This window comes from Sporosarcina koreensis, from assembly GCF_000826145.2.
Taxonomy (GTDB): domain Bacteria; phylum Bacillota; class Bacilli; order Bacillales_A; family Planococcaceae; genus Sporosarcina; species Sporosarcina trichiuri.
On record NZ_LN651336.1, the window covers coordinates 167501 to 370082 of the forward strand.

Below are 202582 nucleotides of genomic sequence, written 5' to 3' on the forward strand. Positions count from 1 at the left end.
TCAACCGAATCCGGTCATTCGCACTGTCACTCATCTTCATCGGAGTGATCGTGATGTATATTGGTCTGTTCTTCCGTAAATACGAAATACTCATGCTCCTGTTCATGGTTCTTGGTGTCGTGGCGATTCTGGCAAGTGTTGTCGTCTATGCATGGATCGGGACATTATCCACCCGGGCAGTGCAGATCGTCTGTCCGAATTGCGGCAGACAGACAAAGATGCTCGGCCGTGTCGATATGTGCGGACATTGCCGCGAACCTTTGACTATGGATCCTTCGCTCGAAGGCAAGGAGTTCGACGAAGTATACAACCGTCCGAAACAAAAGAAGAATTGAAAAAACACCTATTTCTCCTGAGAGAAATAGGTGTTTCAGACTGTTGACAAAAGGGTTGGAAATCAAATCGATTTCCAACCCTTTTGGTTTTGAAGTAATAAAATTGCAAGTGATCGAAAGCCGTCGATCTCCGTTCCGGGCGGACGCTTTCCGGGGGGGCTTGCCCTCAGCCTCCTCGTCGCTTCGCTCCTGCGGGGTCTTCGCACTGCGCTGATCCCCCAGGAGTCGCCGCCCTGCACTCCGATCAACTTGGTGTCCCTCAGGACACTGAACATGTATGGGCACTTTTGTTACCAGGTGAATTCCATGTCCAGCTGGCAAGTTTCTTCAGATTTTGGGCAGCAAAAGAAAGCATCGCCTGCATGGACAATTTTTTAAGGCCTCTCAAGGCTGTCCATCGCATTCCATGCTTCTCTTTTGCATCCGCAAAGACACGTTCAACCGTCTCTTTCCGCTGCTCATAAATTTCTTTGATCTCGTAATGGTGTCTCAATTCCTCTGCCATATCCAGATAGTCCTGCCAGATGTGCCGCTGGATGATCTTTTGCTGATTCTTGCTGTTTGTACATTGATCAATTACCGGACAGCTGGCGCAGGTAGAAGGTGATGAGGCATATTGACGGTAGCCTTCCTTCGTGGTCGTTCGATAAGGTAGGACTTGTCCTTCAGGACACAGGTAACAATCATAATGCTCATCGTAAACATACTCATGTTTCTTGAAAAATCCCTCTTTCGTCATCGGTCGTTTATAAGGCAAGACGGGTAAGATCTGATTCTCTAAAAGAAAGTTTGCAATCGCGGGCGTCTTGTAGGCATCATCTGCCGCAACGGCCAGCGGCCGTTTCACCTCATCAATCACCTTCTCAACAAGCGGTTGTAACATATGGCTGTCGTGAACATTTCCGGGCGTGACGATGCTGGCGAGCACGAATCCCTTTTCATCGGTTGCAGCGTGGAAGGAGTACGCAAACTGTTTGGTTCGCTCATCTTTTACGTAATAACCGCTCTCAGGATCAGTCATGGATTCTTTGATCTCTTTGTACTCCTCTTTCTCGAACTTCTCGATAGGAAATGGCTTCTTCCCATGATTCTCGCGGTCCAGATTGAGCTCCTCCTGGAGCTTCTGTTCATACGCACGGCTCTCTTTCCGTACCGTCTTCTTCTCAAATCTCCGTTTGTTGGCACTGGCTTTTACATGGGTTGAATCAATGAAAACGTGATCCGCACTCAGCAAACCACGATCTGCGACTTCCTTGAGCACTCGATAGAAAATCTGTTCAAACAGATCAGTATCGGCAAAGCGACGAACATAATTCTTTCCGAACGTCGAGAAATGGGGCACTTCTGTATGAAACCCAAATCCAAGGAACCACCGATATGCCACGTTGGTCTCGATCTCTTTGATGGTCTGCCGCATGGAACGGATACCGAAGGTATATTGAATGAAAGTCATCTTAATCAAGACAACTGGGTCAACGCTTGGCCGTCCTACATCTGAGTACAAGTTCTCAACTAATGGATAGATGAACGAAAAATCAATCGCGGCATCCAGTTTGCGAACCAAATGATCTTGCGGAACCAATTGTTCAATCGCCAAGATTTCCATCTGTTCTCGTTCATTGACTTGATTCTTCGTCATCATATCCATCACCTCATCTAGTTATAAGAGACATTTGTTGATTGGAGAGGAGAGCGGCGACTCCTGGGGGATCAGCACGAGCTGAAGACCCTGGACGGAGCGAAGCGGAGGAAGCGGCTGAAGCCGTGCCCCCCGGAAAGCGTCCGCTCGCAGCGGAAATCAACAGGTTCAGTGTTGATTCCATTGTAAAAGAAAAAAGACTGCAGGCAAACTCCCAATCGAGAGAGTTTGTCTACAGTCTGAAACACCTATTTCTCCTGAGAGAAATAGGTGTTTTTTCAATTAGCTTTAGTGGCGCGGCCTTGTTCTTGACACGCAGGACAGACACCGTACACTTCCAAGCGGTGGGAATTCACTTTGAATCCTGTCACATGGGACGCAAGCCTTTCCACTTCTTCCAATCCGGGATGATGAAAATCGACAATGCTTCCACATTCGTCACAGATGATGTGGTAATGATCGTGTGTCACGAAGTCGAATCTGCTTGAAGCATCTCCGAAGGTCAGCTCTTTGACGAGCCCCGCATTCCTGAATACACGCAGATTGTTATAGACTGTCGCTACACTCATATTCGGAAAATCCTGTTCGAGTGCTTTATAGATTTCATCCGCCGTCGGGTGGGTTTCAGAAGAAATGAGGAATTCCAAAATAGCGTGGCGCTGAGGAGTGATCCGCACACCGCTCTCTTTCAATGTGACAAGCGCATTTTTCAGCATTGCACCTGGCATGACGAACACCTCTATTCCGTAAAGATTACTTAATTATAATGATTATAATTAGTTTACTGAATTTGTGGTGTCCTGTCAACAATTGTGATTACCGGCGAGCGCGTCTCTTGCGGGTCAATAGCCGCGATCCGGTTCAACGATATTCTTGTAAGAACCTTCCGATGATAACCATACGCGCAAATTCTCTTTGAAGATTTCCAGAGCCCGTTCCACATACTTTGCCGATAGTGCAGAGACATGAGGCGAGACCGTACAGTTCTCAAGCTTCCAGAGCGGATTCGTCTCCGGCAGCGGCTCCTGCTCGAATACATCAAGGACAGCTTGTGCGATCTCCTTGTTCTTCAGGGCTTCTATAATGACTTCTTCCTTCACCAGGTCTCCTCTGCCGAAGTTCAAGAAGACAGCGGTGTTCTTCATGCGTTTGAAATGCTCTTCGTTCAGGAGCCAGCGGGTTTCCGGAGTGCTCGGCAGGACGGAAATCACATAATCCGCTTCCGGCAGATGCTCGTCGATGCAGTCGAACGAAATGTCTTCGTGCATGCCATCATGCGTGCTGCCTGATCTGCTGCATCCGATTGTACGGACGCCGAACGCCTGCAGCAGCCTGCCGATTTCCCCGCCGATCGAGCCGGGACCGAGTATGAGGGCTGTGGAGCCTTTCAGTTCGCCAGACTTCACTTTTTCCCATACTTTCTGCTTCTGCTGTTCCCTCAGCTGAGGGAGCGCGCGTTTCAAAGATAGAATGTGGGCAAGAACGGTTTCGGCCATCGGGGTTTTATGGATTCCGCTGGAATTCGTGACGAGGATGTCCCGCTCTCCCAGCTCTTTAAGCGGCAGCTGGTCCACACCGGCTGACGCGACCATGACCCACTTCAAATCCGGCAGTCCGCCGAGCGAAGCGGCATCCAGATCAGAACCGTAAGTTACCAGAATGTCGGGGTGTTTCCGCTCGGCATTCTCCATAGTACCTGAAAAGTCGAATTCAGCTTCACTGAATTCCTTTTCCAGCTCATTGCGGAATTGTTCTTTGATAGGGAACGTGAACAGTACTTTCGGCATCAGCCCTCTCCCCCTACTTCGTCTGTCAGCTGAAGGAGTGCACGATACACGTCATCCGTATGACCGTCCACCTTCACTTTCCGCCACTCTTTGACAATGGTGCCCGTCGGGTCGATGAGGAATGTCGAGCGTTCCACGCCCATATACTCTTTGCCGAACGATTTTTTCAGCTTCCATACCCCGTATTGCTCCGCTGCTGTATGATCCGGGTCGGCCAGCAGTGAAAACGGCAGATTATACTTGTTGCTGAACTTCAAATGGGATTCTTCCCCGTCCGGACTGACACCGAGGATCACTGCATTGATGTCTTCGAAATCGGAGTGGCTTTCACTGAACGACTGGGCTTCGAGTGTACACCCAGGCGTTGCATCTTTCGGGTAGAAATAAAGGATTACATATTTCTCACCAGCGAAATCGGAAAGTGAAACTGTTTCGCCGCGTTCGTTCCGTAAAGAGAATTCAGGCGCATGCATGCCTTCCATTGACGACATAAAACATTCCTCCAATCAGTTTCTTTCCATTAATAGTATCGGACTACTCCGTCTTTTTCAATTCCTTTGGTGTTTGCTTTGTTTTTAGGTAGAATAGTGAAGAACTGATTTGAACGGAGGAATTATTATGGAAAGATCGAATTCAGAAGCAATCTATGCACAGGCGTGCGAGCATATTGTAGGAGGCGTCAACAGCCCGTCCCGCGGTTACAAAGCGGTCGGCGGCGGAGCACCTGCTGTGATGGCGCGTGCGGAAGGCCCTTACTTCTGGGATGTGGACGGCAATAAGTATATCGATTACTTAGGCGCCTACGGACCGATTATCACCGGCCATGCCCACCCGCACATTACGGCAGCCATCACGAAGGCTGCTGAAAATGGCGTATTGTACGGGACACCGACCGAGCACGAAGTGAAATTCGCCAAGATGCTGAAGGACGCGATTCCGGGGATCGATAAAATACGGTTCGTGAATTCCGGAACGGAAGCAGTCATGACGACAATCCGTGTATCTCGCGCCTATACCGGCCGCACGAAGATCATGAAATTCGCAGGCTGCTATCACGGCCATTCCGATCTCGTGCTGGTTGCGGCAGGTTCCGGTCCGGCCACATTGGGTACTCCGGATTCCGCCGGTGTTCCGAAGACGATCGCTGAAGAAGTGATCACGATTCCTTTCAACGATCCGGAAAGTTTCAAAGCAGCAATGGACCGCTGGGGGGATGAAATCGCATGCATCCTCGTGGAACCGATCGTCGGCAATTTCGGTATCGTCGAGCCTCAGGAAGGATTCCTGCCGCTCGTACATGAGATCGCCAAGGAAAAAGGGGCTCTCATCGTTTACGATGAAGTGATTACGGCATTCCGCTTCCACTATGGTTCAGCGGCTGAACTGCTCGGACTCCAGCCGGATCTGATGGCGATGGGCAAGATCATCGGAGGCGGCCTGCCGATTGGCGCATACGGCGGCAGAAGTGAGATCATGGATAACGTGGCGCCGCTCGGTCCTGCATACCAGGCGGGCACGATGGCAGGAAATCCTGCATCGATGCTGTCCGGGATTGCCTGCCTGGAAGTGCTGCAGACAGAAGGCCTGTACTCGGAACTCGACCGCCTCGGGGCCCTCTTGGAGGATGGGATTCTCGAAGCTGCCGGAAAGCACGGCGTTCCAATCACCATCAACCGGAAAGGCGGCGCACTGACCGTGTTCTTCACGGACGAAACGATCGTCAATTACGATCAGGCGGAAGCGACGGACGGAGAGCGGTTCGGTAAGTTCTTCAAACTGATGCTGGCACAGGGTGTCAACCTGGCGCCTTCCAAATATGAAGCTTGGTTCATCACGTCAGCACATACGGAAAAAGATATCCAGGATACTCTGGAAGCTGTCGATTCTGCGTTCTCACAATTGCTGTAATCGAGCTGTTGACCCATACCGGAATTTATTGTAAAGTAGCGCAAAAGAGACCGCGAAAGAGAGGAAGACAGATATGAAACTTGGTGCCCGCAGTTTGAAGACGGGTATTGCCATTGTCTTCGCATTGTTCCTTGCGCAAGTGTTCCATCTGCCCAATCCTGTGTTTGCAGGGATTGCAGCGATTTTCGCCATCCAGCCGACGATTTACAGATCATACAAATCAGTTGTGGAGCGGATACAAGGTAACCTGATCGGCGGAACGGTAGCTGTTTTGTTTGTATTGATGTTCGGTCATCACTTGATGATTGTCGGATTGGCAGCCGTGATCGTCATTCTGATCATGCTGAAGCTCGGACTTGAAAAATCGATTGGATTGGCGCTCGTGACAACGATCGCTATTATGGAAATCAAAGGCGATGGGTTTCTGTTATATGCTGGCCTTCGGATACTCTCTATTACAATAGGCGTCTTGGCAGCCTTCCTGGTCAATCTGGTGTTTGTGCCGCCGAAATATGAAGTGAAGCTGTTCCAGTCCATCCACCAGGTGCAGGATGAGATCATCCGGTGGATCCGGCTGACCAGCCGCCAGGCGTCCGATTTTCTGGCAACGAAGAATGTCATCGAGAACTCACGTGATCAGCTGACGACAATCGATCAGCTGTATGCCCTGTATAAGGAAGAACGGTACTACCTGAAAAAGAACCAGTATGCCAAAGCGCGCAAACTGGTGATCTACCGACAGATGATCGTCGCTTCCAATGCGAGTCTCCAAGTCCTCCGTAAATTGTTCATGCACGAGAGCGAACTGGCTGCACTGCCGGACCATTTCAAGATGATGGTGCAGGAGCGTCTGGATGCTTTGCTCACCTATCATGAGCAGCTGCACTTGAAATTTGTCGGTAAGTTGAAATCGGATCAGCTGTCGACCGGATTGCATGACGAATACATTCACCGGCAGGAAGTCATGGATATCTTCTTGAAAGAAATCGCTCTTTCGAAAGAGGAGAATGAGGAGTTTTCGACATATTATCTGTTGCATATCCTGTCTTCCATCTTGAACTACGAAGAACAGCTGGAGCACCTCGACAGTCTGGTCGTCAGCTACCAGCGCCGTTATGAGAGTGAAGCCAATACGCAATTCGAAGATGAAATCTATTAAAAGAGCTGCCCCGGCGAAGGGCAGCTCTTTTTTGTTCAGCTTTTCATTTTCGGGTCGAGTGCATCCCGCAGTCCGTCACCCATCAAGTTGAACCCGAGGACCGTCAGCATGATGGCGAGACCCGGAAAGATCATTGTCCACGGTGCGGATTGCAGATAATCCCGTGAATCAGCAAGCATTTTGCCCCACTCCGGTGAAGGTGCTTTCGCTCCAAGCCCGAGGAAACCGAGCGCAGCCGCTTCCAGGATAGCCGTTGCAACAGCGAGTGTACCCTGGACGATGACAGGTGCCATGGAGTTCGGCAGGATGTGCGAGAACAGGATACGCGCATCCTTCATGCCGATCGCTTTGGCGGAGGTGATGTATTCATCCTCCTTGATGCTCAGCACTTTCGATCGGATCAGCCGGCCGAAATTCGGCACGTTGATGGTCGCGATGGCAATCAGTGCATTCTGCAGGCTCGGTCCGAGTACGGCGACAATGGCAATCGCCAGCAGGATCGAAGGAAATGCGAGCATGATATCGAAGATCCGGGAGATGATCACATCCACCCAGCGGCCATAATAGCCGGCAATGATGCCGAGTATACTTCCGACAACAACGGAACCGATGACCGAGAAGAACCCGACCGCGAGAGAAATCCGGGCGCCGTGCATAATACGGGAGAAGATATCTCTGCCGAAATCATCCGTACCGAACCAATACTCCGCTGATGGCGCATGCAGACGGTCAGCCATGTTCTGTTCGTTTATGCCCTGCGGAGCGATGAATGGCGCAAGAAGTGCCATCAGGATGAAAAAGATGACAACCGCCATTCCGACAACCGCCACTTTACTCTTCCGGAAACTCCGCCATGCATCCCGCCACGGACCGGACTCTTTTTCAATCTTCGCTTCTGCGATGCCATCAATCTTCGGTGACAATTCAGACATGTTGTATTCCTCCTCCCTCAATCATACTTAATCCTCGGATCGATCACACCGTAGAGCAGGTCCACGATGAGGTTGATCATGACGAAGAAGAATGCGACGACCAGGATTCCCGATTGGATGACCGGGTAATCACGGTAGTTGATGGCGTCATAGATATATCGGCCAATCCCCGGCCATGCGAAAATCGTTTCTGTCAGGATCGCCCCGCCGAGGAGCATCCCCATTTGAAGGCCGACAATTGTCAGCACTGGAATGATTGCGTTTTTCAAAGCGTGTTTGTAGACGACCCAGAACATTTTCTGCCCCTTTGCGCGGGCTGTCCGGATAAAATCGGACCGCATGACTTCAAGCATGCTGGAACGGGTCATACGTGCGATGATCGCCATCGGGATGGTCGCAAGGGCAAGTCCCGGAAGGATCAGGTGCTTGAATACTTCCCACAGCTGGTCGAACCTGCCGTTCAGCATGGCATCCAGCAAATAGAGATGGGTGACCGCTGATACGGGATCGCGTACTTGCTCACGTCCTGTGGTCGGCAGCCACTGCAGTTCAATGGCGAATGCCCACTGCCCCAGGAGACCGAGCCAGAAGATCGGCATGGATACACCGACCAGCGCCAGGATCATCGCTGTATAATCGAACCATGAATTTTGGAACCATGCGGAGATGATGCCGGCGTTGATGCCGATGACGACAGCAACGATCATGGCGAACAGTGCCAGTTCCAATGTGGCCGCGAGATACGGCCAGATTTCATCGGCCACCGGCAGCCGGGTTCTCATGGATTCCCCGAGGTCACCCGTGAAAATCCCTTTCAGATAACTGAAGAACTGGATATACCACGGCTGGTCCAGCCCGAGTTTTGCATTGAGCACCGCAACCGCTTCGGGTGTCGCCTGCTGTCCCAGTATCACTTGCGCAGGGTTGCCCGGTATCGCCCGGATCATCATGAACACAACGAATGTCATCCCTAACAGTACAGGGATGAGCTGGAATAACCGCTTCCCTATGTAACTGAGCATACACTTCACCCCTTTAGGCTCTTTTTGGCTTTTCAGGAACAGGAAAGGGGGATAAGCGAATCGCCTCCCCCCTGTTGCCTGTCAGCCTGAACTTACTTGAAATCTACGTTCGAGAGCAAGTCGGAACCTGTAGGATGCGGTTTGAAACCAGTCAGATCAGCAGCTCCGCCGAGCAATGGTGTCGAGTGAGCCAACGGCACCCATGGCGCTTCATCATGAAGGATCTCTTGTGCTTTCATATACAGTTCGTTCCGTTTGTCCTCATCCACTTCCGTCTGTGCTTCCAGGAAGAGTTTGTGTGTTTCATCGTTTTTGAAGTACGTATAGTTGTTGCTTCCGATATTGTCTTCATCAAGCAGGACATACAGGAAGTTATCGGCATCGCCGTTATCTCCTGTCCAGCCGAGCATGAAGGCATCCGCTTCCCCTTTGCTCGCTTTGTCGAGGTACGTCGCCCACTCATACGAGACTATTTCCGCTTTGATGCCGACATCTGCAAGGTTGCTCTGGATGACTTCCGCTACCTTTGTGCCGTCTGGCATATATGGACGCGGAACAGGCATTGCCCACAGTTCCATTTCGAAGCCGTCTTCCAGTCCTGCCTGTTTCAGCAGTTCTTTCGCCTTTTCAGGGTTATACTCATATTCTTCTATCTCATCGTTGTACCCCGAGATGGATGAAGGCATTGGGTTCTTCGCCAGTTCAGCACGGCCTTCGAAGAACGAATCGATGATTGTCTGCTTATCAATCGCGTAGTTCATGGCCTGGCGTACTTCTTTCTTATCGAACGGCGGGCGTGTGACCGTCAGACCGAGGTAGCCGACGTTCATGGACGGACGTTCGAACAACTGCAGATTTGAATCGTTCTCGATCTTTTCACCATCCGACGGGTTGATGCCGTCAGCCAGATCGATCTCGCCGGCAGTCAGCGCGTTCAGACGTGCTGCATTGTCCGGGATGGAACGGAATACGACTTTGTCGAGCTTTGGAAGCCCTTCCTGCCAGTAGTCTTCGTTCTTTTCGATTGTGATCGAATCGTTCGCTTTCCACTCCACGAACTTGAATGGCCCGGTACCGACCGGATTCCGCTCGTAGTCGTCATCGCCTTTCGCGAATGCCTCAGGACTTGAGATGGCGAACATGCTCATTGCCAGGTTTTTCAGGAATGGCGCCTGAGGGCGTTTCAGTTTGAACACGACTGTGTTCTCGTCTTGCGCTGTCACCGACTCGATGACCGCTTCCTCGTCTCCTTCAAATCCGCCGAACATGGAACTGTAGTACGGGAACTTCTCAGCATCCCCGCCTGCCCATCGTTCGAAGTTCGCGACGACTGCATCTGCATTGAAGTCGGTGCCGTCATGGAACTTGACGCCTTCTTCAAGGTGGAACGTATACGTCAGACCATCATCGGTTGTTTCCCATTCTTTCGCCAGCCCCGGCTGGATCGTTGTATCCTGCTCGCCGAAATTGACGAGAGTTTCAAACAGGTTGACCGTTACTTTGAAGGTCTCCCCTTCTGTTACGCGGGATGGATCGAGTGAAGTGGAATCCCCACCCCGGCCGAAGACCAGCGTCTTTTCCTTGCCGCTGGACTTTTCTCCGTCCCCGCTTGCCGTCCCCTCTTTGCCGTCATCGTTTCCGCATGCAGCGAGCGCAGCGGAAAGGACAAGCAGCATGATGAGTGCGGCCGACCATAACTTCCCTTTTCTCATACAGACCCCTCCATCTCTTTTTCTTTCCATGCTATGTCAGTGCCGGCCTGTTCACTATAAAGATGACAGGCGACAGAATGACCGTTCTGTTGCTCCATGAGCTGGGGTGTAACTTTTGTGCAGACGTCCATCTTGAACGGACAGCGGGTATGGAACGTACAGCCTGATGGTGGATTAGCAGGACTTGGGATATCCCCTTCGATGGTTACCTGCTCCTTCTGGTAATCCGGGTCCGGGATCGGTACGGCTGACAGCAGCGCCCGGGTATATGGATGGAGAGGCTCTGCATAGAGCTGCTCGCTCGGTGCAATCTCGACAATCCTCCCCAGATACATGACCCCCACCCGATCACTGATGTGCCGGACCACCCCCAGATCATGGGCGATGAAGATATACGTCAAGTCGAATTCCTTCTGCAGATCCTGCATCAGGTTCAGCACTTGCGCCTGGATCGATACGTCCAGGGCGGAAACCGGTTCGTCCGCGATGATGAGCTTCGGATTCGTCATCAGCGCCCGGGCGATGCCGACACGCTGCCGCTGCCCGCCGCTGAACTGATGCGGATACCGTTTTGCATGGTAAGCACTCAATCCGACAATCTCGAGGAACTTGTTGACGGTCTTCTTTCGCTCCTTCGCATGGGAAATACCATGTACGATGAGCGGTTCCTCCAGGATCTTGCCGATCGTATGGCGTGGATTCAGGGACGCATAAGGATCCTGGAAGACCATCTGGATATCCCGGCGCACCTTCCTCATATCGCCGGCAGACAGATCCGTCAGCTCCCGGCCGTCGAATTCCACGGTGCCTTCTGTCGGTTCCAGGAGCCGCATCAGCACCCTTCCTGTCGTCGACTTGCCGCATCCGCTCTCTCCGACAATACCGAGTGTCTCCCCTTTGTTCACATGGAAGGAGATATCATCGACCGCTTTGACATACCCAGCCGTCCGCCCGAGCAGCCCTTTCTTAATAGGGAAATACTTTTTCAGTCCTTCAACTTTCAATAAGGGCTTTTGCTCCATCGTCCTTCACTCCTTCCTCGCTGTATAAGAAGCATCTTGTCTGATGGGCCGCCTCTGTATGGATCAGTTCCGGATCTTCCGACAGACATCTGTCGAACGCGAACTCACAGCGCGCTGCGAACTTGCAGCCTTGCCGTATGGAACCGGGCTTCGGGACATTCCCCGGAATCGAGAACAGCCGATCCTTCTTATACCGCATATCCGGAACGGACTGAATCAGCCCCTTGGTGTATGGATGCTGCGGATTGTCGAAAATCGTCTTGACCGGCGCTTCTTCGATCACCTGGCCGGCATACATGACGATGACGCGCTGGCAAGTTTCCGCAACAACGCCGAGATCATGTGTAATCAGCATGATGGCCGTGTCCAGCCGGGTGTTCAGGTCTTTCATGAGCTTCAGAATCTGCGCCTGGATGGTCACATCAAGTGCCGTTGTCGGTTCATCCGCTATGAGAAGTTTCGGATCACAAACCAGTGCCATGGCGATCATGACACGCTGCCGCATACCTCCGGACAACTGATGCGGATACTCGTCGATCAATTCGTCCGCCCGCGGCAGCCCCACCAATTTCAGCATTTCGACCGCACGGGCTCTCGCTTTCTTTTTCGACCATTTCTTTTCATGGATGAGAATCGCTTCGGACATCTGGTTGCCGATCGTAAACAGCGGATTGAGCGAAGTCATCGGCTCCTGGAAAATCATTGCGATATCGTTCCCCCGGATGGAGCGCATCTCTTTTTCGCTTTTCGCAAGCAGGTCGCTACCTTGGAATAGTATTTCCCCGCCTGTGATCTTGCCGGGCGGGCTCGGCACCAATCCCATTACTGACAGCGATGTCACGCTTTTCCCGCACCCGGATTCCCCTACGATTCCGAGAACTTCGCCTTCTTTCACATGGAAATCGACGTGGTCCACCGCAGAAATCTCCCCTGAGTCGGTGAAAAAAGTGGTCTGCAAGTCTTTCACATCCAAGACTTTCTTTCGTTCCCCCATGACATCTTCCACCCCAATACTATTTTTCTTAAAATAACATCTATTCAGTATTATACGGTTTTTTAATCTCAAATCAAGGTAATTTTCAAAGCAATCAAAAAAAACAGACAGCGAGGGAGCATTCTCCTGCTGTCTGCTACGGTTAAACGGATTGTACTTTGAAGAGATCGTAATAGGTGCCTTGCTTATTCATCAGCTCGGCATGCGTCCCCTGTTCTTTCAGCTCCCCATGACTGATGACGAGTATTTTGTCAGCATGGGTGATGGTGGAAAGCCGATGGGCGACGATGATCGTCGTCCTGTTGTGCGCGAGCCGGCTGAGCGATTCCTGGATAAGTGCCTCACTTTCCAGGTCGAGCGCTGACGTTGCTTCGTCCAGTATGAGCATCGGCGGGTCTTTCAGAAACACACGGGCGATCGACAGGCGCTGCTTCTGGCCACCTGACAGTTTCACACCCCGCTCGCCGACTTCCGTGTCATACCCTTCCGGCAGCTCCATGATGAACTCATGGGCGTTTGCAGCTTTCGCGGCTGCGATCACTTCTTCTTCCGTCGCATCCGGGTTCCCCATCATAATATTGCTGCGGACGGAATCACTGAACAGTATACTGTCCTGCAGCACCATGCCGATCTGGTCTCGGAGCGATTTCGTCTGGATATCCCGGATGTCAATGCCGTCAATCTTGATGGCACCGGCTGTGACATCATAGAACCGGGGGATCAGGCTGACAATCGTCGATTTCCCCCCGCCGCTCATCCCGACAAGTGCAGCTGTCTGCCCGGGTTCCACTGTGAAGTTCATGTCGTCCAGGACCGGTATCCCTTCTTCCTCATACGCGAAGCCGACATGCTCGAACTCGACTTTCCCGCGGATCGCCGGCAGCGGACGCGCATCCGGCTTATCGGTCACTTCGTATGGTTCCTCCATCAGTTCGAGGACACGGTCCATTGACGCGAACGACTGGGTGAGCGAAGTCGATGCATTGACGAGCCGGCGCAGCGGACTGTACAGCCGTTCGATATAGGCGATGAATGCCACCATCGTACCGACGGACAGGCTGCCGTTGATGACCTGATAGCCTGCGTAACCGATCACAAGCAGCGGTGCCACGTCCGTGATCGTATTCACAACTGCGAACGCTTTCGCATTCCATTTCGTATGCTGGATCGCTTTGTCCAGGAACTTGCCATTCACATCATCGAACCGCTTCTGTTCAGTATCTTCAAGCGAGAAACTCTTGATGACACTGACGCCCGCCACCCGCTCATGCAAATAGCTCTGGACGTTGGCCAGCGACTGCGACCGTTCGCGCGTCAGTGTCCGCAGCTTTCCGAAGAAGTGCTTGACGCTATACGCATAGAACGGGAAGGCAAGAAGTGTCACGATCGTCAGCGGGATATCCATCGTCATCATGATGACGATGGCGATCAGGATCGTCGCAACATCGAGCCAGACGTTCATGAGTCCGATCATCACGAAGTTCTTTGTCTGCTCGACGTCATTGATGATCCTTGAAATCACTTCGCCTGCCCGTGTTTCCGTATAGAAGCGCAGGCTCAGCTTCTGCAGATGGCCGTACAGGTTCTGCCGGATGTCGTAGAGAATCTTGTTGCTGACGTATTGCGCATAATATTGCCGATAATACTCGACCGGCGGACGGATGATGAAAAAGACGAGTGCGGTGCCGCCGAGCCAGTAAAACAGCTGCTTCGTCTGCTCTGCAGCCGTCATTGTGTCGGATCCGATGATCGAGTCGATCACGATCTTGATGAGAAACGGGATGAACAGCGGAATGGCGAATTTCACGATCCCAATGACAACCGTCAGGACGATCATCCAGTTATACGGTTTAACAAATTTCAAGTAGCGTCTGATACTTTCCCCCATGCAATCCCTCCTCGAGAAAAACCGGCCGCAGACGAAAGCAGCCGGTTTCCCTAGTGTTCCTTCTTCAGGTTCTTATAAAACTCATAGCGTGATGTCCAGACGTCGATGAAATCGGGAGCGAACGGTCCTTTTCTCTGCTTGATCCAGCTCAGGAGCATTTCCAGGTTGCGCCGCAGGATCTTGTCGATCACTTCCGGGTAGCCCATCTGCTTCTTATGGTCTGCGTATTCGTCCTCATCGAGGATCAGGTAGCTCATGTCCGGGAATACTTTCACGTCCAGATCATAGTCGATGTATTTGATCGAATTGTTATCGAATACGAACGGCGAGCTGATATTGACGTAGTAGTACACTCCGTCTTCGCGGAGCATGCAGATAATATTGAACCAGCGCTCTGCGTGGAAATAACAGATGGACGGCTCGCGTGTGATCCACGTACGGCCGTCCGATTCCGTGACAAGCGTGCGGTCGTTCGCACCGATAATAATATTGCGCGTGCCTTTCAGGACCATCGTCTCCTGCCATACTCTGTGGATATGGCCATCATGCTTATAGCTATGTACTTGTACAACTTCTCCTTCTTTTGGAATGTCCATCGTAAAAACCACCTTTTTCAGCCGGGTAATTGTTCGTCCATTATTATCAGACCATTATACCAACCGTTCCTGAAAATAGAAAACGTTAGTGCCTGGACAAGAAAAAACCGGCAGGAGTCCAATCCCCTGCCGGCCGGTGGTGTCAATCCATTATTTTGTCTGGTCTCCGTAACGATTTGCACGCTGGCCGGAAGCTTGGCGTTTGTTCGCTTCAGCTTTCCGGTTCTGCTCTTTTACGTGCTGTACATCTGTTTCAGCTCCGAACTCCTCGTTTGAATACGGGTTGTTCTGTGCCTTTACATGTTGTACATCGGTTTCAGCTCCAAACTCTTCATTCATTTGCGGTGTGTTCTGCTGCTTGTTTTTCTGGTTCCGCTGGTTGTTGGTTGTCATGGATTTTTCACCTCCGTAACAACTAGCATAACCAGTGCACGGAAAATTATCCGGCGTCCATCAATTTTTGATGGCTGCCCATAATATGTTCATCGGCTTCGACTTCGGCAGGCTTTCCAGGTCGTCTTCAGTGAAAAAACAATATCCTTTAGGCAGCGGCGATTCGTCCAGCAGTTCAGCGAAATGACCGCTTACCTGCCAAGTGACATGCGAAAAGGCGTGTTTAAATTCGGTGAACGGCGTTTCGTCCACCACCGCCAGCAGTCCGCTTCCGTCCGCAAGCGAAGCCGATAGCGCTGCACCATTGCCGTCTTCGATTTGCGGAAATTCATAGAAGTCACCGAGAAGGCCGCCGGATGGCCGCTTCCTCAGCAGCCATCTGCCCTTCAGATCCCGGATTCCAAAGGAACGTACATCCACAGATCGGTTCTTCGTCTTTTTCGTTTTGACGGGAAGTTCCTCCTGAATGCCTTCTTCAAATGCATCGCAGAATTCCCTGACCGGGCAGAGAAGGCAGCGCGGCCTCGGTGTGCAGATTGTCGCCCCCAGTTCCATCACCGCCTGATTGAAGGAGGATGGATCGGTCTCATCGATGATCTGCATCACCTTTTCTTCGAACACTTTTTTCGTTTTCGGAATGGCGATATCTTCCCGTATGAGGAACAGGCGGGAAAACACCCGCATGACATTGCCATCTACGGCATGTTCAGGTATTCCGAATGCTATACTGAGGACCGACCCCGCCGTATAGGGGCCGATCCCTTTCAGTTTCAATATGTCTTTACGGCTCCGTGGGATCTCCCCGCCGTACTGTTCCACGACTTCCCGGACACCTGCCTGTAAGTTGCGGACCCGGGAGTAATAACCAAGGCCTTCCCAGTGTTTCAGTACGTTCTCTTCATCTGCGTACGCCAGGGCCTCCATTGAAGGGAATGATTCGAGGAACCGATTATAGAACGGGATGACGGTTTCCACACGCGTCTGCTGGAGCATCACTTCCGAAACCCAGATCTTATAGGGATCGGATGTCCGCCGCCATGGCAGATCGCGCTTTTCATGCGCATACCATGCCAGCAGCCGTTTATTGAATTCTTCTTTCTGATCGATATTCATGGACTTGCTCCTCATTGTGTTGTTATTGCTTTTAGGTTGTCCTGAAATGGGTATATACTGAACAGGAACTCAGGAACTGCACCGTTCATACGTGCAGATCGTTCCATGTAAAGGGGTGATGTTTTGGACACAGGTACGCACATAGCCATGGGGATAGCGATCAGCGGTCTGGCAATGGCAGATCCGGTTGTCGCCTCGCATTCAGCTACCATGGGGCCGGTATTTGCCGGCATCATGCTCGGGTCCCTGGCACCTGACATCGATACCATACTGAAATTACGGAATAACGCTGTTTATATAAGGAATCACCGCGGAATCACACACTCCATACCTGCAGTGCTGCTGTGGCCTGTGCTGATTTCGGCCATGCTGTACTTATTCGTACCGGAAGCGAATTATCTTCATCTGTGGTCATGGACGTTCCTTGCTGTCTTCATTCATGTCTTCGTGGACATCTTCAATTCATACGGAACACAGGCGCTCCGGCCGTTTTCCCAGAAGTGGGTCGCCCTCAGCGTCATCAATACGTTTGACCCGATTTATTTCGGTCTGCATGCGGCTGCCATACTTGCTTGGCTGCTCGGCGCACCGCCCGTCCGGACGATGATTGTCCTGTATATCCTGATCTTCCTGTATTATCTTCTGCGGTTCGCAGTGCAGGCCGCAGTCAAACGGGCTGTCTGCAATACGATTCCCGACGCTGTCGATGTGTACGTCGCACCGACGATGCGCTTCTTCCAGTGGCGGATCGCCGCATCCACGAAAAAGGATCACTACGTCGGCAGGGCATACGGCCGGTCGATCAGCATATATGACCGGTTCGACCGGAAACCGCTTCCCGACTCCTTATATGTGGACGCAGCGATGACCGACAAGAATATTGAGGCGTTCATGTCATTCTCTCCGATCTACCGCTGGGAAATCACCCAGGTCGATATGCTGACGGAAGTCCGCCTGATCGATTTGAGATACCGGAGCAAGACCTTCTATCCGTTTGTCGCAGTCGCCCATGTGGATGAGGACATGAATGTCGTCAACAGTTATACCGGATGGATCTTCTCCGAAGATAAATTACGGAAGAAGCTGAACTTCATCCAGCAGGATTCCTGACAGACGGGGCATCACTTGCCGGATTTCACCGACTTGAGCATTGCAAGCGGCAGAGCCTCTTCTGCCAGCTCGCTGCCGAGCCGGTATCCCCACGCAAAGCGGCCTTTCAGATAGTCCACTTTGAAGAAGTTCCCTTCATCCCCTTGGATTTTGTAGATTTCTCCGGGGATTATACTGGCAGGATCGATCAGGAAGGATTGCGCCATTAGTGCTTTCCGCTGGTAAACGGCGAATTCGTTCAGAATCCCGAGCTGCTCCGCCTTCCTCGCTTTTTCCATGAGACGGGCGATTTCTGCACGCAGCTCATGCTCTGTCATCTGGCTGTATGATTTTTCATTCTCCATCTTCTTCAAGCTCCTTTTTCTCAATGAATGCATCGATGCGGTCAAATGGGATGCCTTTCTGGTACATCGCCTGCTTGACCCGCTGTTTGCGTTCGTAGCCCTTATATTTTGCGTTGATGCGGCGCCACGCTTTTTCACCCGCCGTCTCGGTGATGGATGTCCATTCATCCTCATCCGGTTCGAATTCGATCGATCCGACTGCTTCCTTGATGATATCGAAGGAGAATCCTTTCCGCTGGAGCGCATTCTGGATCCGCTGCTTCAGCTGAGCCGGTGCAACTGCGGAATGTTTTCTGGCCGCTTTGTCGGCGAGGCGTTTTGCAGTGGCAAGCTGTTCCGCCGGGTCATACTCTTCCAGCACCGCTTCCTGGACTTCCGGGTCGATCCCTTTTTTCTTCATTTCCGCTTTAATGGCGTTCGGCCCCTTTCCGGATGCGGTTTTCTGATTTTGCAGCAATGCTTCGGAATATGCCTGATCATCCAGGAAACCGAGTTTTTTCAACTTGAGCAGGGCTTCCCGGGTGACCGCCTCACTGAACTCCGCCTCGAGAAGCTTCTGTCTGACTTCCTGTTCACTTCTCATACGGCGGCCGAGATAGTGGAGCGCCCGATTGAAGGCACGCTGGATCTCTTCTTCATACACCAAGTCTTCCTTGACCCATTCATCCAGCGGCATCCCTTTCGTCAGGCCGAATTTAATGAGATTCGTTTCATGGACACTGAACGAATAGACATCATCCAAGAATATATTGAAGCGTTCCTTGTCTTTTTTCTGCTGTGTGATTTTAGTAATGACCGGCATGCTGACACCCCCATTTACTTCAAGTATAGACGTTCGCAGGCAGCACGTCAGCTGAACCGTATCATCCAATCGAAAGGAGTGGATACAATGGAAATTCTGATAACCGGAGGCACCGGGTTCGTCGGTTCCCGGCTGGTCCGCGCGCTGCAGGGCGAACAGCATTCACTGACCATCCTGACCAGAAGCGGCTCACGGGAAAAAGATGGGATCCATTATGTACAGTGGCTCAAACCCGATGCCAGACCTGAAGAACTTGTGACGCCCCCGGATGCTGTCGTTAACCTGGCCGGCATCTCCATCAATGACGGCAACTGGTCGGAAGAACACCAGAAAAAAATCTATGAGAGCCGGATGGAGGCGACGGATGAACTGCTGCGGATCCTCAGTACGTTCAGCAAGAAGCCGGCAGTCTTTGTCAACGCAAGTGCTGTCGGTATCTATCCGACATCCGAAACGAATGTCTACACGGAACAGTCGGAGGAAATCGCTCCTGACTTCCTCGGCAGGACGGTGCATGACTGGGAAAAGAAGGCGGCGGCCATGGAACAGTACGGCACCCGTGTCGTTTTCACACGCTTCGGAACAGTACTCGGTGAAGACGGCGGTGCATTGCCGGTAATGGCACTCCCATATAAACTGTTCGCCGGAGGTCCGATCGGTTCCGGACAGCAATGGATATCGTGGGTCCACGTGGAGGACGTCGCAAGGGCCATCCGGTTTGTCATCGACACGCCGTCGATGCACGGTCCTGTCAACGTCACAGCTCCGGCGCCTGTGCGGATGTCAGAGCTTGGCCGGACGATCGGTTCGTTGCTGCGCCGGCCGCACTGGCTCCCTGTGCCGGCGTTCGCCATGAAGGCGCTGCTCGGCAATAAAAGCAAACTCGTCCTCGAAGGCCAGCATGTCCTTCCGGAGAAATTAATCGACAGCGATTTTGAATATGCGTATCCCGCAATCCGGCCGGCACTGGAAAACATACTGATCGATTGAAACGGCGGACGTATAGAATACCCGGTTGCGCACACCTTAGAAGAAAAGGAGTGTGTTCGCTCATGATGGAACAGCATGGACCCGGTATTTTAATGGCCGCTTTCGTTATTGTTATCGGTCTTTCGTTCAACCCGTTTGCCGCACATGCGGATGAATTCCACTGGGGCTTCAAAAAGTCGCAGAACGGGGAGCCTCCGAATGCGGGCGGTGCGCTGGAAGGGCTTCTCGACGACCACGGGGCGATCTACAAAGGGAAACCCGATAAGAAAATCGCCTATCTGACATTCGACAACGGCTACGAGAACGGTCTGACCGAAAGTATTCTGGATACGCTGAAAAAAGAGGAAGCGCCGGCAACGTTCTTTCTCACCGGTCATTATTTGAAAAGTGCAGCCCCGGTCGTCAAACGTATGGTGAAAGAAGGGCACGGCATCGGCAACCACTCGTTCGATCATCCGAACATGGCGAAATTGTCACCCGCTGGTATGGAAGAGGAATGGAAAAAGTTCGATGCACTGCTCAAAAAGACGGCAGGCGTGGAGCGGACGGTCTATGCGAGACCGCCGGAAGGGATTTTCAATGAAGAGGTTCTGTCTGTCGGCAACGCGCTTGGATACCGGCATATTTTTTGGTCAGTCGCGTTCATCGACTGGTATGCGGATAAGCCGAAAGGCAAAGCATACGCATACAACGAGCTCATGAACCAGCTGCACCCGGGTGCAGTCATCCTGATGCATACCGTCTCGACCGATAATGCTGAAGCCCTTCCCGATTTCATCCGCGATGCGAAGAAACAGGGCTACACATTCGGATCGCTCGATGAACTAGTCATGGAGTACGAAGATATCCAGCTCGGTCTCGCGAATTGACCGACTGCATACTGACAGGCTGTTCCGCTTCGTGCTGACATACGCGGAACAGCCTGTTTAACATATAATTATTCATTGTTACGAAGCTGTCTGTTTCTTCCCTCTCAATGTCAGCAAAAACAGTGTGCCGAGAATCGCGCTGAACAAATACAGGTAGCTGCCCTGCATCGTTTCAAGAACCCAGCCGCCGAGGATCGGCCCGGCCAGGCTGCCAAAACTGAAAAATATTCCGCACAGCAAATTGCCTGTCGCAAGCAGCGTCTTCGGTGTCAGATCGGACATATACGCCACGCCGAGTGAAAACAGCGAGCCGCAGAAGATGCCGCCGACGAAAAATGCAGCCATGATGACAAGCGCAGCCGTGTTGAAGACAGCGGCTGTTGTAAAGGCACCTACTCCCCCTCCGAGCGCAATCAGCAGCACAGGCCGCCGCCCGATGCGGTCAGACAGAATGCCGAGCGGAACTTGGGATAAGATGCCCCCGATCGCGAAGGAAGGGATGATAAGAGAGACCATCGTCAGCGGAATCCCATTCCGGAGAGCGAACACCGGAAACATCGCATTGAGGGAGGATTCCAGGAAGCCGTATGCGAGCGGGCCGAGTAATGCGACCCAGGCAGCAGCCACCGTCGTCTTCGCCCGCTTGAAGAAGCGGCCTTCCGAGACGGCCCCCACTGCCGTTTCCGGGAAATCATTCCGCAGCGTGAACACCAATGCCCATGCCATGAGTGTGAGCCCGGCGGAGACGATGAATGGCAATCCCTCGAAGACTGAGACAAGCGGCACGAACATCGGTCCGACTGCGAAGCCGGCACCGACGGACAGACCGTAGATGGAAATGCTCCGTCCGAGACGCTCAGGCGGCACACTGCTCGTCACCCATGTCTGAGTAGCAAAATGTAGCGCATGATCCCCGATGCCGATCAGCAGGCGCAGCACAAACCAGAACACAACGCTTTTCCACACAGGAAATGACAGCAGCGAGACCAGGACGACGAGTCCCCCTGCAATGATGACCGGTTTGTATCCAAATTTGCGGAGCGGTGCCTCCATGAATGGCGAGACGAGAAGAGTTCCTATGTATAGACCTGTAGCATTCAAACCGTTCAGGGTGCTTGAGATACCGTCCCGTTCGAAAATAGACGAAATAAGCGGCAGCAGCATCCCTTGGGAAAATCCTGAAATAGATACGATGATGACGAGCACCCAGAACCGGTGCCGCATCTTCTGTTCTGCAGCTTCCATGCATTCCACACCCCTTTTGAAACAAAAACCTCTATAATGATAGCATAACGAGGAGGGATTATTCATGAAACTTGAAATGACAGAACATGGATTTGAAACCGAAACGGAATTTGGGACATTAACGATTTCGTCAAATGAGGAAAAAGGATTCCGTCCGTATCAGCTGATGGTGTCTTCCATCGCCGCATGTACAGGCGGCGTCATGAGGAAGATCCTCGATAAGAAACGGACTCCTGCCGAGTCGCTGTCAATTGAAGTGAAAGACGTGCAGCGTTCGCAGGATGACGCCAGCCGCCTTGAAAAGATCCACCTCCACATCACAGTGCGTGCAGAAGGCCTGACGGAGGAAAAGATTCCGAAAATCATGGAACTGACAGACAAGAACTGTTCCATGTACCAATCCGTCGCGGGCTGTATTGACGTAGTGAAGACTGTGGAACTTATCTGAAGACACATGAAAACCCGGTCTCTTCCGCTAGAGGACGAGCGCCGGGTTTCATGTTGGTAAATAAGTATCCATGGTCATATCACGAATTCGCCAGCAGATTTTCCACTTCCAGACGTCTTCGAATCGCCTCCTTCTTTGGTAAGGATCCTTGTACGCCTCCTTCCTGTTTTGGTTATCCTCATCCTAACATGGCTGAATTTTTATTCAAATAGTCTAAATGTATCATATTTTCAGTTTATTGATTCTCCTATGTATCTCCTGTAGACTGATGAACAGAAAGAGGTGTCTGTTTTGCAAAGCTCACAACCTTCACAAGTGGAAGAACTCAAGGAACGGCTCAGTCAATTCCTTGAAACCCTGGACTCCATCGAGCCGGAGACAACTGACTTGGATGAGATCGACCATTTGATCCGTCTCGTCGACGATCTTGAAATCCAAATGGGTAAGTTGAAATGAAATCCTGGAACCGCGAATAGCCGGACACTCCTGCAAAGGAGCTGTTCGGCTTTTTTTGCGGCCTTCCGTCTGGCCCGGTATGGCCGCATTGCTCCCCCTTCTGCTCTGAATATAAAAATCCCCATTCTTAATTGTTCACTTTCCGACTTGTTGTGGTATAGTATAGTATAGATGATAATAATTATAAATAAGTAATATGTATCATTACATGTGTATTCAAGTTGGAAATGCTGAATTTCAAATCATTATTAGAAGAATGAAAGTGAAACTCATTCTCAATTAGGAGGGATACTATGGTCATTCACACAGCAGCAGAGGAAACGAGATCATTTGACTGGAAAGAGCACCTCGAGCTGGCAATGGCAATCATTTCAGGGGTACTGATCATCGCCGCCTGGCTGAGCGGCAAAAATGGTGCTGAGATGTCTTCAATCGTTTTGTATGTCATCGCTTTTCTGATCGGCGGGTATGCGAAAGCGAAGGAAGGTATCGAAGAGACGATTGCGAACAAGGAATTGAACGTCGAGATGCTGATGGTGTTTGCTGCTGTCGGATCCGCCATGATCGGATATTGGGCGGAAGGCGCCATCCTGATCTTCATCTTCGCGCTGAGCGGTGCGCTGGAAACGTACACGATGAACAAAAGCCATAAGGAAATCTCTTCACTCATGGAACTCCAGCCTGAAGAGGCCCGGCTGATCCAGGAAGACGGATCGGAGGAAAGCGTGCCGACCGCATCCCTGCAGGTCGGTGCAAGGCTTCTGGTGAAACCTGGTGAGCGGATACCTGTGGACGGTTCGATTTTGAAAGGAACTACGTCTGTCGATATGTCAGCCATCAATGGCGAATCCGTACCTGCCGATAAGGCAGCAGGTGATGAGTTATTCGCAGGGACTGTCAACATCAGCGGCGTCATTGAAATGGAAATGACGAAACCGAGCAGTGAGTCTCTGTTTCAGAAGATCATCGCAATGGTTCAGAACGCGCAAAGTGAAAAATCACCATCTCAGCAGTTCATCGAGCGGTTTGAAGGAAGCTATGTGAAGGTGGTGCTCGTCGCTGTCGCAATCATGCTGTTCCTCCCCCACTACCTTGTCGGATGGGACTGGACGACAACGTTCTACCGGGCGATCGTCCTCCTGGTGGTCGCTTCACCTTGCGCATTGGTCGCTTCGATCATGCCTGCAACCCTTGCAGCAGTCTCCAATGGAGCAAAACGGGGAGTTCTCTTCAAAGGCGGCGTCCATCTGGAGCACTTGAGTTCACTGAAAGCGATCGTCTTCGACAAAACCGGAACATTGACAACAGGACGGCCGGTCGTGACCGACTTCATCGTGCGGGATGGTGCGTCAGAAGAGGAGACCCTTTCTCTTCTTGCCGGCATCGAATCCCGCTCCAACCACCCGCTCGCATCTGCGGTGACGGCCTATGCAGCAGAACGCGCCGTGTCGCTGAGACGCGACTTCCAGATCGAGGAGGTCCCAGGCAATGGGCTCCGTGCATATCCGCCGGAGGGTGAAGTGATCGTGGGAAGTCCGCGATTCGTCGGTGAATCGGAAGCACGTGCATTCCGAGACGGCAGTGCCTTCAATCTGACGGAAGATGGCAAAACGCTTGTCTTCATCAGAGACCAGGAAGGGATCCTGGCAGCGGCCGCGCTGCAGGATGTCATCCGCCCTGAGGCTGTGCGGGCCATCCAGGAATTGAAACAGGCCGGCCTGAAGACGATCATGGTGACAGGTGACAACGAAAAGACAGCCCGGGCCGTTGCGGCACAGGCTGGCGTCGATTCCTATGCTGCAGACTGTCTGCCTGATATGAAGGTCGAGAAAGTGAAGGAGCTGATGCAGCAGTACGGAACGGCAGGGATGGTCGGTGATGGTATCAATGATGCGCCAGCGCTCGCCACAGCGACGAGCGGCATCTCGATGGGTGAAGGGACTGACGTCGCGCTGGAGACAGCGGATGTCGTCCTCATGAAGAACGACTTGACGAAGCTCCCCTATACAATCAAGCTGTCCCGCAAAATGCAGCGGATTGTCAAGCAAAATGTGTTCTTCTCGATTTTCGTCATCGCGGTATTGATCGTTTCGAACTTCATGCAGGCGGTCGATCTGCCCCTCGGTGTCATCGGCCACGAAGGCAGTACGATCCTCGTTATCCTGAATGGCCTGCGTATGCTGAACTCAACAGACTAAAAAACAATGCTCCAGCCGCTTAGGCCGGAGCATTGTTTTTTTGCTGTCTGATTTTTTCCACGCGCTCTTTGGCAACGGCATTGATCTGCCCGCCGATCATCAGGATGATCGAAGAGAAATAGAGCCACAGCATCAGGATGATGATCGTTCCGATACTTCCGTACGTGTTGGCATAACTTCCGAAATTCGAAACATAGAACGAAAATGCAAGTGTTGTGATGATCCAGCCGATCGTCGCAAACAGCGCTCCCGGCAGAGCAGCCTTGAACGGTATCTTGACGTCCGGCACGAGCCAATAGATGAGTGTGAACACGACGGCGATCAGCACAGGCGGCAGTATGAACCGCAGCGAGTTCCAGATGGTCGCGAACCCTTCTTCCAAGCCGAAATACGAGAAGATGACCGACCCGATCTGCTGCCCGAACACCGGCAGAACCAGTGCCACTACGACAACAAGGACGAGCATGAGCGTGAATACAATGGACATCCCCCGCTGAATGATGAAGGAGCGTGAGTCTTCCTTGAAGAACGAGCGGTTCAGCGCTTTCGTAACGGCATTCATCCCTTTGGAGGCTGACCAGATCGTCGCCAGGATCCCGACCGAGAGCAGACCGCCGTGGCGGTTCGACAACACTTGCGACAAGTTGTCATCGATCAGTTTCGCAACTTCGGCAGGCGCATAATCACGGATGAACATCATGATCTCCGCCTGATCCAGGTTCAGATACGGCAGCAGGGTGAACATGAAGATCAGCAGAGGGAACATGGAAAGCAGGAAGAAATACGAGAGTTCAGCACCGAGTCCCGATACGTCCACCGTTTTTACCCGCAGAATAAGCTCTTTCATGAATCCGTCTTTCGTTGTTACGTCGAATGAATGGATATCCCCTTCCTTCACATCAGCCACGAATCCTCCGACTTTTGTATCTGAAAAGCCACTCGACTGATTATTGGACCGATGGGATACTTGGTTTATGTACTGCTTGTCCTGATGGGCCTTCTCGAGAGAAGGCGACCCATCGGACTTATTCTTTTCGTCTTGTTTATTCAATGCGCTTCACTCCTTCGGGTGCTGCTTCGTCAGGTAGTCGCTTTTGCTGCGGATTTCGAAGGGTCTTTCAGAATCTCTTCGTATTCTTCCTTCGAACCGGTGAATGTCTCTTTCGTATCCGTCACAAGTTCTTTCACTTGCGGAGTCAGGGACTTGAGCTCTTCCACTTGTTCCTTGATGTAGGAAACGTCTCCTGAGAGCTGATCGTATGCCGCCTGGAACTTGTCTTTCTGCTCCATCAGTTTCTGTTTCAGCGTATCCGGGTTCTTTGCGTAGTAGGAGAGCTCATTTGCAGTCTTTTTCGATGTCGATACAACAGTTGTACGGGTCGAGCGGTCGATCATCGCAGCCGCTACACCGAGTAATGCACCAATCAGGACAAATCTTCCGAGTTTACTGTTTCCCATTTCAACGACCTCCAAAATGTGTATTGAATTTCTTACCGTATTATACCCGGGTCAGTAAGAAACAAACAAACACATACGCATAAGAAAAAAAGTACTTGACGCAGGACTATAAGTTTCGCAATATTAATAATAATCAAGTATATGATTTTTAGGGAGGGGATCCACTTCAATTCTTTCAAAACATGATCAGGACACGACCACACATTAGGGGGGATCGGGGATGGAACAGGTACAGAATTTTTTAGGGAAGATGAGTGATATCGTTTGGGGGCCGCCTCTGCTCGTATTGCTTGTGGGAACCGGTATTTTTCTTACATTCCGGCTGACCTTCATCCAGTTCAGGATGCTGCCGTATTCACTGAAGCAGGTGTTTTCAAGAAAGCATGACAAAAAAGCGGATGGCGATATCAGTCAATTCCAGGCTCTCATGACCGCCATGGCGGCGACCGTCGGGGTCGGCAACATCGTCGGTGTCGCCAGTGCCGTGGCAACCGGAGGTCCGGGAGCGATCTTCTGGATGTGGGTGGCCGGGTTATTCGGGATGGCGACCAAATACGGTGAAGCAATCCTGGCCGTCAAGTACCGTGTCAAGGATGCGAACGGGCAGATGGCCGGCGGGCCGATGTACTATTTGGAACACGGCCTGAAACAGAAATGGCTCGGCGTCCTATTTGCAGTGTTCGGCGCGTTTGCTGCGTTCGGCATCGGTAACGGGACACAGTCAAAAGCTGTTGCTGACGCCATGAACAACGCATTCAATGTCCCGTTCTGGATTACAGGCATCGCGCTTGTCATCTTCGGCGCCTTGGTCATCCTGGGCGGCATCAAGTCTATCGGGCGCGTAACCGCTTTCTTCGTACCAATCATGGCATTGTTCTATTTCATTGCAGGTGCAATCATCCTTATTACCAACTTCAATCTGGTTCCGGCTGCATTCGGTCTGATTTTCAGTGACGCGTTTTCCGGGCAGGCGCTTGCCGGAGGTGCAATCGGTACGGTCATCCGTTTTGGCGTTGCACGCGGTCTCTTCTCGAACGAAGCCGGCCTCGGTTCCGCACCGATCGCTGCCGCGGCAGCGCGTACGGATATGCCGGGTCGCCAGGCACTCATTTCCATGACGCAAGTGCTGTTCGACACACTCATCATCTGTTCTATCACTGGAGTTACAATCGTCATGTCCGGCCAGTGGGACAAAGGAATCGACAAAGGTGCACTAACAGGGGAAGCATTCGGCACATTCCTCGGCAGCGCCGGACCAATGATCGTTACGATCGGGCTTATTTTCTTTGCAACTTCCACCATTCTCGGATGGAGCTATTATGGAGAGAAATGTTTCCAGTACTTGTTCCCGAATCCGAAGGCGGTCTTCGCCTACCGCATTATCTTCGTCCTTTTCATCTTCGTCGGAGCTGTCGCAACGCTTGATGTCGTCTGGTCTCTGGCTGACGTGCTGAACGGCCTGATGGCGATTCCGAACCTCATCGGACTTCTTGGTCTGTCGGGAGTGATCGTCTATGAGACGAAACGATTCCAGGCAAAGATCAAAGAGGAAAAGCAATTGGAATCCGGTGTTCCGGTTGACACCAAAGCGAAATAATGGAATGATGGGTTCCATAGAAACCGAAAGGCGGAAACTCTATGGATCTTACACAGCCCACTCCTGAAAATGTCTCGTATATGATCGATCAGATTAAAGAAAAGCTGCGGATGGTGAATGTCGATGCCATGAAAGCTGAGAACTTCAGCACATCCCAATACGAAGACTTGCACTATATCTATGAAATGGTCATGAAGCGTGACAACATCACGCCGAATGAAATGCAGGCGATCGTGTCGGAACTCGGCTCGCTCCGCAGCTGACACGATCTGATGAAATAAGGGATGGGTCCCGATTGGTGATCCATCCCTTTTCTATTTGATGGGCACTGGATGCACGTTAAAAGGACTGTCCCGTTTACCGGGCCAGTCCTTTTCTGTTTGTGTTATTCGGACGGGGCTTCATAAGCTGATCCGTCTTTCAGGACAAGCGGCTGGATCAGCACTTCCACACGCCGGTTCTTCGCCCGCCCGGCTTCTGTGTCATTGGTTGCAATCGGGCGGAATTCCCCGTACCCTTTCGCACTGAACACCATCGGGTCGATCTTGTCATTCTCAGCGATGATGGACAGGAAGTTGACGGCGCGCATGACGCTCAGCTCCCAGTTCGATTTGTAAGCTCCGCTCAGCATCGGCACATTGTCCGTATGTCCGGTGATGACGATCTGTCTCGGTTTTTCAAATACAAGCAGCTTGGCGATATCGGTCGCAATCGACTTATACTGGCTGTCGATCTCCGCCCGTCCCGGTCCGAACAGTACACTGTCCCGGATTGTTACGAGCAGACCTTCTTCCGTCAGTTTCGTATCGAACTGGCCTTCCAGCTCATTATCCGCGATATAGTCTTCCAGGTTCTCCTGTATTTCACCGAGCGAGCGCTGGTCTTCCAAATAAGAAGAGTTTTCGTTTTCGGTGTCTTCACCATTTTGCGGCACTGGCATGGTCGTAGGGGCGGAACTTTCCATTACACCGTTGCCGCCATCGAAGATTTCACTGAACACGGAAGACAGCTGGCTCAGTTTCGCTTCATCAATGGAACTCGATGCAAAGAGAACGATGAACAGCGCCAACAGCAGCGTCAGCAAATCAGAGTACGGGAGGAGCCAGGACTCATCCACGTGGTGCTCTTCTTTTTTACGTTTACGCTTCTTCGGCAACTTCCCCCGCCTCCTTGCCTTTCGGATCTGCATTGGCTAATTTGCGGCGTTCCTCCATAGACAGATATGAAGACAATTTCTGTTCGATCACCCGGGGCGCTTCTCCTTCCAGGACGGACAGGATCCCCTCGATCATCATGTTCTTCTGCCGGACTTCTTCAGCTGACTTCCTTTTCAGCTTATTTGCAAATGGATGCCACAGCACATACCCTGTAAAAATCCCGAGAAGTGTCGCAATGAATGCTGCGGAAATTGCATGTCCGAGCTTCTCGATATCATTCATATCACCAAGAGCGGCAATCAGGCCGATGACCGCCCCGAGTACTCCGAGTGTGGGCGCATAGGTGCCCGCCTGGGAAAAAATCTGTGAACCGGCTGAGTGGCGTTCGGCCATGGCATCGACCTCTTCGCTGAGCACGTCCCGTATATAATCCGCATTCTGACCGTCGATGGCAAGCCCCAGTCCGTTTTTCAGGAATGGGTCCTCTATGGAATCGGTCTGCGCTTCCAGGGACAGCAGTCCTTCCCGTCTTGCCACATCAGCCCAGGAAGAGAACATCCTTATGATATCCGCGTCGGACGACAGTTTCTGTTCCTTGAAAAGTATACCGAATAATTTCGGCACCCGTTTGATTTCATTCATAGGGAACGCAATCACGACAGAAGCGATCGTTCCGAAGATGATGATCAGGATAGCTGCAGGGTTGATCAGACTGGACAGGGCAGCACCTTTGAGGAACATCCCGACTCCAAGTGCCACGACCCCGATGATCAGACCAAATACTGTTGATAAATCCATGCAAAGACCTCCATGTCTTTCATTCTGCTTATTATTTCGTCAAAATCTGCTAGTTCTTTAGAGGATCCGCAGAGAAATCTCGACAAGTTTGCCCTGTGTCTGCTGAAAGCGCTGCCAATACTTTCTTTTTGCACTTTTCGAATCCTTCTTGGTACTATAAGGACAGACAGGGAAAGGGGTTAGACAAGTTTGAAAACATTTGAACAGCAATTGCAGAATTACGCAGAACTGGCCGTGAAGGTCGGTGTCAATATCCAGCCGGATCAGAAATTATTCATCAGTGCGTCGATCGATACGGTGGAATTCGTCCGTATCATTGTCGAAAAAGCTTATGCAGCAGGTGCCCGGCAAGTATTCGTGGACTGGAGCGATGATGTCGTATCACGAATCCGCTACGAGCAGGCACCAGCCGATTCGTTCGCCGAATTCCCTTCTTGGAAAGCGGACGAGCGAGTTGAGCTCGCGAAACAGGGTGCCGCATTCATGAGCATCGTCTCGCAAAGCCCGGATCTCTTCAAAAACGTAGATCCTTCCCGTATCCGTGACGCTCAGAAGGCAAGCGGGCAGGCGCTCGATGAGTTCCGCCAGATGATGCAGGCAGACAAAGTGAGCTGGACTGTCGTCGCAGCACCTTCGAGGGACTGGGCAGCCCTCGTCTTCCCCGACCTTCCGGAAGCCGAGCAGGTCCCCGCATTGTGGGAAGCGATCTTTAAAGCCGTCCGGGCGGACAAAGAGAACCCGGTTGAAGAATGGAAGCAGCACGACAGCACGCTGCATGAAAAAGTCGATTATCTGAACGGGAAACATTATAAGAAACTGCATTACACCGCCCCGGGGACCGACCTGACCATTGAGCTTCCCGAGAAGCACACATGGTGCGGTGCCGGCAGTGTGAATGCCGACAAAACGGAATTCATGGCTAACATGCCGACAGAGGAAGTGTTCACAGCCCCTCTGAAAACGGGTGTCAATGGATATGTATCCAGTACAAAACCGCTCAGCTACGGCGGAACGATCATCGATGATTTCAAAATCACATTCAAAGACGGTAAAATCGTTGGCGTGACAGCCGGCAAAGGGCAGGATGTCCTGGAGAACCTGATTGAGGCGGATGAAGGCGCAAAGTATTTGGGTGAGGTTGCGCTCGTTCCCCACGAATCACCGATTTCCGCATCCGGCCTGTTATTTTACAATACGCTGTTCGATGAGAACGCATCCAACCACTTGGCGATCGGCAGTGCTTATGCATTCAACCTTGTCGGCGGCAAAGAGATGGACCGCAAACAGCTAGAGGAGAATGGGCTGAATCAGAGCATCACGCACGTCGACTTCATGGTCGGTTCCGGTGATATGGACATCGACGGCATCTTGGAAGACGGCACAACCGAACCGGTCTTCCGCAGCGGAACTTGGGCTTTTTAAACAAGATTTCACACCAACTGGCCAAATTCGCTTAAAATCCTTCTCGAAATAAGGTATACTGGTAAGAGATACTGATTATTAAAAGAGAGGAGACTTATTATGGCCTTGCTTATCGTTACAGTTCTTGGGTTCATGGTTGTCTTCAGCATTGCTGCGATGTTCATTATCCATTATATGAACGATTCTCTGGTTTCGCACGATTCGGAAACAATCGATCCTAAACCGGATGTCCGTTATTAACGCACTATCCTCTTGTCATCGAACACATACAGAAAAAAAGGGCGGCCGCTTGGCGCCCTTTTTGTTTCTGATATCCTAATTACGGAGGTACTGACCATGACAAACCTTTCAGCCATCCTGGACCATAATGCGAAATTTGTGGATGAACACGAATATGAGAAGTATGTAACAACCAAGTTCCCGAACAAACGGATCGTCATCCTGACTTGTATGGATACACGGCTGATCGAACTCCTGCCGAAAGCGATGAACCTCAAGAATGGAGATGCCAAAATTGTCAAGAGTGCGGGCGCCCTTGTTGCACACCCGTTCGGCAGTATCATGCGGAGCCTGCTGATTGCCGTCTATGAACTGCAGGCCGACGAAGTCTACATAGTCGGACATTACGATTGCGGTATGAGTTCCATCAATACGGATGCAATTATCGACAAAATGGTGGACCGGGGAATCGACAGGGATTTGTTCAGTACGCTGACTCATGCCGGTGTCGACCTGGAAGGCTGGCTGCACGGTTTCAAAGACGTCAAAGAGAGTGTGAAGCAGAGCGCTGACGCTGTACGCAACCACCCACTTATGGACAAGACTGTCCCTGTGCACGGGCTCGTCATCGACCCCGAGACAGGACGTCTCGATGTCATAGAAGACGGCTATGAGAAAGTGTCCGGATCGGGAAACTGAAATCCGCCTTATTTCCCGGGAAATAGACAAAAAACGCATTTTGCAGACTGGAATGGTCTGCGAAATGCGTTTTTCAATGGTGAAACAGAATCCGGAGACGGCTTTTCAAATACCGCCACGCGGCCTTACCCTTTCAAAAATCGTCTTCAAGCCGGGCATACATGTAATGATCCTCCCAGACCCCATTGATGTAGAGCAGTTTCCGATGAAGCCCTTCTTGGCTGTAGCCGGCTTTCTCCAGCACACGGATCGATGCGATATTGCGAGGTGAAACGTAGGCTTCCACACGATGGAGTCCTGCTGTTTCAAATGCAAATTCGGTAATGAGATGCAGTGCTTCGGAGCCGATTCCCTGCCCTGCAGCTGCATGATCGATGGAATAGCCGACAAAGCCGCTGGAGAACGGCAGCCGTTTGATGCTGTACAGTGATATCTGCCCGACGATCCGGCTCGTTTCACTGTCGAAGATACCGAAGTTGTATTCTCGCCGGTCACGCATCTGATACAGGGATTCACGGATTTTTTCACGCTGCATGCCGACAGTGTAATAGCTCGCATCGTGACGCGGTTCAAAAACCGTCCAATACTCCCTGTTACGGGATACCAGCTCGGTGAAGACAACAGCATCTTCTTCCGTCAATATACGGAGATAACATCGATTCCCTTCAAGTATGATCACAATCCGATTCACTCCTCACAGCGGCAGTATGCAATAGCCGCTGAACAATTACAAAAATGCCTGCGGTCCTGATGATTATACCATGTTATTCAAATTGACAGCTTTTCCTCATATGTGTACATTTCAAGTGAATTGTTATGAAAACTTCATAAATGCATCCTTACTGCCTGCTGCTTCCTAGTATACTAAAGTCAGGAGGATAGTACATGAAAAAAATGATTTGTTCTTTCGCTTTTCTTTTGCTCACCGGATCGGTTCTTCTTTCGAACACGATTCCGGTCAATGGCCAGACAACAATTGAAATCGCCCATAAACTTCCAGTCCTGCTGCTGCCTGCTGACTATGCACTCCTGATCCGTCCGCTGCTGCTCGTGATTCTCGCCTATTGGATCATAAAGATGCGATCTTCGGATTTCTCCGCACCATTACGGATTGTCCTTTTTTCAATTGCCTGCCTGCTGAATGCAGTCTGGTTCCCTCTTTGGCATTACAGTCACTATGCATGGGCATTTACTGTTACCATCGTACTTCTTATCACATTGTATCTGCTTTACCGGACGTATCCGAAGAAGCGTAATGATCTCGCCGGCCGTGTGCCGATTTCCTTGTTTCTCGCATGGACAATCGTGGACCTTGTCTTGAATGCCAACTATCTTCTTGTCTTCGATGAATGGAGCAGGCTCGGTCTCAGTATTGTATTATGGACAATCCTCAATTTATCGATACTGGCAGCGGTGGCGCTGCATTTCAGCTTTCACCACAGGGATGGAGCGATTACAGCCGTCATTCTCTGGGTTTTCCTCGGCATTATCGTGAATGTCTGGATGGATGAGCTTTTCATCACTCTTTCTGCATTATTCCTGATGGCGCTCATGGTCTTCGGGTATTGGATTCTTTCGCCTTCAACCGTGCAATCGAAATCTGAGGAAACCCTGTTCTAGCATATGCCGGGACAGGGTTTTCCCGTACCCGCTGAATTCCATGTAGGTTTTGCGGGAGGAATGGCTATACTGATGAACAAACCGTTTCTCTGAAAGGAGCCTCCTGCCATGACATCCGCTAAAGCGCTTTCGTCTCTCAGCTACTTCAGCATCTTTTTCGCCCCCCTTCTCGTTCCGCTCATCGTCTGGTTTGCTGTGGAGGACCGGGACGTCAAGCACCATTCCAAACGGGCCTTCATTTCCCATCTGATTCCCGCATTTCTGATCGCTGCCGCTTCCGTATTTTCGTTTTTCCGCCTGCTTACGATGAAGACCCGTACTGAACAGCTACTGACCGATCCGGGTGCAGCCGGGATGCTGGAATCCTACAGTTACATGGGCGCCGCCCCGCTGCTCATCATGCTCGCTTACGGCTTCCTGTTCCTGATCGTCCTGATCTGGAACATCGTCCAGGGCATTAAAGTGTTCAAACTGTAGAAGAAACAGCCTGTTCGAAGTGCGGCAGAAACTTGTGGTATAGTAAGGAAGACAACCGACGTACAGAAAGAAGGATTTAACATGATTGCAAAGACAGAAGAGGAAATTGCAGGTCTGCGTACAATCGGACGGATCGTAGCGGAAATCCGCGAAGAGATGAAAGCCGCCACCAAGCCCGGCATGACAACGAAGGAGCTGGATGAGCTCGGCGGCAGGCTGTTCGCAGAAAAAGGAGCTGTGTCCGCCCCTATCGACCAATATGACTTCCCTGGCTATACGTGCCTCAGTGTCAATCACGAAGTGGCGCATGGTATCCCGGGGAAACGTGTACTGAAGGATGGGGATCTCGTCAACATCGATGTCTCCGGTTCTTATGGCGGATATTTTGCGGATACTGGAATTTCATTTGTCATCGGGACTGCCGATGACGCGAAACAGCGGCTTTGCGATACAGCAAAACGCGCATTCGACCGTGCGATGACAAAAGTGAAAGCGGGATCCCGCCTGAATCAGATCGGAAAAGCGGTGGAACGGGAAGCGAAGGACAACGGTCTGAAAGTCATCAAGAACCTCACCGGCCATGGGATCGGCACGTCACTTCACGAAGAGCCGCAGCATGTGCTCAATTATTTTGATCCATGGGAGCCGACGATCATGAAAGAAGGCATGGTTCTGGCCGTGGAGCCATTCATCTCCCAGAAAGCTGAGCATATTATCGAAGAAGGCGACGGCTGGACGTTCATCACTCCTGATAAGTCCCTTGTCGCGCAGATCGAGCATACGATCATCGTCACGAAAGACAAGCCGATCATCCTGACGGAAATCTGAAAAAAGGTCCTGCCCGGAACACTCCGGGCAGGACCTTTTTTGTTAGTTTTTCTTTTTCGGCATCGTGCGGGCTGAAGTGCCGACCGTCTTGGAATTGCCCTCGATCAGTTTTCCGCCGTGCCACACTTTCTGCACGGGCTTGTAGCCTTTTGAAAGTTTCCGGTAATCCCGTTCCTCCGCATAGGACAGCAGCGTCAGTACTTCTCCGTCCGCTCCCGCCCTGCCAGTCCGTCCGGAACGATGGACATACTGCTCGATCGTGTGCGGGACGTTGACATGGATGACATGCGTCAATCCTTCGATATCGAGTCCGCGTGCCGCGAGGTCGGTGGCGATGAGGATACGGATCTCCCCCTTCCGGAACTTATCGAGCGTCTCCTGCCGCTCGAACTTCGTCATATCCGAATAGAGCACGCCGACGGGAGCGCCCTCGTATTGGAGTTTCATCTCTTTCATGCGCAGCTGGTCGACATTATTCAGGAATGCGAGTCCCCGCATGCCTTCCACGTGTGACAATCCCCGCAGGAGATCCGTTTTGTTCCTTACATCCGTCTTCACATACGAATGGATGACTTCCCCGGAGGCAGGCATCTCTTCGGCCGTCACTTTCAGCCGGATCGGGTCTTTCATGAAACGTGACGCCACGTCCTCAATCTCTTCCGTGATTGTCGCGGAGACGACAGCGACCTGCCGTCCTTCATGTGACGCCTCGATGATCCCTTTTACCATGACCCGGTTTTCGCGTGACAGCAGCTGGTCGCCCTCATCCAATATGATATGGCGGACTTCCGTCATCTTGAGCTTTTTGTTCTTGATGAGTTCCGCCAGCCGGCCTGGGGTCCCGACAACGATGGTCGGTTTCTTCTTCAGCTTCTCGATCTGACGCTGCATGTTGGCGCCGCCGATCAGCTGGGTGACCGTTACCTGTGTACCTGCCACCCATTCACGGATAACATTGACGATCTGCATCGATAATTCCTGTGAAGGCGCGATGATCAGTGCCTGCGTCTGCTTTCTGCTGCCGTCTGTCAAATTCAGCAGCGGCAGTACGTACGCAAGCGTCTTTCCCGACCCTGTCGGTGATTCTGCGACAACATCACGTCCGGCCAGCATCTCCGGAATCATCTGTTCCTGGATGGGCATTGCGTTCTCGAATTTCCATTTTTCCTGAACCGTACGTTCAAATCCTTCTAAAAAGGACATAGCCATCCCCTCTTTCACTCTCTTCCTTCCAGTTTACCATAACTGGAGGTCCGCTTGTTAGTCACTTCTAGACAATTGAGGGTGTCTGCCTTGCCTGTGTCAGCTGTTCGAATGCATAGGCATAGCCGATCAGGTCCGGTTCCGAGAATGCTTCCCCTGTGAACGTCAGCCCGAATGGCTCGCCTTCCGCAGTTACACCAGACGGGACCGTGACGGACGGATAGCCTGCAGCCGCTTCAAAGCTGCAACCGTGATCCTGAGGGAATACGAGCACGTCCACCCCGTTTTCCTCCATCGCTTTCCCGAGAGCGACATTCTCAGCGAGATGGCGGTTCCGGATGAGTGCTTCAATATATGCAGGTTCCGTCAATCTGCCACTCCGATTGTTGATGTCCTTCAGCAGCTCCTGGCCATAAGCGAGGGTATCCGCCGGATGTTCTTCGTTGTAACGGATGATGTCATCGACTGAGCGGATCGGGTTTACTGCAGGGGTCCTGCCGAGATACGCGTTCAGCGCGGCCTTGCACTCGTGCAGCAGTACGTCATACCATAAGTCATCTTCCTTCGTCCCTAAGTCGATCGTTCTGATAATCGCACCTGCCTGCTCCAGTACAGCCAGCGCCGACTCGAACAGCCCCATCCGTTCATCGGACACTTCGCGTGCGAAGATCGATCGGGCGACACCGACCCTGACGCCTGCCAGCGAATCCTTGGACAGGAAGCCAAGCCAATCGTCAGCCGCCCGGAATGGGCAGGTCGCTGTGACTGGGTCTTCCGGATCCTCTCCGAGCAACGCCTGGAATACGATAGCCGCATCTGAAACTGTTCTCGCCATCGGACCAGGCGTATCCTGCGATACCGACAGCGGAATGATGCCCCGCCTGCTGATGGCGCCGACGGTCGGTTTCAATCCGACAATCCCGTTCTGTGCAGCCGGATGGATGATCGACCCTGTCGTCTCCGTCCCCATGCATGCGGCTGCCAGACTTGCTGACGCGGCCACAGCGGAGCCCGAGCTTGAACCGCCGACTTCGAAGGGACCGTAAGGGTTTTTGACTTGCCCTCCGCGGGAACTGTAGCCGTTCGGCATATCCTCGGACAGGAAATTCGCCCATTCCGTCATATTCGTCTTTCCGAGAAGGACTGCTCCCGCTTCGCGCAGTTTTGCAGCCAGGAACGAATCGCGCGGCGCATAATAATCCGCAAGCGCCAGGCTGCCCGCGCTTGTATGCATCGCGTCTCCGGTATCCATGTTGTCTTTCAAAAGGATCGGGATCCCGTGCAGCATGGAACGTCTGCCTGTCTGCTGCCGCTCCCCGTCGAGCATCTGTGCAATCTGCAGTGCGTGCGGGTTCACTTCGAGAACAGCGTCCGTCTCCTGTCCGACAGTTGCTATCCGGTCCAAATAGAACAGGACCAATTGTTCGGCGGTCAGTCTGCCGTCCTCCATCGCCTGCTGCAGCGTCAAAATATCGGTATCGATCACCCAGCGGAACTTGTCCCGTATCGATGTACTGCTGTTCATGACATCTCCCCGTTTCCGTGTTTTTCCCTGATAACAAAACCGGCTAAGGGAAAAGTCCTTAACCGGCTGTCAGCATTACACTTGCTTATAATATTCTTTCATGAGTGAGTAGAATGGAAGTTCATACAATTGCTTTCCGTCGATTTTAAAGATACCGCGATCCACCAGGCGCTGTATGACATCCTCGCGCTTCATATCCATTTTGGTTTCTTCGATTTTCATCATCTTGCTTGTTCCTCCTTGTTCTCGGACCCATCTATCTATTCCTTTTCCAAAGGGGTCGTAAACCTTACAGCAGGGCATTTCGACAAAGAAAAATAAAGAAGCCGGAGAGGCAGAAAACCTTTTGTCTCAGCGATTTCTCAAAGGTGCACCACAACGGATGACTGTCGTTTCGGACAGAACACGGAGTGCGTCGATGAATCGGCTGCCGAGCGCCAGTTCCTCCTTCACGATCGACAGCTCGGTGCATCCGAGAATGATCCGGTCGCACTGCTGTGCTTCCATAGCGGCGGTGATTTCGTTCCAGACCGCTTCATCTGCAGGCTGTCCCGCTTTCACCTGATCATAGATGACACGCATCACCAGCTGCTGGGTGCTGTCATCGGGCACTACAGGTGTCAGTCCGGCCTGTCTGCAGGCATCCTGGTAGACGCCGGCCCGGATCGTACCTGTCGTCGCCAGAATCCCGACACGCACCGCCCCTTCCGCCGCCGCCCGATCCGCCGTCTCCCTCACCATATGGATAAGCGGAATGCCGATGGCCTGCTGGATATCTCTGTAGAATGTATGGGCCGTATTGCAGGGAATTGCAATGACATCAGCGCCGAGCGCCTCGAGCTTCTTCGCGTCTTCCACGAGCCGGGGCACAGGGTCCTCCTTCGTATCGTCCAGAATGAACGCCGTACGATCGGGAATTGCGGTGTCATTCAGGATGATCATGTTGATGTGTTCCTGATCGGTCTTTGCATCGGTCAGCCTGACAACCATATTGCCGTAATACATCGTAGCCAGCGGACCGACACCGCCGATGATTCCTAATGTTTTCATATGTCATCTAACTTTCTGTACGGATTTTTCATATTTGATGAATGCTCTTCTTATAGGAACGAACGGATATCCGTTAAGTTCCGCCAGCAGGGGCCGGCAATTGAAAAAGAGCTGCCGGAGCAGCCCCTGTTCAATTGCGTTTCAGTTTTTTCTTCAGCTGCTGCACCTTCGGCACGACTTTCACGAACATGCTGTACAGGAACGGCTTGTAGACGTGATCGATTTCGCCGATATATGTTGTCACACTTTCCTCTTCATTATTGAAGAAACTCTTCTTGAATGAGTAGAGGCCGTCTTTTTCCGAATCCGTGCTGAAAATACCGCCTAAATCGTATGAAACCGCTCCTTCATCGAGTCCCCACTTCATCATTTCGAAGTTCATAAGATGATTCGGGTTCATGTTGCGTTTGACGTTCGTGCTGCCGGCATAAAGATAATACATTTTACCGTTATAATTGATGGTGACAGCGCCGGCCAACTTGTCCCCTTCGTGCGTCATCAAATAGACGCGGAGACCTTCGAAGTTATCGCGGAGCTTGACGAAGTATTCATACGACCGTGTCGTGATATGGTTCCGCTCCGCCATCGTCTTGTAAATGTCGTAGAACGCAGTGAGATAATCATCGGTCCGTGCCCAGGATGTCTCGACCCCTTTTTTCGCAGCACTGCGGATCAGGTTGCGTGTTTTTTTCCGGAAGCCCGCTATCAGTGTCTCCTCGTCCTTCCCGTCGAGCTGGACGATCATGTTCATGCGCGGCTGGATGAGATCATCCTTTCCAGCTTCCGAGTTGTGCACGGTGTAGCCGGCATCCCGGTAGATCCGGTCAAGCCGGTCATCGTATGCCGCTTCGGGATCCATCTTCAAAGCGAACGCTTTGTGCTTTTTCGCCAGCGGCTCAGCTTCTTTGATGAGCGCGGCCACTTTCTTTTCATCGTAAACATCACAGACAGGTCCGCGCGGTGCATAGAGCAGCGAATAACCGCCCGGTACGCGCTTGATGAGCAGGGACATTGCCGCGACAATCTCACCCTCTTCTTCCAGATATACTTGTTCATTGCCCCAATCGTCTTTAACGTGCGACCAGTTCAGGTCCTGTGTCAAAGCCCGATGAGGAGAGGACCGGATGAACGCATTGTAGCGTCCGACATCGGCCGCATTGTTTTTATCCAAAATTGGCACTGAATTGACACTCCTTAGCTGCAGTACACCTGCCGAGGACAGATGCGGCTGTACAATTGCCGTTAGTCTTTGTGTTTAAAATACTGATCGAACCGCTTGTAGTAGCTGCGGTAATAGTTGCGGAGTTTCAGCGTGCGCATCAGGTTCTTGTCCTGCTCGTAATACAGCGTGGACGCCGTCTTCCCTTCGCGGATAAGCCGTTTCACCTGACTTTTGAGCTGATCGTCCATCGTGTACTTGACGAGCAGTTTAAGCGGCACCGCATGCCAGAGAACTTCGTTGCGGCCGTATTCCACGGGGTTGTCCCGATGATAGACACGGTCTTCCACCAAATACTTTGCCATGTTGTAGCCGTTCGCTGTGACGAAGAAACTGCTGCGTCCCTGACGGATGTTAAGTTCGAAGATTTTATATTTGCCGTCCCGGCGGTCGTACTTCAAGTCGATATTCGCATAGCCGGTGAACCCGATCGCTTCAAGGAACGTTTTGTACTGGTCGTACAATGCCTGGTTCTCCTCGCCGACGATGCCGACGTAGTTGCCGATCAAAACCGGCGTGTAGTCTTCCAAGATCACATGTCCAAGGCACATCATCCGCACTTTGCCGTTGCGGTCGCAATACGCATTCAGCACGCGCATGACCGTATCATCGCCGGGAATGTAATCCTGGATAATCAGTTTCCCATCGTAAGACGAGCCGTAGATCTTCTCAATCGCATCGACATACTCCTCTTTTGTATGGAGGACGTACGCCTTTTTTTTCCCTTCGAACTGCGCGATGAAATAACGCATGCTGTCCGAAGGCTTGACGACAACCGGAAAGTCGAATGGAAGAGGAGCATGGGGATCCATGCCCTTTTCAAACATGACCGTGTCCGGGTAATCCAAGTTGTATTTCTCGGCCATGTCGTAGAAGTTTTCTTTGAAGATAATGTCATCCATCATCTGTTCATCCACAAACGGCAATATGTAATAAGGTTCCAGCTCACTGCGGCTGCGGACCGCAAGCTCGACGTAGTTTTCATTGCTGGCAATCAATAGAAGTTTTTCCGTACGTTCCAGCAGATCATCTTTCAGCTGCAGAAGGCTCTTGACGAACACGGCAGGCTCGTCGAAGTCTGCAAAGATCCGTTTGTCGACGATCTTACTGTGCATCGTCGACAGCAGTTCGCCTTTCGTCGCCACGATGCTGACAATCCCATACTGTTCATGGAAAGCGCGTGCCATGCCGTATGCGTTGTCATCAGACCCGAGTATGACGGGCAGAAAATCCGTTTTTTCCATGAGGCTCCTCCATTCCGGGACAGCAAAACAGCGCAGGGGCGCGTGTTCAATCACTGTCCGTACCTGTCACAAGTTTAGCCTACCCCCTATTGCAAGTCAAGAAACGGAGGCGGCCTTATACAGACGGAAAAAAGCCGCTCCGGTTCCCCGGAACGGCCAGTCATTACTCGTTTTCGAGATCGACGTTATGGTAGACCTGCTGCACATCTTCCAGATCTTCGATGGCATCGATCATCTTTTCAAACTGCTCGGCAGCTTCCGGATCCAGCTGGACATCATTCTGCGCGATCATCATCAGTTCCGCTACGGTGAACTCAGTGATGCCCTCTGCTTTGAACGCTTCCTGCACATCGTGGAATGCGGATGGGTCCGCGTAGACGAGCACTTGTCCGTCCTCTTCCGAAATATCATTGACGTCGACGTCATGCTCCATCATCAGCTCCAGTACGTCATCCGCTGTTTTGCCTTCGACACCGAATACCGCCGTATGGTCGAACATGTATGCGACCGAGCCGCTGACTCCCATGTTGCCGCCGTTTTTGCCGAACGCTGCACGCACTTCGGAGGCTGTCCGGTTAACGTTGTTTGTCAGTGCATCGACAATGACCATGGAGCCGTTCGGTCCGAAGCCTTCATAGCGGAGTTCGTCGTAATTCTCGTCGCCTCCGCCTTTTGCTTTCTCAATTGCCCGCTCGATGATCGTTTTCGGAACGCTGTACGTCTTCGCACGCTCCAGAACGATCTTCAGCGCCTGGTTCGATTCCGGATCCGGTTCCCCCTGTTTCGCTGCTACATATATTTCACGGCCGAATTTTGCGTAAATCCGGCTGGTGTTCGCATCTTTTGACGCCTTCTTTTCTTTGATGTTGTTCCACTTACGGCCCATTGTGACCACTCGCTTTCTGTTTGCAGAATCAGTTGTAATTTCCTTACTCCTCAGTATATCATGACTGAATTCAATGGGAAAAGGAAAAACCGCCCGAAGAACCGAGTTGCAGGTTCACCGAAAGTATGGCAAAGTGGTAGTTGGATAGACTAATTTCATCACTGACAATATGTAGGGGTACCGGACAACCGGTTGAGATGCAGATTCTGCAGACCCTTTGAACCTGATCTGGGTAACGCCAGCGGAGGGAACATATTCATTGCATAATGATTATGTGACGCGCACTCCTGCTGTATGGGAGTGCGCGTTTTCTTGTTGCAGTGTGAACCAACAGGAGGGAAACGGATTGAAACGATTGACAGGCATCCTGCTTCCCGCCATGCTTCTGCTCGGCGCATGCGGAAGCGGAAGCGGCGGTGAAAACGCCGAGGATACAGGCAGTAGTAAGGACTCCGTGAAAAATGTCCGCTTTGCGCTCGATTGGACGCCGAACACGAACCACACGGGAATCTATGTTGCTCAGGAAAAAGGCTATTTCAAGGATGAAGGGCTGAACGTGGAAATCATCATGCCGGGCGAGGCGGGAGCTGACCAGCTCGTCGCATCAGGAAAAGCAGAATTCGGAATAGGTGCACAGGAAGCGCTGACCGAGGCGCGCGCAGCGGATATCCCGATCGTCTCGATCGCCGCGCTTATCCAGCACAACACATCGGGCTTCGCTTCCCTGAAAGAAGAAGGAATTGAATCCCCGAAAGACTTCGAAGGCAAAAACTATGGCGGCTGGGGCGCACCTGTTGAACAGGCTGTCGTCAAATCACTCATGGAGCAGGATGGCGGCGACGTCAGCAAAGTGAATTTCATCAACATGGGGTCTTCCGACTTTTTCACGGCAATCCGGCGGGATGTGGATCTGGCCTGGGTGTATTACGGCTGGACAGGAGTCGAAGCCGAGATGCGGGGCATGGAACTCAACATGCAGTACTTGAAGGATTATTCCGATAAGCTCGATTATTACACACCGGTCCTGACGACTGGCGAAAAGCTGATCAACAAGGATCCGGACACCGTCAGGGCATTCACAGCCGCCACAGTGAAAGGTTATGAGTTCGCGATTGAAAATCCCGAGGAAGCTGCGGAAATTCTGGCGAATGCCGTACCTGACCTGGACCCGGAACTCGTGAAGAAAAGCCAGCAGTGGCTCTCTCCGAAATATCAGGATGACGCCCCGCGTTTCGGCGAGCAAAAGCTTGAAACCTGGACAAACTATGCGGACTGGATGAAAGAAAACGGGCTGCTTGACGGGGAATTCATTCCCGAAGACGCATTCACAAACGACTTTTTACCGAATTGAGGAGGAACCCGAAATGGCTAACGCACTTGTCAGCATTCAAATCATCCCGAAGACACCGAACGGAGAGGATGTCATCCCGTACGTGGATGCCGCGATCGAAGTGATCGACAGCTCCGGAGTCCCTTACCGGGTTGCGCCGCTCGAGACGACGATGGAAGGTGAACTCACTGAACTCCTCGGAATCATCGAGAAGATGAACACCAGGATGACGGAGCTAGGTGCCGTAAGTGTCATTTCCCAAGTGAAGATCTATATGAACCCTGAAGGCGCGTCCATGGGCAGGCTGACGGAGAAGTACGATTGAGCACGTTATGGAAAAAAGGATGGCGGCCCGCTGCGGTCCTCATCCTTTTGCTCTTTCTGTGGGAAGCTGCTGTCCGGCTGTTCAGCGTTCCCGCCTGGCTTCTCCCCAGACCGTCAGGGATTGTGGCAGAAGCTGTGACTGGTTCGGCACTTTATTTACCGCACATCGTATCGACGATCACCTTGTCCGCCGCCGGCTATTTCGCGGGGCTTACAGTCGGCATCGGCACAGCTGTCGTCCTGTTCCGTGCGCCGGCGCTGCAGCAGGCGTTCTACCCGCTGCTCATCCTCTCGCAGAACATCCCGGTGATCGTCCTGGCACCGCTTCTGGTCATCTGGTTCGGCTTCGGCATCCTGCCGAAAGTGATCGTCATTACACTCGTCTGTTTCTTTCCGGTTACGATCGCCGCACTGGATGGGTTCCGCCAGACGGACCGCGATATGCTTCACTATCTGAAGATGATCGGTGCCTCGGACCGGCAGATTTTCTGGAAACTGCAATGGCCGCATGCGCTTCCTTCCCTATTCTCGGGACTGAAGATTGCTGCAACCTACAGTGTCATGGGCGCTGTCATTTCGGAATGGCTCGGCGCAAGCAAGGGCATCGGTGTCTATATGACCCTTGCCTCTTCATCGTTCAAGACGGACCGGGTATTTGTCGCGATTGTTCTGATCATGGTGCTGAGCCTTCTCTATTTCGGGCTCATATCCATGGTTGAAAAAGCCGTGCTCCGTACACGCGGCAAAGGAGGGACTGCAGATGGCGCAGCTTGAACTGCATAACATAGCGAAGTCGTACGGAACGAACCATGTCCTTGATGCAATTTCGCTGACTGTCGGTGATGGTGAATTCGTCTCAGTCCTCGGTCCGTCGGGGAGCGGAAAAAGTACGATCTTCCAGCTGATCGGCGGCTTGTATCCGCCCGACAGCGGCACGATATCCCTCGATGGAACGGTAGTGAACGGATCGAGAGGCCATATCAGCTACATGCCCCAGAGCCCCGCGCTGTTCCCGTGGCGCACCGTACTGCAGAATGTGCAGCTCAGTGCGGAAATCGCAGGCACTGCACAGGATACGGAGAAGACGCTCGGCCTGATACAGAGCGCCGGTCTTGCAGGCTATGAGCATGCGTACCCCGGTGAATTATCGGGCGGCATGAAGCAGCGTGTGTCGTTCATCCGGAGTCTGAATGCGCCGCAGCCGATCATCTGCCTCGACGAACCGTTTTCGGCGCTCGATGAATTCACACGCCTTGAAATGCAGCAGTGGCTGCTGTCCATCTGGGAAGCGAACCGGAAGTCGATCCTGTTCATCACCCATGATATCGACGAAGCCCTGTTCCTTTCCGACCGGATTCTCGTGCTGTCGAACAAACCCGCAGTGGTGAAACGGGATCTGACTGTACCGTTCGCACGGCCGCGATCCGAGGAGCTGCTGCTCAGTGAAGAGTTCCTCCAGCTGAAACGCGATATCTACGATGATCTCCGAAAAGAAATACATTCCAGCAACTGACAGGTTTACCCTGCTTCCGCTTACGGGAATGGAGTACTACTAAGTTGTTGGGGAGAGATTGCTATGAAACTGACCAAAGTCGTGAAAAGTGCGATCAAATGGGGACCGATCATCCTGCCGGTCGTCATGAAATTCATGAATGACAAAAAAGAACAGAACAGGCCTGCAGGACGCAGACGCTGAAAAAAAGCTGTCCGGGAATCCAGTCGGATTTCCGGGCAGCTTTTTGTATAGTTCTTATTCAGACGAGTACCGCTTCTTTCTTTTCACCGCAGACGAGGGCGTGCACTTCCTCACCGTCCAGCGTCTCTTTCTTATACAATTCCGTCACCAGGTTCTCGAATTGCACGGCATGCCCCGTGATGAGCTCTTCGGTACGTTTGACAGCCGTATCGAAGATCTCCTGCATTCTCTTCTCTTTATCCGTATTGCTGAATGTCAGGGTGAAGCCATCCTGCAGCAGGCCGGTATCCACCATCTTGCCGATGATGTCTTTCGCCTGCTCGACGTCTCCGCTCACTCCGATGCTGTGCTCTCCGAGATAGAGACGTTCCGCGATACCGCCGCCGAGGATCATACTCACCTGGTCGAGCAGTTCGCTGGCCGTCTGCAAGTGCAGCTCCTTTTGGATGGGAGCTACATAGCCGAGCGCCTGCCCCCGCGGAATGATAGTCGCCTTGCGGACGGAGTGCGGCTTTGTGAGGGCCGAAATAAGGGCGTGGCCCGATTCGTGGATCGCCACACGGCGTTTCGTCAGCGGATCGTTCAGCGTGCGGGACGTATTCCCAAGAATCGTACGGTCGATGGCGAAATCCATATCACTTTTATCGATTTCCGTCCGGCCTTCCCGGATTGCCCGTTTGCTCGCAGTCGTAAACAATGCACTGATCTGGGCACCTGAAAAACCGAATGTGCTTTCCGCAAGCATGTCGAGGGAGGCTGCGACGTTCGGCGCGAGCGCCTTGCCTTTCGTATGGATATCCATGATCTCACGCCGGCCGACAGTGTCGGGCAGCGGCACCTGGAATGTGTAATCGATCCGGCCGGGACGCAGGAACGCTTCGTCGAGCATGTCCTTCCGGTTGGTCGCCGCGATGAACAGGACGCCTTCGTTATCCGATCCGCCATCCAGCTGGACGAGCAGTTCCGTCAGCGTCTTTTCCCCTTCTTCCCCGCCGTGCGCCTTCCGTTTGCCGGCAAGTGCGTCGACTTCATCGATAAAGATCACCGCGTTGCTCTGCTTGCGGGCGTTCTGGAATAGTGTCCGGACACGGGAAGCACCAACACCCACGAACAGTTCCGTGAAGGCGGCCCCGCTTGACGAGTAGAACGAAGCACCGATTTCGTGTGCAATCGCCTGAGCGAGGAGGGTCTTACCTGTTCCTGGAGGTCCTTCGAGCAAAATACCTTTCGGCGCTTTTACTCCAAGGGCAGCAGAGCGTGTTGGATCTTTGATGATTTCCAATGTCTGGAGAATCTCATCTTTCATCTCTTGCGACAGGCCGCCGATATCATTCAGCGTGATATCGGGGAGCGGCGTTTCCTTCGAAGCGCTGTGCTTCATGGATGAGGCGCCGACCCCGAGCTTCCCTTTCCGCTGGAGGACGAAGAACGTCAGCAGGGCCGCCAGCAGAAGCCCCGCCACGATATAACCTGAGGCATTGCTGCCCGAATAGGTGTAGGAAACATTATATGTTTTGACAAGCTGCTCCGCCAGTTCGCTTGCAGGACGGACGTTTGTCACATACAGGCCGCTTTCTGTCTGCAGATAGAGTTTGCCTGATGAGGTCTCTTTTAGTGAAGCTTTGTCGGTCGCAGCCGCCAGCTTCTGCTCGAGTGAGGCATAGGACACCGGGTTTGCACGATGGGCATCACTGGTCAGCCAGAAAAAAACCGATGCCGCGCCAATGACTAACAGGGACAGGATGATATAAACTTTTGAAGCAGTCGATTTCCCGAACTTCAAATACTCCAGCTCCTTAACTAAGATACTTTCATTATAGGGAGTTCCCTGAGGAAAAGACAACCAATTTTTTGCATTATCCTTGTCGATTACGTGAACTTTTATTTAACATAAAAAGAATAGCTGCCGACTGGCGGTATTCCAGGTCCGGATGCCTCATTGAGCAGACGGTAAAGCGTCCGGACACCCTATTTTGCCGGCTGACCGATTCTAACGGGAAACAGCCAAACAATACCATTGCATTTTTCCGCAGTCAGGCGTAAGATAAGTCCATAAGCTGCATTGTACGTATTCCCATAAAGTTTTAACCTTTAAGCTGTAAAAGGGAGTTTTATATAGGACTGGAAATGGCAAGCCGGCCAGCTGACTGGCCGGACGGACAGGAAGAGTCCTGCGAACACCCACTTTGAGGAGTGGTGGTTTAAAACTTTCTATGTATTGCAATACGGCAAAGGCGGCCATATCAAAAACGCACTTCCCTTCGCGGGCAGTGCGTTTTTTTGTTTTTCAGTTATGCCAGAACTTCAAAAATATCCGGGATACCAGATGCCCCGGGGACTGCTATGCTTCCCAGCCACAGCGGACAGCCGGCGGACTGGTCTGGCATCCCGGTTCATGCTTCACCATCTGCGGGCGGCAAATTATACGGAAAGACGTTCAGCCCGTCATGGGTGCAATGGGAACAAGAGATATAGCGTTCCGTCTTCTTCAAGTACTCGATCTTTTCCTCGGAATCCGTGAATTCCCGTGCGTCCGAAGGCGTACCGATGAATCCGCACGCGTCCCCGGCTTTTGCGCCGTTATGGATTTTTTTGTTAAAATGGTCGATGAAATACATACCGATCCCAGCCTCTCATACATAATAAAAATAAAAACGCCAAAAAGAATGAACTGAATCATTCTTTTTGGCGTTATTGCCAGCTCTATTGTCTGGAATACTCAGCCTGCGCTATAGTGTGCCTTTATGCACGAATGGTACCTATCATTGTGATAAGTCTACCCTATCTATATTGGATAAAAAAGAGGACTCGCAGATAATTTACTCTGTTCGCCCAGTGCACTATTACTCACGTTTCCGTACGGGCCGGCCCCAAAATGAAAACGATATAGCCGACATCCAGATCGAATTCCCAATCCATGTAAACTTCCTCGATATCCCGCCTCAAGATCGGTTCAAGTCCCGCCTCTTTGAACAGTTTCCGCTCCAGCGGCCGCTTGACGAGCCGCAGCACTTCATCGTAGCCCTGCCGGACAAGCTCTTTCTCGATTTCCACTAGAATATCAGCCCGCTTGATGAGCACTGTTCGGTCATTCAGCCAGAAACTGTCTAAAAAGCCAGGGACCTTCTGCGATTTGGCATTTGCCTGTGCGACGCGCTTATGTAATTCTTCTTTATCCACCTCGTCAGGCCAGCTGAAGCCGTTTTCTTCCGGCGCCGCTCCTGTCAGCCCAATGATGATACCGGTGCGTTCGTCCAAGTTCCAATCCGCAAACAAGTCGGTGACTGTGTCTCCGAGCTGCTCCCCCAGACCTTCCATCAGAAGCGGACCGATTTCCTGCATGAGCAGATCCCGCGTTTCGAGAATACGCTTCTCTTCCCCCTGTCTGCAGAGGATCGCTTCCATGGGCGCCATGAATCCTTTCAGATGCATGACGACGTAGGGTTTTTGAATCGTCACGCGTATCGATGTCGGTCCTTTTCCGAAGTGCGTTCTGAGAAAAGTTGAAAGAAATCCTGTAATATTGGCTTCCGTACTTTTTCCACTCACAGTGACTCCCCCCTCCCTCACCGGACTCACCAGCCGCCCCGTGTTATACCGCGTTATTGGAACGCAGCAAGAATTTCATCCTTTTTCAGCAATCCGGCAGCAATGAGCCCTTTGGCGATCCCATCGTTCGAACACGTATCCGTGATCAGGTCCGCCTGTTCCTTCAACTCCGGAAGGGCATTTCCCATCGCGATGCCAGTGCCGACATACTCGAGCATTTCAAAGTCGTTCGGACCATCCCCGAACGCATAGCTGTTCTCTGTACGGATTCCGGTGTGCTCCATCACTTTCAGGATGCCGACCGCTTTCGAGGCTCCTGCCGGCAGCATGTCGACCGCGTTATTGCTCCAGCGGATGAACGAATAGTCCGGGTAGCGTTCCTTATACAGGTCCATATCCTCTTCTGAACAGTACACTTGGATCTGATGGACCGGCGATTTGCGGAACACTTCCTCGTCCACTTCCGGATAGCCGATCTTCAGTCCGCCGAGACTTCCTTGGATGAATGCGTGATCCGCCACGTTGGCCGCGAACTGATCATGGTTCGAATACGTAATGCCGTGCCCTTGTTCTTTCGCAAGCCCGGTCACTTCCGCCAGCATTTCTGCATCCATCGGGTTCGAGAAGATCTCCTGGCCTTCGAAAACCACATGCTGGCCGTTCATGGACACATAGGAGTCGAACTCGAGGTCCTTTGTCAGCTGTCTGAACATGAACGGGGAGCGTCCGGTGCAGATGACCGTGATGATCCCTTTTTTCCTCAATGCATGAAGAGCTTCCTTCGTGGAAGGCAGTATTGTTTTGTCCTCACTCATCAGCGTACCGTCCAAATCGAAAAATACAATTTTACGTTCTGTCAATTTTGTTCCTCCTTGCCGAAACGCCTTTTTCCGTTTCCGTCATCTTCCGCCAAGTCTATCTGATGAGGCTGTCGGGAAGCAACTTCCGTGATTCCGCCGTCCCCGTCATTATAAAGTTACTCAGTTTATTTTCTGGAATACGAACCGGTCTTTCAGCGCCTGCCGCAGGGAACTGTAAGTAGAAATCGAAGTGAAATCCAGTCCCAGCTGAATGGATGTCTGCGCAATCTCAGGACGGATTCCGGTTATCGTCGCTTTCACGCCGAGAAGACTGAGCACTTGGATCACTTCATAGATTTGGTTCGCTACCATCGTGTCGATGATCGATACCCCCGACAAATCAATGAAAAGATGCAATATATTCAATTCCGCGCACTTTTCCGGGACGGTTTCCAAAATCATCTTTGCACGGTCCGTATCGATATCCCCTACGAGCGGCAGGATCCCGACCGTCTCATTCACCTGGATGATCGGCGAACTGAGCTCATGGATCAGGCTCTGCTGGGCAGTGAGCCGAGTCGTCATCAATTTATAGTATTGTTCGGTGAATGCTGTAAGCAGTTCATCGAAGGCAAGATGGATCGTTTCGCCCCACTGGAGCACTGCCGAATTGGGAATGTCTGTGTCTTCTTCGCCAACGAAACGCTCAATTTTGCGCCAAAATACTTTGCGGACTCGGCTGATAGCCTCCACAACTTGGTGGATCGGGGTATTCGAAGCGACACGGCTCGCAGCCAGGAGCTGCGCCCATTCCCGTTTGAGTTCATCAAAATTGCCGGACGGCCCGAGCAGACTGCTGGCAATCGTCCGGTTCGTCATATTATTCTGTTCGCGCAGCATTTTTTCAGCTGCCTCGCCTGCATCAAGAGAGTAGATCGAGTCTTTCTCCTGATCGCGGAGCGCGAGCCAGTCGTCTGTAATCTCAGTTATCCTATCCATCAGATAGTCATAGACCTTTTTGTTCCAATCAATCATTATAGTTTGCCCCTATTCTTCTGCAATATGTATGTCATCCCGACTCCCATTCTACAGCAGTTTCAATTTTTCTGCAGGAAAAAGCCGGAGAGGTTGTCTCCGGCTGGTCAGTTCAGTACTTTCACCCGCACTTTTTTAACACCCCAGGCCACAGCTGACGACTGCGACGGAATGAACACATCAATCTTTTGTCCTTTGATGGCCCCGCCCGTATCTCCGGCAATCGCTTCGCCGTACCCTTCCACCCACACTTTCGAGCCAAGCGGAATGACGGACGGATCGACAGCGATTACTTTAAGACCTGGATTCGCCCTCAGGTCAATGCCCGTCCTCGTCGTTCCTGAGCATCCGGCGCAATATGCCGTGTAGGCTGTCGCGGTCACGGTAAGCTCTCTTCCCGACGGGGCGGAAACCGGGACGGTCGCTGCATTGGATGGCGGCGCAGCAGCCGGCTGTGCAGTCTCTGTCTTCCCTGAAATCGCAATGGTCTGCTTCGGCTCGATAGTTGCTGCCTTTACAGCGGCGGTTGTCATCCTGGCCTCATTCGTTGCCGAGCCGGGTGCACTCCGTGCAACATTCAGCGTATCACCTGGGTGAATCAGATCACTGGTCAATGCGTTCCAGGCAACAAGTGAATCCAGCGGAACCTTGTGAGCAGCCGCAATCGCAAACAGCGTATCCCCGGCTTTCACTGTATACGTAAGAGCAGGTTTTTCAATCTCTGCAGCTGTCTGTCCCACTTGCTGTCCGGTGCCAGCCGCTGTCTTGAAGAGGTGGGCCAGCTGTTCGGTCTGTTCCCCTGTTTTCGGTCCTCCCCGAAAGTCCAGCGGCTCAGCGGATGCAGTGGCTGCAAACAAGGACATCGCCGCCGCGAAAGTAACTAGCTGAAAAATGGTTTTCAAATACGTTCCTCCTTCAATGATTAAAATCTGTGTTCAGCCTGTGCTCCGGCTGAATCTGCTTGTAAGTATTTCCACAGATGCACGTTTTAATCATATTTTCAGGAAGTCGTTGGGAATGGAGCGGGCTCTGCATGGAAAAGAGCAGGCCTCCCATCCGGGAAACCTGCTCCGGTCTGTCACTTCCTATCACCATTTCATACTGTGGAGCTGGTCGATCAGTTTCGTTTGATCTGCTGCCGGGATCGGCCACGTCCTGAGTTCGATGGTCAGTTCCTCTTTTGACCCGAAACTTTTCACCACCCCATTGAGCCGCGCTGCGTAGGCAGACGGGGTCAGCAGTGATTCCTCCGGGTACAGGGCTGACAGCTGTTCCAGCGCTTTCGGATACCGTTTCAGATAGTATTTCTGATGCGGCTCCTCGGCGGGCGTGAACGAAGCGAACGGAGCGATGTCCGTTTCGATCGGTTCGCCGAGCCGGTCCTCCATCTCCTGTTTCACCCGTCCGATCGTCTCCTTCTGTTCTTCGCTGAAATAGCGTATCAGTGAAATGTACTGACGCCCTTTGTACTCGTCCCGGTTCGGGTAATGGTTCTCCCAGAAGACATGCAGCAGGTCCTCATAGGAAATGACTGACGGCCGGAAGACGATTTCGACCGTCTCCGTGTGGTCGCCCATGTTCCGGTAGACGGGCTGTTCTGTCGTTCCGCCGGCAAAGCCGACCCGGGTCCGCAGCACACCCGGCAGGCTGCCGAAACGGGAATCCGGCCCCCAGTAGCACCCCATCCCGAACAGCGCCGTCTCTTCCTGCTGCCCATGCAGCCCTTCCTCGATCCCGACAATGGTCTGTCCCTTTTCCATACGCTCACCCCTTGTCCTTCTGTACCCGATTGTGCCGGGTTTTGCACCTTGACTGTTTAAAAAGCAGCGGAGTGGGCTGCAGGGTGACGGACGGGTGAATACGGAGCATCGTCGGCAGGCCGGCCCTTGAATTGTGTCCGGATGCCGATACATTCGGCGAAGTGTCCGATATGCCGCGCCAACTGTCCGATATCTTCGGCGGAATGTCCGATACTTCCCGCCAAGTGTCCGATACTCCCCCTCATTTGTCCGATACGCCTGGGGCAAAGACCTGACTTGCCCCTTTTCTCGCGCCAGTGAGTGTTTCGTGTACCAGCCAGCCGCCGCGCCCATGGTCGCTCCACAGAAAACGAGCGGCGCGAGCACCAGGCCGGCCCTTGAATTGTGTCCGGATGCCGATACATTCGGCGAAGTGTCCGATACACCGTGCCATGTGTCCGATACTTACGGCGAAGTGGCCGATACCTCAAGCCATGTGTCCGATACCTGCCCTCAACTGTCCGATAGGCCGCTGCACTAGTCCGGCGCCCGACCCAATCCAAAAAGGAGCTGCCGCGGCAGCTCCTCCCTCTCTTAAAACATCTTGGTCGTCCACGTCTCCCCGTTCCATACATGGTTCACAACGCCATCATAGAAATCCGGCTCGTGCGAAATTAGCAGCACGCTGCCTTTATAATCCTGCAGCGCGCGCTTCAGTTCCGCTTTGGCATCGACATCCAAATGGTTCGTCGGTTCATCCAGCACAAGCAGGTTCGTCTCCTCATTCACGAGTTTGCACAGACGGACTTTCGCCCGCTCCCCGCCGCTCAGCACTTTCACTTTGCTCTCGATATGCTTGGTCGTCAGGCCGACCCGGGCAAGTGCTGCACGCACTTCATACTGCGTGAAGCTCGGAAACTCGCTCCAGATCTCTTCCAGGCACGTCTTGTCGCTGTCCGATTTCAGTTCTTGCTCGAAATAGCCGATATGCAGGTGCTCACCGCGTTCCACAGACCCGGACAGTGCTGGGATTTCCCCCAGCAGACTTTTCAACAGAGTTGTTTTCCCGATACCGTTCGCGCCGGACAGCGCGATCTTCTGCCCGCGTTCCATTACGAGATCCAACGGGCTCGACAGCGGCTCATCATAGCCGATCACGAGCTGTTTCGTCTCGAACAAGTACTTGCTCGGGGTCCGGGCCGCCTTGAAATCGAAATGCGGCTTCGGCTTCTCGGCATCCAATTCAATGACTTCCATGCGGTCGAGCTTTTTCTGGCGGGACTTCGCCATGCCGCTCGTTGCGGCATTCGCCTTGTTGCGCGCGACGAAATCCTTGAGTCCTGCAATCTCCTTCTGCTGCTTCTTATATGCGGCTTCCGCCTGCTGTTTCTTCATCTCATGGACACGCAGGAATTCATCATAATCGCCCGCATAGCGAGTGATTTCCTGATTCTCCATATGGTAGATCAGGTTCACGACACTGTTCAGGAACGGGATATCATGCGAAATGAGGATGAATGCGCTCGGATAATTCTGCAGGTAATTGCGCAGCCACTCGATGTGCTCGACATCCAAGTAGTTCGTCGGCTCATCCAGCAATAGGATATCGGGTTTCTCAAGCAGCAGTTTGCCGAGCAGCACCTTCGTCCGCTGCCCGCCGCTCAAGTCATTCACATCCCGGTCAAGGCCGAACTCGTCCAACCCGAGCCCGTTCGCGACCTCTTCCACTTTCGCATCGAGAATATAGAAATCATGCTGTTCGAGATCATCCTGGATCTGACCGGTCTCTTCCAGAATCTTCTCCAGCTCATCCGGCTCCACATCCGCCATCTTCTCGAACAGTTCATTCATCTCACTTTCCATGTCGTACAAGTACTGGAACGCCGTCCGTAAGGCATCACGTATCGTCATCCCCTGTTTCAGTGCCGCGTGCTGATCCAAATACCCGACCCGCACACGCTTCGCCCAGGAAACCGTTCCGGCATCCGGCTCCAGTTTCCGGGTGATGATATTCATGAACGTCGATTTGCCCTCGCCATTCGCCCCGATCAGTCCGATATGCTCGCCGGCCAGCAGCCGGAACGAAACATCTTCAAAAATCGCACGGTCACCAAACCCGTGGCTTAAGTTCGATACTGTCAATAAACTCATTATGCACACCTGTTCTCTCTTCCAAGATTCAAGTGAAACGGCTGTCTCCCCATTTCACAACTACAAGCTATCATACTAAAAACTCAGGACGTCTGCCACCTCATCCGCCAAAAAACGCCTCTGCGGGCAGAGGCGTTTTCCAGTCAGCCAAGATCATGGCCTGTGATGACGATATAGCCGATCAGGAACACATTCAAGACGATGATGACGACCGTGCTGATCCATGCCAGCAGCTTGACCGGCAAGGAGTTCACGAACTCCCCCATTTTCTCCCTGTCACTCGTGAACTTCACGAGTGGCACGACTGCAAACGGCAGCGCGAGGCTCAGGATCACCTGACTCCACAACAGCAGTTCCCCGGTTCCTTTCGACCCTGCAATCCACGTGACGATGAATGCCGGAATGACCGCGAGCAGGCGGGTGATCAGTCTGCGCAGCCAAGGAGAGATCCGGAGGTTGATGAATCCCTCCATGACGATCTGGCCGCTGATCGTACCAGTGATCGTCGAGTTCTGGCCGGAGGCAAGGAGCGCAACCGCAAACAGCGTACTCGCTATCCCCACACCGAGCGTCGGACTCAGCAGTTCATAGGCCGCTTCGATTTCTGTCACCTCGAGGTCCGTACCGTAAAACGCAGCCGCTCCTAAAATCAGGATGGCGGAGTTGATAAGGAACGCAACCGTCAGTGAAAATCCCGAGTCGATCAGCGAGAACTTGATGGCTTCCTTCTTCCCTTCCTGGGTCCTTTCATAGTTCCGCGTCTGGACGATGGATGAATGGAGATACAGGTTGTGCGGCATGACGGTCGCTCCCAGAATTCCCAGGGCGATGAACAGCATACTTGGATCTGTAACAATTTCCGCATGAGGGACAAATCCTGCAAACAAGTCGGACACGTCCGGATTGGATGAAATCACTTCAAATACGAACACCGTGAAAATCGTGACCATCAGCACAATGACGATCGCTTCGATGATACGGAATCCCTTGCTCTGCAAATAGAGCAGCAGCAGGACATCCAGAGTGGTGATAGCGATACCTGCCAGCAGCGGGATGCCGAACAGCAGATTCAGTGCGATGGCGGACCCGATCACTTCAGCCAGATCGGTCGCGATGATCGCAAGCTCTGTAATGAGCCAGAGGAAGACCGATGTCTTCTTTCCAACGGACGCGCTCGTGGCCTGTGCCAGGTCCTTCCCCGTAACGATGCCGAGCTTGGCAGAGAGCGACTGCAGCAGCACAGCTATTAAACTGGAGATCAGAATGACACTTAGCAGCAAATAACCGAAACGCGCCCCGCCCGCTATGGAAGTCGCCCAGTTGCCCGGATCCACATACCCGACAGCTACGAGTGAACCAGGACCGGCAAACGCCGCCAGTTTGCGCCAGAACCCTTTTTTGTTCCGGACATCGATTGTACTATTGGCCTCCTCCAGGCTAATTCCGGAACTTTCCCGGAGCCAGCCGCCTTTGCCCTTTCCCATGAAACGCCACCTCACTATCTTTCCCTTGTGCAACTTTTTAGATGAAAAGCTTTTTAATGTTTTACAGCATACCACGATTTTTCAATTAGTAAATTAATTTGCTCGCCATTGGTAAAACGATCAGAAACCGTCCAGCCCAGTCTGAACGGTTTCTGCATCACCTAATCTCATTCTGCCTGGTCTTCGATTGTCCTGAACGTCTGCTTGTGCAGGACATGCCGGGTGCCCCATTCATGCATCGCCTCGAGGATCGGACCGAGCGTCAGTCCATACTCAGTCATGGAATATTCCACTTTCGGCGGCACTTGCGGATAGACGGTCCGCTCAATAATATCTTCATCTTCCAGTTCTCTCAGCTGCTTCGTCAGCATCTTCTGCGTGATGCCCGGCATGCTGCGTTTCAGCTCGCTGAAGCGCTTCGTCCCTTCGTGCATCAGATGAAGGATGATCACGGGCTTCCACTTGCCGACAACGATACCGAGTGCCTCTTCCACTTTGCATTGTGAGACTTCGACTTTCTCGCTTTCCATCCTATCCATCCCCCAATAGTTTCTTTTTAGATACTATAGCACTTTAAAGTGCGTACTTCCACAATGGACAGTCGATGACTATACTAAAAGAGAAGCAAACGAAACTGCGTTTAGCTTATTCAACCAAGGAGGAATCCATCGTGTCCAACTCTTTTTTGAAATCTGTTGAAAACCGGCGTTCCATTTATGGAATCAGCAGTGAGCCGATCCTATCCGACGAGCAGCTCGAAGCGCTCATCCAGCATGCCGTCAAGCATACCCCATCCGCTTTCAACTCACAGACCGCCCGTGTCGTCCTTCTGCTCGGCGAACAGAGTGACCGCTTGTGGGAGATCACAAGTGACACATTGAAGAAAATCGTTCCTGCCGAAAACTTCGGGTCGACTGCACAGCGTATGAAAATGTTTGCAGGCGGTTATGGCACCATCCTCTTCTTCGAAGATATGCAAACCGTCGAAACGCTGCAGGAGCAGTTCGAAGAATATAAAGATAACTTCCCGACATGGTCGCAGCAATCATCCGGCATGCTGCAATATGTCATCTGGACAGCGCTGTCGGATGAAGGCTACGGCGCAAGCCTCCAGCACTACAACCCACTCATCGACGATGCCGTGAAAGCCGAGTGGAACCTGCCGTCATCATGGAAGCTGATGAGCCAGATGCCTTTCGGTAAAGTTGCAGCACCTGCAGGCGACAAGGAGTTCATGCCTGTCGAAGAACGCATGCACGTATTCAAATAAACGAACGACAAAAAGCAGGGAGCGCCGCATACCGTGCGCTCCCTGCTTTTTTTGTTCAGACGTCCAGCCGCCCAGCGGTTTCTTCTACAAAGTGTGCATAGGGAGAATCCGGTAACTGCGCCATATTCTTTTTCGCAATTCTCGCAAGGTCTCTTGCGTACGCCAGATCCCCGATCTGTTCTGCGCAAAGTGCCGCATAGGCATCCTTTTCATAATAGATGGACAGGTCAAATGGATGATGGATCTCTTCCGCAATCACTACCTTCTCCAACAGACGCAAGGCTTCCCGGTACTTTCCCGTTCCATACAGTGCTTTCCCGCGTTCCAACAGAAAGAAATTCCGGAAGAAATCAACCTCCGGTATCGGCTCCGGCAGCTCATCAAGTTTTCGAAGTGCCCCTTCGCTGTCCCCCCGCATGGAATTCAGCTGGTGGATCCGCATCAGTTTCGTATACCAGATAGCGTGTTCGTCCTCCGCAAATTCACCATACTGCAGAATCTTCCGCTCGTAATAATCCAGCGTCACTTCATCGCCGTCAATGACCGCTTTATATGCAGCCACACGATATAGCTGTCCGATCTGATAGAAAATACGATGTTCTTTCGAATACGCAATCGCTTCCTTCAATAGCGTTGTAGCAGTTTCCGTATCATTTACCGCAAAGCGCATGAGCACCTCATACGTGTAAAAATCCAGATGGGTCAGCGGATCGATATAGCCGCTCCCGCTGGTCACCTCACCTTTTTCCTCCATCAGACAAGCGAGCGCTTTTTCATAATGATGCTCCGTAAACAAAACAAGTGCCTTGAAAATCCCAACAGCTGCACGGCGCGGCAGAATATTGAGCTCTCCGTATAGTTCCGATGCCATTTCCACGGCTGGCTGCCAGTCCGGCCGCTTCAAGTGAAATTGCAAGCGGCCATAAATTTCGAGCAATCTCGCTGCTTCATAGCCCCTTTTCAGCTTAGGTACGAGTGGCTCGATCAGATTCACCGCTTCATCATAAGCAGCCGAATCCTCCGACTTGTACAGTTGTTCCGTCTGGTCGAGCAATTCACGCAGTTCACTGCCGCTCAGTTCTTCCAGAAGTTCCGATACTTCCACTTCGAGCCGTCCTGCCAAATAATTCAAACTATCCATGGAAGGATTCGCTTTGTTATTCTCAATCAGACTGAGCATCCCTTTCGTCATCTGCTCCCCTGCGCAAGCTTCCAATGTCAGCTTCCGTTCTTTCCGCAGAGTCCGGATCCGTTCACCTAATGTAGTCATGATGCCTCACTCCCGTCCGTTTGCATAGTTTAATTATATTAAACTTTTGCTTGAAATGGAAGCATCCTCATGATATCCTTTGTTTAATTCAATTAAACTTTCAGAATGGAGTGGGAATTATGGACGGCACCTCCGTCAAACTGAGACGCGCCACCTATCATCTTTGGACGTTCACAGCGAGCAAGCTGATCGGCTCGTTCGGCGCGCAGATCTACTCGTTTGCCATCAGTTTCTATATTTTGCAGCTGACCGGCTCTGCAACCAGCTTTGCCGCCAATCTCATCTGCAGTATCCTGCCGCGTACGCTGCTCGGACCGTTCGCGGGATATGTCGCCGATACGTATTCACGCAAGCGGGTGGTCATCACCGCCCAGGTCGTCTCCACCGCGGCTATCATTGTCCTGATGGGGATTAGTATCCTCTACGGATTATCCCTGCCGGCGATTTACGGAACGACGGTCGTGCTGTCGATCGCCTCCACTTTCTCGGGTGTGGCGTTCACGTCATCCATCACAGGTCTTGTCGATGAAGACCGCGTGCAGCGCGCTATGTCCATGAACCAGATGTCCATCTCCCTGTCGGCCATCGCAAGTCCGGCGGTCGGCGGTCTGCTGTATGGATTCGTCGATATGCCTGTTTTCCTCATGCTCTATGCCGGCGCCTCCCTTCTTGCCGTGCTGCTCGAGTCGACGATGGATTTCACATTGTTCGCCGTCAGGGCGGAAAAAGCGGAAGGTGCACCGAAGGAGAAGATGCTTGACAGCATGAAAGCGGGGGTCGCCTACGCCCGTCTGCAGCCGCTCCTGATGGCAATGATCTGGGTCGCACTGCTCGTCAACTTCCTGTTCGGTGCAGTCAGTGTCGGCTATTCGTTCATCCTCATCGAAAAGCTGAAGATCCTGCCGGAGCATTTCGGTCTGATCGAAGGCGCCACTGCGGTGGGCGCACTTCTTATGTCCGTGTATTTGGCAGCCCGGAAGCCGTTCAAGTCCCCTCTGCTTGTTTCGAAATGGGGAATTCTCGGTCTCGGCATCCAGATGAGCCTGCTGGCACTGCCGCTTCTCATCCTGCTCCCTTATGGCGGAATGTTCGGATACTACGCTATACTCGCGCTCATCTCCGGCTCGGTCATCCCGCTCATCAACACGCCTCTACAGGTATACATGATGAAACTGATTGAAGACGACTACAAAGGCCGTGTATTCTCCATTCTTGAAACGATGGCGATGGCGCTCATGCCGCTCGGGATGGTGCTGTTCGGCTTCCTGTATGATGTCCTTCCTGCCCCGTGGATTCTATTCGGATCGAGTATACTGCTCATCTTAACGGTTTTCGTGCTGCTGCGGGCGTCCGTCCTTAAGTCCGTTTCGGAACCTGCAGTTTCACTTCCGGTAGAGACTGCCGCAGACCAATAAAAAAGCTGCGACTGCCGGGAACTTTCCCGCGGTCTCAGCTTTTTTTCATTTCCGATCCAGTGACATTTCCTCAAGAGCTGTTCCGTCAGGCTCCATCCGGAATAGCGCCTGATCGGAATACATCTCGCCGAACGCACGGTCGACCATGAAATAGACGGCTCCATCCGCCCCCTGGATCGGGGAACCGGCGTAGGCATGGAGTCGGGTCAGCTGCCGGATCTCCTGTGTGTCCCAGTTGTAGGAGAACAGTTCGTACTCCAGCATGCCGTCCTCACCCGTGCCGGCAATTGCCTGGTAGATGAGTTCCGCCCGGTCGGGGACCAGTACGAAATCATACAGATCGGAGGTGTCTTCCGGTATGCTGATGATCAGTTTGCGGTCCGGCCGATCGATCGGGATTTTGAAGATCCTCCCTTTCACGGACAGTTCCCCATCGGCCGCCATCCCTTCTTCCTCGTCCATCTGGACATAGACTGCGTTTTCATCACCGGACACCTGGAGCGAAGACATGCTCTGCTGCGACATATCTGTCAGCCGCTCACGCCGGCCGCTCTGCATATCGTATCGATGGATATCGAAGTCGTATGGAAACAGGCTTGCTCCCGGGGAATAGCCGGAGAACTTTTCAGCCTGCAGATAGAATAAGTGATCCGGTGATTTAGGGTCGGCCATCAATTCCGTTATGATGTCCGGAACAGTGAAAACCTCTTCGCTCTGCCCGCTCCCCAAATCCGATTTAAACAGTGTGCTTGTACTGTTTTCTCCAAGTTCTTCATCGGAAACGATGTAATACACAGCTTCGGCATCCGGTGTGATAGCCAGATCCAGTATCGACCGGTCGTCAGGCAGCTGGACGATCTGCCTGCTGTTCTCCGTCTTCACATACAGCGTCGGTTTCCCTTTTTCGTACGCAGTGTAGGCGATGATGCCATCTGCCGAGACATCGAACTGCCCGGTTAGCCCCTGTTCCTTTTCCGCAGCCGGGACACGGTACATGTATCCAAGAAACAGACATGCCCCGGTCATCGCGGCAACGACCACCAGCATGGCGAACCGTTTCTTCATATCCATCCCTCCCCGGCTGTGATCGTGCGCCACAAGAAGTAGAGGACGAGCGGCAGAAGGAGCTGCACGATACCAAGCCCGAGACGGAGCAGCCGGTTTTGTCTCCCGCCCAGCAACGCCTGCCCGCTGTAGAGGGCAGCAAATAATGCCAGCGGGATCCCAAGCAGCCAGACTGCACCCCGGCCGTCCTCACTGAACAAGTAATACTCATACAGCAGCCGGGCTGTAACAGCGGTCAGCAGGAAGCCGAACACTATGTTGACGACATGGAGGAACCGGCCTTCCCGCCGGTCTGCAGCCAGGACCGAACAGAGGGCGGCCGCTGCGAAGGTCATGGCAAGCCAGCCGGTCAGCTGGACCACGAATGCGTACCCGGACAGCACGGCAAGCCAGATGCCATAGGCGGAACCGCCAGCCGCCAGAAGCACCAGCAGCACAAGTGCAGCCCGGCGGGATGAACGATCAGCGGCTCCCATGCCCTTGTACATCAAGACGGCTGATACCGCGGAGACAAAGACGAGCCAGGCCATATGCGCATCACCGAGCGCAAACAGATCAGTCAAATAGATGCAGTATGCAAAAACCAGTGATGCTGCTCCTGTCAGAAGGAATAGTCTATTTTGCAAATTCATCCGAACCATCTCTCCCGTCTTATACCGTACAGTCGTTTCCTCAAGATTACCATTGAGCCGGTTAGGTGACAATGGACTATTTGAATTTACCGTTGGAGGCCCAGGGCTTCTGCCTCATTTCCCCGGAATAGGGGTGATCCTGCCGAGCATGATGGCGTCATGATAACAGCCTTCGATGAAATAGTGATCCCGGAGCCTGCCTTCCTGTTCGTAACCGTTCTTCGCGAGAATGCGCAGTGAACCAATGTTTGCGTCCACAACTTCCGCCCGCAGCTTATGGAGTCCCAGCGTGCGGAAGCCGAACCCGCTGACCAGGGCAGCCAGTTCCGTTCCGAAGCCGTTGCCCCAGCTGGACTGTCCGATGACATAGCCGATCTCGGCCTGGTTCGCTTCATCGTCGAAGTTGAAGAGTATGACCGTCCCAATAACAGTCTGACTCGATTTCCTAATAATGGATGAATACAGATGGGTGCCTTCCACTTCACGCCCGATAAGTGTCTGAACGTGTTCTTCGGTCTCTTCGATACTTCCCATCTGTTTCCAGCCGATGAACCGCGAGACCGCTGGGTCGGAGGCGAATGCGTGGACAGCCGGTACATCCTTCATCTCCAGCGGTTTAAATTCGATCAGATCCCCTGAGAGTGCATGGAACTGCTCCTTATGACGATTCATGAAATCCCTCTTTTCAATATGTATGCGACGTCATTTGCTGCCAAACAAAGTATAGCCCCCTTCCGTCATTACGCGAAAGGGGGATCGTCTTTTTGTTACTCGTTGAGCGGCACATGCTCAGTATCCCCGGTTTCAAGATCCATCCGGAACAGAGAGTAATCGGGCTTGCGGCCCGCAAAGTTGTAGTCGATCATGTAATACAACTTACCATCTGCCCCGTACACCGGCCGTGCCGCGTGCTCTTTCTGAAAGGTGAGCTGTTCGTTTTTCATCGTCTTCCAGTTGAAGCCGAACAATTCATATTCGAAGATCCCGTCATCTCCTGTACCGGCGACCGCCTGATAGACTGCCGTCTCCAAGTCGGGAATCAGCGTGAAGTCATAGACATCGTCCATCTGCATCGGCATGAAGAGCAGCTTCGGCTGGTCCGGGTGCTCCAACGGTATCTGGAAGATCCGCTGTTTCGTCTCGAACACATCATCGGCTGTCCCGGCACCCGAATCGTCGTCCATCTGCACAAAGACGCTATGCTCTTTTCCGGACACTTGCAGGGACGCCATATTGTACTTCTTGAAGTCTGTCAGCTTTTTGCGTTCCTGCTGTTTGATATCGTATTGGTGAATATCGAAATCATGCGGCTGCTCGGCGGCGATCGGTGAATAATTCTCGAAGACATCCGCCTGCAGATAGTACAGCTCATTCGGCTCTTCTCCGTCCAGTGCCAGTTCCGTAATGATGGCGTCTTCCGTGAACAGGATGTCATCGGTGCCTGCGGCTGTATCCGCTTTATGGACTTCGCTTTTCACTGTGCTGCTCCATTGTTTATCGGAACTGACATAATAGACAGTTTTCCCGCCAGGCATGATGACGAGATCCGTGATCGCCCGGTCGGACGGCAGCTGGGACGTTTGTTTCAAGTTACCGTCCTTTACGTAAAGTGTCGGCTTCCCTTTTTCGTACGTAACGAATGCGATCGCCCCGTTATCCGAGATATCGTAGATACCGGTGAGCCCCTGCTGTTTTTCATTATCAGCCACTTGGAAATTGAAACCGAGCAGAATACAGGTCGTTGTGGCAAAGATGATTGCTGCGGCCAGTACGGTGATCTTTTTCATGATCAGGCACCTCCCCTGACAGTGAAGATCCATAGGCCGAACAAGGCGAACGGCATCAGCAGCTGCAGGGCCGCCATCACCCAGGCGGTCCGCGGCCGATGCCGCTTCAGCAGCGTCAGCTGCAGTGCGTAAACGGCACCCCAGACGACGAGCGGCACTCCAAGTTTCCAGAGGTCCAGGTAGCCGTCCGACGCAAAAATCAGATATACCCATAGGAAGAAGAGCGTTCCGCATATGAGCAGCAGTCCCATGAACAGATTGTAATAATGGAGAATCTTCGTCCCGGTCTGGAGATTGATATCCGTGGCCGGCACATCATAGATCGTCGTCCGGAAAATCAGCACCAGGCCGAGGAGCAGCACGATCGCGTCATAGATGAGGAACACCGTCGAATATGGCTTTTCAAGGTCCATCGCCAACAGCAGCCCGGCGCCCATGACAGTCAGATGGACAACGAGCAGCGTATTCATGACAGCGCGGCGGTTGAGCGAGGCGACTGGCCGGAGTATCAGAAATAGCATGGAGGAACTTGTCACGACACCGAGCAGAAGCCAGCCATAATGCATATCCCCCATGACGAACAGCTGGCTCAGATAGAGACCGTATGTCATGAGAAGCGATGCAATACTGAGCACCAACAGCATCTGCCGGCGATATGGATACATCGCCTGCTGCAATGTTTTACCGACATACTTGCCATCCCCGAAACTTGTCATCGCCATCTGTTCCGCCTCCTTTTCACTGTATCCGTTCCGTTTGTAGTCGGCCGCCGCACATTCCAGGTGGACGAGCAGCTCCTCGCACAAGTCTTCGCGTTCATCGCGGCTGCAGTCGGTTTCCTGGACAACACTGTCCACGAACCGCTCGAATGACGCATTCATGTGAGACCTTCCGAACTTTTATGGACGAGTTCGTTCATCCAGTCCCAGTTCTCTTTCTTCACAGCCTGGGCTTTCATCCCTTCGTCTGTAAGTCGGTAATATTTCCGTCTGCCGCTGTCCGTCTGCTGCCAATAGGACGCCACCCACGCCTTTTTCTCGAGCCGTTTCAATGCGGCATACAGCGTTCCTTCACTCATTTCATACGTGTCATCACTCAGATCCTTCAGCACTTTGACGATTTCATACCCGTACATATCCCGGCGTGAAATCAGTGACAGGATGAGCAGGTCCACACTACCTTTCATCATTTCCTGATCCATGCAACCACCTCGTTCCAGAAGATTATTTCACCACCTCGCATTGCAAGGGTCTGTCTACTTCCAGAATACTGCAGACACCCTCGTAATGCAAGGGCCGAATGGAAAATAAACCCGATGTTTTGGGATCACCAAAAACATCGGGCTTACTTGTGGATTATCCGGCCGCTTCGAGGATGTCCGCAATCTCCAGGAATCCTTTGTCTTTCGCATGCTGAAGCGGCGTCTTGCCATCGTTATCCGTTATGGACTGATCGGCGCCGTGCTTCAGGAGAAGCTTGACGATTTCCTGCTGCGGGATTCCGCCATCCCCGAGAACCACGGCTTCCAAAAGCGCCGTCCATCCGAGCCGGTTCACATGGTTCACGTCGACGTCTGTTTCGGTCAGCAGCACATCCACCATCTCGACGTGTCCGCGCTCGGATGCCGGAATCACAGCCACTCCGCCGTACCGGTTGGTGATCGACGTATCTGCGCCAGCCTCATAAGCAAGCCGCACGATATCGATGAACCCTTCCGCGCCGGCATACAGGAAGCAGTTGTTCTGCAGGTTATCCTGTATGTCGACGTCTGCGCCCGCGTCAAGCAGCGCTTTCACTGTCGGTGCATCGTGATTATATGTCGCAATCATCAGCGCGGTCCTGCCGTCGCTGTCCTGCTCATCCAAAGGGACGCTGCGGCCGATCAATTCCTTGACTTTTTCTGTATCTTCCGCTTTCGCTGCTTCAATAAGTTCAGCTGACATCGAATCACTCCATTCCCTAGTCCATTCCCACTCAGGCGGCCGGTCAATCCTGTCTAGTAAGACCCGGAAGCCTTACATACGGAGGTTGCCGTTCATAACGCGGTCTTCACCGTCTTCCTGTAATAACCGACTGTCAGGATAGCAAAGACGAGATAGATGGCGACGTACACGCCCATCGCAATCATCGTCGGGATCCGGATGTCCGACATGAAGATGAACGAAGCGGACTTTACAGCGAAGATGGAATGCAGCAGACCGATGGCGAGCGGAAGCCCGAAGACGAAGAGCTGTTTCTTCATGATCCCTTTCATGATTTCCGGGATGCTGAATCCAAGCTGCCGCAACGTTGTATAGCTCGCTTTCTCCTGTTCCGCTTCCGTCATCTGCTTGAAGTATAGGATACTGCCAGTCGAAATGAGGAATACCAATCCGAGGAACCCGGCAATGAAGATCAGTACACCGGTCGATTGCAGGGATTGCTGGTAAGCGGAGTAATAATCATCTCTTTTGCCTTCGCTTGGAATCTTCCCATAGAGTGCATATGCTTCTTCCAGATCTGACTCACTATTGATCGTGAATACATAGGCTCTTTTAAGTGCCTCCGGATTTCCGCTGAGTACAGAGGACTTGATCATCTTGAATTTCTCGGCGCTGACCACTAAAGTTTGCTGGAAATCGTACGTGTTGAACGCATTCCCTTCCGCAAACTTTTCAACTTGTATGCCCTCTCGCGCACCGTCCGGCTGAATTGTCAGCCCAACAGGCACTTCCGTGTTCTTCAGCAGCCAGTAGACCGGTCCGTCAAGTACCGTTCCCGATTGCCGGCCGCTGATGCGGACCGGATGACCGGACTCCTCCATCTGCTCAGCATTCACGACACGCAGGGATACCTCCTTATCCAGGAATGTCGCGTTCAATGATTTCTCGTATTCCCCATCGACATACAATCCTTCAATTACGGAGGAACGGTATGGAATGCCAGCGCGTTCAAGTTCCGTTTCAAATTGTTTCGCCGCCGCCTCGTCGTTGTCATACATGTAATCGTATGGTTGCAGAAGCCGGGTCTCTTTCTCCGCAGAATAGTAGGACGAATACGACGAGGCCAGCATTGTCAGTGTCATGGCGGACAGGACGGTGATGATAGTCAGCGAGTTTGCGTTCGATTTCATACGGTGCATGAGCGGCGCAATCGACAGACTGTCGGCTACTCCAAGATGACCATTCTTCCCTTTACGTATTTGGTAAAGCACCCAGCCGATTGTCACACGGAACAGCAGATACGTACCGAGGATGACAGAACCGAGCACCAAAAGCATGTTGACGAACAGCATGGCATTGAGCATCCGGCCGGACAGCCAGTAACCAAATGAGATAAGGGCGATGCCGGCGATTGCGAGTATGGCAGATACAGCCGTCTTCGGTTTTTTTATGTTCTCTCCGGTTCGGTCTCCTTTGAACAGGGCGATCAGTGTGCTCCGTCTGACAGCCCATATCATCTGCAGGGAAGTCAGCAGCAGCAGTACGAGGAAAACCAGGACAGTCTGAGCGACGGCGGCTCCGGAAAACGACAGGGACAGAATCCCTTCCAGTCCGACCAGCCGCATCAGCAGCAGGAGAAAGACCCTGGATACGAGCAATCCGGCACCAATCCCGATAGCGAGCGCTCCCGTTCCGAGAATCAGGTTTTCGGCGACCAGCATCCGGCTGACAGTAAACTTTGACAGGCCGACCAGCTGATAGAGACCGACTTCCCGGCTTCTGCGCTTCAAGAAAATACTGTTCGCATAGAGAACAAATACACCAGCGATGCATAGCAGCAGGATGCCGGCGGCCTTGAACGCCGATGACATCTTAAGGGAACCCGAAACCTCGGCTGCCACCATCTGGTCATGCTGCAAGGAAGCGAAAACGAAATAGAGCACCACGCTGACGATCAAAGCGAAAAAGTACAGATAATAATGCTTCAGATTTTTCCTCATACTGCGGAGGACAAGGTCAAAGAGCGTCAACAGTGTCACCCCCGAGGATTCCCTGGACTTTCAGGATTTCCTGGAAAAACTGCTGGCGCGTCCGGTCTCCCCGATACAACTCCGAGTACACTTTACCGTCTTTCAGGAAGACGACCCGGCTGCAGTAGCTCGATGCGGCTGGATCATGTGTCACCATCATGATCGTCACCTTCCGTTCCCGGTTCACCTGTTCGAGCGTACCCAGCAGCGAAGCCGCCGATTTCGAATCCAAAGCACCCGTCGGCTCATCTGCGAAGACGATGGACGGCTCATTGATGAGTGCGCGTGCAGCAGAGGTCCTTTGTTTTTGACCTCCTGAAATCTCAAACGGATATTTATCCGCCAAATCCAAAATTCCGAGGATGCGGGCAATCGATTTGAACTGTTCTTCCGCTGCAGCCCGCTTAACTTTTCCTACCGAGATGGGCAAAAGGATATTCTCTTTCACGGTCAGCGTATCGAGCAGATTATAATCCTGGAAGATGAACCCGAGCTGGTCACGCCTGAACTGGGCGAGCTTGCGGTCATTCATGGATGAAACAGGTGCACTGTCGATCGTTATGGCTCCTTCCGTCGGCCGGTCGATGGTTGCCAGCACATTCAGGAGAGTGGTTTTTCCGGCGCCCGACGGTCCCATGATGCCGACAAACTCCCCTTCCATTACACGCAAATCGATCCCTTTCAGTACTTGCTGCACCTGTTTGCGGACTCCGAATGATTTCCGGAGGGACTCCGCCTGAAGCATGGTATGTGAGTGTGTCATAGTATTGCCTCCCTGTTTTCTTATACGTCCACTTTACGTCAGACAAACAGCGGAGTCGTTCGATTCGGATGACAATTTGCCATCCAACCTTACAAGTTCGTCACATTCGGGTTGCATCGAATTCGTTTTCAGCAGGAAAGATCATCATCATTTCAGTACCGCCTCGTTCCCTGTTTCCGCTTCGCAGTCCGACCCCGATTTTCCCGGCAGCCCGGCTCGCCAGGAACAGGCCAAGGCCTGTGGCGGCATTATGGATACGGCCGGCACTGCCCGTGAACCCCTTGTCGAAAATCCGGGGCTGTTCGTGCGCCGGGATGCCCGGACCTTCATCCAGCACACTCAGCGTCAGACGGCCAGCGGTATCGCGCCCGGTTTCAATCGTGATCACACCTCCGGCAGGACTGTATTTGACGGCGTTCGTCAACAGCTGACGGATGATGAACCGGCACCATTTCTGATCCGTGACAGTCTGGACAGGTGACTCACTGATGTCAACCGCGATGTTGCGCTCCAGACACCAAGGCATCAGATAACGGACTTCTTCTGCTGCCAGTCGGATCACATCCGTATCTCCCACTGTATAATCCGCTTCAAGAGAAGGCAGCCGTGATATGTACAGCTGCTGGTCGATAAGCAGATGGATCCTGAGCCATGCCGATTCGATCTTTTGGATAGCAGGTTCTGTCCGGTTAGTGTCAATGACGAGCTTCATCGCTGTCAATGGTGCTTTCACTTCGTGCACCCAGGCAGCCGTATCAGTTTGCTCAATGCTGACCGCCTCCTGCAAGTCGGTCAGCTGAATGCGCAAAGAGCGGTCGATCTCCGCCAGCAGCCCGGTCACTACAGACTGCTGGTTGAATTCCGCCGCCGGGAGCGCTTCCAGCCAGTCGCCGGGCAGATCTTCCGCCAGTGCCTGCAGCTCCCGGTAATAAGCGGTCTCCTTCCGGTACCGCCAACCGAAAAATGCGATGAATACGACGAAGAGCAGACCATTCAAGTACAAGACGGAAATCATGCGCACGGGGAGCCCTGCGTCAAGAAACAGCAGAAGGTCTGTCAGCAGCAGTGCGGCGGCATACAATCCGATCCAGCTGATCCGGTCTGCAATGTACTCCCTCAGCATTCCGCCTCACCTTTCAGCGTGACCGCCATATACCCCATTCCTTTTTTCGTGACAATCGCTTCCCCCAGGCCAAGTTCGCCAAGTTTCTGCCGAAGGCGGGTGATGTTGACTGTCAGCGTATTATCGTTGACGAACCGCTCATCATCCCAGAGTTTCCGGATCAGTTCATCACGGGATACGATTTTGTCTGAAGACTTGACGAGCAAAGCTAAAATATAAAGTTCGTTTTTCGTCAGTTCGATTTCCCGGCTGCCGGATTCGATCATTCCTTTCTTCAGATCGATACTGGCGCCGTTCCAGGAAAGTATATCCGACTGGTCTTCCGTCTCGCTATAGGAATAGGCTCTCCGCATGGCCGCTTGGATCTTAGCTAGCAGCACGTCCATATGAAACGGTTTCTGGACATAGTCATCGCCGCCCATATTCATCGCCATAACGATATCCATCGGATGATCGCGTGAAGAAAGGAAGATGATCGGCACTTTCGATACGGAACGGATTTCCCGGCACCAATGGAACCCATCATAGGCCGGCAGCTGGATATCCATGATGACAAGCTGCGGCTCGGCGGCAGTGAAGCCGGACATCACATCGTGGAAGGAGTCAGGTCCCGCCACCCGGTACGACCACTGTTCCAAGTGCTCCTTCACTGCGTCGAAAATCGCATGATCATCTTCCACCATATAAATCATTCCGTTCACGATCAGGCCCCCTCCTGCAGACGGTTGAGCACATGGAGCGTATCCATGACGTGCTGCAGGAATACCGGCAGTTCGTTCATGTTCTCTTCGGTCAGCCGTTTCTCGAATACTGCATCGATCGTGTTCAGCAGGCTGCTGCCCTGTTCTCCGTATGTATAGCTGATCGTCTGACTGAGTGTGATTTCGCCTTCCCATATTGAATTGAGCACCTGCGCAACCGCAGGGCACTCGCTGCCGGGATCTTCGCAGGCCACTATGAAACGAAGCGCCAGTGTGCACGCCGGCTGGGCGTTCGGCAGTTCCATAATCTCCCCTGCCAGATCCTGTACGCCTGCGCGCAAGATGACTTCGGATTTCACTTCCGGTTTCCCCGCGAGTGTAAATGCCAGTCCGAATTCACGCGCCAGTTTCGCAAAGTCCATAGTGTCCTTGCGATCCTCAATAATGATCAGGTTCTCAATCGTCTCATAATCATACAGCTGGTTTTCCAGCGCCACTTTCAAGTTATCGAATATCGTCGGATCGTACATCGTTCTCCGCTCCTCCTTCTATTGGATCAGCTGCCGAACAGCCGGTCGATCCAGAATCGGCGGACGACCGTGCCGTCGTCTTCCGTGAAACTTTCGTCTTCGGCTCCGCCATTGTTCAAAATGACTTTCGCAGAGCCCTCGTTGTCCGAGTTGCATGTCACAAGGACACGCTGGATGCCGAGGGCGTCCGTCTTCTTCAATGCTTCCGCAAGCATGCGGGTCGCATACCCTTTCTTCCTCTCGGACGGCCGCACGCCATAGCCGACATGGCCGCCTACCTGCAGCATATGCTCGTCCAGTTCATGACGGATGTCGATCATCCCGACGATCCGTCTGTCGTCATCGATATAGAAGCAGCTTGTGCTCGGCAGCCATCTGCCTGCTCCCGACTCCCGGAATGCCAAGTGCTGTAAATAGTCTTCATAGGATACATCCGCTTGAAGCTGGAAGATGCTCGGTGTCATCCGTGCATCGTCCCACTCGTTCATATAAGCTTCGTGTTCTTCCTTCCATTCCATGGACGGTCTGACAAGCTGCATAGTTTCTCCCCCTGCTCTTTTCATTACCTGTTTTTTCAGTTCTTTCCCTACAGTGTACCATGTACTTCCGTCCTTCCTGTATAGTTCCATACACTTTCATCCATCCTGACAGCAGGAGGTGATGAACACATGGGCAGCAAAAACAATCCGAAGACGATGAATGAACGGACCCATAATCCTTTTGATGCGTATCAGAACAAAGACTTGGATGCCACGGCTTCCAACAGCAACAATCCGCTCGATAACGCGGACACGGAATTCGCTCCTGAGTTCGACGCGAAAGTGAAGAACAAGAACAACAAGACCAATCATGACAAAACCCAGCAATCGAACAAAAATTGACGGATCCTGAAGGCTGCCATTACCGGACAGACTTCTTTATTCGCGCACACATGCCTCAGTCTCATTTCAGGGAAGCAGGACTTTAGACTCGAACTGGCGATAATCGAATCTTTCTTTCTCCCAGCACTGTACACTTACTATGTACAGTTGGGGAAGGAGAATCTCATTGAATCCATTATTATCGATTTGGGGACGTCCGACAGAGACCATCCATTATGTATTAGCACATAAAAAACTCACTTACAGTTTACTGATCCTGGCGCTTGCAGCCGTCACGACTGCACCGTTTTCCGCCATGCAGTTCCTGTTCATGGAGGATTTTCCGATAGCAGGGGTGCTGTTCATCGCCTATTTCGGAGTGTTGGTGTCGACGGCGGCGGGCTGGTTCATCGGTGCCGGGCTGTATACATGGGTGGGCAAGTGGCTGGGCGGGAAAGGCACTTACAAGGAGATGCTCGCCATCATACCGCTCGGGTCACTGCCCATTGTATGGGCGCTGCCGTTTTCCGTGCTGCTCGTCATCTGTTTCATCATCATCCGGCTGAACGACTCGGCATTTGCCGCTTCCTTCGTGGTCGCCGCCGTGTTCCTCGGTCCGCTCCTCATGTTCGTCTTCATCGGGCTTTCGATCTACGGCATGGTCATCTTGTCAAAAGGAATCGGGATCGTCCATCGCTTCTCTGCCTGGAAAGGGTTCGGTACTATCGCGATTATACTCGGTTTTTTCATGGTCCTGTATATCATCTTCATGATTTCCCTGATCATGATCATATTCCCGGCCACCACCTGACGATCGAAAAAGCATCCGCAGAAAGAAGCGGATGCTTTTTATATGTGACAGTCCCCCGGCCCACCCTCGCGGCCGATGCAAATCAGTGCACGGTAGTGACAATGACAGTCTACTTGTACGGTTGTGACAGTACTGGGCATCAGCTGTCTGCGGTTTAAGCCGCAAAGCAGGCCCCGCTGCTTTTCGTAAATCCAGCTTTCCCTGCTGGCGGGTCCGCACTCGCCTTTGACATCGGCTGCTACCGACTGTTGTTCGTCATTGCTGAAGGTCGATCGTCCAGTTCATCCCCTGGATCTGCGTATCCATTTCCCGGAATGCTTTCGACAGCTGATCGGCCTGCTTCTGGAGCGCCCTCACATCGACCGTGCTGACGATCCGGATTTCCGACTGACTGTAGCGGTCGATGTGCTGGGAGGCCTCTTCCACCACTTTCGCCAGCAGCTGCCGCTGATCGTACAGCTGATCGCGTTCCGTCAGGGCATCGGCAAGCGTCCGTTCTCCGTCATACCGGACTTGGCAGTTCGTCCGATTGATGCGCTTGATGAGGCCGGTCAGCGCCTGCCGGATCTCCGCCAGTTCCGCCAGCATCGCTGATGGGTCTTCGGCTGGCTCGTCGCCTTCCTGCACTCTCAGATTCATATGGATCCGTTTTTTCAGCTGCTCGATCCGTTTCTGGTAATCCGCACGCTCAATGAGCGCTTCCGCCAATTTCATGGTATCTGCCTCCCTCTCGCAGTCCTGCTGTTCAGGTATTTCAACATACTCCTTGTATTCTCCTCTTTCTTTCCGGTCAAACACGTCACCAGAGAGGCTCTTTGTCGGGATCATCGAGCTGCAGGTCGACATAATAAGGAATCAATACAGTCATGAAGATGAAGTACAGCCCGAGGAATACCAGCGTTCCATACAAACTGGCGTCAAACAGATTGGATACCGGAATCAGCAGCGGGATGAACAGATTGAACAGAGCTGTCTTCCACCGCGATTTCTTCGTCTGGTAATTGGCTGTGCCACAATGTGGGCAGTCCACTTTTTTCCCTCTCCAAAATTTCTTCAATGCCAGCCTGCGGCTCCATACTGTCCCGCAATTCGGACAGACCGGCAGTCCTTGCCTCTGCTTCTTCAGGTTCCATTTCAGAAGTGCATACACACTTACGAATAGGAGCACGAGCAAGACAGTCTTGACAGAATCATAGCCGAGCAGCTGAATAAGCTGTTCCGTGGTACTCCCGGCAGCTTGATGGGATTTCGGAGATGAGGGAGACTGCAGGCCGATTCCTGCCAGCACAACCGCCAGAAGGATGGCTGCCACGAGGACTGTCCGATAGCGCCAGACATAAGAGACCCGCTTTTTGGGCGCCTCCTCCTTTACGCGCCGGATCATCCGCTTCCGGTCATCGTCCGAGAAAGTGATTGTCTCCAATTGCTCCTTGAGCCGCTGTTCAATCGAATCCATGCGAGAATCCCTCCTGTTGTTCCAGTTTGTCTTTCAGCTGACGGCGTGCCCGCTGCAGCCGTGTCCGCACGGTCGCTTCCGGGCAGTCCAGGATCTCAGCGATTTCAACAGTCGACCAATCGTCATAGTAATACAGCGCAAGCACTTCACGATACTGTGTTTTCAAAGCAAGCAATGCACTCAGCACATCCTGGGAAACTTCTTTATCCATAGTAATTGTTTCCGGACTGCGCTGCCTTCCTAAGCTCACCAGACGATCCGTCAGTATCATCCGTGTATGAGCAAAGCTCCGCAGGTGATCGTGGCTGCGGTTCACTGTCATGCGCACGAGGTACGTTTTCAGCGAACTGCCGTTCCGGAACTGATCCCCATGCTGATAAAATCGGATGAAGACATCCTGTACGATATCTTCTGCGGTATTCTGGTTCTTCACGTACACAAAGGCGACGCGAAGCAAATAATCACTATATTCCCCGATCACCTGTTCAATCGTGCTGCTGTCCAAGCCGTGATCACCTGCCTTCTGTTCTATAGACGGAAGCCATTGCGTTTCCGATTCACTTTCCAGCAAAAAAACCTGCAGCTCCCGATATCTTCAGGAGCTGCAGGCCGATCATCAAGAACACGACGCAGCAGCCATTCCAGTATCACGCTGCTGAATCAGTATATTTTTTTCTGTATCCAGTTTGAATTCGATCCCCCGGTCATCGAGGCAGTTGATCAGGTAATCTCTCGAGATATCATTCACATTCTTGTGATCCCCGTAGATGATCCATTCATTGTTTTCATCCGCACAGGCGCCAAGTGCCAGTATTGCCGCAAGGCACAGTATAGGAAAGACGAGCGTTTTCCTTTTTTGCATCCCTATCATTCTCCTTTTTGCAGGATCTCTCGAATCTCCTGCGCTGCGGAGCCGGCTTCCTGTTATCCATTTCAGTATAAGGAATGAATGGAATAAAATCCATATGAATTTCCGAACGCACAACCCGGTAATATCCCCGCAATCACGGGCTCCGGTGAATCAGGCATTTCCCTTATAGGAATTCGAAGTAGAACGGCGTACGATAATAGGTGAGAAACATTATCAATCATCTTCTAGGAGGCAACTTACATGTCAACCATCACACTTGGCCACCACGTCTCTGATATTGTCACGGCAATTCCCCAAAGCGCGGACCTGTTCCGCAGCCTGCAGATCGATTACTGCTGCGGTGGTAAGATTCCTCTGCAGGAGGCGGCTGTCCAGCGCGGTCTCGAACCGGAAGAGGTCCTCGCTCGAGTCCGGCAGATCGGCGATAAGCAGGAATACCGGCAGCAGCTGGAGCCTTCGTCGTTCGGTGAAAAGACATTGATCGCCTACATCCAGGAGAAATACCATGCCGGCCTGCGCGAAGAGCTGCCGCTCCTCGCTCCTTACATCACGAAAGTTGCACGCGTACATGGGGAACATCACCCCCACTTGCTGCGTGTCCAAGAAATCTTCAAACTGCTGCGCGCAGAACTGATCGATCATACGGATGACGAGGACGAAAATGTCTTCCCGCTCATTCTGGATTATATGCAAGAGCCGACTCCTGCCAAAAAAGAACACCTTAAGCCGCATGTCACCGAATTGGAGAATGAGCACGACAATGCCGGCCGTCTTCTTCACGAGTTGCGGGAGATCACCGATAACTTCACCCCGCCTGCTGAAGCGTGTGGAACCTACCGCCTGGTCTATGCGCGGCTTGAGCAGTTCGAGAAGGAAACGTTTGAACATGTCCACTTGGAGAACAATGTCCTGTTCGACCGTGTCCGTGCAGCCATCTGAAAAGACTGCAGCCCGCTGAAATCCGGGCTGCAGTCTTTTCACTTATCACTTCCGTCCCGCATACTGGATGACACAGGATAATCCGTTATGGCCGGTCCCTTCGTGGCGCTCGACTTCCTTCTGTTCGAGCCGGAGGGTTTCCCACTCCCTGAACACGTCGAAGTCGGCCAGGCTGTACAGGTAGTCCTCTTCTTTCGGCCCGCCTGTTCCATATGCCAGCTGCTCTTTTGCATACACTTCCGTGATGAAGAGTCCGCCCGGTTTCACTGCAGTCCGGACACCTTCCAGCACACGCGCCCGCAGCTCCGGCGGGAAGTGGCCGAAGACACAGATGACTGCATCGTACTGGTTTTCCGGCCATGCCGCTTCGGCCAGGTCTTTCAGTTCCGTCGCCAGCTGCACGCCGTTCTCCTTTGCAAGCTGCTGTGCCTTAGCGAGTCCGGATTCCGCGAAATCCCAGATCGTGACCTGGTTGCCATGTCCTGCAAGATAGACAGCATTGCGGCCTTCCCCTTCAGCAATTGCCAGGATGTCCGGTCCCGGGTTATACAATTTCGCCGCTTCCCGGATGAACTCATTCGGCTCTTTGCCGAAGACGTATTCGTCTGTGTCAAAACGCGTCTGCCATTTATTCATGCGCTCACTGCCTTTCTTCTGGAGAAACTCTGTCCGCAGTCATCTTGCCGTTTTTTCCTTCAATTGCGAGAAACAGCTTGCCATAGTACTCATCCACGCGATCGACTGTAATTTCGACCTTGCGGATCAAGCCGAGTGTGTCACGGTTCAGCTGGCAGCCGTCACAGACCCTGCTCCACATCGGGTTCAGCCAGTCCTGGAGTTTCCGCAGGACCGGCTGCCGGAGCCGGACGTGTTCGAAAAACAGGAGTTTGGCACCCTGCCGGCTGACGCGCTGTATCTCCCGTAGGGCTTTTTCAGGGTCCGGAATCGTACAGAATACGAGCGTCGCGACGACCGTGTCGAACGTGTCATCCGGAAATGGCAGCTTCTCGGCAGGTGCCGCAGACAGCCGGATCGGCACACGGGCGTCTTGCAGCTTCTTCTCAGCCCGCGCGGCCATTGAAGGATTGGGTTCAATCGCATCAACCGATACGGCACTTCTATAGAAAGGGAAATTCACGCCTGTCCCGTATCCGATTTCAAGTACCCGTCCGGCAGCTCCTGTTACGAGTTGTTTCCGTATCCGTTTGAATTCCCCTTCTTCCAGCGGTTTCATCGCTGTGTCGTAGATTGCCGGAAACCATGTCCCCATCCAGCCTCTCTCCTTTTCCTATGCCTGCCTTACGATCCTTGACGTTCATGGATATCGTACCATGGAAAGCACAGAATAAGCGGTTCATACGGTTTTCGCATGAAGTTCCCGCCTGCCGACGAACCGGATGATCATCTCCGCGACAATCAGGCTGTAGACGAAGTGGCTGGCTGTCCAGTAAGCCCAGGCAATCGGATCATCTGCAGCCGGCGGCAGATCCGTCAGCAGTGTAAGGAAGTACAAAATCCCGCTGCCGATCGTATAGACAGCGATGTAAGGCCACAGTGTATATTCCATTCCGAAAACTTTCAATATGTAATACAGACCAACGACACTGGCAATGCAGAATACAAAATGGAAAGCAAGGCCGAATCCGGGCACATCCTGGAAGACATGGATGATTGGCCAGTAATCGACGTTGTAGAGCAGGACATATGCTTGACTGCCAGTCAGTTCATATATGAGCTGCATAAGCGCTGCGAGTACCGCCCCGCTGACGATGCCGATACCGGTCAGTTGTAGAATTCGTTTCATCGAAGACTCCCTTTCTGCTGTGGTTTGGTAATCTATTCCCCGTCCGTCTGCATCGGTAAACGGAGGTCCATCTGTTTTCCGGCATTGCTCGCTTGCCATCTGGCCTTACTTGTGATATAGTAGGGAATAGAAAAATTTTAAATAAGGCCGATCTGTATAACCTCGATAATATGGTTCGAGGGTCTCTACCAGGAACCGTCAAATCCTGATTACAAATTTCTATTTGTAATCGGGATTTTTTTATTTTCAGAAAACAGACCGGTCCTTGCCTTAGGAGGAGATTAATTGGATTTTCGTGTACTTCTATTAGCCATCTCCGCGATCACAGTCGGATTGGTGGAGCTTGTGGTCGGCGGTATCTTACCGACCATTGCAGATGATCTGGACATCTCGATTGCAACCGCCGGGCAGCTCATTACGATTTTTGCGCTCGTCTATGCAATCGCTGGACCCGTCCTGCTGTCACTCACTGCAAAATTTGAACGCAAAAAGTTATTCATCATCACCCTGTCCATCTTTTTCGCCGGCAACGTCATGACCGTCCTCAGTCCAAACTTTGCGCTCATGATGACTGCCCGTGTGATCACTGCCGCCAGTGCCGCACTCGTCATCGTATTGGCGCTGACGATCACAGCCCGCATCGCGCATCCGAGCAAACGGGCGAAAGCGCTTGGCTATATCTATATGGGGGTCAGCTCCTCGCTCGTACTCGGCGTACCGATCGGTATCGTCATTACAAATGCATTCGGCTGGAGAACGGTCTTTATCGGCATCGCCGTCCTTACGATCGGCTCGATCCTGCTGATCAGCAAGTTCTTTGAGAAGATCCCTGCGGGTGAAGTGCAGCCGCTGTCCGAGCAGCTGAAAGCGCTGGCCAATAAGAAAATCATCTTTGCGCATCTTGCGACGATGTTCATGCTTGCCGGGCATTATACCGTGTATGCCTACTTCACACCGTTCCTGGAGACGACGATGCATCTTGCCCCATCCTGGATCAGTGTCTTCTACTTCCTATTCGGCATCGCGGCAGTCGGCGGCGGTGCGTTCGGCGGCAGCCTTGCGTCACGTCTCGGCTCGAAGAAGAGCATCCTGATCATCCTTGCCGCTTTTTCTGTCAGTCTGTTCATACTGCCGGTCTCTACGAGTTTCATGCCGGTCTTCATCGTCGTCATGATGGCATGGGGAGCGTTGAGCTGGGCGCTCGCACCAGCGCAGCAGGATTACATCATCCAGACCGATCCGGCATCCTCGGATATCCATCAGAGTTTCAATAACTCGGCGCTGCAGGTCGGCATTGCACTCGGCTCCGGTATCGGCGGGATCGCCTTCAGCCATACCGGCAGTGTGACCAGCATGCCGGCGGTCGGGGGATCGATTGTCATCATCGCCTTCGTCTGTGCCGCCATTTCCCTTTCGATGGCAGTCCGGACACGTCGATCCCGTCAAAACCCCCTTCCCCATGCGAATGAAAGATTGCATTGAAAAAACGTGCCGCCCCGGCAGAACAGGGGCGGCACGTTTTTTCGTTATCTCCTCGATATACAGAGTCCTTCCCACTCAGATTTTTAACTTAAACTAAAAAACCTAATCTTTCTAACATCTCACCTGTGACATTCATAGTTATATTATCACTTACCGACTCTGCGATAAAAGCAATCTGCTCATCCCAACTCCCATATTAAGAACCTTTTTTGACGACACAGTTTCGCCATTGTATTTTCAATTAAGCCGTTCTATGATGGGTATCGCACAAACGTTCTTCCTCATTTAATCCATAAATATTTAGTTAATACATTATTTTAAATATTTTAGGATTAAAATAGACAAAGACAAGCAGTTCACTATTTTACTCGGGAGGAGTACTGATATGAAAAAGAAGCGGATTGCATTTCTGCTCGTTGCCCTGACGGCTGCTTTGCTTGCCGGATGTGACAACCCACTGCTCATATTCGACCCGAAAGGTCCGCAAGCCCGGACTCTTTCCAACACAATTCTGTTTTCGATCGTTATCATGGCGGGAATTTTGCTCGTCGTCTACGTACTCTACACAGTCGTCCTGCTTAAGTATCGCGCCTCCAAGCTGGATGACTCGTACGAACCGCCTCATGAAGAAGGCAACAAGTGGCTCGAAATCATCTGGACAGCGATCCCTGTGGTCATTGTCATCATCCTGTCTGTAGTGACAGTCTCGACAACAAGCACAGTGGAACAAAAGTCGAAAGTGTATGCCGATCAGAAACCATTAGTGATCTACGCATCGTCTTCGAACTGGAAATGGCATTTCAGCTATCCGGAGGAAGGAATCGAGACGGTCAACTATGTGAATTTCCCGGCGAATCGCCCAATCGAGTTCCGTCTCTATTCTTACGGACCGATTACAAGCTTCTGGATTCCGCAACTCGCGGGTCAGAAATACGCAATGAGCGACATGGTGACAAAAATCCATATGTCGGCTGATGTACCCGGCTCGTTCATGGGGAAAAACTCCAACTTCAGCGGGGAAGGTTTCGCCAAGATGGAATTCGAAGCTCAGTCACTGACAGACGAAGATTACAAGGAATGGGTCGCCGATGTAAAAGCGACTGCTCCTGCACTTACAGAGAAAGAGTTCGACAGTCTGCTCGCAGCCGAACATGTCGGACGGAAAACGTATTCTACAACCCACCTGTCATTCCGTCCTGCACCTGAAGGCGAACATAGCGGACACCATCATGGATCAGCCGATAATGATGGCCAGAGCGACATGGATATGGACATGGATATGGAGGGACAGCATGATGCTCATTAAGGAAAATTGCTGCATGTACGTCCCCTACGGAATGCCAGCTGACGAAAGGAGCACAACACGATGAAATGGGACGAATTTTTCGTAACCGGAGAGCCGATGATCTACGCAGCAATGGTAAGTATTGTCGTCGTTTCACTCGCGATTCCGATTGCGCTCACCTACTTTAAAAAGTGGAACTGGCTGTGGACCAACTGGCTCACCACTGTCGACCATAAAAAAATCGGTGTCATGTATATTCTCGCCGCCCTCCTCATGCTCTTCCGCGGAGGCGTCGATGCTCTGCTCATGCGGGCCCAGACAGCAGTTCCGGACAACGGACTGCTCGACGGTCAGCATTACAACGAAATCTTCACCACACACGGGGTCATCATGATCCTCTTCATGGCGATGCCGTTCATCATCGGGCTGATGAACGTGGTCATCCCTTTGCAGATCGGTGCCCGTGACGTCGCCTTCCCGCGGCTGAACGCCGTCAGCTTCTGGCTGTTCTTCGCCGGAGCCATGCTCTTCAACATATCGTTCGTCATCGGGGGATCGCCTGATGCAGGCTGGTCTGCGTACTTCCCGCTGGCAAGCCTCGAGTTCAGTCCGACGGTAGGAAACAACTATTACTCCATCGCCCTGCAGATTGCCGGGATCGGTACGCTATTGACAGGTATCAACTTCCTCGTGACCATCCTGAAAATGCGCGCTCCGGGAATGACGCTCATGAAGATGCCGATGTTCACTTGGTCGGTACTGATCACAAACGTGATCATCGTCTTCGCATTCCCTGTCCTGACGGTTGCACTTGCACTGATGACACTCGACCGCCAGTTCGGAACACAGTTCTTCGCCATGCAGAACGGCGGGATGGACATGCTCTGGGCCAACCTGTTCTGGGTATGGGGTCATCCTGAAGTATATATCGTCGTACTGCCGGCATTCGGGATCTACAGCGAGATCATCTCAGCGTTCGCACGTAAGAATCTGTACGGCTATAAGTCGATGGTCGTCAGTATGGTAGCGATCTCCCTGCTGTCGTTCGTCGTATGGGCCCACCACTTCTACACAATGGGTCACGGCGTCATGGTCAACAGCGTCTTCTCCATCACGACGATGGCGATCGCCGTACCGACCGGTGTCAAGATATTCAACTGGCTGTTCACCCTCCGGAAAGGGAAAATCAGCTTTACGACGCCGATGCTCTATTCTCTGGCGTTCATCCCGATTTTCACAATCGGCGGTGTGACGGGCGTCATGCTCGCCATGGCCAGTGCCGATTATCAATATCATAATACGATGTTCCTGGTCGCCCACTTCCACTATGTGCTGATCCCGGGTACCGTGTTCGCGGTCATCGCAGGATTCCACTACTGGTTTCCGAAAGTGTTCGGCTTCCGTCTCAACGAAAAACTGGGGAAATCGGCGTTCTGGTTCATCATCATCAGTTTCAATGTCACGTTCTTCCCGCTCTTCCTGCTGGGTCTGAACGGTATGACTCGCCGGATGTACACCTATTCGGAGAGCACAGGGTACGGTGCGCTTAACATGCTGTCTATGGTGGGAGCTGTCGGTCTGACGATCGGATTCATCCTCCTGGTGTACAACATTTACTGGAGCACCCGTTACATGCCGCGCGACACGGACGGAGATCCTTGGGACGCACGCTCGCTTGAATGGAGTACGCACAGTCCTGTACCGGAGTACAACTTTGCGGTCATCCCGAAAGTCAACCGTCTGGATGCTTACTGGTTTGCGAAAAAAGAAGGCAAACCACTGGCGGATACGGCTTACGAACCGATCCATATGCCGAATAACAGCGGGATGCCGGTTATCATGGGGGCCATCTTCTTCTTCTGGGGCTTCTTCATGGTTTTCAGCTGGTGGATTCCTGCCATCATCACCGGATTGGTCATCATCGCACTGATGGCACACCGATCATTCGAAAAAGATCACGGACACTACATTTCTGTTGAAGAAATTGAACGGACAGAAAATGCATATCGAGGTGAACGACATGAAAATTGACCACACAGTGCCGATGGAATACAGTACCGATGAGAACAAGATGAAGATCCTCGGATTCTGGATCTTCCTCGGGGCGGAAATCGCCCTGTTCTCCACCTTGTTCGCCGTATATTTCACGCTGCAGAGCAATACGAATGTCGGCCCTTCCGCAACCGATCTGTTCCATCTCAGCCCGGTCATGATCGAAACGGTCCTCCTGCTGTCCAGCAGTTTCACGATCGGACTTGCCATTCATGCCATGCGGCTCGGCCTGAAAAAGCCGATGCTGACATTTTTCGGGATCACCCTTCTGCTGGGTGCCTGCTTCCTCGGCGTGGAAGTGTACGAATTCGTCACCTATGTCAGTGAAGGGGCGACGATTCAGACGAGCGGCTTCCTGTCCGCCCTGTTCACCCTTCTCGGCACACACGGACTGCACGTCACGTTCGGTCTGCTCTGGGGCGGCGCGATCATTGTACAGATCGCCAAACGCGGCTTCACACCGGAAACAGCGAACAAATCCTTCATCTTCTCGCTGTACTGGCACTTCCTGGACGTGGTCTGGATTTTCATCTTCAGCTTCGTCTACCTGAAAGGACTGATGGGATGATGAAACAGTTATTTCCCGCCCAGCATGTCATGGGCTTCCTGTTTTCGCTTCTACTGTCCCTCATCGCGCTCGTCGCTGTTCTGTTCGACCTGTCCTTTGCGGCCGGCATGACGATCCTCGTCGTGACGGCTCTTGTTCAGGCCGGACTCCAGCTGTTCCTGTTCATGCACGTGAAAGAGAATGCAGAAAGCAAAACGCTGTATATGAATATCATCTATGCGCTGTTCGTCGGACTGGTCACCATCTTCGGCACCCTGTTCGCGATGCAGTGGGGATATATGGTGAAATGATCCTCCTGTTCGGCAGGCGGCATATGTACTCACAAGCGCCTATTTCCTTCAATTGGAAATAGGCGCTTGTTTTCTTCTACTATCTTGGAGTAACTGTCCCGGTAGTTATTCTGCACATCGGCGATCGGACGGTTCACCGGCAGCTCCCCTCAGAATCACTGGCAGCTTGTGTACAATAAGGAATTTCGGTAGACTGTAATCTATTACGTTGGCTGGTGGCAGTCCATTCAGCCCATGGAGGTGTATATCGTTGGAGAATCCGTTGCGATTGTCTGATACCGCACGCACTCATGCAAAGCCCGGAAACGGAAAGGCGATACTTTGCATGGGGCTGACCGATCTGCTTTATCGCTAATCTGCTTTTTAAAAGCCCGGCTTTGCTCCCTTATTCCATTACGCTAATAAGGAGCGAGCGAACGTGAACTATGTAAACGCAAAAAAAGTACTGCCGGAGGAACTGCTAGCAGCCATTCAGCAACATATCCAAGGAGAAACGCTGTACATTCCGAAACAACGCGGGGAACGGTTGCGCTGGGGAACCGCCTCCGGCAGCCGGCACACGCTGGATGAACGGAACCGCGAAATTCGGAGACAATTCACGGAAGGTGAACGGATCGGCGACTTGGCGGCCGCCTATCACCTGTCTGCTGACACCATCAAGAAGATCGTCTATACGAGTAAGTAAACGATGAAAACCCCTGCGCAGCCGTCAGACGGTCTTGCGCCAGGGGTTTTGTGCACTAAACAGTTCCTACTTGTTTTCCCGCTAGCCTCCCTGCCGCGGCTCGGGTACACTTACATCAGAAATAACATAGAGGAGCAGTTCCAATGACAGAGAAATTCATCCGAAACGAACAATATAATTACATCAGCAAACAGGTGGCCGCTATGCGCCAAAGCACGAAACCACACTTGACGCCCGCTGTCAGGAATTCAATCATCGCATTGTCCGCGGACCGGATCTTATCCTGCATCCCCGGACTGACGGCGGAACAAGAGAGATTGCTGGACTTCACCCCATACAAGACGATTGAAGAATACGACCATGGCCTATCCCGCCTGGCTGCGTATCGTCTTCCATTCCCCGAAGTCACCGATCCGCAGTTGAAGAAATTATTTCCGAAACGCAAAAAGTTGAAACTGCCGGACCTGACGGAATTTGATTTGGAACAGACGACCTACCTGGGCTGGAACGACAGCCGGTCGAACCGAAAGTATTTGCTGTATATCCTCGATGGCAGGCTTGAGGGTCTCGAGTGCAGCTATTCCCCGAATATCCTGCATAACACGTGTTCCATCTGCCATCAGCAAGGGCCTGTCACGCTGGTTACGACCGTGACGAAAGAGCGCAAGGCGAACAATCCCGACTATTACCGGACGATCGGCAACTTCATCTGTACCGACAGCATTGCATGCAACCGGGCGATCACAAGTACGGATTACTTGGAAAGACTGTTCAAAGAGGCTCTCCATCGTTAATAAAAGGGTGCGCTGTGCGCAGTACAGTTATGCCCCTTGTGGTGACGGCTCTCGTCCAGGCAGGTCTATAACTGTTCCTGTTCATGCACGTGAAAGAGAATGCAGAAAGCAAAACGCTGTATATGAATATCCTCTATGCGCTGTTCGTCGGCCTGGTCACCATCTTCGGCACCTTGTTCGCGATGCAGTGGGGCTATATGTAAGGTAATTCCTCTGACCCGTGCCCGGTTTACACACTCACAAGCGGCCATTTCCACCTAACGGAGATGGCCGCTTGTTTTCTGTTCAAAAACAGTATCAGCTGCTATCCGGCCGCAGAAACGGATAACAAAAATTGTTTTTTTTAATCATCGATATAATAGAGGACAAAAAAGAAATTGAGGTGATCGCTTGAAAGACTATTTATCCTTGACGGATCACGTCTACAATTACATCGTCGAACAGATCAACAGCGGTTCCCTGACCGCTGGACAGAAAATCAATGAAAGCGCCAACATCCTTTGCACGAGCTGAACTAACTGCAGGAGGTCCTTTTTCATGAACGAACACAACTTGGAGCTGGCTGTCCAGCTTCGGCACGAGCTCCATGCCCATCCGGAACTGTCCAACGAAGAGACATGGACGAAACAGCATCTTATGTCCTTTTTGAAAACGCATACAACCAATCTGGAATTGATCGACCGCGGCAATTGGTTCTATGCGGCATACCGTTCCGGTGACGGTAAGCCGAACATCGCATTCCGGGCGGATTTCGACGCTCTTCCAATGGATGAAGTCATCGACCTGCCTTGGGCATCCGAATATCCGGGTAAAGCCCATAAATGCGGCCATGACGGGCATTCCTCCACCCTGGCAGCGTTTGCACTTGAAATCGACCAGAACGGTGCGGACCAGAACGTTTTCTTCCTGTTCCAGCCCGCTGAAGAGACCGGTGACGGCGCCATTCAATGTGTGGATCTTATTGAAGATGAGCAGATAGATGAAATCTATGCTTATCACAATATGAGCGGCCTCCCATTCAAGACGGTTGTAGTAAAAGACGGGACGATGATGTGCGCATCCAAAGGGATGACCATCCAACTCGCTGGGTCCCCGGCGCATGCAAGCCAGCCGGAGAACGGGCAGAACCCGGCACTGGCAATCGCCAATATTATCCGGTCCATAGAAGACTTTACGTCACCTGAACAGAACGAAGGACTTGTACTCTGCACAGTTGTACAGATCGATGCCGGCGAGAAGGCGTTCGGCATGTCCGCTTCCAAGGGGACGCTCCGAATGACGATCCGTGCGCTGTATGAAAAGGAACTCGACCGTCTGCAGAGCAACCTGGAAGATTGTGCAAACCACCAGGCGGAAGAGCATGGACTTGCGGTGTCATTCGAATACCAGGACGAATTCCCGGAAACGGCGAATGCCAAAGAGTGCTCGGACAAATTCCGGGAAAGCGCCAAGGCCGGGGGGCTGGAAATCCTTGAGCTGCCGGAAGCCTACAGAGGTTCCGAAGACTTCGGCCATCTGTCCAAACGAACGAAAGGCGCCTATTGCTTCGTCGGCAATGGGGAGGAGTATCCGAATGTCCATACGAGCGAATATGACTTCCGTGACAAATTGATCGAGACCGGTGTCCAGCTGTTCAAAGGGGTACTTGCACAATAACCGATCTATCAAAAAGGGTTTTGGGGAAAAGAGATGTCACAGCCAAAGAAAGAGCGGAAAGGGTTCAACTTCCCGCACGTCTATATTATGTTCCTGCTTGTCATGCTGCTTGTCGTCGTCCTGTCTTGGGTTGTGCCGAGCGGGCAATATGAGCGGACGACGGATCCGGAGACCGGTGTCCAGACACTGAACACGGATGTCTTCCATTATGTGGATCAGCAGAAGCCGATCGGTTTCCTCGACTTTTTCACCGCACTCCACAATGGGGTGGTACAGTCTGCGGATATCATCGTCATGCTGCTGTTCGCAAGCGGCGCGCTGTATCTTCTGGAGAAATCAGGAGCAATCGCGGCCGGCATCCACAAGCTGCTGAGAGTCGCACAGGGCAAAGAAAAACTGATCATCGTCGCTTTGCTTACTGTATTCGCGGTCATGGGGACGATCGGCTTCGGGGAAGGCGGCATCCCGTTCATCCCGCTCGCCATGGCAGTCGTCATGGGAATGGGCTATGACCGGATCACCGCGTTTGCAACCTCCACAGTCGGTCTTGCCTTCGGCTTCACGGCAGGTGCGGTCAACTTCTATACAACAGGGGTCAGCCAGTCGATTGTCGGACTGCCGATCTACTCAGGTCTGCTGTTCCGTATTATCGCCCTTGTCATCTTCTTCGCCATCTCAGTCATCTACATACTGCGGTATGCCAACAAGACGAAAATCCATCCTGACAAAAGCATCGTCGCGGATGAGTATGCGGTACAACTGGAGGAGGCAAAATCGGCTGAATTCGAAGAAGAGCCGTTCACCCTCCCCCGCAAGATTGCGCTCCTCGGCCTCATCGGTGTCCTTGTCGGCAGTGCATACGGGGCTATCAAACTCGGCTGGGCGATGCCTGAACTATCTGCAGTCTATGCCATCTATGCGCTGTTCCTCGTCATCATCCTGAGGATGAAGCCGAGTGAAGCAGCAGCCGACTTCGGTATCGGGGCTTCACGACTGCTGCCGACCGCACTTGCCATCGGGTTCGCCCGATCGGTCATGATCTTCATGACCCAGGCTGAAATCATCGATACAGCAGTCCATGCACTCGCAGGCCTGCTGAGCAATACAGGCTCGATCATCACGTTGCTCGCCCTGTTCCTGGTCGTCATCTTCTTCAATTTCTTCGTCGTCTCAGGAAGCGGGAAAGCGGTCATTCTCATGCCGATCATGGGGCCACTGGGGAAAATACTGGGCATAAACCAGCAAGTCATGGTTCTTGTCTACCAATTCGGGGACGGGTTCACGAACTACTTGTGGCCCACATCGGGGGCCTGATGGCTGCGCTCGGCATGTCGAATGTGAACTACGCTGACTGGGTCAAGTTCTCGTGGAAATTGTTCCTCATCCTGCACTTTGCGGCGTTCCTCCTGATTGTGATCGCGCAGTACATCGGACTCGGACCAAGCTAACAGAACAAAAGGAGAGATCGATATGTCTTCAATTTTCAAAGAAATTACACAATTAGAAGGTCAGATCATCAAAGACCGGCGCCATCTTCACCAGCATCCCGAATTAGGCTTCGACCTGCCGAACACCCGGGACTATGTCCAGAATCGGCTCGATGATCTCGGCATTGCATACAGACAATGCGGCACTCTGCCGGAGGAAATCCGTCAGAAATTTGCCCGGGCCGGGTTCCCGGAACAGACCGACTGCACCGGTATCTTGGCGGAAATCGGAAGCGGCTCGCCGTGCATCCTGCTCCGCGCCGATATGGATGCACTGCCGATCGAGGAAGAGACGGACTCGGCTTTCAAGTCGGCGGCTGCCGGCAAGATGCATGCGTGCGGTCATGATTCCCATACGGCGATGCTCCTTGGAGCGGCGGCTGTCCTGAAAGAAAGGGAGTCCGAACTGCAGGGGACCGTCAAACTGTTCTTCCAGCCGGGAGAAGAGTGGGGCTACGGCTCCAAGCTGGTGATCGACGACAGAGCGCTCGAGAACCCGAAAGTGGACGCGGCGTTCGGCATCCACATCATGCCCGACCAGGAGGCCGGCACGCTGTCCGTCACCAAAGGGACGATCACCCAGGCAATGGATACGTATATCGTGGACATCCAGGGCAACGGCGGGCACAGTTCCCAGCCGCATAAGACGGTCGATGCCAACATGATCATGACCCAGCTTTACACAAGCCTGAACCTGCTGCTTACGCGTGAGGCCGATCCGAAGCAGAACGTCACGTTCTCCGTCGGCTCCATGAGTGGCGGAACTGTCACGAATGTCATTCCGGACAAGGCGGTCTTGAGCGGCAATATGCGCAGCTTCGATCAGACAACGCGCGATCATCTGTGCCAGCGGATCCCTGAAATGATCGACCATACCGTTAAAGCTTGGCGTGGCACTTATACGATCACCGATTTCCACACGCCGACCACCTACAATGACCCTGCGTTTGTCGATTCGATCAGCGGCTCGCTTGCGGATGTCATGGGAGAGGGAAATATCGTCGACCTCGGAGCTATTAATGGGTCTGAAGATTTTCCATACATTTCACAGGCGGTCCCTTCGGCGTTCGTCATCCTGGGGACCGGGAAAGAAGGCAATCCGCCTGTCCACAATCCGCGCATGAGCCAGGATGAAAGCATCTTCAAATACGGGGCCGCCCTGCACGCACAAGTCGCTATCGACTGGCTTCGTTCCCAGAACGTCTGATATGACAAGAAAGCACCGTGTCCAAAACCGGACACGGTGCTTTCTTGTTGTGAGGGAACCATTCACCCGAACGCTCTGTTCAGTATTAGACGCCTGCCTCTGTCTTTTTCCGCACAGCATGTTTCTACTGGGATAGAGCCCCTCCTGAAACAGGAAGAGCGGCTTGTCTAAGTATCAGGTTATTGCCACAACTCAGTCAAGGAGCCTGTTATTGCTGTCCGTCTCACGAGGTACGCTGCCGTCGCTGCCGGTACGTCTCCCGAGATACCCGTTCCCTTCACAAATCGAGCATCCATACTGCCAGCCTTCATCGTCCGCCAGCAGCCCGGTTCCTTCACATGCTTTACATGTCATCTCACGGTCGATCATTCGTCCATCCTCCTTATGCCTCGATTTTGTTCTGACGCGCTTTCGCCCAGTTGATCATCCCGCCTTCCAGCATGACGTCGATCTGCCGGCCGGACAGCGCATGCTCAACACGGATTTTGCGGCTGCTTCCTTGGATGCTCACCGTGAATGGCTTGCCTGATTTGACATTTTCCCTCACGTCCGTCATCAGCAGTACATCTCCGTCACTCAGGAGGTCGTAATCCGCCGGGTCACTGAAAGTGAGCGGCAGGACACCAAAGTTAACTAGGTTCTGCCAGTGGATGCGGGCAAAGTCTTTGGCCAGCGCCACCCTCAACCCGAGATAGCGGGGGGCCAGCGCAGCATGTTCACGGCTCGACCCTTGTCCATAGTTGTACCCGGCAATAATCGTATGACCATTCGGTGTCCCTTTGGCACGGGAATAATAAGTGCGATCCACGTTTTCAAATGTGAACTTGCTGATTTCCGGCAAGTTGCTCCGGAACGGCAGCACCCGGGCACCGCCTGCCAGGATTTCGTCGGTGGAAATATTGTCACCCATCTTGAGCAATACGGGGAGTTCCATGTAATCATGCAGAGGATCCATGTCCGGAATCAGCGCGATATTCGGGCCTTTGTAGAGTTCTACATTCCGCGCTTCCTCGTAAGGCAGAGGCTCTGACAGCAGTTTGGTGTCCACTGTCGGCTCTTCCGGATCCTTGACCCGCGGATATGGCATGTCAAGGGTCCGCGGGTCTGTGATCACCCCGGTCAGGACAGACGCCGCAGCGGTTTCAGGACTGCAGAGAAAGACACTGTCCTCCAGTGTCCCGGAACGTCCCGGGAAATTGCGCGGGGTTGTCCGCAAGCTGTTGCGCCCTGTAGCAGGTGCCTGTCCCATGCCGATACAGCCGTTGCAGCCTGCCTGATGCAGCCGGGCGTCCGCCTGCAGAAGCGAAGCGATATGCCCTTCCTTCACCAGATCCGTCAGCAGCTGCCGGGATGTAGGGTTGATATCAAAGGATACGCCTTCTTTCGCACGCTTCCCTTTGACGATTTCAGCGACGACTGCAAAATCGCGATACCCCGGATTGGCGGAAGATCCGATGTATGACTGGTAGATCGGTGTCCCCGCGACTTCCGTCACCGGCACGACATTCCCGGGACTGGACGGTTTCGCAACCAGGGGCTCCAATGCCGACAGATCGATCTCTTCGTACAGATCGTACTCTGCTCCTTCATCCGCCTTCAATTCTGTCCAGTCCTGTTCACGGCCCTGTGTCTTGAGGAAATGCCGGATTTCCTCATCAGACGGGAACACTGTCGCTGTTGCACCGAGCTCCGCCCCCATGTTGGCGATGACGTGGCGGTCCATGGCACTCAGATGTTCGAGTCCAGGGCCGTAATATTCAATGATCTTGCCCACGCCGCCTTTCACGCCATGGCGCCGGAGCATCTCCAGGATCACATCCTTCGCACTCACCCAATCCGGCAGCTGTCCGGACAGACGGACTCCCCATATTTGCGGCATCTTGATGTATATCGGATTGCCTGCAATCGCCAGCGCCACGTCGAGACCGCCGGCTCCCATCGCAAGCATCCCCATGCAGCCATTCGCGCACGTATGGCTGTCCGAGCCAAGCAGTGTTTTCCCAGGCACAGCAAGTCTCTGCATATGGACGGGATGGCTGACCCCATTTCCAGGTCTGCTGTAATAGAGTCCGAAGCGCTGTGTAGCACTTTGCAGGAACAGGTGATCATCCGCATTCTTGTTGTCGACCTGGATGACATTGTGATCCACATATTGTGCGGACGCTTCCGTCTGTGCTCGTTTGACACCCATCGCTTCCAGTTCCAGCATGACCATCGTCCCGGTGGCATCCTGCGTCAGTGTCTGGTCGATCTTCAGACCGATTTCACTGCCGGGTGTCATCTCTCCCGACACTAAATGATTTTCAATCAGTTTCTGTGTGACGTTCAACGGCATTTCGCGTCCTCCCTTTTCTGTTCTTTACAGGAAAACAGGGCAGGCAAGTGCAATTCACAATTGCCTGCCCTGTCAGGGTCAGTTCACACTCATTTCCGGTTCCAGAAGCGCTGCTGTGCAATCGCTTCGACGAACTGGTCCGTGAATGCCCCGCTGTCCTTCGCATAGACAACGCCTTCCATGTTGTTCATCTCACTCATTGCGACGTACTGTTCAGCTCCTGCTGCAACTCCGATCGGCTTCTTGTGCGAGTAGTGCACTCGGACATAATCCATGACATCGGAGTCGAATTTCATCTGCATCGGTGATTTGCCTCCGACCACATAGATGGCATCATAGAGAGCAGGGTGGACGGCGATGAATGATTTGAGCACTTCCAGTTCGGTTCCGTCGTCCGCTTTCAGCATACCCTGTTTTTCGGAAATAGTTTCAAACAGGATGCCGTTTTCCATGAAAGCTTCCAGTGTTTTTTTCACTTCTCTTCCATTGAAGCCTTCTCCAACAAGGACTCCCACTTTCATGGTCTTGGCAGAGTGCGGTGAATTCAGCTGGCTCAGTGAAGCATATTGGGTATCCACGTCGACGTTCTTGGTTTTGGGCGGTTCCACCCCGATATTCCCAGCGATCAAGGTGGCCATTTCCGTATCGACATTCGCCCAGAATTCAACGTTCCGCTGACGCAATTGTTTGTCTTTGACCGCTCCGATGTGGAAACTGAACGATTCCACTAAATCCTGTTTTTCAGGTATGGACAGGCTGTTCCAGAAGATCCTTGCCTGTGAATAATAATCCTGGAATGAATCACTCGGGTGCTCCCGTGTCACATGGCCTTCGACCTTCCCTGGGTAATTCTCGTACCCGCCTTCTTCCGGCGCTGTTTCCGACGGTGTGTTATCCGCCAGTGAATTGTTATGGTAGTGGACGGTGTCCGTTTCGATATCATACTTCGAGTAGCTGTCCCGGAAGTTGTTCTGCACATCGGCGATCGGACGGTTCACCGGCAATTCCTCGTAGTTTGCAGTGTTCTGTCGGTAGAGTTCCGTATCCCGATAGGCGAATGAACGCCCCTGGAGAACCGGATCATTCGAGAATTCAATACCCGGCACAAGGTTGCTCGGATTGAAGGCGGACTGTTCTTCTTCCGCAAAGAAATTATCCATCAGGCGGTTCAGTGTCATTTTGCCGACAAACTTCGGCGGAATGAGCTCTTCCGGCCATAATTTCGTATCATCCAGAATATCGAAATCATACTTGAATTCGTCCTCCTCAGCGATCATCTGGACACCGAGTTCGTATTCAGGATACGCCCCGTTCTCGATTGCCTGGACGATGTCGCGCCGATGGAAATCGGGATCCACGCCGCCGATCGCATTGGCTTCATCCAGCATGAGGGAATGGACACCGAGGATCGGTTTCCAGACGAGCCGGAAGAATGTCGACTCGCCCTCCTTATTCACGAACCGGAACGTATTGATGGGATAGCCTTCCATCATCCGCCAGCTTCTCGGTCTGCCGCGCATGGACATCAGCCACATCACCATATGGGCGGCCTCCGGGTTGTTCACGACATAATCCCAAAAGCTATCATGAGCCACCGTCGCCTGCGGCATATGCGTTTTCGGATTCGGTTTCGCCGCATGTGTCACATCCATGAATTTCATGGCGTCCGCGAGCAGGAACACAGGGAACTGGAGGGCCAGCGAGTCGTAGTTCCCTTCCTCCGTATAAAATTTCACTGCGAAGCCGCGGATATCCACGGCAGTGTCCTTCGATCCCCTGTTGCCGACGAAGTTCGAGAAACGGACGAATACAGGCGTCTTCTTCCCTTTCCCCTGCAGGAATTTCGCCATCGTATAGTCTTCCATCGACTCGTACAGTTCAAAGTCGCCATAGACGCCGAATCCGCGTGCATGGACGACCTTTTCAGGAATCCGTTCCCGGTTGAAATGGGACTGCTTCTTATAGAAGTGGAAGTCCTGCATCAGCAGCGGACCCCGCTTCCCTGCACGAAGAGTCTTCTGGTCGTTCGCAGTCTTCATGCCGCTTTCGTCGGTCATCGGTTTGTCCGGTCCGGTATTCTGTTTCCGGTACTGTTCCAGCTGTTTGTCCTTGGCATCCATACCATTGTTGTCTTGTTTCGCCATTGCTACTCATCCTCCTGTAAGTTGATAGACTTCCGTACAACTGATGCTTATCCAACGGCCATTAGAAACGTTTTCCAACAGTAATCGATTACCTGTTTCCCTCAAACTATTTCGGATAAACAAATAAATTCAAAGTGTATAACTGCTTTAAAAGACATTACTATTTCATCAGCAGACCGGCAGCGGCTGTTGAACGAACGGCAAACAGGCACATGCCTGGATGCCTGGATGCATGTGCCTGTGATGTGTTTTGATAAGAAATGAAGAAACTATCGCAGCACGTTATCATCTGCGGAGCCGGCAGTGTCGCCCAGCAAGTGTATAAGCAATTGACTGCGGGGGAAAACGACGTAGATATTCTGTTCATCAGCGAGAAAGGCGATGAACTTTCCGAAATCCTGGGGGATGATGTCCTGCGGCTGATTGCGGACCCGGCAGACAACCGGATTCTTCAGAAGGCACGTCTGACTGAAGCCAGGGCACTGATCGCTGCAATGGAGGAAGACTCGCAGAATGTATTCATCACATTGGCAGCGAAATCCCTGAACGGATCGATCGAAGTATCGGCAATCGCTGCACAAGAGGATTCCGGAGAAATATTGAGAAGAGCCGGAGCGGATCACATTATCATCCCATCCGTCATCGGCGGACGGGAAGCGGCAATGTCCGTGCTGTGCCCTTCTGGTGCCGAATATATCAGCGAACTGCTGCAGACGGCATCCGACGCATTCAGTATCGGGGAACTGCCGGTCAATGAATATCCCTATTTAAAAGGGAAAACATTGGAGAAGCTGCAACTTCATGACCAAGACCAGGTCATCCCGGCTGCCGTCTCACGGGAAGGCCGTCTCGTCAGCAATCCAGGGAATTCGTTCCATCTGCAGACAGAAGACGTCCTGCTCGTCCTCGGGAAACAGGAAGATATCAGGAATCTTCAGGAAAAACTGCTGGCAGCGGACAGACACTGACAGACAAGCCTCCTGTCCCGAAAACGGGCAGGAGGCTTGTCTGTTGCTCAGGATATTTTGCAGCAGATCACTCTGCTGGATGATCGTTTTCCCCGCCTGGTCTTCTGATTGCAATCCCGGCATAGCCGGCCAAAAGCAGACCGCCAGCTATGAACACTGTCAGGATGGCTGCCAGCTGATGTGCCGGATGCAGAATGAACGGAAGGAAACCGACCATTGTCACGATCGCAGTATGACTGATGACTGCAGCGGCCAAGTACCGCCAGTCCCACCGACGGATGCACTGCAGCATGAGTACAGAGAGTCCGATCTGCATCATCACGATACTCAGCTGTTCGACGGATGCGGCTGCATAGACATCCGGATGATGCGGAATGGACGGACTGATAAGAGCACCAACTGCTGGCACCCCGACCAGCAGCAGGGCTTCCGCACTTCCCTGTCCTGTGCCGAAGAAGACGGCCGACTGCCATGTCTTCCGTTTCAGCAGGAGGAACATCACCAAAAAACGCAGCAATTCTCCCGCAGCGGCACCTGCTGATCCTATGAGGACCGAGAAGACGGCAGGGTGCCGCATCTGCCAGATCTCCAGCATGCGGCTCCGGCCGAGTAGATGATCGGGCAGATGCAGACGGATCACCAGCAGTCCAAGTACATATGTCGAAACACCAAGCAGAAAGACCGGAGCTCTCCTTCTTCCTATAGATATGCCGAACAGGATGAACGGCAGGACGATGCTTATGATGATCGCTCCGGGCATATCTGCCATCCCCCTTCCAATGACGCTTTTCGTCAGCTGTTATTGTAGCGTATGTCGTCATCCGCTTGCAGAGGAGACGCATTATGCGCATGTTCCTGCTCGGCCCGCACTTCACCCGATCCACAAGTTCCGCCACGCCGCCCAGTTGCATTCCGGATTGCCATCCTATATACTGAGCAATATACAAAGGAAACTAATTCAGTTTAAAAAGTTTACGCACAAGGGGGCTGCCGGATGAGAGAGCGGATCATGAGAGGGTTTTTGGAAGAAGTGCAGGAGACGAGCATGAAATTCACGATGGACGATCTGGCGAAACGGCTGGGGATCAGCAAGCGCACGCTCTATGAGCATTTTTCATCCAAAGGGGAGATCCTCGATGCGATCATCGATACGACGCTCCGTGAGTTCGATGAGAAGACCGCCGCCATTCTCGCAGATGACTCCCTTCCTTTATTGGAGAAAATCCGAAGCGCCATCACCGTTGTGCCGACATATAACGAATTTTACACGAGACAGATTCTCGAGCAGATGAAAAAATCGTTCCCCGACCAATGGCGCCGGGTCGATGCTGCCCTCAATGAGTGGGATGAAGTCGAAGAACTCATCCGTCAGGGGATGGCGGAGGGGCTGATCGCCGATCGGAATGTCCCCCTTCTCATGAAGCTGATCATTGAAGCTGCGAATGCAACATTGGATAAAAACTTCTTCTTGCGGAATCATATTTCCTCACAGGAAGCGCTCGAGGAAATCGTCGATGTCCTCTTATACGGCATTGCCCGCCAGCCGGACCGCTGAAAAACCGTTGTGCACGCACGGTTTTTCATTTGGCCTTTTTAAACTATAAAAACAAAAACAGTTTCCTCGTTTTACAACTACTTTGAAAGAGAGATGGAATTATGAGGTACGCAATACCGCACGCAATGATCCGGCTTGAAGGGGGTGAGCGCTGTGCAGACATCTTCGGTTCAGCTGAATGACTTGGATACCGCGCCAGTCGGCCGGATCTTCCTCCGTTATCTCATCCCCTCGATGATCGGGATGCTGCTGATGGCCGTCAATATCGTAGCCGACGGGACCATGGTCGGCAACCGGCTTGGTGCAGCGGCGCTCGCCGGCGTCGGTATTGCAGCGCCCGTCTATTCCATATTCGTTGCGGTCTCTTTATGGATCGGCATCGGCGCAGCAACGAAGTATTCCGCTGCAATGGGCGCCAAGGAATTGATGGAAGGCCGCCGTATTTTCAGCCATGCACTCGTATCGATCATCCTGATCACGATCATCATCGGAGTCATAGCCTATTCAGCCCGGACACCGCTCGCCTATCTCCTCGGGGCGAATGCAGAGACCCTGCCGTTCGTCAGTGACTACTTGTATGTCATACTGATTTTCGGGGTCATTCTGACTGTTGAGAATATGCTCAGCATCTTCATCCGCAATGACGGCGGTCCGACACTTGCAATGAGCGCTCTTATTGCAACGTCGGTGCTCAACATCGTGCTGAACTACCTGTTCCTATTCGTCTATGATTTCGGGGTTCAGGGTGCAGCATTTGCGACCATCCTCGCTTCTGCCTTAGGCATCCTGATCATGTCCCTCCATTTCTTCAAAAAGACCAACAACCTCAAATGGAGACGATTCACATTCGACCGCCGGCTGTTTGCAGCCATCGTCCTGATCGGTTTCCCATGTTTCCTGTCGGAAGTCGGCATCTCGGTATTCACGATCTCCCATAATATCGCGTTTGAACGGACTGCAGGAACGGACGGGGTCGCCGCCTTCGCCATCCTGAATTACGTCCATAATGTGCTGCTCATGCTGTTCCTCGGACTCGGCAGTGCCGTGCAGCCGCTCATCAGCTATTACCGGGGCGCTAAAAACAATAAGCGGATCCGCAAGACGATGCAGCTGGCGATGGGCACTGCCCTCGGATTGGGAATTGCTGCTCTCCTGGCGGGTCAGTTCGCTGCAGGCACGCTCGTCTCGCTGTTCGGCGACTTCAGTCCGGCCGTCCGCAGTCTGGCCGTTTCAGGCATCCACCTGTTCTTCCTTGCCTACCTGTTCACCGGCATGAATTTCGTGATGATGACATATTACCAATCAACCGGGAATGTCCGGATGGCGACCTGGATCACGGCATCACGTGAAATCCTCATCATGCTGCTGTTCCTCGCCATCCTGCCGCCACTGTTGGGCGTCACTGGCATCTGGCTGGCCATTCCGGCATCCGAGTTCGTTGTATTCCTCGGTGTCTGGCTGGTCCAGCGGAAAGCTGCAAGTCCAGTGACAACCTAATGAAACCCCCTCCGGTTCACCAGTCCGGAGGGGGTTTTCGCTTACAAATCCCTTTTCTGCAGGAAAGAGGAATGAGTAATGATTGAAAGGAAAGCGCAGAGAAATCGTAAGTTTCCCTTACGCAACTTTTGTTTCCTTCGTGCAACTTTACCTCACCTGCCCCGTACTGTCAACCGGAACGGTCACCGCTATTCAATTGTTCCAAGTTACCTGTTTACACCCATTCATACGAATTGAGGTAGGGGGTCCTGCGTTCCGTTCCATCCTGCGGCCATCTCCTCCTCCGTTGCGAGACAGTCATCGAGCGACCGTTCGATCGATGCACGGTCCATATCCAGACCGATGAATACCAACTCTGTCTGCCGGTCGCCATGCTCCTCGTGCCAGCGCTCTGCAAGACCGGGATCATCGAGGATGGCGGCCTGGCGCTCCTCTTCCGGCATAGCCGCCACCCACTGGCCGGCGCCCTGGAATACGATGGAAGCGCCCGCTTGCGACAGAAGACCTGCCATTTCTTGACGGGTCGCAAGCCAGAACAGCCCTTTGGAGCGTATGATCTCACCCGGGAACTTCAATAGCCAGTCATGGAAACGCTGCGGATGGAACGGCTTGCGACGCCTGTAGACGAACGACGAAATCCCGTATTCCTCGGTTTCCGGCGCATGCTCCTCGTTCAGCTCTTTCAGCCATCCCGCTGATCCGCTCGCCTTTTCAAAATCGAACAGCCTCCTGCTCATCAGCCGTTTGCTGTCTGTCCAGCAGCGATTCACCGCTTTCATAGTCCGTAAAGAACCGGTAAGCATCCACAACAGTGATCATACTGTCCAATCTGCAGTAATCCGAAAGCCGGATTTCCAGCTGCTCATCCTCATAGGTGAAGGTCTGTGCCACAGGAATCGGTTCGGATATGCCTGTCGATTCAATCACGATGGCATCCAGACTGCCCGCTTCCGCAAGCTTCTTCACTTCAATCATCAAATCTTCCCGTAAAGTACAGCAGATGCAGCCGTTCGACAGTTCCACCAGACTTTCTTCCGTGCGGGTAAACCCGTTTTGCTGCACCAGCATGGAATCGACATTCACTTCACTCATATCATTGACGATGACTGCGATCCTCAATCCCTGCCGGTTTGCCAGCAGATGATTCAGCACAGTTGTTTTTCCCGCCCCCAGGTAGCCGCTCAGCACAGTCACCGGTATTTGTTCAGCCAATATGCTTCCTCCTCGTAAATCGTAATGGTTACACTTTACACATGTCTCTTATTTTTGTAAACTGTTTTTGCGGATGTTTTTTTGATGCCGTCTGTGCGTAGCTCTCTCCCGTCGCCATGCAGGTCTCATGTACATAAACCGAAACACTGTCCAGCAGCTGGCGAACAGACATGTAACGCAGTGTGCTCATAAAACTGGATTTCCTCTTATTTAAGTGACAGAAGTAATCATAAACCAATAATTCCGCTCGTACTCACGCCAGAAGTGATCATGCCTTCAGGTTTAAACTCGTAACTTCACACAACGGGCAGCCAGGCATCCGAAGCATCTCGTTCGCATAGTTTGTCTAATCAGACAGTTTGACCATCAATAGTAGAATAGGAGTGCATCTGTACATGCAACAATCGAAAATACCCGTTTACATCTTGAGCGGCTTCCTCGGCAGCGGAAAAACGACGCTGCTGATGAGGATGCTCGCCCACTGCAAGGAAACCGGCAAAGAGGCCGCCATCATCATGAACGAACTCGGCAAGGAGAACGTGGAAGGGCATCTTTTCGAAACCGGCACGATGTACGAACTGCTCGAAGGATGCATCTGCTGCACCATCCAGGATGATCTTCGGGAGACGCTCGAAGAAGTGAGCGCACGGTCTGCAGACAGCCCGGTCGACGTGCTGTTCATCGAAGGGACGGGTGCCGCAAACCCGATCGATATCCAGGAAGTGCTGTACAGCGAGCCGTATGTCTCAACGTATGAACTGATGTCCGTCATCACCGTCGCGGATGCCGCCCAGTTCCTCGAATACCAGAGTCTGTTTGCGAGCACGGGCGAAGTCCGCCGGCTGATTGCCGATCAGCTTGCGTGCTGCAGCCTGCTGCTGCTGACAAAGACGGACCTGGTCTCGGCTTCCATTTGAAAAAGGTGCGCAGCAAGATTTCGAAGACACCAGGCGGACAGAACCTTGCCGATGTACCCGCAGCAGATTTCCCGATTGATCGCCTTTTTGAAAAACGTATCCATTCCGTTTTACAATCCAGGGCATCTGACTCTGCTACGGCACACCGGCACGGCACACTGCAGGCGATCCGCCTTACGGATATCCCGATCGTTACGAAGAAAGAGCTCCTCGCATGGTGCCGTCATCTGCCGGCCCATGTCGTCAGAGGAAAAGGGGTTGTCTCGCTTATCGGCAGTTCCGGAGCAGCCGCCCCTTACAGCCTCCAGCTGTCGGGCGGGAAAGCGGTTGTCTCGCCCTTGCCGGCCGACTGTGGGAAGGAACCGGTCATCATCCTAATCGGACCGTCGCTCGATCGGCAGGAGATCCGTGAATTCTATGAAAAACTCATACACCAGTAAGACAAGGAGACTCCTATGGCCTTAAAATTGAATTACTTCACGTACCCGCTCATCCTTCTCATCCTGCTCTATTTCTTTGTAGGTGCGGGATTACAGGAAGCGATCCCGAAAAGCTTGCTGCTCATGAACACGACATTCCTCGGCATCGTGCTGGAAGCGCTGCCGTTCGTGTTCCTCGGCGTCTTCATGTCGGCGCTGATCCAGACGTTCGTCTCGGAAGATGCCGTCCGGCGGTCGATCCCGAAAAACGCCTATGCCGCCATCGTGCCCGCCGTCCTCGTGACCGCGATCTTCCCGGTGTGCGAATGCGCCATCATCCCGGTCGTACGGCGACTCATGAAGAAAGGAATGCCGCTGCACGTCGGGATGATTTTCTTAGCCGGGGCGCCGACCCTGAACCCGATCGTGTTCGCCTCGACGTACTTCGCATTCCCGCAAGCACCGGAGATCGCCTACGCCCGCATGGGAATCGCCGCAGTGGTTGCGGCACTGATCGGTCTGCTCGTCTATGCGTTCTTCAGCGACCGGAGCCAGCTGAAATGGTCGGCGGAGGAATTGGTCGGACAAACGGAACGGGCAGACGGCATCGGCAGGAACGGCTGGCGCACCGTCCTGTTCCACGCGAGTGACGAATTTTTCGATATGGGGAAATTCCTGCTGATCGGTGCGCTCGTTGCAAGTGCCGTCCAGACATTCTTCAACCGGAGCGAGCTGCTCGCCCTCTCGCAGAACGACAATCTTTCGCCGCTGCTCATGATGGCATTCGGATTCGTCCTGTCGCTCTGCTCTGAAGCGGATGCCTTTGTCGCCGCCTCGTTTGCCGGGACGTTCACGACCGGGTCCCTGCTCGCATTCCTGATCTACGGGCCAATCCTCGACATAAAAAGTACAATCATGCTGTTCGGCTATTTTCGCGCCAAGTTCGTAATCGGCTTCATGGCGATCGTGACAGTTATCGTATACACGATCGTTCTGCTGTATCAGACTTTCTTTTTGTGAGGTGAACTATGGAAACTGCATCGAACTACAGGATCCACGCTCTCTTGCGCGGACTTCTCTTACTGGGATTCTTCGCCCTGCTGCTCCGGCTGCTCGTCACTGGGGACATCCTGCTGTACATCGCGCCGAAAATGGTGAAGTTTTCGTATATCGCACTCGCCGTCCTGCTGATCCTCGGTATCATGCAGCTCATCAGGAGCCTGTCTGCCGATGAGGAGGAGTTATACTGTGACTGCGGATTCTCACACGGTCCGTCTGCAGCACCACTTCAATCGGCGATCATCTACCTGCTGTTCGCCTTGCCTGTCCTGACAGGTCTCTGGTTCCCGTCCGTCTCCCTCGACAGCTCTATCGCTGCGAAACGAGGGTTCCAGTATCCGTCCGCGGCAAGCGCTCCTGGGAATGGAGAAGGGATCGCAGCGGACACAGGTCAAACCGTCGATCCCGCTGCAGACGTCCTGCCGGGAGATCCGGCTGCGGATCCATATGAAGCGGCCTATGACGAGAGTGAATTCGCCATTCTCCGGCAGGAACTGCTGGACGCGGACACGATCGAGATGACGAACGAAAACTATATGGATGTCATGTTCTATCTGAACGATGATCCAGTCGCATTCGAAGGAAAACAGCTGTCGATGACCGGCTTCGTCTTCAAGGATCCGATCTTCCAGGAGAACCGGTTCGTCATCGCACGGTTCGGTATCAGCTGCTGTGTGGCGGATGCCGAAGTGTACGGTATCATGTCAGCCGAACCGCCCGCAGCCCCCTTTGCAGAAGATGAATGGCTCGATGTCACGGGTACACTGACGACCGTCCAGCATGAAGGCATGACCCTCCCGTTCCTTGAGATGTCGGACCATCAGGTGATCGATCAGCCGGAACTCCCATATGTCTACTGACGAGACCCGCATACCATATGAAAAGCCCCGCCGGCCTGCACAATGCAGGATCCAACGGGGCTTTTCATGGGTGATCACCGCACTATCGACGGCCGCCTGACCTTCTTCTTGCCAAGCAGGATGAGAGCGATCGCCGCCACCATCCACAACGCGATACTCGCGCCCGGTGGTGTGCCGCCTGTGTAGGAGGTTACAAGCCCAGCGATCGAACAGAGGATCGACAAGACGCCCGCAGTGACGAATACCAGCCGGAAGCGGCTCGTCAGCTGCATCGCCGCAGCACTCGGCAAGATGATGATCGCTGAGACGAGCAGCATGCCGGTCATCGGAATCATCGTGGAGATGAACAGCCCGATGACCGCACTGAACGAAAAGGACAGCCATTTTGTCCGGATCCCCGCTGCCCTCGCGATGTCCTCGTGCAGCACCATCCTGTACAGGGATCTCTTCGCAACAAGGAAATACAAACCGATGACGCCGGACATGATCAGCAGCGTCACGAGCTGCTCCTGTGTCACTGTGACGATGGAACCGAACAAATACTGGTTCATCGTCTTCGTGCCGGTCGGCATGACAGTCATCAGACACAGGGCGATGGAAAGCCCTGCCGCCATCATGATGGCGATGGACACATCCGAATAGCTCCGGTATCGGGTCCGCAAATATTCGATGAGCAAGGCGCCGAGCACGACAACCAGTCCGCTGATCCATCCCGGCCGGTCGCCCAGCAGCAGCCCCACCGCAACGCCGGCCAGTGCGATATGGCTCAGCGTATCGGCGATGAGCGATTGGTTCCGCATGATCAGAAACACGCCGATCAACGGTGAGATCAGGGCGATCAGCAGACTCGCGGCGAGCGCACGCTGCATGAACACTAATTCGAACATATACAGGTACCTTCTTCCATCTGAAGGATCCGGTCGAGGTACGGCTGCAGCTCATCCAGGTGATGGGTGATCATGACGATGGTGACGGCAGGCGTCATCGCTTTCAGCACCTGATAGAACTGTTTCCGTGTCTTTTCATCCATTCCCGAGGTTGGTTCGTCCAACAGCAGGATCGACGGCGCAGCCATGAAAGCCCTCGCTGTGCAGGCTTTCTGCCGCTGACCGCCTGACAGTCTGCCGATCGGCCGGTCTGCCAGCTCCGAAAGTCCGAATTGGCCGATCATTTCAGCGGCCTTGGCTTTGTCTTCTTTCCGGATGCGCTGAAACCATTTCTTTCGGTCCCAGACACCCGACAGGACGAACTCCCGGACGGTGCTCGGAAAGTCCGGTTCGATGGCCGCGGCATCCTGCGGCAGATAACTGACCGCTGACTGGCGCATGCCGAACCGGGAACCGCTCCATGGCACGAGAAGACCGCCGAGCAGCTTGAGGGCTGTCGTCTTTGCGGCCCCATTCTCCCCCGTGATGACGGTGAACTGTCCGGATGGTATGGAAAACGAAAGATTATCCATGACAGGCTCCGACGTATACCCGAACGTCACGTGCTGAAGCCCGATTGCTGCTGTACTCATTGCTATCATCCTTTATCGGAGAGCTTTCGCCAGCACATGCAGGTTGTCTGACATGACACTGATATAGGTCGCTCCGCTGTTCTGTTCGTCTTCACTGAGCCCTTCCAGAGTATGGAGGACGGCGGTCTTCGCCTGCAGCTCCGCGGCCAGTGTCTCCGCGACTTTCGATGATGCGTTCTCCTCGAAGAAGATCGTATGGATATCATGATGCTCTGCGAACTCTTTCAGTTCTTTCAATTTTTTTGCACTCGGTTCATTGTCAGGCGACAGACCGGCGATTGGAACTTGTGTCAGACCATAATCCGCTGCCACGTACCCGAAAGCTGCGTGCTGGGTGATGATCTCTTTGTTGCTGACGGAAGACAGTGTCTCTTGGTACTCCTTATCAAGCGCCTTCAATTTCTTCACGAATTCATCTCTGTTCTTCTCATAATCGCTTTTGTGGTCAGGATCAATTTCACCGAGACGGGCAGCGATCGTTTCCACTTCGGTGATCGCCCGGGCAGGACTCAGCCAGAGATGCGGATCGAAATCATGGTGATGGCCTTCATGCTCATGATCTTCGTCTTCATGGTCGTGCGCCTCACCTTCATGGGCGCCGGCTTCCTCTCCATGCTCATGACCTTCGCCTTCATGGCTGTGTTCATCACTACCGTGGTCATAATCTTCTCCCTCATGTTCCCGGGCATCTCTATCGTGATCATGATCGTCATACTCATGCTCGTGCGCTTCCCCGGTGAATGGCAGCAGCTCGATCCCTTCCGAAGCGTCGATCAGTTCGACGGAGGATCCGACCGCCCCCTCAATATCATGGATCCACGTTTCCATATTTTCATTGTTATAGACCAGTGCGTCTGCGTCCTGGATCTCCTTCAGATCTTTCGCCGCCGGCTCCCAGTCATGCGGTTCCACGGATGCCGGAATCAGCATCGTGACATCGGCATTGTCCCCCACCACTTCTTTCGTGAACTCATACATCGGATAAAAACTCGTCACGATCGACAGTTTCGCTTCATGACCTTCATCAACCGCCGCTTTCTGTTTCTCAACGTCCTGCTGGCAGCCTCCGAGGAAGACCGCTCCTGCTGCAAGTGTCAAAGCTATCCATACTTTATTCATCGAACTCTCCTATCTCTTTCCGCTAGTTATGCCTGCTTAAATTTTTTCGCAGTGATAATCAACAAATAGTAATCATTACGATTTAAAAAATGTTAAAATTTTTAATCGGTACTAAAGATCTTCATTCTCCCTATTTAGTCTCCCGGTGCAAGGTCACCCGGCGGAGTCGCGGACAATACTTCTTCAGCTCAATCCGCTCAGGATTCGTCCTCTTGTTTTTCGTCGTTATGTAATTACGGTCCCCTGTTTCCGTGCACGCCAGCGTAATATTCACTCTCACTATGAACACCTCCTTAGTTGCAATGTCTACGATTTTAGATGATAACCGTAATGATTACGATTGTCAACGATTTTTTTCTTACATACTTTGATGAGCTGGTCCGTACTGAGTTCCTCTGCCAGCCGGAAGGATCAGTTTGCTCATAAACCTTGGCGTTCCGCTCATAAACTGCACAAAGTGCCCATAAAAGCTCTCCCTTCGCTCATAAACTTGCAATAGTGCTCATAAAACCAGAATTCCGCTCATAAACCACCCTCCAGCGCTCATAACTTCACAAATCCTTCCTCGCCAGGCCTCATCCAATACATAGGAAGAACGCAGAGTGACCGGCCTGTCCCCATTTTGATGAACCAGCCGGACAGCCTCCCGATCCACAGCAAAACCAATGGAACCGGAGAAAACCTGTACGTAAACATTGTCAGGAACACATAAAAAAAACGCACGGCGGCCGCTGTGCGTTCTTGTTTTCAATAGATGACCGACTTTATCACTTCACCGAGTCGACCGCCTGTTTTGCCTGCAGCAATGTCAGCCCGAACTCCTGCCGAAGAATTTTGACTGTCTCGATGTCGGAGGCAGTCTCGCGGGTCTCCCGGGCATACGCCTGGATCCGTTTCCGCTCTTCGGGGTCCAAGGAGGTGAATGGCTTCATATCACCGTCCCCTTTGTTTCTGAGCATGATGAACAACACCAGCAGAATGAGCAGCGCTGTAATTCCCGAAGACATCCTCTCACCTCCCTCGCTTTAGAATTCATCCTCCTCATGCTATCACACTTTTTCCTGACCACCTGTTCAAAAGGTTCAAGGCTGCGCTCACCGGAGGTTTTTTGGTTATCCTGCCTTGTCGGCTTACAGTGAGCATCCTCCACCCCCAGCCAGCGATGCACAGAATCCACGTGTTGATTAAAATATTTCCAGCCGGGCATATTGGCAAGGAATGATAAGCATGACGAAGGAGCGATCACTTTGGTATCCCATAACTCAAACACCCGTCTTCCTCAAAATCTCCGGCAACGGGACATGTGTGCTGCGCGCAACCTGTGGTCCGGTCTGCTGTTCGGGGTCGGAGCAGCCGCCTTTGTCGATGAGACCGTTTTTCACCAGTTGCTGCGCTGGCATCATTTCTACGATAAGTCGACCACGGATGTCGGTTTGATCTCTGATGGGCTGTTCCATGCGTTCAGCTGGTTTGCAACGATTGGCGGACTTTTCATCTTTGCCGACCTGCGGCGGCGCAGCGCCCTCCGTCTTCCCAGATGGTGGAGCGGGGTTCTTCTTGGAAGCGGGATGTTTCAGCTCTACGATGGCACAGTCCAGCACAAACTTATGCGCCTCCATCAAATCCGGTATGTCGACAACTTGGCCGTCTACGATTGGATATGGAACCTGATTGCCGTTCTTCTTATAGTCGCTGGTCTGTTGCTGGCATACCGCACCCGAAAGGACACGCTCCATGAAGAATGACCATCTTGTTCACCATCTTCCGGCTTCAGGCGATCCGGCTGTTACGCTGGGCGGCTTTTCTCAACCTCTTCTGGCCCTGCTGTTCGCAACAGCCATCATTCTCTATATTGTCGCCGCAAAACAGACGGGCCGACATTACAGGAGGTGGCCGGTCTCCCGTGTGATTTACTGGATTGCAGGAGTTCTTTTTGCATGGCTGTCAGTTGCAGGGCCTGTCGCTGACCGGGCTCATACCGACTTCACTGCGCATATGGTCGGCCACCTCTTCCTGGGGATGCTATCTCCTTTGCTCCTTGTGCTGGCGGCTCCCATGACTCTCATGCTGCGGACTCTTCCCACGGAAGCGGCACGCAGGCTCACCCGTCTGCTGAAATGCCGGTTTTCCCGACTGGTGACACATCCTGTCACGGCAGCCATCCTCAACTTGGGAGGTCTGTGGCTGCTCTATACTAGTGATCTTTATTCACTGATGCACACATACCCGTCCCTTTACTTGCTTATCCATTTCCATGTGTTCGCAGCGGGATATGTGTTCACGGTATCCATGCTCTATGTCGACCCGTCTCCCCATCCGCACTCCTATCAGTTACGTTCAGCCGTACTGCTAGTCTTTCTGGCAGGTCATGCGATTCTGTCGAAGTTCATCTATGCACACCCGCCAGCCGGCGTTCCGGCAGAACAGGCCCAAGCCGGAGGACTGGTTATGTATTATGGCGGCGATGCCATCGACGCTTTTCTTATCTTTTTCCTTTGTCTCCAATGGTACCGCTCTGTCCGCCCACGGCAAAAAGGCGGCCGGAAACTCCGGCAATCCTAACTGGTTCCGGTCATTCACCGCCTATGATTGCAGGAGCTTCAGCCGCAGCATTCAAGCTTCCCTCAGTATCTTCTCCATCTTCTTGCCTTTCGCCAATTCATCGATCAGCTTATCCATATAGCGGATCTCCTGCATGACCGGTTCTTCGATGTCTTCCACACGCACTCCGCAGATGACGCCTTTCACGAGGCGCCGGGCCGGGTTCAGTGCAGGGGCTTGTTCGAAGAAAGTCTCGAAATCGGTTTTGTCTGCAAGCACTTTGCTGAATCCTTCCTCCGTGAAGCCCGTCAGCCAGTGGATGATCGTATCGACCTCTTCCTTCGTCCGGCCTTTTCGCTCCGCTTTCGCGATATATAATGGATACACGTCCGCAACCGGCATCGTATAGATCTTATGCTTCGTCATCAGATTCTCTCCCTGTTAAACGTTCTGGTAAAACAGACCGTGCTCTGTACAAAATGACAATAACATGCCGTGCCGGCGGTTTGCAATTCTGGCTTGCAGCGCCCATTCCGGATACTGTTTGAACACTTGGATCTGGTCTCCTGTCGCGAATGCGACAAATGAAATCGAATGGTCTTTGTACATAGGATGATTACTGGAGACATATAACTCCCCGTCGATCTTTTCACAGATCATCATGTGCTCTCCTGCCGCTTTCCCGGCTGTCAGCGGATCCAGTTTCCGGCCGCAGCATGCCACCGATGCACTGCCCGTGCATACGGAAATATTACCGCACGACGGACATACAAAATAGTTTGTTTTTTTCATATTGCCTCCTGTGAGATCACCGGCGTCCAATCCGCCGGCCAGAATGTCTTCGATGTGCACACCAAGAAGGAAGGACAGCTCAGGCAGCAAGGACACGTCCGGATATCCTGCACCCCGCTCCCACTTGGAGACGGTGCGGTCGGACACCTGCAGCCGATCCGCCAGGTCTTTCTGTGTCCATCCTTTTTCCCTGCGCATCTGCTGGATTATACTGCCCGTCTTTTCCATATCCATCTCTCATCGTCCCCTTCCTGATGAACTTATCGTACACCGCAGACAGTCCTCTTCACAACAAACGTTCCGTAGAGTCGGCTTCCCACTCTTCCCGCAGGATGCCCATCCGGATCGAATCATAATAGGCCCCGTCATGGAACCGGACATTCCGCATGCGCCCTTCGAGCTGCATGCCGAGTTTCTCGCCGACCCGCATCATCCGGTGATTGCCGGACCATGTCGTCAGGCCTACACGAGGCACCGGCAGTGTCGTGAAAATATGAGCGATCCACATCGTCAATGCCCTCGTTCCGACTCCTTTGTTCCAATTACTTCCTTCATGGATGGCGATGCCTGTCTCCAGCCAGATTTGTGTGGTGTCCTCAAAATAATAGGACACGATTCCCCAGACGACTCCTTCTGCCTCGATCACCCACATCTCCTCGCAGCCGACCCAGCCGGGTGCTGTCTCCATGAATTCACCGAGAGGCTTTGCATGATGAGGAAAGTAAGGCGCATCCCACTGCTTCCACTCCGGCGATTCTTCTTTGTAGATCAATTCCCATAACCGCGGCAGATCCCGCTGCTCGATCGGCCGGATCACCAATTCTTCATCTCTGTACATACTGTTCCCCATTCCCTCAGTTTCCTTCCATCCTACCATACAATTCGGTGAATAAGGCGAGACATAGAAATCCCTGCGGCAAATGGTCTGCCACAGGGTTCCGCTCCATAATACGAGTTCACTTTCCGGACTTCCTAACGAGATACGCAGCACTCATCCAGGACGAAACCGGAATCACGAGCGCGACACCGATCCCCGCGCTGAAGACGAGCAGCACCTCCGAGCTGAACACTTTCGCATTGACGATCTCCCCGAGGTTGTACTGCAGATCCTTGAACCAGATGAGCAGGCCGAGATAGCCGCCAAAGAACGCGAAGAATAGCGTATTTGTATCCGTCCCAAGAATATCCCGGCCGACTTCCATTCCGGAAGCCGCCAATTCATCGCGGCTCATGAGCGGATTGCGCCGGTGCATCTCCTGCATGGTCGACGTGATCGAAATCGCGACGTCGAGAATCGCTCCGATCGTACTGATGATCACGACGGACGCTCCGATCTTCACGAAGTCGACGCCGACATATAAGGAGAAGCCACTCAGGGAATCGGCCTCCTCCTCACCGAAGCCCTGGATCATCAGCGCTTCTGACAGGTAGACGATGAACAGCAGCAGGACACTGATGACGAGCATCGTTGAGATGAATGCGATCACCGTTTTGCTGTTCACCTGATTGATGTAAAACAAGCCGATGCAGCAGACGAGGATGCTTGCGATAAATGTGATGATGATCGGATTGACAGACGGATTCGTCATGAAGAACAGCATGAAGAACAGCACGCCGAAATTCAGGAACAGAGCGAAGAACGACCGCAATCCGCTCGATCCGCCGACCCACACCATGACCAGCAGCAGAACCGCCCCAAGAAGTATGATGACATTCACAGCGCCGCCCTCCTTCTTCGGATGAAGTACAGGACCGTGTAAAGGGTGATTGGAATGGACAGGACGATACCGATGCCGCCAGTCAGCGCCCGTGCGACTTCAAGCGACAGGTTCATCGGCAGTGCGAAACTCAGAGAGGATGCATTCCGCAAGTACAGCAGGAGCATCGGCAGTGAACCGGTCAGATACGCAAAGAACAGGATGCTTGTGATCGTGCCCATGATGTCTTTCCCGATATCCAGTCCTGACATCTTCAGTTCATGCATCGGGATATCCGGATTACGGTGCTGCAGCGCGAACAGCGACGACGAAATCGTGATTGCCGTATCCATGATCGCCCCGAGCGAGCCAATGAACAGACCTGCGAAGAATACGGTCCTATATGGACGTGTCAGGAATTGCATCTCTTCATATCGGAGCCCCTTACCGTCCATCAGCCAGATGACGGCGGCCGCGATAGCGAGCGATATCGCGGTCGCGATCAAGGTAGCGATGATGGCCGCATAGGTCTTTTCATTGAATCCGCTCACCAGCAGCAGCGACACGACAGTGAACAGCACAGCACAGACGCCGGCGATGATCAGCAGACCTTTCGGGAAATGATCGGTGTACAGTTCCAGGGCCACCGTCAAGATGAGGACATTCGCCGCAAAACTGACGAGGGCGAGCATCCCTTTCCGGCGGCCGATCGCAAGCAAAGTGAGCACGAACAGCCACGCGATGAGAACGACATACCCATCCCGTTTCAGATCGATCACTTGTCCGGTCAGCAGCCCGTCCGCCGTCCGGTCCTTGCCGATCGTCAGGAACACCCGGTTCCCGACTTCATATTGCTGGTCATAGACGCCCGAGTGGGAATAGATGTTTTTCAATGCGATCCACTCACCCTTGTGCTCACCATTCCGCACTTCTGCGACGAGCTGCTGCGTCACGAGGGTGTCCCGGTTGCCATGCTCGTCCGTGACAGCTTCCCGACCTGCGTCGTGCGTCTTGACGATCAGACCGATCGGCCTGTCGTACAGAGATTCGTTATGGTGCACCGCAAACAGCGAACCGACGAACAGCACCGCAAGCACTGCGTACAGCCAGACCGCCTGTCGCCCGAGCACCAGTTTTTTCAGAGTAAACCCATTCATGTACAATCCTCCAGAAGGTGATCCGGAGAACCGACCGGGATCACCAATACCATTTTCGTTTCTCTATCGTACCATGAAATCATATTGTCTTTTTCCTCGGGAGAATCTTCAGCTGCAATTTGTCAAATTCCCACAACAACTGGTAAACTAGTTGTTATCGTGATTGGAGGAGTAGCTATGACGGCACCCCAGATGATGTCGGTCCACAGAGCACTGGCAGAACTGAAGACATTGAACGACCGGATCGAAAAAGCGGTCCGGGATGCGGAATTCATCGCAACGGATCGGAAATCCGCTGAAAAGGTGAACGGACTCCCGATCGAGGAATTCGAGAAGACCCTGCAGGGCGGGTTCGACAAAGCTGTCTCCCTCATCGAGCGGCGCAACCGCCTGAAGGAAGCGATCGTGCAGTCGAACGCCACCACGGAAGTGACAGTCGGCGGTGAAACGATGACGGTCGCCAAAGCGATCGAGCGGAAGACGTCGATCCAGCTGGAGGAGGACCTTCTGGCAGCGATGATCGCGAAACGGCGTCAGGCTGTGAACCGGCTGACGATGGAGAACGATACATTGCCGCAGCGGCTCGAGGCCTACTTGGCAGAAATTCTCGGAAAGAAAGAGACTGCCAAGAAAGAGGAAGTCGACCTGCATACGAAGGCGTTCCTCGCACGGAATGAGTTCATGCTCATCGATCCGCTCCATCTCAGCAAACGGATCGATGAACTGGAAGAACGCATTTCAGCTTTCAAGACGGACGTCGACGCCGTCCTCTCCGAGTCGAACGCGATCACACAAATCACCATCTGATCTGTTGTCCTGCATGGATACCTGAAAACGGCAACCACAAGACCCTTCGTTTACCGGAGTTTGTTTGGGACAATAAGCAAAACCGGCCAACTTACACTTATGATTCTAATGAATAGTTGAAGAGAACTGAAAGCTCAGCGCTTACAGCTCAAAGCTGTAAATCTTACGTATCAAAGTTCTTACACTGTAAAGTTCAACCGATAACGCACAACGCTCTTTCAAATCTTGGACAGACAGTTGCGGGGTTCTTGTGCCGCCCGCCGTTTCCTGCCAAGCTGGGTAGCCTGTGCATCCGAAAAAGCCGATGGATCTCCCATCGGCTTTTTTGCATATCTCGCTGGCGCCCATCGCTGATTCCGTATGACCTATACGGTCCACTCCATTCACTTCCAACGGTCCGGCACCCAGGCTGGATTGTAGCGGTACAGTTTCGATGGTCGGTAGGCGCCCGTCGTGACCTCCTTGCCTGTGTCGAGCACCATCTCCTCGGCATACCGTCGGAACTGGACTTTGTTCAGCGGGCGGCCGAGGATCACTTCGTAGACCTGCTGGAGATCCGGCAGGGTGAACTCCTCCGCGACGAGGTTGAACGCGATGTTGGTATAGTTCACCTTGCCGCGCAGCCGTTCGAGCGAGTACAGGATGATTTCCGCGTGGTCGAAAGCAAGGCCGTCCCGTTCCGTGATCGTTACGGACGTCTGCGTATTCGTCCCCTGCGTCACCGTCACCCGTTCCAATCCGGCACGGACCACCGTCTCCCCGGATGTCAGTTCCAAGCGGATCTGTTCCGTGCGGCGGGCCGTGCCGCCAAGCACTTCATCGTGCGTATCCAGCACCGTATCCCGAACGGTGAACCAGGCAACCTCCTCCGCATCATCCCCCGCCTGCAAAGAAGGCAGCCGGCTCTGGTCGACGAGCGCCAGATAGCTGACGCTGACGATCCGCATCCGGGGGTCCCGGTCCACCGCACTCCATGTATAGAGCTGTTCGGCGTAGATCCCTTCGACGCCGGTCTCCTCCTTCAGCTCCCGGCGGACCGCTGTGTCGAGATCCTCATCAATGCCCATGAAGCCGCCGGCAAGCGCCCAGTCCCCCTTATACGGATGACCGCCCCGCCGGATCAGCAGCAGCTGCAGCTCCTTCGCCGCCTTCTTCCGCCGGTCCTGCACCGTATCCGTCGCCACGGTGAAGATGGCCATATCTGTCGTGATCGACGGCTTTTCGTACCGGTCCTTCTCCGTCTTCCTGTATTGTTCGATGAACTCCTGCTCCCCGAGTTTCCGCAGTTCCTGCTCCTCCACAATGACACCCTCTTCCGATTTGTCGATGTAGTCGTATTCTACGCATTCCGGCACGGGAAGACAAGCGGGTGTCAGCGGACGGGGTGCGCCTCAATGCCGCAGCAGCTCCGTGATTTCCGCGATCGCCTGGTCCAGCCGCGCCTCGTAATCGCCGCCGATGCTGACATACGGGATGCCCCGCTCGTCGAACATCCGCTTCAGCGTGCGGTTTGTCTCTTCCCGGACGGCCGGATCACTGAACGTCCGGAAGCCGTCCGCCACCCAGTCGACATCCGGTTCGAGATACAGGTACAGGTCGTACGCCTGCGAACCGATCACCCCTTCGATGAAGTCCAGTTCGCGGCCGAAATACATCTTGGCATAGTATTGGGAAACGACCGCCTCGCTGTCAGTGAACAGCAGTTTATTCGCCTTCTTCAGCTTTTGGAACTCGAGATGCTTATGGCCGTAGACGATCTCCTGGTAATGCTCTTCCGTCAGCAGGGAGCTGCCGTCACCGACCGCTTCGCTCACCGTGCGCCCGTACTCCTCGACGTATTCCGTGCCGAACAGCGACGCAAGATTGCGGGTCAGTGTGGACTTCCCGCACGACTCGACGCCGACGATGGCGATCCGCTTCGTGAAATACGGCCGTGCCGCTTCCGGGATCATGTCCCAGTTCGCATACACCCCTTCGTTCCGGATTTTCGTTGCACTGATCGGGAAGATCGTGCGGGCCTCATCGATGACAACATGCTGGACGTCTTCCCCGTAGATCTGCCGGAACCAATGATCGTAGGCGTGCTCCGAGCTGAAGATGTGGGTGATGTTTTCCGGGATCGCGTCGATCATGCGCCGTCCCCCCTCGAGCCACATATGGGTTTCATCCACCCAAGGCGGGTCTTCCACCGCGATCACCTGCACGTTCGGCATCCCTTTCACACTCGTCATGATCCATTGCTGCCGGCGGCGGTAGTCGATATAGCCGAGGCCCGCCTCCGCGCACAGCCTCCGGTCCCGCTCTTCGTCGTAGCTGACGACGACATACAGCGTATCCACCTGCGCCGCTGCTTTGGTGATCGCATACAAATGACCTTTATGGAACGGGATGAACTTCCCGCCGTAATGTCCGACCTTTTTCATGCTGCGACACTCCCTTCCGCTTTCTGGACTTTCGATAACAGGATCCAGTTCACATAGCCGTAGATCGAGTTCACGAGGAACGCGGTCCACATGATGACCATGTTCCAGTCATTGCCGCCTGTCTGCACGAGGGTCACGACCCACAGCGTGATCGTCAGCACATTGACGAGGATCCAGATGACCCACTGTTCCGCATAGCGCTGCACCATCAGAATCTGCGCGATGACGGACAGGACGACCGCCATGCTGTCGATCCGCACCTGCTGCGCGGACAGCACCTTCAGCAGTTCTGCATACAGCAGCGCCCCCACTGCGAACGACCCGATGACGATCAGCCAGCCTTTTGGTGTCAGCCGTTTCACATAGACGTCCTCGCCGCGCTCCGACTCCTCTTTCTTCTTCGCATGCCGCATCCAGAGCCAGATGCCGATGAACTGCGTCGGGAAGTAGAACGCCCAGTTCAGCATCGCCTCCCCATACAATCCGTAGCCGAATGCGATATAGCCGTAGGTCGCCGTCTGCACGACCCCGAACGCATAGTTGGACACTTTCCCCTTCGCGACAAGCACCACGCAGAGCATCCCCGCGATCGAACTCACGAGTCCGAGCAGCGTATCCTCGAATGCGAAATACAAATACACCGTCACCGCCGTGAATACGGCGATCCACCCTTTTTCAAACCCGGTCCATTGCGCCAGATACCCTTTCAGCCGTCCTTCCATCTCGCCCACCCCTTTTACTTAGTTTTATTTTGTTTCTAACTTTTTACTTAGTATAAATTATTATCTATGTAGTTGTCAAGAGCAGAATGGAATTTGTACACCCCTCAAAAAACGGCAGTAACCGGGGGAAGTTGCGGGGAACGACTGGTGTACCTATGTAAAGAATCCCTGCTCGCCAAAAAGTAATAAACATACACACCAACGTCCCGGTCTCTTCTGCTTTTCATAACTGATCGCCGACTGACACTGCAAAGCCTCCACTTGACGAGCCTTTCTAGAAAACCTTATACTTACTTATAGTAAGTTTTCAGTGTGAAACAGTACAAGACTGCTACTCAGGAGATGATTCCATGAACTTCCATAACGCGCCTGTAACATATGTCGACCACGTTGCCTTGAAGGTCCAGGACATTTCGCGTTCCCTGACCTTCTATCAACAAGTACTTGGCTTTCAAGTGATGAGCCGGACCCCTGCCAAAGCTTTCTTGACTGCAGATGGGGAGAATGTGTTACTCACCATTGAACAGCCTGATCAAACAACCCCCAAACAGGCAGGCACGACCGGCTTATATCACATTGCTCTGCTGCTTCCGGCACGCGCGGATTTGTCTGCTTTCGTCCGTCACTTGGACTCGCTCGGCATTCACTTCGGGGCCGCCGATCATCTTGTCAGCGAAGCGATCTACCTTCCGGATCCCGACGGCAATGGCATTGAAGTATACATCGATCGCGATCCGTCGTCGTGGTTATGGAATGACGGGTCTGTTGCCATGACAACAGACCCGCTGTCGTTCACAAGTTTGCTTGCTGAACCGACCCGATCATGGGAAGGTCTCCCTGAAGACACGGTCATGGGACACATCCATTTACACGTGTCCGACCTTGGACGAGCAGAGCAATTTTACTGCCAAGGTCTCGGTTTCAACCTCGTCAACCGATTTGGAGCAGAGGCGTTATTCCTCTCGGACCGCAATTACCATCACCATATCGCGGTCAACACCTGGGCCGGGAAGGGAGCGCCTGCACCTTCCGCAACAAGTGCGGGACTCCTATCGTTTTCGATCCGCTATCCCGACGAACGCACAAGACAAGAAGTGATTTGCCAGTTGGAAGCCATTGGTGCGCCGGTAGTTGAGGATGAGGCTATGTATATGACTCAAGATCCTTCCGGGAATGCCATCCAGCTGGTACTCGACTAACCGGCAGAGGGCCCGGTTCGGCTCCAGACATGGAAACCGATGAAATCGGCGGTCATATGAAAGAACTGATGCAGGGAGCGGACATCGTCATCGACTGCGTCGGCATGGATGGCAAGAAAAACGTCTATGGAAAAATCGGACAGAACATGCAGCTCCTGCTTGATCAGGTAGCATCCGGCCAATTCGACCCGACTGATATCATCACCTCTATCGAAGCCCCATGAAGCCACAGAGGCGTATCAGAAGTTCCATGACCATGAAGACGGATCCAACAAAATCATTCTCAAACTGTGAATGTACTGTTGCTCGGAAAGCGGTACCTTTGGATGATACGGATAAATAAGAAAGAGACAGGGCGAAGTTGCAGACCTGTCTCTTTCTGGTTAGTATTCAGTTTGTCCGTCCGCTGTCTCTTCCAGGCACTGTTTTATATGACCCGGAAGCAGTGAAGCTTCCTTCAGCCAGTTACACCTTGAGCTTCTCAGGGAAAAACTCATCCAGCTGCTGTTCATGCTTATCAAGCATGATCTGTTCCGGTTCGATGCCCTGTCCGCGCAGCACGTCGATTGTCTGTGCCAGGAATTCGTCGCTGCCGACGACATAGAACAGTCCATCTTTGTCCGCTGCAAGTTTTTTGGCTTCCTCATAATACTCTGTTCGGCTGCCGACGAACTGTGCCGTGAACTTCTTATCCGGGGCTGATCTGAATACAGCAGGGAATAAAAAGTCTTTTGAGGAGTCGACATTCAAGGAATGGATCTGATTCACCCCATCTGCCTTCTGCAGGTAATCCAGTACAAGCGGCCGGAATGTTGCCAATCCAACCCCTGCCGAAAGAAGGTACACATTCTTCCCTTCCCGTTTCAGCGGAACGTTGGAATGTGTTTTGAAGATCGCCACTTCCTGGCCGACTTGCATATTCCGCAAAATCGACTTGAATTCGGAACACTGCTCCCGGATGCGTGTCGTGATGCCAATCGAGTTTTCATGCGGCAGCGTGGAAATGGACATGTGCCGGATCAGGCTGCGGTTCGGTTTGTCTTCGGCATTGAAGCCCTCCAGTGCGAAATGCGTATGGGACCCCTCTTCCCAAACAAAGCCTTCCGGACAGTCGAGCATGTATGTTCTGACCTCAGGTGTCTCTTCGATGATCTGATTGATTTTCGTCCAATGGATCTGCATGAATCATTCCCCTTTTCTCCATCTAGTCGCTTCACGCCTCAATATACATTAATTGATAACGATTATCAATGAAAGAATGGGAACAGTTCGTCAACTTCAAAGAATAAAGGTCCCTTCAAGCGGCAGGCATACAACAAGAGAAGCACGGCAGCAGACGTCTCGCGGCTGCCGTGTCTCCGTTTCAACTGTTCCCAATGATGCATCCGCAGTCACCGGACACCATAGTTTACTGGCAGTTCCAATTGACTCTATAGTAATGGGCCACTTTGAAATCTGTTACCTCACCTTCCCGCGGATCAGCAAGACGATGAAATACGGGACGCCGATGATGGCGATCACCACTTCGAGCGGAATTTCCCGGGACGCAATGGTATGGCCGAGATGATCCGCGATCAGGACGAGCAGCATGCCGATCAGACCGCTGAGCGGCAGGATGGCCCGGTAGGTGCTGCGGGTCAGCTGCCTCGCGATATGCGGGGCGATCAGACCGACGAACGCCACATTGCCGCTGATCGAGACACACGCACTGACGATGCCGACACTGGCCAGCAGCAGGAGCAGGTTTTCCCGGTTGACGTGCACCCCGAGACCGAGCGATGCCTGATTGCCGAGCTGCAGGATATCGAGCGTGTACCCTTTCCAGATGATGACCGGTACAAGCAGCAGAAGCCACGGCACGACAGACAATATGTACGGCCAGTTCGCCTGGTACAGGCTCCCGTTCAGCCAGAAGGCCGCTTTCTGGAAATCGTCCGGATCCATCTTCAGCGACAGGAACATCGAAATCGATCCGAACCCGGCGGAGATTGCGATCCCCATGAGGATGAACCGCTGGATATCGAGACGACCATTTCGCCACGCAAGCGTCAAAATGAGGAAGCTCGACAGCAGCCCGCCGGCCCACCCGAACAGCGGACGGATGAACAGGCTGGTCCAGCTTTCTGCATCGACCGATGACTGGAAAAAGAAGATGTACACCATGATGCCCGCACCGGCGCCTGCCGTGATCCCGATGATACCCGGATCGGCCAGGCCGTTCTTCGTGAGCCCCTGGACGGCGGCCCCCGCAATCGCAAGTCCGAAGCCGACGACGAGCGCCATCACGATGCGCGGCAGCCGGTATTCGAAGATGATCGTCTGATTGACCGGATCATCGCCCTGTCCTGCCAGCGTCCGGAACACCTCACCGACGGACAGATCGAAACTGCCGTTGGTGATGACCCAATAGAAGGCCAGCAGCAGGAGGGCGGCCACTCCGGCGAACGGCAGAAGGGCGGCTGTCCTGGATTTATCAAACACCTTGGGTCCCCCCTTTCCGGTGGATCAGATACATGAAGAAAGGGATACAGAGAATCGTGATCACAAGCGAAACCGGCGTTTCATACGGATGGTTGACGAACCGGCTCAGCAGGTCGGCGTAGCATAGGAACACCGCGCCGAGCATGGCGGAACACGGGATGATCCAGCGGTAGTCATGCCCGACGAGGAAGCGTGTGATATGGGGCACGACAAGCCCGATGAATGAAATGCTCCCTGCAAGCGCGACACTGGCCCCTGTCATGAGGGCCACCGAGACGATCGACAGTGTCATGATCAGCTGCCGCCGTACGCCGAGACCGACCGCCGTTTCTTCCCCGAGACTGAGAATCGTGATCGATTTCGACAGCAGCAGGGCAAGGACAAACCCTGTGACGATGAACGGCAGTCCCAGCTTCAGCTGGTCAAAATCGAATTTATCCAGACGGGCGTTGTACCAGAAGCTCAAGTTCTGCGCTTTGCCGAAATAGATGCCGAGCCCTGTCGCGACACTGCCGAACAGTGTGCCGGACACGAGTCCGATGATGGCGAGGCGTACCGGCTGGAACCCATGGGGCACGAGCCGGGCAATGCCGAAGACGATCAGCAGCGACACGATCGAGCCGAGGAAGGACAGCACGAACAGTTCCGTCCGGCTGCTCGACCAGAACACCATCCCGACCGTCACGAACAGCACGGATCCTTCGGTGACACCGAGGATCGACGGCGCCGCCAGGTAATTCCTCGTCACGCCCTGCATGACGGCACCCGACACCGACAGCAGCGCCCCGATCAGCATCGAACCGAGCGCACGCGGCAGTCTCGATGACAGGACGATCTGGTCCTCCATGACGGATGGATCATACTTGACGAGCGCATGTACAAGGTCCGCCAAGGCGATGTCGGCGGATCCATAGCGCAAGGACAGCAGCAGCCCCGCAGCAAGCAGGACGGGGCCCGCCAGCAGGATCAGCGTGGGATTCCTGCCGGTCATTTCAGCAGGTCAGCCGTCGCTTTCTCGAGGAACAGCTGCTTGCTCAAATACGGCACGCCGAACAGATCGGGATGCACCGGATTGACAAATACGTGATCTTCCTTGACAGCGGTGATTTCGTTCCACAGCGGCTTCTTTGCGAGATCATCGATCGCTTTCAGATCATCCACCGGCGTCAGGACGAACAGGTAATCCGGATTCTCCTGGGCCAGTTTCTCGAGAGGGATCTCGTCACGGCGGTCGATGTCCTTGATGACGTCCGGCACTTGGAAACCGAGTCCGTCATACAGGGTCTGATTGTAGGTGATCGTCTCATCATACCCGCTGATCCCCCACTCCGAACTGATCCGCAAATACATCACTTTCTTGTCGGCAAGGCCCGCTTCCTCCACTTTCTTGCGAGATTCCGCCGCCTTCTCTTCATAGGCTTTCACAGCCGCTTCGGCTTCGGCTTCCTTCCCGACGATGGCGCCGATCGTCCGGATCGTTTCCGCAGAATCATTGCCGCCCACGGAGACAGGGATGGTCGGAGCGATCTTCTCGAACGCTTTCAGATCGGCAGGCTCCATCCGGGCCGTTGCGAGGATCAGATCCGGCTGCAGTTTCAGCAGCTGTTCCTTGTCGGGTTCATACCCGCCGTCGATCCATTCCACATCGGTCAGTGTCTTCTGCACTTCCTCCGGAGGATCATCCAGATAGATCCCGTCCGCCACCGCATACGGTTTGACGCCGAGCAAGGTCATCTCTTCGATCGGTTCCACGGTCGACACAAAGATCCTCTTCGGCTCAGCAGGCACTTCATAGGTCTTCCCGAGATATGTAATCTCCTTCGTTGCGCTCTCTTCTTTCTGAGCAGTTTCTTTCTCAGTACTGTTGCCTGCATCTGTCTTCCCGCACCCGGATGCCAGCAGTCCGACGGCCAGCACAGCGGACAGGAAAGTTGTATATTTCTTCATTGCTTCTCCTCCTAATTGAAAATGATTATCAATATCAGGTATAGTGTATACTAGAGAAAGTTGAAAAGTAAAGACTATTTTAAAAAGGAGTGAATGGCGCATTGAAAACAACTGACAAACTTGATGTATTGGCAGAACTGATGGAGGAGCATGGATTTCACGGGAATATTCTCGTCGCTCATCAAGAGGAGGTCGTGCGCTCCGTCTCCAGGGGATACGCGGACTACCGGAAGAACGAGCCGCTGGACAGCGACTCGCTGTTCGAGCTCGCCTCCGTCTCGAAACCGATGACGGCGATGGGCATCCTGCTGCTGGCGGAGCGCGGAAGTCTGTCGCTTGAGGACCTGGCCGATGACTGGCTCCCCGGCTTCCCGTACCCTTGCATCACCATCCGCCAGCTGCTGACCCATACGTCCGGACTGCCGGACTACATGGACCTGTTCGAAGCGCACTGGGATATGGACCTGATCGCTGTGAATTCGGATGTCCTCGCGCTGCTGAACACCTACCGTCCGGACGCCGGCTTTCCGCCCGGCGCGAAATACCAGTACAGCAACACCGGCTACGTCTGCCTTGCGGAGATCATCACCCGCGCATCCGGCATGCCGTATGCCGAATTCCTCGGCAGCGCACTGTTCGCGCCCGCCGGTATGACGCGGACGAAAGTCATGAACCGCCGGTACCGGCCCGAGCCGACCGATAATTTCGCGCTCGGCTGGATTGCGGAACAGACGGAAGACAGGACCGCCTATCATCTGCCGGAAGAACTGCCCGAGTACCGGTTCGTCCAGTATCTCGACGGCATCCAGGGGGACGGCATGACCCATTCCACGGTGACCGATCTACTGCAGCTGGACCGGTCATTGAGCGCCGGCACCCTTCTCAGCAAGGAATCCATGGACCTCATGCAGACCCCTTCCCGCACCGCAGACGGGATCGACAACGGGTATGGCTGCGGCTGGATCCTCGGAAACGTGCCGAACGCTGGCCGGAAGGTGTACCACAGCGGCGGCTGGCCCGGCTACTCGACCATGTTCTGCCGCTACCCGGACGCCGAAGCCTGTATCATCGTCCTGTCCAATCTGGAACCGGCCGACCGCAGCGTACATACAGGGGTCGAAGCGATCGTCGAAGAAATTGAGCATCATCTGTTTTCGTGACGATCCCTCCTATCGTCCGGGCCTGGCAGTGATACACTCAAAAAAGGGTGTCAAAATTGCAAAAAACGAAACGGTTCGTTACAGGGTTCCTCATCACACTGCTGGTACTGTTTCTGACCCTGTCGCTCGTCACGGACAACTGGAAGTTCCTGCTGTTCAGCATCGTCCCGATCGCCATCGGATTCACCTTGATGGTGTCGGTCACAAGCAGACAGGGCCGAGGCCGACAAATCGGAAGACAATAAAAAAAGAGGCATGGCAGCAATCGCTGTCATGCCTCTTTCGATTCACTTCACTTTCCGTACAACGAGCACCCACCAGATCAGGACGAACTGGAGGGGCAGACGCAGCCAGAGGGCGGCCGGAGGCAAGTCGAACTTCTCCGGCACGAGGGCCATATAGATGTTGACCGGGAATACGAGTACCAGAAACACAGCAATCCATATCCCTGCCGGCCGGCGTGACCGCTTCCACAGCAGCGCGAGCGCGAGGAGAATTTCCACGATGCCTGACGCATAGACGATGGCCGGCCGGAACGGCACCCATTCGGGTATCGCCTGGATGAAGAACGAATCGAGCAGGAAATGCCCGATCCCGGCACCCGCGAAAAGCAGGCAGAATAGGTACAGCAAAATTCGTTTCATAAGGGCCTCCCAGTCTCCATCCGATATCTTCCTTTGCCTTTAGTATACCACGCTGACAAATTCGGAAACCGAGTGGGAGCCGCACGAGATCGGCTGGCTTCGCAACGCACAAGTATGAACAGCTCCGAAGCTGCGTGCTGCCTATGCACGATCCTTCCGACAAGCTTTCGGGTCTCCACAAGGGCATATCGGACATTTGGTGTGAAGTATCGGACAGTTTCTGTGAAGTATCGGACAGTTGCTCAGACATATCGGACAAAATGTGTGAAGTATCGGACACTTCGCCGAATTTATCGGCATCCAGTCACAATTTAAGGGCGAATCTGCACAGAGAATGCCTTATCGCCCTGGGAATTGGCAGGATCCTGTCGACACAACCAGGCGCTTGATCGTATACCGGTCATCCGTCATCGAGGTGCTGCGCCGGCAACAGAAAAGGGTATCCGGAATAAGCCGGATACCCCTTCTTAATACGCGATTCTGTTCTCAATAGAGCAGATACTGTTTCCGCACTTTCTTGAACTGCTTCAGCTCTTTCTCCCACCGTTTCTGCATCTCTTCGACCGTCATCCCCTGCTCGATCCCTTCGCGGACCCAGCCGTTGCCGATCAGTTTGTCGAAGAACGGGGTGAGCTGGACTTGCTCCGGATACAGATCCTTCAGCGTCTTCACGATATGAAGGCCCGTGACGACCGGATCATACTTGTCGTAATCGGTGATATGGACCTGGATGCCGTGCGACAGTTTGCCGCTGTGCTTCGAGAACGTCGGTGTGAACGACGCCGCGCGGAATTGGACGCCCGGCAGGTTCAGCTGATTCAGCTGATGGACGAGCTGCGGGCTGCTGACGAACGGCGCGCCGATCAGCTCGAACGGTTTCGTCGTGCCGCGTCCTTCCGATACGTTCGTCCCTTCGATCAAGGCAGCACCCGGATAGGCGAACGCCGTATCGAGTGTTGGCATGTTTGGCGACGGCAGGACGAACGGTAATCCTGTCTTGCTGAAATCGTCTTCCCGGTCCCATCCTTTCATCTTGACGACCTTCAGATCCGCGCTGATGCCGAATTCCTTGTTGAACAACTGCGCAAGCTCCCCGACCGTCATGCCGTGACGCAGTGGAATCGGGTACTGGCCGACGAACGAGGCGAATTCCGGATCGAGCACCGGCCCTTCGACCTTCTCCCCGCCGAGCGGATTCGGACGGTCGAGGACGATGAACGGAATCGCTTTTTCCTTCGCTGCCTCCATCGACAGTGCCATCGTGTAGATATACGTATAGAAACGGGTGCCGACGTCCTGGATATCGAACACAAGCGCATCGATGCCGTCCAGCATCTCAGGCGTCGGTTTCCGCGTCTTGCCATACAGGCTGTAGACCGGGAGTCCGGTCACTTCATCGATGTAATACTCGACGTAGGCGCCCGCCTGCGCATCGCCGCGCACGCCATGCTCCGGACCGTACAACGCTTTCAGCTCGATGTCCGGATCATTGTTCAGCAGATCGACGACACTGTTCAGGCTGCTGTCCACGCCGGTCGGATTGGTGATCAATCCGACCCGCTTGCCTTTCAGCAGCTTCTTCTCTTTTTTCAGCAGCACTTCCGCACCGACCGTCACCGTCTGCCCGCCTTTGCCATGCCCTTTGTGCTTCTTGCTGCCGTTCCAGTACTGGTTATCCGCCAGTGCGGCTGTGCACGTCGTCATGATCAGCAGTGCTGTCAGCACCATCATCATCCACTTTTTCATCGTACCGCTCCCTTCAGTTGTCATACGTCAGTCCATGGCCGAACGGATACAGCGTCCCGCCCGACGGATCCGGAATCGTCACCGGCAGTTTGCCCTGTGGTGAGATCTCACCGAATATGGCGGATGCGGCCGCGTCAAAGCTCGCCGAACGGAAACTGTACTGCGCGAGATACGCGTCGACTTCCGGATACGCCATGATGTCATACGGGTTCCGCACGCCGACCGCGATGACCGGCACGTCCGTCTTGGCCATCAATCCATTCACCATCTGCATCTGCGGATGGGATGGCGCACGGCCCGCCACCGTTGAAGTTGTCGTGCCTGCGATGATGGCGGACACGTCCGCAAGCTGTGCATATTGCTCATCCGTCAGCGGTTCCCCTGTCTTGATGAGCACCGTGTTGGTATGGCGCTTCTTCACAGAGGTGTATAGATCATCGATATACGAACTGCCGACAACCGCGATCTTGTCCGTCGCTTCAGGCACAAGCGGCAAGACCGACTCATTCTTTACAAGCGTCACGGATTTCTCCGCCACCTCCCGCTCGACCTGCTTATGCGCATCGGAACCGACTGTCTTTTCAGCGTTGGCGATCACTGATTCGATCGGTGCCGGCAATTCTTCCTTCACGATACCGCGTTTCAGTTTGAGTGACAGAATCCGCTCCACGGACTGCTCGATGCGCTGCTCCGAAATGTCACCGGAACGTACAGCGCCCAACAGACCGTCCGCAACACTTTCCAATCCGACTGGCATGAGGACGAGATCCGTACCTGCCTGTACTGCACGGATGACTGCATCGACCGGTCCGAAGTGTTCGACGATGGCTCCCATATTGAGGGCATCCGTCGTGATCAGTCCTTCATATCCCATCTCCTCGCGCATCAGTTCCGTCAGTACTTTGTGCGAAAGTGTCGCCGGCAGGGTGATCTCCGTGCCGTCCTTCTTCGAGATCACCGTCGTGCCGTCTATCTTCGGGAACGTCACGTGCGCTGTCATGATCGCATCGACTCCCGCATCCATCGCCTGCTGGAATGGATACAGCTCGACCTGTTTCAGCCGTTCCTTGTCATACGGTACTTCTGGAAGTCCGAGGTGGGAGTCGACTGCCGTATCCCCGTGGCCCGGGAAGTGCTTCGCCGTCCCGGATGTCCCGGTTCCCTGAAGGCCGTTCGTGTAAGCAACCCCGAGCTTGGCCGTAAGTTCCGGATCCTCGCTGAACGAACGGACGCCGATGACCGGATTGTCCGGGTTATTGTTGATATCGAACGATGGGGCGAAGTTCATGTTGATGCCGAGTGCATGCAGTTCCTCACCGATCGCCTGACCGACCTGGTGTGCAAGCTCTTCACTGCGCGCTGCACCGAGTGCCATGTTGCCCGGCATATCCGTCCCGGACTGGAGACGCGTCACGATGCCGCCTTCCTGGTCGATCGACATGAGGAGGCCGTATTTTTCGGAAGCCTTCTGATAATCCGCGACCAGTCTTGCGGTCTGCTCCGTCGTTACGACATTCTCGCGGAAGAGGATCACACCGCCAAGATGATGTTTCTTGACAAGTGCTTCGATTTCCGGCGTCAGTTCGGTGACATTCTTGCCGTTCATTGTCCGGAAATCAGGCATGAGCATCTGCCCGACTTTCTCTTCCAGCGTCATGCCGCGGATTGCGTTCGGCACGAGGTCATACTGCTTGCCGTGCATCTTCTTCACTTCGTACGACAGCGAGAATTTCCCGTGTTGCTTGCCTGAGTTTTTCACCGGCTTTGCGATGACGAGGACCCGGTCCGTCAGCCGCCCGTCCCGCACCAGAATCGTCGAAGCGCCGGGTTTTCCGGTCATCTTGACAACGCCGTCACGGCTGACAGAAGCGACGCGGCGGTTCGTCGATGTCCATTGCAGGCGGGCCGCCGGTTTCACGAAATGCCCGTCTTTGTATACATGCAGCGGTGTCAGCTGCAGCGTGCCGTCTTCGAACTGATCAGTCGACTGCGGCACGTTCTGCAGCAGGACAAGATCATGCCCCTGTGAATGGTGCGGTTTTGCCTGGACTGCAGTGCCGCTCATCGCTGCAGTCAGCACCAGGATTCCCGCCAGCAGCGGGACGAACAGATAGTTGCGCAGTTTCTTCATCGCCATCTCTCCCTTTTAATGATTTCGTCGTTCCCATTCGGACGATTGCTTCGCAGGCTTCACCGTCCTGCCGTCCAGTTTGAAGTCCCCGACATACCAGCCGCGGCCATTGACCAGTGTATCGGTCGTATACCGGAAGCGGACGAACTGTGTGCCTGGAGGCAATGAAACCGACATCTGACGCCATTTCGAGTTCGTCCCTGTGAGCCGGATGCCCGCTCCCTGCCAGTCAGTCCCGTTCACGGACGTTTCGACGATACCGAAATCGGAGTCCTGTTCAAGCTCGTACCACGTGCCGAACGTCAATTTTCGTGCGTTCTTCCAGGTCTCCAGCACCAGCGTGCGGTCCTGCTTATCACCGTATCCTGCGAACCAGGCATCCGTCCGTCTCGGAATCGGTGCAGGGATTGCATCCGCAGCGTGACGGACGAACTGACGGCGGACACCGTTCAGCGAGATGGTCTTGCGGGTCGGGTGCACCCGATTCGTCAGCAGCACCGCAACCGTTTTGTTGGTCGGACTGATCACGAGGCTCGTACCCGTGAATCCGGTATGGCCGGCGGTCGACGGACTTGCGAGCGCATCCATATACCATCCTTGGTTCAGTTCCCAGCCAAGACCATGATCATTCCCTTTGGATTCAGGAATTTGATTCTGCCCAAGAAGTTTTACAGTGGACGGCTTCAGAATCCGTTTGCCGCCGTAACGACCTTCATTCAAAATCATATGGCCGAAAATACCCAAGTCCTTCGCTGTCGAGAAAACGCCGGCATGTCCTGCCACCCCGCCGAGTGACCAGGCGTTTTCATCATGCACCTCTCCCCAGACGAGGCCGCGCCCGATTTCCGGCTGGTATTCCGTCGCAGCAATCCGCTGTTTCAGTGATGCCGGCGGATTGTACATCGTGTCCTTCATGCCGAGCGGTCCGGTGATCTGCTCCTTCACAAACTGATCGAGACGTTTGCCTGACAGTTTTTCGATGACCGCGCCGAGCGTGATCATGTTCAGGTCACTGTACGTATACCGGGTTCCGGGCTCCGCTTCCAGACCTTGCGCGAATACGAGCTGCAGCCTGTCCTCCCGATTGTTCCCCTTCGAGTGAAGCGGAATCCACGCCGTGAACCCGGACGTATGGGTCATCAGCTGCCGGATCGTCACCGCCTCCTTGCCGTTCGCCGCAAATTCCGGGATGTAGCGCGCAACCGGCGCATCGAGTTCGAGCCTGCCGCTTTCGTACAGCTTCATGGCGGCGACCGTCGTGAAGATCTTGCTGATCGACGCCACGTCGAAGATTGTGTCCGTCCGCATGGCGACCGGCTTGTCCATCTCTGTGAACTGATTATCCGTGTAGCGTGCAGCATCCCCGTAGGCCTGCTGCTTCACGATATGGCCGCTGCGCGCGACCAGTACGACAGCACCCGGAATCGTCTTCTCCGCAATCGCCTGTTCCATGACCCCATCGATCGCCCGCAGCGGTTCCTGCCGCATTCCTGCGCCCTTCGCGGAACCCGGATGCAAAACAGGCGCCCCGTGCCCTGGATTGTTCCACGCCTTGTGCGGAACCGAACCTCCATACGCTTCTGTCGTACCCGCCATCACCAGCCCACCGGCAAGTGCACCGGCCAGCAGCGCCGCCAGCAGTTTCCTCCTCGGTTTCCCCATCAGTCCATCCCCTCTCATCGTAGTGTAAGCCCTTTCACTATAATCAATAACCGATGTAGCCGCCATACGACCGAAGGGCAAATGTTTCCAGTGAACATGGGAGATAAGAACAAAACATTGCTAGTATAATTGTCTGATAAATGAAATAAATAATCCGTGTTATTCCGATTAATTATGAAACAAAACGACAAAAAACACCCTCCGTCGAAGACGGAAAGTGTTTGATTTGATACTTGCAGACTAGACCATCTCAGCAACTGAATGCCCAGTAGTCTGGAAACGTACTGGGCAGAGATAGACACAGGGCAGAAGGAAATCCAATTCCTATTCAGGGTCATTTCCCGATAACACCAATCACAAATCCTTCATATAGGTTTTCCCGATCCGTTCCCCATCTGAGATGCAGCGAAGACAGGATTTCCACGTGGTCAGCCGGGAACTCACCAGATCTTGAACCGGTACTGACCATTTCATTCTCCACCTCATCCGGGGCAGGATCATAGTCAGCACCCGAGCTGATGACGCTTTGGATCTTTCCGGCCGATGGATCGATATCCACAACCATCTGCAGACGGACAGTCCCCTCTTTCGTCGGAACCTCCCTCACCACTTGCCGCTCAGGTCCGGAACCGAGGGATTCTCCATATGTATACAGAACGTCTTCGGTGTCTTTATCCGTGACATCGACAAACACATGGGAATCCGTCGTCCGCTTCGTCAGGAGGACATCCTTTTTCTCATAAGGAATTTCCACATACAGCTGATTCAGCGCCAGCTGGTGTCCCGTCAGCCCCGGCGGATCAGTATACTCGGATGTACCGTACTGTTCCGCAGGATCTTCCTCATCTGGACGGTCGATCACCAGCACCGCCAAAAATATGACTACTGCCAGAAGGACAGCAATCCAATATTCCTTCTTCATTCCACATCCTCCCCTCACTGCCGAAAAAACCCTACTTGCGCGCTTCACGCTTCGCCCAGACAATGGACAGCAGACAACTCACTACGAACGCGACAATCGCGCCAAAGACACTTTGCGAAATGGAACGATTGGCTATATAAATGCCGACGAACGTTCCGATCGTGATTCCAAGCGGCAGTGTCCACTTCATAGCAGCACCTCCCCTTTCAGTTCCCACGGCTGTCATCCTGATCATCTCGTGTACACTGTTCCGCCGTAACACTGCGTTTGTTTTTCCGATTCCAGACTGTGAACAACAGCCAGCCCCAGGCAACCAGATAAGCGACACCGAGCCCTTTGGTCGCCCAATGGCTGAAGCCAAGCGTGAACACGCACACCACATACGCCAACCATGCCACAGCACCGGCTGCCAGCAACCCTGGATATTTCTTTTCCACACGGCACCTGCTTTCGCGGTTTCTCAGAGACATTCCGATACAGAGACTCTCCACACAGCCTACCATTCGTTGAATTGTTTGTCAGCAGCAGATCTTGTTTGCTTTGATTCAGCAGACATCGCGCTTACCCAAACAGCCGCGGCCGGTTCAGAAAGAGATCCGTTTTTTGAGCAAATAAAAAAGACCCTGCATAATGCAGGGCCCTTTCCATGATGGTAATCAGTTCTTTTCAACGTTAGCAGCTTGCAGGCCGCGCTGTCCTTGCTCCACATCGAATGTGACGCTTTGACCTTCGTCTAAAGATTTGAAACCTTCACCTTGGATAGCTGAGAAATGTACGAATACGTCTTCTCCGCCTTCACGCTCGATGAAACCGAATCCTTTGTCTGCGTTGAACCACTTAACTGTACCTTGTTCCATAATGGTTTGCCTCCTGGTGCGGATCTCCGCACAATTTGTTACTATGCTTGCTCAAATACTTTAGACGAAAAACAAAACTTTTTGTCGTACTGATAAAGAACAAAGATAATACTCTCTAACCATAACAGGTATGTGCTGGAATAGCAAACAATATCGTCAAATTAAATAAATCTCCGCCGCAATCCATCCGTCGCGTCGGCGGCCGACGTCTCACTGCTGGGCGTGCTGAACCGAATAGCATCCCGGCTTCCCGGTGAATACAGTATGGGAGATGAATGATAAGGAGAGAAGCGGATTGCAAATCCACACCGTAAAACAAGGCGATTCCTTATGGGCCATTGCCCAGAGAACCGGAGTCACAGTAAATCAGATCGTCGCAGCCAATGGGCTCGCGAACCCGAATGCGCTCGTTGTCGGTCAAGCTCTGGTCATTCCCACGGCATCCCGCGCCACGGCGGCGAAACCGGTTATCGACGTCAATGCATATACCATCAATGCCGGTGAAACCGGCGCGCAGGAGATCCAGGAAGTCGGCCGGTATCTGACGTATTGGATGCCGTTCGTCTACAGGGTGAAAGAAGACGGCACGTTATCAACGCTCGATGACACGGAAATGCTGAGATCCGCCGCAGCCGAACGGATTGTGCCGGTGCTGGCGATCACCAACTTCAGTTCCACTGAGTCCGGAACGGCCCTCGCACATACCATCTTATCGAGCAAGGAACTCCAGGAGAAAACCATCGCCAGCATCCTCACGGTCATGAAAGCGAAAGGCTACCGGGGGCTCAACATCGATTTCGAGAACGTCCGCCCGTCGGACCGTGAATTCTATAACCAATTCCTGCAGCTGGCCGTCGACCGCCTGCATCCTGAAGGGTACTTCGTCTCCTCCGCGCTGGCCCCGAAAACAAGCAGTGACCAGAAAGGACTGCTCTATGAAGCGCATGACTACGAAGCACACGGCAGGATCGTGGATTTCGTCGTGCTGATGACGTATGAATGGGGCTACCGGAAAGGACCCGCCCAAGCCATCTCCCCGCTCAATGAAATCAAGAAAGTGCTCGATTACGCGGTCACCGTCATCCCGCGCGACAAGATCCTGATGGGCTTCCAGATCTACGCACGCGACTGGCAGCTGCCGTTCGTCCGGGGCCAGGAGGCGGAGACCTTCAGCCAGCAGGAAGCGGTCCGCCGCGCCATCCAGCATCAGGTCGCGATCCAATATGACCCCGTCGCGCAATCCCCGTTCTTCCGGTACACCGATTCAGCCGGACACCGGCACGAAGTGTGGTTCGAAGATGCCCGAAGCGCCCAGGCGAAATTCGACCTGGTGAAACAGTACAACCTGAGAGGTATCAGTTATTGGGTATTGGGCTATCCATACCCGCAGAACTGGCTGCTGCTGGAGGATAACTTTACAATCCGGAAGCGTCTGTAAGATTTAAAAAACCGGAACTCCATTGAATTCAGCATTCAGAGGAGTTCCGGCTTTTTGGATAAGTTCATATCTCAGCAACAGAGGTAAACAGAGTCGTATGCCGTAACTTTATTCAAAATGGTAAATCATCATCTTCTATGTCTGGAATTCCAGCACCATCAGCAAAGAGATTTTCCGTTTCTGCTTGTACCCATGTTATCCCGTAAGGCGCTCCGCCTGACGTGTATCCTGCTGTATAGAACAGTCCGCTGCCTTGACAGTCTTCCATGTACTGATCGCTCTTCCAGTCGTTCCTCTTGTGTCGTTTAGCCCTCTATAGCTCTCCCTCTACAGAACACTCAAATACAAATCGAGTGAGTCTTCCACTTCCCGTGCCACCAAGGCAATGAAATCATCATAATTCCCTGTAGTATGGGCTTTATCAAGCGCCTCGTAATAAGCCAGCCGATTGCTGACTTTGATGACCACCGCTGGAAATCCTTCTTTCATGATCTCCAGGTTCAGCAACAGTCTGGACGTGCGTCCGTTCCCATCAATGAACGGGTGGATCCCGACAAATAGGGCATGCAGCATAGCTCCGCGCTCAACAGGATGGAGGTGGGTCCCTTCCGTTTCATACCACCTCAACAGCTGCTCCATTTCCTCTTGGATCAGAAAATGGGCAGGCGGTCGATGGTTCGCCCCTGAGATGAAAACCTGTTCTTTCCGATAGACACCGGCATGTTCCTCATGAATCCCTTTCAGAACGAGCCGATGCAGGTTTTTGATCTGCCATTCGGAAAGCGGTTCTTCGTTTCGGACAATTTCCTCGACATATTGGATTGCATCCCGATGGTTGATAACTTCCAGATGCTCCCGTAACGTCTTGCCTCCCACCGTAATTCCTTCCAGCACCACTTTTGTCTCGTTGATGGTCAGCGTATTCCCTTCAATGGCATTGGAATTATATGTCCACTCTAGGAACAATTTCTCTTTCAAGCTTTTTAATGTGTAGGCAGGCAGTGGCCTGGCAGCATCCAACCGGGCTTTCTTTTCATCGATGATTTCAAACAATCCCGCCGCCCCCTGTCTCCCGATTTTGCGTTAGCTTTAGTATATCGCAGTACATGGAAATATGTAAAAAACGCACCTGCGCAGGATACAATCGTGTTTATTCAATCATTCACGTTTGTTTGGTGCACAGATGCGCTATTCGTTGTCCTAGAGCCGCGTCTAAACGTCACTTCAATCACAAAGTCCCCGTCCTCCATCCCTGCCGCCGCACGGCCGCCCTGTTTCTCCGCGAGCTGGCGGACGATGTGCAGGCCGAGGCCGAGCTGGCCGCCGCTGCGGCTCGGGTCCATGCGGTAGGTGCGGTCGAAGATACGGTCGAGCTCCGCTGCATCGAAGGTGTCGGTGTCATTGGCTGCACGCAGGCGGATGGTCTCCGCGTCCTCGATCAGGTCGATCGCGATATAGCTTTTGCTGTAGGCGAGCGCATTCTGGATGATGTTTGCAACGATGCGGCCCGCCGCTTTCCGGTCAGCGAGCGCCGGAACCGCCGTCAGCCCGCCCATGCGAACTTCGAATCCTTTTTCTTCGAACGTATTGTGCAGTGTCAGCATCGCATCGATGATGAGCTGATCGAGGGCCACTTCCTCGAGGACAAGCTCATGGTCCAGCGAGTCGAGCTGCGACAATTCGAAGAACAGATCGACCGTGCCGATGAGATGGTCGATCTTCTTCTGGACGACAGCCAAATACTCTGCTTTCTCCTCTGCGGGCATCGAAGCGGACGCCAGCAGATCCGAAAACCCTTTGAGGGAAGTGAGCGGCGTCCGCAAGTCATGCGAGATATTGGTGATCTCCCGCTTCAGATCGAGCTCCGCTTTCCGGCTCTGCTGCTGCTTCTGTTTGGTGTCCTCGATAAGCCGATTGACCGCCTCGACAAAGCGGGACAGCGGCCGGCTGTGCGTAGTCGTGCGCACCCGTTCGTTGGTCATATCCGTCCCGATAATCCCGTCGAGCTGCCGGGTCATCTTCCGCATATCTGCATGCACGATCAGCAGCCAGCCGCATGCCAGCAGCAGAAGAACCGCAAGTAGTAACGCAACCAGCCAGCCGCCCATACGCCTTCCCCTCCCTCAGTCGATCGTCTGTTTCGTAAATTTCGTGATGCCGATTCCGATGGCCACAGCCGACAGGATTGCGCCTGTCATCCAGCAGGCCGCGCTGAACTGCAACGACTGATCCATAAAGTCCATCAGATTCCGGCCAAGCAGCGTATCGGGCGCATAGTCATAGAGTGTCCGGAAGATATCCAGCTTCTGAGCACCGATGCGCATCAAATAGCCGGAGAACATATAGACCCCAAACAGGACGATGAACACATAGACATCCCCGATTCTGATCATCTTGAGTGAATGGATGAACAGGAACGCACTGAATACGATCGGCGCCATGTTGCCGAGTGCCGTCAGGAAGTTCCCTGCCGACCCGCTGTCTGTGACAAGCATCGTTTCACCGAGTGCCAGCATGAGTGCGACTCCTACGATACTGATCAGCACAAAATAGACGAGTGTCAGCAGCAGTTTGCTCCAATAGATCGTACTGCGCGGGATTCCGAACGACACTGCGTTCTTCAGGACATCTGTATCCCGGCCAGTCAGACTGGCGTTGAACAAGAAAATGACGATTAACACCAAGACGGTACTGCCCAGGACATTCGAATAGTAGAAACTTGCTGTCCCATAGGGGAACGTCGGATCCGTCTGCTTGAAGTAGGCCAAGACAACCGCCGCTGCGGCAATTAATGCAAGACAGACGAAACTCGTGATGTACAGCGATTTCTTGCGAATCATCCGGTAGCCTTCACTCTTCACATAGTTCATCATGCCGGCTCACCTCCGACCAGTCCGAGGAAGTACTCCTCGAGATTGCGGGCATCGACACGGAACTCCGTGACGGCCACCCCGTTCGTCAGCAGCAGCCGATTGATGTCCGCGCTGCGGTCAATATGGTTGTGAATGGTCAGCATCCCGTCCGGCAGAACCCGGTAGTCAATATCCGGATATGCCTGTTCGAGCAGGCGGGCTGCCGTTGCCGAATTATCCACCGACACAACGAGCTGTTTACGGCTCTTCGCCTGCAGCGTCTCCTTGCTGACGTCCTCGACGATCGCGCCGTCTTTCAGGAAGACGAACCGCGTCGCAAGCAAGTGCAGCTCCGCCAGAATGTGACTGGAGATGAAGATCGTGATCTGCAGCTCCTCGTTCAGCCGCAGCAGGAGATTCCGGATTTCCCGGATCCCTTCCGCATCGAGCCCGTTGATCGGTTCGTCGAGCACGAGACAGTCGGGATGGCTGAGCAGACAGAGTGCGAGGCCGAGTCGCTGCTTCATCCCCATCGAGTAGGCCTTGAATTTCTTGCGTTTCTCCTGGGCGAGTCCGACAATCGCGAGCACTTCCTGCACACGTTTCTTCTCCACGACACCGCGCTGCAGCCGATAATACTCCAAATTCTGTGCTCCTGTGAAATCTGGGAAGAAAGCCGGCGTCTCAACTAAGAATCCCATTCGGCTGCGGGCATCCCCCGCCCCGCTCCCCGTCTTGCCGAACAGCCGGATCTCACCGGCTGTCGGTACAAGCTGCCCCGACAGCATCTTGAAGATCGTCGACTTCCCGGCACCGTTCCGTCCGATCAGCGCACAGATCTCCCCCTGCCGCAGCGTGAAATCGAGCGGCTCGATCACCTGTGTGTTATTGAATGTCTTCGTCAATTGATGGGTCTGGATGACCGTCTCCATCTGCGTTCACTCCTTCGCTTGCCTTGTGATACTTCCAGTCTAGCAAAGGGTGTTTTAAAAACCTTTAAGCAAAACGTAAAGATATCGTAAGGACTGGATCAGGGATGAAATCATCGGCTGTGCAGCACCTGATAGGACACCAAGTACGACAGCAGCCCTGCAACCGGGATGGCCGCTGTGGAAAACATCGGATACCAGACATAGTCCAGATAATACGTTGGGATGATCATATACGAGCCGATCACGAAGAACGACACGACGAGAACGGTGACAAACGCAATCCGGACCGCTTTTCCTGTATTCGCCACCGCCCGTTCGTCGCGGACATCGTATTCCGGCAGAATGTATTCCTTCGTATGCGCATGACGGTTCCTCGCCGTCATCACCACCTGCACGATATTGAGCACCACAAGCAAACCCGTCACGGCGATGAACACCCAGCCCGGCCAATCAATGATCGTCGTCGTGAACCCATTTGTATACCCGCGCGCCATCAAGTCGAACTGCTGCTCGACCCGCACGAAATCGAATACCATGAATGCCAGGGACAAGTACAGCAGCACACGCAGCACTACCGTTATCATCATATTCATTCCTTTTCCTCCCCTTCCTTCCTGAAAATCTCCTCGATCGGCACCCCGAACACTTCCGCAATATTCATCGCCAGCAGCAGCGACGGCGTGTAACTGCCTTTCTCCAGCGACACGATCGTCTGCCGGGTGACGCCGACCCGCTCCGCCAATTTCCCCTGCGTGAGATCATACCGTGCCCTGAACTCCTTCACCCGATTCACCAGCATCGCCAGCACCTCCTATTATTTAGATAGTATAGTCAACTTTACTTTTTGTCAATTCAACTTGACAAAACGAAAAAAGTGCCGTGAATCCTCACCCCGGTAGGTTACCCACCAGGTGAGAGATTCACGGCACTCAACAGCCGAACCCTATCATGGTTCCGTCACGTCAATGACAGCTGTATGGATTTGAGTAAAATACGTCTCCAGCCGCTGTTCCAGCTTCGCCTCGAGCGCATGGTACGCACCATCCGCCTGCTCCGCAACCTCGTAAAACTCTTCTTCTGCTCTGTCATTCCCCTCTAGGGAGATGAACAGCCGCCACAATTCCGGTCCGTATGTCTTTTCGATCACGGCATACTCCTCCGCCCCTATTATTGCAAGAGCGTCCGCGAGCTGCTGTACATAGCTGCCGATCCCCATCTCCGAGATCTCATCACCGAACCACGTCAGCAATCCTTCATGGCCGCCGCTCTCCATCTCCGAATAATAATGATACAGCAGGAAGGCTTCGCGCATCACTGGGTCATCTTCCGGCAGGTCTGCCTCGCTCAGGACGGAAACGACCGCATTCCAAATACTCTCGTTGTCCAACAGCTCGTTCCGATTCATCGTCGGCTTCATCAATTATCCTCCCACTTTCCGCATGCCGGATCATCAGGTGCCGGCAGCTCTATCATAGATTCTTCCATATTTCAGATTCATCCTATCAATGCCGAACCGCCCACGATACATACAGATCACGCAAATGTATCTCAAATTATAAACGTGTGCAAATACGCAGCTGGTTGCCATCAGGATCGGTGAGGGTCATCATCCGAAGTCCTTCGAGATCTTCATTCGGAGGCACCGTGATGCAAAGTTCCTTCGCGTTTTTCAAATCGCTGTACCAACGGTCAACGTTGGGAACAAAGAAGTGGATCAGCCCGCCCACCTGGCAGTCTCCAGCATGTTGGGTCAAGTAGAGAGTCATGTCGTCCTTCGTCAGTTGAAGGAATGCCGGGAAATGCGGTTCAAAGCGATGCTCCCAGTCCACTGCAAACCCCAAGGTGTCCACGTAAAATGCCATACTGCGATCATAATCGGTGATGCGGAAAGCAGGAATCACTGTTTGCATACAGTCCCCTCCTTGAATTGGATAAATTCAAAAATCTTCTATGCATTGTTTGGTCTAAGGTTCTTGAAAACCCGTCCGTCACAGCAGCTGCGCCTGGAACAGCGTCAGCGGATACACACGCTGGTGCAGCAGATTATCGACGATCTGCTGCATGACCTGCGAATCCCGGTGAGGCTGCTGCAGAAAGACCGATAAGTCACCTAGCGAAATCCATTCCCCGGCAAGCAGTCCATCTTACAGGCGTACAGAACCTCCGACCATCTCCCCCACAAAGTGGAAGAGGATCCCCTGATCGCCTGAATCGCTGACGAAATTATATACACCCGTGCTGCTACGCAGCTTCACATCCAAGCCAGTCTCCTCTTTCGCTTCTCTGCAGGCGGCTGTAAGGATGTCTTCGTTATATTCGATACGGCCGCTCGGAAAGTTCCATTTACCGTGTGCAGCCGGCTTTCCTTCCTGGACAAGGAACACCTTGCCTTCTCGAATGATGGAGACACTTGTGACCAGTACACTGTGCTTTTCCGCCATTTTCCCACTTCCCCTTCCTTTGTGCCCCGTGCCAGCAACGATCCATCGGATTGTCGCAGATGCCCCGTTCGGCAGCCATCCCGATGGACATCCGGCAGCCCGTTACAAGTGCAGCTTCATCCCCTCGTGGCTTGCTTCGAATCCCAATCTTTCGTAAAACCGATGGGCATCGGACCGGTGCTTATCTGTCGTAAGCTGCACCAGACTGCAACGTCCCGCTCGCGCTATGGAGATGGCCTCCTGGAACAGCTGTTCACCGATCCTTTGACTCCGATACTGACGATCCACCCGGACCCCTTCGATCTGCGCCCGTTTCATCCCCCGCCGGGCCAACCCAGGAATGAGAGTCAGTTGGAGGCACCCGACAACCTTTTGGCCGTCGACCGCAACAATCATTTGATTTCCAGTCTGAGAATCCATTGCTTCAAAGGCTTCAAGATATTCGGCGGGCAGCGGATCTTCGTATCGCTCACGCTGTGCTCCTAATTCGTCATCGGCCAGCAGCCGTACAATGGCCGGCACATCCGCTCTTGTCGCCTGTCGGATTTCCATCTGCAGTACCTCCATTTCTATCAGTTTCTCACTTCTTCAACTCACATACAGCAGACAAGCATACGGGGGCATTCATCATCCGACCGGAAGCCACCGTCAGTCCAACAGCCACGGCACATTCAGTTGGATCTCAAATTGAACAGCCGGCTGCGGAAAATTGTCCGGGACCAAGTCCAGCTCGTCGCTGAAATCCATCTCCACCCGATCCGGACACACGAACCGAACATCGTGTTCACCGCCCACAGCTGGATAAGGACCTGGTCCAGCTAAGATCTCCCCGACCAGATGATAGAACGCAACATAGAGATGCGTGCCATCGGCATTCACGCCAACCTCGGAGACCTCCCCTTCTTTCCGGGGGTCAATCCCGAGAACGTCAAACAGATCCTGGATTTCCTGTGGGAAGTGATCACAAGCCAACCTGTAATTCGCACAATACGAACAGCCGCAATCCTCCGTGATGAACTGGTGCGTATCATAATAGTTTTTTGTGCTCGTACGATCGATTGTCACTACATAGCGTCCTGTTGTAAGTCTGATCACAATCCCCTCCTGCATCCGACCGTTTACTATCGGCCGCCTGTTCCCTAAATTCTGCGGGCAGGTGGCCGTCACATTTCATCCGGCGAGGAAATGCCCAATAGCTTGAGCGCGTCCTTCAGAACGATTCGCACACACGAAACGAACGCCAGCCGGTCCTGCCTCCCCGGACTTTGTTCCAGCACTCTGGTTGTAGCGTAGTACTTATTGAATTCCCGTGACAGCTTCAGACTGAACTTCGCAATCAGGGACGGGTCCGCTTGGTCGAAGGCTTTCTGGATCATGAGCGGATACTCGCCAAGCAGCTTAACAACAGGCCATGCCGATTCCCCTAAACCATCGAAACTTGGCGTGCCCTCTTCATCCCCTCCTTTTGTCAGCAGCGAAGAGATCCGGGCAATCGTATACTGGACATAGGGACCGGTTTCCCCCTCGAAGTTCATCATTTGCTCTATTGAGAAATCGATATCATGTAAGCGGTAGGTTTTCAAGTCGTTGAACAGGACAGCTCCGACGCCCACTTGGACGGCTACCTTGTCTTTCTGCAGAAGGGCCGGGTTTTTTTCTTCGATATTCCGCTTGGCTGTTCCAATCGCCTCGTCCAGCACATCTGCCAGCAATACGATTTTCCCCTTGCGCGTGGACATCTTCTGGCCGTCCTGCAGGATCATCCCGAATGGCACATGCGTCAAATTCTTTGACCACCCAAAACCCATTTTACCAAGCACCGTGAAAAGTTGTTTGAAGTGCAGAGATTGCTCATTACCCACTACATACAGCACTTTTTCGGGAATGTATGTTTGTTGACGATAGATGGCGGCCGCGAGATCGCGGGTCGCGTACAGCGTGGCCCCGTCCTTTTTCGTAATCAGACAGGGCGGCAGGTCTTCAAGTTCCACGACATGCGCGCCGTCGGATCGGGTCAACAGCGATTTCTCCTTCAGCTCCTGGACGACCGTTTCCATCTTGTCGTTATAGAACGCTTCCCCTGCATACGAGTCGAATCGGATTCCCAGCAGCTCATAAATCGCTTCGAATTCCTTCAGCGACTCTTCCCGGAACCACTCCCACAGTGCGTAAGCCTCCGGATCGCCGTCTTCCAGCGACTTGAAAGCCACACGCGCCTCCTCATTCAACGAGTCGTCCGTTTCGGCAGCTTCGTGGAACTTCACGTAGATGTTCAGTAATTCCCGGATCGGGGACTCTGCAATAGCTGCCTGGTCTCCCCAGCGTCTGTACGCCACAATCAATTTACCGAACTGTGTGCCCCAATCCCCTAGATGATTGATCCGGATCGGCGTAAACCCGTTCTTTTCCGCGATGTTCGCCAGTGCGTTTCCAATTACCGTGGACCGCAGATGACCCATGGAAAAGGGCTTCGCAATATTAGGGGATGAATAATCAATGAGCACGTTCCCCCGCATCGCTCCATGCGAGCCGTACTGTTCCTTGGCAGCCAGTATTTCCTGCAGAACCTGGTCCATCACGATCTGGCGGTCTAAGGAAATGTTCACATACGGACCGACTGCGGTAACATTTAGTATCAGATCGTGGTGTAGCCGGCCTGCTAAGTCGGCGGCAATCAGATGCGGAGCTTTCCTTTGTTCCTTCTCAAGGCGGTAGCAAGGGAATGCGATGTCCCCCAATTTCGGATCTTTCGGTTTTTCCAACAGCTGTTCAAACTGAGAACGCGAGACTATGTGATCCAGCGCTTCGGCAAGCAGCTCTGCAATCATTCGGTTTTTATCCATTTTTTCCCTCCATATAAAAAAGCCCCGTCTCCAATAAGAGACGAGAACATAGATTCCCGTGGTACCACTCCAGTTGCCACAATACGTGACCGCTTTCCATTGGTAACGGGGTGTCGCCCCGATCTTCTCTACTGTAGTTCAAGAAACATCTCAGAAGTGCGTTTCGTTTACGTACCGTGTATTAGGCTCCCACTCTCCCTAACTCGCTTGCCACGGACCCGTAAATTACTCTCTTCGTCATCGATTTTAAATTATTGTAATTTATCCAACAATACACATCTTGCGGACGGCTGTCAAGGTTGTCGTGGGTACAATGGAAATTCAAGACAGTCCGTACCGGCCGAATTCGCAAGCCGCAGCCGCCTGCTGAAGAAGAATTCATTTCACGAACCGCACCAATGTTTTTTCCGGCATGCGAATCCGGTCCATATCAAAGTTGTTGAGCGGTAATGTGACTTCCCCTTCCCGCTTATCGCATTCTTCTCCTACCCAACAAGTGTAGTGCTCAAAGAACTCTCCCGTCTCAAGATATTGGTCCATGAGTTCACAAAGTCTGGACAGCTTCATTTTTGAGTCATCCAAGATAGCGGTGTCCGTATGCTCGGATATCTCAATGCCCCAATCACTTGACACTTCATAGACATACGGCGTAGAGAATTGACATTCCTTCACATTCCGGAGTTCAGCAGGACTCGAAAAGCAGGGCCCGATGATAAGGAGATCCTCCGAACCGTCGCCGCTGAGCGGTATTTCTTTCATACATCCAATATAGCCCGCTAAACTCATGGGCACATCCCTCCCTCCTAAAATTTGTTTGCCAAGCCCTGATATGTACCTTTCCCCATTATGATTGCCTCCACTTCTGGCATCATGTAGGTTCAGTCATTCCTGCGATGCACGAACTGCTTGATGGACTGGGAAAGTACTAAATAGAGTGCGACTGCAATCGCCACTCCGGCCGCGGTTATACTGACTGTCATCATATAGCCGCCGATCGCCGTGTGAAAGACATTGGTCAATAGAAGAGTCGCAGCCACAAATACGATCCCTGCTATCCAGATGGTTTTTCTGCTCATCGTAACACCTCCGTAATTCATGCGTACGCCTGCCCACTGTACAGGTTCGCCATGATAGCGGATTACAGTAACATACTCTTCAAGATCGAAAGGTTCTTGTCAAAAAACATTGCGTTCTTCTCAATGCCGCGTCGTGCACACCAGCCAATACTATTGAACGCATCGGTAAATTGATAAAACGGCAGAACCGCCTCTAAGTCCATTAAGGGTCTCACACTGGTATAGCCTTCTTGATAGGACTGATACAAGCTGGTATCGAAGCTCAGAAAATCGCGATACAGTTTTGTGAAATCGATTTCTGTGGCGCCGAACCGGACACTTTCGAAATCGATCACGCCGGATACCCGGTCTCCGTCCACGATGATGTTGGCTGGCCGGAAATCCATATGGAGGAAGCACGGGCCGTCGGGTGGCGGCAGCTCTCGTTTCATGCGTTCAAACGTTTCCATCGACTGGTTGTATAGCGTTCCGTCCAAGAGCTCTTTCACGTCTTCCGCGAAACTGGTAAATTGGCGTTCCACAAAGTCGGGCCACCCCGGGTATTCATTGTCGATCCCGGCCAGTTCCATATCAGCTGGCGGCCGGACCTCGTGCATGGCGGCATGCAGCACCCCGACTTGGAACGCGACGGCGGGGCTGTCCGTATTGGCCAGCGGCCGCCCCTTCAGTTCAGATAGAATGAACGCGCCCGGACACTCTTCATCGCCCGGCCAAAAATCCAACATGTCCGGGATGGACACCTGGTCTTTCAGCACTTTGTAGGCGGCCAGCTCCCGGTCATATTTCACTTTTGTATACGGGATCTTCAAATAGACCTGTTCCCCTGTACGCAGTCTGCACTTGTACACAGTGGAACTGTGGGAATCGTCGACTTCGTCAAAGGACAGGACATCCAATTTCAATTGCTGCAGGACACGAGTCAGCATCCAACTCCTCCTTTCTTTGCGAGGCTCGCATCCAATTATACGAGCATGAACCCGATGCCCCAGATCGTCTTGAAATACTCCTCGTCCGTCACCGCGGCGATTTTCTTCCGCATGTTGGACATATGGACGCTGATCGTGTTGTCGTCGCCGTAATACGGACCTGTCCAGAGGCTTTCGTAGATCTCCTTTTTCGAGAACGCCTTTTCCGGATGGCGCAGCAGCAGGGTCAGGATGTCGAACTCGGCGTTCGTCAGCTGAAGGGGCTCTCCAGAGAGTGTGACGGTCAGTTTGTCCGTGTCGACAGCGAGATCCCGCCACGCAAGTTCCGCGGACGGCGGCTCTGCTCCAGCGGATTTCCGCAGCTGGACCGCCACCCGTGCGGCGACTTCCTCCTGATGGAACGGCTTCGTCATATAATCATCCGCTCCCATCTGCAGCACCGCCACCTTATCGGCAACCCCCGCCTTTGCGGAGATGACGAGGATCGGCACCGCGCTGTCCCGCCGGATTTCGCGGATCAGCTCCTCTCCGCTCATCCCCGGCAGCATAAGATCGAGCAGCACAAGATCGAACAAGTCCGTCCGCAGCCGCAGCAGTCCCTCCGTCCCCGAATACGCCGCCGTAATCGCCCGGCTTTCCTCTGCCAGCATCACTTGCAGCAGCCGGCTGATATCCGGATCGTCCTCGATGATCAGTATCCGTTTCGTATCGTCCATGTCGCGTCACCTGTCTTTTGGAATGTATTGGTTTGAGTATACAGCAATGGGTGGGAAGAGTGGGAGAATTCGGGGAATGAAAAATAACCACCCTCTGCTGTCCTGGTAAGCAGATGGGGTGGTTGAACCTGACTATTTCTATAGGGACACTTTCTTATGGCAATGACGCGCTATCCACTGGACAACTTCCTGAAACGCCGGTCGGGTCTCACTGTCGACCACCAGAATGACAAATCGATAAATCTCCTCGTCCTCAACGCTCAATTGGCAGCCATTGATGTCCAAAAAGGTGAAGGCCGCCAAGAAGGAGGTTCTCTTGTTCCCATCCTTAAAACAATGGCCACTCGCCAGTTCGTACAGATAACAGGCGGCTTTCTCTTCTAAGGAAGGGTACCTTTCATGACCGAAGACATTCGTTTTAGGCAATGCCAATTTTGCATCCAGCTTATTCATGTCCACACCTGGCAGGCCTTCATAATCTTGAAGGGCCAGATCATGAAGCATGATGACATCCTCGACATCGAAATAATCCACCGCCATCAGTTCTTACTAAGCTTTTCCAAAGCTTTCCCGTTTGCCTTCACAGCTTTTTCGTAGCTGGCCTTGATCATTTCTTTTCGTTTTGCGGATTCGGTTTGTTTCTTATCTGTAGCTTGCATAGTTGAATCCTCCTTTTCGTTCTTCATTTGATCGCCCTCCGTACATACATTGATTGTTTGGTGCATAGGTGCGTTCTTCAAAAGCCAGGACCCCCGTTCTACGGTGCAATCGGTAGGATACTGGCTTTAATTTTTGTATTTTTAAGGTGAACTTTTCTAATCTAGTTAAGCTTTTTATAAGCCGACTTGAGTAACAGCATACAATGCTACATCATTACTAAAGCCTTCAAAAACCAACTGCTCAATCAATCCGCTACGCGAGAATGCAGTATAGTCCAAGTAGTTCTGAGCCATTAGCACAGCCTGCTCTTTCCAATCTACACGAATAGAATTGACAGCATACTTGGCATCCGCCTCACTAAAACCTTCAAATACCAATTGTTCGATTAAACCACTAGGTGAGAATGCAGTATAATCAAGGTAACTCATCGCCATTTTTACTGCTTGTTGTTGGGAAACCGTTTCTGCATCCCTTTGCTTCTGTTCTGCTTCCACGGCTGCTTGGGCTTTTGCTTCTTGCGCCTTTTTTTCAGCGTCAGCCTTTGCTGTCGCCTCTCGTTCTTTCTTCTCCGCTTCTGCTTTAGCTTTAGCTTCTTGTTATTTCTTAGCTGCCTCTTCCTTAGCTTTGGCTTCTTGTTCTTTCTTAGCTATTTCTTCCTCAGCTTTGGCTTCTTGTTCTTTTCTAGCAGCCTCTTCCTCAGCTTCGGCCTCTTGTTCTTTCCTAGCGGCCTCTTCTTCTTGTTTCGCTTCCTCTTCTAACTTAGCAGCATTTTTTCGTCGTCATCTTGCTGAGCACTTTTTTCTATTGCACTTTGTTCACTTACCTCTGCAACGTCGTTCTCAGGGGGCAAGGTAACACCAAAGAGAATAAAGAATGCAATGACAGCTAGCCCGAAGTATAGTGCGGCTGATTTTCTAGATCTCTTATCCATCGGCATCCACCGCAACAAAAGAACTGGGCGAATCAAGCCAACAATTAAGGCTAAGAAAGATAATAAAAACAAAAGAAAAAATAAGTTATTCATCTGTCTCCTTCATTCTCGCTATTTCATTCATATACGAGTAGAATTCCACAAGACACCAATAAGTTACATTTATATTTTAATCTCGCTAATTTTTTACATCGCACTATATTCAACTTATAATAGGGCACCTATGCATGAAACAAACGTGATTGTTTGAATGAACAGTAACGGTTGTTTGCTGCACAGATGCACTCTTCATAATTCACTAAATCACCCGCAAACTCCTACCACTCATCCCTGCCGGCATCGCTTCGTGCAAGCGCCAGACAAAACTGATCGGCTGATTGCCTTCGTGGCTTACATACTCCGCTGTGCCAAAGAACGTAAACGGTGACGTAAAGCCGTCTTGTTGCCGATACTCGCGCACAAATAACGCAATCGTGTTACCGGTATCCCGTTGATGAATGTAGCGCTGCCCCGTCGGACTCGTGACCGATGTTCGATTCTGGGATTGCCAGTGGAACAAGTGGTCATTGATCGCATAGTCTTCATATTGCGTGGAAGGAGAAAAATCCTTTTCCGTTTTATTTAATGTGATGAAGAAAATATCCGTCTGCTTGTCCTCTAAGTACTTGACCCCTTCTCGAAATGCAGGTTTTGCCGATTCATTGAAATAGCCAAATGCCGCTAATACTTGGTCGGACGTATACTGTGCATGCACGCGTAACGGAGAGACATACGAAAACGGCGATGGTTTCTCAACGGTTCTAATCCGATTCAGGCATATTGTCAAAACCTCTGTTACTTCCTCTTTCAATTCCTTGCTCATTAGTAATCGCTGCAGCCCATCGTCCATGCTTGAAAATCCCTGTTTCTCCGGCGGGTTGGCAAAGAAAGAGTAGTAGAGCATTCCAATCATCAGGTGCTGTTCTTCCGTGTCTACTCGCCCTGTCGACAAGTATGCTAAATAGAACCGAATGAGATCAACGGAGTCTAAATGGAAAAGAGAATGAATTCGTTTACAGACGATCTCCTCATAGGCACTTGTGAATTCTTCTTTGACCCCAGCTTCCACTCGCAAGCGAGCAAATGTCCGATTGCGACCCTTCCCATAAAAATCAGCAAACGACAAATCATAGTAGCGAAGGAAATTCGCCAGCGTCATTTCTTCCCCTGTATCCGCTTTAAAATAACGCATTTTACGAATCAAATTCGCTTTCGATGTCCGTGACTCTTGGACATTTCGTAGAATATAGTCCTTCGCCTGGCGCTCCATGACAATGGCCGATCCTTTCGGCATTTGAGAAAACCCGTTTTCTACGTAGTGACGAATGGAATGCTTTGTTTTTCCAATGAGCGCTCTAAATTTTGATTCGAATGGATAGTCGGCGTGCGCTTGCCCGACAAAGTCTAATACAGTTAAGCACTCTTTATTATCGGCTAATCGTAATCCCCTTCCGAGCTGTTGCAAGAACACCGTTAGACTTTCCGTCGGACGCAAAAAGAGAATGGTATTCACAGTTGGAATATCGACGCCTTCGTTATATAAATCGACAACGAAGATAAACTGAACGTCTCCAGCTTCAAGCTTTCGTTTTGCTGAGGATCTCTCGTCATCCGATGATTGCCCGTGCAGCGCAATTGAGGACAATCCCTTCGCGTTAAAGTAACGGGCCATATAGAGGGCATGGTCAACAGAGACGCAAAAACCAATCGCTTTCACTTCATCAAGACCTGTGACGTATTTCCGAACGCTCTGGATGACCAGGTCACTCCGCCGGTCATTCGCCGTATACAAATTGGACAGCTCTTGCACGTCATAGCCTTTTCGTGTCCATTTGATTGCAGAAAGATCTACTGTATCCGTTACACAAAAATAATGAAATGGGCTCAACAACTTCCGATCAATCGCTTCTGTCAGTCGCATTTCCGAAGCAATCCGATCATCAAAATACTCCAAAACATTTTCGTTATCCATTCGTTCAGGAGTTGCAGTTAACCCTAACAAAATTGTAGGCGTATAATGACCGAGCAAAGCCCGATAACTTGGTGCGATCGCGTGATGGAATTCATCCACGACAATGAAGTCATAGAAATCAGCAGACGTTTTCTCGATCATCTTGCAGCTGTTCCAACTTTGTATACTCATGAACACATGATTCAAACTAGTCGGCTCATGGCGTCCTACAAACAATTCACCGAAGTTAGCGTCCTTTAGAATAGCCCGGAACGTATGTAAGCTTTGCTTTAAGATCTCTTCACGATGCGCAATAAATAAAAGTTTCGCCTGTCGATTGTTCGCATAAAAACGTTTGAAGTCAAAAGCGGAAATCACAGTCTTCCCAACACCCGTTGCCGCAACTATCAAGTTCCGTCTATGTCCGTAAATCGTACGCTCTGCTTCCAATTCGTCCAATATTTCTTGCTGGTAATGATAGGGCCGTATATCTAGAAAGTACTGTTCCGCCGGATCGTAAAGCACGTTCTTACGCAATGACGTTTGCACAAGAGCCCAATTATCTTCATGCTCCATCGCCAAGCTCTTAAATTCCTCGTCATTCCAATAACTCTCAAAGGTCGCTTCAAATTTGCGAATGATATCAAACGAATCTTGCTCGGTTACTTTCAGATTCCACTCCAAGCCAGACGTAAGGGCCGGATTCGACAAATTCGACGAGCCAATATACGCCGTACTGAATCCAGTCTTTCGTTTAAACAAATAAGCCTTGGCATGCAAACGAGTCCGTTCTTTGTCGAGCGATACGCGCACTTCCGTATTTGGCAATTGACGCAGCTCTTGGAGCGCTTTGACGTCGGTCGCCTCCATATAAGAGGTCGTAATGACATGAAGACGTCCACCTCGTTCTGTGAATCGACGTAACTCTTCCATAATGATTCGCAAGCCCGACCATTTCATAAAAGACACGAGCCATTCAATCTCGTCAGACGACTCGATTTCTTTCTTGAGCTCTTCGACCATATTCGGTTCTGCATGTGAGCCCGTAAACAAAGAGCTTTGCGACAAAGGGGTCAGCGGACGCTGTACGTTTTGCGCACCAAATGAACGGGCGTTGTTCAACGTCGAATAGACAGCGGTCAGGACTTCAGCTTGTTCATCAATCTTCAAATCGGCAAACTCTGTGTCATCCAGTTGCCGCTGCAAAACATCGATTACTTCGTTACACGTTTGGATCTGGCGTAATAGCGCTTCGTTACGATCGCCACCTTCGCGTATATGCGACAGTGCGATTTTCGTCACAGCCGACACATAGCTCGCCAACACGACACGAGCCTCCGCTTCCTCTAGCGATTCCTTCTCAATTGCAAACGCATCGGAGGATAAAGAAGCCAACTCCTGCTTGACTCGTTCATTGATCAGCTGCTCATACAATCCTTCTTGCATAACGCAATCACCCTTTCTACAGCCGGGATATCTGCCGGCGCCCACTCAAGTGCATGTAACTCTTGCCAAGGGACCCAGCGTAGTTCACTGTGCTCCGTTGCGACTGGCAGGCCCTCTACCAGTGTGGCCATGTATGTCTCTAATCGAATGGTAATGAATCCATATGTATGGGTCGTGTTTTCAACAAAAGCGCCAACAGCAATTTGGCAACCCAGCTCCTCTTGTATCTCTCTTGCTAATGCTACTTCAGCAGTCTCTTCACTCTCCACTTTCCCGCCAGGAAATTCCCAAAAGCCAGGTAACGTCATTTGAAAAGATCGACGAGCGCAGAGAATTTCACGTTGGGCATTTTGGATGATGGCTGCGACTACGTGGATGGGTGTGAGCATTTTTATCAATTCCTTTTAAACGTGATATTCCAATGACTTTAAAAGTAATTCAATATTGATTGTCTAGTATTTCTTTTAATTGTTTAATCACTTCTTCACTCATTTGGATAGTTTGACTAACTGACCCTTGTACTTTACGATCATTTGAACCATATGTATTTATCTGGATGTATTTCCTTCCACCACTCTTAAAAACATTATATGTCGCTTCAACTGAACTGTGGAGTTTAGCATTTCTTACTTTTTTCTTAATTTGATTCACTAACGCCATCCATATCAGCTCCTAATAGTTTTGAAAAGTCTATGTTATCCTTTATGATATACTAAAAGTAAAATCCAGGAAAGAGGGATCTATATGCCAACCTACAACAAACTAGTAAGAGACCTAATTCCACAAATCATCGAAAATGACGGCAAAACTCCTGTGACTCGGGTTTTATCTGGTGCTGAATTTGCAGAGGAAGTGAAGCGTAAACTCGCGGAGGAATTGTCAGAGTATGAAGAAGCAGCAACCTCTCGTGAGCGGCTGGAGGAGCTGGCGGATCTGTTGGAGTTGGTCTATGCAGCTGCTAGCTTGGAAGGAGCGGATGAGGATGCATTGCAGGTAATCCGTGAAGAGAAACGCGCGTTACGCGGATCGTTTGATGAGAGGCTCTATTTAGTCGAGGTGCAGGATGACTGATGTCCGGCTGCTGACGCGCAATTTGCTGAGCGAATTGCAGCGGCTTGGCGAGACGGCGGATACGATTTATATCGTGACCGCCTTTTTGATGCGTTCGGGGGTTCGTGAATTGCTGCCAATGCTACAGCGGGCGATCGTGCGGGGTGCCGATATGAAGATCGTCACGGGCGACTATTTAGCAATTACCCAGCCGGATGCTCTTACGCTGCTTTTTGAATCACTGCCTGAAGCTGAGATCCGGATGATCGAAAGCGGCGGTGTTTCGTTTCATCCGAAAGCCTATCTATTTGGGTCGTCTGCTGGTGATTCTGTGATCGTTGGCTCGTCAAATGTGTCGAAATCAGCACTGACGACTGGGATTGAGTGGAACCTTCACGCTCCCTCGTCAGCCTCTCCCCTACTGTTCGAATCGGCGGCTGCGAAGTTTATGGAGCTGTTTTTATCACCACTCGCTCATGTTGTGAATCTGGAGCAGATCGCTCACTATCGCGAACAGTATGATCGGATGAATGCCCGCCTGCCCTTCAGCCGGGAGTGGGAGGAGGCTGAGGAACTAGCACTAACACTGGGTGCGGCGGAGAAACCGGATGTCGTGTTCGAACGAGCTGACGACTACGGGCCTGTTATATTGGAACCTCGCCCTGCGCAGGCACTTGCCTTGCAGGCGCTGAATGACTCTCTCGCTGAAGGTCGCACTTCTGCGCTTGCCGTGCTTGCGACCGGGCTCGGCAAGACATATTTAGCTGCATTTTTTGCTAAGTCGTTTGGCCGCATATTGTTCATTGCCCATCGGGAGGAACTGCTGTTACAGGCAAAGGCATCATTTGAGCGAGTACACCCTAAACGATCTTGCGGAATTGTCAACGGATTTACGAAAGAAACTACCGCTGACATTGTATTTGCCTCCATTCAAACACTCAGCATGGATCGTCATCTGCGACAATTTGACAGCGATACGTTCGACTTGGTGATTGTCGATGAGTGTCACCATGTGATGGCTGCTTCATATGAGCGGGTGTTGGCTCATTTCACACCAAGGTTCCTGCTGGGACTAACAGCGACGCCTGAACGTCTGGACAATAAAGACGTCTACAGTTTGTGTGATGGAAATGTAGCGCTTTCCGTGAATTTCTTTGAAGCCATTCGAAACGGCTGGCTGTCCCCCTTTGTGTACTACGGCGTATTTGACGAGACCGATTACAGCGGCCTGTCGTTTCGTAATAATCGCTACGATGAGGAAGAATTGCTACAGCTGCAGATCCAAACAGATTATGCGGCAGCCGTATGTGCTGCCTGGTGCAAGCATAAACAAACACGCACACTCGCGTTCTGTTCTTCCGTACGGCAGGTACAGTTTTTAAGCAGCTATTTTGCGCAGAAAGGAGTTCGTTCTGTTGCATTGCACGGCAGTAGTGAACGAACTGTGAGAACTACTGCACGAGAGCGGCTGGAGACTGGACAACTCGATATTATTTTTACTGTCGATCTATTCAACGAAGGGGTTGATATCCCCCGTACTGACACACTGCTGTTTGTACGACCAACTGAATCGACGGCTGTCTTTACGCAGCAAATCGGCCGCGGGCTGAGGCTTGCGAACGGCAAATCTCAATGTGTTATTATCGACCTGATCGGCAATTATCGGACAGCTCGCAGTAAGTTTACTGTCTTTACGGATCAGGATTTGAGTGGGACTGCGACAATCACTAGTGAGACGCTCTCCCTGCCTGGCCAATGGGAGTTCAACTTTGAAACAGCCGTCATCGACTTGCTGGAAGCCCTGAAGCCTAAAATGAATCGGAAGGCAGAATTGGTCGCGGCTTTTCAGGATTTGAAACGAACACTCGGACGGCGACCGACTTATTTGGAGTATCACTTGAAGGCGGACGCTAATGCACGGGATATCAAACAATTATTTAAATCCTATCCTCTGTTTCTCCAGAAAGCCGATACACTCAGTGAACTGGAAGAAGAGGTTTTAACATCGTATCGCGAATGGTTTGTCAATGTGTCAACGACCAGCATGACCAAGAGTTACAAGATGGTATTGTTACATGTCATGCTTGCACGGGGTGAACAAGATTGGTATAAACCGATCTCGCCAAAGGAAGCGGCAGCCGAATTTCATCGGTATTTGACGGCAGCACCTTACCGGCAAAAAGACTGGTCTTCCAAGAAAGGCAAAGCACTGTTGACCTATGATGAAACCACTGTAGCGAAACTGATTGCCGATATGCCGATGAACAAATGGAGCGGGTCTGCTAATGGGATTGTGTTGTTTGAGGACGGATTATTTTCCATACAGATCAATCCGCCCGCTGAACATTTGGCCATTTTGTTCGACTGGACACAGCAGATTTGTAACGGGGCCTTGCATATGTATTTTGAACGACGATCAAATGAAGACTTCTCTATTTACCAATCGACTTACACGCCCTGATATGTTCACTACCTCCTAATGAAGGTTATATTTACAAGTAGATTAACCAGCAGAATGGAGGTCATTTCTATGAAGAAGAACTTACTGCTTTTGCTTGTTGCATCTGTATTAGGATTGGCTGCCTGTGGAGAAACTAGTGAGGAAAATGTTGGAGGTACAGTGAACTCTGATGATTCAGGTCCGGAAGCCACAGAACCCGCTGAAGATACCGAACAAAACGTCGAGGGAGAAGACAATGAAATTAATGAAGTAATTGCTGACAACGAAAACTTGAAGGCAACTCTAGTCAAGATTGTAAAGAAAACTCACAGTACTTGGGGAAACTCGATAGAAGTGATTTTCGATGTGGAAAATAAACGTCAAGATAAAATCGAAGTACAAGCACGAAGTGTCTCTGCGGATGGAAGAATGGTCGATGAGACATTACTAAGCATGAGTCAAGAAGTAGCGGCTGGTAAGTCTGCTAAAGCAACCTTGAGTATTGAAGATTACGAGGGATATAAATTCCCCGAATTAAATTCTGACTTAGAAATGGAACTTCATGTATTTAGTTGGGATGACATGGAGTATGAAGAAAACTTCCCTGTGAAAGTGGAGCTATAATTATATTGTTCAAAGACAGGCAGCTACTAAAGTGCCTGTCTTTATTCATTCATTCGCAACCCTTTTATTCTATTGCCTCCTTGCTCACTTTCAATTAATTTAAGTGCAATATGAAATATATCTTGCAACATTCTGATAATTGAGTATAATAGGTTTCATTCTTAGAGCCGACAGAGTTGGTTCTTTTATTACTCAGTTATGAGAAATCGGGGGTTTTTGCATGAAAGTGCTGGAATCGGTGAGTTCGTTTGCCGGGAAGTATTTTGCGGTGTGGGTGATTTTGGCTGCGGCTTTGGCGTTTCTGTTTCCGACGCCGTTTCTTGGACTCGGGGCGTATATTTCGATTTTGCTGGGCGTGGTGATGTTCGGCATGGGACTGACACTGAAGGCGGTGGATTTCAAGATCATTGCGACAAATCCGCTGCCGGTCCTTGTCGGGGTGGCGGCGCAGTTCGTGATCATGCCGCTCGTGGCGTTCGGCTTGGCGTATCTGTTCCAGCTGCCGTCTGAGTTGGCGGCGGGGCTTGTGCTGCTCGGCTGTGTGCCGGGCGGGACGGCGTCGAATGTGATGGTGTATTTGGCGAAGGGGAACTTGGCGCTGTCGGTGGCGATGACGTCGCTGTCGACGCTGCTCGCACCCATTGTAACGCCGGTACTGTTGTTGTGGCTTGCGGGCCAATGGCTGCCGGTCGATCCGCTGTCGATGTTCAAGTCGATCGTGCAGGTGATCATCGTGCCGATCGTGCTCGGCCTGCTGATCCGCCGGTTCTTCCCGGCGGCGGTTGAGAAGAGCGTGTCGGTCGTGCCGCTCATTTCGGTGCTTGCCATCCTGATCATCGTGGCGGCGGTGACGTCCGCGAATGCGGGCAATGTCATCTCATCCGGGTTCGTCGTCTTTGCGGCGGTGTTCCTGCATAACGGGTTCGGCCTGCTGCTCGGCTATATGACGGCGCTCATGCTGCGGCTGAACGAGACGGACCGCCGCGCGATTTCGATCGAGGTCGGCATGCAGAATTCGGGGCTTGGTGTCGCGCTCGCGACGGCGCACTTCGGACCGCTTGCGGCGCTGCCGAGTGTGTGGGGTGCGATCTGGCATAACATTTCGGGGCCGATCTTAGCGACGATCTGGTCGAAGAAGCCGGCCGCGGAACTTGCGCCTGAGGCGGAGCCGGTCGAACCGTCTGTGCAGCGGGCGGAGACGCTTTGAATTGATTTATGGACATACGGAGTGTACCGGGTATCCTGAGGCGGATGCCCGGTTTTTTGGTGTGTCTTCAGACCGTGCTGCATCCCTAATTGATTCTCAGAGAAGGCTGTTAAGAGAATCTTCATAGATATGCTGCCCTGCGCTTCATTATTTCGTCGTATGCTTGAGGCTGAGGTTTGATCAGAAAGGCTGATACTGATGTGGAAATTATTCCGTTTGATACTCGTAATTGCATTGCTTTTCTTTATTGGCTCCCAAGTCGCCGGCCGCGTCCATATCGGCCTGCCTGGAATGTTGGGCGGCGCTCCAGCGGACGGGTATGCGAGCCCTCATATCTATATGACGGAACGCGGCAGCGGGAAGATTGCCTATGCGAAAGAAGCGGAGGCAAAAGCTTTTCCGGCATCGCTGACGAAAGTGATGACAGTGCTCGTCGCTCTGGAGCACATCGATGATTTATCGGCTGCCGCGCCTGTCGATGTCGAGACCTACCAGCGGATGGTGGCGGTGAACGCATCGATGGCCGGGTTCTACGGCCGTGAACGGGTCACATACCGGGATCTGCTGTACGGGACGATGCTGCCGTCAGGTGGTGAGGCAGCGAATTCGCTCGCTGTCAATATCGCGGACAGTCCGGACAAGTTCGCCGTCCTGATGAATGAAAAAGCGAAAGCGACCGGGATGACCGGGACGCATTTCGTGAATCCGGAAGGGCTGCATGATCCGCAGCAGTATACAACGGCGGCCGATATGGCGAAGCTGCTGGATCATGCGCTGGACAACCGGGACTTCCGCGCAATCTTCACGCGGGATCAGTTCCAGACGACGGCGACCGCCGATCATCCGGGCGGCCTTCTGCTCCGATCGACGGTGCTGTCCTCGCTCGCTGGCGCGGAACAGCCAGGGTTCGAGATTCTCGGCGGGAAATCGGGCACTACCTACGAAGCCGGCCAGTGCTGGGCGACCTTGGCGGCAATCGGAGACGCTGAATATATCACAGTCGTGATGGGCGCACCGCTCGGCGATATCAGCCATCCGGATTTTGCCCAGCGGCAGGATACGCTGGCGCTGTTGCACGAGGCAGCTGCGGGGTGGCTGAAGTAATTTCTCATACCTCTCGGCCGACTCACTGAAGTACCGGTTTTCGCAGAATCACCTCCAGCGTTTGTTGCGGATTCATCCAGGGAAGACTGAGAATGATCGGAATGACTGCAGACACAACAGCGATGAGGAGAGTGATCGTGTGGCAAACACAGTGAAAACAGTGGCACAGGTGATGCTTGAGCAGCTGTCGATGTATGGGGTGGAACGGATTTACGGAGTGGTCGGCGATGCGAGTTTCGGACTGATCGATGCGCTTGCGAAGCAGGATGAGATTGAATTCATCGCCTGCAAGCATGAGTCGGTGGCGGCCTTCATGGCGTCGGCGGAAGCGAAATTGACCGGCCGGCTCGGTGTCTGCACGGCAACGATGGGTCCGGGAGCGACGAACTTGCTGAACGGTCTCGGGGATGCCTATGCGGATCATGCGCCGGTGCTTGCGCTGACCGGACAGGCGCCGAGTGACAAGATCGGCACGGAGTTTCCGCAGTTCATCAACCTGCAGGATCTGGTCAAGCCGTTTGCGCTGTATTCGGCGAACCTCGCGAGTCCGGATGCCGCACTCGACCTGCTGGAACGGGCCGCTGGGACGTCGCTCCGTCAGCGGGGCGTCACGCATTTGTCCGTGCCGAAGGATCTGTTCATGGCGCAGTCGACGGATACCCCCCGCCCGCTTGCGGATGTCATTGAAGGGGCCGCCGTCTTCACGCAGGAAAGTCTGGAGAAAGCGGTATCCATCATGAAGTCCGCCAAGCGGCCGATGATCCTCGCGGGATCGGGAGCCGCGGAAGCTGTCGAGGACCTGAAGCGGCTGTCGGACAGCTGGGGCGCCGGTATCCTTGCGAGCCTCGGCGGGAAAGGGCTCGTGGAAGCGTCCTTCCCCAACATGCTGCAGGGGATCGGTGAAGGCGGCAATCCGCATGCGACACCGCTGATGAAGGATGCGGATGTTGTCCTGCTGGCTGGTACGACGTGGTGGCCGGAGGGGCATGTGCCGTCCGATGCGCAGGTGATCCAGATCGACCGCCACTTCGATAAACTTGAAAAGACGATCCCCGTCGACCTCGGTATCACGGGCAAGACGGATGACGTGCTGCCGCTGCTGGCGGACAGTCTGGAAGGGTTCTCCCGTTCCGATGACTGGCTGGTGCGCTGTGCGGATGTGAAAGAGAAATGGGACCGCCAGAACGAAGAGGAAGGCAATACGGAAGGCTTCCCGGTCCATCCGTCGCGGCTCATACGCGCGCTCGACCGCACGGTTTCGTCCGACGCCATCCTGGCACTCGATACGGGTGATAACACCGTGTGGATGAACCGAAACTTCCGGCAGACGGACCAGACGATTCTCGTATCCGGCTACTGGCGGACGATGGGCTTCGGCCTGCCTGCCGCGATGGCCGCGAAACTCGCGCAGCCGGAGAAACAGGTCGTGGCGATCGTCGGGGACGGCGGTCTCGAGATGGTGCTCGCGGATCTGCTGACGGCAGCCCGGTACCATCTCAATATTACGGTCGTCGTCCTGAATAACGGCTCGCTGCAGATGGAAGTTGATAAGCTGAAAGTGCTCGATGCAAAAGGGATCGGTACCGAGCTGACGAACCCCGATTTTGTCGGCGTCGCGGAAGCATGCGGCTGGACAGGGTTCCGGCCGGATTCCGATCAGGCTCTTGAGTCGGTGCTGGAAGAGGCACTCCGCACGGACGGCCCGGCGCTCGTCGATGTCCGGACGGCGCAGGCGTTCTTCCCGGAGACGGAATAAGCAAGCAAACAGCGGTGATCGCACATTCGATCACCGCTGTTTTTTGTTGGCACAGCTGCTATTCGGTATTTCCAGCTGATCACGAATGCTTGCTGTGAAGGTCTGGAATTCATCCAGGGACTCTTCCCTTCCCAGTCACATCGCTTCCTTGATGCCCCTTTTGATGAGCCATGCATTGGCGGGGTAGCTGGTGGCAAACCCTAAAATCATCGCGATCTGCATCATGAACCAGTAGACGGGGCTTGTCGGTTCGGGGGGTGTCTGGAACAGCACGTAGTGGACGAGCGCCATCCAGCCGAACATGCCGACCTCGAAAGCGATCAGCGAGATGGTGTCGGCTTTGGCGGCGCCGATGAGGGCGTGCCACTTCCCCTGCTCTTTGTTCATCGGATAGATGGAGGCGAACTGGAACAGGATGCCGAAGATGTAAGCGAGCACGAATTGGACGGCGTAGTGGGCGAACAAGACGGATCCGGCGATTCTGAAGCTGGTCAGGACGACGATCGGCACGCCAAGCGCATCGCCGAACGAACAGCCGGATGCACAGTGCGATGTGGACACAAAGGTTTTGGCGCTCCGGCCGCGGCTGTCGTCCAAGTTGAGATCCTTCGCCTGGATGCGCCCCCATTTGAAGTAGGACACGAGGGCGATCGGGCCGAAGAACCAGCCGTTCAGCGGCCAGACGACATTCATGATCGCCATCTTCTGCGGATGGCGGAGGACGTCGATGATGATGACGGCACTGCTGAGCAGGCCGATGCCAATAGCAATCCAGGAAATGACGACAAGCATATTCTCACCTCTCTTCCGTCTATAACCTTCAAGCCGTAAATGAAAACAGCAGCACCGCTTTCCCAGTATGGGATGCGGTGCTGCGCGGCTGATCAGTCTTCTTTCGCTGATAGTTCGTCTTCCGTCACCCATTTATGATTCTTCACTTCGTCTCCGCCGTCGGTCGGCATGTAGTCGATCATATAGACGGTCGTCTCTTTGGACGTTTCGATGACGGCTTCCGCTCCTTTCATGCCTTTCATATGATCGGCGAGCACGGTCACTTCGGTGCCGTCTTCCACGGGCGCTTCCGGAGCATCCTCGAGTTCTTCCTGAATGACCCACTTATGATTCTCCACTTTCGCTCCGCCGTCCGTCGGCTCGTAGGTGATGACATACGCCGTCGTACCATACGCACCGACGATGGTCGCCGTCGCGCCTTTCATGCCGGGCATATGGTCGGTCTCGATGATCGCTTCCGATCCGACCGGATACTTTGGATCGGCCGCTTCCTGCAGCCCGTCCGGGATCGAGCCGTCGGAAGAGTGCTCCATTCCTTCGTGCCCGGACTCCTCCTGCTCCCCGGCGTCCTGATTTTCATCAGCAGCTGTATTCTGATCCGCGCCTCGGGTTTCCTCGACGCCGTTTTTCTCCTGCTCTTCCCCTTCGGAAGCGCATCCCGCGAGGACGAGGGCGAGCGCTGCGCTTGCTGTCAGTAAATATTTTTTCATGAAAATTCCACTCCTTTTTCCGATGTCGCTGTCTGTCTTCCCCGGAGACTTCACGGGATAACCGATTTTCGCGAAGTCCTTACAAACTCCTTATTTGCGTTCGATTTGATGATGTTTCCCGTGCGTTCTGCACAAATTTTCGATACGTTAGCGGTATACTGTGGACACGAATGAAAAGGGGCACACATTGTGAACAAGATATCGACGAAGCTGGCAGCCGCATTCATCGTCTCCTTTCTGGTCATGGACACGGCGCTGATGCTGTATTTGCACCATATGATCACGGATGCCCGGGTCGAGGAAGAGCTCGATCGGCTGCTCGAGGCCGGCGGCAATCACCGGGATGTACTGGAAGACAACTTCAGCGACCGGACGCTCGCACACATCTTCCTCATGGAGCGCGGGGACAGACGCAGCGTCGCCGTCCTGGACAGTGACGGCCGGCCGATCGGGTTTTCATCCGGAAGCGAAGAGCGGTTTTCGCCGTATCTTCCGGACGTCCGCGATATGGCCGGGGCCGATGACAGGATCCTGTCCCGTGACTGGAAGTCCTCGCCGTATCTCGTCGGCGTCCATCCGTTCCGCGCCGGGGCGGACAGCGGCACGCTTGTCATGCTGCAGAGTACGGCGCCGATCCGCCAGCTCGTCAGCCAGCTGAATGTGCATTTCCTGCTGGCGGGCGGCGGCAGTCTCGTGATCCTCGTGTTCGTCTATTGGCTGCTGTCGAAGTGGCTGACGCGCCCGCTCATCCGCATGAAGGAAGCGGCGGAGCAGATGAGCGACGGGTCGTATGACGTCGATCTGCCGGTGATGCAGGAGGACGAACTCGGCGAACTCGCTGCCGCCATCCGGAAGCTGTCCGGCGATCTCCGGCGGGTCAAGCGGGAGCGGAACGAATTCCTCGCCTCCGTGTCCCACGAAATGGGGACGCCGCTCACCTATTTGAAAGGATATACCCGCGTCGCGCAGCGGCCGGATCTTCCGGAGGACGAGCGGACCCGGTATTTATCCATCATCGAAGAAGAGGCGGCCCGGCTCGAGTCGCTCGTCAAGGATCTGATGGCACTTGCGCGGATGGATGAAATGACGTTCAGTGTTGAGAAAACGGACTTTGAGGCGGAGGAATTTATCCACACCGTGCTGCAGCTGGTGAAGCCGGCGTATGATGCGAAAGGCATTGCGCTGCACCTTATCCTGTCCGGAGATTTCACGGTGCAAGCGGACCGGATGCGGCTGGAGCAGATCGTGCTCAATCTGCTGGACAACGCCCTTCATTATTCGGAAAGCGGCACAGCGGTGACGGTGCGGATGGCCCGGGAGCAGAAGCAGACCGTCCTGCAGATCGAGGACGAAGGACGCGGCATCCCGGTGGACGAACAGCCGTATGTGTTCGACAAATTGTACCGGGTGGAAAAATCACGGTCCCGAGCGTTCGGCGGTGCGGGGCTCGGTCTCGCCATCGTGAAAGAGCTGACGGAGGCGCACGGCGGGACGATCCGGCTGGATAGCGAACCCGGGCGCGGCAGCATCTTCACGATCCGCTTATGAGGAAGGAGTTTGGCGATGCAGACAATTTTACTGGTGGATGACGAACAGCGGATGCTTGACCTGCTGGAGCTGTTTTTGCTGCCGGCGGGCTACCGGTGCCTCAAGGCGGACAATGGGGACGACGCACTCCGGCTGTTGGCGGCGGAGACGGTCGATCTCGTCCTGCTCGACGTCATGATGCCCGGGATGGACGGCTGGGAGGTATGCCGGCGCATCCGGCAGCAGTCCGCCGTGCCCGTCATCATGCTGACGGCGCGCGACAGCATGCCCGATGTCGTGAAAGGGCTTGACGAAGGCGCGGACGATTACATGACGAAGCCGTTCGATGAGCGGGAACTTTTGGCACGGGTCCGGGCGGCGCTGCGGCGGGTGCCGGTCGGATCGGAGACAGAGGTGCTCCGTGCCGGGGAAGTCGTGTTGGATTTGGAGTCCTATTCCCTGCGATTCCGGGAATTTGTTGTGCAGCTGACAATGAAGGAATTTTTAATTGTGGAAGCGATGATGCGCCGGCCGAACCGGACGTTCACGCGGGAGGACCTGCTGCAGGTGGCGTGGGAGCACGATACCTACACGGAAGGCCGGACCGTCGATTCCCACATCCGCAACTTGCGGGACAAACTGCGGCGGGCGGATTTCCCGGTGGAGTCGATTTTGCAGACGGTGTGGGGCATCGGGTACAGGTGGAAATGAGGGATATTGTGAGAAACTCGTGGATAGCAGGGGCGGCGGTCAGCACGGTGCTGCTGCTCGGCGCCTGCTCTGGAAAAGATGAGGCTTCGTTCGCATATGAGCCTGTGAAAAACACCGAAGTCAGCCATATCCATGGCATGGGGTACATCAACGGCGACGACGATCTGGTCATCGCCTCGCACGCCGGCCTGTATGCCTACGGTGCGGACGGCTGGACCGAAACCAACCAGATGAAGAACGACTACATGGGCTTCCAGGCGGTGGACGACGGCTTTTTCGCAAGCGGACACCCTGCAGTCAATTCCGACATGAAGAATCCGTTCGGTCTCATGAAGAGCACGGACAAAGGGGCGACATTCGATCAGCTCGCCTTCTACGGCGAGATTGACTTTCATTATCTCGGCGCCGGCTACGGTTCGAATGCGGTGTATGTGTACAATGAAACACCGGTCCCCGGTCTCCCCGGCGGTCTGAATTACACGCTGGATGAAGGCGAAACGTGGTCCGCGGCTGCCATGGAAGGATTCGAGGCATCGACCCTGTCAAATGTGGCGGTGCATCCGACACGGCCGGAAACAGTCGCACTCGGCAGCCAGGAAGGTCTCTTTATCTCGGAAGATGCCGGTGATACCTTCACACGGCTCGGCGACATGGACGGCGTAACGTATGTCGTGCTGACGGAAGACGGCGGCTTCTTCGCTGCGATGGACAGCGACGAGCGGCCGTCCCTCTGGAAATTTGAGAACGGAGGCGGGACTGTCACCGGAGTGCCGCTGGGTCCGGAAATCCGGACGCCGATCCAATTCATCGCCGTTTCTCCGGAAAGCACGGAAACGCTTGACGTCGCGACGTTCGACAATTCAATTTACCGGTTGAAGGGTGCGGCGTGGGAACCGATCGCCGAAGACGGGACCCTGCTGGAAAGCTGACGTGAATTTAAATAATGAAATCCCGGCGCTCTGTTGTGCGCCGGGACTTTTTTATTGCGACTCGGGGCAGGTTTGGCGCGTGAGTCGCAGTTGGAACGCGTTTATTTGCACGAAGACCTTGTTTTCTTCTCGCTTCGTGCAGTTAGGACGGCTCTATTTGCACGAAGGCCCCCGGTTCACCGTCCCAGATGCAATAAGACCGGCTCTATTTGCACGAAGCCCCCCGGTTCACCGCCCGAGATGCAATAAGACCGGCTCTATTTGCACGAAGCCCCCCGGTTCACCGCCCGAGATGCAATAAGACCGGCTCTATTTGCACGAAGCCCCCCGGTTCACCGCCCGAGATGCAATAAGACCGGCTCTATTTGCACGAAGCCCCCCGGTTCACCGCCCGAGATGCAATAAGACCGGCTCTATTTGCACGAAGCCCCCCGGTTCACCGCCCGAGATGCAATAAGACCGGCTCTATTTGCACGAAGCCCCCCGGTTCACCGCCCGAGATGCAATAAGACCGGCTCTATTTGCACGAAGCCCCCCGGTTCACCGCCCGAGATGCAATAAGACCGGCTCTATTTGCACGAAGCCCCCCGGTTCACCGCCCGAGATGCAATAAGACCGGCTCTATTTGCACGAAGCCCCCCGGTTCACCGCCCGAGATGCAATAAGACCGGCTCTATTTGCACGAAGCCCCCCGGTTCACCGCCCGAGATGCAATAAGACCGGCTCTATTTGCACGAAGCCCCCCGGTTCACCGCCCGAGATGCAATAAGACCGGCTCTATTTGCACGAAGCCCCCCGGTTCACCGCCCGAGATGCAATAAGACCGGCTCTATTTGCACGAAGGCCCCCCCGGTTCCCCGCCCGAGATGCAGTTAAGACTGTTTCATCAGCACGAAACCCAGATCCCTTTCCGCATCACGACATTCGCCCATTCAGAAACAGCATCCCGATCGCGCAGGATGCTGTTTTGTGTCTTTCTTATAAGGTGCCTTTGAATTTCTCTGGGTTGCTGACGTAGGATTCGAGGATAAAGCCGCAGTCGGTGCAGAGCAGGAACTCGACGGCCGAGCCGAACCGGATTTTGCTGACGGGTGTCATGACGGCGTAGCCGTTCTGTTTGCCGCGGCCGAGTTCACGGCTGCCGCATTTCGGGCATTGGTCGGGTGTGTGGGCGGTGTCCATTGGTCGACCTCCTTTTGTCAGAATGCAGCGGCGGATGAGGCGGCGGACTGGTCGGCTTTGACGCAGTCGATCGCGACGACGAGGGCGATGATGAACGTTTCCATCGATTCGTCGAAGACTTGGACGGAATACGTATCGCCCCAGTCGAACCATTTCTTGTCGACCGTGCCGGCCACTTTGCCGTCTTTCAGCACGTCGAAATTCATCTCCCACCAGGTGCCGAGCACTTCGATGCCGGCTGCGTCGATCGTGTAGCGCGGTTTGAAGAACGTGAACTCTTTCCGAATGGTGACCGTCTCCCGCCCTTCCGTCTCCACCGTGAACACCGGCAGGAAACTGAACGGTTTTTTTGTGATCACCGAAATTTCGTGACCCGCCATGTCCTGGATCGTATACGTCTTCGGAATCCGGAGAAAACTTCCTTCCACTTCGTAGACATCGCTGCCTTCCAGATCTTTCACCGTGAACTGGCCGTTCAGCCGCATCAGTTTCTGCCGGATGATGAATTCCTTCATACTGGCTCCCCCGCTTTCCGTTTCGTTCTTATCCATTCTACGGAAGCTGCAGCTGTAAAGTTTCAGTCCGTTCTACTTATATACAACTTCAAACCGCTCGCAGACGACAGGGATATCCTCTTGGAACTCCATCCCTTCGGCAATGAACTCCCGTGTGAAGAAGTCTTCGTGGACATCCCGCCAGTACCCGAGGGACCGGTCGCCTTCCCCCTCGAGATAGGCATGCTCCGCGGGCACTTCATTGAACGGAAGGACATCGACCGCAACGCATCGGATGACGGCGACAGCCGAACCGCTTCCGTCAAGGACGATGTCGTACTGGCCGACTTTCGGGAGCGGCTCATCCCCGAGTTCATACATCTTATAGTTGGAGGCGGTCGCCGTCTTGGTTCCGTCAGCGACCAGCGCCGCGAGCGTATCGGCCATCTCTTCAGAGTCGCCGAATCCCCAGGCCGCGGCGGATTCCGGTGCCTCAGGGTGCAACTCGCGGAATTCGTTCCAGAGCTGCTCAGGTGTTTTCATTGTCATGTCACTACTCCCTTTCCTGTTGAACAGGTGCGTCTGTATTCCCTCTATGACCGTCCTGTAATACTCTTCGGTATGCGGAACGAAATCCGCGCGCGTGATCGTCTTCCGGAAGGGATGCTGCCGCCCCTCGGGACCTCTTGTGACGCCGGCAGTGTCGATGGCATCCCGGCAGCCGCTCCATAGGTCGGCAAAATCGTCCAGATCCACCCGGCTGATGCCGGCGACTTCTTCAGGCTGCAGTTCAAACTCTGCGGGTTCACGGTCCGTCACATACAGGAAGACGTGGGCGAATTCGTTGTCGTCGATCAGTTCCGTGCGGATGCAGTCGCGGATGACGCCTAGCGGATGAAGTTCATCGAATGAAACCGGCACGCCGAGCTCTTCCTCGATTTCCCGCACGCCGTCATGGACGGTTTCGGTTGCAAGCAGATGACCTGCGGCAGTGATGTCGAACAGGCCCGGGTAATCTTCCTTATCCGGGCTGCGCTGCTGCAGATAGACGGAACCGCCATCCGGGGACACGAACCAGCACTGGAATGTTTCGTGCCACAGTCCGTCGCGGTGGATGTCATCGCGCAACGCGGTGCCGACCGGCTGCCGCTGTTCATCGAAAATCGTTAGCCGTTCGGCTGTCATGGCAATCTCTCCCTCCTGCGGTTTCCTCCTATTGTAACAGACCGGCCGAAGCGAGTGACTTGATATCCCGTCCTGCGTCCTGAATACTTGATGAAACTGAGTGATTGAACAAGTATCCGGAAAGGGGCTGGAGCGGATGGGACCGGAGATCACTGTCTATACGTCACGCACTTGCCCGGTCTGCGGGATGGTGAAGCAGTTCCTCGACGATAACGGATTCACTTACACTGAAGTACCTGTCGACCTGAACCCGCTGGCGATGCTGCGGCTGATCGCCAGGCGCGGCCGGTTCACTGTGCCGCAGACAGAGGTGAACGGCGTCTGGATCGGCGGATTCGACCCTGTGCGGATGCTGAAAGTGATGAATACGGACTGACGAAAAAAGCAATTCTCCGCATTCACCGGGAGAATTGCTTTTTCGGTTCAGATCAGGACACGGCCGCGGAATCCCCGTGCGCCGTAATACGAATCCGCCCCATTATGATACGTGAAGACATGGTCGTAGCGTCTGTCGCAGAACAGCGCCCCGCCCTTCTTGCGGATCGCTTCCGGTGTCAGGATCCAGCTGGATGTTTTCCGGTCCAGCGGCTCGATTTCCTGAAGCGCTCTGTACTGCGCTTCGTCCAGGATTTCGATGCCGAGCTCGGCCGCCAGTTCGGCAGCACTCGTCTCGGGCTTGTTCTTCTTCCGTGCCGCCAGTGCCGCCCCGTCGTAGCAGATACTTCTGCGGCCAGCCGGACTTTCCGGTGAACAGTCACACACGATATAGGCGTCTTCCGCGCTGTCATAGCCGATAACGTCCGGCTCCCCGCCTGTCCGCTCCATGCCGGAGAGGACTTCCAGTTTCTCCGGATCGGCTTCGAGCCTTCTTTGGATTTCCACCCAGCGGATGCCAGGATGACGGTGTTCGTTCTCTTCGAACCGTTTCTGCAGAAGCGTGAGGAGTCCGTTCTCCTGTTCAGTCATCTATACATCCTCCATTCCTGATTCGCATACTTGCGCTTTTTGGCAGTTGCGCTATGGAGTTAAACGTAGCTCAAGAGCCGGATAAACGCAATGGATTTTTATATGCCTGTTCTTGTGGTAAACTAGCCTAAGATAATTGGAAACACGAAATACGTACGCAAAGGAGCCTGCCATGTATATCGTCAATTCGACATTCAACGTACCCGCCGGGAAAGCGGAGGAAGTGATCCGGATCTACAGCGGCCGCTCGAAGCGGGTCGACCGGGCAGCAGGCTTCCTCTCTTTCCAACTGCTGCAGAACCAGAAACGCCCCGGCGAACTCGTCGTCCATATGGAATGGGACACGCGGGAGCACTATCTGGCCTGGGCGCGGAGCGATGAATTCAAAGAGATCCACGAACTCGAGAAGAAATACCCGGATCAGGAACTTGCGGGGATCATCCCGAAAGTGGCGCAATATAAGGTGGTGGCGGACTGATGGAGCAGGAGGCAAAAGACCGGGTTGTCGATGAAGTCGTCTGGCAGATCTATGATGCCCACCCGTGGCTGACCGAAAAATTCGGCGATAACGGACGGATGCGGACTGCTGAGGATAACTACCATCATCTGAACCACCTGGAGACGGCGTTCCAGATGAGCGACAGCAAGTTTTTCACGGATTATACAAAATGGCTCGATCAGGTGCTGACAAGCCGGAATGTCGGCACGGACCTGATCATCGATAATTTCGAACGGCTGCTCGCCGTCCTGCCCGGCGAGGTGGATATTGAGAGGCAATCCGCGTACACGGATTATCTGAAGAAGGCACTTGCCATCTTGCAGCCGAATGACTGAAGACCGATTGAGGAGGGATCGAATGACCGAATACGCCAAACAGCTGACCGACCTGCTGCTGAGGGGAGATGAGCAGGCGGCCATTTCCTATATAGACGGCGTGCTCGCCGGGAATGACCGGCTTACGCTGTACGAGGATCTCCTGACACCGGCAATGATCCGTATCGGTGAACTGTGGGAACAGAATGAGATCACCGTGGCGGACGAACACCTGGCGACTGCGGTTTGTGACTATGTGATCTCCGATTATGAGTACCGTTCGTCTTCGGACGACGCGCCGGATCGGAAGAAAGTGATGCTGTTCGGAGTCGAAGGTGAAGAGCACTATATCGGTTTGAAGATGGCGGCGGCCGTGTTCCAGGAATTCGGCTGGCGTGTCCGGTATCTCGGCCCGAATTTGCCGCTCCGCCATGCTGAGACCGCTGTCAATGCCTGGCAGCCCGACGTTGTCGCCATGTCCGCGGCATTGTCCTATCGGCTGCCGATCCTGCGGAAATCTGTCCAGGTACTCGCGAATACGGACTGCCGGCCGTCCATCGTGATCGGCGGGCGGATGGCGCCGCATGCATCCTTCACAGAGGAAGCGGCGCCCGGCCAGGTGCTCGTCATGCCGAATCTGCGGGAACTGCACGAATGGCTGGCAGCTGAGGGAAAAGGAGCGAGCGTGAAACATGTCCTATCCTAATCCCCTGATGCCGCTTCCGATGTACACGATCGATACGGATCTCCAGATCGTCCGGGTCAATCAGGCGGCCGCGACAATGCTCGCCGCCGGCTCGAGCATCCTGGACGTCATCGAGTCCGAAAGCCGCCGGAAGGTCGAGCGGCGGATCCGGGAATCGGACACAGTCGAAGCGCTCGAAGTCAATGTCCTGTCCCCCTCCGGTTCCGTCCTGCTTGCTGATCTGTATGCTTCCTGGACGGAGGAGCCTGCCTGCGAGGTGGTCATCGTCAAAAAAGACCAGGCGATCCTGAAAGTGAGCGAACAGCTGACGCGGCTGCGCACCCGCCTGACGGAGACCGACTTCCAGCTGCTCGAGGCGAAGGAATCGGCGGAAACCCTGCTGCAGGAAAACATCAAGCTGTCCTCCCCGTTCATCGAGCTGACGGATACGGTCGCTGTCGTGCCGATTTTTGGCGATCTGGATGAGGAAAAATCTTCCGCCATCGCACGCGGGCTCACCGAACGGTCTGCGAAATCGGGCGTGCAGACGATCATCCTCGACTTCACCGCGGTCGGGCGGATTGAGCAGGATGGCTTATATGGATTCGAAAAACTGATCGGCGTATTGGAACTGCTCGGCTTTTCCCTGATTGTGACCGGCCTGAACCCGCTTCACGTGAAAGTCTGGAATCAGCTGGACTTCACCGCCGAGGTGCGGTTCGTGAAAACATTGAAGCGGGCCATTGCCGAGCTCACGCAAAAGAAAACACAGTCCATCCGAAAACCAGCCTTGTGAGGGCTGGTTTTTTCATTGTCCGGGTTGTGCTGGATCCATTTCCTGTTCAGCCGCCAGCGCGCTTCTTTCAATCCACCCGTTTTTCACTCATCAGCTCACTCACCATGCCGAGCCGCAGACCTTTCGCTTTGATTTGCTTGATCATCTCATCTAATCCTTTGGCCACAGGATCTGTCGGGTGCATGAGAATCATCGTGCCATTCTCCGTTTGCGACAGGACACGCTGCACCATCTCGGACGGCTCGGGCTTTTTCCAGTCGACCGTATCGGCTGTCCAAAGGATCGTCTTCATGTCGAGCTCGGCAGCAACAGCGACCGTCTGCGCGTTGAAGCTGCCGCTTGGCGGTCCGAACCATTTGGGCTGGATGCCGAGTGTCTGCTGGATGACCTCGTTCGTCTTCTGCAGTTCTTCCCTCGTCTCTGCGGCGGAACGTTTCTGCAGGTCAGGATGGCTGTATGCATGATTGCCGATCTCATGTCCCGCCTCGTGAATCGTTTTTGCCACTTCAGGATTTTTTGCCGTCCAGCTGCCGTCGAAGAAGAACGTCGCTTTGACTTCGTTTGTCTTCAAAATCTGCAGGATGGCAGGGATGTATTCCTCTCCCCACGCGACATTGATGAGCAGCGACACCATGGGCTTGCCAGGATTGCCCCGATAGATCGGATGGGGATCCAGATCATCCAGGTGCACCCTCGGCTCTGTCTCCTTGAATACCAGCTTGGTTTTATCGAATCTCCCAGTTTTCTTCATCCGGTCATGGCTGGCCACCCGGTCGACCTGCCAGCCGTTATAGCCGGGAACCGCTTTCCATATCCGGTCCACGACGGCATCGACAGGCTTGATATCATGCTGGGCTGCGTACGCTTGGATTTTTCGTCTCAGCTCATCTTTCGGCAGTCCGCCGTGCTGTCCCATCGCACTTTCCGAGAACAGTAAATTGCCGATCAGTATAATGGAAATACCGATCACTCCTGCGAACACCCACCTGCTTGTCTTCATAGTCAGTCCTCCGTCCGGCGTTTTGCGTTTAGGATTACCTGTCCGAAGGGAACTATTCACATTTGCCGGAACAGCCGCGTCTTGCCCAGTCCGAAAGCACAGCATTCATCCCCTTTCAGCCGGGTATCAAAACGGGTAAGATGATATACTGGTGTCAGGTATCTGAGAATGTTCCAAAGCAGATATACGGTATCCAAGATCCTGTCTGCGGTTACACGGCCCGACCGCCGGGCCTGCGGGATAGCTGACAGGATCCCTCCAAAACAACCTGTTACAGAACTGGAGCTGAGCGTACGTGACTTATGTGTTATTGCTGATCGGATTTGTCTTACTCATAAAAGGGGCGGACTTTTTCGTCGATGGGTCGTCCAACATTGCAAGGCTGCTGCGGGTTCCGCCGATCTTGATCGGGCTGACGATCGTCGCGTTCGGAACGAGTTCTCCCGAAGCGACGGTCAGTATCATCGCGGCACTGGAAGGCACGGCAGGCGTCGCGGTGGGGAATGTCGTCGGCAGTAACATTTTCAATATCACCCTCGTTGTTGGGGTCGCGGCGATTTTGTATCCGCTGAAAGTCGAGAGTGAAAACGTCAAGAAAGAGATCCCGTTCACGCTGCTCGCAAGCATTGCGCTGTTCATCGTCATGAGTGATGTGGCGCTGCAGGGCTTCGGCAGCAATATGATCACGCGGGCCGATGGGTTCATCTTCCTGCTGTTCCTGTCGATCTTCTTGTATTATGTGATCGAGCACGGTCTGAAAAGCCGGAAGGAGTCGATGAACGAACCCATGGCAGCTGTCAGCGGGTCGTGGGGGAAAAACATCCTCATCACCCTGCTCGGGCTTGCCGCTATCATCTTCGGCGGGGATCTGGTCGTCGATAACGGCACCGCGATCGCCTACTCCCTCGGGATGAGTGAGACACTTGTAGGTCTGACGATCATCGCGATCGGCACGTCGCTGCCTGAACTGGTGACGTCGATCACCGCGGCGCTGAAGAAAGAGAGCGAGATTGCGCTCGGCAATATTATCGGCAGCAATATCTTCAACATCCTGTTCGTGCTCGGTGTCTCTTCGGCCATTTCGCCGCTTGCGGTGGACGGCAAAGTGCTGATCGACGTCGTGTTCATGATCGCACTGACACTCGTCCTGCTCGTCTTTGCGCGGACCGGCTACCGCATCGGAAAACGGGAAGGCTGGGTGCTCGCTGCGTTCTATGTAATCTATCTGGTGTACATCATCGTTCGGAACTGACATCACGGCAAAAAGGCTGCCGGCTGCAAGGATTCCTTGCAGCCGGCAGCCTTTATTCAATCCAGTCCGGGTCAGTCCCGGATGTTCCTCACGTAACTCCATTTTTCCTGATCGAGCAGGTCGTTCATGTCCACTTGCACGTTTCCGCCCAGATAGACGATGTCCCCTTCGATCGCGACAATCATCGCTTCCATGTCAATTTCGCTGTCCGCCCTGCGGCAGATATCCCCGATGCCCGGGATGTAGACTTCCTGCAGGTCGTCGCCGGATGGTTCGTCTTCTCCATCATCCGTTTCCAGATCCGGGTCCTGAAGGTCGATGACCGTCGCACCGTCTGACAATCCGGGCACCATGACCCAATATTCGTTGAAACGGATACCGTTGGACTGGTTCGTGATGACCCCGTTCCCTTCGACGGACGAGACGGCCTCGATCGTATTCAGATGATGCTGGTCGAGCGGGTCCGGCTGCGGGTTGATGACGATGATGTAGTCCCCGACTTCAGCTTTGACCGTTTTGTCGAGCGTGTACCGTTCCCGGTTGAATACGAAACTGTCGAGGTGCTTCGGCTTATAGAAATCGATCTCTTTCGCTGTTGCCAGCTTCTGTTTGAAATCCTCCATGCGGATCAGATGGACCGACTTCTTGAAGAACGGCTTCACCGAATAGACCTTATGCAATTTGTTCTGATAGTAGACGAATTGTCCTTTCCGGACGTTGACGAGTTTCATTTTTTCTCACGCCTTTCCATAGATGTCGTTCGCAGTCTCCGTCCTTCATTCTCCCTGATGGTTCTGTAAAAAGCAATGACCATCATGATCAATATCAAAGAGAATGGCAGTGCCGCAATGATCAGCATGTTCTGGAACCCTTGGATGCCGCCGGAGTACAGGACGATCGCCGCCATACCCGATAACAGCAGTCCCCAGGCGATCTTGACGACGTTCGACGGATTCAGCTGTCCGCCCGTGGTGAACATGCCGAGGACGAATGTCGCGGAATCCGCGGAGGTGATGAAGAAGATCGCGATGACCACAACGGTCAGCAGCGACAGGACCGCGGTCATCGGATAATGGGTATACATGCCGAACGTGACGGTTTCCGTCGCCAGCTCGGATAATTTCGCAATGCCGTTCATCTGCACATTCAACGCCGAGCCGCCGAACACCCCGAAAAAGATGAAGGTCACGAGTGTCGGTGCGACCAGCACGCCGATGATGAATTGCCGGATTGTGCGGCCTTTCGATACCCGGGCGATGAACATTCCGACGAATGGCGCCCAGGAGATCCACCAGGCCCAGTAGAAGAGCGTCCAGTCATTCACGAAACCGCGCTGGGTGACATTGACCGGCTTCAAGTCGAAGCTCATCTGGACAAAATGGCTGATGTAATTGCCGAATGAGGTGACGGAAATATTCATGATGTAGACTGTCGGGCCGACGACGAACAGCAGCACCAGCAAAATGCCCGCAAGCCACAGATTAATGGTGCTGAGGTGTTTGATGCCGTTGCCGAGACCCGACCAGGCGGATGCGATGAATGTGACGGTCGCGATACCGAGAATGATCATCTGGAACCAGAACGTGTTCGGGGCATCGAACAGGAATGTCAGCCCGCTGTTGATCTGCGCGGAGCCGAAACCGAGGGTGGACGCCACACCGACAACCGTGGCGAAGACGGCAAGGGTATCGATGATCTGTCCCAGCGTGCCGCGCATCAGTTTCTGTCCGAGCAGCGGTTCAAGTGTCGCGCTGACAAGCCCTGGGGCGCCGACACGGAACTTGAAATACGCGAAAATCATCGCGACGACCGCATACAGCCCCCATCCATGGAAGCCCCAGTGGAGAAACGCATATTGCAGCGAGTCGAGGACAGCCTGTTCGGAACCCGGCTCTCCGTTCGGTGACTGAATGAACGCATGCGAAATGGTTTCCGCGGTCGTGAAGAACATCAGACCGATCCCCATTCCTGCGCTGAACAGCATGGCGAACCACGCCATCAGGCTGAAGTCGGGTTCGTCATTGTCCTTACCGAGTTTGACATTGCCGTACTTCGAAAACATCATATAGATGCAGAAGCTGATGAGGGCGATGATGACCAGTGTGTAGAACCAGCCGAAATCATTGGAGATGAGTGCCGTCGCCTGGCTGGTGATGCTATTAAGATTGTCAGGGGCTACGAACCCCCAGATGACAATCGCCATACAGATGGCGACCGCGTACCAGAATACGTTTGTTATGTGCAATTGAATTCCCCTATTCTCTATCCATCAGATTTCGCACGCCTTCGCGCCTGCCCCAGGCAGTCGGGCGGTTTACAGAAGTCCTGGTTTGAAACATATGTAATAAGAACCAGTAACAGGATACCGTCATTCCGCTTAGCGAATTCCGCGCCAGTAGTATAGTGTTCCACACAGCGCCCTCCTGCAAACCTTCAGACTGCAATTTTCTGTATGTCCAGCGGTATTGGCAGAGGTTATAGGAACTGAAAAGGCCGCCTGGACTGCAGCCAGGCGGCATATATGTTTATATTCATCGTGTTTCCTCAGCAGTCGTGTCACCCGGATCCGTCACCGGTTCCCGGCTTGCGGTTTGCAGAGCAGCATCGATCATTCTCCCACCATGCCGTCGTGGTCGTTGTCCCGCATGTATTTGTATAACCAGTGGTCGCTCGTGATCGGCATACTGAAGCCGGCCGCTTTCGCTTCGGCGATGGTCACCATGCCGTTCCCGTTTGCGTCCACGCTGGAGAGATCCCCTTCTTCGGAAGAAGGGGCAGCTGGTGCCGAAGGCGTGGATGGAGCAGATGGCTGTGATTCGTTTTTCGGTGCCGTCCCGCCATTGCCCGTCAATCCGAGCGATTCGTTCACACTGTCCGGGTTTTCATTGTCAAAATCCTCGGTGACCTGGTTGCCTTTCACCGTATAGGTGTAATGGTAATGGGATGGGATCTGGGTCTCCGTATCCGGGTAGGTGATGATCGCTTCGAAGTCCGTCGCACCGCCCGCTGTACGGATCACTTTTTCCATATAGGCCTGGTCGCCATGCCGGTTGAGCACACTGTCCTGCGGGGTGATGTTATACGCATTGGAGACGCCGCCCAGGGAATCGGCGATGACATGCCCTTCATCCAGCACGGGACTTTCCACGCCAGGGACCTTGGCTTCATCGGAATAATATCTGCCGGATGATGTTACCGATTCGTTGCTGTCGTCCTGCGGGATAATCTCGTCCGCCGTGACACGCACCAGCTGCCCATGTTCGTTCGTGAATCCCCAATATTCCCGGCCCCCGTATCCGATATCGACGACCGTATTCGGTTCACGTGTCCCCGAGAGGTCTCCGCCGTCAACGTCGATCAGGTGGTATCCGGCGAACCGTTCCTCTACCGGCTGGGCGGGCGGTTCCTCCGCTTTGGGCTCTTCTGCTGCTGGTTCCTCCTCTTCCGGTTCACCGGAAGCCGGCTCCTCCGCAGGAGCTGTAACGGGTGATTCGTTTTGACCTGTATTTGTTACGGCGGCCGTCTGCTCTTGTGAAATCTTCTGCTCGTCCGATTCCGCCGTATCTCCTGAATCGGTACAGCCGGCCAGCAAGATCATCATTGCCGATAAAATCAAATAGTTTAGTCTTTTCATTAATATAAACCCCTGTATATGGTATTTTATACGGATATCACAGGATTTACCTGCGCAACCGCATAAAAACCATAGTACGTCACATTCATCCGGGACGCAATGTAAATTTTCAATTTATGGAATGAAAAAGTGAAAGATCCCTCTCGCATCACCATCAACCTTATGCCTCCACAGCTTCCCGCAGCCATCTTGCCGTGGCTGTGTCCGCTTTCAGCATGTCGGCCGGAGTTCCTTCAAACATTACGGAGCCGCCTTGTTTGCCGCCGCCGGGACCCATCTCGATGATCCAGTCGCTCGCTGCGAGCAGGTCCAGATTGTGTTCGATGATGATGACCGTGTTCCCCCGCTCCACAAGCTTCTGAAAGACGTCGAGCAGTTTCTCCCGGTCGTCTGCGTGCAATCCGGACGAAGGTTCATCCAGCAAATAGATCTGGCCTTCCTTCTGCAGCTGGCTCGCGAGCTTGAGCCGCTGGATCTCCCCGCCGCTCAGGGAACTGGTCGTCTGGCCGAGCGTCAGGTAGCCGAGTCCGACATCTCGGAGCGTCTTCACCCGGTTCAGGATCTTCGGCTGCGTGAAATAGTCACCGGCTTCGTCGATTGTCAAAGCCAGGATTTCGATGATGTTTTTCCCTTCATACCGGTAGGACAGCGCTTCGTCCGAGTATCTAGTGCCGCCGCACGCTTCACAAGGAATCGTCACTGGATCCGCAAACGCCACTTCCGGCGTCAGCACACCCTTCCCTTTGCAGACGGGACAGGCGCCGAGTGAGTTGAAGCTGAACAGTCCCGCCGGCTGCCCCGTCGCTTTTGCGAATGTGTGGCGAATGTCTTCCATAATGCCCATGTACGTCGCCATCGTGGAACGGCTGGAGGTTCCGATCCCGCCTTGCCCCACGGTGATCGATTCGGGATAACGGCTTTTGAAGGCGTCGAGTATCAAGGAACTTTTCCCCGAACCGGAGACTCCGCAGACCGAGACAAAGACGCCTTTTGGAATCCGGATGTCCACGTTCCGCAGATTGTTGGTCGACGCTCCCTGGATGGAATAGCTGCCCGTCCGCTCCCTCGGGTGTCCGTTGACCCTCAGTTTGTGCTGCAGTGCGAGTGCGGTCGGGGACTCCGTCATGCCTGCGAGAGGACCTGCGTAGATCACTTCCCCGCCATTCGCGCCGGCACCCGGCCCCAGCTCGATGATTTCATCCGCCATCTGGATGACAGCCAGGTTGTGTTCGATGACGATGACGGTATTATGCTGCTGTTTGATGCGCTGCAGCATGTGGATCAGCAGCTCCCCTTCACTCGGATGGAGTCCCGCGCTCGGTTCATCGAAGATATACGTCATATTGTTCAGGCTGCTGCCAAGATGGCGGGCAATCTTCACCCGCTGGCCTTCCCCGCCAGACAGCGTAGCCATTTTCCGGGAAAGGCTCAGATAGCCCAAGCCCATGTCGATCAGCTGTGTCACGTACGGAATTGCCTGCCGAGCGATCGATTTCCCCATCGGCTCCTGGATGGCCTCGAGTTCCCGGAGGAGTTCCGGCAGCTCGAGCTGGTCGTAGTCCGCGATGTTCAGGCCGTTGATTTTACTGGCCAGCACTTCCGGATTAAGGCCGGATCCCTGACACGTCTTGCACGGAGCCTGGGTCGTCATCGCGAGGACATCCTCTTCGGTCAGCGTTTTCAGCTTGGAGATATCCCGGTTGATGTACACCCGTGTGAAGCGCGGCAGCAGGCCGTCCCAATCGGCTTTGTGCGGGCCGTCCTTCGTATGGAACGGCGCATTGACCCGTTCCCCTTCCGGCGGACCGTAGAGGAACAGTTCAAGCGTCTCCTCCGGATAGTCCTTCAGCGGCAGATCGGGGTCGAACAGTCCGCATGTCATCATCCAGTGGCCCTGCCAGCCGGTCGGCGACAAGGGCTTGAACTGCACCGCACGCTCCCGCAGCGATTTAGTGAAATCGACAAGCTTGTTCACGTCCGGTGCAACCACTTGGCCGAACCCTTTGCACTCCGGGCATCTGCCGAACGAGCTCTGGCTCGAGAAGTCCGTCGCGGACCCGATCGCCGGCTGGCCGATCCGCGAAAACAGCAGCCGGATCAGCGGATGGATATCCATGTACGTCCCGACCGTCGACCGGGTGCTGCTGCCGATCGGCTTCTGCTCCACGACGACGACCGGGCTCAAATTCTGCATCAGATCCGCCTGCGGCCGCTCGTACCGCGGCATCTGGTTCCGGACATAGAGCGGGTAGTTCATCGTCATCTGCCGCCGGCTTTCCGTCGCCAGTGTATCGAACACGACCGAGCTCTTGCCGGAACCGGACAGTCCTGTGAACACGACGATCTTCTCTTTCGGTATCGTCAGGTCGATGTTTTTCAGGTTGTTTTCTTTGAGCCCTTTGAGGATGATTTCGTCTTTGGCATTTGCCATGGATTGATCCCGTTCCCTTCATGTTTAATCATTCGTTTCTGTATACCCTACCATATCGGTTTCATGACTTGAGCGGATGGTGCTTAATGGGGCAGACCAGACGGTAGAAATCGAGCATATTTCTGTTTCATAAATTGAAACTAAAAATCCTCCAGGCTGATTCGCCTGGAGGACTGCATATACATCTTACGACTTAAACGAATCTCATCACCCTGCTGACGACGATTTACCGCAGCTCGATCCGGGCCACGCACTCGACATGTGTACTATGTGGGAACATATCCACCGGCTGGACTTCCTTCGTTTGATAGCCGCCGTCTTCCAGGATGCGGAGGTCGCGGGCGAGTGTAGCCGGATTGCAGGAGACATAGACGATGCGGGCCGGTTTGTGGGTGAGGATCGTTTCCAGCAGTTTTTCGTCGCAGCCTTTGCGCGGCGGGTCGACGACGAGGACGTCGAATGTCTTGCCTTCGCTGTACCATTTCGGAATGACGTCTTCCGATGCGCCTGTTTCAAAATGGGCGTTGTCGATGCCGTTCAGGACGGCGTTCCGTTTTGCGTCTTCGATCGCCTGCGGGACGATTTCGACGCCGTATACCTCTTTCGCCTGCTTGGCGAGGAACAGCGAAATCGTGCCGATGCCGCAGTAGGCGTCGATGACGGTTTCCTGTCCGGTGAGCTGGGCATATTCGAGTGCCTTGCTGTACAGCGTCTCCGTCTGAACGGGGTTCACCTGGTAGAACGACCGGGCCGAAATTTCAAAGTCGACGTCGCCGATCGTGTCGATGATGACGTCCTTGCCGTAGAGGCAGAGGGTTTGATCGCCGAAGATGACGTTGGTCTTCTGGGTGTTGACGTTCTGCATGATGGACGTGACGTCCGGCACGGTGCGTTTGATGGCGTCGATGACTTGCGCCGCTTCCGGGAATTTGCGGCGGGCGGTGACGAGGACGACCATGAGCTCGCCGGTCGCGCGTGCTTTCCGGACGACGAGGTGGCGCAGGAAGCCTTTGTGCGTGCGTTCGTCGTAGGTGTCGATACCGAGTATCTGCAGCTCGCGCTTCAGCATGGCCATGAGGTCGTCGGCTTCGGTGCTCTGGATGATACAGACGTCGGTGTCGACAATGTGATGCGTTTTTGAGCGGTAGAAGCCGGAGACGATCCGGTCCTCGCGCTCTCCGAACGGGATCTGGGATTTGTTGCGGTAACGCCATGGGTCGTCCATGCCGAGCGTCGGATGCACAGGGACGTCCGGGAGCTTGGCGATGCGGTCCATGACGTCCCGGACGGTTTTCTGTTTCTGTCTGAGCTGTGCGTCATACGTCAGGTGCTGGATCTGGCAGCCGCCGCATTCCGGATACACATGGCACGGGCCCGTGATGCGGTCGGGGGACGGCGTGAGGATGTTGAGCAGCTTGGCGAAGCCGTAGTTCTTCAGTGTCTTGCCGACTTTCACTTCGACTTCCTCGCCAGGCAGCGCGCCGGGGATGAAAAGCGGATAGCCCTGCACTTTGCCGACGCCGGAGCCGTCGTGCGTGAGGTCTTCTATTTGGACGACGAGTCTGTCGTTTTGGTGGACTGCATAGGTCATGGTTCGGTGCCTCCAGTTTGTGGTCTGACCTGTAGTTTATCATAGGTTGGCGGCGGGTGCTTGGGGGAATGGGCGGGTTGCGTGAATAGAGCGGTTCGTTGGCAGAATTGATCACTTGGCTGATGGTATTGATCGGTCCGGCAGTGCAATTGAGCGGTTGGCCGGTGGAATTGATCGGTTCGGCATTGGAATTGATCGGTTCGTCCCCGGAATGGAGCGCTCAGCGCTGCCACTCCCTCAACAGAAAATGCGGAGCGGCAGCGGAGCCGACCATTCAATCTTGGTTCTGATTGGTGGAAGGGCATTCAGCGCGGCAGAAGATTCGCATGCAACCAGATGGCCGGCCGCGGGAATGGAGCGGTTTGCCGGCGGAATTGAGCGCTCCGCTGTGTGAATTGATCGCTTAGCGGGAGGAATTGAGCGCTTCACCGTGGGTAATGATCGCTTAGCTGGGAGAATTGAGCGGTACGCCGCGGGAATGGAGCGGTCAGCCGCAAATTTTCGCTCCCCCCACCAAAAAGAGCTGCCCGCGGGCAGCTCTCCTCTCACTTCTTCTTTTTTTCATTCTTCAAAACCCATCCGTCCATCGGTGCCACGACGAACGCGGCGATGATCAGTCCGATGAGGACGATGAAAGGTGCATAGAATATGATGAACTGTTCCATAGTATCGTCTCCTTATGCATGGTAGTCGCCTTTGCCGCGGACATAATCCTTATCGAACAGGAACAGCCGCAGCACGAGATACAGCGCCGGAATGAGCAGGCACAGTCCGAGGATGAAGACGACGACGAGCGAGATGGCCATGGCCGGGTTCGTGAAGCTGTCGTAGATCGTCAAGTACGGATACAGCAAGTACGGGTAGTGCGATGCGCCGTAGCCGTAGAACGCGAAGGCGAACTGGCCGGCGAGCATCGCGAACGCCCAGCCGTACTGGCGCTTCGTGTAGAGCAGGAACACCGTGCCGGCGAACAGCAGTGCGGAAATCAGGAACATCGGCCAGAAGTTCTGGATGTTGCTGTAATGCTCCGGCTGATAACGCCGCAGCTCGACAATGATGCCGCCTGCTGCGATGATGGTCGGCAGCGCCCACGTCAGTGCGTAGCGCCGCAGCAGCGCAGCGGCTTCCGTGTCTCGCGCCTTATTCGCATACCATGTCAGGAACACGGCAGAAATGTAAAGCGTCGCGGACAGGCTGAGCACGACGATGGACCATGTCAGCGGGCTCGTGAACAGCTTCCAATAGTCGAGCACCGGATTGTCGTCCACCAATTCGATGAAGCCGCCTTCCGAGATCGTCAGCACGATCGACAGCGACGCCGGGATCAGCAGTCCGGCGAGACCGTACATGAACGAATAGCCTTTGTGCCCGCGTGCCCCGTACGTCTCGAACGCATAATACGAGCCGCGGATTGCGAGCAGGATCAGCCCGAAGCTGACCGGCACGAGCAGTGTCGTGCCGTAGTAGAACGCCGTTTTCGGGAAGAACCCGATGATGCCGACGAAGAAGAACACGAGGAAGACGTTCGTGATCTCCCAGACTGGCGACAGATAGCGCTGGATGACCCGGGTGAGCACGCGCTCTTTCCCCGTGATCAGGCTGTAGGCATTGAAGAACCCTGCACCGAAATCGATGGCGCCGACCATGATGTAGCCGAACAGGAACGTCCATAAGACGCTGATTCCGAGTATCTCGAGGTTCATCGCACATCACGTCCTCTCATCGCATGGCGGTCTTCCAGTTCCTTCTCGACCGGGTTGCGGCGGAACATCCGGCGCAGCACGACGATACTGCCGACACCGAGCACGAGATACAGCCCGGCGAACAGCACGAGCATGAGGTCGACCTGACCACTTGTTGTTGCCGCTTCGGACACTTTCATGATATCCCGCAGGATCCATGGCTGCCGTCCGACTTCTGCGAACCACCAGCCGAACTCGATGGCGAGTACCGACAGCGGGCCGCCGAGCACGATCAGCCAGCGGAACCATTTACTTGAGACGAAGTTCCAGTTCCGCCACTTGCCGAGCAGGAACACGGCGGACAAGAGCGACAGCCACATGCCGATGAACACCATGAAGTTGAACAGATAGTGGATGTACAGCGGCGGCACTTCATCTTCCGGGAACTGATCGAGCCCGGTCACTTCCGCGAATGGGTTGTTCGCAGCGAGCACGGACAGGCCATACGGGATCTTCAGGGCGTACTTGACTTCATTGTCCTCGGTCAAGACCCCCATGAGGATGAGCTCCGCCTTATCGGTCGTCTCGAAATGCCATTCGGCGGCCGCGAGTTTCTCCGGCTGGTATTCCGCAAGATATTTCCCGGAGAAGTCGCCGATGATCGCAGCGCCGATCGAGAAGATGAAGCCGACTTTCAGCGTCAGCATGAGCGCTTTCTTGTGATAAATATGGTTCGACCCGCGCAAGAGCCGGAATGCTGCAATGGACGCCAGAAGGAACGCTGCGGTCATGAAGGCGGTCACGACGACGTGCGCCACTTTCGTCGGCATCGCCGGGTTGAACATCGCGAGCAGCGGGCTGATGTTGACGAGCTCTCCGTTGACGATGTCAAAGCCGCGTGGTGCGTTCATGAACGCATTGACGATTGTGATGAAGACTGCCGAGAACGCAGCTCCGAGCGCTACCGGAATGAGCAGCAGCAAGTGTTTCTTCTGGTTTTCGAAGCGGTCCCACGTATACAGGTAGATCCCGAGGAAGATCGCTTCGAAGAAAAATGCAAAGGTTTCCATGAACAGCGGAAGTGCGATGACATTCCCGGCTAGTTCCATGAAATTCGGCCATAATAAGGACAGCTGCAGGCCGATTGCCGTCCCGGTCACGACGCCGACCGCCACGGTGATGACGAATCCGCGAGCCCACCGTCTGGCGAGCAGGATGTAATGTTCGTCGTTCTTCTTGATGCCCACCCATTGGGCGATCATGATCATGAGCGGCACCCCGACACCGATGGTCGCATAGATGATATGGAATGACAGCGTCAATTCGGTGAGGACCCGCGAGAAAAATACGGCTTCTTCATTTCCCATCCAAGTTGCCTCCTTGTAGTGAATAAATCGTACGATGTGTCAGCTGAACAATCTGCCGAGAATGGACAGAAGCATGATTCCCGCGACACCAAACGCCAGCCACATGAGGACTTTTTCTTGTTTCTTGTACATCGGGACACATCCTTTCGTTCTCCTGTTACCCTTATTCTACTTGTTTCTATTAGGGTTTTCCCTAATCAGGATTGAAATATGCAGGTTTGGGTATAGAGATGTGACAGATGTGTAACGGGGGTTCAAATAAATACTTGAATTATTCTAAATTAAGTGGTATAATTGATCAATTAAGCGAGGTGAACACAATGAAATTAAAACGGAAAGTACTTGCCTATATTACGCGGGGCGAAGAAGAGGACCGGGACCTTCTTGTGTTCGAACACAGGGACCACCCGGAAGCGGGGCTTCAAGTTCCCGGCGGGACGATCGAGCGGGATGAACTGCTGATCGACGCGCTGTACCGGGAAATCGAGGAAGAATCGGGCATCCGCCGTGACGAGCTGATGCTGTGCGGCAAGCTGCACAAGACAAACTTCTTCCCAAAGGACAAAGACGAAGTACTGGAACGGAACGTCTTCCATTTCGACTATCTTGGAGATCATGATGGCGAGTGGGATTACCAAGTGCAGGGCGATGGGAAAGATGAAGGACTCATCTTCCACTTCAAATGGCTCCCTGTCGAGGAACTGCCGAAACTTGCAGCGAAGCAGGATGCTGCCTTGGAGTTCATCGAATAACAGAACGCGGAAAGCAGCGGGCAGATGCCTGCTGCTTTTTTGTGTGGGGGGATGGTGTGCCGGTTCGCTTCCTGAGTTCGTGAAGCGATCCATTCCTGCAGCTAAGTGATCTATTCTACCGGCGGACCGCTCTATACTTCTGCTAACCGCTCCATTCGAACGCTTAACCGCTCCATTCCGCCGTCTGACCGCTCTATTCGAACATTTAACCGCTCTATTCACCCGCCCGCTTGAGTGCTCTGCCGCCCGCGCCATCTTCTTCAAACAAAAAAACTCCGCCAAGGCGGAGTTTCCGGGTACAGCTATCACCACGTACGGTCCTGTTCGCGCAGTTGGTCGAACGGGACGCACATCTCGATATGACAGGACAGGTTTTCGAAGACAGCGGGAGTCTTTCCGCCGTACTCCCCATCCAGATTGATGAGCACTTCCTCTTCTGATGTTACTTTCACAGATTGGGCTTTGCGTGAGATGACGAGCGGATCATTGAGATGTTCCCCCCGTACAGCGAGCGTGACCACCCTGATGAATTCGGCGATGTTGCACTTTTTCAGGATGAGCACCGTGAACTTCCCGTCGTTGATGCTGGATTCGGGAGCAAGTTTCTCGAAACCGCCGACGGAGTTCGTCAGGCCGACGAGGAACAGCATCGCTTCATCGTCAAACACTTCTCCGTCATATTCAATCTTGACCCGGCTTGCGTGGATGGACGGCAGCATCTCGATGCCTTTCAAATAATACGCAAGCTGCCCGAGCATCGTTTTCAGCCGGGACGGCACTTCATAGGTCAGTTCCGTCATCCGGCCGCCGCCTGCGATATTGATGAAGAACCGGTCGTTCATCTTGCCGACGTCGACAGGGATTTTCTTATCCTCCAGGATGATATCGAGCGCTTTGTCGATATCGCGGGGAATCCGGAGCGCCCGGGCAAAGTCGTTCGTCGTGCCCATCGGGATCAGACCGATCGGAGGGCGGTTGTCGTAACCGGAAATGCCGGCGACGACTTCGTTGAGCGTTCCGTCACCGCCTGCTGCGATGATCAGGTCGAAGCCGCGTTCCACTGCCGCCGCGGCTGCAGTTGTCGCATCCCCTTCACAAGTCGTCGCATGGGCGGACGCTTCATATCCTGCCTGTTCGAGCCGGATCAGCACCTCCGCCAGGTTTTTGCGGAATGCTTCCCGTCCAGCCGTCGGGTTGTAAATAATACGAGCACGCTTCATACGTTGTTCCCTCTTTCTTCTGCACTCTTACTGACAGAGGCGCGCCTTACACGTGCGCCTGCAGTTCAGGCGTCCAGGTGTTTCGGATGTCTTCATAAACTGTCAGCCACAATTCGGGCTTCGCTGTGTATTCCGATGTGATCCGTCCGAGGACCGTCCGCTGTTTCTCTTCGAAATCCGGCGCGTCTTTCGGCGGAATCTCTTTCTTCAATTCCATGACGTGTTCCTGAATCGTTGCAGCGCGCGGTCCCCACTTTGCGAACACGTCGCCGTCAGCATCGAGCAGCAGGTAGATCGGGATCGATCGTCCGCCGTTCGTCAGATGCCGGTCGATCAGTTCGGTGTCTTCATCCCGGTACACAGCACGGACGTCGAGGTCCGCGGCTTCCGCAATGCGGCGGAGCACCGGATTGTTCAGCATCGCATCGCCGCACCAGTCCTCGGTGATGACGAGGATCCGGGGGTTCACTTCCTTCAGCAGTTCGATGAACCCGTCATCCTGCGGCACATCGAATTGTTCGTAGATTGAAAAGCTGCTGTCTTTATGGTGCTCCATCTTGTCCATATACGCCTGCAGTGAAATCGCCTGTTCAAAGTATTCCAGCTCAGTAGTCAACAGTCTTCACACTCCTTTTCTTCAGTGTACCCCCATCGGCGTGCGCAAAGCAATTTTCCAGCAGTCAGGAAAACGCCCTGCCCCCGGCTAACGCAGCCGGCGTGCAGGACGTTCCGATAGCCGTTATCGTTTGCTGATTTCGTCCAGCAGCAGTTTGTTGACCATCGGCGGGTTCGCCTGGCCTTTTGTCGCTTTCATGACCTGGCCGACGAGGAATCCGACAGCACGGTCTTTGCCGTTCTTGTAGTCTTCGATCGACTGTTCGTTCTTATCGAGGATTTCCCCGATGATCGTACGCAGGGTGCCTTCATCGGAAATCTGGACAAGCCCTTTGTCTTTGACGATCTGGGCTGCATCGCCGCCGTTTTCAGCGAGTTCTTTGAACACTTTTTTCGCGATTTTCGACGAGATTGTGCCGTCTGCGATCAGCTTGACGAGGCTTGCAAGCCCTGCTGGTGTGAGCGGTGTCTCGCCCAGTTCCTTGCCTTCCGCATTGAGGTAGGCGGATACTTCACCCATCAGCCAGTTCGAAGCCAGTTTCGCATCCGCGCCCGCCTGTACCGTTTCATCGAAGAAATCGGACATCTCCTTCGTGAGCGTCAGGACATGCGCGTCGTATGCCGGCAGGCCCAGCTCGCTGACATAGCGCGCTTTCCGGGCATCCGGCAGTTCAGGAATCTCATTCTTGACCCGTTCAATCCAGTCTTCGTCGATGACGACATCCGACAGATCCGGATCGTTGATGAACCGGTAGTCGTTCGCACTGCCTTTGACACGCATGAGCACCGTCTGGCCTGTCGCTTCGTCGTACCGGCGCGTTTCCTGGACGATCTTGCCGCCGGACAGCAGGACTTTTTCCTGTCGTTCGACTTCGTTCGCGATTCCGCGGCGGACGAAGTTGAAGGAGTTCAGGTTCTTCAGCTCCGTTTTCGTGCCGAATTCCTCTTGGCCGAACGGTCGCAGGGAGATGTTGGCGTCGCAGCGGAGGGACCCTTCCTCCATCCGGACATCGGAGACACCGGTGTACTGGATGATTGCTTTCAGTTTTTCGAGGAATGCATACGCTTCGTTCGGAGTGCGGATGTCCGCTTCCGTGACAATCTCGATGAGCGGCGTCCCTTGACGGTTCAGGTCGACGAGTGAATAGCCGCCTTCCGCGTGTGTCAGTTTGCCGGCGTCTTCTTCGAGGTGGACACGTTCGATACGGATTTTCTTCTTATAGCCGTCCACTTCGATTTCGATCCAGCCGTTCGATCCGACAGGACGGTCATCCTGGGAGATCTGATACGCCTTCGGGTTATCGGGATAGAAGTAATGCTTGCGGTCGAAGTTCATGACGCGGGCGATCTCACAGTTGAGGGCCATGGATGCCTTCATGCCGAAGTCGATCGCCTGTTTGTTCATGGTCGGCAGCGTGCCGGGGTACGCAAGGTCGGTCGGGTGGATGTTCATATTCGGTTCTGCGCCGAAGTGGGCAGGTGCCGGTGAAAAGATTTTCGTATCTGTTTTCAGTTCAACGTGGACTTCAAGTCCGACGATCGTTTCAAAGTTCATGGTCAGTTCCCCTCCCTTGCAGGCGGCGTCTGCTTGTGGAATTCAGTCGCTTGCTCATATGCGTGCGCCACTTTATACAGCAGCGGTTCGTCGAAATGGTTGCCGATGATCTGCATGCCGACCGGAAGTCCTTCTGCAAATCCGCACGGTACGGAGATCGCCGGGATTCCGGCAAGGTTCATCGGTGTTGTCAGCAAGTCGTTCGCATACAGCGTCAGCGGATCCTTGATGGTCTCACCGAGTTTGTAGGCGTTCGTCGCACTCGTCGGTCCGACAATGATGTCGTATTTCTTGAAGACATCCTGGAAGTCCTGCGCGATCAGCGTACGAACTTTCTGTGCGCGTTCGTACAGGTCTTCATGGTGGCCGGCGCTCAGTGCGTACGTACCGTACAGCACACGCTTCTTCACTTCATCCCCGAAGCCTTCCGCACGGGAACGCAGGTAGATCTCGTTCAGGTCCTTTGCATCCTCAGGACGGTAGCCGTACCGGATGCCATCGAACCGCGCCAGGTTGGAAGAGGCCTCTGCCGATGAAATGACGTAGTACGTCGGTGCGGAGTAACGGGAATAATGAAGGTCGATCTCGTCCACCTCGGCACCGAGGGATTCGAGGACGCCGATCGCCGTCTTCACGGCATCCCGCACTTCCGGCTGGACACCTTCGCCGAGGTAGCGCGCCGGCACTGCGATCTTGAGTCCTTTGATATCGCCTGTCAGGGCGCTCCGGTAGTCCGGCACCGCTTTCTCGGAAGCGGATGGATCCCGGTAATCGGATCCGGCGATCGCGCTCAGCAGCATGGCGTTATCTTCGACCGTCTTCGTGATCGGCCCGATCTGGTCGAGGGATGATCCGAATGCGACAAGGCCTGAACGGGACACACGTCCGTATGTCGGCTTCATGCCGACGACGCCGCAGAAAGCTGCAGGCTGCCGTACGGAACCGCCTGTATCCGAACCGAGCGAGAAGAGGACTTGTCCCGAAGCGACCGCAGCGGCCGAGCCGCCTGACGATCCGCCCGGCACACGGTCGAGTCCCCAAGGGTTATGCGTCTTCTGGAAGGCGGAGTGCTCAGTTGTGGAACCCATTGCGAACTCATCCATGTTGAGTTTCCCGACGATCACCATACCGCTGTCCTTCACGCGCTCCGTCGCTGTCCCTTCATAGACAGGCACGAAGTTCTCGAGCATCTTGCTCGCGCATGTCGTCCGGATGCCTTTCGTGATGATGTTATCCTTGATGCCGATCGGCATGCCGAAAAGACCGCCGCGCTGCTCGTCCGGCAGGTTGTCCAGCTGTTCAGCCGCCTGCAGCGCTTCAGTTTCCGTGACGGTCAGGAATGCCTGGATCGGACCGTCCGTTTCTTTGATGGTCTGGAGCGTTTCCTTCGTCAGTTCCGTCACCGACAGTTCGCGGCTATGTAAAAGTGACTGAAGTTCAGACGCTGTTTTGTTTACTGCCATAAGTCAATTCCTCCTCTATACGGGTCAATCCAGGATGTTCGGTACTTTGATCATACCGTCTTCGTGCTCCTCGACACTCTTCAGCATATCATCACGGTCGAGGATGTCCGCAGGCGTGTCTTCACGCAGGACATTTGTAAAGGCAAGCGGATGGGTCATCTTGGCCACATCCGACGTATCGATCTCTTTCAGGCGATCCGTGAACTCGAGCAGGGTGTCCAGGCGGTCTGCAAATTTCTGTGCTTCTGCATCCGGCATGTCGATCCGGGCGAAATTCGCATAGTACTGGACTTCCTCTTTAGTGTAATTGGACATACTCTCTCCTCCTGGCTTTTATACAGTACGATTCATCATAACACCTTCGATGGATGATGAAAAGTTCCCCCGGTCAATAGGAATAAATATGGATGGACGGCTCTTCATCCCCCGCATTCTTCGTGATGAGGGACTCCGGCCCATTGCCGGACGTGATGCTCACTTCCACTTCGGTTTTCGGGTAGTATTTCATGATGAGCGAGGTCATGTACTGTGTCAGCGCGACGACCTCGTTCTTGCCGTAGAACTGGATCGGGACGTTGATCTTGATGGATTCCAAGTTGTTGTCGCTGTAGAATGCCGTTCCGACGACACTGATGAAACCCGGGAAATAGTCATTGATATCTTGTTTGACCTTCTCGAACCTTTCGTTGACATCCCGGTAATTGTCAACGTCCGATGAAGCCGGCAGAAGGACGAATTTCTCCTTCACTTCCTTCCAGCCATTCGGTTTGTCTTTCCCTTTGTCGACGTACGCCTGTGCGAAATACGTACCCGGCACGATGGAATTGCGGGACTGCTGTTTGAACAGGCCGACCGTGATCGGGACATCCCCGACACCGTCCAGCTTGCGCATACGCTGCACGATCGTCTCCGCCATCTTCATCCCCTGCTGTTCGATCGTCTTGTCAGGGATCTTCGCCTCGGCCGCGTCCCGCTGATAATAGACCGAGTTCATGGCGAGACCGATGGAGATCCCGGCAAGACCTACTTTCTTATCGCCTGTCTTGACGTAATAGTTCTGTTCGACGATGTGCGCCAGGTACACAGGCGCTTTCTCGCTGATTTCCTGAGGCGTCATCTTGTCGTTGATGGGCGGGTTGAGTCCGTCGTCGAATTTCGAGCTCCGGGACAGCCAATGAATCGCTGTCTTCTCATCGATGAACTGCCCTTCCTGGAAGAAGTGATCGTTCGGATCAAAATGCTTCGCGGACAGCCGGAGCAGCCCTTCTTCGACTTCCCCGATATCATATTTGCTGTAGACCTGATTGACGATCAGCCCGCGGGTCGCACTTTTCTTGAATGGCAGCAGTGTCCGGTAGTATTGCTCATTCAGCTGTACTTCGGGAATGAGTACGGTTTCCTGCTCGACGTCTTCGTTCTCCTGGATGACTTCCTCTTTTTCGGGCCCGATCGAGGGGATGCACCCGCCGAGCACGAGAACTGCAGCGAATGCCGGCAGTGTGAATAACCTTTTCATACGTTGTTTTACTCCTTTGTTCCAAGCACTTCGATCAGCTTCGCTTCGTTCCAGACGTCAATGCCCAGCTCTTCCGCTTTCGCGAGTTTCGACCCCGCGTCTTCTCCGGCAATGACAATGTCCGTCTTTTTGCTGACGCTGCCGCTGACGTCCCCGCCGAGCGCCTCTATTTTTTCTTTCGCTTCGTTCCGTGTCAGTATTTCAAGCTTGCCTGTCAGGACAATCTTTTTGCCGACGAACGGTCCTTCCTCAGGGATTTCCTGGGCTGTCCGGCCGCTGTACATCATGTTGACGCCGTACGATTTCAGTTTGCCGATGACTTCGAGCACATCCTCATTTGCAAAGAACGTTTCGATTGCATCGGTCACTTTGTCCCCGATCTCGTGGATTGCGAGCAGCTCTTCGGCAGACGCGGCCATCAGGTTATCGAGCGACCCGAATTCGCGCGCGAGGATCTGGGCCGCTTTCGCACCGACGTGGCGGATGCCGAACCCGAACAGCAGCTTTTCGAACGAGTTCTCTTTCGATGCCGCAATGGCGTGCACCAGATTCGAAGCGGACTTCTCCCCCATCCGGTCGAGTGTCATCAGCTGCTCTTCGGTCAGACCGTACAGATCCGAAAAGTCCTTCACAAGACCTGCTGTATAGAGCTGATCGACGACACGCTCACCGATGCCTTCGATGTTCATGGCATTCCGGGAAACGAAGTGGATGAGCGCTTCTTTCAGCTGCGCCGGGCATTGCGGGTTGACGCAGCGCAGTGCCACTTCCCCTTCAATGCGGATCAGTTCCGACCCGCACACCGGGCAGTCGGACGGCATGTGGAATTCGATTTCGTCCCCTGTCCGCCGGTCCGCCAGCGGGCCGATCACTTCGGGGATGATATCGCCGGCTTTCCGGATCTTCACGTCGTCGCCGATCCGGATATCCTTCTCGCGGATCAGATCCTCATTGTGGAGGGATGCCCTGCCGACCGTCGTGCCTGCCACGCGGACGGGTTCGAGGATGGCGGTCGGTGTGACAGTGCCTGTCCGGCCGACACTGAGCTCGATATCGAGCAGTCGGGTCACCACTTCTTCCGCAGGGAATTTGTAGGCGGTCGCCCAGCGCGGGCTCTTCGCTGTATAGCCGAGCTGTTCCTGGTCTTCGAACTTGTCGACTTTGATGACGATGCCGTCGATTTCATAATCGAGTGCGGCACGTTTCCCGCCCCAGCTGCTGACGTAATCGAGCACTTCCTCGATCGTTTTGCATTTCTTCCGTTCATGGTTCGTCACCAGCCCGAGGTCATCCAGATAGTCGAGCGCCGCCGAATGTGCTGCCTGACCGTACGCTTCCCCGTCCCCTCCGACGCCGTACAGGAATACGGCGAGATTGCGGCTTGCTGCAATCTTCGGGTCGAGCTGGCGCAGGGAGCCGGCCGCTGCATTGCGGGGGTTCGCGAACGGCTCGTCACCCGCTTCGTCGCGTGCTTCATTCAGCTTGACGAATGATTTCTTCGGCATGTACGCCTCGCCGCGTACTTCGATCGTCACCGATTCGTTCAGTTTGAGCGGGATCGACCGGATGGTACGCAGATTCTCTGTGATGTCCTCGCCGACCGTTCCGTCCCCGCGTGTCGATCCCTGTGTGAAGCGGCCGTCTTCATACTTCAATGAGACGGCAAGCCCATCGATCTTCAGTTCACAGATATAGGTGACAGAATCACCGACACCTGCACGTACACGGCGGTCGAACTCCCGGATATCTTCCTCATTGAACACGTTCGACAGACTGAGCATCGGATACTCATGACGGACCTTCGTGAAGCCTTCCAGCACAGGTCCGCCCACGCGCTGCGTCGGGGAATCGGGATAGATGAGATCCGGGTGCTGTTCCTCGATGGCAAGCAGCTCCTGCATGAGCTTGTCATATTCAGCATCCGTGACAGCCGGACGATCGAGCACGTAGTAGGCGCGCCCGTATTCGGTCAGCAGCCTGTTCAGCTCCTCGACGCGTTTCTCGAGTTCGTGTGTATCCTCCATCTCGCGTTCCTCCTTCACACTTTTTCGATCGGTGCAAATTTCGCAAGCAGACGTTTGACGCCGACGTCCGGGAAAGCGATGTCGAGTTCGACGTCATCCGCAGAACCTTTGACGCTGACGACCGTGCCTGTCCCCCACTTCTTATGTTTGGCCTTGTCGCCTGCTTTCCAGCCTAGTTTCTCCCCGCCGCTCGCTTCATAGACAGGTTTTTTCACTGCCGGCCGGCGCGGTGCTTCGCTCCGGGCGCTGCCTCCGAACGAAAAGCCGCCGGATCCGCTGACGGTGTCGATGACATCGCCGGAAATCTCGGAGATGAACCGGGAAGGATTATTGTAGCTCGAACGGCCGTACAGCATACGGCTCGAAGCGGAGCTCATGTATAGTTTCTGTTCCGCCCTTGTGATGGCGACATATGCGAGACGGCGTTCTTCTTCCATCTCTTCGTCGTCACCGATCGACCGCGCGTGCGGGAAGATGTTCTCTTCCATGCCGACGACGAAAACGACCGGGAATTCCAGTCCTTTCGCCGAGTGCATCGTCATCAGGACGATTTTTTCCGCTGATTGGTTCTCCTCTTTGTCGAGCGAATCGATATCCGCGATAAGCGCGAGATCGGTGAGGAAGGCGACGAGCGATTTATCGCCTTCGTCCTCTTCCGCCCGTTTTTCGAACGCATCGGTCACGGACAGGAACTCATCGATGTTTTCCAGCCGGCTTTCGGACTCGATCGTCTTTTCGCGTTCGAGCATCTCCCGATAGCCGGTCTTCTCGATCACCTGTTCCGTCAGTTCCCGGACGGACAGGAACTCCTGCATCTGTGTGAATCCCTGGATCATATCCCGGAATTTCGCTGCTTCGATGGCGGCTTTTTTTGTCAGTCCCATGAAATCGAGTTCCTGCATCGCATCGAAGATCGACCGGTCGTTCTCGATGGCAAAGCCCGCCATCCGTTCGAATGACGTGGCGCCGATGCTCCGTTTCGGTTCGTTGATGATCCGGGCAAGCGCGAGATCATCGTCATTATTTGCGATCAGCCGCAAATACGCGAGGATGTCTTTGATCTCTTTCCGGTCATAGAACTTCGTGCCGCCGACGATCGTATAGTCGAGATTCGATTTGACGAGGTATTCCTCGATCATCCGGGACTGGGCGTTCGTCCGGTACAGGACAGCGAACTGGTCGAGTGCGAGTCCATCTTCCTGCTGATGCTCGATGATCCGGCTGACGACGAACTGCGCTTCGTCTTTTTCATCGGAGGCTTTATAGACGGTGATGGCGTCGCCTTCGTCGTTCTCCGTCCGCAGCCGTTTGTCATACCGGCTCGCATTGTTCTGGATGACGTCGTTCGCCGCCTTCAGAATTGTCTGCGTGGAGCGGTAGTTCTGTTCAAGCAGGATGACTTCAGCGTCCTTGTAGTCTTTCTCGAATGACAGGATATTGCCGATATCCGCGCCCCGCCACTTGTAGATCGACTGATCGGAGTCGCCGACGACACAGATGTTGCGGAACTTTGCAGCAAGCATCTTGACTAGTCTGTACTGGGCGTTGTTCGTATCCTGGTATTCGTCGACATGGATGTACTGGAACTTGTCCTGATAGAATTCCAGGACGTCCGGCACTTGTTCGAACAGCCGGAGGGTGAGCATGATGAGGTCATCGAAATCGAGCGACTGGTTCTTGCGCAGCTTTTTCGTATAGCCATCGTACACATCGGCGATGACCCGGTCGAACGGATTCGACTCGTTCATGCCTGCGCGATATTCGCCCGCATCTATGCATTCGTTCTTCGCGGAACTGATGATGTTGAGCAGCGTGCGCGGATCATACTGCTTCGGATCGAGGTTCCGTTCTTTCAATACGGCTTTGACAGCTGACAGCTGATCCGCTGAATCGAGGATCGTGAAGCTTTTCTTGAAACCGATCCGGTCGATGTTGCGCCTGAGGATCCGTACGCACATCGAGTGGAATGTCGAAACCCACATCCGGTCGCCCGAGCCTTCGCCGAGAAGGCCGTCGATCCGGCTGCGCATTTCCCGTGCCGCTTTGTTCGTGAATGTAATGGCGAGGATCTTCGATGGGTAGACATCCTTTTCAATGACAAGGTATGCAATCCGGTGGGTCAGCACACGCGTTTTCCCGGATCCTGCGCCTGCCATGATGAGCAGCGGGCCTTCCGTCTTCTTCACCGCTTTTGCCTGCTCGGGGTTCATGCCCGCAAGCAGGTCTTGTGAAAGTTCTTTCATGTTTTATAACCGCCTTTTAGGAACGTTTGTTCTTCAGTATACACGAGTCACATAGGGGCTGCCACGGATTTCACGGCATCGACCGTTGCCAGTGCGGTTTTCAGATCATCATAGATGACGTTGCCGACAACGACTGTGTCGGCGATATTCGCCATTTCCGCAGCTTGTCCGGCTGATGTGATGCCGCCGCCGTACACGAGCTTCGTCTCCTCGAGGACGGACGCCGCCGCGCTGACCATCTGCGGATCGCCGTACATGCCGCTGTATTCCATGTAGAAGATCGGGAAGCGGAACAGGTGCTCCGCCATACGGGCATATGCGGTGACATCCTCTTTTGTCAGAGGCTGCGTTGCACCGGTCAGCTGTGCAGCTTTGCAGTCCGGGTTCAGAATGCAGTACCCTTCCGCCGCCACCTCTTCCCATTTCATCATATGACCGAATTCCTTCAATGCCTCCAAGTGGACACCGTTCATCCACTTCACGTCATTTGCATTCAGCACCGTCGGGATGAAGTAGTAATCGTATCCGAACGTCACGGCATCCGCGTCCGAGACTTCGAGCGCGAGCGGCACAGCGTAACGGCGGAGCCGGGCAAGCAGATGGAGCACACCTTCGAGCGTGATGCCGTCCGTCCCGCCGACGATGATGCCGTCGGTTCCTGACTCTGCAAGTTTTTCCAGTTCTTCGTCGTGAATCGTTTTTGCGGGGTCCAATTTAAAGGCGTGACGCCAATTATGATAGTCCATTTCCAGTCACCTGCTTCTTCTTGATTCCATTCATCCATTATAGCAAATATTGCTGAGCGATTCGCCCCGCCGGCCGTCTGAAACGAAAAAAACCGAAACAGCAGTCCGCTGTCCGGTCATTCGTTCGTTTCAGATGAAGGCTGGTCGCTCTCGCCGAGACGGTCGACGATCAGATTATATCCGCCTGATCCATAGTCGACACAGCGCCGGATCCGTGAGATTGTCGCTGTACTTGCACCGGTCTCCGTCTGGATAGTGTCGTACGTCTGCTTCTTTTTCAACATGACGGCGACATCCAGCCGCTGGGACAGCGACTGCACTTCGCCGATCGTGCATAGATCGTCGAAGAACGCATAGCATTCTTCGATTGTCTGTAATTCTAATATTGCGCGGAAAAGCTGATCTGTCCGGTCGTTCCTGATTTTTTCGAGCATCGGTTGTTCCTCCATTCTTACGGGGTGTAGGTGACGGATCGGCCGATCGACTGTTCCGGCACGATGTGGACCCACGTCTGGCCGGGAACCAGTTTGGCCGGCACCCCATGCTGGACCGGCATGATCACACCATCGAGCACCTTCCATTCCGTATCCAGTGCGACGCCGTTCTGGAATAATATCGCCGGGCCGCCTTTCGACAGATCGAGTGACTGCCGCCCCTCGCTGTCGATCGTGTCATACGGCGCTTCGATCACAAAGATATTGGCCGGTGTGATGGTCGTGTCGTCCGCTTTGTCAGTCGTGAGGATGCCGTTGACTTCCCTCATATACGTGTGGGCTTCCGGATCGAACGTATAGGTGCTCGTGAAATTCGGATCTTTCTGGCCCACGACAACAGTTGCTGCAATCTCCCCCAGTTTAGCACTTTCCGCATCGGGATGGAACGACAGATGAGGCTCTTTGCGGATCGTTCCGTCGATTTGCAGATCTGCCATCGCTTCCTCAATGTGGGCTTTCGATATATAGGAGTTATGCGGCGCTTTCCGTTCACGCGACCGCTCGAAGTACGTGCCGTCGTACTGCATGCCGTTGATGGCGTCGACGGTGTTCTGTGCCAGCAGATCCCGGGCGTCCGGACTGTAGCCATGGGCAATGTAGAATGCATCCAACCCTTCCGCAATGTCGATGAAGTAATCACGGGCGCTGCGGATCGGACCAATTTCGTCAGGAAGTCCGCTCTGATACAGGGCGAGAAACCGTGTGATATTCCCTTCTGCCAGTACTTCATAGACGATGTCCGCTTTGCTGAGACCGGATTGCGGCCGGGCAAGCGGATGGTTGTTGATGGTGGCGAGGATCGGCCGCATCGGGAATGCCTCTCCCTCCATACCTGTAAATGGTGCTGCGGCGAGAACAGCCTGTTCAGCCTGTTCAGTCTTGGCACCTACGTCTTGTCCGTCTTTCGGGGCTGCAGCTTCACTTTCATTCTTCTGCGTGCATCCTGTCAGCAGCAGAGCTGTGCTGACCAGTGCGGCGGCAGCTAATTTCGTTACGTTCATGGCCGGTCTCCTATCGTTTTGTCGTCGGGATCAGTTCGGCGTTCCGCATGACGTCGAGTACGCCGGTCTGTGTAATGCGTACATATGGCAGATGGGTGGACTGCAGGAAGAGCAGGCTGTAGATGGCATCCCCTTTGTCGTACCCGCGCGCTTTCAGATCCTCTTTCAGTGTCCGTTCCTGTTCACGGATGATTTCGACGGGCTGGTCGGACAGGCTTCCGCCGATCGGCAGCGGAAGTTCCCGCAGCACAGCTCCATTCTCCGTGAGGACGATGCCGCCGCCGATCTCTTTCACGCGGCGGAACGCCCGAATCATCTCCTGCTTATCTTTACCGATCAGGATAAAATCACCTGTATTCGAATAGGAGGAGGCAAGTCCCTGCAGTCCATCCGCGAAACCTTTCAGCATCGTGTTCACCCGCCACTTCCCGTCGCGATCGATGAGCGCGAGGAAGCATTCATCATGCTCGGTACCGAGCGTATCGGCCCGGAAATCCGCTTCAGATTCATACGGCTTCGTGATGACATCGTTCAGCATGCGGATGCCGGCCGGTTCCGTCACTGTGAGATCATCTGCCGTCAGATCGAAGTCCAGTTCAAGATCCGGGACCGCAGACCAGTCCGCTTCATGGAACGTCATGCACGCCTTGCCGCCGCGCTTCAGCCAGACCCCTTTCGATAAGACATCAACCGGGTTCGGCTCACGTATATCCGTCAGGAAATTGAACGTTGCGAAACGACCAGGCGCTAGTACACTATGCAGATCATCGATGCCATAATACCGGGCGATATTATAGGACGCCATCTGATAGGCATCGATCGGCTCCACGCCCGCTTCCAAGGCGATCCTAATGCATTTGTCCATCACTCCGTCCTCATGGAAAAGAGGCGGCGAGCCGTCCGTCGTCATCATAAGATGATCGAAGACGTCGAGCCCTTTTGCGAGGATCCCTTCCAGCAGCGGTTTCAGGTCGGGACGGATGGATGACTCGCGCAGTGTGACGGCATACCCTTGCTGCAGCCGCAGCTCCGCTTCGTCCGCTGTCATCGATTCGTGGTCGCCGTCCGCACCGAACAGCCGCATACGGGCGAGTGTCCGTTCCGAAGCGCCGGGGAAATGGCCTTCGATCTTTTTGCCGTATTGTTTCGCAAGCTGCATGGAAGCCGTCATGGCGGGATCGCCTTTCAGCAAGCGCGGCCAGCCGGTCAGTTCCCCGCCCATCAGTACATCATCCCGCTTCAGCCACTGCTCCACCTGGTCAGGCGCGAACAGTTCCGCCTCATTCCGGAGGACAGTCTGCGAATCGAACCGCGCCCACCAATAGAACGAGAACGGCAGCTTCTTCAGCTGATCGAGCAGGCTGAACGCGTTCGGCCGGTCGACCGCCATCAGCAGCATGAGTGTATCCGCCAGGAACGCCGTCGTGCCGTGCTGGGCTGCGAACTGCGCGAACGATTCCGGGTTATAGAGCTGGAACGGATGGACATGGGGCTCGATATAGCCGGGCACAATCCATTTACCTGCAGCATCGACCCGTTCGGCCCCTTCAGTGACAACAGGCAGCCGGTCTCCTGTGTATAGGATGCGACCATGCTTGACCCAGATTGTGCCGGTCTTCCACTTTTTCAAGACTGAGTGTAAGTATGTAGCATTTTCAATAAGCAGATCCGGAGCTTCTTTTCCGTCGATGACGGCGATCTGCGAAGCGATTTCTTCAGCAGTCCACATGCAATTCGTCCCCTTCTTCCGATTCTTTCTCTGTTCATCGTACCACAGAGGGAAAAAGCTGGATAGGGGCGGTAAAGCAGGAAACCGGGACGCATCTGACGAAAGACAAAGCATGAGACTTGTTCAGGAAGGTGATAGGAGATGGATGAAAAATTGACGTTCGACGAAGGAACAGCGACTGAATACGACAAAGGGATCCGGCGGACGCTCCCGACCTATGACGGGCTCATCCGGCTGTCGGGCTCGGCATTGCGGCTGTATGCAGGAACGGAAGCGGATGTCCTGCTCGTCGGTGCGGGAGGCGGCAATGAGCTGATGGAGTATGCCGCACACTATCCCAGTTGGACGTTCACAGCGGCGGACCCGTCAGCGCCGATGATGGCGGAAGCGAAAAGGAAAGCGGTGCCCCTTGCAGATGGGAAGGTTACATTCATTGCGGGCTCTGCTGCCGATGTACCGGCGGACAAGCAGTTCGGCGCGGCGGCCTGCCTGCTTGTACTGCATTTCCTTGAGACGGAGGATGAAAAACGGGAACTGCTCGGCCAGATCCGCTCACGGCTGGCTCCCGGCGCTCCCTTTGTCATCGCATCGATGACGGGGGATGCCGCCTCTGCTGAATTTGACGTGCAGTTCGCTCTTTGGCGCCGGCATTGGCTCGACCGGACTTCGCTCAGCGAAACGCAGGTCGATGAGATGGAAAAAGGCATCCGCGCGCTGTCCTTTCTCCCCGAAGAAGAGATTGAACAGCTACTGGCGGATGCCGGCTTCGAACAGGTCACGCGTTTCTTCCAGACGACGTTCTTCACCGGCTGGGTATGCCGGGCAGCGGGTGCATGAAGCCAGCCGGCCGAGGTATGCGTCGTCCAGCGGCGACACCGTTCTTCGATGGCTGCCGTCCCGGCAAGAAATCTCTTCCTGTTTATTTACAATGTTGACGTTTCTCCTGAAAAGAAACTCGGCATCCTTGTCTTCCGATCTCCTCTGAAACTTGAAGTGCCTGCATAGAAGCAGTCCATTTCGGTTAGGATGTACGCAAACGACCGACGTGCGAAGGGGTGGCAGAAAGATATGACAGGCAGCAAGCAGCAGACAATGCCTAAATTCATGAAGACACTGACTGATGCGCTTCCGAAGTCCTATGATGTGCTCCACGTGCCGCTCAACTGCAATGGACAGACCGCACAGCTGCTCTATATAAAGACTGTTGTGGATGGTGCAGTCTTGCAGGAAACGATCATCAAGCCGTTTTTCGAAATCGAGGATGCCGCCAAATTCGCCGTCTATGTGGAGGGAATGCCGAATCGGATCGACCTGCCGAGCACGGACGAAATGCTGATCATGCTGACGGCCGGTTTCGTGCTCGTCTATGCTGACGACACGTTCAGCTTTCTCGAAGTCCGCCGGCTCGGCAATACGGAGCAGGGGGAAACGATTGTCGAGGCGACCATCCACGGGCCGCAGCTCGCGCTGAGCGAGGACCTGGAAACGAATGTAAGCATCGTCCGGCAGCATTACCATTCACCGAGTCTATACGTCGAAAGCCATCAGCTGAATGACAAGAGCCGGATGGCGATCGCCCTGATGTACGATGAAAAAGAAGTGGATATCGAAGTGCTGCGCCGTGTGAAAGAACGTCTCGATGCATTAGATGAGCCGCTGATCCAATCTGCAGGTGATCTGGCGATGCGTCTCACCAAACGGCGGTTCAATCTGTTTCCGCAGTCGATCGTCACTGAGCGGCCGGACCGTATTGTCTACAATCTCACTGGCGGTAAAATTATCCTTCTTGTTGACAATTCACCATTCGGCATCGTCCTGCCGATCGTCTTTTTCGATTTGATGGTGTCCATGGAGGAAAACTATCATACGTATTTCGTCTCACTGTACAACACCCTGCTCGGGTGGTTCGGCCTGTTCGCCTGTCTGACGCTGCCCGCCCTGTATGTAGCCGTGACAGCATTTACTCCGGAAATACTCCGGACAGAACTGACCCTGTCCATATCAGGCAGCCGGATCGGCGTCCCGTATCCGTCCTTCATCGAAGCGGTCATCATGCTGCTGTTCGTCGAACTGCTGACTGAAGCAAGTGTCCGTCTTCCGAAGACCATCAACGCGGCGGCGACGACGGTAGGCGGACTGATCCTCGGCACTGCGGCAACGGAAGCCTCGCTCGCTTCCAACATTCTGATCATCGTCGTCTCCATCGTTGCGATTTCCACGTTTGTCATACCCAACAATGAACTCAGTTTTGCCGTGCGGATCTGTCGGCTCGGTCTGATAGCCTTTACGTCACTATTCGGTCTGATCGGTCTCATTTCCGGTTTCCTGCTGATCATTCTCCATCTGACCAATCTGGACAGCTTCGGGAAGCCGTATTTGCGGATCGGCTGGCGCAGCAAACGGAGCGAAAAGCAGGTGAGCAGTGAATGAGCCGATTTTTATATTATTTGATATTCACCAACATGGTGGCTATCATCACCACGCCGATTCCGCGCCTGCTGCTGCAGGATGCCGGAGACGGTGCAATTGTATCCATGGGCCTCGGTACTCTGGGCGGCATCCTGTTCACCTGGATCATCATACGCTTCTTTTCTCAGCATCCGGGTATGGACCTTCCCGACCTGCTCGTATCCTACACAGCCGACTGGTTCCGGATCCCTGTCACTTTGTATTTTGCCATCCTCTGGTTTCTGGCCGGCGCCGTCAACCTGGTCATGACTGTGTTCCTGCTCATCACGTTCCTGTCTCCCGAGATGTCGATCTATACGATCACCGCCTCGATTCTGGTCACTGTCTATTTCGGTGTTCTGCTGAAAACGAAAAGTGTGCTGTTCAGTCTGGAGATCATCTTCGTTTTGATGGTACCGTTCGGTATTCTAATGATGCTGAAGCTGTTCACGAGCAGCGAGCTGGAATGGGATCAGATCAAGCTGAGTGTCATGCATATCAATCACCTGCCGACATTCACATCGTTCACTTCCACTTTTTTTATGTTTCTCGGCTGCGCGAATCTGATCATCTTCAATAAGTATTTCAAGGAAAAGCAGCACGTCTCCATCCTGTCTCTCGGCTGGGTACTGCTGTTTGCCATCATGATGCTTGTGACTTCGTATTTCTTCCCGATCGGCCTGTCCGGTTTCGACAGGATCGGCCAGCTCATCTTTCCCTGGATCTCGTCAGCGGACGCCATCCGCATGAAATATGGATTAGTGGAGCGGGTCGTATTCATTTTCATGTTCATCTTCGTGACGATCGCTTTCATGAGTATCATCATCCACTGGCATGTCGCCTATAAACTCATCAATAGCGTCTTCCGGCCCGGTTTCCTTCAGGTGAACCAGCAGAACTTCGCTCCCTTCGTACTCGTCTTCTTATTCTTGGTAGTCGGTACGGTGCTCGTTGTCAGGATGACGCAATATGATATTTATCACTACAGCATCTACTATTACAATACGCTTCCCGTATTCATCGCCGTCTTCTTTCTGATGATGTTTGCGGTCAGGAAAGGAGCGTCCTCCTCATGAAAAAACAGGCACTGTGTGTTGGATTCCTCTGTCTGCTTATGCTGCCGCTGCTGTCAGGCTGCGGATACAAAGGGGTCGACAAACGGTCGTTCGTAGTGGGAATGGGGATAGATCCGGCGCATGATTCCGAGCATAAGTACCGGGTCACCGTGAAAGTGGCAAAACCGATCTCTGCGCTCAAAAATGCAACCGAGACGGAATATGCCTTCCTTACGCAGGAGAGCGACTCCGTTGCGGAAGCCATCCGGTTCCTTGAGACAAAGGATGACAAATTGCTCGATTTCAGCCAAGCGAAAATACTGGCATTGAACGAGGAGCTGCTGCAAGGAGACTTATTTGAATTGATGGATTACGTGGTACGGCGAGGGGATATGCAGCTGGTCCTCTATGTATTGGTCGCCCGTCCTGACGCTGAACAAGTTTTACGGGTACAGCCGACACTGGAGTCAGCAGGGGAAAATGCACTGTACAACTTCTTTGACGGCACAGGGACGGAGAGCCCGTTTGTAACGACGACGTTCCTCTTTGAATTCCGCCGCGACTACGACACGAAAGGACTGAGTTCTGTGCTGCCCATCGTGATCGAAAAAGAGAACGGAAAGGAACTCGAAGTGAACAAAGCCATCGTCCTGAAAAACTCCGTTCCCCCAGTCGTCTTATCTTCCACCGAGACCAAACTGTACAATACCTTATACAAAGGTGCGAACGGCTACGGATACCGCATCGAGAATGACGGATACAAGTTTCTCCTGACCATTGACCGGGCTAAGATGAAAATCAAGATGAAGGTCGATGGGACCGGACAGCCGACCGCGAAAGTTTCTGTAAAGTTGGTCGGTGCCGTCAACGAGTCGAATAAGATCCTTTACATGAATGAGCTGGATAAGTACAACAAGATTTCAGAAGAGCGGCTCACAGAGCAGCTCACCGGCTTTTTGAAGAAAATGCAGGAGAAGAACGTCGATCCGTTCGGCTTCGGGCTGAAATACAGAGCGTCCCGGCTGAACACCGACGGGACGGTCGAGGAATGGAAAAAAATCTACCCTGAACTGGTATTCGATGTGGCGGTCGATGTGAAACTGAAGTCGGTCGGTGCACTGCAATAAGAAAGGCACCGGCTGGAGTCTGCTCACTCCGAGGCCGGTGCCTTTTCCAATACGACTCATTCAGGAGAGCCCGATCCGTTCAAAAATCATGTCGATTTTCTGCAAATGATAATTGTAGTCGAAACAGCCATCGATTTCCTCTTCACTGAGACGCTCTGTGATCGGCTGACTGCCTTTCACGAGTTCCTGGAAGGAACGCTGTTCATCCCATGCCTGCATCGTAAGGGGCTGCACGGTATCGTATGCCGCTTCCCGGGACATCCCTTTGTCGATCAGCGACAGGAGGACACGCTGTGAATAGATCAGCCCGTGGGTCCGGTCCATGTTGCGCTTCATGTTATCCGGGTAGACCGTCAAGTTCTTCACGATATTGCCGAAGCGGTTCAGCATATAGTTCAGCACGATGGTCGCATCCGGAAGAATGACACGCTCTGCAGACGAATGGGAGATGTCACGTTCATGCCAGAGCGGCACATTTTCGTACGCGGTCATCATGTACCCGCGCATGAGACGGGACAGCCCCGCCATGTTCTCCGAGCCGATCGGATTCCGTTTGTGCGGCATCGCAGAAGATCCCTTCTGGCCTTTCGCGAAGAACTCTTCCACCTCACGGGTTTCCGACTTCTGCAGCCCGCGGATTTCGACAGCAAACTTTTCAATTGATGTCGCGATCAATGCAAGTGTCGACATATACTGGGCATGGCGGTCACGCTGCAGTGTCTGCGTTGACACAGAAGCCGGTGTCAGCCCGAGCTTGCGGCAGACATACTCTTCCACATACGGGTCGACGTTAGCGTATGTGCCGACCGCACCTGAGATCTTGCCCGCCTGGACAGAAGCAGCCGCGGCATCGAAGCGCTCCAGATTCCGCTTCATCTCTTCATGCCAGAGCGCAAGTTTCAAGCCGAACGTCGTCGGTTCTGCATGGACACCATGCGTACGGCCCATCATGACCGTGTATTTGTGCTCCTTCGCTTTTGCCGCCAGGATCTCGATGAAACGGACGAGGTCTCCCCGTAAAATTCCGTTCGCCTGCAGCAGCAGATACGACAGCGCCGTATCCACGACATCGGTAGACGTGAGACCATAGTGGACCCACTTCCGTTCGTCCCCTAATGTTTCCGATACTGCGCGGGTGAACGCGACAACATCATGTCGGGTCTCCTGTTCGATTTCCAGGATCCGTTCTACGGAGAATCCGGCATTCTTCCTGATCTTCTCAACGTCTTCTTTCGGGACATCCCCAAGCTCAGCCCACGCTTCACTGGCGAGAATCTCCACTTCCAGCCATGCTTTATATTTATTTTCATCTGCCCAGATTGCGCCCATTTCGGGCCGTGTATACCGCTCTATCATCTTCTGTTCCTCCTTGATCAGTCACCTTCCGCCAAAATCCCCTTCAGCTGGATGATCTGGCGGATCGGGACATACTCGCCGTCCCGTTCTTCAAATAATGGCTCTTCCCGGCGCCCGGCCGGCAGATAGCCTTCCGCTTTCATGCGGTCCAGGCAATCGGAAATGGTTTCCTGCTCATCGACTTGAAACCAGACTGTTTTCCGTTTACTCACTTGAATAATTTCCCCTTCTTGATGCTCTTGACCCAGAAACCGCCTCTTATCGTTTTTGGCTCATATGAAATAATGAATGCTTTCGGATCAAGCTCCGCAATCGTAGTATACAGCTTCAGCTCATATTTACGCGGTGTCAAAATTTGCATAGCCGACCGATTGCCTTCCAGCCCATGGGCTGCCCAATCCGTCACACCATATCCCTTTGCCCGCAGCGTCGTTGCAAGCTCACGGTTGATTTCATCGGTTATGACATTCACCGTTATGTAGCCAAGCGCCATCTTTTCTTCAATTTTGGTTCCGATAATAACACCCGATCCGTACCCGACGGCATAGGCGATCAGATTCTGGATTTGATCCAGGCTGTCCAGAACAAGCCCCAATCCGACGACATAGACCACTACTTCGACCATACTGACCATCGCGGCAATATAGCGGTAGCCTTTCAGTGTCAAAATCATCCGTACTGTGGAGAACGACACATATACGATGTTGATCACAAAGATGATCAGCACCAGCGTCCACGCATTCATGAGGCAACCCTCCAATCTACTTCATTTATCGTACAGGTGAAACAGGCGGATTACAAGCACAATCCCCCTTCTGACCAGCTGGTGAATGTCAGCAGTTTCCGGGGGTTCCGCTCATAAAATCTGATTTCCGCTCATAAAATCTGATTTCCGCTCATAAAATCTGATTTCCGCTCATAAAATCTGATTTCCGCTCATAAAATCTGATTTCCGCTCATAACCGGCCTGCTGGCGCGGCCGGTTATGGGGTTCTGACGACGCATTGCGAGCAGCGTGGTGTCCAGCAGATCAAAACCAAAAGCTGACTGGTGGGCTCCGCTCCGCTGCGCCTTTTCTGGGGAGCGGCCATGCCAGTCAGCGTTCCATACAAATAAAAAAAGCGAGCGGAGACATATCGTCTCCACTCGCGTTAATCCAGCTCCGACTCCCTGATGCTTGTCGCATCAAAACGGTCGTCCCCGCTTTTTATAGTGCCCGGCAACGTCCTACTCTCACAGGGGGAAGCCCCCTACTACCATCGGCGCTGAAGAACTTAACTTCCGTGTTCGGTATGGGAACGGGTGTGACCTCTTCGCCATCATTACCAGACAGATGAGCT

General features: G+C 53.5%; 214 protein-coding genes, 1 rRNA gene, 2 pseudogenes, 2 riboswitches and 1 other annotated feature (1 of these 220 only partly in view). Of the genes and pseudogenes, 73 read left to right on the forward strand and 144 right to left on the reverse strand.

From position 1 onward, the window contains the following. Window positions 1-335, forward strand: partial view of a YgzB family protein gene (locus BN1190_RS04550; RefSeq protein WP_040285822.1) — the 3' portion only. It extends 22 nt beyond the left edge of the window; 335 of the gene's 357 nt are visible here — the last part of the coding sequence; the start codon falls outside the window, past its left edge; the stop codon is at window positions 333-335. Between the two features lie 259 nt (window positions 336-594). Here the strand turns inward: BN1190_RS04550 and BN1190_RS04555 are convergent, their stop codons facing one another. From BN1190_RS04555 to bcp, 4 genes are all read right to left on the reverse strand, one after another. Beyond that, the gene (locus BN1190_RS04555) at window positions 595-1977 is read right to left on the reverse strand and encodes an IS1182 family transposase (RefSeq protein WP_052461685.1); all 1383 of its coding nucleotides are present in this window, start codon (window positions 1975-1977) and stop codon (window positions 595-597) included. 275 nt (window positions 1978-2252) lie between these two features. After that, the gene (perR, locus tag BN1190_RS04560; RefSeq protein WP_040285823.1) at window positions 2253-2702 is read right to left on the reverse strand and encodes a peroxide-responsive transcriptional repressor PerR; all 450 of its coding nucleotides are present in this window, start codon (window positions 2700-2702) and stop codon (window positions 2253-2255) included. Between the two features lie 114 nt (window positions 2703-2816). Continuing rightward, complete coding sequence (locus BN1190_RS04565; RefSeq protein ID WP_040285824.1) at window positions 2817-3761, reverse strand: D-2-hydroxyacid dehydrogenase; 945 nt, start codon at window positions 3759-3761, stop codon at window positions 2817-2819. After that, on the reverse strand, window positions 3761-4252 hold the full coding sequence (gene bcp / locus BN1190_RS04570) for a thioredoxin-dependent thiol peroxidase (RefSeq protein ID WP_040285825.1): 492 nt from the start codon (window positions 4250-4252) through the stop codon (window positions 3761-3763). Before bcp ends, BN1190_RS04565 begins: the two co-directional genes overlap by 1 nt. A gap of 127 nt (window positions 4253-4379) precedes the next feature. Here bcp and BN1190_RS04575 point away from each other — a divergent pair, with 127 nt between their 5' ends. Continuing rightward, window positions 4380-5669: a glutamate-1-semialdehyde 2,1-aminomutase gene (locus tag BN1190_RS04575; protein WP_040285826.1), complete on the forward strand. Its 1290-nt coding sequence runs from the start codon at window positions 4380-4382 to the stop codon at window positions 5667-5669. A gap of 73 nt (window positions 5670-5742) precedes the next feature. Next, window positions 5743-6828 (forward strand): FUSC family protein, encoded by a 1086-nt coding sequence (locus tag BN1190_RS04580; RefSeq protein ID WP_040285827.1) that lies wholly within the window; start codon window positions 5743-5745, stop codon window positions 6826-6828. A 35-nt stretch (window positions 6829-6863) separates the two neighbouring features. Here BN1190_RS04580 and nikC read toward each other — a convergent pair whose 3' ends face one another. The 9 genes from nikC to mutY form a co-directional block, all read right to left on the reverse strand. Further along, window positions 6864-7760: a nickel transporter permease gene (nikC, locus tag BN1190_RS04585; protein WP_098060112.1), complete on the reverse strand. Its 897-nt coding sequence runs from the start codon at window positions 7758-7760 to the stop codon at window positions 6864-6866. Between the two features lie 17 nt (window positions 7761-7777). Then, window positions 7778-8782, reverse strand: coding sequence for an ABC transporter permease (locus BN1190_RS04590; RefSeq protein ID WP_040285828.1), 1005 nt, complete (start codon window positions 8780-8782; stop codon window positions 7778-7780). 92 nt (window positions 8783-8874) lie between these two features. Further along, window positions 8875-10494 carry an ABC transporter substrate-binding protein gene (locus BN1190_RS04595; RefSeq protein WP_040285829.1) on the reverse strand — a complete coding sequence of 540 codons (1620 nt, stop codon included), beginning with the start codon at window positions 10492-10494 and terminating at the stop codon, window positions 8875-8877. Then, the gene (locus BN1190_RS04600; protein ID WP_040285830.1) at window positions 10491-11516 is read right to left on the reverse strand and encodes an ABC transporter ATP-binding protein; all 1026 of its coding nucleotides are present in this window, start codon (window positions 11514-11516) and stop codon (window positions 10491-10493) included. The genes BN1190_RS04595 and BN1190_RS04600 overlap by 4 nt, the downstream gene beginning before the upstream one ends. Next, window positions 11488-12510: an ABC transporter ATP-binding protein gene (locus BN1190_RS04605; protein ID WP_040285831.1), complete on the reverse strand. Its 1023-nt coding sequence runs from the start codon at window positions 12508-12510 to the stop codon at window positions 11488-11490. Before BN1190_RS04605 ends, BN1190_RS04600 begins: the two co-directional genes overlap by 29 nt. Window positions 12511-12652: 142 nt before the next feature. After that, a complete protein-coding gene (locus BN1190_RS04610; protein ID WP_040285832.1) occupies window positions 12653-14398 on the reverse strand; it encodes an ABC transporter ATP-binding protein in 1746 nt (581 codons plus the stop codon). A gap of 50 nt (window positions 14399-14448) precedes the next feature. Then, the gene (gene ntdP / locus BN1190_RS04615; RefSeq protein WP_040285833.1) at window positions 14449-14994 is read right to left on the reverse strand and encodes a nucleoside tri-diphosphate phosphatase; all 546 of its coding nucleotides are present in this window, start codon (window positions 14992-14994) and stop codon (window positions 14449-14451) included. A gap of 150 nt (window positions 14995-15144) precedes the next feature. After that, window positions 15145-15387 carry a gamma-type small acid-soluble spore protein gene (locus BN1190_RS04620; RefSeq protein ID WP_244898671.1) on the reverse strand — a complete coding sequence of 81 codons (243 nt, stop codon included), beginning with the start codon at window positions 15385-15387 and terminating at the stop codon, window positions 15145-15147. Window positions 15388-15447: 60 nt separating this feature from the next. Continuing rightward, window positions 15448-16500, reverse strand: a complete 1053-nt coding sequence (gene mutY, locus BN1190_RS04625; protein WP_040285834.1) for an A/G-specific adenine glycosylase — start codon at window positions 16498-16500, stop codon at window positions 15448-15450. Between the two features lie 123 nt (window positions 16501-16623). Here mutY and BN1190_RS04630 point away from each other — a divergent pair, with 123 nt between their 5' ends. After that, complete coding sequence (locus tag BN1190_RS04630) at window positions 16624-17610, forward strand: metal-dependent hydrolase (RefSeq protein WP_040285835.1); 987 nt, start codon at window positions 16624-16626, stop codon at window positions 17608-17610. 11 nt (window positions 17611-17621) lie between these two features. Here BN1190_RS04630 and BN1190_RS04635 read toward each other — a convergent pair whose 3' ends face one another. Beyond that, window positions 17622-17954, reverse strand: coding sequence for a YfhH family protein (locus BN1190_RS04635; protein ID WP_040285836.1), 333 nt, complete (start codon window positions 17952-17954; stop codon window positions 17622-17624). Beyond that, a complete protein-coding gene (gene recX / locus BN1190_RS04640; RefSeq protein WP_040285837.1) occupies window positions 17944-18756 on the reverse strand; it encodes a recombination regulator RecX in 813 nt (270 codons plus the stop codon). Before recX ends, BN1190_RS04635 begins: the two co-directional genes overlap by 11 nt. Window positions 18757-18843: 87 nt before the next feature. On the opposite strand from recX, the gene BN1190_RS04645 reads away from it, so the two are divergent. Both BN1190_RS04645 and BN1190_RS04650 read left to right on the forward strand, forming a co-directional pair. Then, entirely contained in the window at window positions 18844-19746 is a 903-nt protein-coding gene (locus BN1190_RS04645; RefSeq protein WP_040285838.1) for a TIGR01777 family oxidoreductase, read from the forward strand. 62 nt (window positions 19747-19808) lie between these two features. Then, complete coding sequence (locus BN1190_RS04650; protein WP_082023264.1) at window positions 19809-20615, forward strand: polysaccharide deacetylase family protein; 807 nt, start codon at window positions 19809-19811, stop codon at window positions 20613-20615. A 78-nt stretch (window positions 20616-20693) separates the two neighbouring features. Here BN1190_RS04650 and BN1190_RS04655 read toward each other — a convergent pair whose 3' ends face one another. Beyond that, window positions 20694-21860, reverse strand: coding sequence for an MFS transporter (locus tag BN1190_RS04655; protein WP_040285839.1), 1167 nt, complete (start codon window positions 21858-21860; stop codon window positions 20694-20696). Between the two features lie 64 nt (window positions 21861-21924). Here BN1190_RS04655 and BN1190_RS04660 point away from each other — a divergent pair, with 64 nt between their 5' ends. The 3 genes from BN1190_RS04660 to BN1190_RS04670 all read left to right on the forward strand — a co-directional run bounded on the left by BN1190_RS04660 (window position 21925) and on the right by BN1190_RS04670 (window position 24962). Continuing rightward, entirely contained in the window at window positions 21925-22308 is a 384-nt protein-coding gene (locus BN1190_RS04660) for an OsmC family protein (protein ID WP_040285840.1), read from the forward strand. 291 nt (window positions 22309-22599) lie between these two features. Beyond that, window positions 22600-22764, forward strand: a complete 165-nt coding sequence (locus tag BN1190_RS14990; protein ID WP_098060113.1) for an SE1561 family protein — start codon at window positions 22600-22602, stop codon at window positions 22762-22764. 293 nt (window positions 22765-23057) lie between these two features. Then, window positions 23058-24962: a heavy metal translocating P-type ATPase gene (locus BN1190_RS04670; RefSeq protein ID WP_040285841.1), complete on the forward strand. Its 1905-nt coding sequence runs from the start codon at window positions 23058-23060 to the stop codon at window positions 24960-24962. A 19-nt stretch (window positions 24963-24981) separates the two neighbouring features. Here the strand turns inward: BN1190_RS04670 and BN1190_RS04675 are convergent, their stop codons facing one another. Next, entirely contained in the window at window positions 24982-26013 is a 1032-nt protein-coding gene (locus BN1190_RS04675) for a YihY/virulence factor BrkB family protein (protein WP_082023265.1), read from the reverse strand. 29 nt (window positions 26014-26042) lie between these two features. After that, complete coding sequence (locus BN1190_RS04680) at window positions 26043-26420, reverse strand: hypothetical protein (protein ID WP_040285842.1); 378 nt, start codon at window positions 26418-26420, stop codon at window positions 26043-26045. A 220-nt stretch (window positions 26421-26640) separates the two neighbouring features. Here BN1190_RS04680 and BN1190_RS04685 point away from each other — a divergent pair, with 220 nt between their 5' ends. Together BN1190_RS04685 and BN1190_RS04690 are read left to right on the forward strand one after the other, a co-directional pair. Next, window positions 26641-28017 carry an alanine/glycine:cation symporter family protein gene (locus BN1190_RS04685; protein ID WP_040285843.1) on the forward strand — a complete coding sequence of 459 codons (1377 nt, stop codon included), beginning with the start codon at window positions 26641-26643 and terminating at the stop codon, window positions 28015-28017. A gap of 41 nt (window positions 28018-28058) precedes the next feature. Next, window positions 28059-28280: a DUF1128 domain-containing protein gene (locus BN1190_RS04690; protein WP_040285844.1), complete on the forward strand. Its 222-nt coding sequence runs from the start codon at window positions 28059-28061 to the stop codon at window positions 28278-28280. A gap of 122 nt (window positions 28281-28402) precedes the next feature. Here BN1190_RS04690 and motB read toward each other — a convergent pair whose 3' ends face one another. Together motB and motA are read right to left on the reverse strand one after the other, a co-directional pair. Next, a complete protein-coding gene (gene motB / locus BN1190_RS04695) occupies window positions 28403-29173 on the reverse strand; it encodes a flagellar motor protein MotB (protein WP_040285845.1) in 771 nt (256 codons plus the stop codon). Beyond that, entirely contained in the window at window positions 29157-29972 is an 816-nt protein-coding gene (gene motA / locus BN1190_RS04700; protein WP_040285846.1) for a flagellar motor stator protein MotA, read from the reverse strand. Before motA ends, motB begins: the two co-directional genes overlap by 17 nt. A 189-nt stretch (window positions 29973-30161) precedes the next feature. Here motA and BN1190_RS04705 point away from each other — a divergent pair, with 189 nt between their 5' ends. The 3 genes from BN1190_RS04705 (at window position 30162) to BN1190_RS04710 (ending at window position 32312) form a co-directional block, all read left to right on the forward strand. Continuing rightward, window positions 30162-31394, forward strand: coding sequence for an aminopeptidase (locus BN1190_RS04705; RefSeq protein ID WP_040285847.1), 1233 nt, complete (start codon window positions 30162-30164; stop codon window positions 31392-31394). Between the two features lie 99 nt (window positions 31395-31493). Beyond that, entirely contained in the window at window positions 31494-31634 is a 141-nt protein-coding gene (locus tag BN1190_RS14995) for a hypothetical protein (protein ID WP_179860749.1), read from the forward strand. Window positions 31635-31730: 96 nt separating this feature from the next. Continuing rightward, window positions 31731-32312 (forward strand): beta-class carbonic anhydrase, encoded by a 582-nt coding sequence (locus tag BN1190_RS04710; protein ID WP_040285848.1) that lies wholly within the window; start codon window positions 31731-31733, stop codon window positions 32310-32312. Between the two features lie 133 nt (window positions 32313-32445). On the opposite strand, the gene BN1190_RS04715 is transcribed toward BN1190_RS04710, so the two are convergent. Next, window positions 32446-32991, reverse strand: coding sequence for a GNAT family N-acetyltransferase (locus tag BN1190_RS04715; RefSeq protein WP_179860750.1), 546 nt, complete (start codon window positions 32989-32991; stop codon window positions 32446-32448). A 206-nt stretch (window positions 32992-33197) separates the two neighbouring features. Between BN1190_RS04715 and BN1190_RS04720 the strand changes: the two genes are divergently transcribed. The 3 genes from BN1190_RS04720 (at window position 33198) to map (ending at window position 35237) form a co-directional block, all read left to right on the forward strand. Next, window positions 33198-33932: a tryptophan-rich sensory protein gene (locus tag BN1190_RS04720; protein ID WP_052461686.1), complete on the forward strand. Its 735-nt coding sequence runs from the start codon at window positions 33198-33200 to the stop codon at window positions 33930-33932. A 108-nt stretch (window positions 33933-34040) separates the two neighbouring features. After that, window positions 34041-34409 carry a DUF4870 domain-containing protein gene (locus tag BN1190_RS04725; protein WP_040285849.1) on the forward strand — a complete coding sequence of 123 codons (369 nt, stop codon included), beginning with the start codon at window positions 34041-34043 and terminating at the stop codon, window positions 34407-34409. A gap of 81 nt (window positions 34410-34490) precedes the next feature. Further along, a complete protein-coding gene (gene map / locus BN1190_RS04730; RefSeq protein ID WP_040285850.1) occupies window positions 34491-35237 on the forward strand; it encodes a type I methionyl aminopeptidase in 747 nt (248 codons plus the stop codon). 42 nt (window positions 35238-35279) lie between these two features. Here map and BN1190_RS04735 read toward each other — a convergent pair whose 3' ends face one another. The 7 genes from BN1190_RS04735 to BN1190_RS04765 form a co-directional block, all read right to left on the reverse strand. Further along, window positions 35280-36440 carry a DEAD/DEAH box helicase gene (locus BN1190_RS04735; protein WP_040285851.1) on the reverse strand — a complete coding sequence of 387 codons (1161 nt, stop codon included), beginning with the start codon at window positions 36438-36440 and terminating at the stop codon, window positions 35280-35282. A gap of 67 nt (window positions 36441-36507) precedes the next feature. After that, on the reverse strand, window positions 36508-37965 hold the full coding sequence (locus BN1190_RS04740; RefSeq protein ID WP_052461687.1) for an amidase family protein: 1458 nt from the start codon (window positions 37963-37965) through the stop codon (window positions 36508-36510). Between the two features lie 75 nt (window positions 37966-38040). Further along, complete coding sequence (locus BN1190_RS04745; RefSeq protein WP_082023266.1) at window positions 38041-38190, reverse strand: Fur-regulated basic protein FbpA; 150 nt, start codon at window positions 38188-38190, stop codon at window positions 38041-38043. 126 nt (window positions 38191-38316) lie between these two features. Beyond that, on the reverse strand, window positions 38317-39015 hold the full coding sequence (locus BN1190_RS04750) for an aspartate/glutamate racemase family protein (RefSeq protein WP_040285852.1): 699 nt from the start codon (window positions 39013-39015) through the stop codon (window positions 38317-38319). Between the two features lie 130 nt (window positions 39016-39145). Next, window positions 39146-40195 carry a lipid II:glycine glycyltransferase FemX gene (locus tag BN1190_RS04755; protein WP_052461688.1) on the reverse strand — a complete coding sequence of 350 codons (1050 nt, stop codon included), beginning with the start codon at window positions 40193-40195 and terminating at the stop codon, window positions 39146-39148. A 62-nt stretch (window positions 40196-40257) separates the two neighbouring features. Continuing rightward, the gene (locus BN1190_RS04760) at window positions 40258-41478 is read right to left on the reverse strand and encodes a hypothetical protein (protein WP_040285853.1); all 1221 of its coding nucleotides are present in this window, start codon (window positions 41476-41478) and stop codon (window positions 40258-40260) included. Between the two features lie 163 nt (window positions 41479-41641). Continuing rightward, window positions 41642-42364: a YebC/PmpR family DNA-binding transcriptional regulator gene (locus BN1190_RS04765; protein WP_040285854.1), complete on the reverse strand. Its 723-nt coding sequence runs from the start codon at window positions 42362-42364 to the stop codon at window positions 41642-41644. Between the two features lie 163 nt (window positions 42365-42527). Further along, a riboswitch (TPP riboswitch) is annotated at window positions 42528-42631 on the forward strand. Window positions 42632-42710: 79 nt separating this feature from the next. Between BN1190_RS04765 and BN1190_RS04770 the strand changes: the two genes are divergently transcribed. From BN1190_RS04770 to BN1190_RS04785, 4 genes are read left to right on the forward strand one after another with little or no spacing between them, the layout of a single operon-like run. Further along, entirely contained in the window at window positions 42711-43715 is a 1005-nt protein-coding gene (locus BN1190_RS04770; protein WP_244898672.1) for an ABC transporter substrate-binding protein, read from the forward strand. Between the two features lie 13 nt (window positions 43716-43728). Further along, window positions 43729-44019 carry a thiamine-binding protein gene (locus tag BN1190_RS04775; protein WP_040285855.1) on the forward strand — a complete coding sequence of 97 codons (291 nt, stop codon included), beginning with the start codon at window positions 43729-43731 and terminating at the stop codon, window positions 44017-44019. Further along, window positions 44016-44792 carry an ABC transporter permease gene (locus BN1190_RS04780; RefSeq protein ID WP_040285856.1) on the forward strand — a complete coding sequence of 259 codons (777 nt, stop codon included), beginning with the start codon at window positions 44016-44018 and terminating at the stop codon, window positions 44790-44792. Before BN1190_RS04775 ends, BN1190_RS04780 begins: the two co-directional genes overlap by 4 nt. After that, complete coding sequence (locus tag BN1190_RS04785; RefSeq protein WP_040285857.1) at window positions 44779-45531, forward strand: ABC transporter ATP-binding protein; 753 nt, start codon at window positions 44779-44781, stop codon at window positions 45529-45531. Before BN1190_RS04780 ends, BN1190_RS04785 begins: the two co-directional genes overlap by 14 nt. 241 nt (window positions 45532-45772) lie before the next feature. Here the strand turns inward: BN1190_RS04785 and BN1190_RS04790 are convergent, their stop codons facing one another. The 11 genes from BN1190_RS04790 to BN1190_RS04840 form a co-directional block, all read right to left on the reverse strand. After that, on the reverse strand, window positions 45773-47497 hold the full coding sequence (locus BN1190_RS04790; protein WP_040285858.1) for an AAA family ATPase: 1725 nt from the start codon (window positions 47495-47497) through the stop codon (window positions 45773-45775). A 610-nt stretch (window positions 47498-48107) separates the two neighbouring features. Then, a complete protein-coding gene (locus BN1190_RS04800; RefSeq protein WP_040285859.1) occupies window positions 48108-48332 on the reverse strand; it encodes a hypothetical protein in 225 nt (74 codons plus the stop codon). Window positions 48333-48561: 229 nt separating this feature from the next. Continuing rightward, window positions 48562-49263 carry a Na-translocating system protein MpsC family protein gene (locus tag BN1190_RS04805; protein WP_052461689.1) on the reverse strand — a complete coding sequence of 234 codons (702 nt, stop codon included), beginning with the start codon at window positions 49261-49263 and terminating at the stop codon, window positions 48562-48564. 53 nt (window positions 49264-49316) lie between these two features. Next, a complete protein-coding gene (locus tag BN1190_RS04810) occupies window positions 49317-50123 on the reverse strand; it encodes a Cof-type HAD-IIB family hydrolase (protein ID WP_040285860.1) in 807 nt (268 codons plus the stop codon). 120 nt (window positions 50124-50243) lie between these two features. Next, window positions 50244-51098, reverse strand: coding sequence for an STAS domain-containing protein (locus tag BN1190_RS04815; protein WP_040285861.1), 855 nt, complete (start codon window positions 51096-51098; stop codon window positions 50244-50246). Between the two features lie 107 nt (window positions 51099-51205). After that, complete coding sequence (locus tag BN1190_RS04820; protein ID WP_052461690.1) at window positions 51206-52000, reverse strand: 3D domain-containing protein; 795 nt, start codon at window positions 51998-52000, stop codon at window positions 51206-51208. Window positions 52001-52186: 186 nt separating this feature from the next. After that, on the reverse strand, window positions 52187-52858 hold the full coding sequence (msrA, locus tag BN1190_RS04825; RefSeq protein ID WP_040285862.1) for a peptide-methionine (S)-S-oxide reductase MsrA: 672 nt from the start codon (window positions 52856-52858) through the stop codon (window positions 52187-52189). Between the two features lie 56 nt (window positions 52859-52914). Then, on the reverse strand, window positions 52915-53103 hold the full coding sequence (locus BN1190_RS14815) for a hypothetical protein (RefSeq protein ID WP_144036070.1): 189 nt from the start codon (window positions 53101-53103) through the stop codon (window positions 52915-52917). 328 nt (window positions 53104-53431) lie between these two features. After that, complete coding sequence (locus BN1190_RS04830; protein ID WP_040285863.1) at window positions 53432-54988, reverse strand: ABC-F family ATP-binding cassette domain-containing protein; 1557 nt, start codon at window positions 54986-54988, stop codon at window positions 53432-53434. A gap of 143 nt (window positions 54989-55131) precedes the next feature. Beyond that, on the reverse strand, window positions 55132-56472 hold the full coding sequence (locus BN1190_RS04835; RefSeq protein ID WP_040285864.1) for an Nramp family divalent metal transporter: 1341 nt from the start codon (window positions 56470-56472) through the stop codon (window positions 55132-55134). A gap of 167 nt (window positions 56473-56639) precedes the next feature. Next, window positions 56640-57002, reverse strand: a complete 363-nt coding sequence (locus tag BN1190_RS04840) for a winged helix-turn-helix transcriptional regulator (RefSeq protein WP_040285865.1) — start codon at window positions 57000-57002, stop codon at window positions 56640-56642. Between the two features lie 140 nt (window positions 57003-57142). On the opposite strand from BN1190_RS04840, the gene BN1190_RS04845 reads away from it, so the two are divergent. Beyond that, window positions 57143-57742, forward strand: coding sequence for a nitroreductase family protein (locus BN1190_RS04845; RefSeq protein ID WP_040285866.1), 600 nt, complete (start codon window positions 57143-57145; stop codon window positions 57740-57742). Between the two features lie 55 nt (window positions 57743-57797). Here BN1190_RS04845 and BN1190_RS04850 read toward each other — a convergent pair whose 3' ends face one another. Continuing rightward, the gene (locus BN1190_RS04850) at window positions 57798-59012 is read right to left on the reverse strand and encodes a helix-turn-helix domain-containing protein (RefSeq protein WP_040285867.1); all 1215 of its coding nucleotides are present in this window, start codon (window positions 59010-59012) and stop codon (window positions 57798-57800) included. 119 nt (window positions 59013-59131) lie between these two features. Here BN1190_RS04850 and BN1190_RS04855 point away from each other — a divergent pair, with 119 nt between their 5' ends. Then, the gene (locus BN1190_RS04855) at window positions 59132-60427 is read left to right on the forward strand and encodes an MFS transporter (protein WP_040285868.1); all 1296 of its coding nucleotides are present in this window, start codon (window positions 59132-59134) and stop codon (window positions 60425-60427) included. Between the two features lie 45 nt (window positions 60428-60472). Here BN1190_RS04855 and BN1190_RS04860 read toward each other — a convergent pair whose 3' ends face one another. From BN1190_RS04860 to BN1190_RS04920, 13 genes are all read right to left on the reverse strand, one after another. Then, the gene (locus tag BN1190_RS04860) at window positions 60473-61492 is read right to left on the reverse strand and encodes a hypothetical protein (protein ID WP_040285869.1); all 1020 of its coding nucleotides are present in this window, start codon (window positions 61490-61492) and stop codon (window positions 60473-60475) included. Beyond that, complete coding sequence (locus BN1190_RS04865) at window positions 61489-62124, reverse strand: hypothetical protein (RefSeq protein WP_040285870.1); 636 nt, start codon at window positions 62122-62124, stop codon at window positions 61489-61491. The genes BN1190_RS04860 and BN1190_RS04865 overlap by 4 nt, the downstream gene beginning before the upstream one ends. Before the next feature lie 114 nt (window positions 62125-62238). Next, the gene (locus BN1190_RS04870) at window positions 62239-62796 is read right to left on the reverse strand and encodes a GNAT family N-acetyltransferase (RefSeq protein ID WP_040285871.1); all 558 of its coding nucleotides are present in this window, start codon (window positions 62794-62796) and stop codon (window positions 62239-62241) included. A 95-nt stretch (window positions 62797-62891) separates the two neighbouring features. Further along, entirely contained in the window at window positions 62892-63911 is a 1020-nt protein-coding gene (locus BN1190_RS04875) for a hypothetical protein (protein ID WP_040285872.1), read from the reverse strand. Between the two features lie 2 nt (window positions 63912-63913). Beyond that, the gene (locus BN1190_RS04880; protein ID WP_052461692.1) at window positions 63914-64792 is read right to left on the reverse strand and encodes a permease prefix domain 1-containing protein; all 879 of its coding nucleotides are present in this window, start codon (window positions 64790-64792) and stop codon (window positions 63914-63916) included. Next, window positions 64789-65112, reverse strand: coding sequence for a PadR family transcriptional regulator (locus BN1190_RS04885; protein ID WP_040285873.1), 324 nt, complete (start codon window positions 65110-65112; stop codon window positions 64789-64791). The genes BN1190_RS04880 and BN1190_RS04885 overlap by 4 nt, the downstream gene beginning before the upstream one ends. Before the next feature lie 154 nt (window positions 65113-65266). Beyond that, a complete protein-coding gene (locus BN1190_RS04890; protein WP_040285874.1) occupies window positions 65267-65854 on the reverse strand; it encodes an ankyrin repeat domain-containing protein in 588 nt (195 codons plus the stop codon). Window positions 65855-65946: 92 nt separating this feature from the next. Further along, window positions 65947-67872: an FtsX-like permease family protein gene (locus BN1190_RS04895; RefSeq protein ID WP_244898674.1), complete on the reverse strand. Its 1926-nt coding sequence runs from the start codon at window positions 67870-67872 to the stop codon at window positions 65947-65949. After that, entirely contained in the window at window positions 67850-68626 is a 777-nt protein-coding gene (locus tag BN1190_RS04900; protein WP_040285876.1) for an ABC transporter ATP-binding protein, read from the reverse strand. Before BN1190_RS04900 ends, BN1190_RS04895 begins: the two co-directional genes overlap by 23 nt. Before the next feature lie 100 nt (window positions 68627-68726). After that, window positions 68727-69749, reverse strand: coding sequence for a sensor histidine kinase (locus BN1190_RS04905; RefSeq protein WP_040285877.1), 1023 nt, complete (start codon window positions 69747-69749; stop codon window positions 68727-68729). Next, window positions 69743-70441: a response regulator transcription factor gene (locus tag BN1190_RS04910; RefSeq protein ID WP_040286019.1), complete on the reverse strand. Its 699-nt coding sequence runs from the start codon at window positions 70439-70441 to the stop codon at window positions 69743-69745. The genes BN1190_RS04905 and BN1190_RS04910 overlap by 7 nt, the downstream gene beginning before the upstream one ends. Window positions 70442-70452: 11 nt before the next feature. Then, a complete protein-coding gene (locus BN1190_RS04915) occupies window positions 70453-70980 on the reverse strand; it encodes a hypothetical protein (protein WP_040285878.1) in 528 nt (175 codons plus the stop codon). 26 nt (window positions 70981-71006) lie between these two features. Further along, complete coding sequence (locus BN1190_RS04920) at window positions 71007-71519, reverse strand: GNAT family N-acetyltransferase (protein WP_040285879.1); 513 nt, start codon at window positions 71517-71519, stop codon at window positions 71007-71009. A gap of 129 nt (window positions 71520-71648) precedes the next feature. On the opposite strand from BN1190_RS04920, the gene BN1190_RS04925 reads away from it, so the two are divergent. Next, complete coding sequence (locus tag BN1190_RS04925; protein WP_040285880.1) at window positions 71649-71861, forward strand: hypothetical protein; 213 nt, start codon at window positions 71649-71651, stop codon at window positions 71859-71861. Between the two features lie 166 nt (window positions 71862-72027). Next, a complete protein-coding gene (locus BN1190_RS04930) occupies window positions 72028-72651 on the forward strand; it encodes a Yip1 family protein (RefSeq protein WP_040285881.1) in 624 nt (207 codons plus the stop codon). A 255-nt stretch (window positions 72652-72906) separates the two neighbouring features. Here the strand turns inward: BN1190_RS04930 and BN1190_RS04935 are convergent, their stop codons facing one another. The 4 genes from BN1190_RS04935 to BN1190_RS04950 form a co-directional block, all read right to left on the reverse strand. Continuing rightward, window positions 72907-73365, reverse strand: a complete 459-nt coding sequence (locus tag BN1190_RS04935; protein ID WP_040285882.1) for a DIP1984 family protein — start codon at window positions 73363-73365, stop codon at window positions 72907-72909. Between the two features lie 85 nt (window positions 73366-73450). Then, window positions 73451-74107 (reverse strand): TIGR04104 family putative zinc finger protein, encoded by a 657-nt coding sequence (locus BN1190_RS04940; protein WP_052461693.1) that lies wholly within the window; start codon window positions 74105-74107, stop codon window positions 73451-73453. Next, the gene (locus tag BN1190_RS04945) at window positions 74094-74612 is read right to left on the reverse strand and encodes an RNA polymerase sigma factor (protein ID WP_244898675.1); all 519 of its coding nucleotides are present in this window, start codon (window positions 74610-74612) and stop codon (window positions 74094-74096) included. Before BN1190_RS04945 ends, BN1190_RS04940 begins: the two co-directional genes overlap by 14 nt. A gap of 111 nt (window positions 74613-74723) precedes the next feature. Continuing rightward, window positions 74724-74969: a hypothetical protein gene (locus tag BN1190_RS04950; protein ID WP_040285883.1), complete on the reverse strand. Its 246-nt coding sequence runs from the start codon at window positions 74967-74969 to the stop codon at window positions 74724-74726. Window positions 74970-75218: 249 nt separating this feature from the next. Between BN1190_RS04950 and ric the strand changes: the two genes are divergently transcribed. After that, entirely contained in the window at window positions 75219-75917 is a 699-nt protein-coding gene (gene ric / locus BN1190_RS04955; protein ID WP_040285884.1) for an iron-sulfur cluster repair di-iron protein, read from the forward strand. Window positions 75918-75962: 45 nt separating this feature from the next. Here ric and BN1190_RS04960 read toward each other — a convergent pair whose 3' ends face one another. From BN1190_RS04960 to BN1190_RS04970, 3 genes are all read right to left on the reverse strand, one after another. Then, window positions 75963-76553 (reverse strand): class I SAM-dependent methyltransferase, encoded by a 591-nt coding sequence (locus tag BN1190_RS04960; protein WP_040285885.1) that lies wholly within the window; start codon window positions 76551-76553, stop codon window positions 75963-75965. Window positions 76554-76557: 4 nt separating this feature from the next. Continuing rightward, window positions 76558-77187: a class I SAM-dependent methyltransferase gene (locus tag BN1190_RS04965; RefSeq protein WP_052461694.1), complete on the reverse strand. Its 630-nt coding sequence runs from the start codon at window positions 77185-77187 to the stop codon at window positions 76558-76560. An 84-nt stretch (window positions 77188-77271) separates the two neighbouring features. Then, on the reverse strand, window positions 77272-77721 hold the full coding sequence (locus BN1190_RS04970; protein WP_040285886.1) for a hypothetical protein: 450 nt from the start codon (window positions 77719-77721) through the stop codon (window positions 77272-77274). Between the two features lie 132 nt (window positions 77722-77853). Then, window positions 77854-77953: riboswitch (purine riboswitch) on the forward strand. 53 nt (window positions 77954-78006) lie between these two features. Here BN1190_RS04970 and BN1190_RS04975 point away from each other — a divergent pair. The 11 genes and pseudogenes from BN1190_RS04975 (at window position 78007) to BN1190_RS05025 (ending at window position 89227) form a co-directional block, all read left to right on the forward strand. Further along, the gene (locus BN1190_RS04975) at window positions 78007-79203 is read left to right on the forward strand and encodes an MFS transporter (protein WP_052461695.1); all 1197 of its coding nucleotides are present in this window, start codon (window positions 78007-78009) and stop codon (window positions 79201-79203) included. Window positions 79204-79588: 385 nt separating this feature from the next. Then, window positions 79589-80509, forward strand: a complete 921-nt coding sequence (gene qoxA, locus BN1190_RS04980; RefSeq protein WP_040285887.1) for a cytochrome aa3 quinol oxidase subunit II — start codon at window positions 79589-79591, stop codon at window positions 80507-80509. A 60-nt stretch (window positions 80510-80569) separates the two neighbouring features. Continuing rightward, window positions 80570-82519 (forward strand): cytochrome aa3 quinol oxidase subunit I, encoded by a 1950-nt coding sequence (gene qoxB, locus BN1190_RS04985; protein WP_040285888.1) that lies wholly within the window; start codon window positions 80570-80572, stop codon window positions 82517-82519. Beyond that, on the forward strand, window positions 82509-83108 hold the full coding sequence (qoxC, locus tag BN1190_RS04990) for a cytochrome aa3 quinol oxidase subunit III (RefSeq protein ID WP_040285889.1): 600 nt from the start codon (window positions 82509-82511) through the stop codon (window positions 83106-83108). The genes qoxB and qoxC overlap by 11 nt, the downstream gene beginning before the upstream one ends. Further along, window positions 83108-83398: a cytochrome aa3 quinol oxidase subunit IV gene (gene qoxD / locus BN1190_RS04995; protein ID WP_040286024.1), complete on the forward strand. Its 291-nt coding sequence runs from the start codon at window positions 83108-83110 to the stop codon at window positions 83396-83398. Before qoxC ends, qoxD begins: the two co-directional genes overlap by 1 nt. 418 nt (window positions 83399-83816) lie before the next feature. Further along, window positions 83817-84083 carry a CD3324 family protein gene (locus tag BN1190_RS05000; protein WP_040285890.1) on the forward strand — a complete coding sequence of 89 codons (267 nt, stop codon included), beginning with the start codon at window positions 83817-83819 and terminating at the stop codon, window positions 84081-84083. Between the two features lie 143 nt (window positions 84084-84226). Beyond that, complete coding sequence (locus BN1190_RS05005) at window positions 84227-84877, forward strand: FusB/FusC family EF-G-binding protein (protein WP_040285891.1); 651 nt, start codon at window positions 84227-84229, stop codon at window positions 84875-84877. A gap of 390 nt (window positions 84878-85267) precedes the next feature. Further along, window positions 85268-85390, forward strand: a complete 123-nt coding sequence (locus tag BN1190_RS15290; protein ID WP_276327485.1) for a hypothetical protein — start codon at window positions 85268-85270, stop codon at window positions 85388-85390. A 24-nt stretch (window positions 85391-85414) separates the two neighbouring features. Beyond that, on the forward strand, window positions 85415-86533 hold the full coding sequence (locus tag BN1190_RS05015) for a M20 metallopeptidase family protein (protein WP_040285892.1): 1119 nt from the start codon (window positions 85415-85417) through the stop codon (window positions 86531-86533). Window positions 86534-86635: 102 nt separating this feature from the next. Then, a pseudogene (locus tag BN1190_RS05020) lies at window positions 86636-87981 on the forward strand (YfcC family protein). Between the two features lie 22 nt (window positions 87982-88003). Continuing rightward, on the forward strand, window positions 88004-89227 hold the full coding sequence (locus tag BN1190_RS05025; protein WP_040285894.1) for a M20 metallopeptidase family protein: 1224 nt from the start codon (window positions 88004-88006) through the stop codon (window positions 89225-89227). A gap of 192 nt (window positions 89228-89419) precedes the next feature. On the opposite strand, the gene BN1190_RS15000 is transcribed toward BN1190_RS05025, so the two are convergent. The 3 genes from BN1190_RS15000 to BN1190_RS05035 form a co-directional block, all read right to left on the reverse strand. Beyond that, on the reverse strand, window positions 89420-89596 hold the full coding sequence (locus BN1190_RS15000; RefSeq protein WP_179860751.1) for a hypothetical protein: 177 nt from the start codon (window positions 89594-89596) through the stop codon (window positions 89420-89422). Window positions 89597-89609: 13 nt separating this feature from the next. Then, on the reverse strand, window positions 89610-91562 hold the full coding sequence (locus BN1190_RS05030) for an aconitate hydratase (RefSeq protein WP_040285895.1): 1953 nt from the start codon (window positions 91560-91562) through the stop codon (window positions 89610-89612). A gap of 89 nt (window positions 91563-91651) precedes the next feature. Continuing rightward, on the reverse strand, window positions 91652-93706 hold the full coding sequence (locus BN1190_RS05035; protein ID WP_040285896.1) for a catalase: 2055 nt from the start codon (window positions 93704-93706) through the stop codon (window positions 91652-91654). A gap of 260 nt (window positions 93707-93966) precedes the next feature. Here BN1190_RS05035 and BN1190_RS05040 point away from each other — a divergent pair, with 260 nt between their 5' ends. Next, window positions 93967-94674, forward strand: coding sequence for a potassium channel family protein (locus tag BN1190_RS05040; protein WP_052461696.1), 708 nt, complete (start codon window positions 93967-93969; stop codon window positions 94672-94674). A gap of 67 nt (window positions 94675-94741) precedes the next feature. On the opposite strand, the gene BN1190_RS05045 is transcribed toward BN1190_RS05040, so the two are convergent. Further along, a complete protein-coding gene (locus tag BN1190_RS05045; protein ID WP_082023270.1) occupies window positions 94742-95443 on the reverse strand; it encodes a YhfC family glutamic-type intramembrane protease in 702 nt (233 codons plus the stop codon). Between the two features lie 225 nt (window positions 95444-95668). On the opposite strand from BN1190_RS05045, the gene BN1190_RS05050 reads away from it, so the two are divergent. Both BN1190_RS05050 and BN1190_RS05055 read left to right on the forward strand, forming a co-directional pair. Further along, window positions 95669-96229 carry a TetR/AcrR family transcriptional regulator gene (locus BN1190_RS05050; RefSeq protein WP_040285898.1) on the forward strand — a complete coding sequence of 187 codons (561 nt, stop codon included), beginning with the start codon at window positions 95669-95671 and terminating at the stop codon, window positions 96227-96229. A 153-nt stretch (window positions 96230-96382) separates the two neighbouring features. After that, the gene (locus BN1190_RS05055) at window positions 96383-97726 is read left to right on the forward strand and encodes an MATE family efflux transporter (RefSeq protein WP_244898676.1); all 1344 of its coding nucleotides are present in this window, start codon (window positions 96383-96385) and stop codon (window positions 97724-97726) included. A gap of 224 nt (window positions 97727-97950) precedes the next feature. On the opposite strand, the pseudogene BN1190_RS05060 reads toward BN1190_RS05055, so the two are convergent. Next, window positions 97951-98938: pseudogene (locus BN1190_RS05060) on the reverse strand (GTP-binding protein). A 395-nt stretch (window positions 98939-99333) separates the two neighbouring features. Here BN1190_RS05060 and BN1190_RS05065 point away from each other — a divergent pair. From BN1190_RS05065 to BN1190_RS05080, 4 genes are read left to right on the forward strand one after another with little or no spacing between them, the layout of a single operon-like run. Then, window positions 99334-99855 (forward strand): GTP-binding protein, encoded by a 522-nt coding sequence (locus BN1190_RS05065; protein ID WP_040286027.1) that lies wholly within the window; start codon window positions 99334-99336, stop codon window positions 99853-99855. 5 nt (window positions 99856-99860) lie between these two features. Beyond that, window positions 99861-100295: a GTP-binding protein gene (locus BN1190_RS05070; RefSeq protein ID WP_244898680.1), complete on the forward strand. Its 435-nt coding sequence runs from the start codon at window positions 99861-99863 to the stop codon at window positions 100293-100295. A 15-nt stretch (window positions 100296-100310) separates the two neighbouring features. Next, entirely contained in the window at window positions 100311-101294 is a 984-nt protein-coding gene (locus BN1190_RS05075) for a permease (RefSeq protein ID WP_040285900.1), read from the forward strand. An 8-nt stretch (window positions 101295-101302) separates the two neighbouring features. Next, on the forward strand, window positions 101303-102193 hold the full coding sequence (locus BN1190_RS05080) for a TIGR03943 family putative permease subunit (RefSeq protein ID WP_040285901.1): 891 nt from the start codon (window positions 101303-101305) through the stop codon (window positions 102191-102193). Window positions 102194-102267: 74 nt separating this feature from the next. Here the strand turns inward: BN1190_RS05080 and BN1190_RS05085 are convergent, their stop codons facing one another. From BN1190_RS05085 to BN1190_RS05105, 5 genes are all read right to left on the reverse strand, one after another. Next, window positions 102268-103080 carry a metal ABC transporter permease gene (locus BN1190_RS05085; protein ID WP_052461697.1) on the reverse strand — a complete coding sequence of 271 codons (813 nt, stop codon included), beginning with the start codon at window positions 103078-103080 and terminating at the stop codon, window positions 102268-102270. Beyond that, the gene (locus tag BN1190_RS05090; RefSeq protein WP_040285903.1) at window positions 103068-103712 is read right to left on the reverse strand and encodes a metal ABC transporter ATP-binding protein; all 645 of its coding nucleotides are present in this window, start codon (window positions 103710-103712) and stop codon (window positions 103068-103070) included. The genes BN1190_RS05085 and BN1190_RS05090 overlap by 13 nt, the downstream gene beginning before the upstream one ends. 12 nt (window positions 103713-103724) lie before the next feature. Then, window positions 103725-104831, reverse strand: a complete 1107-nt coding sequence (locus BN1190_RS05095) for a metal ABC transporter substrate-binding protein (protein ID WP_040285904.1) — start codon at window positions 104829-104831, stop codon at window positions 103725-103727. A 130-nt stretch (window positions 104832-104961) separates the two neighbouring features. After that, the gene (gene rpmG, locus BN1190_RS05100) at window positions 104962-105111 is read right to left on the reverse strand and encodes a 50S ribosomal protein L33 (RefSeq protein ID WP_040285905.1); all 150 of its coding nucleotides are present in this window, start codon (window positions 105109-105111) and stop codon (window positions 104962-104964) included. 487 nt (window positions 105112-105598) lie between these two features. Then, a complete protein-coding gene (locus tag BN1190_RS05105) occupies window positions 105599-105838 on the reverse strand; it encodes a hypothetical protein (RefSeq protein ID WP_040285906.1) in 240 nt (79 codons plus the stop codon). A 294-nt stretch (window positions 105839-106132) separates the two neighbouring features. Here BN1190_RS05105 and BN1190_RS05110 point away from each other — a divergent pair, with 294 nt between their 5' ends. Further along, on the forward strand, window positions 106133-106576 hold the full coding sequence (locus tag BN1190_RS05110) for a DUF2243 domain-containing protein (RefSeq protein ID WP_082023283.1): 444 nt from the start codon (window positions 106133-106135) through the stop codon (window positions 106574-106576). Further along, window positions 106566-107393, forward strand: coding sequence for a cytochrome c oxidase assembly protein (locus tag BN1190_RS05115; RefSeq protein WP_040285908.1), 828 nt, complete (start codon window positions 106566-106568; stop codon window positions 107391-107393). Before BN1190_RS05110 ends, BN1190_RS05115 begins: the two co-directional genes overlap by 11 nt. Window positions 107394-107444: 51 nt before the next feature. On the opposite strand, the gene BN1190_RS05120 is transcribed toward BN1190_RS05115, so the two are convergent. The 5 genes from BN1190_RS05120 to BN1190_RS05140 form a co-directional block, all read right to left on the reverse strand. Continuing rightward, window positions 107445-107798 (reverse strand): DUF2200 domain-containing protein, encoded by a 354-nt coding sequence (locus tag BN1190_RS05120; protein ID WP_040285909.1) that lies wholly within the window; start codon window positions 107796-107798, stop codon window positions 107445-107447. Window positions 107799-107813: 15 nt separating this feature from the next. Continuing rightward, window positions 107814-108398 carry a helix-turn-helix domain-containing protein gene (locus BN1190_RS05125; protein WP_040285910.1) on the reverse strand — a complete coding sequence of 195 codons (585 nt, stop codon included), beginning with the start codon at window positions 108396-108398 and terminating at the stop codon, window positions 107814-107816. 52 nt (window positions 108399-108450) lie between these two features. After that, the gene (locus BN1190_RS05130) at window positions 108451-109002 is read right to left on the reverse strand and encodes a GNAT family N-acetyltransferase (protein ID WP_040286028.1); all 552 of its coding nucleotides are present in this window, start codon (window positions 109000-109002) and stop codon (window positions 108451-108453) included. 118 nt (window positions 109003-109120) lie between these two features. Beyond that, entirely contained in the window at window positions 109121-109882 is a 762-nt protein-coding gene (locus BN1190_RS05135) for a YibE/F family protein (RefSeq protein ID WP_040285911.1), read from the reverse strand. After that, window positions 109879-111018, reverse strand: coding sequence for a YibE/F family protein (locus BN1190_RS05140; RefSeq protein ID WP_040285912.1), 1140 nt, complete (start codon window positions 111016-111018; stop codon window positions 109879-109881). Before BN1190_RS05140 ends, BN1190_RS05135 begins: the two co-directional genes overlap by 4 nt. A gap of 177 nt (window positions 111019-111195) precedes the next feature. On the opposite strand from BN1190_RS05140, the gene BN1190_RS05145 reads away from it, so the two are divergent. Beyond that, on the forward strand, window positions 111196-111825 hold the full coding sequence (locus BN1190_RS05145) for a hypothetical protein (RefSeq protein ID WP_040285913.1): 630 nt from the start codon (window positions 111196-111198) through the stop codon (window positions 111823-111825). Between the two features lie 383 nt (window positions 111826-112208). Here BN1190_RS05145 and BN1190_RS05150 read toward each other — a convergent pair whose 3' ends face one another. The 3 genes from BN1190_RS05150 to pnuC are packed head-to-tail and all read right to left on the reverse strand — an operon-like array spanning window position 112209 to window position 114970. Next, on the reverse strand, window positions 112209-113180 hold the full coding sequence (locus BN1190_RS05150) for an NUDIX hydrolase (protein ID WP_144036072.1): 972 nt from the start codon (window positions 113178-113180) through the stop codon (window positions 112209-112211). 36 nt (window positions 113181-113216) lie between these two features. Further along, window positions 113217-114248 (reverse strand): multifunctional transcriptional regulator/nicotinamide-nucleotide adenylyltransferase/ribosylnicotinamide kinase NadR, encoded by a 1032-nt coding sequence (nadR, locus tag BN1190_RS05155; RefSeq protein ID WP_040285914.1) that lies wholly within the window; start codon window positions 114246-114248, stop codon window positions 113217-113219. Beyond that, window positions 114245-114970 carry a nicotinamide riboside transporter PnuC gene (gene pnuC, locus BN1190_RS05160; protein WP_040285915.1) on the reverse strand — a complete coding sequence of 242 codons (726 nt, stop codon included), beginning with the start codon at window positions 114968-114970 and terminating at the stop codon, window positions 114245-114247. The genes nadR and pnuC overlap by 4 nt, the downstream gene beginning before the upstream one ends. A 350-nt stretch (window positions 114971-115320) precedes the next feature. Between pnuC and BN1190_RS05165 the strand changes: the two genes are divergently transcribed. Beyond that, on the forward strand, window positions 115321-116169 hold the full coding sequence (locus BN1190_RS05165) for a VOC family protein (protein ID WP_040285916.1): 849 nt from the start codon (window positions 115321-115323) through the stop codon (window positions 116167-116169). A gap of 29 nt (window positions 116170-116198) precedes the next feature. Next, window positions 116199-116393, forward strand: coding sequence for a hypothetical protein (locus BN1190_RS05170; RefSeq protein ID WP_040285917.1), 195 nt, complete (start codon window positions 116199-116201; stop codon window positions 116391-116393). A gap of 241 nt (window positions 116394-116634) precedes the next feature. Here BN1190_RS05170 and BN1190_RS05175 read toward each other — a convergent pair whose 3' ends face one another. From BN1190_RS05175 to BN1190_RS05190, 4 genes are all read right to left on the reverse strand, one after another. Then, window positions 116635-117351, reverse strand: coding sequence for a bifunctional nitric oxide dioxygenase/dihydropteridine reductase 2 (locus BN1190_RS05175; RefSeq protein WP_040285918.1), 717 nt, complete (start codon window positions 117349-117351; stop codon window positions 116635-116637). 276 nt (window positions 117352-117627) lie between these two features. After that, window positions 117628-118650: a FecCD family ABC transporter permease gene (locus tag BN1190_RS05180; RefSeq protein ID WP_098060115.1), complete on the reverse strand. Its 1023-nt coding sequence runs from the start codon at window positions 118648-118650 to the stop codon at window positions 117628-117630. Continuing rightward, the gene (locus BN1190_RS05185) at window positions 118643-119641 is read right to left on the reverse strand and encodes a FecCD family ABC transporter permease (protein ID WP_040285919.1); all 999 of its coding nucleotides are present in this window, start codon (window positions 119639-119641) and stop codon (window positions 118643-118645) included. Before BN1190_RS05185 ends, BN1190_RS05180 begins: the two co-directional genes overlap by 8 nt. Then, window positions 119638-120597: an ABC transporter substrate-binding protein gene (locus BN1190_RS05190; protein ID WP_040285920.1), complete on the reverse strand. Its 960-nt coding sequence runs from the start codon at window positions 120595-120597 to the stop codon at window positions 119638-119640. The genes BN1190_RS05185 and BN1190_RS05190 overlap by 4 nt, the downstream gene beginning before the upstream one ends. Before the next feature lie 101 nt (window positions 120598-120698). Here BN1190_RS05190 and BN1190_RS05195 point away from each other — a divergent pair, with 101 nt between their 5' ends. Both BN1190_RS05195 and BN1190_RS05200 read left to right on the forward strand, forming a co-directional pair. Further along, a complete protein-coding gene (locus BN1190_RS05195; protein WP_052461700.1) occupies window positions 120699-121757 on the forward strand; it encodes a serine hydrolase domain-containing protein in 1059 nt (352 codons plus the stop codon). Between the two features lie 56 nt (window positions 121758-121813). After that, the gene (locus tag BN1190_RS05200) at window positions 121814-122002 is read left to right on the forward strand and encodes a hypothetical protein (RefSeq protein ID WP_040285921.1); all 189 of its coding nucleotides are present in this window, start codon (window positions 121814-121816) and stop codon (window positions 122000-122002) included. A gap of 42 nt (window positions 122003-122044) precedes the next feature. Here BN1190_RS05200 and BN1190_RS05205 read toward each other — a convergent pair whose 3' ends face one another. From BN1190_RS05205 to BN1190_RS05235, 8 genes are all read right to left on the reverse strand, one after another. Next, entirely contained in the window at window positions 122045-122401 is a 357-nt protein-coding gene (locus BN1190_RS05205; RefSeq protein ID WP_040285922.1) for a DoxX family protein, read from the reverse strand. Window positions 122402-122887: 486 nt separating this feature from the next. Continuing rightward, window positions 122888-124147 carry an exo-beta-N-acetylmuramidase NamZ family protein gene (locus BN1190_RS05210; RefSeq protein WP_040285923.1) on the reverse strand — a complete coding sequence of 420 codons (1260 nt, stop codon included), beginning with the start codon at window positions 124145-124147 and terminating at the stop codon, window positions 122888-122890. 13 nt (window positions 124148-124160) lie between these two features. Beyond that, the gene (locus BN1190_RS05215; RefSeq protein WP_052461701.1) at window positions 124161-126278 is read right to left on the reverse strand and encodes a glycoside hydrolase family 3 protein; all 2118 of its coding nucleotides are present in this window, start codon (window positions 126276-126278) and stop codon (window positions 124161-124163) included. 15 nt (window positions 126279-126293) lie between these two features. After that, on the reverse strand, window positions 126294-127874 hold the full coding sequence (locus BN1190_RS05220) for a serine hydrolase (RefSeq protein ID WP_244898681.1): 1581 nt from the start codon (window positions 127872-127874) through the stop codon (window positions 126294-126296). 400 nt (window positions 127875-128274) lie between these two features. Continuing rightward, a complete protein-coding gene (locus BN1190_RS05225) occupies window positions 128275-128862 on the reverse strand; it encodes a hypothetical protein (protein WP_040285924.1) in 588 nt (195 codons plus the stop codon). Window positions 128863-128893: 31 nt separating this feature from the next. Beyond that, window positions 128894-129052, reverse strand: a complete 159-nt coding sequence (locus BN1190_RS15005; protein WP_179860752.1) for a hypothetical protein — start codon at window positions 129050-129052, stop codon at window positions 128894-128896. 16 nt (window positions 129053-129068) lie between these two features. After that, on the reverse strand, window positions 129069-129299 hold the full coding sequence (locus tag BN1190_RS05230; RefSeq protein ID WP_040285925.1) for a hypothetical protein: 231 nt from the start codon (window positions 129297-129299) through the stop codon (window positions 129069-129071). 219 nt (window positions 129300-129518) lie between these two features. Continuing rightward, window positions 129519-129719 carry a cold-shock protein gene (locus BN1190_RS05235; protein ID WP_040285926.1) on the reverse strand — a complete coding sequence of 67 codons (201 nt, stop codon included), beginning with the start codon at window positions 129717-129719 and terminating at the stop codon, window positions 129519-129521. Window positions 129720-130014: 295 nt separating this feature from the next. Here BN1190_RS05235 and BN1190_RS05240 point away from each other — a divergent pair, with 295 nt between their 5' ends. Then, window positions 130015-131157 (forward strand): glycosyl hydrolase family 18 protein, encoded by a 1143-nt coding sequence (locus BN1190_RS05240; protein WP_040285927.1) that lies wholly within the window; start codon window positions 130015-130017, stop codon window positions 131155-131157. 327 nt (window positions 131158-131484) lie between these two features. Here the strand turns inward: BN1190_RS05240 and BN1190_RS05245 are convergent, their stop codons facing one another. From BN1190_RS05245 to BN1190_RS05355, 23 genes are all read right to left on the reverse strand, one after another. Beyond that, window positions 131485-132210 (reverse strand): Fic family protein, encoded by a 726-nt coding sequence (locus tag BN1190_RS05245; protein WP_040285928.1) that lies wholly within the window; start codon window positions 132208-132210, stop codon window positions 131485-131487. 101 nt (window positions 132211-132311) lie between these two features. Then, window positions 132312-133265: a sensor histidine kinase gene (locus BN1190_RS05250; RefSeq protein ID WP_052461702.1), complete on the reverse strand. Its 954-nt coding sequence runs from the start codon at window positions 133263-133265 to the stop codon at window positions 132312-132314. Window positions 133266-133280: 15 nt separating this feature from the next. Then, the gene (locus tag BN1190_RS05255) at window positions 133281-134030 is read right to left on the reverse strand and encodes a hypothetical protein (protein ID WP_040285929.1); all 750 of its coding nucleotides are present in this window, start codon (window positions 134028-134030) and stop codon (window positions 133281-133283) included. After that, entirely contained in the window at window positions 134027-134941 is a 915-nt protein-coding gene (locus BN1190_RS05260; protein ID WP_040285930.1) for an ATP-binding cassette domain-containing protein, read from the reverse strand. Before BN1190_RS05260 ends, BN1190_RS05255 begins: the two co-directional genes overlap by 4 nt. A 110-nt stretch (window positions 134942-135051) precedes the next feature. Further along, window positions 135052-135534 carry a hypothetical protein gene (locus BN1190_RS05265; RefSeq protein ID WP_040285931.1) on the reverse strand — a complete coding sequence of 161 codons (483 nt, stop codon included), beginning with the start codon at window positions 135532-135534 and terminating at the stop codon, window positions 135052-135054. After that, window positions 135531-135740 carry a helix-turn-helix transcriptional regulator gene (locus BN1190_RS05270; protein WP_040285932.1) on the reverse strand — a complete coding sequence of 70 codons (210 nt, stop codon included), beginning with the start codon at window positions 135738-135740 and terminating at the stop codon, window positions 135531-135533. The genes BN1190_RS05265 and BN1190_RS05270 overlap by 4 nt, the downstream gene beginning before the upstream one ends. 147 nt (window positions 135741-135887) lie before the next feature. Then, window positions 135888-136358 carry a DMP19 family protein gene (locus BN1190_RS05275; RefSeq protein WP_040285933.1) on the reverse strand — a complete coding sequence of 157 codons (471 nt, stop codon included), beginning with the start codon at window positions 136356-136358 and terminating at the stop codon, window positions 135888-135890. A 136-nt stretch (window positions 136359-136494) separates the two neighbouring features. Then, on the reverse strand, window positions 136495-136851 hold the full coding sequence (locus BN1190_RS05280) for a glyoxalase superfamily protein (RefSeq protein ID WP_040285934.1): 357 nt from the start codon (window positions 136849-136851) through the stop codon (window positions 136495-136497). Window positions 136852-137085: 234 nt separating this feature from the next. Continuing rightward, window positions 137086-137382 (reverse strand): NUDIX domain-containing protein, encoded by a 297-nt coding sequence (locus BN1190_RS05285; RefSeq protein WP_082023275.1) that lies wholly within the window; start codon window positions 137380-137382, stop codon window positions 137086-137088. A 102-nt stretch (window positions 137383-137484) separates the two neighbouring features. Next, a complete protein-coding gene (locus BN1190_RS05290; RefSeq protein ID WP_040285935.1) occupies window positions 137485-137934 on the reverse strand; it encodes a GNAT family N-acetyltransferase in 450 nt (149 codons plus the stop codon). Between the two features lie 96 nt (window positions 137935-138030). Next, window positions 138031-138477 (reverse strand): hypothetical protein, encoded by a 447-nt coding sequence (locus tag BN1190_RS05295; RefSeq protein ID WP_052461704.1) that lies wholly within the window; start codon window positions 138475-138477, stop codon window positions 138031-138033. A gap of 68 nt (window positions 138478-138545) precedes the next feature. Beyond that, complete coding sequence (argS, locus tag BN1190_RS05300) at window positions 138546-140225, reverse strand: arginine--tRNA ligase (RefSeq protein WP_040285936.1); 1680 nt, start codon at window positions 140223-140225, stop codon at window positions 138546-138548. 33 nt (window positions 140226-140258) lie between these two features. Next, window positions 140259-140475: a binding site (T-box leader), on the reverse strand. A 128-nt stretch (window positions 140476-140603) separates the two neighbouring features. Then, on the reverse strand, window positions 140604-141011 hold the full coding sequence (locus BN1190_RS05305; RefSeq protein WP_040286036.1) for a hypothetical protein: 408 nt from the start codon (window positions 141009-141011) through the stop codon (window positions 140604-140606). Window positions 141012-141103: 92 nt separating this feature from the next. Next, window positions 141104-141301 carry a hypothetical protein gene (locus BN1190_RS05310; RefSeq protein WP_040285937.1) on the reverse strand — a complete coding sequence of 66 codons (198 nt, stop codon included), beginning with the start codon at window positions 141299-141301 and terminating at the stop codon, window positions 141104-141106. Window positions 141302-141363: 62 nt separating this feature from the next. After that, on the reverse strand, window positions 141364-142227 hold the full coding sequence (locus BN1190_RS05315) for a phosphotransferase family protein (RefSeq protein WP_040285938.1): 864 nt from the start codon (window positions 142225-142227) through the stop codon (window positions 141364-141366). Window positions 142228-142262: 35 nt separating this feature from the next. Continuing rightward, window positions 142263-142943 (reverse strand): response regulator transcription factor, encoded by a 681-nt coding sequence (locus BN1190_RS05320; protein WP_040285939.1) that lies wholly within the window; start codon window positions 142941-142943, stop codon window positions 142263-142265. Window positions 142944-143081: 138 nt separating this feature from the next. Then, window positions 143082-143477 (reverse strand): type II toxin-antitoxin system death-on-curing family toxin, encoded by a 396-nt coding sequence (locus BN1190_RS05325; protein WP_179860753.1) that lies wholly within the window; start codon window positions 143475-143477, stop codon window positions 143082-143084. Between the two features lie 5 nt (window positions 143478-143482). Continuing rightward, window positions 143483-143629, reverse strand: a complete 147-nt coding sequence (locus BN1190_RS15010; protein ID WP_179860754.1) for a hypothetical protein — start codon at window positions 143627-143629, stop codon at window positions 143483-143485. Window positions 143630-143776: 147 nt separating this feature from the next. Then, window positions 143777-144097 (reverse strand): Ltp family lipoprotein, encoded by a 321-nt coding sequence (locus tag BN1190_RS05330; protein ID WP_052461706.1) that lies wholly within the window; start codon window positions 144095-144097, stop codon window positions 143777-143779. Window positions 144098-144357: 260 nt separating this feature from the next. Beyond that, window positions 144358-144627, reverse strand: a complete 270-nt coding sequence (locus BN1190_RS05340) for a hypothetical protein (protein ID WP_040285940.1) — start codon at window positions 144625-144627, stop codon at window positions 144358-144360. A 205-nt stretch (window positions 144628-144832) separates the two neighbouring features. Continuing rightward, window positions 144833-147970 carry a DUF3427 domain-containing protein gene (locus tag BN1190_RS05345; RefSeq protein ID WP_040285941.1) on the reverse strand — a complete coding sequence of 1046 codons (3138 nt, stop codon included), beginning with the start codon at window positions 147968-147970 and terminating at the stop codon, window positions 144833-144835. Beyond that, a complete protein-coding gene (locus BN1190_RS05350) occupies window positions 147943-148359 on the reverse strand; it encodes a (deoxy)nucleoside triphosphate pyrophosphohydrolase (RefSeq protein ID WP_040285942.1) in 417 nt (138 codons plus the stop codon). Before BN1190_RS05350 ends, BN1190_RS05345 begins: the two co-directional genes overlap by 28 nt. Window positions 148360-148408: 49 nt before the next feature. After that, a complete protein-coding gene (locus BN1190_RS05355; protein WP_052461707.1) occupies window positions 148409-148630 on the reverse strand; it encodes a hypothetical protein in 222 nt (73 codons plus the stop codon). Between the two features lie 84 nt (window positions 148631-148714). Here BN1190_RS05355 and BN1190_RS05360 point away from each other — a divergent pair, with 84 nt between their 5' ends. The 6 genes from BN1190_RS05360 (at window position 148715) to BN1190_RS05385 (ending at window position 156151) form a co-directional block, all read left to right on the forward strand. Further along, window positions 148715-149041 (forward strand): nucleoside triphosphate pyrophosphohydrolase, encoded by a 327-nt coding sequence (locus tag BN1190_RS05360; RefSeq protein ID WP_040285943.1) that lies wholly within the window; start codon window positions 148715-148717, stop codon window positions 149039-149041. Continuing rightward, window positions 149034-151481, forward strand: coding sequence for a DEAD/DEAH box helicase family protein (locus tag BN1190_RS05365; protein WP_052461708.1), 2448 nt, complete (start codon window positions 149034-149036; stop codon window positions 151479-151481). Before BN1190_RS05360 ends, BN1190_RS05365 begins: the two co-directional genes overlap by 8 nt. Before the next feature lie 69 nt (window positions 151482-151550). Further along, the gene (locus BN1190_RS05370) at window positions 151551-152084 is read left to right on the forward strand and encodes a hypothetical protein (protein ID WP_040285944.1); all 534 of its coding nucleotides are present in this window, start codon (window positions 151551-151553) and stop codon (window positions 152082-152084) included. 220 nt (window positions 152085-152304) lie between these two features. Continuing rightward, the gene (locus BN1190_RS05375) at window positions 152305-153291 is read left to right on the forward strand and encodes a bile acid:sodium symporter family protein (RefSeq protein WP_040285945.1); all 987 of its coding nucleotides are present in this window, start codon (window positions 152305-152307) and stop codon (window positions 153289-153291) included. 198 nt (window positions 153292-153489) lie between these two features. After that, a complete protein-coding gene (locus tag BN1190_RS05380) occupies window positions 153490-154395 on the forward strand; it encodes a D-alanyl-D-alanine carboxypeptidase family protein (RefSeq protein WP_040285946.1) in 906 nt (301 codons plus the stop codon). 139 nt (window positions 154396-154534) lie between these two features. Next, on the forward strand, window positions 154535-156151 hold the full coding sequence (locus BN1190_RS05385) for a thiamine pyrophosphate-binding protein (protein ID WP_098060116.1): 1617 nt from the start codon (window positions 154535-154537) through the stop codon (window positions 156149-156151). 135 nt (window positions 156152-156286) lie between these two features. On the opposite strand, the gene BN1190_RS05390 is transcribed toward BN1190_RS05385, so the two are convergent. Then, a complete protein-coding gene (locus BN1190_RS05390) occupies window positions 156287-156943 on the reverse strand; it encodes a DUF4396 domain-containing protein (RefSeq protein ID WP_040285947.1) in 657 nt (218 codons plus the stop codon). Window positions 156944-157035: 92 nt separating this feature from the next. Next, window positions 157036-157653 (reverse strand): YdhK family protein, encoded by a 618-nt coding sequence (locus BN1190_RS05395; protein ID WP_040285948.1) that lies wholly within the window; start codon window positions 157651-157653, stop codon window positions 157036-157038. A 189-nt stretch (window positions 157654-157842) separates the two neighbouring features. Here BN1190_RS05395 and BN1190_RS05400 point away from each other — a divergent pair, with 189 nt between their 5' ends. Genes BN1190_RS05400 through BN1190_RS05410 form a run of 3 tightly spaced genes read left to right on the forward strand, consistent with a single transcriptional unit; the run spans window position 157843 to window position 160820 of the window. After that, window positions 157843-159201 (forward strand): sensor histidine kinase, encoded by a 1359-nt coding sequence (locus BN1190_RS05400; RefSeq protein WP_040285949.1) that lies wholly within the window; start codon window positions 157843-157845, stop codon window positions 159199-159201. A gap of 15 nt (window positions 159202-159216) precedes the next feature. After that, window positions 159217-159891: a response regulator transcription factor gene (locus tag BN1190_RS05405; protein ID WP_040285950.1), complete on the forward strand. Its 675-nt coding sequence runs from the start codon at window positions 159217-159219 to the stop codon at window positions 159889-159891. Between the two features lie 8 nt (window positions 159892-159899). After that, entirely contained in the window at window positions 159900-160820 is a 921-nt protein-coding gene (locus BN1190_RS05410) for a F510_1955 family glycosylhydrolase (RefSeq protein WP_144036073.1), read from the forward strand. Between the two features lie 978 nt (window positions 160821-161798). On the opposite strand, the gene BN1190_RS05415 is transcribed toward BN1190_RS05410, so the two are convergent. The 3 genes from BN1190_RS05415 to BN1190_RS15335 all read right to left on the reverse strand — a co-directional run bounded on the left by BN1190_RS05415 (window position 161799) and on the right by BN1190_RS15335 (window position 163681). After that, entirely contained in the window at window positions 161799-162002 is a 204-nt protein-coding gene (locus BN1190_RS05415) for a hypothetical protein (protein WP_040285951.1), read from the reverse strand. A gap of 17 nt (window positions 162003-162019) precedes the next feature. After that, a complete protein-coding gene (locus BN1190_RS05420) occupies window positions 162020-162517 on the reverse strand; it encodes an LURP-one-related/scramblase family protein (RefSeq protein WP_040285952.1) in 498 nt (165 codons plus the stop codon). A 72-nt stretch (window positions 162518-162589) separates the two neighbouring features. Beyond that, window positions 162590-163681 carry an ASCH domain-containing protein gene (locus BN1190_RS15335; RefSeq protein ID WP_244898677.1) on the reverse strand — a complete coding sequence of 364 codons (1092 nt, stop codon included), beginning with the start codon at window positions 163679-163681 and terminating at the stop codon, window positions 162590-162592. A 100-nt stretch (window positions 163682-163781) separates the two neighbouring features. Between BN1190_RS15335 and BN1190_RS05435 the strand changes: the two genes are divergently transcribed. Further along, a complete protein-coding gene (locus BN1190_RS05435) occupies window positions 163782-164057 on the forward strand; it encodes a glutaredoxin family protein (RefSeq protein WP_244898678.1) in 276 nt (91 codons plus the stop codon). Window positions 164058-164104: 47 nt separating this feature from the next. Here the strand turns inward: BN1190_RS05435 and BN1190_RS05440 are convergent, their stop codons facing one another. Continuing rightward, entirely contained in the window at window positions 164105-164647 is a 543-nt protein-coding gene (locus BN1190_RS05440; RefSeq protein WP_040285954.1) for a DUF4256 domain-containing protein, read from the reverse strand. A gap of 172 nt (window positions 164648-164819) precedes the next feature. On the opposite strand from BN1190_RS05440, the gene BN1190_RS05445 reads away from it, so the two are divergent. Genes BN1190_RS05445 through BN1190_RS05460 form a run of 4 tightly spaced genes read left to right on the forward strand, consistent with a single transcriptional unit; the run spans window position 164820 to window position 166941 of the window. Beyond that, the gene (locus BN1190_RS05445; RefSeq protein WP_040285955.1) at window positions 164820-165125 is read left to right on the forward strand and encodes an antibiotic biosynthesis monooxygenase family protein; all 306 of its coding nucleotides are present in this window, start codon (window positions 164820-164822) and stop codon (window positions 165123-165125) included. Continuing rightward, a complete protein-coding gene (locus BN1190_RS05450; RefSeq protein ID WP_040285956.1) occupies window positions 165125-165481 on the forward strand; it encodes a hypothetical protein in 357 nt (118 codons plus the stop codon). Before BN1190_RS05445 ends, BN1190_RS05450 begins: the two co-directional genes overlap by 1 nt. A gap of 22 nt (window positions 165482-165503) precedes the next feature. Further along, the gene (locus BN1190_RS05455; RefSeq protein WP_040285957.1) at window positions 165504-166166 is read left to right on the forward strand and encodes a cobalamin B12-binding domain-containing protein; all 663 of its coding nucleotides are present in this window, start codon (window positions 165504-165506) and stop codon (window positions 166164-166166) included. Next, complete coding sequence (locus BN1190_RS05460; protein ID WP_040285958.1) at window positions 166153-166941, forward strand: STAS domain-containing protein; 789 nt, start codon at window positions 166153-166155, stop codon at window positions 166939-166941. The genes BN1190_RS05455 and BN1190_RS05460 overlap by 14 nt, the downstream gene beginning before the upstream one ends. Window positions 166942-167008: 67 nt before the next feature. On the opposite strand, the gene BN1190_RS05465 is transcribed toward BN1190_RS05460, so the two are convergent. Continuing rightward, window positions 167009-167941: a polysaccharide deacetylase family protein gene (locus BN1190_RS05465; protein WP_052461710.1), complete on the reverse strand. Its 933-nt coding sequence runs from the start codon at window positions 167939-167941 to the stop codon at window positions 167009-167011. Window positions 167942-168236: 295 nt separating this feature from the next. Here BN1190_RS05465 and BN1190_RS05470 point away from each other — a divergent pair, with 295 nt between their 5' ends. Further along, complete coding sequence (locus BN1190_RS05470; protein WP_040285959.1) at window positions 168237-169193, forward strand: calcium/sodium antiporter; 957 nt, start codon at window positions 168237-168239, stop codon at window positions 169191-169193. A gap of 71 nt (window positions 169194-169264) precedes the next feature. Here BN1190_RS05470 and BN1190_RS05475 read toward each other — a convergent pair whose 3' ends face one another. The 5 genes from BN1190_RS05475 to rlmD form a co-directional block, all read right to left on the reverse strand. Next, window positions 169265-169924: a hypothetical protein gene (locus tag BN1190_RS05475; protein ID WP_040285960.1), complete on the reverse strand. Its 660-nt coding sequence runs from the start codon at window positions 169922-169924 to the stop codon at window positions 169265-169267. Then, complete coding sequence (locus BN1190_RS05480; protein ID WP_040285961.1) at window positions 169921-171438, reverse strand: BCCT family transporter; 1518 nt, start codon at window positions 171436-171438, stop codon at window positions 169921-169923. The genes BN1190_RS05475 and BN1190_RS05480 overlap by 4 nt, the downstream gene beginning before the upstream one ends. 363 nt (window positions 171439-171801) lie before the next feature. Further along, window positions 171802-172827, reverse strand: a complete 1026-nt coding sequence (locus BN1190_RS05485; RefSeq protein ID WP_040285962.1) for a DNA/RNA non-specific endonuclease — start codon at window positions 172825-172827, stop codon at window positions 171802-171804. A 160-nt stretch (window positions 172828-172987) separates the two neighbouring features. Beyond that, window positions 172988-175258 (reverse strand): ATP-binding cassette domain-containing protein, encoded by a 2271-nt coding sequence (locus BN1190_RS05490; protein ID WP_040285963.1) that lies wholly within the window; start codon window positions 175256-175258, stop codon window positions 172988-172990. A 226-nt stretch (window positions 175259-175484) separates the two neighbouring features. Then, window positions 175485-176849 (reverse strand): 23S rRNA (uracil(1939)-C(5))-methyltransferase RlmD, encoded by a 1365-nt coding sequence (rlmD, locus tag BN1190_RS05495; RefSeq protein ID WP_040285964.1) that lies wholly within the window; start codon window positions 176847-176849, stop codon window positions 175485-175487. A gap of 98 nt (window positions 176850-176947) precedes the next feature. Here rlmD and BN1190_RS14825 point away from each other — a divergent pair, with 98 nt between their 5' ends. After that, window positions 176948-177139, forward strand: a complete 192-nt coding sequence (locus BN1190_RS14825) for a hypothetical protein (RefSeq protein ID WP_144036074.1) — start codon at window positions 176948-176950, stop codon at window positions 177137-177139. 255 nt (window positions 177140-177394) lie between these two features. Here the strand turns inward: BN1190_RS14825 and cydS are convergent, their stop codons facing one another. The 3 genes from cydS to BN1190_RS05510 are packed head-to-tail and all read right to left on the reverse strand — an operon-like array spanning window position 177395 to window position 179898. Then, on the reverse strand, window positions 177395-177514 hold the full coding sequence (cydS, locus tag BN1190_RS15370) for a cytochrome bd oxidase small subunit CydS (protein WP_425313921.1): 120 nt from the start codon (window positions 177512-177514) through the stop codon (window positions 177395-177397). A gap of 12 nt (window positions 177515-177526) precedes the next feature. Beyond that, the gene (locus tag BN1190_RS05505; protein ID WP_040285966.1) at window positions 177527-178552 is read right to left on the reverse strand and encodes a cytochrome d ubiquinol oxidase subunit II; all 1026 of its coding nucleotides are present in this window, start codon (window positions 178550-178552) and stop codon (window positions 177527-177529) included. Next, entirely contained in the window at window positions 178549-179898 is a 1350-nt protein-coding gene (locus tag BN1190_RS05510) for a cytochrome ubiquinol oxidase subunit I (RefSeq protein ID WP_040285967.1), read from the reverse strand. Before BN1190_RS05510 ends, BN1190_RS05505 begins: the two co-directional genes overlap by 4 nt. A 320-nt stretch (window positions 179899-180218) precedes the next feature. Between BN1190_RS05510 and BN1190_RS05515 the strand changes: the two genes are divergently transcribed. Further along, window positions 180219-180650 (forward strand): NUDIX hydrolase, encoded by a 432-nt coding sequence (locus BN1190_RS05515; RefSeq protein WP_040285968.1) that lies wholly within the window; start codon window positions 180219-180221, stop codon window positions 180648-180650. Window positions 180651-180955: 305 nt separating this feature from the next. Here the strand turns inward: BN1190_RS05515 and BN1190_RS05520 are convergent, their stop codons facing one another. From BN1190_RS05520 to BN1190_RS05575, 12 genes are all read right to left on the reverse strand, one after another. Continuing rightward, complete coding sequence (locus tag BN1190_RS05520) at window positions 180956-181870, reverse strand: diacylglycerol kinase (RefSeq protein WP_040285969.1); 915 nt, start codon at window positions 181868-181870, stop codon at window positions 180956-180958. Window positions 181871-181916: 46 nt separating this feature from the next. Then, window positions 181917-182486 carry a thioredoxin family protein gene (locus BN1190_RS05525; protein WP_040285970.1) on the reverse strand — a complete coding sequence of 190 codons (570 nt, stop codon included), beginning with the start codon at window positions 182484-182486 and terminating at the stop codon, window positions 181917-181919. A 123-nt stretch (window positions 182487-182609) separates the two neighbouring features. Next, window positions 182610-184040: an Asp-tRNA(Asn)/Glu-tRNA(Gln) amidotransferase subunit GatB gene (gatB, locus tag BN1190_RS05530; RefSeq protein ID WP_040285971.1), complete on the reverse strand. Its 1431-nt coding sequence runs from the start codon at window positions 184038-184040 to the stop codon at window positions 182610-182612. A 2-nt stretch (window positions 184041-184042) separates the two neighbouring features. Then, window positions 184043-185503, reverse strand: a complete 1461-nt coding sequence (gatA, locus tag BN1190_RS05535) for an Asp-tRNA(Asn)/Glu-tRNA(Gln) amidotransferase subunit GatA (RefSeq protein ID WP_040285972.1) — start codon at window positions 185501-185503, stop codon at window positions 184043-184045. A gap of 24 nt (window positions 185504-185527) precedes the next feature. Next, entirely contained in the window at window positions 185528-185818 is a 291-nt protein-coding gene (gene gatC / locus BN1190_RS05540; protein ID WP_040285973.1) for an Asp-tRNA(Asn)/Glu-tRNA(Gln) amidotransferase subunit GatC, read from the reverse strand. Window positions 185819-185891: 73 nt separating this feature from the next. After that, the gene (locus tag BN1190_RS05545; protein WP_040285974.1) at window positions 185892-187019 is read right to left on the reverse strand and encodes a CamS family sex pheromone protein; all 1128 of its coding nucleotides are present in this window, start codon (window positions 187017-187019) and stop codon (window positions 185892-185894) included. An 8-nt stretch (window positions 187020-187027) separates the two neighbouring features. Then, entirely contained in the window at window positions 187028-189043 is a 2016-nt protein-coding gene (gene ligA / locus BN1190_RS05550) for an NAD-dependent DNA ligase LigA (protein WP_040285975.1), read from the reverse strand. A gap of 14 nt (window positions 189044-189057) precedes the next feature. Continuing rightward, on the reverse strand, window positions 189058-191286 hold the full coding sequence (pcrA, locus tag BN1190_RS05555) for a DNA helicase PcrA (protein ID WP_040285976.1): 2229 nt from the start codon (window positions 191284-191286) through the stop codon (window positions 189058-189060). A 47-nt stretch (window positions 191287-191333) separates the two neighbouring features. Then, a complete protein-coding gene (locus tag BN1190_RS05560) occupies window positions 191334-192032 on the reverse strand; it encodes a heptaprenylglyceryl phosphate synthase (RefSeq protein ID WP_040285977.1) in 699 nt (232 codons plus the stop codon). A 116-nt stretch (window positions 192033-192148) separates the two neighbouring features. After that, window positions 192149-192466 (reverse strand): YerC/YecD family TrpR-related protein, encoded by a 318-nt coding sequence (locus BN1190_RS05565; protein WP_040285978.1) that lies wholly within the window; start codon window positions 192464-192466, stop codon window positions 192149-192151. A 17-nt stretch (window positions 192467-192483) separates the two neighbouring features. Then, window positions 192484-193527, reverse strand: a complete 1044-nt coding sequence (locus tag BN1190_RS05570; protein WP_052461711.1) for a DUF3048 domain-containing protein — start codon at window positions 193525-193527, stop codon at window positions 192484-192486. Window positions 193528-193537: 10 nt separating this feature from the next. After that, the gene (locus BN1190_RS05575; RefSeq protein WP_040285979.1) at window positions 193538-195256 is read right to left on the reverse strand and encodes an adenine deaminase C-terminal domain-containing protein; all 1719 of its coding nucleotides are present in this window, start codon (window positions 195254-195256) and stop codon (window positions 193538-193540) included. Window positions 195257-195397: 141 nt separating this feature from the next. Between BN1190_RS05575 and BN1190_RS05580 the strand changes: the two genes are divergently transcribed. The 4 genes from BN1190_RS05580 to BN1190_RS05595 all read left to right on the forward strand — a co-directional run bounded on the left by BN1190_RS05580 (window position 195398) and on the right by BN1190_RS05595 (window position 199886). After that, window positions 195398-196093, forward strand: coding sequence for a class I SAM-dependent methyltransferase (locus BN1190_RS05580; protein WP_052461712.1), 696 nt, complete (start codon window positions 195398-195400; stop codon window positions 196091-196093). A 231-nt stretch (window positions 196094-196324) separates the two neighbouring features. Further along, the gene (locus BN1190_RS05585) at window positions 196325-197686 is read left to right on the forward strand and encodes a spore germination protein (RefSeq protein WP_040285980.1); all 1362 of its coding nucleotides are present in this window, start codon (window positions 196325-196327) and stop codon (window positions 197684-197686) included. Then, window positions 197683-198780 carry a GerAB/ArcD/ProY family transporter gene (locus BN1190_RS05590; RefSeq protein ID WP_040285981.1) on the forward strand — a complete coding sequence of 366 codons (1098 nt, stop codon included), beginning with the start codon at window positions 197683-197685 and terminating at the stop codon, window positions 198778-198780. The genes BN1190_RS05585 and BN1190_RS05590 overlap by 4 nt, the downstream gene beginning before the upstream one ends. Then, on the forward strand, window positions 198777-199886 hold the full coding sequence (locus BN1190_RS05595) for a Ger(x)C family spore germination protein (protein WP_040285982.1): 1110 nt from the start codon (window positions 198777-198779) through the stop codon (window positions 199884-199886). Before BN1190_RS05590 ends, BN1190_RS05595 begins: the two co-directional genes overlap by 4 nt. Window positions 199887-199946: 60 nt before the next feature. On the opposite strand, the gene purB is transcribed toward BN1190_RS05595, so the two are convergent. The 4 genes from purB to rrf all read right to left on the reverse strand — a co-directional run bounded on the left by purB (window position 199947) and on the right by rrf (window position 202572). After that, complete coding sequence (gene purB / locus BN1190_RS05600; protein WP_040285983.1) at window positions 199947-201242, reverse strand: adenylosuccinate lyase; 1296 nt, start codon at window positions 201240-201242, stop codon at window positions 199947-199949. Between the two features lie 17 nt (window positions 201243-201259). Further along, window positions 201260-201454 carry an NETI motif-containing protein gene (locus BN1190_RS05605; protein ID WP_040285984.1) on the reverse strand — a complete coding sequence of 65 codons (195 nt, stop codon included), beginning with the start codon at window positions 201452-201454 and terminating at the stop codon, window positions 201260-201262. Further along, a complete protein-coding gene (locus BN1190_RS05610; RefSeq protein WP_040285985.1) occupies window positions 201451-201987 on the reverse strand; it encodes a DUF2179 domain-containing protein in 537 nt (178 codons plus the stop codon). The genes BN1190_RS05605 and BN1190_RS05610 overlap by 4 nt, the downstream gene beginning before the upstream one ends. Before the next feature lie 469 nt (window positions 201988-202456). Continuing rightward, window positions 202457-202572, reverse strand: a 5S ribosomal RNA gene (rrf, locus tag BN1190_RS05615). Between the last annotated feature and the right edge of the window lie 10 nt (window positions 202573-202582).

Coding starts and splice junctions, on each gene's coding strand:
- BN1190_RS04555 (WP_052461685.1), bottom strand. CDS start 1,977: ATGATGACGAAGAATCAAGTCAATGAACGAGAACAGATGGAAATCTTG.
- perR (WP_040285823.1), bottom strand. CDS start 2,702: ATGCCAGGTGCAATGCTGAAAAATGCGCTTGTCACATTGAAAGAGAGC.
- BN1190_RS04565 (WP_040285824.1), bottom strand. CDS start 3,761: ATGCCGAAAGTACTGTTCACGTTCCCTATCAAAGAACAATTCCGCAAT.
- bcp (WP_040285825.1), bottom strand. CDS start 4,252: ATGTCGTCAATGGAAGGCATGCATGCGCCTGAATTCTCTTTACGGAAC.
- BN1190_RS04575 (WP_040285826.1), top strand. CDS start 4,380: ATGGAAAGATCGAATTCAGAAGCAATCTATGCACAGGCGTGCGAGCAT.
- BN1190_RS04580 (WP_040285827.1), top strand. CDS start 5,743: ATGAAACTTGGTGCCCGCAGTTTGAAGACGGGTATTGCCATTGTCTTC.
- nikC (WP_098060112.1), bottom strand. CDS start 7,760: ATGTCTGAATTGTCACCGAAGATTGATGGCATCGCAGAAGCGAAGATT.
- BN1190_RS04590 (WP_040285828.1), bottom strand. CDS start 8,782: ATGCTCAGTTACATAGGGAAGCGGTTATTCCAGCTCATCCCTGTACTG.
- BN1190_RS04595 (WP_040285829.1), bottom strand. CDS start 10,494: ATGAGAAAAGGGAAGTTATGGTCGGCCGCACTCATCATGCTGCTTGTC.
- BN1190_RS04600 (WP_040285830.1), bottom strand. CDS start 11,516: ATGGAGCAAAAGCCCTTATTGAAAGTTGAAGGACTGAAAAAGTATTTC.
- BN1190_RS04605 (WP_040285831.1), bottom strand. CDS start 12,510: ATGGGGGAACGAAAGAAAGTCTTGGATGTGAAAGACTTGCAGACCACT.
- BN1190_RS04610 (WP_040285832.1), bottom strand. CDS start 14,398: ATGGGGGAAAGTATCAGACGCTACTTGAAATTTGTTAAACCGTATAAC.
- ntdP (WP_040285833.1), bottom strand. CDS start 14,994: ATGGACATTCCAAAAGAAGGAGAAGTTGTACAAGTACATAGCTATAAG.
- BN1190_RS04620 (WP_244898671.1), bottom strand. CDS start 15,387: ATGACAACCAACAACCAGCGGAACCAGAAAAACAAGCAGCAGAACACA.
- mutY (WP_040285834.1), bottom strand. CDS start 16,500: ATGAATATCGATCAGAAAGAAGAATTCAATAAACGGCTGCTGGCATGG.
- BN1190_RS04635 (WP_040285836.1), bottom strand. CDS start 17,954: ATGGAGAATGAAAAATCATACAGCCAGATGACAGAGCATGAGCTGCGT.
- recX (WP_040285837.1), bottom strand. CDS start 18,756: ATGCCGGTCATTACTAAAATCACACAGCAGAAAAAAGACAAGGAACGC.
- BN1190_RS04645 (WP_040285838.1), top strand. CDS start 18,844: ATGGAAATTCTGATAACCGGAGGCACCGGGTTCGTCGGTTCCCGGCTG.
- BN1190_RS04650 (WP_082023264.1), top strand. CDS start 19,809: ATGATGGAACAGCATGGACCCGGTATTTTAATGGCCGCTTTCGTTATT.
- BN1190_RS04655 (WP_040285839.1), bottom strand. CDS start 21,860: ATGGAAGCTGCAGAACAGAAGATGCGGCACCGGTTCTGGGTGCTCGTC.
- BN1190_RS04660 (WP_040285840.1), top strand. CDS start 21,925: ATGAAACTTGAAATGACAGAACATGGATTTGAAACCGAAACGGAATTT.
- BN1190_RS04670 (WP_040285841.1), top strand. CDS start 23,058: ATGGTCATTCACACAGCAGCAGAGGAAACGAGATCATTTGACTGGAAA.
- BN1190_RS04680 (WP_040285842.1), bottom strand. CDS start 26,420: ATGGGAAACAGTAAACTCGGAAGATTTGTCCTGATTGGTGCATTACTC.
- BN1190_RS04685 (WP_040285843.1), top strand. CDS start 26,641: ATGGAACAGGTACAGAATTTTTTAGGGAAGATGAGTGATATCGTTTGG.
- BN1190_RS04690 (WP_040285844.1), top strand. CDS start 28,059: ATGGATCTTACACAGCCCACTCCTGAAAATGTCTCGTATATGATCGAT.
- motA (WP_040285846.1), bottom strand. CDS start 29,972: ATGGATTTATCAACAGTATTTGGTCTGATCATCGGGGTCGTGGCACTT.
- BN1190_RS14995 (WP_179860749.1), top strand. CDS start 31,494: ATGGCCTTGCTTATCGTTACAGTTCTTGGGTTCATGGTTGTCTTCAGC.
- BN1190_RS04710 (WP_040285848.1), top strand. CDS start 31,731: ATGACAAACCTTTCAGCCATCCTGGACCATAATGCGAAATTTGTGGAT.
- BN1190_RS04720 (WP_052461686.1), top strand. CDS start 33,198: ATGAAAAAAATGATTTGTTCTTTCGCTTTTCTTTTGCTCACCGGATCG.
- BN1190_RS04725 (WP_040285849.1), top strand. CDS start 34,041: ATGACATCCGCTAAAGCGCTTTCGTCTCTCAGCTACTTCAGCATCTTT.
- map (WP_040285850.1), top strand. CDS start 34,491: ATGATTGCAAAGACAGAAGAGGAAATTGCAGGTCTGCGTACAATCGGA.
- BN1190_RS04735 (WP_040285851.1), bottom strand. CDS start 36,440: ATGTCCTTTTTAGAAGGATTTGAACGTACGGTTCAGGAAAAATGGAAA.
- BN1190_RS04740 (WP_052461687.1), bottom strand. CDS start 37,965: ATGAACAGCAGTACATCGATACGGGACAAGTTCCGCTGGGTGATCGAT.
- BN1190_RS04745 (WP_082023266.1), bottom strand. CDS start 38,190: ATGATGAAAATCGAAGAAACCAAAATGGATATGAAGCGCGAGGATGTC.
- BN1190_RS04750 (WP_040285852.1), bottom strand. CDS start 39,015: ATGAAAACATTAGGAATCATCGGCGGTGTCGGTCCGCTGGCTACGATG.
- BN1190_RS04760 (WP_040285853.1), bottom strand. CDS start 41,478: ATGGAAAAAACGGATTTTCTGCCCGTCATACTCGGGTCTGATGACAAC.
- BN1190_RS04765 (WP_040285854.1), bottom strand. CDS start 42,364: ATGGGCCGTAAGTGGAACAACATCAAAGAAAAGAAGGCGTCAAAAGAT.
- BN1190_RS04775 (WP_040285855.1), top strand. CDS start 43,729: ATGGCTAACGCACTTGTCAGCATTCAAATCATCCCGAAGACACCGAAC.
- BN1190_RS04785 (WP_040285857.1), top strand. CDS start 44,779: ATGGCGCAGCTTGAACTGCATAACATAGCGAAGTCGTACGGAACGAAC.
- BN1190_RS04800 (WP_040285859.1), bottom strand. CDS start 48,332: ATGTATTTCATCGACCATTTTAACAAAAAAATCCATAACGGCGCAAAA.
- BN1190_RS04815 (WP_040285861.1), bottom strand. CDS start 51,098: ATGATTGATTGGAACAAAAAGGTCTATGACTATCTGATGGATAGGATA.
- msrA (WP_040285862.1), bottom strand. CDS start 52,858: ATGGAAAAGGGACAGACCATTGTCGGGATCGAGGAAGGGCTGCATGGG.
- BN1190_RS14815 (WP_144036070.1), bottom strand. CDS start 53,103: ATGAGGGGGAGTATCGGACACTTGGCGGGAAGTATCGGACATTCCGCC.
- BN1190_RS04830 (WP_040285863.1), bottom strand. CDS start 54,988: ATGAGTTTATTGACAGTATCGAACTTAAGCCACGGGTTTGGTGACCGT.
- BN1190_RS04835 (WP_040285864.1), bottom strand. CDS start 56,472: ATGGGAAAGGGCAAAGGCGGCTGGCTCCGGGAAAGTTCCGGAATTAGC.
- BN1190_RS04840 (WP_040285865.1), bottom strand. CDS start 57,002: ATGGAAAGCGAGAAAGTCGAAGTCTCACAATGCAAAGTGGAAGAGGCA.
- BN1190_RS04850 (WP_040285867.1), bottom strand. CDS start 59,012: ATGACTACATTAGGTGAACGGATCCGGACTCTGCGGAAAGAACGGAAG.
- BN1190_RS04855 (WP_040285868.1), top strand. CDS start 59,132: ATGGACGGCACCTCCGTCAAACTGAGACGCGCCACCTATCATCTTTGG.
- BN1190_RS04860 (WP_040285869.1), bottom strand. CDS start 61,492: ATGAAGAAACGGTTCGCCATGCTGGTGGTCGTTGCCGCGATGACCGGG.
- BN1190_RS04865 (WP_040285870.1), bottom strand. CDS start 62,124: ATGAATTTGCAAAATAGACTATTCCTTCTGACAGGAGCAGCATCACTG.
- BN1190_RS04870 (WP_040285871.1), bottom strand. CDS start 62,796: ATGAATCGTCATAAGGAGCAGTTCCATGCACTCTCAGGGGATCTGATC.
- BN1190_RS04875 (WP_040285872.1), bottom strand. CDS start 63,911: ATGAAAAAGATCACCGTACTGGCCGCAGCAATCATCTTTGCCACAACG.
- BN1190_RS04880 (WP_052461692.1), bottom strand. CDS start 64,792: ATGAATGCGTCATTCGAGCGGTTCGTGGACAGTGTTGTCCAGGAAACC.
- BN1190_RS04885 (WP_040285873.1), bottom strand. CDS start 65,112: ATGGATCAGGAAATGATGAAAGGTAGTGTGGACCTGCTCATCCTGTCA.
- BN1190_RS04890 (WP_040285874.1), bottom strand. CDS start 65,854: ATGTCAGCTGAACTTATTGAAGCAGCGAAAGCGGAAGATACAGAAAAA.
- BN1190_RS04900 (WP_040285876.1), bottom strand. CDS start 68,626: ATGACACACTCACATACCATGCTTCAGGCGGAGTCCCTCCGGAAATCA.
- BN1190_RS04905 (WP_040285877.1), bottom strand. CDS start 69,749: ATGCTGAGGGAGTACATTGCAGACCGGATCAGCTGGATCGGATTGTAT.
- BN1190_RS04910 (WP_040286019.1), bottom strand. CDS start 70,441: ATGATTTATATGGTGGAAGATGATCATGCGATTTTCGACGCAGTGAAG.
- BN1190_RS04915 (WP_040285878.1), bottom strand. CDS start 70,980: ATGTACGATCCGACGATATTCGATAACTTGAAAGTGGCGCTGGAAAAC.
- BN1190_RS04920 (WP_040285879.1), bottom strand. CDS start 71,519: ATGCAGCTTGTCAGACCGTCCATGGAATGGAAGGAAGAACACGAAGCT.
- BN1190_RS04925 (WP_040285880.1), top strand. CDS start 71,649: ATGGGCAGCAAAAACAATCCGAAGACGATGAATGAACGGACCCATAAT.
- BN1190_RS04935 (WP_040285882.1), bottom strand. CDS start 73,365: ATGAAATTGGCGGAAGCGCTCATTGAGCGTGCGGATTACCAGAAACGG.
- BN1190_RS04940 (WP_052461693.1), bottom strand. CDS start 74,107: ATGGATTCGATTGAACAGCGGCTCAAGGAGCAATTGGAGACAATCACT.
- BN1190_RS04950 (WP_040285883.1), bottom strand. CDS start 74,969: ATGCAAAAAAGGAAAACGCTCGTCTTTCCTATACTGTGCCTTGCGGCA.
- ric (WP_040285884.1), top strand. CDS start 75,219: ATGTCAACCATCACACTTGGCCACCACGTCTCTGATATTGTCACGGCA.
- BN1190_RS04960 (WP_040285885.1), bottom strand. CDS start 76,553: ATGAATAAATGGCAGACGCGTTTTGACACAGACGAATACGTCTTCGGC.
- BN1190_RS04965 (WP_052461694.1), bottom strand. CDS start 77,187: ATGGGGACATGGTTTCCGGCAATCTACGACACAGCGATGAAACCGCTG.
- BN1190_RS04970 (WP_040285886.1), bottom strand. CDS start 77,721: ATGAAACGAATTCTACAACTGACCGGTATCGGCATCGTCAGCGGGGCG.
- qoxA (WP_040285887.1), top strand. CDS start 79,589: ATGAAAAAGAAGCGGATTGCATTTCTGCTCGTTGCCCTGACGGCTGCT.
- qoxB (WP_040285888.1), top strand. CDS start 80,570: ATGAAATGGGACGAATTTTTCGTAACCGGAGAGCCGATGATCTACGCA.
- qoxC (WP_040285889.1), top strand. CDS start 82,509: ATGAAAATTGACCACACAGTGCCGATGGAATACAGTACCGATGAGAAC.
- qoxD (WP_040286024.1), top strand. CDS start 83,108: ATGAAACAGTTATTTCCCGCCCAGCATGTCATGGGCTTCCTGTTTTCG.
- BN1190_RS05005 (WP_040285891.1), top strand. CDS start 84,227: ATGACAGAGAAATTCATCCGAAACGAACAATATAATTACATCAGCAAA.
- BN1190_RS05015 (WP_040285892.1), top strand. CDS start 85,415: ATGAACGAACACAACTTGGAGCTGGCTGTCCAGCTTCGGCACGAGCTC.
- BN1190_RS05025 (WP_040285894.1), top strand. CDS start 88,004: ATGTCTTCAATTTTCAAAGAAATTACACAATTAGAAGGTCAGATCATC.
- BN1190_RS15000 (WP_179860751.1), bottom strand. CDS start 89,596: ATGATCGACCGTGAGATGACATGTAAAGCATGTGAAGGAACCGGGCTG.
- BN1190_RS05030 (WP_040285895.1), bottom strand. CDS start 91,562: ATGCCGTTGAACGTCACACAGAAACTGATTGAAAATCATTTAGTGTCG.
- BN1190_RS05035 (WP_040285896.1), bottom strand. CDS start 93,706: ATGGCGAAACAAGACAACAATGGTATGGATGCCAAGGACAAACAGCTG.
- BN1190_RS05040 (WP_052461696.1), top strand. CDS start 93,967: ATGAAGAAACTATCGCAGCACGTTATCATCTGCGGAGCCGGCAGTGTC.
- BN1190_RS05045 (WP_082023270.1), bottom strand. CDS start 95,443: ATGGCAGATATGCCCGGAGCGATCATCATAAGCATCGTCCTGCCGTTC.
- BN1190_RS05050 (WP_040285898.1), top strand. CDS start 95,669: ATGAGAGAGCGGATCATGAGAGGGTTTTTGGAAGAAGTGCAGGAGACG.
- BN1190_RS05065 (WP_040286027.1), top strand. CDS start 99,334: ATGCAACAATCGAAAATACCCGTTTACATCTTGAGCGGCTTCCTCGGC.
- BN1190_RS05075 (WP_040285900.1), top strand. CDS start 100,311: ATGGCCTTAAAATTGAATTACTTCACGTACCCGCTCATCCTTCTCATC.
- BN1190_RS05080 (WP_040285901.1), top strand. CDS start 101,303: ATGGAAACTGCATCGAACTACAGGATCCACGCTCTCTTGCGCGGACTT.
- BN1190_RS05085 (WP_052461697.1), bottom strand. CDS start 103,080: ATGTTCGAATTAGTGTTCATGCAGCGTGCGCTCGCCGCGAGTCTGCTG.
- BN1190_RS05090 (WP_040285903.1), bottom strand. CDS start 103,712: ATGAGTACAGCAGCAATCGGGCTTCAGCACGTGACGTTCGGGTATACG.
- BN1190_RS05095 (WP_040285904.1), bottom strand. CDS start 104,831: ATGAATAAAGTATGGATAGCTTTGACACTTGCAGCAGGAGCGGTCTTC.
- BN1190_RS05105 (WP_040285906.1), bottom strand. CDS start 105,838: ATGTCTTCGGGAATTACAGCGCTGCTCATTCTGCTGGTGTTGTTCATC.
- BN1190_RS05110 (WP_082023283.1), top strand. CDS start 106,133: ATGTGTGCTGCGCGCAACCTGTGGTCCGGTCTGCTGTTCGGGGTCGGA.
- BN1190_RS05115 (WP_040285908.1), top strand. CDS start 106,566: ATGAAGAATGACCATCTTGTTCACCATCTTCCGGCTTCAGGCGATCCG.
- BN1190_RS05120 (WP_040285909.1), bottom strand. CDS start 107,798: ATGACGAAGCATAAGATCTATACGATGCCGGTTGCGGACGTGTATCCA.
- BN1190_RS05125 (WP_040285910.1), bottom strand. CDS start 108,398: ATGGATATGGAAAAGACGGGCAGTATAATCCAGCAGATGCGCAGGGAA.
- BN1190_RS05130 (WP_040286028.1), bottom strand. CDS start 109,002: ATGTACAGAGATGAAGAATTGGTGATCCGGCCGATCGAGCAGCGGGAT.
- BN1190_RS05140 (WP_040285912.1), bottom strand. CDS start 111,018: ATGAATGGGTTTACTCTGAAAAAACTGGTGCTCGGGCGACAGGCGGTC.
- BN1190_RS05145 (WP_040285913.1), top strand. CDS start 111,196: ATGACGGCACCCCAGATGATGTCGGTCCACAGAGCACTGGCAGAACTG.
- nadR (WP_040285914.1), bottom strand. CDS start 114,248: ATGAAAAAGGTCGGACATTACGGCGGGAAGTTCATCCCGTTCCATAAA.
- pnuC (WP_040285915.1), bottom strand. CDS start 114,970: ATGGAAGGACGGCTGAAAGGGTATCTGGCGCAATGGACCGGGTTTGAA.
- BN1190_RS05165 (WP_040285916.1), top strand. CDS start 115,321: ATGAACTTCCATAACGCGCCTGTAACATATGTCGACCACGTTGCCTTG.
- BN1190_RS05170 (WP_040285917.1), top strand. CDS start 116,199: ATGGAAACCGATGAAATCGGCGGTCATATGAAAGAACTGATGCAGGGA.
- BN1190_RS05175 (WP_040285918.1), bottom strand. CDS start 117,351: ATGCAGATCCATTGGACGAAAATCAATCAGATCATCGAAGAGACACCT.
- BN1190_RS05185 (WP_040285919.1), bottom strand. CDS start 119,641: ATGACCGGCAGGAATCCCACGCTGATCCTGCTGGCGGGCCCCGTCCTG.
- BN1190_RS05190 (WP_040285920.1), bottom strand. CDS start 120,597: ATGAAGAAATATACAACTTTCCTGTCCGCTGTGCTGGCCGTCGGACTG.
- BN1190_RS05205 (WP_040285922.1), bottom strand. CDS start 122,401: ATGAAACGAATTTTGCTGTACCTATTCTGCCTGCTTTTCGCGGGTGCC.
- BN1190_RS05210 (WP_040285923.1), bottom strand. CDS start 124,147: ATGAAAAAGTGGATGATGATGGTGCTGACAGCACTGCTGATCATGACG.
- BN1190_RS05215 (WP_052461701.1), bottom strand. CDS start 126,278: ATGAAGAAACTGCGCAACTATCTGTTCGTCCCGCTGCTGGCGGGAATC.
- BN1190_RS05220 (WP_244898681.1), bottom strand. CDS start 127,874: ATGGCGGGTACGACAGAAGCGTATGGAGGTTCGGTTCCGCACAAGGCG.
- BN1190_RS05225 (WP_040285924.1), bottom strand. CDS start 128,862: ATGAAGAAGGAATATTGGATTGCTGTCCTTCTGGCAGTAGTCATATTT.
- BN1190_RS15005 (WP_179860752.1), bottom strand. CDS start 129,052: ATGAAGTGGACACTGCCGCTTGGAATCACGATCGGAACGTTCGTCGGC.
- BN1190_RS05235 (WP_040285926.1), bottom strand. CDS start 129,719: ATGGAACAAGGTACAGTTAAGTGGTTCAACGCAGACAAAGGATTCGGT.
- BN1190_RS05250 (WP_052461702.1), bottom strand. CDS start 133,265: ATGGGCGGCTGGCTGGTTGCGTTACTACTTGCGGTTCTTCTGCTGCTG.
- BN1190_RS05255 (WP_040285929.1), bottom strand. CDS start 134,030: ATGATGAACTATGTGAAGAGTGAAGGCTACCGGATGATTCGCAAGAAA.
- BN1190_RS05260 (WP_040285930.1), bottom strand. CDS start 134,941: ATGGAGACGGTCATCCAGACCCATCAATTGACGAAGACATTCAATAAC.
- BN1190_RS05265 (WP_040285931.1), bottom strand. CDS start 135,534: ATGAATATGATGATAACGGTAGTGCTGCGTGTGCTGCTGTACTTGTCC.
- BN1190_RS05270 (WP_040285932.1), bottom strand. CDS start 135,740: ATGCTGGTGAATCGGGTGAAGGAGTTCAGGGCACGGTATGATCTCACG.
- BN1190_RS05275 (WP_040285933.1), bottom strand. CDS start 136,358: ATGAAGCCGACGATGAATCGGAACGAGCTGTTGGACAACGAGAGTATT.
- BN1190_RS05280 (WP_040285934.1), bottom strand. CDS start 136,851: ATGCAAACAGTGATTCCTGCTTTCCGCATCACCGATTATGATCGCAGT.
- BN1190_RS05285 (WP_082023275.1), bottom strand. CDS start 137,382: ATGGCGGAAAAGCACAGTGTACTGGTCACAAGTGTCTCCATCATTCGA.
- BN1190_RS05290 (WP_040285935.1), bottom strand. CDS start 137,934: ATGGAAATCCGACAGGCGACAAGAGCGGATGTGCCGGCCATTGTACGG.
- argS (WP_040285936.1), bottom strand. CDS start 140,225: ATGGATAAAAACCGAATGATTGCAGAGCTGCTTGCCGAAGCGCTGGAT.
- BN1190_RS05305 (WP_040286036.1), bottom strand. CDS start 141,011: ATGAGTTTAGCGGGCTATATTGGATGTATGAAAGAAATACCGCTCAGC.
- BN1190_RS05310 (WP_040285937.1), bottom strand. CDS start 141,301: ATGAGCAGAAAAACCATCTGGATAGCAGGGATCGTATTTGTGGCTGCG.
- BN1190_RS05315 (WP_040285938.1), bottom strand. CDS start 142,227: ATGCTGACTCGTGTCCTGCAGCAATTGAAATTGGATGTCCTGTCCTTT.
- BN1190_RS05320 (WP_040285939.1), bottom strand. CDS start 142,943: ATGGACGATACGAAACGGATACTGATCATCGAGGACGATCCGGATATC.
- BN1190_RS15010 (WP_179860754.1), bottom strand. CDS start 143,629: ATGAAGAACGAAAAGGAGGATTCAACTATGCAAGCTACAGATAAGAAA.
- BN1190_RS05340 (WP_040285940.1), bottom strand. CDS start 144,627: ATGAATAACTTATTTTTTCTTTTGTTTTTATTATCTTTCTTAGCCTTA.
- BN1190_RS05345 (WP_040285941.1), bottom strand. CDS start 147,970: ATGCAAGAAGGATTGTATGAGCAGCTGATCAATGAACGAGTCAAGCAG.
- BN1190_RS05350 (WP_040285942.1), bottom strand. CDS start 148,359: ATGCTCACACCCATCCACGTAGTCGCAGCCATCATCCAAAATGCCCAA.
- BN1190_RS05355 (WP_052461707.1), bottom strand. CDS start 148,630: ATGGCGTTAGTGAATCAAATTAAGAAAAAAGTAAGAAATGCTAAACTC.
- BN1190_RS05360 (WP_040285943.1), top strand. CDS start 148,715: ATGCCAACCTACAACAAACTAGTAAGAGACCTAATTCCACAAATCATC.
- BN1190_RS05365 (WP_052461708.1), top strand. CDS start 149,034: ATGACTGATGTCCGGCTGCTGACGCGCAATTTGCTGAGCGAATTGCAG.
- BN1190_RS05370 (WP_040285944.1), top strand. CDS start 151,551: ATGAAGAAGAACTTACTGCTTTTGCTTGTTGCATCTGTATTAGGATTG.
- BN1190_RS05375 (WP_040285945.1), top strand. CDS start 152,305: ATGAAAGTGCTGGAATCGGTGAGTTCGTTTGCCGGGAAGTATTTTGCG.
- BN1190_RS05380 (WP_040285946.1), top strand. CDS start 153,490: ATGTGGAAATTATTCCGTTTGATACTCGTAATTGCATTGCTTTTCTTT.
- BN1190_RS05390 (WP_040285947.1), bottom strand. CDS start 156,943: ATGCTTGTCGTCATTTCCTGGATTGCTATTGGCATCGGCCTGCTCAGC.
- BN1190_RS05395 (WP_040285948.1), bottom strand. CDS start 157,653: ATGAAAAAATATTTACTGACAGCAAGCGCAGCGCTCGCCCTCGTCCTC.
- BN1190_RS05405 (WP_040285950.1), top strand. CDS start 159,217: ATGCAGACAATTTTACTGGTGGATGACGAACAGCGGATGCTTGACCTG.
- BN1190_RS05415 (WP_040285951.1), bottom strand. CDS start 162,002: ATGGACACCGCCCACACACCCGACCAATGCCCGAAATGCGGCAGCCGT.
- BN1190_RS05420 (WP_040285952.1), bottom strand. CDS start 162,517: ATGAAGGAATTCATCATCCGGCAGAAACTGATGCGGCTGAACGGCCAG.
- BN1190_RS15335 (WP_244898677.1), bottom strand. CDS start 163,681: ATGACAGCCGAACGGCTAACGATTTTCGATGAACAGCGGCAGCCGGTC.
- BN1190_RS05440 (WP_040285954.1), bottom strand. CDS start 164,647: ATGACTGAACAGGAGAACGGACTCCTCACGCTTCTGCAGAAACGGTTC.
- BN1190_RS05445 (WP_040285955.1), top strand. CDS start 164,820: ATGTATATCGTCAATTCGACATTCAACGTACCCGCCGGGAAAGCGGAG.
- BN1190_RS05450 (WP_040285956.1), top strand. CDS start 165,125: ATGGAGCAGGAGGCAAAAGACCGGGTTGTCGATGAAGTCGTCTGGCAG.
- BN1190_RS05455 (WP_040285957.1), top strand. CDS start 165,504: ATGACCGAATACGCCAAACAGCTGACCGACCTGCTGCTGAGGGGAGAT.
- BN1190_RS05460 (WP_040285958.1), top strand. CDS start 166,153: ATGTCCTATCCTAATCCCCTGATGCCGCTTCCGATGTACACGATCGAT.
- BN1190_RS05465 (WP_052461710.1), bottom strand. CDS start 167,941: ATGAAGACAAGCAGGTGGGTGTTCGCAGGAGTGATCGGTATTTCCATT.
- BN1190_RS05475 (WP_040285960.1), bottom strand. CDS start 169,924: ATGAAACTCGTCAACGTCCGGAAAGGACAATTCGTCTACTATCAGAAC.
- BN1190_RS05485 (WP_040285962.1), bottom strand. CDS start 172,827: ATGAAAAGACTAAACTATTTGATTTTATCGGCAATGATGATCTTGCTG.
- BN1190_RS05490 (WP_040285963.1), bottom strand. CDS start 175,258: ATGGCAAATGCCAAAGACGAAATCATCCTCAAAGGGCTCAAAGAAAAC.
- rlmD (WP_040285964.1), bottom strand. CDS start 176,849: ATGACCTATGCAGTCCACCAAAACGACAGACTCGTCGTCCAAATAGAA.
- cydS (WP_425313921.1), bottom strand. CDS start 177,514: ATGGAACAGTTCATCATATTCTATGCACCTTTCATCGTCCTCATCGGA.
- BN1190_RS05505 (WP_040285966.1), bottom strand. CDS start 178,552: ATGAACCTCGAGATACTCGGAATCAGCGTCTTATGGACGTTCCTGTTC.
- BN1190_RS05510 (WP_040285967.1), bottom strand. CDS start 179,898: ATGGGAAATGAAGAAGCCGTATTTTTCTCGCGGGTCCTCACCGAATTG.
- BN1190_RS05515 (WP_040285968.1), top strand. CDS start 180,219: ATGAAATTAAAACGGAAAGTACTTGCCTATATTACGCGGGGCGAAGAA.
- BN1190_RS05520 (WP_040285969.1), bottom strand. CDS start 181,870: ATGAAGCGTGCTCGTATTATTTACAACCCGACGGCTGGACGGGAAGCA.
- gatB (WP_040285971.1), bottom strand. CDS start 184,040: ATGAACTTTGAAACGATCGTCGGACTTGAAGTCCACGTTGAACTGAAA.
- gatA (WP_040285972.1), bottom strand. CDS start 185,503: ATGGCAGTAAACAAAACAGCGTCTGAACTTCAGTCACTTTTACATAGC.
- gatC (WP_040285973.1), bottom strand. CDS start 185,818: ATGTCCAATTACACTAAAGAGGAAGTCCAGTACTATGCGAATTTCGCC.
- BN1190_RS05545 (WP_040285974.1), bottom strand. CDS start 187,019: ATGAAAAGGTTATTCACACTGCCGGCATTCGCTGCAGTTCTCGTGCTC.
- ligA (WP_040285975.1), bottom strand. CDS start 189,043: ATGGAGGATACACACGAACTCGAGAAACGCGTCGAGGAGCTGAACAGG.
- pcrA (WP_040285976.1), bottom strand. CDS start 191,286: ATGAAAGAACTTTCACAAGACCTGCTTGCGGGCATGAACCCCGAGCAG.
- BN1190_RS05560 (WP_040285977.1), bottom strand. CDS start 192,032: ATGGACTATCATAATTGGCGTCACGCCTTTAAATTGGACCCCGCAAAA.
- BN1190_RS05565 (WP_040285978.1), bottom strand. CDS start 192,466: ATGCTCGAAAAAATCAGGAACGACCGGACAGATCAGCTTTTCCGCGCA.
- BN1190_RS05570 (WP_052461711.1), bottom strand. CDS start 193,527: ATGAACGTAACGAAATTAGCTGCCGCCGCACTGGTCAGCACAGCTCTG.
- BN1190_RS05575 (WP_040285979.1), bottom strand. CDS start 195,256: ATGTGGACTGCTGAAGAAATCGCTTCGCAGATCGCCGTCATCGACGGA.
- BN1190_RS05580 (WP_052461712.1), top strand. CDS start 195,398: ATGGATGAAAAATTGACGTTCGACGAAGGAACAGCGACTGAATACGAC.
- BN1190_RS05585 (WP_040285980.1), top strand. CDS start 196,325: ATGACAGGCAGCAAGCAGCAGACAATGCCTAAATTCATGAAGACACTG.
- BN1190_RS05590 (WP_040285981.1), top strand. CDS start 197,683: ATGAGCCGATTTTTATATTATTTGATATTCACCAACATGGTGGCTATC.
- BN1190_RS05595 (WP_040285982.1), top strand. CDS start 198,777: ATGAAAAAACAGGCACTGTGTGTTGGATTCCTCTGTCTGCTTATGCTG.
- purB (WP_040285983.1), bottom strand. CDS start 201,242: ATGATAGAGCGGTATACACGGCCCGAAATGGGCGCAATCTGGGCAGAT.
- BN1190_RS05610 (WP_040285985.1), bottom strand. CDS start 201,987: ATGAATGCGTGGACGCTGGTGCTGATCATCTTTGTGATCAACATCGTA.